Annotated in this window: 156 protein-coding genes and 4 tRNA genes (1 of these 160 cut by a window edge); 70 read left to right on the plus strand and 90 right to left on the minus strand. The window is 33.6% G+C overall.

The window, feature by feature from the left end; translation table 11 throughout:
* Positions 1-139, minus strand: partial view of a serine hydrolase domain-containing protein gene (locus E0H99_RS12970; protein WP_131996228.1) — the start only. The gene continues 938 nt to the left of window position 1, outside the view; the window shows 139 of its 1,077 coding nt (coding positions 1-139); it begins with the start codon at positions 137-139; its stop codon lies off the left edge, out of view.
* 224 nt (positions 140-363) lie between these two features.
* Between E0H99_RS12970 and E0H99_RS12975 the strand changes: the two genes are divergently transcribed.
* Positions 364-804, plus strand: coding sequence for a lipocalin family protein (locus E0H99_RS12975; RefSeq protein WP_131996230.1), 441 nt, complete (start codon positions 364-366; stop codon positions 802-804).
* Complete coding sequence (locus tag E0H99_RS12980) at positions 785-1,081, plus strand: DUF721 domain-containing protein (protein WP_099715934.1); 297 nt, start codon at positions 785-787, stop codon at positions 1,079-1,081. The genes E0H99_RS12975 and E0H99_RS12980 overlap by 20 nt, the downstream gene beginning before the upstream one ends.
* Positions 1,082-1,220: 139 nt before the next feature.
* On the opposite strand, the gene E0H99_RS12985 is transcribed toward E0H99_RS12980, so the two are convergent.
* From E0H99_RS12985 to E0H99_RS12995, 3 genes are all read right to left on the minus strand, one after another.
* Positions 1,221-1,640 carry a nucleoside-diphosphate kinase gene (locus E0H99_RS12985; protein WP_039109514.1) on the minus strand — a complete coding sequence of 140 codons (420 nt, stop codon included), beginning with the start codon at positions 1,638-1,640 and terminating at the stop codon, positions 1,221-1,223.
* An 89-nt stretch (positions 1,641-1,729) separates the two neighbouring features.
* Positions 1,730-3,319: a bacillithiol biosynthesis cysteine-adding enzyme BshC gene (bshC, locus tag E0H99_RS12990; RefSeq protein WP_131996233.1), complete on the minus strand. Its 1,590-nt coding sequence runs from the start codon at positions 3,317-3,319 to the stop codon at positions 1,730-1,732.
* 85 nt (positions 3,320-3,404) lie between these two features.
* Positions 3,405-6,773, minus strand: a complete 3,369-nt coding sequence (locus E0H99_RS12995) for a T9SS type B sorting domain-containing protein (protein WP_131996236.1) — start codon at positions 6,771-6,773, stop codon at positions 3,405-3,407.
* Between the two features lie 145 nt (positions 6,774-6,918).
* On the opposite strand from E0H99_RS12995, the gene E0H99_RS13000 reads away from it, so the two are divergent.
* The 4 genes from E0H99_RS13000 (at position 6,919) to E0H99_RS13015 (ending at position 13,003) form a co-directional block, all read left to right on the plus strand.
* On the plus strand, positions 6,919-9,117 hold the full coding sequence (locus E0H99_RS13000) for a B12-binding domain-containing radical SAM protein (protein ID WP_131996239.1): 2,199 nt from the start codon (positions 6,919-6,921) through the stop codon (positions 9,115-9,117).
* 99 nt (positions 9,118-9,216) lie between these two features.
* Complete coding sequence (locus E0H99_RS13005) at positions 9,217-9,702, plus strand: acetyl-CoA carboxylase biotin carboxyl carrier protein subunit (protein WP_131996242.1); 486 nt, start codon at positions 9,217-9,219, stop codon at positions 9,700-9,702.
* Between the two features lie 200 nt (positions 9,703-9,902).
* Positions 9,903-11,342: an acetyl-CoA carboxylase biotin carboxylase subunit gene (gene accC, locus E0H99_RS13010; protein WP_131996245.1), complete on the plus strand. Its 1,440-nt coding sequence runs from the start codon at positions 9,903-9,905 to the stop codon at positions 11,340-11,342.
* A 119-nt stretch (positions 11,343-11,461) separates the two neighbouring features.
* On the plus strand, positions 11,462-13,003 hold the full coding sequence (locus E0H99_RS13015) for an acyl-CoA carboxylase subunit beta (RefSeq protein WP_131996248.1): 1,542 nt from the start codon (positions 11,462-11,464) through the stop codon (positions 13,001-13,003).
* 63 nt (positions 13,004-13,066) lie between these two features.
* Here E0H99_RS13015 and E0H99_RS13020 read toward each other — a convergent pair whose 3' ends face one another.
* Positions 13,067-13,756 (minus strand): response regulator transcription factor, encoded by a 690-nt coding sequence (locus E0H99_RS13020; protein ID WP_131996251.1) that lies wholly within the window; start codon positions 13,754-13,756, stop codon positions 13,067-13,069.
* On the minus strand, positions 13,753-15,015 hold the full coding sequence (locus E0H99_RS13025; RefSeq protein WP_131996254.1) for a sensor histidine kinase: 1,263 nt from the start codon (positions 15,013-15,015) through the stop codon (positions 13,753-13,755). The genes E0H99_RS13020 and E0H99_RS13025 overlap by 4 nt, the downstream gene beginning before the upstream one ends.
* Before the next feature lie 265 nt (positions 15,016-15,280).
* Here E0H99_RS13025 and E0H99_RS13030 point away from each other — a divergent pair, with 265 nt between their 5' ends.
* The 4 genes from E0H99_RS13030 to E0H99_RS13045 all read left to right on the plus strand — a co-directional run bounded on the left by E0H99_RS13030 (position 15,281) and on the right by E0H99_RS13045 (position 20,754).
* Positions 15,281-15,688: a DUF1573 domain-containing protein gene (locus tag E0H99_RS13030; protein WP_131996257.1), complete on the plus strand. Its 408-nt coding sequence runs from the start codon at positions 15,281-15,283 to the stop codon at positions 15,686-15,688.
* Between the two features lie 158 nt (positions 15,689-15,846).
* Positions 15,847-16,803: an aldo/keto reductase gene (locus tag E0H99_RS13035; RefSeq protein ID WP_131996260.1), complete on the plus strand. Its 957-nt coding sequence runs from the start codon at positions 15,847-15,849 to the stop codon at positions 16,801-16,803.
* Positions 16,804-17,047: 244 nt separating this feature from the next.
* Positions 17,048-19,171 (plus strand): ATP-binding protein, encoded by a 2,124-nt coding sequence (locus E0H99_RS13040; protein WP_165930178.1) that lies wholly within the window; start codon positions 17,048-17,050, stop codon positions 19,169-19,171.
* 230 nt (positions 19,172-19,401) lie between these two features.
* Positions 19,402-20,754 (plus strand): NAD-dependent succinate-semialdehyde dehydrogenase, encoded by a 1,353-nt coding sequence (locus tag E0H99_RS13045; RefSeq protein WP_131996265.1) that lies wholly within the window; start codon positions 19,402-19,404, stop codon positions 20,752-20,754.
* 142 nt (positions 20,755-20,896) lie between these two features.
* Here E0H99_RS13045 and E0H99_RS13050 read toward each other — a convergent pair whose 3' ends face one another.
* On the minus strand, positions 20,897-21,376 hold the full coding sequence (locus E0H99_RS13050) for a hypothetical protein (protein WP_131996268.1): 480 nt from the start codon (positions 21,374-21,376) through the stop codon (positions 20,897-20,899).
* An 82-nt stretch (positions 21,377-21,458) separates the two neighbouring features.
* Positions 21,459-21,764 carry a hypothetical protein gene (locus E0H99_RS13055; protein ID WP_131996271.1) on the minus strand — a complete coding sequence of 102 codons (306 nt, stop codon included), beginning with the start codon at positions 21,762-21,764 and terminating at the stop codon, positions 21,459-21,461.
* A 622-nt stretch (positions 21,765-22,386) separates the two neighbouring features.
* Between E0H99_RS13055 and E0H99_RS13060 the strand changes: the two genes are divergently transcribed.
* Positions 22,387-23,436, plus strand: coding sequence for an outer membrane beta-barrel protein (locus E0H99_RS13060; RefSeq protein ID WP_131996274.1), 1,050 nt, complete (start codon positions 22,387-22,389; stop codon positions 23,434-23,436).
* A 172-nt stretch (positions 23,437-23,608) separates the two neighbouring features.
* On the opposite strand, the gene E0H99_RS13065 is transcribed toward E0H99_RS13060, so the two are convergent.
* The 5 genes from E0H99_RS13065 to E0H99_RS13085 all read right to left on the minus strand — a co-directional run bounded on the left by E0H99_RS13065 (position 23,609) and on the right by E0H99_RS13085 (position 29,211).
* Entirely contained in the window at positions 23,609-24,511 is a 903-nt protein-coding gene (locus E0H99_RS13065) for an N-acetylmuramoyl-L-alanine amidase (RefSeq protein ID WP_131996277.1), read from the minus strand.
* Positions 24,512-24,545: 34 nt separating this feature from the next.
* Positions 24,546-25,019, minus strand: coding sequence for a hypothetical protein (locus E0H99_RS13070; RefSeq protein WP_131996280.1), 474 nt, complete (start codon positions 25,017-25,019; stop codon positions 24,546-24,548).
* A gap of 38 nt (positions 25,020-25,057) precedes the next feature.
* A complete protein-coding gene (gene rimO, locus E0H99_RS13075; RefSeq protein WP_131996283.1) occupies positions 25,058-26,371 on the minus strand; it encodes a 30S ribosomal protein S12 methylthiotransferase RimO in 1,314 nt (437 codons plus the stop codon).
* Between the two features lie 205 nt (positions 26,372-26,576).
* Positions 26,577-28,157 (minus strand): OmpP1/FadL family transporter, encoded by a 1,581-nt coding sequence (locus E0H99_RS13080; protein WP_131996286.1) that lies wholly within the window; start codon positions 28,155-28,157, stop codon positions 26,577-26,579.
* Positions 28,158-28,212: 55 nt separating this feature from the next.
* Positions 28,213-29,211 (minus strand): hypothetical protein, encoded by a 999-nt coding sequence (locus E0H99_RS13085; protein ID WP_131996289.1) that lies wholly within the window; start codon positions 29,209-29,211, stop codon positions 28,213-28,215.
* 101 nt (positions 29,212-29,312) lie between these two features.
* Here E0H99_RS13085 and proS point away from each other — a divergent pair, with 101 nt between their 5' ends.
* The 5 genes from proS (at position 29,313) to rpsT (ending at position 31,457) form a co-directional block, all read left to right on the plus strand.
* A complete protein-coding gene (gene proS / locus E0H99_RS13090; RefSeq protein WP_131996292.1) occupies positions 29,313-30,791 on the plus strand; it encodes a proline--tRNA ligase in 1,479 nt (492 codons plus the stop codon).
* A gap of 78 nt (positions 30,792-30,869) precedes the next feature.
* Positions 30,870-30,941 (plus strand) — tRNA-Glu (locus tag E0H99_RS13095).
* Positions 30,942-30,988: 47 nt separating this feature from the next.
* Positions 30,989-31,060 (plus strand) — tRNA-Glu (locus tag E0H99_RS13100).
* Positions 31,061-31,101: 41 nt separating this feature from the next.
* Positions 31,102-31,173 (plus strand) — tRNA-Glu (locus E0H99_RS13105).
* A 32-nt stretch (positions 31,174-31,205) separates the two neighbouring features.
* Positions 31,206-31,457: a 30S ribosomal protein S20 gene (rpsT, locus tag E0H99_RS13110; protein WP_035673520.1), complete on the plus strand. Its 252-nt coding sequence runs from the start codon at positions 31,206-31,208 to the stop codon at positions 31,455-31,457.
* Between the two features lie 69 nt (positions 31,458-31,526).
* On the opposite strand, the gene E0H99_RS13115 is transcribed toward rpsT, so the two are convergent.
* Together E0H99_RS13115 and E0H99_RS13120 are read right to left on the minus strand one after the other, a co-directional pair.
* Positions 31,527-31,931, minus strand: coding sequence for a response regulator (locus E0H99_RS13115; RefSeq protein ID WP_131996295.1), 405 nt, complete (start codon positions 31,929-31,931; stop codon positions 31,527-31,529).
* A complete protein-coding gene (locus E0H99_RS13120) occupies positions 31,931-33,649 on the minus strand; it encodes a PAS domain-containing protein (RefSeq protein ID WP_131996298.1) in 1,719 nt (572 codons plus the stop codon). The genes E0H99_RS13115 and E0H99_RS13120 overlap by 1 nt, the downstream gene beginning before the upstream one ends.
* Positions 33,650-33,822: 173 nt before the next feature.
* Here E0H99_RS13120 and typA point away from each other — a divergent pair, with 173 nt between their 5' ends.
* A complete protein-coding gene (gene typA, locus E0H99_RS13125) occupies positions 33,823-35,619 on the plus strand; it encodes a translational GTPase TypA (RefSeq protein WP_131996301.1) in 1,797 nt (598 codons plus the stop codon).
* 335 nt (positions 35,620-35,954) lie between these two features.
* On the opposite strand, the gene E0H99_RS13130 is transcribed toward typA, so the two are convergent.
* From E0H99_RS13130 to E0H99_RS13155, 6 genes are all read right to left on the minus strand, one after another.
* Positions 35,955-40,295 carry a T9SS type B sorting domain-containing protein gene (locus E0H99_RS13130; protein ID WP_131996304.1) on the minus strand — a complete coding sequence of 1,447 codons (4,341 nt, stop codon included), beginning with the start codon at positions 40,293-40,295 and terminating at the stop codon, positions 35,955-35,957.
* Positions 40,296-40,319: 24 nt separating this feature from the next.
* Positions 40,320-42,647: a T9SS type B sorting domain-containing protein gene (locus tag E0H99_RS13135; protein ID WP_131996307.1), complete on the minus strand. Its 2,328-nt coding sequence runs from the start codon at positions 42,645-42,647 to the stop codon at positions 40,320-40,322.
* A gap of 14 nt (positions 42,648-42,661) precedes the next feature.
* Complete coding sequence (locus E0H99_RS13140; RefSeq protein ID WP_131996310.1) at positions 42,662-43,498, minus strand: ABC transporter permease; 837 nt, start codon at positions 43,496-43,498, stop codon at positions 42,662-42,664.
* 3 nt (positions 43,499-43,501) lie between these two features.
* The gene (locus E0H99_RS13145; RefSeq protein ID WP_131996313.1) at positions 43,502-44,413 is read right to left on the minus strand and encodes an ABC transporter ATP-binding protein; all 912 of its coding nucleotides are present in this window, start codon (positions 44,411-44,413) and stop codon (positions 43,502-43,504) included.
* Between the two features lie 65 nt (positions 44,414-44,478).
* Positions 44,479-44,880 (minus strand): response regulator, encoded by a 402-nt coding sequence (locus E0H99_RS13150; protein WP_131996316.1) that lies wholly within the window; start codon positions 44,878-44,880, stop codon positions 44,479-44,481.
* A complete protein-coding gene (locus E0H99_RS13155; protein WP_131996319.1) occupies positions 44,870-46,699 on the minus strand; it encodes a PAS domain-containing sensor histidine kinase in 1,830 nt (609 codons plus the stop codon). Before E0H99_RS13155 ends, E0H99_RS13150 begins: the two co-directional genes overlap by 11 nt.
* Positions 46,700-47,100: 401 nt before the next feature.
* Here E0H99_RS13155 and E0H99_RS13160 point away from each other — a divergent pair, with 401 nt between their 5' ends.
* Positions 47,101-48,168, plus strand: coding sequence for a hypothetical protein (locus E0H99_RS13160; protein WP_131996322.1), 1,068 nt, complete (start codon positions 47,101-47,103; stop codon positions 48,166-48,168).
* A gap of 36 nt (positions 48,169-48,204) precedes the next feature.
* Complete coding sequence (locus E0H99_RS13165) at positions 48,205-49,083, plus strand: hypothetical protein (protein WP_131996325.1); 879 nt, start codon at positions 48,205-48,207, stop codon at positions 49,081-49,083.
* On the opposite strand, the gene E0H99_RS13170 is transcribed toward E0H99_RS13165, so the two are convergent.
* Complete coding sequence (locus E0H99_RS13170) at positions 49,066-52,800, minus strand: metallophosphoesterase (RefSeq protein WP_131996328.1); 3,735 nt, start codon at positions 52,798-52,800, stop codon at positions 49,066-49,068. The two genes, E0H99_RS13165 and E0H99_RS13170, sit on opposite strands and share 18 nt — an antisense overlap.
* Before the next feature lie 25 nt (positions 52,801-52,825).
* On the opposite strand from E0H99_RS13170, the gene E0H99_RS13175 reads away from it, so the two are divergent.
* Positions 52,826-54,010, plus strand: a complete 1,185-nt coding sequence (locus E0H99_RS13175; protein WP_131996331.1) for a Pycsar system effector family protein — start codon at positions 52,826-52,828, stop codon at positions 54,008-54,010.
* Here E0H99_RS13175 and E0H99_RS13180 read toward each other — a convergent pair.
* From E0H99_RS13180 to E0H99_RS13240, 13 genes are all read right to left on the minus strand, one after another.
* Positions 54,007-56,376, minus strand: coding sequence for a GAF domain-containing protein (locus tag E0H99_RS13180; protein ID WP_131996334.1), 2,370 nt, complete (start codon positions 56,374-56,376; stop codon positions 54,007-54,009). The genes E0H99_RS13175 and E0H99_RS13180 overlap by 4 nt on opposite strands.
* 365 nt (positions 56,377-56,741) lie before the next feature.
* Positions 56,742-56,981: a hypothetical protein gene (locus E0H99_RS13185; RefSeq protein ID WP_131996337.1), complete on the minus strand. Its 240-nt coding sequence runs from the start codon at positions 56,979-56,981 to the stop codon at positions 56,742-56,744.
* Between the two features lie 214 nt (positions 56,982-57,195).
* A complete protein-coding gene (locus tag E0H99_RS13190; RefSeq protein WP_131996340.1) occupies positions 57,196-58,254 on the minus strand; it encodes a nucleoid-associated protein in 1,059 nt (352 codons plus the stop codon).
* Positions 58,255-58,343: 89 nt separating this feature from the next.
* Positions 58,344-58,883, minus strand: coding sequence for an IS1096 element passenger TnpR family protein (locus E0H99_RS13195; RefSeq protein ID WP_131996343.1), 540 nt, complete (start codon positions 58,881-58,883; stop codon positions 58,344-58,346).
* A gap of 203 nt (positions 58,884-59,086) precedes the next feature.
* Complete coding sequence (locus E0H99_RS13200; RefSeq protein WP_131996346.1) at positions 59,087-59,695, minus strand: HPP family protein; 609 nt, start codon at positions 59,693-59,695, stop codon at positions 59,087-59,089.
* 6 nt (positions 59,696-59,701) lie between these two features.
* Positions 59,702-60,982 (minus strand): chloride channel protein, encoded by a 1,281-nt coding sequence (locus E0H99_RS13205; RefSeq protein WP_131996349.1) that lies wholly within the window; start codon positions 60,980-60,982, stop codon positions 59,702-59,704.
* Between the two features lie 126 nt (positions 60,983-61,108).
* Complete coding sequence (locus tag E0H99_RS13210) at positions 61,109-61,498, minus strand: VOC family protein (RefSeq protein ID WP_131996352.1); 390 nt, start codon at positions 61,496-61,498, stop codon at positions 61,109-61,111.
* Between the two features lie 182 nt (positions 61,499-61,680).
* Positions 61,681-62,649, minus strand: a complete 969-nt coding sequence (locus tag E0H99_RS13215) for a lipid A deacylase LpxR family protein (RefSeq protein WP_131996355.1) — start codon at positions 62,647-62,649, stop codon at positions 61,681-61,683.
* Between the two features lie 78 nt (positions 62,650-62,727).
* Positions 62,728-62,988, minus strand: coding sequence for a hypothetical protein (locus tag E0H99_RS13220; protein ID WP_131996358.1), 261 nt, complete (start codon positions 62,986-62,988; stop codon positions 62,728-62,730).
* Between the two features lie 64 nt (positions 62,989-63,052).
* Positions 63,053-63,448, minus strand: a complete 396-nt coding sequence (locus E0H99_RS13225; RefSeq protein ID WP_131996361.1) for a hypothetical protein — start codon at positions 63,446-63,448, stop codon at positions 63,053-63,055.
* Positions 63,449-63,532: 84 nt separating this feature from the next.
* The gene (locus E0H99_RS13230; protein ID WP_131996364.1) at positions 63,533-64,090 is read right to left on the minus strand and encodes a sugar O-acetyltransferase; all 558 of its coding nucleotides are present in this window, start codon (positions 64,088-64,090) and stop codon (positions 63,533-63,535) included.
* Between the two features lie 9 nt (positions 64,091-64,099).
* Positions 64,100-64,450 carry an MmcQ/YjbR family DNA-binding protein gene (locus E0H99_RS13235; RefSeq protein WP_131996367.1) on the minus strand — a complete coding sequence of 117 codons (351 nt, stop codon included), beginning with the start codon at positions 64,448-64,450 and terminating at the stop codon, positions 64,100-64,102.
* A gap of 4 nt (positions 64,451-64,454) precedes the next feature.
* Positions 64,455-64,913 carry a YciI family protein gene (locus E0H99_RS13240; RefSeq protein WP_131996370.1) on the minus strand — a complete coding sequence of 153 codons (459 nt, stop codon included), beginning with the start codon at positions 64,911-64,913 and terminating at the stop codon, positions 64,455-64,457.
* Positions 64,914-65,092: 179 nt separating this feature from the next.
* On the opposite strand from E0H99_RS13240, the gene E0H99_RS13245 reads away from it, so the two are divergent.
* From E0H99_RS13245 to E0H99_RS13270, 6 genes are all read left to right on the plus strand, one after another.
* Positions 65,093-67,297 carry a TonB-dependent receptor domain-containing protein gene (locus E0H99_RS13245; protein WP_131996373.1) on the plus strand — a complete coding sequence of 735 codons (2,205 nt, stop codon included), beginning with the start codon at positions 65,093-65,095 and terminating at the stop codon, positions 67,295-67,297.
* A 221-nt stretch (positions 67,298-67,518) separates the two neighbouring features.
* Positions 67,519-68,139, plus strand: a complete 621-nt coding sequence (locus E0H99_RS13250; RefSeq protein ID WP_131996376.1) for a hypothetical protein — start codon at positions 67,519-67,521, stop codon at positions 68,137-68,139.
* Positions 68,140-68,213: 74 nt separating this feature from the next.
* The gene (locus tag E0H99_RS13255; RefSeq protein WP_131996665.1) at positions 68,214-69,569 is read left to right on the plus strand and encodes a histidine kinase; all 1,356 of its coding nucleotides are present in this window, start codon (positions 68,214-68,216) and stop codon (positions 69,567-69,569) included.
* A 45-nt stretch (positions 69,570-69,614) separates the two neighbouring features.
* Positions 69,615-69,920, plus strand: a complete 306-nt coding sequence (locus tag E0H99_RS13260) for a 2TM domain-containing protein (RefSeq protein WP_131996379.1) — start codon at positions 69,615-69,617, stop codon at positions 69,918-69,920.
* A 60-nt stretch (positions 69,921-69,980) separates the two neighbouring features.
* Positions 69,981-70,316 (plus strand): 2TM domain-containing protein, encoded by a 336-nt coding sequence (locus E0H99_RS13265; RefSeq protein ID WP_131996382.1) that lies wholly within the window; start codon positions 69,981-69,983, stop codon positions 70,314-70,316.
* A gap of 62 nt (positions 70,317-70,378) precedes the next feature.
* Positions 70,379-71,134: a LytR/AlgR family response regulator transcription factor gene (locus E0H99_RS13270; RefSeq protein WP_131996385.1), complete on the plus strand. Its 756-nt coding sequence runs from the start codon at positions 70,379-70,381 to the stop codon at positions 71,132-71,134.
* A gap of 106 nt (positions 71,135-71,240) precedes the next feature.
* Here the strand turns inward: E0H99_RS13270 and E0H99_RS13275 are convergent, their stop codons facing one another.
* The 5 genes from E0H99_RS13275 to E0H99_RS13295 all read right to left on the minus strand — a co-directional run bounded on the left by E0H99_RS13275 (position 71,241) and on the right by E0H99_RS13295 (position 75,620).
* Positions 71,241-71,423, minus strand: a complete 183-nt coding sequence (locus tag E0H99_RS13275; protein ID WP_131996388.1) for a CsbD family protein — start codon at positions 71,421-71,423, stop codon at positions 71,241-71,243.
* Positions 71,424-71,661: 238 nt separating this feature from the next.
* A complete protein-coding gene (locus E0H99_RS13280) occupies positions 71,662-72,435 on the minus strand; it encodes a CDP-alcohol phosphatidyltransferase family protein (protein ID WP_131996391.1) in 774 nt (257 codons plus the stop codon).
* A 58-nt stretch (positions 72,436-72,493) separates the two neighbouring features.
* Positions 72,494-73,516 (minus strand): COX15/CtaA family protein, encoded by a 1,023-nt coding sequence (locus E0H99_RS13285; protein WP_131996394.1) that lies wholly within the window; start codon positions 73,514-73,516, stop codon positions 72,494-72,496.
* Between the two features lie 50 nt (positions 73,517-73,566).
* Positions 73,567-75,000: a CCA tRNA nucleotidyltransferase gene (locus tag E0H99_RS13290; RefSeq protein ID WP_131996397.1), complete on the minus strand. Its 1,434-nt coding sequence runs from the start codon at positions 74,998-75,000 to the stop codon at positions 73,567-73,569.
* A 53-nt stretch (positions 75,001-75,053) separates the two neighbouring features.
* Complete coding sequence (locus E0H99_RS13295) at positions 75,054-75,620, minus strand: L-threonylcarbamoyladenylate synthase (protein ID WP_131996400.1); 567 nt, start codon at positions 75,618-75,620, stop codon at positions 75,054-75,056.
* A 189-nt stretch (positions 75,621-75,809) separates the two neighbouring features.
* On the opposite strand from E0H99_RS13295, the gene E0H99_RS13300 reads away from it, so the two are divergent.
* From E0H99_RS13300 to E0H99_RS13310, 3 genes are read left to right on the plus strand one after another with little or no spacing between them, the layout of a single operon-like run.
* Positions 75,810-76,610 (plus strand): glycosyltransferase family 2 protein, encoded by an 801-nt coding sequence (locus E0H99_RS13300; RefSeq protein ID WP_165930301.1) that lies wholly within the window; start codon positions 75,810-75,812, stop codon positions 76,608-76,610.
* Between the two features lie 45 nt (positions 76,611-76,655).
* Complete coding sequence (locus tag E0H99_RS13305; protein WP_131996406.1) at positions 76,656-77,438, plus strand: DUF5672 family protein; 783 nt, start codon at positions 76,656-76,658, stop codon at positions 77,436-77,438.
* Between the two features lie 27 nt (positions 77,439-77,465).
* Positions 77,466-78,233, plus strand: coding sequence for a lipopolysaccharide kinase InaA family protein (locus E0H99_RS13310; protein ID WP_131996409.1), 768 nt, complete (start codon positions 77,466-77,468; stop codon positions 78,231-78,233).
* On the opposite strand, the gene E0H99_RS13315 is transcribed toward E0H99_RS13310, so the two are convergent.
* From E0H99_RS13315 to E0H99_RS13325, 3 genes are read right to left on the minus strand one after another with little or no spacing between them, the layout of a single operon-like run.
* Entirely contained in the window at positions 78,230-79,021 is a 792-nt protein-coding gene (locus E0H99_RS13315; protein WP_131996412.1) for a glycosyltransferase family 2 protein, read from the minus strand. The two genes, E0H99_RS13310 and E0H99_RS13315, sit on opposite strands and share 4 nt — an antisense overlap.
* Positions 79,005-80,084 carry a glycosyltransferase family 9 protein gene (locus E0H99_RS13320; RefSeq protein WP_131996415.1) on the minus strand — a complete coding sequence of 360 codons (1,080 nt, stop codon included), beginning with the start codon at positions 80,082-80,084 and terminating at the stop codon, positions 79,005-79,007. The genes E0H99_RS13315 and E0H99_RS13320 overlap by 17 nt, the downstream gene beginning before the upstream one ends.
* A 60-nt stretch (positions 80,085-80,144) precedes the next feature.
* Positions 80,145-80,960, minus strand: coding sequence for a 2,3,4,5-tetrahydropyridine-2,6-dicarboxylate N-succinyltransferase (locus E0H99_RS13325; protein WP_131996418.1), 816 nt, complete (start codon positions 80,958-80,960; stop codon positions 80,145-80,147).
* A 145-nt stretch (positions 80,961-81,105) separates the two neighbouring features.
* On the opposite strand from E0H99_RS13325, the gene E0H99_RS13330 reads away from it, so the two are divergent.
* The 5 genes from E0H99_RS13330 to E0H99_RS13350 all read left to right on the plus strand — a co-directional run bounded on the left by E0H99_RS13330 (position 81,106) and on the right by E0H99_RS13350 (position 84,488).
* Positions 81,106-81,840 carry a class I SAM-dependent methyltransferase gene (locus tag E0H99_RS13330; RefSeq protein WP_131996421.1) on the plus strand — a complete coding sequence of 245 codons (735 nt, stop codon included), beginning with the start codon at positions 81,106-81,108 and terminating at the stop codon, positions 81,838-81,840.
* 109 nt (positions 81,841-81,949) lie between these two features.
* On the plus strand, positions 81,950-82,183 hold the full coding sequence (locus E0H99_RS13335; RefSeq protein WP_131996424.1) for a hypothetical protein: 234 nt from the start codon (positions 81,950-81,952) through the stop codon (positions 82,181-82,183).
* Positions 82,173-82,454 carry a type II toxin-antitoxin system RelE/ParE family toxin gene (locus E0H99_RS13340; protein ID WP_131996427.1) on the plus strand — a complete coding sequence of 94 codons (282 nt, stop codon included), beginning with the start codon at positions 82,173-82,175 and terminating at the stop codon, positions 82,452-82,454. The genes E0H99_RS13335 and E0H99_RS13340 overlap by 11 nt, the downstream gene beginning before the upstream one ends.
* On the plus strand, positions 82,455-82,871 hold the full coding sequence (ruvX, locus tag E0H99_RS13345) for a Holliday junction resolvase RuvX (RefSeq protein WP_131996430.1): 417 nt from the start codon (positions 82,455-82,457) through the stop codon (positions 82,869-82,871).
* Positions 82,872-82,991: 120 nt separating this feature from the next.
* A complete protein-coding gene (locus tag E0H99_RS13350; RefSeq protein ID WP_131996433.1) occupies positions 82,992-84,488 on the plus strand; it encodes a malate:quinone oxidoreductase in 1,497 nt (498 codons plus the stop codon).
* Between the two features lie 64 nt (positions 84,489-84,552).
* Here E0H99_RS13350 and E0H99_RS13355 read toward each other — a convergent pair whose 3' ends face one another.
* Positions 84,553-86,766, minus strand: coding sequence for an FUSC family protein (locus E0H99_RS13355; RefSeq protein ID WP_131996436.1), 2,214 nt, complete (start codon positions 86,764-86,766; stop codon positions 84,553-84,555).
* Positions 86,767-86,962: 196 nt separating this feature from the next.
* On the opposite strand from E0H99_RS13355, the gene def reads away from it, so the two are divergent.
* The 4 genes from def (at position 86,963) to E0H99_RS13375 (ending at position 90,543) form a co-directional block, all read left to right on the plus strand.
* Positions 86,963-87,550, plus strand: coding sequence for a peptide deformylase (gene def / locus E0H99_RS13360; RefSeq protein ID WP_131996439.1), 588 nt, complete (start codon positions 86,963-86,965; stop codon positions 87,548-87,550).
* 89 nt (positions 87,551-87,639) lie between these two features.
* Positions 87,640-88,119, plus strand: coding sequence for a DUF5606 domain-containing protein (locus E0H99_RS13365; RefSeq protein WP_131996442.1), 480 nt, complete (start codon positions 87,640-87,642; stop codon positions 88,117-88,119).
* An 81-nt stretch (positions 88,120-88,200) separates the two neighbouring features.
* Entirely contained in the window at positions 88,201-88,983 is a 783-nt protein-coding gene (mazG, locus tag E0H99_RS13370) for a nucleoside triphosphate pyrophosphohydrolase (RefSeq protein WP_131996445.1), read from the plus strand.
* A 111-nt stretch (positions 88,984-89,094) separates the two neighbouring features.
* Positions 89,095-90,543 carry an APC family permease gene (locus E0H99_RS13375; protein ID WP_131996448.1) on the plus strand — a complete coding sequence of 483 codons (1,449 nt, stop codon included), beginning with the start codon at positions 89,095-89,097 and terminating at the stop codon, positions 90,541-90,543.
* Between the two features lie 145 nt (positions 90,544-90,688).
* Here the strand turns inward: E0H99_RS13375 and E0H99_RS13380 are convergent, their stop codons facing one another.
* The 7 genes from E0H99_RS13380 to E0H99_RS13410 form a co-directional block, all read right to left on the minus strand.
* A complete protein-coding gene (locus tag E0H99_RS13380; protein ID WP_131996451.1) occupies positions 90,689-91,165 on the minus strand; it encodes a hypothetical protein in 477 nt (158 codons plus the stop codon).
* A gap of 102 nt (positions 91,166-91,267) precedes the next feature.
* Positions 91,268-91,615 carry a hypothetical protein gene (locus E0H99_RS13385; RefSeq protein ID WP_131996454.1) on the minus strand — a complete coding sequence of 116 codons (348 nt, stop codon included), beginning with the start codon at positions 91,613-91,615 and terminating at the stop codon, positions 91,268-91,270.
* A 144-nt stretch (positions 91,616-91,759) separates the two neighbouring features.
* Positions 91,760-93,784, minus strand: a complete 2,025-nt coding sequence (locus tag E0H99_RS13390) for a DUF349 domain-containing protein (protein ID WP_131996457.1) — start codon at positions 93,782-93,784, stop codon at positions 91,760-91,762.
* Positions 93,785-94,107: 323 nt separating this feature from the next.
* The gene (locus E0H99_RS13395) at positions 94,108-94,857 is read right to left on the minus strand and encodes a shikimate dehydrogenase family protein (protein WP_131996460.1); all 750 of its coding nucleotides are present in this window, start codon (positions 94,855-94,857) and stop codon (positions 94,108-94,110) included.
* Between the two features lie 2 nt (positions 94,858-94,859).
* Positions 94,860-96,254, minus strand: a complete 1,395-nt coding sequence (locus E0H99_RS13400; protein WP_131996463.1) for a tetratricopeptide repeat protein — start codon at positions 96,252-96,254, stop codon at positions 94,860-94,862.
* Between the two features lie 224 nt (positions 96,255-96,478).
* Entirely contained in the window at positions 96,479-97,666 is a 1,188-nt protein-coding gene (locus E0H99_RS13405) for an aspartate aminotransferase family protein (RefSeq protein ID WP_131996466.1), read from the minus strand.
* A gap of 72 nt (positions 97,667-97,738) precedes the next feature.
* Complete coding sequence (locus tag E0H99_RS13410) at positions 97,739-99,370, minus strand: OstA-like protein (protein ID WP_131996469.1); 1,632 nt, start codon at positions 99,368-99,370, stop codon at positions 97,739-97,741.
* A gap of 278 nt (positions 99,371-99,648) precedes the next feature.
* On the opposite strand from E0H99_RS13410, the gene E0H99_RS13415 reads away from it, so the two are divergent.
* Positions 99,649-101,514 carry an alpha-amylase family protein gene (locus tag E0H99_RS13415; protein WP_131996472.1) on the plus strand — a complete coding sequence of 622 codons (1,866 nt, stop codon included), beginning with the start codon at positions 99,649-99,651 and terminating at the stop codon, positions 101,512-101,514.
* 83 nt (positions 101,515-101,597) lie between these two features.
* Here the strand turns inward: E0H99_RS13415 and E0H99_RS13420 are convergent, their stop codons facing one another.
* The 7 genes from E0H99_RS13420 to rsfS form a co-directional block, all read right to left on the minus strand.
* Positions 101,598-102,371 (minus strand): superoxide dismutase, encoded by a 774-nt coding sequence (locus E0H99_RS13420; protein ID WP_131996475.1) that lies wholly within the window; start codon positions 102,369-102,371, stop codon positions 101,598-101,600.
* A 92-nt stretch (positions 102,372-102,463) separates the two neighbouring features.
* Positions 102,464-102,733, minus strand: a complete 270-nt coding sequence (locus E0H99_RS13425) for an acyl-CoA-binding protein (RefSeq protein ID WP_131996478.1) — start codon at positions 102,731-102,733, stop codon at positions 102,464-102,466.
* Positions 102,734-102,735: 2 nt separating this feature from the next.
* Positions 102,736-103,386 carry a phosphatidylserine decarboxylase family protein gene (locus tag E0H99_RS13430; RefSeq protein ID WP_131996481.1) on the minus strand — a complete coding sequence of 217 codons (651 nt, stop codon included), beginning with the start codon at positions 103,384-103,386 and terminating at the stop codon, positions 102,736-102,738.
* The gene (locus E0H99_RS13435; protein ID WP_131996484.1) at positions 103,376-104,266 is read right to left on the minus strand and encodes a phosphatidate cytidylyltransferase; all 891 of its coding nucleotides are present in this window, start codon (positions 104,264-104,266) and stop codon (positions 103,376-103,378) included. Before E0H99_RS13435 ends, E0H99_RS13430 begins: the two co-directional genes overlap by 11 nt.
* 1 nt (position 104,267) lies before the next feature.
* Entirely contained in the window at positions 104,268-104,870 is a 603-nt protein-coding gene (locus E0H99_RS13440) for an LUD domain-containing protein (RefSeq protein ID WP_131996487.1), read from the minus strand.
* 116 nt (positions 104,871-104,986) lie between these two features.
* The gene (gene ftsH, locus E0H99_RS13445) at positions 104,987-106,915 is read right to left on the minus strand and encodes an ATP-dependent zinc metalloprotease FtsH (protein ID WP_131996490.1); all 1,929 of its coding nucleotides are present in this window, start codon (positions 106,913-106,915) and stop codon (positions 104,987-104,989) included.
* A 19-nt stretch (positions 106,916-106,934) separates the two neighbouring features.
* Positions 106,935-107,306 (minus strand): ribosome silencing factor, encoded by a 372-nt coding sequence (gene rsfS, locus E0H99_RS13450; protein WP_039109645.1) that lies wholly within the window; start codon positions 107,304-107,306, stop codon positions 106,935-106,937.
* A 96-nt stretch (positions 107,307-107,402) separates the two neighbouring features.
* On the opposite strand from rsfS, the gene E0H99_RS13455 reads away from it, so the two are divergent.
* Positions 107,403-108,131, plus strand: coding sequence for a biotin--[acetyl-CoA-carboxylase] ligase (locus tag E0H99_RS13455; RefSeq protein WP_131996493.1), 729 nt, complete (start codon positions 107,403-107,405; stop codon positions 108,129-108,131).
* A gap of 939 nt (positions 108,132-109,070) precedes the next feature.
* Here E0H99_RS13455 and E0H99_RS13460 read toward each other — a convergent pair.
* Entirely contained in the window at positions 109,071-109,385 is a 315-nt protein-coding gene (locus tag E0H99_RS13460) for a hypothetical protein (RefSeq protein WP_131996496.1), read from the minus strand.
* A gap of 189 nt (positions 109,386-109,574) precedes the next feature.
* On the opposite strand from E0H99_RS13460, the gene E0H99_RS17260 reads away from it, so the two are divergent.
* On the plus strand, positions 109,575-109,718 hold the full coding sequence (locus E0H99_RS17260) for a hypothetical protein (protein WP_165930302.1): 144 nt from the start codon (positions 109,575-109,577) through the stop codon (positions 109,716-109,718).
* 994 nt (positions 109,719-110,712) lie between these two features.
* Here E0H99_RS17260 and E0H99_RS13465 read toward each other — a convergent pair.
* Together E0H99_RS13465 and E0H99_RS13470 are read right to left on the minus strand one after the other, a co-directional pair.
* Positions 110,713-111,495: a hypothetical protein gene (locus tag E0H99_RS13465; RefSeq protein ID WP_131996499.1), complete on the minus strand. Its 783-nt coding sequence runs from the start codon at positions 111,493-111,495 to the stop codon at positions 110,713-110,715.
* A gap of 198 nt (positions 111,496-111,693) precedes the next feature.
* Positions 111,694-112,260 (minus strand): hypothetical protein, encoded by a 567-nt coding sequence (locus E0H99_RS13470; protein ID WP_131996502.1) that lies wholly within the window; start codon positions 112,258-112,260, stop codon positions 111,694-111,696.
* A gap of 93 nt (positions 112,261-112,353) precedes the next feature.
* Between E0H99_RS13470 and E0H99_RS13475 the strand changes: the two genes are divergently transcribed.
* On the plus strand, positions 112,354-112,587 hold the full coding sequence (locus tag E0H99_RS13475) for a helix-turn-helix domain-containing protein (RefSeq protein ID WP_131996505.1): 234 nt from the start codon (positions 112,354-112,356) through the stop codon (positions 112,585-112,587).
* Between the two features lie 15 nt (positions 112,588-112,602).
* Here E0H99_RS13475 and E0H99_RS13480 read toward each other — a convergent pair whose 3' ends face one another.
* Positions 112,603-113,838 (minus strand): IS1595 family transposase, encoded by a 1,236-nt coding sequence (locus E0H99_RS13480; protein ID WP_240723484.1) that lies wholly within the window; start codon positions 113,836-113,838, stop codon positions 112,603-112,605.
* A 543-nt stretch (positions 113,839-114,381) separates the two neighbouring features.
* Between E0H99_RS13480 and E0H99_RS13485 the strand changes: the two genes are divergently transcribed.
* From E0H99_RS13485 to E0H99_RS13500, 4 genes are all read left to right on the plus strand, one after another.
* On the plus strand, positions 114,382-114,729 hold the full coding sequence (locus tag E0H99_RS13485; protein ID WP_131996508.1) for a hypothetical protein: 348 nt from the start codon (positions 114,382-114,384) through the stop codon (positions 114,727-114,729).
* A gap of 176 nt (positions 114,730-114,905) precedes the next feature.
* Positions 114,906-115,601 carry an ABC transporter permease subunit gene (locus E0H99_RS13490; protein WP_240723485.1) on the plus strand — a complete coding sequence of 232 codons (696 nt, stop codon included), beginning with the start codon at positions 114,906-114,908 and terminating at the stop codon, positions 115,599-115,601.
* Entirely contained in the window at positions 115,601-115,894 is a 294-nt protein-coding gene (locus E0H99_RS13495; protein ID WP_131996514.1) for a hypothetical protein, read from the plus strand. The genes E0H99_RS13490 and E0H99_RS13495 overlap by 1 nt, the downstream gene beginning before the upstream one ends.
* Before the next feature lie 9 nt (positions 115,895-115,903).
* Positions 115,904-116,275, plus strand: a complete 372-nt coding sequence (locus E0H99_RS13500) for a group III truncated hemoglobin (RefSeq protein ID WP_131996517.1) — start codon at positions 115,904-115,906, stop codon at positions 116,273-116,275.
* 75 nt (positions 116,276-116,350) lie between these two features.
* On the opposite strand, the gene E0H99_RS13505 is transcribed toward E0H99_RS13500, so the two are convergent.
* The 3 genes from E0H99_RS13505 to E0H99_RS13515 all read right to left on the minus strand — a co-directional run bounded on the left by E0H99_RS13505 (position 116,351) and on the right by E0H99_RS13515 (position 118,799).
* On the minus strand, positions 116,351-116,905 hold the full coding sequence (locus E0H99_RS13505) for a fasciclin domain-containing protein (RefSeq protein WP_131996520.1): 555 nt from the start codon (positions 116,903-116,905) through the stop codon (positions 116,351-116,353).
* 67 nt (positions 116,906-116,972) lie between these two features.
* Complete coding sequence (locus E0H99_RS13510) at positions 116,973-118,205, minus strand: hypothetical protein (protein ID WP_131996523.1); 1,233 nt, start codon at positions 118,203-118,205, stop codon at positions 116,973-116,975.
* Positions 118,206-118,799: a Crp/Fnr family transcriptional regulator gene (locus E0H99_RS13515; RefSeq protein WP_131996526.1), complete on the minus strand. Its 594-nt coding sequence runs from the start codon at positions 118,797-118,799 to the stop codon at positions 118,206-118,208. It abuts the gene before it with no gap.
* A 147-nt stretch (positions 118,800-118,946) separates the two neighbouring features.
* On the opposite strand from E0H99_RS13515, the gene E0H99_RS13520 reads away from it, so the two are divergent.
* The 3 genes from E0H99_RS13520 (at position 118,947) to E0H99_RS13530 (ending at position 122,363) form a co-directional block, all read left to right on the plus strand.
* Positions 118,947-119,321, plus strand: coding sequence for a hypothetical protein (locus E0H99_RS13520; protein WP_235832067.1), 375 nt, complete (start codon positions 118,947-118,949; stop codon positions 119,319-119,321).
* Between the two features lie 125 nt (positions 119,322-119,446).
* On the plus strand, positions 119,447-120,298 hold the full coding sequence (locus E0H99_RS13525; protein ID WP_131996529.1) for a hypothetical protein: 852 nt from the start codon (positions 119,447-119,449) through the stop codon (positions 120,296-120,298).
* Positions 120,299-120,365: 67 nt separating this feature from the next.
* Complete coding sequence (locus E0H99_RS13530; protein WP_131996532.1) at positions 120,366-122,363, plus strand: TonB-dependent receptor; 1,998 nt, start codon at positions 120,366-120,368, stop codon at positions 122,361-122,363.
* Here the strand turns inward: E0H99_RS13530 and nadB are convergent.
* The 4 genes from nadB to E0H99_RS13550 all read right to left on the minus strand — a co-directional run bounded on the left by nadB (position 122,352) and on the right by E0H99_RS13550 (position 127,600).
* A complete protein-coding gene (gene nadB, locus E0H99_RS13535) occupies positions 122,352-123,917 on the minus strand; it encodes an L-aspartate oxidase (protein ID WP_131996535.1) in 1,566 nt (521 codons plus the stop codon). The two genes, E0H99_RS13530 and nadB, sit on opposite strands and share 12 nt — an antisense overlap.
* A complete protein-coding gene (gene nadA, locus E0H99_RS13540) occupies positions 123,917-124,846 on the minus strand; it encodes a quinolinate synthase NadA (RefSeq protein WP_131996538.1) in 930 nt (309 codons plus the stop codon). Before nadA ends, nadB begins: the two co-directional genes overlap by 1 nt.
* A gap of 162 nt (positions 124,847-125,008) precedes the next feature.
* A complete protein-coding gene (locus E0H99_RS13545; RefSeq protein ID WP_131996541.1) occupies positions 125,009-126,817 on the minus strand; it encodes a hypothetical protein in 1,809 nt (602 codons plus the stop codon).
* 102 nt (positions 126,818-126,919) lie between these two features.
* Positions 126,920-127,600 (minus strand): Crp/Fnr family transcriptional regulator, encoded by a 681-nt coding sequence (locus E0H99_RS13550; RefSeq protein WP_131996544.1) that lies wholly within the window; start codon positions 127,598-127,600, stop codon positions 126,920-126,922.
* 113 nt (positions 127,601-127,713) lie between these two features.
* Here E0H99_RS13550 and E0H99_RS13555 point away from each other — a divergent pair, with 113 nt between their 5' ends.
* From E0H99_RS13555 to E0H99_RS13590, 8 genes are all read left to right on the plus strand, one after another.
* Positions 127,714-130,134 carry a heavy metal translocating P-type ATPase gene (locus tag E0H99_RS13555; RefSeq protein WP_131996547.1) on the plus strand — a complete coding sequence of 807 codons (2,421 nt, stop codon included), beginning with the start codon at positions 127,714-127,716 and terminating at the stop codon, positions 130,132-130,134.
* 81 nt (positions 130,135-130,215) lie between these two features.
* Positions 130,216-130,419 carry a cbb3-type cytochrome oxidase assembly protein CcoS gene (ccoS, locus tag E0H99_RS13560; RefSeq protein ID WP_131996550.1) on the plus strand — a complete coding sequence of 68 codons (204 nt, stop codon included), beginning with the start codon at positions 130,216-130,218 and terminating at the stop codon, positions 130,417-130,419.
* 28 nt (positions 130,420-130,447) lie between these two features.
* Positions 130,448-132,631: a cytochrome-c oxidase, cbb3-type subunit I gene (gene ccoN, locus E0H99_RS13565; protein ID WP_131996553.1), complete on the plus strand. Its 2,184-nt coding sequence runs from the start codon at positions 130,448-130,450 to the stop codon at positions 132,629-132,631.
* Between the two features lie 11 nt (positions 132,632-132,642).
* On the plus strand, positions 132,643-132,822 hold the full coding sequence (locus E0H99_RS13570) for a cbb3-type cytochrome c oxidase subunit 3 (protein ID WP_131996556.1): 180 nt from the start codon (positions 132,643-132,645) through the stop codon (positions 132,820-132,822).
* An 18-nt stretch (positions 132,823-132,840) separates the two neighbouring features.
* Positions 132,841-133,734 carry a cbb3-type cytochrome c oxidase N-terminal domain-containing protein gene (locus E0H99_RS13575; RefSeq protein ID WP_131996560.1) on the plus strand — a complete coding sequence of 298 codons (894 nt, stop codon included), beginning with the start codon at positions 132,841-132,843 and terminating at the stop codon, positions 133,732-133,734.
* Between the two features lie 83 nt (positions 133,735-133,817).
* Positions 133,818-135,254: a cytochrome c oxidase accessory protein CcoG gene (gene ccoG / locus E0H99_RS13580; protein WP_131996563.1), complete on the plus strand. Its 1,437-nt coding sequence runs from the start codon at positions 133,818-133,820 to the stop codon at positions 135,252-135,254.
* A gap of 40 nt (positions 135,255-135,294) precedes the next feature.
* Positions 135,295-135,744, plus strand: coding sequence for a FixH family protein (locus E0H99_RS13585; protein ID WP_131996566.1), 450 nt, complete (start codon positions 135,295-135,297; stop codon positions 135,742-135,744).
* A gap of 81 nt (positions 135,745-135,825) precedes the next feature.
* Positions 135,826-136,527 carry a sulfite exporter TauE/SafE family protein gene (locus E0H99_RS13590; protein WP_131996569.1) on the plus strand — a complete coding sequence of 234 codons (702 nt, stop codon included), beginning with the start codon at positions 135,826-135,828 and terminating at the stop codon, positions 136,525-136,527.
* Positions 136,528-136,771: 244 nt separating this feature from the next.
* On the opposite strand, the gene hemN is transcribed toward E0H99_RS13590, so the two are convergent.
* From hemN to ric, 8 genes are all read right to left on the minus strand, one after another.
* A complete protein-coding gene (gene hemN / locus E0H99_RS13595; RefSeq protein ID WP_131996572.1) occupies positions 136,772-138,136 on the minus strand; it encodes an oxygen-independent coproporphyrinogen III oxidase in 1,365 nt (454 codons plus the stop codon).
* Between the two features lie 285 nt (positions 138,137-138,421).
* Positions 138,422-138,856 (minus strand): RrF2 family transcriptional regulator, encoded by a 435-nt coding sequence (locus E0H99_RS13600; RefSeq protein ID WP_131996575.1) that lies wholly within the window; start codon positions 138,854-138,856, stop codon positions 138,422-138,424.
* Positions 138,857-138,933: 77 nt separating this feature from the next.
* Positions 138,934-139,398 (minus strand): hemerythrin domain-containing protein, encoded by a 465-nt coding sequence (locus tag E0H99_RS13605; protein ID WP_131996578.1) that lies wholly within the window; start codon positions 139,396-139,398, stop codon positions 138,934-138,936.
* Positions 139,399-139,409: 11 nt separating this feature from the next.
* Positions 139,410-139,859, minus strand: coding sequence for a CopD family protein (locus tag E0H99_RS13610; protein ID WP_131996581.1), 450 nt, complete (start codon positions 139,857-139,859; stop codon positions 139,410-139,412).
* 55 nt (positions 139,860-139,914) lie between these two features.
* On the minus strand, positions 139,915-140,604 hold the full coding sequence (locus E0H99_RS13615) for an anaerobic ribonucleoside-triphosphate reductase activating protein (protein WP_131996584.1): 690 nt from the start codon (positions 140,602-140,604) through the stop codon (positions 139,915-139,917).
* Positions 140,588-140,749: an anaerobic ribonucleoside-triphosphate reductase gene (gene nrdD / locus E0H99_RS13620; RefSeq protein WP_131996587.1), complete on the minus strand. Its 162-nt coding sequence runs from the start codon at positions 140,747-140,749 to the stop codon at positions 140,588-140,590. The genes E0H99_RS13615 and nrdD overlap by 17 nt, the downstream gene beginning before the upstream one ends.
* Positions 140,750-140,914: 165 nt before the next feature.
* The gene (locus tag E0H99_RS13625) at positions 140,915-143,020 is read right to left on the minus strand and encodes a ribonucleoside triphosphate reductase (protein ID WP_131996590.1); all 2,106 of its coding nucleotides are present in this window, start codon (positions 143,018-143,020) and stop codon (positions 140,915-140,917) included.
* 39 nt (positions 143,021-143,059) lie between these two features.
* The gene (gene ric, locus E0H99_RS13630) at positions 143,060-143,791 is read right to left on the minus strand and encodes an iron-sulfur cluster repair di-iron protein (protein ID WP_131996593.1); all 732 of its coding nucleotides are present in this window, start codon (positions 143,789-143,791) and stop codon (positions 143,060-143,062) included.
* A 307-nt stretch (positions 143,792-144,098) separates the two neighbouring features.
* Between ric and E0H99_RS13635 the strand changes: the two genes are divergently transcribed.
* From E0H99_RS13635 to E0H99_RS13695, 13 genes are all read left to right on the plus strand, one after another.
* Positions 144,099-144,533: a c-type cytochrome gene (locus E0H99_RS13635; RefSeq protein WP_131996596.1), complete on the plus strand. Its 435-nt coding sequence runs from the start codon at positions 144,099-144,101 to the stop codon at positions 144,531-144,533.
* Positions 144,534-144,544: 11 nt separating this feature from the next.
* Positions 144,545-145,966, plus strand: coding sequence for a cbb3-type cytochrome c oxidase subunit I (locus E0H99_RS13640; RefSeq protein ID WP_131996599.1), 1,422 nt, complete (start codon positions 144,545-144,547; stop codon positions 145,964-145,966).
* A gap of 107 nt (positions 145,967-146,073) precedes the next feature.
* On the plus strand, positions 146,074-146,853 hold the full coding sequence (locus tag E0H99_RS13645; RefSeq protein WP_131996602.1) for a CbbQ/NirQ/NorQ/GpvN family protein: 780 nt from the start codon (positions 146,074-146,076) through the stop codon (positions 146,851-146,853).
* A 126-nt stretch (positions 146,854-146,979) separates the two neighbouring features.
* On the plus strand, positions 146,980-148,755 hold the full coding sequence (locus E0H99_RS13650; RefSeq protein ID WP_131996605.1) for a nitric oxide reductase activation protein NorD: 1,776 nt from the start codon (positions 146,980-146,982) through the stop codon (positions 148,753-148,755).
* A gap of 7 nt (positions 148,756-148,762) precedes the next feature.
* Entirely contained in the window at positions 148,763-149,728 is a 966-nt protein-coding gene (locus tag E0H99_RS13655; protein ID WP_131996608.1) for a DUF438 domain-containing protein, read from the plus strand.
* Between the two features lie 23 nt (positions 149,729-149,751).
* Positions 149,752-150,333 carry a cytochrome c oxidase subunit 3 gene (locus tag E0H99_RS13660; protein WP_131996611.1) on the plus strand — a complete coding sequence of 194 codons (582 nt, stop codon included), beginning with the start codon at positions 149,752-149,754 and terminating at the stop codon, positions 150,331-150,333.
* Between the two features lie 3 nt (positions 150,334-150,336).
* Positions 150,337-150,573, plus strand: a complete 237-nt coding sequence (locus E0H99_RS13665) for a cytochrome C oxidase subunit IV family protein (RefSeq protein ID WP_131996614.1) — start codon at positions 150,337-150,339, stop codon at positions 150,571-150,573.
* 109 nt (positions 150,574-150,682) lie between these two features.
* Positions 150,683-152,173, plus strand: a complete 1,491-nt coding sequence (gene nirK / locus E0H99_RS13670; RefSeq protein ID WP_131996617.1) for a copper-containing nitrite reductase — start codon at positions 150,683-150,685, stop codon at positions 152,171-152,173.
* Positions 152,174-152,225: 52 nt separating this feature from the next.
* Positions 152,226-152,603: a c-type cytochrome gene (locus E0H99_RS13675; RefSeq protein ID WP_131915757.1), complete on the plus strand. Its 378-nt coding sequence runs from the start codon at positions 152,226-152,228 to the stop codon at positions 152,601-152,603.
* Positions 152,604-152,704: 101 nt separating this feature from the next.
* A complete protein-coding gene (locus tag E0H99_RS13680) occupies positions 152,705-153,403 on the plus strand; it encodes a formylglycine-generating enzyme family protein (protein ID WP_410503711.1) in 699 nt (232 codons plus the stop codon).
* Between the two features lie 18 nt (positions 153,404-153,421).
* Positions 153,422-154,102: an SCO family protein gene (locus E0H99_RS13685; RefSeq protein ID WP_240723486.1), complete on the plus strand. Its 681-nt coding sequence runs from the start codon at positions 153,422-153,424 to the stop codon at positions 154,100-154,102.
* Between the two features lie 2 nt (positions 154,103-154,104).
* Positions 154,105-155,367, plus strand: a complete 1,263-nt coding sequence (locus tag E0H99_RS13690) for an alginate export family protein (RefSeq protein ID WP_131996623.1) — start codon at positions 154,105-154,107, stop codon at positions 155,365-155,367.
* A 209-nt stretch (positions 155,368-155,576) separates the two neighbouring features.
* Positions 155,577-155,861 (plus strand): transposase, encoded by a 285-nt coding sequence (locus E0H99_RS13695; RefSeq protein ID WP_131996626.1) that lies wholly within the window; start codon positions 155,577-155,579, stop codon positions 155,859-155,861.
* Positions 155,862-156,121: 260 nt separating this feature from the next.
* Here the strand turns inward: E0H99_RS13695 and E0H99_RS13700 are convergent.
* The 13 genes from E0H99_RS13700 to E0H99_RS13760 form a co-directional block, all read right to left on the minus strand.
* Positions 156,122-156,209, minus strand: a tRNA-Ser gene (locus E0H99_RS13700).
* A 167-nt stretch (positions 156,210-156,376) separates the two neighbouring features.
* Positions 156,377-157,510, minus strand: a complete 1,134-nt coding sequence (gene ribB / locus E0H99_RS13705; protein ID WP_131996629.1) for a 3,4-dihydroxy-2-butanone-4-phosphate synthase — start codon at positions 157,508-157,510, stop codon at positions 156,377-156,379.
* Between the two features lie 8 nt (positions 157,511-157,518).
* The gene (locus tag E0H99_RS13710; RefSeq protein ID WP_131996632.1) at positions 157,519-158,952 is read right to left on the minus strand and encodes an LptF/LptG family permease; all 1,434 of its coding nucleotides are present in this window, start codon (positions 158,950-158,952) and stop codon (positions 157,519-157,521) included.
* An 8-nt stretch (positions 158,953-158,960) separates the two neighbouring features.
* The gene (locus tag E0H99_RS13715; RefSeq protein WP_131996635.1) at positions 158,961-159,650 is read right to left on the minus strand and encodes a LolA family protein; all 690 of its coding nucleotides are present in this window, start codon (positions 159,648-159,650) and stop codon (positions 158,961-158,963) included.
* 4 nt (positions 159,651-159,654) lie between these two features.
* Complete coding sequence (locus E0H99_RS13720; RefSeq protein WP_131996638.1) at positions 159,655-162,102, minus strand: DNA translocase FtsK; 2,448 nt, start codon at positions 162,100-162,102, stop codon at positions 159,655-159,657.
* A gap of 18 nt (positions 162,103-162,120) precedes the next feature.
* Positions 162,121-162,495, minus strand: a complete 375-nt coding sequence (locus tag E0H99_RS13725) for a diacylglycerol kinase family protein (protein ID WP_131996641.1) — start codon at positions 162,493-162,495, stop codon at positions 162,121-162,123.
* 9 nt (positions 162,496-162,504) lie between these two features.
* Positions 162,505-163,002, minus strand: coding sequence for a thiol peroxidase (gene tpx / locus E0H99_RS13730; RefSeq protein WP_131996644.1), 498 nt, complete (start codon positions 163,000-163,002; stop codon positions 162,505-162,507).
* A 187-nt stretch (positions 163,003-163,189) separates the two neighbouring features.
* Positions 163,190-163,447: a DUF6952 family protein gene (locus tag E0H99_RS13735; RefSeq protein ID WP_091172168.1), complete on the minus strand. Its 258-nt coding sequence runs from the start codon at positions 163,445-163,447 to the stop codon at positions 163,190-163,192.
* A gap of 132 nt (positions 163,448-163,579) precedes the next feature.
* Positions 163,580-163,888: a thioredoxin family protein gene (locus E0H99_RS13740; protein ID WP_091172170.1), complete on the minus strand. Its 309-nt coding sequence runs from the start codon at positions 163,886-163,888 to the stop codon at positions 163,580-163,582.
* Positions 163,889-164,009: 121 nt separating this feature from the next.
* Positions 164,010-164,648 carry a peroxiredoxin gene (locus tag E0H99_RS13745; RefSeq protein ID WP_131996647.1) on the minus strand — a complete coding sequence of 213 codons (639 nt, stop codon included), beginning with the start codon at positions 164,646-164,648 and terminating at the stop codon, positions 164,010-164,012.
* 141 nt (positions 164,649-164,789) lie between these two features.
* Positions 164,790-166,400: a glycoside hydrolase family 3 protein gene (locus E0H99_RS13750; protein ID WP_131996650.1), complete on the minus strand. Its 1,611-nt coding sequence runs from the start codon at positions 166,398-166,400 to the stop codon at positions 164,790-164,792.
* Between the two features lie 25 nt (positions 166,401-166,425).
* Entirely contained in the window at positions 166,426-167,748 is a 1,323-nt protein-coding gene (locus E0H99_RS13755; RefSeq protein ID WP_131996653.1) for an MFS transporter, read from the minus strand.
* 27 nt (positions 167,749-167,775) lie between these two features.
* Positions 167,776-169,308, minus strand: a complete 1,533-nt coding sequence (locus E0H99_RS13760; protein WP_131996656.1) for a glycoside hydrolase family 10 protein — start codon at positions 169,306-169,308, stop codon at positions 167,776-167,778.
* Between the last annotated feature and the right edge of the window lie 210 nt (positions 169,309-169,518).

Here is a 169,518-nt window from a genome sequence, read left to right on the forward strand (position 1 = left end):
TTGTTTCCCAAGTTGTACCGGTTAGAGGAGGGAAATAGAGTGTTTCTGCAGGTGTTGGAGTAGGAGTTGGTTCAACAGTATCGGAACTGCAGCTACTACAAAAGAATGCGATGATGAGACTGTAGATTATTTTTGACATCTTGCTACTGATTTATTTCTAATTCCTTTAAGACCAAAAATATAGAAAATAGTTTAATGTGTTTCTACTATTTTTGTTTTCTTTGAATTTAATAAGAGTAACTTTGTATTTAGAATAAACGGGATTTAACCCGAATACCCTAGCCCTGATGGAAGCGGCATCCCACGCTTTTTTTGCGTGGATATAGCGTACAGCAGGAAGCAGCTCCTAAAAATAATAATTATATGAAAAACACATTTAGCATTCTTTTTATAGCATTCCTTTTTGTGGGGTGTCACCATAAGATTAAGCCTGTAGATATTTCTAAAATAAACGGATATTGGGAAATTGAAAAAGTTGTTTTTGATGCTGGGAAAGACAAGGATTATGGCATGAATGAAAGTTATGATTTTTTTAAAATAGATGATAATAAAGGGTTTCGGAAGAAAGTGATGCCGCAATTGGACGGGACTTTTTTAGTGAATGATGTTTATGAAAACGTAACGGTGCGATTTGCCGATGACAAAGTATTTTTAGATTATTCGACGCCGTACATGAAATGGAGTGAGGAGTTAATTGCTCTGTCAGCGGAGGAATTAGTATTGCTGAATACAGAAAAAACGGAATATCATTACAAGAAAGCAACATCAATAAATTTACTGGGCGATGGCAAAACGACTAAATAATCAAAGTACGATAGGGGATGTTTTGAAACAAATTATCCAAGTGAATAAACTCCAACCCGGAATGGATCAAATTGACGTTAAAGACGCATGGAAAAATCTTATGGGAAATGGTGTGAATAATTACACTAAAAATGTGGTTTTGAAAGGAAGTACTTTGTATGTGGAATTGAGCTCTTCAGTATTGAGGGAGGAATTAAGCCACGGCAGATCAAAAATTGTGGCTATGATTAACGAGGAATTGAGACGTGATGTGGTGAAAGATGTTGTTTTGAGATAGTGATTTTAGATTATTGATTAATGATTTCAGATTTCAGATTTCTTTGTCATAAAAAATCCCGTTTCAATTTGAAACGGGATTTTTTTTATTTAAAGATTTCTAAACCTTAATTCAAAAATCGTTAATCTTCAATCATAAATTAAAATTGCTCTCTTCCAGCAAAATGGAAAGCACCTTCGATAGCTGCATTTTCATCGCTATCAGAACCGTGAACTGCATTTTCTCCGATAGAAGTTGCGTAAGCTTTACGGATAGTTCCTTCAGCAGCTTCAGCTGGGTTTGTAGCACCAATTAAAGTTCTGAAATCTTCAACAGCGTTATCTTTTTCTAAAATAGCGGCAACAATTGGTCCTCTTGACATGAATTCAACTAATTCACCGTAGAAAGGTCTTGCAGCGTGAACTTCATAAAAAGCTTGAGCATCAGCAACAGTTAATTGCGTTAATTTCAAAGAAACGATTTTGAAACCTGCAGTAGTAATCATTGCAAGTATGTTTCCGATGTGTCCGTTAGCAACAGCATCAGGCTTGATCATTGTAAATGTTCTATTTGTAGCCATTTTTTTTGTGTTTTTTAAATTTTGTGCAAAAATAGTATTTTTTTATTGATTATTTTTACAAATATGGCATTCAAATGACTGTAATCTGATTAAAGTAGAATAATGTCAAATTTTTTATCTAAAGGTTTCAGCTGATTTATTAATGTCGGAATCAGATTATCACCATTTTCCATATAAAATTCAGAAAAATTAGTTTGGCGTTCCTGTAAACTTTGGTTAGGAAACAGTTCGTTTTGTAGGTCTGCGATGCGATGTAAAATATCGCTTAATTTTCTTTTCTGTGCTTTGAGCAAACGTTTCTCCAGATTTTCTAATCCTTTGGTTTGTTTTGCTTCCTGCGCTTTTACGGCTCCAATGAAAGATTCATCTGTTTTATTTGCTACGTCATAAAGAATACTAAATTGTTTTTGCAATTGCTCTTTCAGATGTGTTAAATCGATTGGAAATTCAGATAATTTTTTGGTTTTAGTATTTATTAAATCCGTCTGTTTTGAAAATAAATCTGCCCAATTCAAGTCTAATTTGTCTGCTTTTTTAGCTTGCTTTTCAGTAGCTAATAGTACAGAGTTTCTAAGTAAAAGTATTGGAAAAGTTACTTTTACGGATTCAAAAAAGGATTTCAATTCTAACCAATAGGCAATTTCCCCACCTCCGCCTATGTAGCATAAATTAGGGAGAATCACTTCCTGATACAAAGGACGCATGATCACGTTTGGACTGAATTTTTCAGGATGATTCTCTAAAAGTGTTAGAATTTCATTTTCTGAAAACTCAATTTTGGTATGGTTTACTTTGTAGGTATTGTTTTCAAAGAGGATGCGTTCTCGTAAATCATCTTCGATGTAAAACAAATTGATTTCACGGGGATTCACTTGAACTGTATAGTCTTTTAATTTTTCAGCGGTTTCTAATACCAATTTATGGGATGACTGGTGTAATAATTCTTCTTTTACAAAAGGAATGAAGTTGTGTTTTAAATCTGCATTATCCGCATCCAAAATGACTAAACCATAAGCTCCAAAAAGCGCATTGGCCAAAAATCTCGTGGCATCGGCTAAATTATCGTGATTGAGATAGGAATCCTTAAACAGTTTTTTGAGCGTATTTGCATTGGTGCTGGAACCTAATTCCAGTGCGTATACTTCAAGGAAATCAGCTAAACCTTCAGTAGACAATCGACCAACAGGACCTGTACTTTCTTTGTTCCAACGAAACTTTTTGCCTTTAAAATTAAAATAATTGATTTCTTCAAAATCATGGTCTTCGGTCGCCATCCAATAAATGGGAACAAAATTATAAGCAGGATATTTCGCTTTTAATTCATGGGTTAAATTAATAGTGGAAATAATTTTGTACAAAAAATACAATGGTCCGCTGAATAAATTCAGTTGATGACCAGTGGTAACGGTAAATGTATTGGAATTGGCTAAAGCGGCAATATTTTGCTTTGTTAAAGCCGAAGTTTCAACCGTAGCGTATTGTTTTTGTAAAACAGAAACCAAAGAAGCTCTGGAAGTATCATTAAAATTAGCTTGCTTTTCTTGAATTTGTGCTTCAAAGTTTTCAAGATTTGGAAAACGATGGTATAAAGAGTGAAGAGGACTTTTTTCCTCTAAATAATCATTCATTAAAGTAGAAAAATATCCGGAATTATGATAGCTGATACAGTCGGTTGGCATGTTTTGAGTTTCTAAATTTGTCGCTAAAGTAAGAAAAAGTAAAGTTATGTTTTTTTGGTTTAAGATATGTTTAGGAAAATAATACTTATCGCTTTAAACTAAAATGTCCTTTGTATTCTTTTCCATCAGCTCTGGTCGCTACAAACCAATAATCATCTGGTGCAAGTTCGTGTTCATTCATAGTTCCGTTCCAAGCTCCATTTTGGATTAATTCTTTGATTAATTTTCCATAACGGTCAAATATTTTTACAGTCAAGTTGATTTCCAAGTCTGAAAATTTAATATTCCAAGTATCATTAAAACCATCACCATTTGGCGTAAAGTATTTTGGGTACATCAATAAAAAGACTTCATCTGTGGCTGTTCCACAACCATTTTTATCCCTGACATGTAGGGTATATTCACCACTATACAATGCCGAAAATTGATTGTTATCCTGAAAATGAATACCGTCAATTGAATATTCGAAATCACCTGCGCCGGATGCAAAAATGGTGATTATATTCTCCTTGTCAGTCCAGTCTTTCGTCTCTACAGAAGTAATAGTGGCAATATTTGATTTTCGTACTTCAAAATTCTTTATGCTCGAACAAGAAATGGTGCTGTAATTATTGGTAACTGTTACTGAAAAATTGCCGGGAGTAGATACCATTATCGAAGATGTCGTTGCACCGGTTGACCATAAATAGATATCAGAACCTGAACCGGCATCAATAGTAATGGTATTGTTTTCACAAATGGGTACTATGTCCTGAATTGAAATAATTGGTTTTGAGAGGAGAGTTAATTTCAATTCAACAATGGCATAACAAGGATTATTTGAATTGATGCGAACGTAGATTTTGTTGTCGCCTACGACTAAGTTGTAATTTGAAAAATTAGTGATTTGATTGGCTGCCAATTGATTTTCTGCACCTAAAATAGTTGAATAATAATAAAAGGTATATCCTGAAGTACTTGAAATTAGCTTCGAATTATAGTCTGATAAATTTACTTTTTCAGAACCGTCATTCAAATCATCACAAAATAATTCTGCATAATTATTTGCCGGTAAGGTGTTTATTAGTGAAACGGTAATGGCTAGTTTATTAGGGCTTTCGCAGCTGTTTTCTGTTTGCGAAGCATAATATGTTGCGCCATCTTGCAAAGGAGTTGAATTTGGCAAAAGCGTTCCCGAAGCATTATACCATTTTATTACAGTTCCCGAAACTACAATAGTATCTAAAGTTGGATTTTGACTGGAACAAAAAGTTTGACTTGCATTTCCTGTTGGAGCAGAAGTATTTTGGATATTTATTAGGACAGGAATTCTATCACTTTGGCAACCATTAATTGTCTGCGAGGCATAATAAGTTGTTCCGTTTTGTAATGAAGTTGTGTTTAACAAAAGAGTTCCATTTGTTAAAGCATCATACCATTTTATGTTTTGACCAGAAATTGCAATATCATTTAAAGTTACGTTTTGTTGGATGCAAAAATTTTGGGTGGAGGTTGTAGTTGGAGCTAAAGGTTTTGCAATAGTGTAAAGTTTTAAATTTGTCTCAACAAAACAGTAAGGGTTACCTTGAAAAGAACTTCTAATTATAATAGTCTCTTCATTTTTATTTGTATATGGGTTAGGTAATGGGCTAGGTAATGCATTTCCATTTGAATCAAAATATTCGACCACTAAATTAGATTGATTTCCAATTATCTCAGAATTTATATTTGAAGTGTCGAAAGAATTAGATATTCCAGATCCGGAAATACTTTCGCAAGCATAAATAGGATTTACAGAATTGATAGAAGGGGCATTGGTGATTGTGATGTCTTTTTCTAGAGTTTGCGAATCAGTGCCGCAGTTTACAATTACTTTGATATGATAAGTACCTGATGATGAAAACTGGTGTGTTGGATTATTAATTGTTGCACTATTTGATGATGAATTAGGGTCGTTAAAATCCCAAGTAATTGAATCAAATGTTCCGTTTACATTAAAGTTTGTGAGTGTATTAAAACAGGTGTTTTCAGCGATTATTTCACCAGTGGCAGTTGATGCATCAAGTTTATATTTATAAAACATAACATCGCTGGCATTGTTACCGCTATTATTATTGATAACAGAACCGTTGATAGTCAATGGTGAACTTTGAAAACTTGCGGTTAAATACAGGTCATTTCCATTAAATAAAATCGGGTTAGCAGCATCAGTAGACATGCCTTGCGAATAATAATTTGTTCCAGATGATTTTAGGATAAATTCAGATTCAAAGTTGTTTAAGTTTACTTTAAAAAGTACTAAATCCTCATTATTGTACACAGACGCACCACTAGTATAAGTTCTACTTTTGATGGTTGCATTAGGAAATGTCATTGTGCCGGTAAAACTGGAAAAAATATACAATTCATTTCCTTTTTCAGTTAAATAAGCTGTATTTCCGAAAGAGTTGCCATCCATTCCGGGAATGTCCAAACTAGATGAGTTGTTAATTTGTTTAATTCTTTCTAAGTTTCCTGTAGTAATATTGAATTCTGACAGAATACTTTGGGTTAAATAAAATCCCGTATTAGGATCTGTATAAATAGTTCCAAGTATATCTACTAGTTTGTAAAAAGCACCCCACAAATATAATTTGTCATTAGTAGGATTATAATATAAAAGAGTTGGTCTATAAAAAGATTCATTCTTAGTTTTATTGTTAGAAATTTCTTTACTCCAAACAACATTGAGATTGGTATCGATTTTATCAATGTCTGAATGAGTATAATTACTATTAGAACTTGAATATCTTGAGAAATATAAATCTCCATTTTTATCCATTTCCGAGCTAGTATAATCATCATTGCTGGTTCCAAATTTTTTAGCTTCTTTTAGATTTCCATTAAGATCAAATTTGGCAATGAATAATAATGGATGATACACATAATATCCAGTATAAACGGTATTTGTGAGTGTTATTTGATTGTTGATTGTTATTCCAGTATAAAATGTTCCAGTTATATAAATAATATCATTGTGGATATAGATATCTCTCATTCCGTAATCCGCACCATTACCTATTGATCGGTTCCAAACAAAATTTCCATTTTTATCAAATTTAAGTAGATTTAATCCAGGATACATAGGCAAACCGCTAAATAATTGCGGAAAAGGTCCTACAGCATTATGAGCATTATACCAAGTAAATAAAACATATATATTGTCTTGGCTGTCAATTACTAACTTGCTTATGTAGAGACTCCTTTCGTCAATTTCTTTTTTCCAAACCAAATTGCAATTAAAATCATATTTGTAGATAGACATCCAATCTCCAAAATTCCCTCCATTCTTTGCTAAGTATATACCATCGCTTGTTTTCTTTAAATCGGCAGTAGCATCACCATTCCAACCACCTAAGTTTTTGGCACAATCAAAACATTGACTTTGCATTGTAAATGAAAAAGTAAAAAATAAAAAAAGTAAAATTCGCTTCATAAGTAAGATTTATAGCAAGGTAAATGTAATTAAAGATCTACAAAATAAATCCAAAGATCAAACATTAAAAATAGAAATAGAACTTCAAAAATCTTTTACTGAAAAGATTATAAAATCCCTTATTTTTGCACCAAACTTATTTCTTTTGAAAACCAAATTATTCTTAATTACGCCTCCTTTTACCCAACTGAATACCCCGTATCCGGCAACTGCTTATATCAAAGGGTTTCTGAATACCAAAAACATTGAGTCTGTTCAGGCGGATTTGGGTATCGAAGTGATTTTGAAATTGTTCTCGAAAGAAGGACTTGAAAATTTGTTTAAAGTTTCAGGTTTAAAGATTAGCGTTGGAGAAATCTCAGACAACTCAAAACGTATTTACGCTTTACAAGATGAATATCTAAAAACGATCAATCCTGTTATTGCTTTCCTTCAAGGAAAAAATCCAACATTGGCGCTTCAAATTTGTCAGGAAGATTTCTTGCCGGAAGCGTCCCGTTTTGCGCAATTGGAAGAGCTCGATTGGGCTTTTGGAACCATGGGAACACAGGATAAAGCGAAACATTTAGCAACTTTATACCTTGAAGATATCTCTGATTTTATAGTCGAATGTGTCGATGATAATTTTGGTTTCAGCCGCTATGCAGAACGTTTAGGACGAAGTGCCAATTCTTTTGATGAGTTGTATGACGTCTTGCAACAGGAACCAACCCATATTGATAATTTACTTCTTTCAATTCTAAAAGAACGAATCGAAACTATTCAACCTACATTATTCTTGATTTCAGTTCCGTTTCCAGGGAATTTATATTCTGCTTTTCGTTCGGCACAATGGGTGAAAAACCATTATCCGCACATCAAGATTTCGATGGGTGGCGGTTTTCCGAATACCGAATTGCGTTCGCTTTCTGATGCCCGAGTTTTTGAGTTTTTCGATTTTATTACGTTGGATGATGGCGAAATGCCAATCGAAGAATTAATTTCCAATATTGAAAATCCAGATTACAATTCGTATAAAAGAACATTTCTGTTGGAAGACGGAATAGTAGTTTATAAAAATAATTCTCTAAAACACGATTACAAACAATCGCAAGTGGGAACACCTGATTACTCGGATTTGCTTTTGGATAAATACATTTCGGTTATCGAAATTGTGAATCCCATGCACCGCATGTGGAGCGACGGACGCTGGAATAAACTCACCATGGCGCACGGTTGCTATTGGGGGAAATGTACATTTTGCGATATTTCTTTGGATTATATCAAAATTTACGAACCCGTTGCTGCCAATTTATTGTGCGACCGAATGGAAGAGATGATTGCCCAAACAGGTGAAAATGGATTCCATTTTGTTGATGAAGCCGCACCACCGGCTCTAATGCGCGCTTTAGCACTCGAAATCCTTCGCAGGAAATTAGCGGTCACTTGGTGGACGAACATTCGATTCGAAAAAAGTTTTACCAGAGATTTATGTTTGTTGCTCAAAGCTTCCGGTTGTATCGCTGTTTCCGGCGGTCTTGAAGTGGCTTCGGATCGATTGTTGAAACTGATTGACAAAGGCGTAACGGTCGAACAAGTCGCCAAAGTCACCCGAAATTTCACCGAAGCAGGTGTCATGGTTCATGCCTATTTGATGTACGGTTATCCAACACAAACCATTCAGGAAACCGTAGACAGTCTGGAAATGGTGCGACAATTATTTGAAGTGGGCGTGTTACAATCCGGATTTTGGCATCAATTTGCCATGACCGCGCACAGTCCCGTGGGCTTGTATCCAGAGAAATTTGGTGTGGTCAAAGAAACCGAAATCATTGGAACTTTCGCAAATAACGATATTAATTATACCGATTCAACAGGAATCGATCATGATAAATTCAGTTTTGGACTCAAGAAATCCTTGTTCAATTTCATGCACGGAATCTGTTTTGATTATGAGTTGCAGGACTGGTTTGAGTTTAAAATTCCAAAGACTAAAATTTCACCTGATTTTATTTTGGATGCGTTGCACGAAGAAGAGGATTTCAATAGTAAACCCACAGCTAAAATTGTTTGGTTAGGCGGGAAACCATTTGTAGAACATTTTGCCAAATCTAAAAAAGGGAATTCTTGGGAAATGATGACGCTGACTTTTCATGATAAAAAAGAAAGTTTCAGCATTCAAACGAATAAAAATGAAGGGGAATGGCTGGTAGAAATACTGCAAAAGATCTCTGTTTCGAATGCTAAAATTTATACATTTCAAGAAATAAAAAAAGATTTTGAAATGAAATTGGAAGACTTTGAATTGTTTTGGTACTCAAAGCCTATTAAAACTCTCAGAGAGTTTGGGTTATTAGTCTTATAAGTTTTTCCACCTAACTATATCTATTTAGCATAAAACTTAATTTTTGGTTTACGAAAACGTTTTCTTTTACTTATTTTTACGATTCTAAAATAGAAACAAATGAGTATTGGTTATAAAGTTAATGTAAACGACACTTTTCATTTTGATTTGGAAAAGGAAAGTGTTTCACAACTGGATGCAGTGAGTGTGGAAACGAATAAATTCCATATTTTACACGAAAACACACCTTATCAAGCGGAAATCATCACTTCTGATTTTCTTCAAAAAAACTACACAGTCAAGGTAAACAACAACACGTATACTGTTGCCATTTCAAACCCTTTGGATATTTTGATTAAGGAAATGGGATTCGAAACGGGACTTACGAAACAAGTCAATTTTATCAAAGCACCTATGCCCGGATTGATTCTCGAAATCAGTGTAGTAGTAGGACAAACTGTAAAAGAGAACGACAACCTAATTATTTTGGGTGCTATGAAAATGGAAAACAGTTTTCTTTCCCCGCGAGATGGCGTTATCAAAGCCATATCGGTACTGATGGGAGATGCCGTAGATAAAGGACAGTTGTTAATTGAATTCGAATAATGTTATACCGGTAATTCGCTAATTAAAAAGTGAATTTATCTATAGATAATCATACCATTTATCAATTCAAAATAGTCCAACTTAAATGAACTTATATCCCTTATATGGTTTAAAAAATGTCTAAGTGGTTGGACTTATTTATACCCATAATTGGTATAGGAGAATGAAAATTAGTGAATCTGCGGTTTAAAAAATAAAAAATGAAAAAAATATTAGTTGCCAATAGAGGGGAAATCGCCATCAGGGTGATGAAAACCGCACAAAAAATGGGTATTAAAACTGTAGCAGTATATTCTACTGCCGACAGAAATGCACCGCACGTAAAATTTGCCGATGAAGCCGTTTGGATTGGAGAAGCACCTTCGAGTCAATCGTATTTGTTAGGAAGTAAAATTATAGAGGTTGCAAAATCTTTAAACGTAGATGCCATTCATCCAGGTTATGGATTTTTGAGTGAAAATGCTGATTTTGCTGAAGAAGCGGAGAAAAATAACATCATTTTTATTGGTCCAAAGTCGAAAGCGATAAAAATAATGGGGAGTAAACTGGCAGCCAAAGACGCCGTTAAGCAATACAATATTCCAATGGTTCCCGGTTTTGACCAAGCCATTACTGATGTCGAAAAAGCAAAAGTCGTTGCCAAGGAAATTGGTTTTCCAATTTTAATTAAAGCATCTGCCGGAGGTGGTGGAAAAGGAATGCGGGTGGTAGAAAGTGAAACTGATTTCGAATCCCAGATGGATCGTGCTATAAGTGAAGCAATTGCTGCGTTTGGAGACGGTTCGGTTTTTATTGAAAAATATGTGGGCTCGCCAAGACATATCGAAATTCAAATAATGGCAGATAGTCATGGTAATGTGTTGTATTTATTCGAAAGAGAATGCAGCATCCAGCGTCGTCATCAAAAAGTAATTGAAGAAGCGCCTTCTTCGGTTTTAACACCGGAATTGCGTAAAAAAATGGGTGAAGCGGCTGTTTTGGTAGCCAAATCCTGTGATTATTTAGGAGCTGGAACTGTCGAGTTTTTATTGGATGAGAACAATAATTTCTACTTTCTTGAAATGAATACCCGCTTGCAGGTGGAACATCCCGTTACGGAATGGATTACCGGAACCGACTTGGTGGAACTGCAAATCAGAGTCGCCAGGGGAGAAGCATTGGCAATCAAACAAGAAGATTTAAAAATAAAAGGACATGCGATGGAATTGCGTGTGTATGCCGAAGATCCGATGAACGATTTTCTGCCTAGCGTAGGTCATTTGGATGTGTATGAATTGCCTGTTGGTGAAGGAATTCGTGTGGATAACGGTTTTGAACAAGGGATGGATATTCCCATTTATTACGATCCTATGTTGGCCAAATTGATTACTTATGGAGAAACCCGTGAAGAAGCGATTCAATTGATGATTAATGCGATTGATAACTATCATGTGGAAGGCGTGCAGACGACGTTGCCTTTCGGGAAATTTGTTTTTGAGCATGAGGCATTTCGTTCCGGAAAATTCGATACGCATTTCGTAAAGAACTACTATAATGCTGATGTATTGAAAAGTCAAATGGCACAAGAAGCCGAAATCGCTGCTTTGGTGGCGTTGAAACAGTATTTTGAAGATCAAAAAATAGTACGCTTACTAAATTAAACTAATTGTTTTAAACCATTAAGAGGTTAAGGAAAATTAAATACTGCTTTTCTAAATGAAACTTAATTTCTTAATGGCTTTAAATAAAATTGGCGAATTGGCGGTTAAAAAAGAACAATATGAAAGACAAAATAAATACATTAAACGATAAAATTGCCGAAGCTCATTTGGGTGGCGGTAAAAATAGAATTGCAAAACAACATTCCAATAAAAAGCTAACGGCGAGAGAACGTGTCAATTATTTGATGGACGAAGGGTCTTTTGAAGAAATCGGGATGTTGGTGACGCACCGAACGTCTGATTTTGGAATGGAAAAAGAACTGTATTACGGAGATGGTGTCATTACGGGATATGGAACAATAAACGGACGACTGGTTTACATTTTTGCCCAAGATTTCACGGTTTTTGGTGGTTCGTTATCCGAAACGCATGCCGAGAAAATCTGTAAAATCATGGATATGGCAGTCAAAATGGGAGCGCCGATGATTGGACTGAATGATTCTGGAGGAGCGCGTATTCAGGAAGGCGTACGTTCTTTGGGCGGGTATGCCGATATTTTTTATAGAAACGTACAAGCTTCAGGAGTAATTCCACAGATATCTGCAATTATGGGTCCCTGCGCCGGTGGAGCCGTGTATTCTCCTGCGATGACTGATTTTACGATGATGGTTGAAGATACCAGTTATATGTTCGTAACAGGGCCGAATGTGGTAAAAACCGTAACCAATGAAACCGTAACTTCGGAGGAATTGGGTGGTGCGAGCACGCATTCGACCAAGTCAGGAGTGGCACATTGCACTTCGACCAATGATGTGGAATGTCTGGAAGATTTGAAACGCTTGTTGAGTTATTTGCCACAGAGCAATAAAGAAAAAGCACATAATTTGCCTTACGAACTGAATGATGAGGTGCGTACCAAATTAGCAACTATTATTCCGGATAATCCCAATAAACCGTACGACATGCATGAGGTGATTGGTGGTATTATTGATGAAGATTCGTTTTTTGAAATTCATAAAAATTATGCTGAAAATATTCTTGTGGGTTTTGCTCGATTGGGAGGAAAAAGCATTGGAATTATAGCAAACCAACCGATGATTTTAGCTGGTTGTCTTGATGTGAACAGTTCGAAAAAAGCAGCTCGATTTACCCGTTTTTGCGATTGTTTTAATATTCCTTTATTGGTTTTGGTGGATGTTCCGGGATTTTTGCCGGGAACCGATCAAGAGTGGAACGGGATTATTGTTCACGGTGCGAAATTGTTGTATGCCTTAAGCGAAGCAACCGTGCCAAGAGTGACCGTAATTACGCGTAAAGCCTATGGTGGTGCTTATGATGTAATGAACTCGAAACACATTGGTGCCGACATGAATTTTGCTTGGCCAACTGCCGAAATTGCCGTGATGGGAGCCAAAGGTGCGAGTGAAATTATCTTCAAGAAAGAAATTAACGAAGCCGAAGACCATGAAGCAAAACTTTTGGAAAAAGAAGCAGAATATGCCGATTTGTTTGCGAACCCATATACTGCAGCGCAACGTGGTTTTGTAGACGAGGTAATCTTACCGCAAGACACAAGGCGTAAATTGATAAAAGCCTTTAGTATGCTCGAAAATAAAGTGAGTGTTACTCCTAATAGAAAACACGGGAATATTCCTTTGTAATTGTTGGATAGAATTGAAGAAACCACCTGATAAAGGTGGTTTTTTTGCTTTATGTTTTCTGAATTATTTTTCTAATACGAACCGAAACCCAATCCCGTGTAAATTTTCTATTGCAATTCCTTTTTCGTTGGCAAGTATTTTGCGCAAGCGGGAAATAAAAACATCCAGACTGCGTCCCATAAAATAATCGTCGTCGCCCCAAAGTGAAGTAAGGATTTGTTCTCGTTTTAGAACTGCATTTTTATTGTCTAGAAATAATTTCAAGAGTTCGGATTCGCGTTGCGTGAGGGGTATTTTTTCGGACGTATTGAATAAAATAAAATTTTTGGTGTCGAATTGGTATTTACCGATTTCATAAATCAATTTCTCAGCAGTATTATTTTTATGGGAACGTTTCAGGAAAACCTCTATTTTTAGGATTAATTCTTCAATACTGAAAGGCTTTACGAGATAATCATCGGCGCCCAAACGGAGTCCTTTGATGCGGTCTTCCTTCAAGGTTTTTGCCGAAAGGAATATAATAGGAATATCAATATTGACCTTTCTAATTTCAGTGGCTAATTCGAATCCGTCCATTTTTGGCATCATAATATCCAGAATGCAAATATCAAAATTGCCTTTTTTGAAGGTTTCTAAACTCGTTTTTCCATTACAACAATGCGTCACTTCATAGTGGTTTTGCTCCAAATTATCTTTGGTCAGGAATGCTAATGTCGCATCGTCTTCGGCATAAAGAATTTTAGAAGTGCTCATTGTTTATTAGGAATTAAAATGGTTAGGGTAATGCCTTTTTCGAGATTATTGGTGGCGTTGATTTTCCACTGATGCAAATTGCAAATCTTTTTTACATAATACAAACCTAATCCAAACCCATTGACTTCATTGCTTTTCTCACTCGGAATTCGATAGAACTTGTCGAATATGAAAGAGAGGTTTTTGTTTGAAATTCCGATTCCATTATCAATAAATTCGAGTTTCAGCACTTGATTTTCTTTCGATAATCGGATAACAATTTCGGGTTTTGCATTGCAATATTTTGCGGCATTGTCAAGGAGATTGTAAACTAGATTATTGAAATGAAAGGAGTCTGCAATTATTGTGTAATCAGACGAATCCGATTTGATTGTTGTTGTAATTTCAGGATATTTTAATTTGATGTTTTCGATAGCATTTTCAATTATTGGAACTATCGCAATATTTTCTGTATTCAATTCTATAGGAGAATAATCGGATTTGGCGATTGTCAAAATTTGTTCTATGTGCTGGTTTAGTTTATTACTTTGATTGATAATAATTTCGGCATAGGTGTAAAGTTTTTTATCCTCTTTGATGGGTTTTTGCTGGATTAAATAATTGGAAGCAATCAAAATTGATGATAACGGCGTCTTGAATTCATGCGTCATATTATTAATGAAATCCCGTTGTAATTCGGAATATTTTTTTTGCTGTAAAAGCGTAAAAATAGAATAGACATAAATCAGTAAAATAAGAATTAACACCATCGAAAGTACAAACCAAAACCGCAGCGAACTAAACAAATAAGTGGTTTCATTGGGGAAACGAATGGCAAAATAATATACTAAATTTTTATGTTTTGGGAAATAGATAGATTGTTTTCCTTTTGATTTGTCCGATAAAGAAATATAGTTTCCATACACCATTTCATCGCTTTGACAATTGTACATGGCATATTCAAAATCTGTCGTGAGATTCATTTTTTTGAATTCGGATTTTAGATAAAACTCTAAAATTTCGGGTTCAAAATCATTATCAATATTCACTACATAATAATCATTTGATATTTTTTTTATGGGATTTTCTGTGGGCAAATCGTGGTTAGTACCATGATATAATTTTTTGGCAACCTCAAGTAAGGCGATATGTGTTTTTTGGCTGAACTTTTTTTCCTCAATAGTAAAAGCTTCTTTGGTCCAAAGGAGTTGTGCCACCAGAATACCAACGATGGCAATGATTCCAAGAATAATGATACTGTTGAGTTTGTTTAGTTTCATATGTAGAAATTCATTGTTTTTTTATCGGTCATATGTAATTCGCATATTTTAATGGGTATTTACGAATAATTTTCAGGTATGCTAATGTCAAGTAAAAAATGGGTTTAGAAAGTGTAATATTAATCAAAATTACTTTCAAATATAACCATTAACAAGTCGTTAACAAACATTTGAAACCGCTTAACAGGAAGTGAAAATTTTCTAATCTACTTTTGGTATGTTCAAATGAAGTAATCTATTATATAACCATTATAAAAATCAAATTATGAAAATCATCAAAATTTCAATGTTGGCATTAACTCTAGGATTAATGTCATTTTCTGCCATCGCCCCAGCAAATGCTTTGGTGTCAAAAGTTTCGTCTGTTGCTTCATCCATTTTATGGAAAAGTGAGAGTATAGATGTGGGTCAAATTCCTCAAAACACACCAAAAGCCATTAATTATGAATTTAAAAACACAGGAAAAACAACGGTAATAATCACTAACGTACAAGGGTCATGCGGTTGTACAGCAACCGATTATACCAAAACACCAATTCTTCCTGGGAAATCTGGAAAAGTTACTGCAACCTACAATGCGGCCAATAAAGGTGCATTTACAAAAACGGTTACAGTTACAACAAATGCCGAAGGAACGCCAAAAGTATTGACACTTAAAGGAATTGTTATTTAGGCTTTAAAGGTTGTTTAAAATGTTAAAAACTCGATTTGTCTTTGATAAATCGAGTTTATTTATGACTGAATCTGAGCTTGTTTCGACTACAATTTGATGTTTTTAAATCCATGATTTTTAAATAAAATGTTTATCTTTCCTTTTTTTAAATTTAAAAAATGAAATACAACAGATGTGGGAAAAGCGGTTTATTACTGCCACAAATATCTTTAGGATTATGGCATAACTTCGGTTCGGTGGATAATTTTGAAAATGGGGAGAACATTGTCAAAGCAGCTTTTGATAAAGGAATTACCCATTTTGATTTGGCTAATAATTATGGTCCGGTTCCGGGTTCGGCAGAGACTAATTTTGGTAAAATACTGAAAAATAATTTTCAGGGAAATCTGCGGGATCAAATTGTAATTACGACCAAAGCCGGTTACACCATGTGGAACGGTCCTTATGGCGACTGGGGTTCCCGAAAATATTTGTTGTCGAGTTTAGACCAGAGTTTGAAGCGCATGAATCTGGAATATGTAGATGTTTTTTATTCACATCGTTTTGATCCGGAAACGCCTTTGGAAGAGACTATGATGGCTTTGGACTATGCCGTGCGAAGCGGAAAAGCGTTATATGCAGGGATTTCCAACTACAATACAGAACAAACCAGAGAAGCTGCCGAAATCTTGAAACGATTGGGAACACCTTGCTTGATTCATCAAGTAAAATATTCTATGTTTGTTCGACAACCTGAGGCGGGATTACTAGATGTTCTCGAAGAAAAAGGAGTAGGCTGTATTGCTTTTTCACCTTTGGCACAAGGACTTTTAACGGATAAATACCTGAAAGGGATTCCTGAAAATTCAAGAGCTTCAAATCCAAACGGACATTTGCAATTAGAAGAAGTTTCTGAGGCAAAAGTTGAAAAGATTGTAGCGTTGAATGAAATAGCGAAAAGACGAAGCCAGTCTTTGGCTCAAATGGCATTGGTTTGGCTATTAAAAGACAACCGAATTACTTCGGTTTTGATTGGTGCCAGTTCCGTTGGTCAATTAAATAATAATATTGACAGTTTACAAAATCTGAATTTTTCCGCAGCTGAATTATTAGATATTGAGAAGATTTTGGGATAATTAAAAAAGTTTGATCAAAATGCGAAAAATAAAGATTTAGAAGAGTGAGGAATCAAGGTTTAATCACTTTTGCAAAAAGTATACCGTTGATAAATAAACCTTTATTAAAATGGACTCCGTTGGTTTAAATCGATGGAGTTTTTTTGTATAATAAAAAAGGTTAACTTGCGCTATAGAAAAAAAGTGATATATCTTACAAAAATGGAAGCTGTATTTTAGTTTTTTTTTAGATTCTATGTGTTCCATGAAGAGATTGATTAATTTAAATACGTATTCTAAACTACTGTTGTTGATAATTTCAACAAGTATTTTCTTTTTTCTAATTTACATCTCGCTTTACCTTTATACCGTTCAAGAAGAACGTCATTTTTACAAAACTACATACAATCAATACGATAAAGAAGTAAAGTCTTTGTTTAGACTCAATTCTAAAACGGCTACAGCTACTATTATTGATGTTACCTATTGGGATGAGTTGGTTAATTTTACAAAAACAAAAGATAAAAAGTGGTTTGATAAATATATTTTAAGTCAATTCGAATCGTATGAAGCTGATTACATTTGTATTTATGGTTTAGATCAAAAAATAATCAATAAAACAGCTTCTTCTAAGATTAAAAGTCTTGATTTTATTCCAAAAGAGATGATGTCAGCGCTTTATAAATCGAAACTTGAAAGATTTTATATAAAAATTCCAGAGGGTGTTGTCGAGGTTTTTGGGGCAACAATTCATCCTTCAAATGATCCTAAAAAGAATAAAACAAAGCCTTCCGGTTATTTTTTTATAGCAAGACTTTTAGACGAATCATTTTTTAATGCTTTAGGGAATATAAGCAGCTCGAAAGTTAATTTAGTTTCAAGTGATTATGCAATTGCAAATGAAGATGATTTTGTTATTGTAGGCATAGATTTAAAAGATTGGAAAAATGGAGCTGTAGCCAAATTACTTTTTAAAAGACCTTTCAATTTAAATTACACGAACACAAAAGAGATTCTTTTTATTGTTGTTCTAGTTTCCTTGATTAACATTTTTGTCTACGTTTATTACACGAAAAGATGGGTTTATAATCCATTAAAGTTAATCAAGAGTATTCTTGAAACGGGTAATATGAGTTCCATTAATAGTTTGAAAAGATCCCAAGGAGAGTTTGGATACATTGGAAACCTATTTGAAGAAAACAGCAATCAACGGAAACAATTAGAAATTTCCAAGCAAAAAGCGGAAGAAAGTGATACATTAAAATCTTCTTTTTTGGCTAATTTATCGCATGAAATCAGAACGCCTATGAATGCCATAATGGGATTCAGTGATTTACTTCATGATACAAATTTAGAGGAGAAGGAGAGATTAGAATATTTAAAAATCATAAAAAATAGTGGCGGTAATTTGGTTTCAATTATTGAAGACCTTATCGAAATGTCTAAGATTGATGCAAATCAAATTATGCCTAATTATAAAGGATTAGATATAGAAAAGTGTATTATAGAATTGTATGATTCCATCAAGGTTACGATTCCTAAAGACAAAGAAATTCAATTTTATATTCTTGAAAATCCGGAAAAACTTCAGGAAAATATTCTAACGGATGAAACGAAACTGAAACAGATTATAGTTAATTTGATTACTAATGCGTTAAAATTTACGGATAGAGGTTTTGTCGCTTTTGGATATTCAATAAACAAAGAAAAAGAAGTTTTAGAATTTAAGATTGAAGACTCTGGTATGGGAATCAGCGAAAATTATTTAAAAATGATTTTTGATAGATTTAGAAGAATTGAAGGCGATGGATCTAGCGAATTATCAGGATTAGGTCTGGGGTTGTCAATTACAAAAGCGTATGTTGAAATGTTAGGCGGAGAAATAAAGGTTAGTTCTACAATTGGATTGGGTTCCGTTTTTTCATTTACAATACCATTAAAATTAGATCAAACATTTAAAGCAATAAAACCCAAAAAAGTAAAATCTTTTTTCAGGAATTATGAGAATGAAATTATTTTAGTAGCAGAAGATGATACCATTAATTTCTTGTTGTTGAAAAAAATTATAGAATTAAAAAACCATACTGTTCTAAGAGCTAAAAACGGACAAGAAGCAATAGCTATTTGTACTGAAAACCCAAACATTAGTTTGGTATTCATGGATATAAAAATGCCTGTGTTAGATGGTTATCAAGCTTACGAAAAAATAAAAATAATAAGACCGGAACTTCCCGTTATTGCCCAAACAGCTTATTCCTCATTTGAAGAGAAAGAAAAAATGATGCAATTTGGTTTTATGGACTGTATTACAAAACCACTGGATAAGGAAAAAGTATTTGAAATGCTGGATACTGTTTTTAAGGAACTAAATAAAACTCAGGACGCTTAAGCTTGAAATACTACTTTTGATTGTCTTGTTTTTACTTATTTCTAAAATTTTTCAAAATTTTCAAAGACAGGTTTGTCTCATTCTTGCGGTTTTTTAAACTTTTCCTCCCGTTAATAGCTGTAATTTTACTAGATTTAAATTTTGGTCTGGACACATTGATATTAGAAATAATTTCAAATTGCGGATTAATTTTCTAAAACTTATATTTCAAGAATTTAAATAACAAACGCATGGTTTTTAAATCGATAAATCCGTTTTCGCAACTAATTATAGCTGAACATGAAGTATTGACAAATGTACAATTGAATCAAAAACTGCAATTGTCAGAGTGTGCATTCAAAAATTGGAAACAAACCACATTTGGGCAAAGAGCTGATCTGATAAAAAAGCTAGCCAATATTCTTAGAGTAAAGAAAGAGGAACTGGGTTTGTTGATAACCAATGAGATGGGTAAGGTGTTATCTGAAAGTATTTCTGAAGTGGAAAAATCAGCTGGAAACTGTGATTTCTATGCAGAGAATGCCGAGAGAATGCTGAAGGATGAACATTATGATACGCCTTTCAAAAGCATGTCTGTTTACGATCCGATGGGCGCTGTTTTTGCAATTATGCCTTGGAATTATCCTTTTTGGCAAGTATTGCGTTATGCCGCACCGGCAATTATGGCGGGCAATGTAACCCTTTTAAAACACGCTCCAAATGTTATTGGCTGTGCCAAAGCAATCGAGAATGCGTTTTTGGAAGCTGGTTTTCCTGAAGGCGTTTTTCAGCAAATTACGATTGATATTCCTCAAGTCGAAAGCGTAATAGTTTCGGATATTGTGCATGGAATTACTTTGACCGGAAGCGAAATGGCGGGTTCATCTGTAGCTGCATTGGCAGGAAAGCACATCAAAAAATCAGTGATGGAATTGGGTGGTTCAGATGCTTTTATAGTTTTGAATGACGCAAATCTTGAAAAAGCAGCAACGGTTGCAACACAATCCAGAATGTTAAATGCCGGTCAGGCTTGCATTTGTGCCAAACGATTTATTGTCACTGAGAAAGTAGCGGATGAATTTGCTGCGCTTTTTACCCAAAAAATAAAATCTTTGCAACAAGGGAATCCATTGCAGCAAGGAATTAATATGGGCCCTCTGGCTCGGTTAGATTTAGCCGAAAAATTAGCAAATCAGTTGAAAAAATCATTACAACAAGGTGCTAAATTAGTACTAGGAGGTGAGCGGGAAGATTGTAATTTCCAACCGACATTAATTGATTTTGTAGATTCAAATAATATTGCTTTTCAGGAAGAAACTTTTGGTCCATTGGCTACAATTATAAGGGCAAAAGATGAAAATGATGCTATAACTATTGCCAACAATCATAGATATGGATTGGCTGCTGCAATTTGGACTGAAGATCGCGAAAAAGCGTATAGACTGGCAAGGAGAATTGAAGCCGGGAATGTGTTTGTGAATTCATTAGTACGATCTGATTCCAGGGTTCCTTTTGGAGGAATAAAAAAATCAGGTTACGGAAGAGAATTAGGTGCAATAGGAATTAAAGAATTTATGAATATGAAATCATTGATTATTGAATAATAGTATTTAGTACGTATTATATTGAAAGAATCGAGAACTGGAATTGTATTTAAAACAAATCTGTTCTCGATTTTTTATTCAATCTATTCCTCAATTTATTTAAGTACCAAGTCATAAAATAGATTGTTTGATTTGCGCCTTATTAATAGGTATAGATAGCCGCTTTTAAATCTTTTGGTTTATTGGAAAGTATCACAATAAATGGAGATCCTTTAAGTGCGGCATTTTGTTTTAATCGTATTTCCCCGTTATCTGAAAACGATAAGGGAGATTCTCCTTTCGTCCCTCCGTAAAAACTAGTTATCATCCCAGATTCTTTCAATCCGATAGTTTGATGTTTTTTTAGCACGATAACTTTTTTATAATCGGATTTTCCATCGAGTTGAATTTTTTCAGATATGATTTTAGAATCATTTTTTGATTTTTCATTTAATTGTGCTACTGCATATTGACTGATTGTATTTTCTTCAGAGCTTTTGGGTAAAGTATAGTAAACTAAATTATTTTCTGTTTTAATAAAGTTTACTTCAATTGTTTCGCCATCATGTTTAATAATTTGATGTGTTTGCGCAATTAATGACGCTGTAAATAAAAGAGTGAACGCTGTAAATAAATTTTTCATGTGTTTGTATAATAGGATATGTATAAGAACCCATTTTTAATTTGGGACATATGTTTGTAGTTTTTTTGTAAAGAAATATGGATTAAACTATTTCTGGCGGAGGAGTCAGATTCTTTAAAACAAACTCTTTGACTACAAATAAATCGAAAGAATTAATTCTGTTTTTATTAAAAGAGTAGTATTCGAAACAATTGACACTTTCAATTGTATCTATAAAAAGTGTTTTTGATTTGCTTTCCAAATTATTTTCTTCAGAATTTTTTTCGGATTGCTCGTACAAATCATATTTATTTTCATTAGAAAACATTGAAAATTCGTCACTTATCCAAACAAAGGAAAAAGCGACAAATAATAGTAAAACGGAGATTTTAAGTGCTAAACGAAACATGCTCGAAATTTACTAAAAAAGGAATTTATATACCATTAAAATTTTCATAAAATAAGCATTAATGATAATGCGATTGGGTTTTTATAATTGTTAATATAGATGCTTTAATAGTTGGTGTAAATTGTGTTTCTAAAGATAAAAATATTGGATGTAGGTATCTTAGTTTAAAAAAAATAAATGCATCAGCAGTTTGTTTTAAAAATATATTATTTATTGTTTAGTGTATTTTTATAGGGGTTTGTTTTTATTTTTTGCGTAAATGTCTTTAAAAAAATGATTTTTAAATTTTATTTTTAAATTTTAAGTAAAATAATTAGGGGTATGTGTCTAAAAATTAATTATTGAATTTTTAAAATTGATGCTTTAAAATACGAAATGCTTATTATTTTTTGATGATTTTTCGGTATTGATAATTCTTCTGAAAACGAGATAGAAAAGTACTAAATAGTAATTCAAGTGAAATAAAAGTTAATAAATTCGCTTCAGAAACAAGAATATTTAACATTAAAAAAAGCCAATATAAAAGCTGTTTTCTTGATTATAAGTATTAGAATTTTTTAAAATGTATTAACTAAGATCAAAATAATTACCAAACTAGATTACTAATTAAAACCAATTAAAGATGAAAAAAAGCCTAGCTATTCTAGCATTAATGCTAACAACAAGTTTAACTTTCGCGCAAGACGCTCCAACGCCACCTTCAACTACTTTTGCAGGATCTGCTGATGCCTATTATAAATATGATTTTTCTGGTGTAGACAACAGTTTAACCAGTTTTACAAATTCTCACAATTCATTCGAATTAGGGATGGCCTCTATCGAAGCATCTCATAAAATGGGTAAAGCATCTGTTTTTGTTGATTTAGGGTTTGGAAACAGAGCGGCTCAATTTACTTATAATGATGCTGAATCAACTTTCATGATTAAACAATTGAATTTCACTTACGAGTTTTCGGATAAATTTAAAGTTACTGCGGGTAGTTTTGGAACTCATATTGGATATGAACTATTGGATGCGGTAGATAATAAAAATTACAGTATGTCTTACGCATTTACTTACGGTCCATTCTTTAATACTGGAGTAAAAGCACAATATACGTCAGGGAAATTCAGTTTCATGGCTGGAGTTTCAAATCCAACGGATTTCAAGACGACAATTGAAGCGGGTTCAAGCCAAAAAACTTTCATAGGTCAATTAGGATATGTTGGTGATACTGGAAGTGCGTATTTCAATGTTACTTCTGGAAGTAGTAATCCTGCATTTGATGAGAATAAAACACAATTTGATTTTGTAGGTTCGAAAAAAGTGAGTGATACATTCTCTTTAGGATTCAACGGTACTTATGCTATGACAAATAATGACGTTGATAGTTCATTGGATGGAGAATGGTTTGCTTTAGTAGGATATGCAAATTTAGCATTGAAAGAAACATTAAGTTTAGCGTACAGACTTGAGTACTTAGATGCTAAAGAGGCTACTGCTGGGCTTGGTTTACTTGCTGGAACTAGTGTTATAGGTAATACTTTATCACTAAATTATAAGGTAGGAAACTTGACTATTATTCCTGAATTTCGTGTTGATAAGGCTTCAGAAGATATCTTCACAAACAGTGATGCAGCTCCAAAAGGTTTAACAGCTTATGCGTTACTTGCAACAACTTATTCGTTCTAGAATTAAGATAATATTTTTTTTTTGCTGTCAAGATGCTTTCGAGTATTTTGGCAGCTTTTTTTGTTTAGATTTCTGAGGTGCTTCAAAAGGTAACTATAAGAAAAACTTGAAATAGAAAACGGTTCTTTGAGAGATTCAAAAAACCGTTTTTATTGTAGAATGTATAAACTACTTATTGTTTTTTATAAATAGAATAAATGGTATTTATTGTTTTTTCATCTAATAGGTCATTGACTTCTGTTTGAATATAATGTAGTTTAAAAGCGGTTATTGCGGCGGGTAGATTTTTAGTGTCATATCCTATAATTCGCAATCCTTGTTCTACATTAAAATCAGTTGGAGCAGTTTCTAAAAACTCATCAGACCAAATGCCAAAACCTTTCTCCGCTAATATTCTCCAGGGAAACAATTGGCTGGGGTCTTTTTTTCTGGTTGGTGCAATATCTGCGTGACCAATAATGTTTTGAACAGGAATATTGTAATCTTTTTTTAGTTTGGTTAAAAGCGCCAATAAACTATTGATTTGTAATTCAGAAAAAACTTCAGATCCATTGTTGTCCAATTCAATTCCTATTGATGTAGAATTAATATCGGTATTTTTCCCCCAAGTACCAAAGCCTGCATGCCAGGCTCTTAAGTAATCATTCAACATTTGGACTACTTTACCATCATCCGAAATTAGATAATGGGAACTCACTTGGGATTCAATTTTTGTGAACGTTTTTAGTGTTTGTTGTAATGAATCCTGTGCCGTATGATGAATGATAATAAAATTAGGCTTTCGTAAATTAAAATTAACGGTTCCTATCCATTCTGTATTAATACCGTTTTGCAAAGGCGTTGACCCCATTTTGAAAATAGTATCTTTATAGGTGTGCAGCTGTTTAGTGTATAATGTATCAATGTTTATTTCTACATGAGGAATAACGGGTAATGGCTGTGACTCTTTATTAGAAATGGTTTTTTTTAATGTTTTGAGCTTGTTGTCATAAATTTTTTCACTCTTTTTATAAGGATTTGTTGAGCAAGAAGCAGTGATAATGACTAAAATAAGGTAATAAAAAATTTTGTTCATGTAGGTTTATATTTAGCAACAGACAAAAAATCGATTAATTAGATTTTTTCTTAGATTTCGATTTTTTAGGATTTTTAGCTTCTTCATTTAGAACGATATATTTCTCCTTTTGGTCTTTGTTTAATAATTCCATGACTTTTCTATCAGTAGATTCTGAAAGAGCTTGAATGTTTTTTATTTTTTCATCTTGGCTAACTTCTGCTTTTATAAGCATGCCTTGTGTTCTTATACTTTCGTTAAAGATATTAGAGATTGCAATTACCTGAAGTTCATCAAGAATGAGTTCCGGTTTTAGTCGCTCCATTATTTTTCCAACCGTTACTTCAACGGGAATTTCTTTTGGTTTGTCCTGAGCTCTGGATTGATCCATTCCACTATTCATTCTACGATTACTTCCATATCCATTGCCGTAACCGTTTCCATATCCGCCATTACCGTATTGTGCAGAAATTATATTTGTAGATAATAATACAAATGCGATGATTAATAGTGATTGAAATGGTTTCATATTTAGTTTTAAAATGGATTAAAATCGTCTTAGAAAAATTATAATGGTTCTCCGTACAAATCAAATTCTGTTGCTTCAATAATTTTGATCATTACAAACTCGCCCGTTTTTACGTAATGTTTTGATGCGTCAATCAAGACTTCATTATCTACATCTGGACTGTCAAATTCAGTTCTTCCTACAAAATGCCCACCTTCTTTTCTGTCAATGATACATTTGAATGTTTGTCCCACTTTCTCTTGGTTTAAATCCCAAGAAATTTGCGACTGTAATTCCATAATTTCGTTTGCACGCTCTTGTTTTACGGTATCTGGAACATCATCTTCCAGTAAGTACGCATGTGTATTCTCTTCATGAGAATAAGCAAAACAACCCATTCTGTCAAACTTCATTTCTTGAACAAAATCTTTCAATATATTGAAATCCTCTTGCGTTTCTCCTGGATATCCTACAATCAAAGTCGTACGAATAGCCATTCCGGGAACTGCTTCACGGAAATCTTTCAATAATTTTGTTGTTTTTGCTTGAGTAGTTCCACGACGCATTGATTTCAAAATAGAATCTGAAATGTGTTGCAACGGAATATCAATATAATTGCAAATCTTAGGCTCACGCTTCATGATTTCCAGAACATCCATCGGGAAACCGGTAGGGAAGGCATAATGCAGACGAATCCATTCGATTCCTTCTACTTTTACTAAAGCTTCCAATAATTCGCCAAGAGCTCTTTTTTTGTAAAGATCTAAACCGTAATAAGTTAAATCCTGAGCGATCAAGATCAATTCTTTTACACCGTTTTTAGCTAATCCTTCCGATTCTTTAACTAGTTTTTCAATAGTTTGTGAAACATTTTTCCCTCGCATTAATGGAATTGCACAAAAGCTGCATGGTCTGTCGCATCCTTCAGAAATTTTTAAATAAGCATAATTTTTCGGGGTCGTAGTCAATCTTTCTCCTAATAATTCATGCTTATAATCAGCTCCTAAAGCTTTCAATAATTGTGGTAACTCTGTAGTTCCAAAAAACTGATCTACATTTGGTATCTCTTTTTCTAAATCAGGTCTGTAGCGTTCCGATAAACACCCTGTAACGAATACTTTATCGACCAATCCTCTTTCTTTCTTGTCAGCATATTCCAGAATCATATTTACTGATTCTGCTTTAGCATTATCAATAAATCCACAAGTATTTATTACAATAATATTTCCTTCTTCAGCTTCCGGAGCTTCGTGAGTAACGTCTTTTCCGCTTGCGCGAAGCTGTCCCATTAGCACTTCACTGTCATACACATTTTTCGAACACCCAAGAGTGATTACGTTGATTTTATTCTTTTTTAAAGACTTAGTTCTCATAACATTAGAATCCCGATAATTTGGGAATTTTGCAAAATTACAATTTTTATTTTTAGGACCATAAATCTTTGTGTTTTTTATAGAGCTATTCCTGCTGTACGTTGCAATCTCCCGAAAAAACGGGAGGATTTCCACTGCCATCAGGGCTAAAAAAAATCCGTTCCATGATAACGAAACGGATTTTAAATTTTATTTGTTGGATTGATTACAATTCAAATGATAATGTTACTGAAACATTGTTGTTTATGGCATCAATACTGGCACCATCTGTAAAGCCGTGATTAAAAAAACCTTGTTGTGAGTTTCTTTTGGCGTAAGAATACGCTAAATCTACTTTTGTAGAACCAAAACTGTATCCTAAACCTGCTGAATAACCGGTCAAATCACCTATAGTAACTCCGTTTTTATAAGGACTTTGTTCGTAACGATATCCTGCTCTTAAGCTCAAAGCCTCAATTTTATATTCAGCACCTATTCTTAGTTCGCCAGTAGTATCTAATGTTGAATTCATATCGCTATTTAGATCATTAAAATAAGGATCGTTTTCAGGTTTGAATTTAGTGTTGCTATAATCCTTAATTGCATAATCAACACTTAGCAAGCCAGATTTTCCAAAAATATAAGCGAAACTTCCAGTTAGTTTACTTGGAGTTTGTAGCTTATAAGGCTCGTAAATATTAACAATCTGAGGATTTACTACATCATTGGTGTCATCTTCATTAGTAGCGCTGCTTACTGCGACCAGACTTTGAGATAGTTCATCATTTAATTTATACCATGTAGATGATTCGTAAGCCAAACCTAAACGAATTTCATCAGAAACCTTTGCAATTGCTCCCAGTTGAAAGGAGAATCCAGTTCCGTAAGTGTATAAGTCATTTTCAAAACGTAAATTGGTTACAGTGTAATCAGCTGTTAATGGAGCGTTGTTCTCTTCGTAAAAAGTAGATGATTTGTGAAAGTCAGTGAAATGGGAGTTCAAATTCAGTCCAATGAATAATTTGTCTTTATATGATGTTGCGGCATTAAAAGATAATTTTCCGTTATATCCTGTACTGTAAACGGAATTTTCTTGGTAATAATTACCTCCTGCTGGAACATTCGAGGAATAAGGAGAATTATTATTGGTTTCATCATCGGGATCAATAATAAAGCCTTGGTAACCTAAAAATGCTTGTTGCGCTGCAAATCCATTTAAATTAGGGTATTGATTGTTTGGTAAATTACTTCCTAAAAATGAATATAAATCTGAAATGGATTCTCCAGGTTCCAGATTTACAAATTCTTGAGATACCGGAGCTCCATTATTGGAATTGTTAGCGTAACTTAAAAAATAATCACCTATAGAATTGTTCGGATTGGTTCCGGCAGAAAAAACTCCGTTATCAAAATTAGTTGTGTTTTCGTAATTAACACCCAGTGAAATCTTTTTCCAATTGCTATTTGAGTTTCTGTTGTTAAAAACAAAAACTGCACCCGCCTGATTCAAATCAAAGGAATTGTTTTTCTCGCTTGTTGTGTTGCCAAAGTAATTAGAGTTGTTTTTTGTATCAAAATTACTTAAGGTAAGAGCCATTTGGTTATTTGTAAATACTGCAGAACCCGCAGGATTTACATTTAGAGAGGATAAATCACCACCAAGAGCTCCAAAAGCACCACTCATTGCTCTAAAACGAGCTGTTCCGTTCAGGTTGTCCTGTGCATAACGCATAGCATCTGATATTTCTTGTGATTGAGCAATGCTTGCAGAGAAGCCTAAAGCTAATAAAAATATATATTTTTTCATTTTTAATTCGTAAAGTTTAATTTAATATTAAAATAGGAATGGATATAAATAATTATTATCCTCTGCCGCCTCTTCCGCCACCAGAAGATCTGCCACCGCCACCAGAATTTCCAGAATTATTTGATCCGGAACTATTTGAGCTAGGAGTATATGATCTGGAATTGTTGTCGTTTCTTGAACTTGGAGTATAAGATCTGTTGGGAGAGTTATTTTGGCTACGGGGACTATTCGTGTTGGACCTTCTGCTTGGGTTGTTATAAGAATTGTTTCGTGATTGTCCTTGATTTCTTGAAAATGTTGGACTTGTTCTATTGAATCCGTTTGTAGTACTTCTTCTGAGATTAGTATTGGTATTTCCTCTGTAATTTGAATTATTGGATCTTCCGCTAACGGTATTACTTTGATTTCGGGAGTAATTTGCTGAATTTCGACTGCTGTAATTTCGATTACTGTTTGCGTTGTTGGTGTAAGAAGAACCTCTTCTGCTTGCGTTATAGGAATAATTTCTATTATTATAGTAATTGGAATGTCCCCAGTTATTTCCATACCAGTTATTCCAACCCCAATTATTTCCATACCAGTTATTCCAGCCCCAATTATTACCGTACCAATTATTCCAGCCAAAACCAACGTTCATGCCCCAACCGTAACTGCCATTCCATCCCCAGTTATTTCCGTACCAGTTATTCATTCCCCATCCATTGTCGTAAACGTTTATACTTACAGTTTGAGGATTACTGCCCCATCCGGGATAGTTGGTATAGTCTTGTAGGCTATCGTTTCCTATGTTGTAATCATTGTAATTGTCTACATCTGTAAAAATTTCAACAGGCTGATTAGTGTTCTGTAAAGACCCAAAATAGTCTTTATATTGATTATTTGGAGCATTTTGCGTCTCTACTTCAACAGTTTTTCTTGGAGCGTTACCATATATTCCGTCAGAATCATAGTAAGAACTGTTTTGGTAGGAGCCACAAGATGTCAACAGGACGCTCAAAAATCCAACAATGTAATATATCGTCGGGTTTCGGAAGGAAAGAGTACTAGTTTTCATATATATGGAGTTTTTATTGTTGGACATTACAAAAATAGTTAGTTTTGCTGAACTATTTATTTAAAAAACATTAATGCAAAATTTGTGCCAAACTATTCAACATGAGTAAGAACTTAACTACAAGATCAGAAGATTATTCAAAATGGTATAACGAGTTGGTTGTTAAAGCCGATTTAGCCGAAAATTCAGGAGTTAGAGGTTGTATGGTTATCAAACCTTACGGATATGCGATATGGGAAAAAATGCAAGCTGAATTAGATCGAATGTTTAAAGAAACAGGACATCAAAACGCCTACTTTCCGTTATTTGTTCCAAAAAGTATGTTTGAGGCTGAAGAGAAAAATGCGGAAGGATTTGCAAAAGAATGTGCAATTGTAACTCACTATAGATTAAAAAATGATCCGGACAGGCCAGGGAAACTTATGGTTGATCCTAATGCAAAATTAGAGGAGGAATTGATCGTTCGTCCTACAAGTGAGGCTATTATTTGGTCTACTTATAAAGGATGGGTTCAGTCTTACAGAGATTTACCTTTGTTAATTAATCAATGGGCGAATGTGGTGCGTTGGGAAATGAGAACTAGATTGTTTTTGCGAACAGCAGAATTTTTATGGCAAGAAGGACATACTGCCCATGCGACAAAAGCGGAAGCTGTTGAAGAATCCGAAAAAATGATGAATGTATATGCTGACTTTGCCGAGAATTTCATGGCAATGCCAGTTATAAAAGGAATGAAAACCGAAACGGAGCGTTTTGCAGGAGCAGAAGAAACCTATTGTATCGAAGCTTTAATGCAAGATGGAAAAGCGTTACAAGCTGGGACTTCGCACTTTTTGGGTCAGAATTTTGCGAAAGCTTTTGACGTTAAATTTGCAAATGCCGAAGGGAAGCAAGAATATGTTTGGGGGACTTCTTGGGGTGTTTCGACTCGTTTGATGGGTGCATTAGTAATGACGCATTCAGATGATCAAGGATTGGTACTGCCTCCTAGTTTAGCTCCTATTCAGGTAGTGATTGTTCCTATTTACAAAACAGACGAGCAATTGGCAGCAATAACAGCTGAAGTAAATGTTTTGACAGCAGCTTTGCGAAAATTACAGATCTCCGTGAAATTTGATGACAGAACCACTCAGAAACCAGGTTTTAAATTTGCGGAATGGGAATTAAAAGGAGTACCTGTTAGAATTGCTGTAGGTCCAAAAGATTTAGAAAATGGAACTTTCGAGGTAGCAAGAAGAGATACATTGACTAAAGAAGTAGTTTCTAAAGATGGAATTACGACTTACATCAGCGATTTATTGGAACAAATTCAAAAAGAATTGTTCGAGAAAGCATTAAATTATAGAAATACACATATTACCGAAGTAAATAGCTTTGAAGAGTTTAAAGAGGTTTTAGACACTAAAGGAGGTTTTGTATCAGCACATTGGGATGGAACTGCAGCAACTGAAGAGAAGATTAAAGACTTAACTAAAGCGACTATCAGATGTATTCCTTTAGACAGGGTTTCAGCAGCGGGAAGCTGTGTTTTTACTGGTGAAAGCTCATTAGGGAGAGTGTTATTTGCGAAGGCATATTAAAAAAAAATAATTTTTTTTGCATGTACTATTGTACGTTTCAAAAATAGTTGTATTTTTGCATCCGCATTAGAGAAGCAGGGCCCGTTCGTCTATCGGTTAGGACGCATGGTTTTCATCCATGTAAGAGCGGTTCGATTCCGCTACGGGCTACTATTTTTATTGCATGTTAAAGTTTTCCTGAACTTAGAGGGAAGTATGGCCCGTTCGTCTATCGGTTAGGACGCATGGTTTTCATCCATGTAAGAGCGGTTCGATTCCGCTACGGGCTACAATTTCAATATTTTAGATTGATAAAAACTTAGGGGATAATGGTCCGTTCGTCTAGGGGTTAGGACGCCAAGATTTCGTCTTGGTAACAGGGGTTCGATTCCCTTACGGACTACAAAAATTAGTAAAAGATAAAAAAATAATAAAATGGCAAATCATAAATCAGCTTTAAAGAGAATTAGAAGTAACGAAAAGAGAAGAGTATTAAACAGATACCAACACAAAACTACTCGTAACGCTATCAAAGCCTTGAGAATAGCTACTGATAAAACAGATGCTACTTCTAAATTATCAAGCGTGATATCTATGATTGATAAATTAGCTAAGAAGAATATCATTCATGATAACAAAGCATCTAATTTAAAATCTAAATTAACGAAGCACGTTGCTAAATTGTAATTAACACAATTTATTAAGATATAAAAAAAGCTCTCATTTATGAGAGCTTTTTTTATATCTTATATTTTTTTATTCTATCTTGTTCTTTAAGTATTCAAGCATTGAATGGGTAATTGGTTTAGATAGGAAGTCAATTACCATTGGGTATTGTTTTGCTTTTTCTAAGTCTTCAGGGTCTATGGTTGAGGAAAGGACAACGACTTTTATAGTATTGAATTCTGAAAATTCCGGACTATTGAAATGATCCAAAAATTCCCATCCCCCCATTACGGGCATATTCAAATCTAAAAAAATTAATTGCGGCTGTTGGTTTGGTTTATTTTTGACATATCTGATAGTGTTGAAATAGCTGAGGGCTTCTTCGCCATTTTGAGCGGTTATTATTTCATTAGAAAACGATGATTTGATTATTACTTTTTTGCATAACATAAGTGTTATCGGGTCGTCATCAATGCATAAAATTTGATCTAGCATTATTGTTGTTTGTTTTTAAATGTTAATGTAAACGTAGTTCCTTTATTGACTTCGCTTTCAATTTCAATTGTTCCTCCCATTGTTTCAACTTGAGATTTTACTAAATAAAGGCCTAGTCCTTTGCTGTCAGGGTAATTGTGGAAACGCTGATAAAGTCCAAATACTTTATCTCTATTTCTTTCTAAATCGATACCTATTCCGTTATCTTTAAAAACTAATACAACGGTATCATCGATTTCATGAGTGGTAATGGTTATTTTGAGTTTTCTGTTTTCGGATTTGTATTTTATGGCATTTGTCAAAAGATTCAACAATATGCTTTCTATGTAAGCTTTATTGATGTTTAGAATAGAAACTTTTTCGAAATTGAGTTTTATGATTGGTTTGTATAATTCTATTTGAAAATTAAGTTGACTAAAAACATTTTCAAAGATTTCTTTTATTAAAACAGCTTCTTTCTGAATAGAAGGATTATCTTTTATGATAATAACTTTTACTAAATCATTGATAGTGTCATTTAATAAATGAGTAGATTTATTAAAGCCGTTTAAGATTTCTTTTAATTCTTGGTTTTCAATAGGAATGTCTTCCAATAAATTTAATAACCCAGTTAAGTTTGATAATGGAGCTCTAAGGTTATGAGAGGTTATATAAGAAAATTGCTTTAAGTCTTTATTATTTTGAGTTAATTCTCTAATAAGCTGCTCTTTTTCTTTTTCTTGATTTTTTTCATCGGTTATATCTCTTTGAATGGAAATCCAATGGGAGAGTTCATTGTCGGAATTATAAATTGGTATCATAGCGAAACGAACCCAATATTCTTCTTTATTTTTGGTTAGGCTGATTGTTTCTATAATACATTCCTCTTTGTTTTTTATAGAATTCAACAGTTTTTCAAGTTCGTTGATATCAGAATTTGGACTATTGAAAGGATTTGCAGATTTTCCTATTATATCATCAGATTCATATCCTGACATAATAGAAAAAGCGGGATTTACATAGATGATGTTGGGTATTTTTCCGTCAATTGAATCAGTTTCGGTGATTATGATAGAATCTTTGGATTGGGTAATTACAGTTTCCAGTAATTTAAGTCGTTGTTCTTCTTCTTTCTGTTTTGTAATATCTTGTATGGCTCCAATCATTCTAATGGCTTTCCCGTTTTCATCTTTCAGGAGAAATCCTCTGTCTAGAACATATTTGTAAGTGTCGTTTGCGCATTTAAAACGGTATTGATCTTGCCAGTTTTCGGTTTTTTGTTCTATAAAGGAGTATAGTTTAATAGACATTTTAATGCTGTCTTCGGGATGAATTTTATCAAACCACCATTTTGAACTATCTCCCACTTCATTGTCACTATAGCCAAAAACACTTTCAATTCCTTTGTTCCAAGAAAAGCTGTCTTCTTGTATTTTCCAATCCCAAATAGTATCGCTGGTCGCTTTAGCTACAATATCGTATTTTTCATTTGACTCCTTAATTTCGTCATTTGTGTTTTTAAGCTTTTCAAAAATGGCTATGTTCCGAGTGTCGTTTTTTGATAAAATAAGTTTAAAAATTATTCCAGTAAAAAATATAAATAAGATGTCTTTAGTGAAATTGTAAAATTGATTATTTGAATCAGAAATATATTCTTGTAATAATTTATGACTAACAATGGCTACAAACATTGAGATTAGAATGTAGATGATGATTACTTGATTGGTTTTGTTTTTCATTACTCAAATATAATTAATTATTGCGGAATTATTAAACAACATCCGTAACTTATTTTTGAGATTTTGTTAAAGACCTAGTTTTTGTGTCTAATGCGTTAAGAATATGTAAACTATTGCAGAAATATTTTTTATACCAAAAAAAAGTGTACCTTTGCACCCATTAAAAATCACAGATGGAATCTATTAGAAACATTGCAATTATTGCCCACGTCGATCACGGTAAAACAACTTTGGTTGATAAAATTATGTATCACTGTCAGTTATTTCGTGATAACGAAAACACAGGTGACTTAATCCTTGATAACAACGACTTAGAGCGTGAAAGAGGTATTACCATTACTTCAAAGAATGTTTCTGTAGTATACAAAGGAACAAAAATCAACATTATCGATACTCCTGGTCACGCCGATTTTGGTGGTGAAGTAGAGCGTGTATTGAATATGGCTGATGGAGTTTGTCTACTTGTAGATGCTTTTGAAGGACCAATGCCACAAACGCGTTTTGTATTGCAAAAAGCACTTGACCTTGGTTTAAAACCATGCGTTGTTATTAATAAAGTAGATAAAGAAAACTGTACTCCTGAAGAAGTTCACGAAAAAGTTTTCGATTTAATGTTCGAATTAGGAGCAGAAGAGTGGCAATTGGATTTTCCAACTGTTTACGGTTCGGCTAAAAATAACTGGATGTCTGACCATTGGGAAAACGTAACTGATAATGTTGAAGCATTGTTAGATATGGTTATTGAAAATGTACCACCTCCAAAAGTTTCTGAAGGAACGCCACAAATGTTAATTACTTCATTAGACTTCTCAGCTTTTACAGGTCGTATTGCTATTGGTCGTTTGGAAAGAGGTGTTTTGAATGAAGGTATGCCAATCTCATTAGTAAAAAGAGACGGTACTGTAATGAAATCTAGAATTAAAGAACTTCATACTTTTGAAGGTCTTGGTCGTAAAAAAGTACAACAAGTAATTGCTGGAGATATCTGTGCGATTATTGGAGTTGAAGGATTTGAAATTGGAGATACTATCGCTGATTTTGAAAACCCGGAAGCGTTGAAAACAATTGATATTGACGAACCTACTATGAGTATGTTGTTTACAATTAATGATTCTCCTTTCTTCGGAAAAGATGGTAAATTTGTAACTTCTCGTCATATTAGAGAACGTTTGACAAAAGAATTAGAGAAAAACTTAGCAATGAAATTGGGTGAAACTGATTCTGCTGATAAATTCATGGTTTTTGGTCGTGGAGTACTTCACTTATCTGTTCTTATTGAAACAATGAGAAGAGAAGGATATGAGTTGCAAATTGGTCAACCGCAGGTTATTATCAAAGAAATTGATGGTAAAAAATGTGAGCCTATTGAGGAATTGACAATCGACTTGCCAGAAACTCTTTCGGGAAGAGCGGTAGAGTTTGTTTCTTTCCGTAAAGGAGAAATGTTGAGTATGGAAACTAAAGGTGAGCGTATGATTATAAAATTTAATATTCCTTCACGTGGAATTATTGGATTGCGTAACCAATTGCTTACTGCTACTGCTGGTGAGGCCATTATGGCACATCGTTTTATAGGATATGAGCCTTACAAAGGTGAAATTTCTGGTCGTAACAAAGGTTCATTGATTTCTATGGAAAAAGGAAAAGCTATTCCTTATTCTATCGATAAATTGCAAGATCGTGGTAGATTCTTCGTTAATCCTAATGATGAAATTTACGAAGGTCAAGTAATTGGAGAAAACTCTCGTAGCGATGATATGTGTGTGAACGTGACTAAAGAGAAAAAACAATCTAACGTTCGTTCTTCTGGAAATGATGATAAAGCTAGAATTATTCCTCCAGTTATTTTCTCTCTTGAAGAAGCTTTAGAGTACATTCAAAAAGATGAGTATGTTGAAGTAACTCCAAAAAACATCCGTTTGAGAAAAATATATTTGACAGAAACAGATAGAAAAAGATTTAAATTCTAATTTTTATTTTTTTAAATATAAAAGCCATTCGTTAATTCGAATGGCTTTTTTTATGCTTTTTATTTTTTTCTTGAAAACAAATTTCTGTAAAAAATCATACCGTTTTAGCATGAAATTTACTGGATTAAGTTGTTGTGATTTCTCCTTCGAAATGAAACAAACATTATTTTTTATGACTGTCCGCTTTGCGGACTAACTTCATTTTTTTTGGCACAGATTTAAAAGGATTTCTCCAATAGATCTAATACATTTTTTTCATTAATATTTGAAAATCCTTTTAAATCTGTGGCAAAAATTATTGCTGGCATTAGTGTTCCATAGTCATATTATTTTTATTACCTCTTTAAGCTAAAATGTCCTTTAGCTTCCCTGCCGTCATCCAATTTTATGGTATACCAATAATCATCTCCAGATAAGGGTAGACCCAAAAATGTACCATCCCAGCCTTGACTGGATGCAACAATTTGTTTTAAAAGCTTACCGTAACGATCAAAAATATAGATGATTGAATTTTCATTGAAGTTTTTATTTACTCCTTTTACATTCCAATAGTCATTGTATCCGTCTCCATTTGGGGTGAAAAATTTTGGAACACCAATGACGGCTACGGTTTGGCTTACGGTTCCACAACCATTTTTATCATTAATGTATACTTCATGAATTCCGGCAGATACATTATCAAAGAAATTAGAATCCTGAAAAGGTCCAGAAGGAGCGTCCAAGCTATATTGATATTGTCCCTGTCCTGATACGTTTACCGTTACTGAATTTACATCCGATAAATCAATAATTGAAATAGTTCCTATTTCTGCTATATCAGAAGCGGTTACTTTTATAGTTCGGATTCTGCTACAACCGGCAAGAGAACTAACTTCTACTGTATAATCACCTTCTGTATTTACATCTAATGTTGGACCAGTTTCAGCTGTTAAAACAACATTGCCTTTTGTCCATACATACGTATAGTCGGTACTGGGAGTGCCATCTTGAATTCCAGCATCTAATTTCACAAAGAAAGTGGGGAGGTTAGAGCATACTAATTCATTTTCATCTAAATCATCATTTGTATCAATATTGGGTTTTGGATTTACTCTTAAAGTTACCCTTGGGCTCAAGCCATAACACGCATTATTAGATGTGCTTTCCACACGGACCCAAATTTTTTGTTCATTTGGATATCCATTATTTATATAATTTGATGTGTTTGTTATTTCATCATTTTCTGATAAAGCATCTGCTTCATTTTTATAAAATTTTATCGAATAAGAAGTACTCGATGGAGGAAGAATCGCTGAAATATCAGTGGCTACACTACTGAAATCAAAGGTTGCAATGCCATCAGTATCGTTATTAGCTGCTCCTAAGTCATCACAGGTTGAAAAAGTACGACTGAATGAAGCTGGAATTTGGGTAGTAGAAACCACTAAGGTAATTTGAACTACACTACTACATCCATTAGCATTTTTTACTCTTGCCCAAACCGGCATACCACCCGAATTAGTATTTGTAAATGCTAAAGGATTGGAAATTAATTTCCCAGCATCTGCTGTTTCAGCCCCCGATAGTGAAGTGTAATAGCTAAAAGTTTCAGATGTGGAATTTGACGATATCTCATTGTTTTTCACCGTTAAATTAAAATCTGAGAAACCATCCGTATCGTCATCACATTGAACAATAGTAGCAGTAGTTACCACAGGTAAACGATAAACAGTCAATGTTGTTTCAGAAGAAATCAAACCGCATGAATTTCCAATTTTATCCAGTTTCACTCTGTATTTATAACCATTCATTGCATTGGTCACTTTTATCAGTGTTAAGGTTTTTGTTGTGGCATCTTGATAAGTAGCATTGTTTAAAATTTTATTCCAAGTTATTCCGTCAGTAGACAATTGCCATTGATAGGTATTTCCTCCATTATCAAGGACTGTGATTGTTGCTTTTTCTAATTCACAGGTTGGCGCAACTTGAGGTTGGGCAGTTATTATTATTGGCGCAGCAATTATATAATTGTTATGTGGAGTTAAATAACCCAGATCACTCGTAACTTTTCCTTTAGCATTAACAGTAACGGGATTGTTTCCTAATATTCCATCATTGTTAGGATCATTAAAACCAGCTTCAGTGACATCAAAACAAATATCATTATCACTATCCAAATCACGGTAGTTTTTTATTCCATCAGCGTCTGTGTCAATTTCAGTTTCTACTGAATCTAGAATTCCGTCGTTATCGCTATCCAAATCCAGATAATCTAAAACGCCATCCATATCCGAATCAATCGGATTAACTCCTGTTCCAAAAGCAGTATCAAGTCCGTCATTATTAGTGTCAGAATTTAATAACGCAACGGAAGCATTGACTTGTGCTTCAATAGTATCGGGAATTCCATCATTGTCGCTATCTAAATCCAATTGGTCAGGAATGCCATCACCATCAGAATCTTTTGGAACACAAACTGCAAAAAACTTTAAAGTTGATTTATTTGGATTGTCATCAGATAAATTTTTATGGGTAAAAGTTATCGAGTTTGACAAATATGTCAAGAATTTAAAAGTCCCTGTACCTGTGGCTAAGGGTGTTGTACTGTTTAGCCTAAATCGAATTTCAAAAGAGGAATATTGTGTAACTCCACTTTCATAAATACCATCATAATTAGTATCAATAAGCAATTGATTCGTAGGATTGAGAACTGTTATTGTTTTGTTTATAGAAGAACTTATAACATATTCGGCATCGGCATTTAGTAAATCGGTAGCGTTTGCAGTAGTCACATATTCAATTCCTATACTCATTGGTTGGTTAAAAGTCATAGTATAGGTTGCCGAATTAGTTTTCCCGATAGGAATATCGGTAATAAAACTGCCGTCAGCATTTCCTATAAAAGGAGTTCCGCTTGCAGTTGCAACTGTAGTCACTGCTCCCGTAAAGGAATTAGAATAATTACCAATTGCTATAGTTCCTGCTGCGGTATTTGAAATGTTTATATTTTGGTTTCCATAGGATTCGGTACAATTGATAATTCCATCATTATCTAAGTCAATATCAACGTTGTTATTTGTTCCGTCATTATCTGAATCTAATGGGCAATCGCTGACCGGAATCTTGTCTGAGAAAACGTTACCGCCACATCCAGAAATACTTCCTTTTACTTGATAATAACCGGGTTGGGTAGGTGTGTATGAATTTGAGGTTTCTCCAGGAATAAGAATGTCATTTTGATACCACTGAAAAGTATCATAAGAGGATAAAGTGCTGATTTTTAGAACAACATTTGGTATACATGCCGAATTAGATACTGCAATTTTATCAGTTACAATTTCTGGTTTCGTATCAAAGCCGGAATAATAACCACCATAAGTTGCGGCGCCATTTGTCCCAAAGTAAGAAACATAAACTTGCCTCGTTGATTTTACAGCAATATTCCCCGTTTGATTAAAAACGGTGTATCTCACATAATCTGTGTTTCCTGTTACTGAAACAGGAGGGCTCGAGATAGGAATGTTGTTTATGGTTACAGTCGCACCAGTTTCAGTCACAATATTTAACCCACCATTATAGAATGTACTTCCTATCGATTCAATGGAAGGAATATTGTCAACAATGCTTGGCGTTGAACAATTTAGGGGTGGTACAAAAAATAAATTTTGATTAGCGGGTGAAGCGGATCCCCCAATGCTCTGATAAGCAGATACGTTTTCGGAGGCTGAAACATATAAATTGCTATTTATAAATTGGCTTCCATCAATAACGGTATATTCTCCTCTACTCAGACTGATAATTGGTACTGTAGAACCATTAACGAAAATTTTGGTATTATCTACATTTGCAATTAATAAAACCCGTTCTAATTCATCAGTTCCAAGACCTTTTACAAAGATATATTCCTTACCGGTTTTTTCTGTTGGAACAATTTGGTCAAAACCTACATCTCTTCCATTTGTATTAGTACTATTGCTTCCTCCAAAAGAACCCGAATTGACAACTACAGGTTTGTCTGATTCTACTAACGCACCAATCATTTTAGAGCTATTGGAAACAGTATTGTTATAATTTTCCAAAGCCAAAACATAACTTTCATTTTTACCTAAAATAACAGTTATAGGTCCAGCTACGATGGTTCCATTTGATAATACCGACCCTATTGGGATGTTTGAAATAGTAACTTTGGTATTGTTCTCTGTTGACAGGATCGAAGCAAAATTTAATACACTTTGATCATAAACCGGATTTAGCATTGCACCTAATCTGAATTCTCTTCCTAGGGCACTATTTCCTTTTGATACAAGTCCGCCCGCATGATTATATGAATTATTTTGAGAAGAAAATCCGGCATTAACCCTAACACTTACATAAATTAAATCGTCAGCTTCAACTATATATCCTTTGTTAATTACAATTCCAATACTAGTTTTTGGAGTGAACAACTGCGTATTTTGTCCTTGACCAATAGAATAAATATATGGAGTAGTATTCTTGACTACCCCAGTTATTATACTACCTCCGTTTGCTATAATTTTGAAATTAACATCGGTGGTGCTTGGTGTAGATATGTATAAATAATGGTCCCCTGCTAAATTTGTAACGCAAGTTAAAGGCGGAATATAGTGTGTTTTACTAAACTGGGAAAAACAACTTATGGAAAAAAGGGTAATGAGTAAGAGTAATGTTTTTTTCATTTGCTAAAAATAGCAAAATTTAGATTATCTTTTTAATGAAAAATGACCTTTTATTACTCTGCCGTTTTCTAAATTCAAATGAAACCAATAATCATCAGTGGGTAATGCGAATCCATTGAAAGTTCCATTCCACCCAATGTCTGAGGTAATTAATTGTTTTAAGAATTTTCCGTAACGGTCAAAAATATGTAAAGTTGATTGGGGTAAATTATCCAGATTTTTAATTTGCCAAATATCATTATAACCATCTCCGTTTGGAGTGAAATAACGAGGATAATCCAAAACATATACCACAAACGGAATTGATAAACCACAGCCGTTTTTATCTCTGGCATAAACTAAATATTCTCCGGGTGCAATTCTATCAAACATTGGATTATCCTGAAAAAAAGAGCCGTCAATAGAAAATTCATAATCCCCAATTCCAGTATGTTCAATTAAAACTGAATTTTCATTTCCGGAAAAATCATTTATTATTGCACCTGTAATCGTTGCTATTCCAGAGGCTGTAACATGATATTTTTTTGTTTTTTCGCATCCGTTTGCACTCGTAACTTTCACCCAATAATCACCAGAAGTACTAATCGAAATCGAATTTGAAATTGCTCCTGTACTCCATAAATAGCTGGAAAAACCAGTGTCAACGGTTAAATTAATTGAAGTACCATTACATAAAACAGCATTCTCTTCTTGAAAATTAGGTGGGTCAAAGTTGTTCACTACAAGTGTAATGGGAGTAATGGCATAACAGTCAGAACCATTTACGATTCGGGCATAAATAATTTGTTGGGTTGCAATGGTATTTTTAAAAATATTTGATAACTGATTTTGTTGGACTATGGCATCCGTTGGATTTAAATAATATTCTACGATTAAGCCAGCAGGTAAACCCGTTACTACTTGAGGTGTTACTTGTGTGTTTAAATCAAATTGGGCTAAACCATCATTTGTACCATCAGTATCGCAAGTTGAAATTGGGTTTTGAACTGCAATAGCGTTATTGGAAATAATCAATTTTACTTCGGCATAATTTACACAGTTAAATGAATTACTCACTCTTGAAAATACGGACTGATTTATGAATTTGTTGCTATACGTTGTAGGATTGGTAATTGGATTTGTTTTTGCTTGAGCATCAACCAACGTTTCATAATAAACAACCGCACTTAAATTACTCACATTGTTTTTTATAACCGCATCGACTTTGGTTAAGTTGAAAATGGATATTCCATCATTGTCGATGTCACATTGTGAAAGAGTAGTGTCATTCAAATCAATTTCTGGAGTATATTCGATTATTATTTCTTCAGTAGCGATACAACTGGGTGTCAATTGCACTTCGACTCTATAAATCCCTGGACCGGTTACAGAATAAGTAGAAGCGTTGTTCGTAAACTCTAGATTATTCTTAAACCATTTGTAAGTATAACCTAAACTCGCGGGTAGTTTTGTGTCAATATTAAAGCTTTCGCCAAAACAAATAGGGTTGTTTGTCGCTAATAATCGGTCTGATCCCAAATCAATTTTTGGTAAAAAACTGCCCGCTTCAATAAATACTGCGGAGTCATAATATTGGTTTCTCTGGTCAGCGATTACTAATTTTATATGGTATGTTCTTCCCGGTTGAACTTTTGTTTGAGCGGTTAAAACTTTAGTTTGCCCAGCATAATTAATTGGACTGGTAGCGGTGTTGAAGCCGCCAAAATAGAATTCGTTTTCCGGACCACAACTTTTTATGGGTTCGGTCGAATTTGGAATCGGATTAATTAAAGGGTGAATGCTTTTTGATGAAACGGGAGTAGAAGTACCAGGAAGCAATGCTAAATTAGTATAAGCAGTTGTATTTATTTCTTTGATTAAAAAGGCGAAACCATCAGAATAATTACAAGGAAAATCATCTTGGTATTCATTAGAAGCAAATATATAATCAAAACTTATGAAATCTGTCAGAGCTGTAAAATCGAATTCTAAAACCGTCGCGTTTATTGTATTTGTTATTCCTAATGCTTGTTCTAAATCAGTATCTCCCAGCCAAGAAGGATTTCCTCCTCCCAAGTTTCTTACAAATGGGCCTCTGGAATTTTGACTACTTCTCGTACTCAAAAGAACGCCTTGTGTAAAAGGGAAACTACTCCCTTGATTATTAAAATAGGCGTAACTGTTTTGACTGCCGGAAAATGAATCTCCTTTTGCGATGAAATTAGAAACATTGGCGCAAGAACTATTTACTAAAATATTTTCAACAAGTTGTTGCGCTGTATATGAGTCGTTTACTGAAATAGATTGAGCGGTTGCATCAAATATAACGCAACAAATAAAAATATAGAATAATATTATTTTCACACATTTCATCGTGTGTAAAGATACTACAAATCTCTATTTTTTAATAATCGATAGGAAAGGAAAATAAAAATTACAGTCCAAAATAATACGATAAGAATAGCCGATAGGTTGACACCATATTCTTTAATATTATTCAAACCAATTTGCGTTCCCAAGTTTTTTACCACTGATAATCTGGAAAAAGGTTCTACGATTAAATTCGACATGGATTGTAAAGGTAAAAATTGGGTAAAAGATGCTGCCGTAGTGCTATTCGGGAATACTTTAAAAGTTAAAACACCATTGATAACTCCTTCGATGATATTCCAAACTAAAAGAAATCCCAGTGCAAAAGCAGAACGCTTTACCAATATTCCTAAAAATAAACAGAAAGAGAAAAAACCGACCAGTTTGACGAAATAGGCTAAAAGATATTCTAAATCAGAGAAAACGATACTAAACTCAGTGTAGGAAGAATAGCTTAGTCCTAAAATGAGTGACATTATGAAAATAAAAATAGTTGATACCGTTGCAAATAAAACAACAGTCAGAAATTTAGACTGAATAAATTCCTTTTTACTCATTCCATCAATTAAATTTTGTTTTAGTGTTCCATAGCTGTATTCATTTGCCATCATGGAGACAATTACAATCGCTAAAAACAATTTTAATATGGCTGCGATATAGGTATTGAAATGCCATATAAAAGGGAAATTAAAAATTCCCATCTCTGCAAGATGAAATTTAAAAATGCCGAGATCAAATTTAATGGAGGCTATTAATGCTATAAAGGTTAGGAGAATAAAATAGGCCAATGTTAAAACACGGCTGGCTTTGTTTTTCCAAATTTTTTGTAATTCTATTGAGAGTAATCGTTTCATGATTTAGTTTTTGAAAGTTGGATTAGAATTGGTCAGTTCTAAAAATTGTTCCTCTAAGCTGTTTTTACGCTTTACCAAATGATTTAGTATAATGTTTTTTTCAAAAAGAAATCGATTCAATTCCTTAGCGTCTAAATCATTTTTTAAATAAACTAAAACTTTTCCATCCTCGTTTACAACATTTTTAAATGCTGGATGAGTTTTAACCGCTAGGATTAAATTTTCAGTATCATCAGCTTGTAATTCAAAAAAGCCTTCATTTGCTGACATACCATCCACTAAGCCAGTATATAAAATTTCTCCTTTCCTTAAAACCAAAACATGGGTACATACTTTTTCTACTTCGTCTAATAAATGCGAGGCGAGTAAAATGGTGGTTCCTTTTGACGCAATTTGTTTGATAATATCTCTAATTTGATGAATCCCTTGAGGATCTAAACCATTAGTAGGTTCATCAAGAATTAAAATTTCAGGATCATTCAATAGGGCCGAAGCTATCGCTAACCGCTGTTTCATTCCCAAAGAAAAAGTACTGAATTTACTGTTTTGTCGATCAACTAAACCTACCAATTCAAGTTTTTCATTGACTTTTGCATAGTTGATTCCTTTAATCTTACAAACCAGTTCTAAGTTTTCCTTAGCGGTCATATAAGGATAGAAATTGGGTCTTTCTATAATTGCACCTACTTTTTTTAGGGCTTCATGCGTTTCCATAGAACCACTAAACCAGCTGCATTCTCCAGAGGTTTTATTAACGACATTCAATACAATTCCTAAAGTTGTTGATTTTCCGCTCCCGTTGGGACCTAGAATTCCGTATACATTGCCTTTATGTATGTCGAAAGAAACGTTTTTCAAGGCTTGTAGTGAGCCATAACGTTTGTTGAGATTTTTGATAGAAAGTATAGTTTCCAATAGGTTCGTCTTTTTAATTTAATATAGGACGAACAAGATGGGATATTGTTACTGTTAAACTTGAATTAGTTGATTTTAGAAATGAGTTTGCATAGCGTATCTAATTTTTGAGCAGTAATTGGCTTCATTATATAATCTTTTATCACATCGTATTTTTTCGCCATTTCTATATCTGCAGGGTCGATTGAAGAGGTCATGATAAAAATTGAAATTTCTTTTTTTATGGGTAAATGAATAAATTCATCCAAGAACTGCCATCCATCCATTACGGGCATATTTAAATCAAGTAAAATGGCATCGGGTAGAATTTCACTATCGTTCCAATTTTCTTTTAATTTATCAATTGCGAATTGAGCATTGTTAAAAGATTCGATTTCTTCACAGAACTTGTTTTTAGAGATGAGAATACTCATCAATTTCACAGTTAATTTATCATCATCAATGATGTAGGTTAATTTATTTTTCATTCAAATAAATTTTAAAATTTGACCCAAGACGTTCTTCGCTTTCTACTTCAATTTTTCCATCCATGGCTTCGAGCTGGTTTTTGGTTATAAATAATCCAATTCCTTTTGCATCTTCGTTGCCGTGAAAGGTTTTATTCATTCCAAAAAGTTTATGCCCATTTTTTTTCAAATTAAGGCCTAAACCATTGTCTCTAAAGTTTATAACTGTGTAGTTATCTATGATTTCGTAACCAATATCTAAAGTGGCTTTCCGTTTTGGAGATTTATACTTAATGGCATTTGTGAATAAATTCAGCAAAATACTATCTAAGTAAGCCGGAATTGCATTAACAACCAGATCTTCTGGGATTGTATGTGTAATTGTTATTTGGCTGTCTTTAATGGCCAAACTCAAAGCCATTCTTGTTTTTTCGATTTCACTTTTTAACGGAATCTTAGTCTTTTCAATATTTGTTTTTTGCTGAATGGTTATAATTTCATTCAAATATTCGATTGTTTCTGACAGTTTCTCTGTTCCTTCTTTAAATAAATCAAAATAGGAAAGCTTTTCAGTAATATCATCTGTATTTTCAATCACATCCACTACCATTGATAAATTACTGGTGTGTGAGCGTATGTTATGAGAGACTATGTGAGTGAAATTGTACAGTTTATTGTTTTGACAACTGGTTACATCTAATAATTTTTGAAGTTCAAATTCTTTTTCGATTCTTTGAGTTACGTTTCTGCCGACACCAATAAAATTAATTAAATTGTTATTACTGTCAAAAACGGTAGTTATATTTAGTTCAAACCAATACTTCTCTTTGTTTTTATTATAATTTAGTATTGTAATTTTTATACTTTCTTTATTTTTAATTGCTTTTCTCATTAATGCTGTAGCACTTAAATCAGTTTCGGGGCCTTTGGATAAATAGCCAGGTTTTTGTCCTATTATGTTCTCCATATTTAAACCGGTAAGATCTAAATAGGCTTGATTTGCCCATACCGCTTCTCCTTTTTTATTTGCAATTACAATGGTGTCCGTAGTTTCGGAAGCTGCAAGAGATAATAAATTCAATTTAGCATCAACATTCTTCCTTTCACTTATATCTCTAATGAAACAAACCAAATACGTTATGTTATCGACCTGAAATTTTTTCCCGGAGGCCACTTCCACAGGAATGATTTTTCCGTCTTTTCTTTGAATATTAGTTTCGTTAATAATATAATCATCCTTAGCTAAGTGATTGACGAGAAAAGCCCCAACTTTTCGTCTGTATTTAACTGGAAATAAGTGAGAATTATGCCAACCAACCAATTCTGAGTTGTCATATCCGGTAAGTTCCGAAGATCTCGAATTGCAACTGGTTACAATTCCATTAGAGGAGTCAATGATAAAAATAGCGTCATTGGCACTAGTAAAAATGGAGGAAAATTTCTCTACGCTTAACTGCAATTCATTGATTAAATTCTGCTCTTTTGTGATGTCTTGAAATGTGCCCAATAAATTCATGGGTTTTCCGTCAATAACTTCTATCTGACATATACATTCGATATACTTGATGTTATTTTTAGCAGTAGTAATCTGAAATTTATCATCAAATGAAATCCCTTCGTAGGTTGCTCTTTCGATAAGGAATTTTATCCGATCTCTATTTTCGCCCTCTGTATAAAAATTAATACCATTTTCAATAACAGGTTCAAAATCTTCAGGAACTTCAAGAATAGATTTTGTGACAGCATCCCAATATACATGATCGGTTTGCAGGTTCAATTTCCAGATTCCAATTTTAGCTGACTGCGCAGCCTTGAAATAAAGTTCAAGCTTATCTGTCATTTGTAGGGTTTAAATATTTTAATCGTCTTGGGGACAACCAAATATAAAGTTTATATCTTGGCGTTAGTGTTTTTTAATATAAAAAAACTGATATTTATGATTTTATTCTTTTTGAATTATGCTTAATTCGCTTTTAATCAGTCGATTGTGTGTTTTTGTTTATTTTTATTTTAAGCTTAAAACCCGGTTTTTGTCTAATAATTAAATAGTTACGTTTTTTATCGAATTTTTATTCCTTTTTGGTTCTTATCGGATAAAAATAATTTTGACTTTGAATATAAAAATGGTAACCGGGATACTTTTATGCTTCTAATTATGCAGTACTTTGAAAACATATTTTTAAAAAGGAATAACCTTCAACGGCTTAATTTATTGTAATTTTGTATTAAATCCTTTTTCAAATGAGTAGTGAGCCAGTAATGCTTTTTAAAAAACCTTCGTATCCAATAAACAAATCACTGTTGGAGTACTTAGAACGTTTTGACCGTTTGTCAAAAGTTTCTATTTTTTACGATGATTTATTGCGCTTTTCAGGATCTGTGACCGTTTATGATAAAAATGATGAGGACACTTTATGGATTAGAGTGTATTATAATGAATTTGAAAGGCAAGAAATTGATTTGAATCTAAAAAAAATCTATTCGTTGTTGCATTCTGATGGTAATCTGGGAATTCTTAAATTTTTGAATGTGGATTCCATTGATTACTGCACTTTTGGAAACTCGAAACCTTTTCGAATAAAAGTCAGAAACATACTGAATGATAATTACACTCATTTTTATATCAAGAAAGCAGATGCTTCCCGTATTTACGGACTAGAATTGGAACATATTTTATCTCCGGATAAAATAAATTTTTTAGTGTATAATGACACTTTAATAGAGGAACACATCATGGGGATTCCTGGCGATATTTTTATAAAAACACTTTTGACAGATTGTACTGAAACTGAAAAATCACAAATTGCAAAAGAGTTTGTGAAATTCAACGAGCGTTGCATGATACGATTATTGGGCGATATGCGTTCCTATAATTATGTGATTGTTCCTACACATGATTTTGACCATGTTGTTTATAAAATACGCGCTATTGACTTTGACCAACAATGTTATGAAGGAAATTTTAAAGTCTATAGACCTCAATTTTTCAAAGAAAATTATCCAATGGTAAAATTGGTTAAAGACAAACTTCAAAACAGTTCAATCGAGCAATACAAAGATGAGGAAAGAGCGGTTCTTGCCAAAAGAATCCATTCTGCCGAAAATCGTATTAAAAGATTATTGCAAATTATGGGGGATGATGTTATCGCTCCAGAGGAACATTTGAAGCAATTGCAATTAGAATTATATCGTTACACAAATGATTTGAATTTTAAAAAAGCAAAATCTATGGGGAATATCATGAGTGCTGCTTTTGAATTCATTACGAGAAACTTTAAGAATACAAATTTATTTAAAACGGGATTTTAATCTTTTTATAAATTTATAGTTTACATTAATTCAACTATGAGAAACTACATTTTCATCTTATCTGCTTTTACTTTTCTTTCTTGTCAACCAGATTCGGGTACTTTAACAACGGTTTATTCGTTGCCTAAAAAGCTAAAAGAAGTTTCAGGAATTACCTATTCATCTAAAAGCAATTTGCTTTGGACACTGGAAGACAGCGGTAATGCGAATGAAATTTATGGACTGAATTTTGAAAATGGCAAAATTGAAAAAACAATAACCATCGAAAATACGGAGAATGTCGATTGGGAAGATATCACAAAAGACAAAGATGGGAATCTATATATTGGTGATTTCGGAAACAATGATAATGAAAGAAAGGATTTAAGGATTTATAAAATCGATAAAAAATCCTTAGCAGCTGAAAGTGTAATTCCAGCGTATGAAATTTCATTTGCGTATCCGGAACAAAAAGATTTCCCTCCCAAAAAAACAAAAATGTTCTATGATGTCGAAGGTTTTTTTGAGTTTAAAAATAATTTCTATCTCTTCACTAAAAACCGAAGTAAAGGTTTTGACGGGACCGCTTTTTTATACAAAATTCCAAATACGGCAGGTTTTCATCAAGCGGTTTTAATGGGAGAATTTAAAACTTGTGACAATTACAATCATTGCGCAATTACAAGCGCTGCCATAAGCCCTGATGAGTCCAAAGTTGCTGTTTTAACCCATGATAAGATATTTTTATTCGAAAGTTTCGGAGGTGATAATTTTCTGAATGGAATAAAAACTACCCTCGAACTAAACAATTTTTCCCAAAAAGAAGCCGCTTCTTTTATTGATAATGACAGAATTTTTATAGCTGATGAAAAAGTCAAAAGTGTAGGAGGAAATGTTTATGATGTAAGTGTCAAAAAACTAAAATCCAAATCCTAAACCAAAAGCAATTCGGGCTTCTTCATCGGTAGTTTTAAAATAGGTGATTCTGGCCGTAACTACATTCAAACCGTTCAGCCATAATCCGCCACCAAAAGATTGATGCCATTTATCTGAATTCTCGTCTTTTTGCCAAACTCTTCCATAATCAAAACCACCTAAAATACCGTAGGTCATAGGCAAGACACTTCTTCTGATTTTTCCTAAATTCCAACGTATATCACTACTTTGATAGAAGGATTGATTGCCTAAAAAGCGCTCGTTTCTAAAGCCTCTTAAGTCATAATCACCACCCAAAGTTGCTCCTTGATAAAATTCGAAATTGTTATTCAATAATACTTTTGCTTTCAAAATAGTTGCTAAAACTATTTTGCCATTTGCATCAATTTTATGGTTAAAATTAATTTTGCTTTCTAATGAAGGAAAATTTCTTTTGGCGTCGTTCAAATTCATTTTCCAATTCCCAGCGATAGAAAAACCCATCCCCATGGAAGGAAAAGATGGAATATCATAATTTTCAAAACTATATTTAAGTGTTGCTCCCGCAAATTGCTGACTGTCAAAAACGCCAGGATTTACGATTCCGGGAATATTTATAAATCGATTATTGGTTTCTTCCACACTGATTTGCTCAAATGAAGTTTGGAAATGTAGTGTGCTTCCATATTTCCCCACTTTTTTGATGGATGGTAAAACTTTCAACATTCGGATGCGCACGCGATTGTAATCCATTCCGAAAGTTTCGTCATTATTTGCAGTTTCATTTCCGGCACCAAAATAATTAATTGTAAAATTCGGACTCGTGAATTGGCTTTCTAAATCTAAATCCCATTTGACAATTGACTTCGGGAAATGCGCATTGTAAACCAATTCATATCCATCTGTGGCAAAAAAGTAATTTGCTTTCAAAATGTGTTTTTGCGTATATGGATTTTGATTGAATTTATTGATGGTATAGTTTGTAATAAAACCTATTTTGACACCATCATCAGGATTAAAACCAATATTTGGTAATCCTGAAAAAACATTGTATTTCGGTTTTTCATAATCATAATGACTGACCTCATAGTCATCGGACAAAATAACTCTGGTTTTTGAATCTAAAACGTAGGTGTTACTTTTTGATTTAAAATCATGAATTTTTACCTTTTTTCCGTTTTCTACAGTATACGAATCTTCGTTTTGTCCTCCAATTAATCGAATGTTTATGTCTGATTTTGAGTTTCCTTTTACTTCAAAAATATCATCTTCATCCAATCCGTAAATCCAGATATTTTTTGTTTTTCCGGCAACAAAATCTTTTGTGTACAACAATTCATCGCCTTCGTTTTTGGAACGGTATACTTCGATCCCAATATTATTTTTTGTTGTCTGGTGGATTATAAATTTGTCCTTTTTATCGGTACCAACAATCAGAACTGTTTTTTGTAACACATTATAATAGTCAGAAGCATAGCGTTGCAATTGTGTTTTTCGTACTTTTAATTTGCGCTTTATAGCTTCTATAGTTTTATCCTGAACTTCTTTTGGCAGATTATCAAAGGCGCTGTCTATTGCACTATCCGAAAGGTTTTCCTGAATGTATTTGGCTTGTTGTAACCAATCGTTTTCATTGGCAGTTTTTAGAAAAGCAAGATCCAAAGGATAAGGTTCGCGATTCAGCCATTTTACATTTTTAATTTTCTCATTAAAGGTTTGCATGTGACGCAATGCAGGCATATTCATCAAAAGAGAAAGGAATGTTCCATCATATTTTGTAAATGCTTGGTCACGATCTCTTGGAATCGGTTTGTAAATTATCTTTTTGCCTACTTTATATTCTCCCCAACGCCATTGATCTTGATGTCTGTCCCAATCGCCAATGAGCATGTCAAATAAGCGTGCTTTGATGTATTCACTTTCATCAATATTATACTTTTCATCTTTGTGAAGATTCTTAAATAAATCTTCCGTACTGATTATCGCGCTAGGACTCCCAAAGCTTTTTACGTCAATTTGGCTGTCAGTAGGCCGTTCTTCCACCATATACAATTCACCCCCAAAATTTACATTATAATCTTTTAGAGCTTTATGTTTAGGGATATAGTACAATACAGGATTTGTATGTGAAACCCCAATTTTTTCGGCCAAATTTCCAATAGCAAAAGGAGTATAAGGATGTGAAGTGGTATAGAAATCAAATAAAAAATTCTCTGCATACGTATCTTCAAATTCGTTTTCGATAAATTGGTCTTTAAAAGCCACAGCTTGCAGAAAACGAGAAGCGCTTTTTTTCAAGGCGCGCATTACATATTCTTTTCCGTTTTTGTCAACAATTTGCAATGATTTGGACTGATGTCCACCACCGGCACGTTTCGGTTTTAAACCTCCAAAAAGAGTGTCAATCGTAGTGGTTTTTACTTCTATCGGCAAGCTGTAATACTTTCGATAATGGTTCCCGAAAAGGAATTTATAAAACCTGTTTTTATCCGTTTGTTTTTCTGAATAGATAGTTGCAGTGGTAGTTTTTGCAAATGAAGTTGAAAAATTCTTAGTGCTGAAATCGTCTTTTTTAGCTACTATAAATTGTTCAAAAATCAGTTTTTCTTTGTTGTTTTCCTTCCCGTAAAAAGAAACTTTTGCGGCTCCATTTTCATAAACAGATAATCTTGCATACCCATTTCCACCATAAGAAAAATCATTGGGGTTAACGGCTTTTGCAGCCTCTGATTTTGATCCGGCTCCACTTACAATTTGCTTGATGTTATCTTTTTCAATGTATTGTAAATTATGGTCATGGCCCGAAACTACTATGACATTATTCTGACTCTGCAATAGTGTTTTTATGCGTTTAATAAAATGAGTGTAGTGTTTATTTTGAATGTCTTGCGGGCTTATTCCAGATGTTTTTCGGATGAGGTTGATAACAGAACCTATGACAGGAAGTGGAATCTTTTGTTCTAATGGGAATAGTTGTTTTTCCAATGAAAATTGACCGCCGTGTGTTCCATTGCTCATTAACGGATGATGAAGCGCCAAAATTATTGTTTTCTCCTGATTTTTATTCAGAATATCTTCTAGCTCATAAAAAAAAGCGTCTCTTGATTTTATCGTGCAATCATCGTTTATGGTTGGACTTTTATCCCAATCTTCCAGAAACCATTGGCTGTCTATAGTAATCAGTGTTAGATTTTTATTGATTTCTAAATCATCAATCCCACAGCTTTTTCTGGGTAAGAATGATTTTTTATCATTTAAATATTCCGTTACAAACTTTGCTTGGCGTACTAAACCTTTTATTCCACTGTACCAATCATGATTTCCAGGAATAAAAATGGTTTTGCCTTTGAAGTTTTTAGATAGCTTTAGTTGATTTGTCAGCTTATTTTCGGCAATAATTCGCTCATTTGGATGGTCAGTATTAGGGAGTCCCTTTGGATAAATATTATCGCCAAGAAATAAAAGAGTCGTATTGTTGTTTGCTTTTATTAATCGATCTTCCAGTAAACCAATTGTTTGTTGCGCTTTTTCTTCATTGGCGTTTCCGGCATCGCCAATTAAATAAAAAGTATGTGCAATTTTTGAGCTGTCTGTTTCGTTTTGTACTACTGGATTTTTGATTTCTTTACCAAATTGGGCGTGATGTGTTGCACATGATTGAAAAATCAAGGCTGAAACAAATAACATAAAAGTCACTTTCTTCGAGGTAATAAAACAATTATCCGAAAACAATTTCATAATTTAGTAGTATAAAAATTTATTTATGACTCTTATCGATCAAGCCCAAGATTTTGTTTTTAATTTACTCAAAGATAAACTTTCTGTTTTATATACCTATCATAATTTTAATCATACACTTGGCGTAGTTGATGCAGTTAATACACTGTCCGACAGTGAAAATTTGAATCCTACTGACAAAGAAATGCTAGTAATCGCAGCTTGGTTTCACGATACCGGATATATAAACGGTTGTGCAAACCACGAAGATTTAAGTAGTGTTATTGCAGCCGATTTTTTAAAAGAAAAAGGAAAATCGGATGATTATATAAAGAAAGTTACTGGCTTAATCAAAGCAACTATGAAGGATAGTGTACCTCAAACCCTTTTAGAAAAAATAATAAAAGACGCCGATTATTACCATCTTTTTAGCGAAGATTATGCTTTGGCTTGTGAATTTTTGAGAACAGAATGGGAAAACACAGAACAGAAATTATTTACGGATAAAGATTGGGCGATAGAAAACAAGGATTTTTTAGTAAATAAGCATCATTTTTATACGGATTATGCTTTAAAAAATTGGCAGCCCTCAAAGGAAAAAAATATTAACAAAGTACAGAAAAAAATTAAAAAAATTGAAGTAGAAGCGAAAGAAAAGCTAGAAAAAGAAATCAAAAAAAGAGAGAAAGAAGAAAAACCAGAACGGGGTATAGATACTTTGTTTAGGGTAACATTAAATAATCACACGCGTTTGAGTGGCATTGCCGACAGTAAAGCCAATATTTTACTTTCTGTAAATGCGATTATTATTTCGATTGCACTATCTACGATTATTCCAAAATTAGACAGTCCAAAAAATGCTCATTTGGTTATTCCTGTTTTTGTCATGTTAATTTCTAGTGTAATTACCATCATTTTTGCTATACTTTCTACACGTCCAAAAGTGACTAAGGGGGTTTTTACGAAACAAGACATTGAAGATAAAAAAGTGAACCTGCTTTTCTTTGGAAACTTTTATAAAATGCCTTTGGAGGATTATGAATGGGCTATGAATGAGATGATGAAAGACAGAGAATATCTGTATAATTCGATGATTAAAGATTTATATTTTCTGGGATTGGTCCTGGAAAAAAAATACAGACTGTTGCGAATTGCCTATAATCTTTTTATGATAGGAATAGTTCTGTCGGTTATTGCTTTTGTAATTGCTTTCAAAATGGTTGGTGTTTAGTTTAATTCGTCCAATAAATCCTGATAAGAATACTTTTTAGTCATTGCTCTATTCTCGGCATTAACCACTTTTACTCTTATGGCTCTTAGCCCGGAAACACCTTGTAATTCTTCCACCTCGAATTGTTCGATGTTTGGTTCGAGAATATTTTTGAATTGCAGGAATTTGATGTATTTCAAATATTCGGTTTCTTCCTGATTATGTGAATATACGATGGTGATTTTTTCTTTTTCGGTAATACGGTCTTTAGTCCCTTTGATGTTGGCTTTATCGATTCGTTTTTTCACCACTTCATATCTCGCATTGTATGTTCCATCAACATCAAAACGCTTTTCATCCATTCTAAATCGGATAGAAATAGGGGGACTAAACACCAAAATTAGAGAAGTGACATCTAATTTATAGGGCAAAGAAGACTTTAATTGATGATGTTCTAACTCCATTTCACACAAGGTTTGCAATTGCCACAATCGTAAATTATTAAGATACATCATGTCAAATGTTAGATTTGGAGCAATGGAAGCACCAATGTACAAGTTATGTTCTACCCCGTCAGTTTTAAACCGTTCGTAATAATGCGGAAAAATATTTTGTGCTTCCGTTTGTTTTTTATCAATAATTCCAGCCAGTTTTTTATTGACAATAGACATTGCATTATCGAATTTCTTTCTGGATTGATAAAACAATCCCGTTTTTTCATCTAGTTTTTCAAAATAGTTTTCAACTAAAATTTGGCACTCATTGTCCATTTTGGAATTTTTTAAAATGGGATGAATTTCAGTTTCAATATAACGTTGAATCTGTTGTTCGGTATCCGCTTTCAGGGGAGAATCCAATTCTTTGAAAAACGATTGTAATTCAAATTTTCGCTGTTCCAACAATACAAGATTGGTATTGGATTTTAGATTTTCAAAAATTTGCAAGAGTGTTTTCAGTTGATTCTTTAGATCTGCTTTTACGGTCTCGTTTCTATGCTCGGAAGAGCCTTTAATGTCAATCTGACCATATAAAGGATATACCTCTTTGAAAACAATTTCTTTAAAAATATAACCTTTACTTTGATTACTGGTTAGGAAATATTTTTGGGCTTCTTTTCTGAATTTCCAATACACGCTAGGATGAATCGTAGTATATTCTCTTTGAATAATGGCTTCTATTTGGTGTTGCATATCATTGTTATAACGTTCCAATGTATCCACCAAATAAGGCAAAATTAAGTCCAGATTGTTTGCATTGATGCTGTTAAGCTCTCTTGGCTTTGCCGAAACTAATTCTATAATACCCAAAAGTTTATCATTTTTTATTACCGGAGCAAGAATACAGCTTTGAATATTCTGTTTTAACAAATGCTCTCCCAGTTTTTCATTTCCTGATGTTAGAGCTAATTTTTCAACATTTGAAATTATAAAAGGTTTATTTTGCTCTAAAATGTTTTTTAAAGAGCAACCAAAAAGGGCGTTTTTACAATCGACTTCTTCGATATCGTGAAGAATAAAACTGCCTATTTTTTTTTCATCATAAATTGGCCTTGTAAATTTTTCATCTTCTTCATTATAAATGATGAAACCGACTTGTAAATCGGATACCTTAAAAATGGAACGAAAAATAGTTTCAAAATTCAGGGTGTTATCGATTTGTTCCGTTTCTGATTTTAGAAGATTACTTTTTAAGTTTGAAATGGCACTTTCAATGGAAGCATCAAATAGAGATACGATACCAAAGCCTTTTAAAATCCAACTTTCCGATGGGAATTTTTCTTTCCACAAATCGATATTATCATAATTATCCATCAATAAATCGATATCCTCTGGAGTTAATGTCATCGCTTTATCAGTAGGGATAATTTCCATAAAATCGGCATTATATAGAATTCTATAATGCTTCATAATGCCATTTGCATCTGGAATATCATAAAATAAAGGTCTGTTGAAATCAAAATGTTGATTATAAAATGTGTTCAGAATCAAAATGCAATTCATGATGTAGAATTGGTGTTCATCAAAATCCCGGATTGTCATGTCAAATGTTGTCCCGGCATTATGAAGTGTTTTTTTGAATCTTTCGGTATAATTAAAAGTAAAATTCTGGAAAGGAATCGTTACTGCTTTAATTTCATTATTAGTTAAGGCAGTAGGAAATAGGTCGGCTAATAGGTATTTGATTACCGTTTCATTTTCATGAATTAAATTTAAATCTTCAATTCCTGTTCTAAATTCAGGAAAAGGTTCTATTTGTTTTAATAATGCTTTGGCGTAATTGGAGCGATAATCCACATTGGTGACAGCAATTTCTTCGAGAGCTTTAATAAGCTTATGGAATGAAATCAAGGTTTTGAATGGGCTGTCTTTAAAAAAATTACGAGTCATCCTTTTTTGTTTTACGGAAAAACAAATTTACAAATAATTCGAAACCAAAAGTCTACAAATTGTCTTTTAGTTTCATCTTTAAGAAGCTCTTATTTGCAAGTATTTTTAAGAGAGTTTCTTTTAAATCAAGTTATGATTTGCTGATAAAGGTAATATTGGAGTTCAAGAGACTTTTTTTTAATTTATTTTTTTGTCTCAATAACATTATTGATTGGATTAATATAAGGATTAGCATCTTTTCAAGGGTTTTATAGTGTTAGTGATAAACTGAATTTAAATTTTATAAAGGCATGCTTTCTTCAAGAATAAAAAGAGAATAAGTTGTTGTTTTAGAATCGAATTAACTGTAATAAATAAGAGATTTTTCATATAGAATGAATTCTTTTATTATAGAAACCAATCAGTGTTTCATTTATTTCTTTTAGCTCTGGGGTAAGAAATGTTTTTCTGCCTTTTTCATCGTTAGTTAATTCGAGTTGACAAACAGTGCATTTAAATTCTTTGAAATGATTTGTGACATTTCGGGTTGTTATTATTTTATGGCCAAATAGTGAACACAGGATTCTTTTATTTATAAATTTTTCTTTGATTTCGGTTGTGTTCATATATTTGGTTATTTAGATTTGGGGGACTAAACTTAATTAATAACCGTTTAAATATCAAATAAAATCGATTAAATACATTTTTAATTAAATAAAACAATAAAATTCTTATAAAATTAATAAAATTTTTTTATATCCTCATGGAAGAAGGTGTGAAAAGGGCATAAAAAATCCCCAACTACTTAAGTAATTGAGGATTGAATATTTAGAAGTGTAACTAGCTTTTCTCTTCTTTGTTGAAATAAACTAAGTAGTAATACATTTGTTTTTCTTCGTCCCAACCTTTTTCTACAAATTTTTCGGCACTTTCAGGATTGATGAAATCCATTTTAATTTGAATGTGTGTATCTAAATTGATTACGTTTTTGATTGATTTTCTCGCATCAGAAACCGCAGCATTAGCAATAGGGAAGGAGGTTACATCTTCAATACTGTATTTTTCTCCTTTATCAATTTTATAGTTCTTGAATTCCGGAATTAAGTCTGGATTATCTAGTACTTCATTCAAGAAATTTGTTTCCTCGAACTGATCGTTTTTTGCAAAATAGTTCACAGAACGGTTCATGAACATCACTTCTTCTTTCTTATCTTCAGCAGGGAAGACAACATCTTTGGCGAAGTTCTGACAGAATTTTAAATACTTTTTAGTGATGAAGTTTTCATCTTCAAAAGCATCAACAGATAAGAAATGTTCTAACCAATATCTGGCATCATAGCGGTTGCTATCTACTGTAAGGATTTTGTATCCTTCTTCTTTTTTATAATTAAAGATCAAACAGCCTTTGTCTAATTTATTTAGACTTACACCTTGTTGTAAAATCATTTCTAAGTGCGTTTCTTTTTCTTCAAATTGCAAAAAGTCAGCCTGAATCTCACTTTTGAAAATTCCTATGGCATCCACGACATTATTATCAATACTTACGTTTGTTAAATATGTAACGTATACTTCTCCATTTTTGATGTGAGGATGATTAGACTGTTCAAATAAGTGTTTTGTTATTTTTTTAGAAACCTCATGAATAGTACTAGGGTTTTCAAAAATCTCTGTCGCGTATTTGAACATATCATTGTAATCCAAATCAATTTCATGTGCAAACTGAAAATAGTTTTCTTCTTTTTCTCTAAATGGTTTAAAGAAAAATTCTTTCATCAAAGGCACAATTTCATCATTCAGATTGAAAGGTTGCTCCGATAAAAAAATGGCTTCGTTTCTACTTTTATTACCAACTCTGTGAATTGATAAGTTTTCGATGTGTGTATTATATAAGTTGATCATCTTTTTTATTTTTTTAGATAAAAGAACCAAGATGAAAGACAGCAAAAAGGTCTTTTATCTTGGCTCTTGATTCTTAATTGTATAATGCTTTAATTCCAGTTCTCCTCAAATCCAAAGTCTTCAAAACTATCGTCTCCTTCAAACATATCCAGATCATCTTCGTCTAACCCGTCTTCAAATTCATCATTGTAGTTATCTGCATTATCTGATTCAAAGTTTTTTTCCATTGCTTCATCCGGCATTTCTCCATGAGAAAAAATAGTTTCCGGATATAAATTACCAAGAACTTGATCTTCTACAGCAGCCAGTTCTACAAGGAAAGTCCACATATTGATGAAATCATAAACATAGAGGATTTTAGTATTTCCCTTATCTAAAATATCTGACAATTGGTAATCGCTCATGATTTTTTGCTCACCTGGAACATCACCGGTATCAAAAAGTGAGATTTCATCTTCCTGATTCCAAGTTTCATCGCAAGTATAAAATGAAGCCACTTCCATTCCGTCAAATCCAAAGGAATTAAAAATAGCATTGTGCAAATCTTCTAAAGTATCGTCTTCAAGTATTGCAATGTCTCTAAAAACATCTTCTTCCGCGTCTAGAATCACTCTAAATTTATAAACCATAATCTTTGTTTTTATTGAAAGCTCAAAGGTAAAATTTAATTTTTAGATTTAGATTTCAGATTTTCGATTTGTTGATAAGATTTTTGTGTATGCATTCATTTAAGAATGATAGTAATTGAAAGTTCACCCAAGTCAGGATGTTAAGTGAAAACGCTATTCGCAAATGAGAATTTTTATTCGAAGGATTCCATTTTCATTGTTTTTTACTCGTCTGATTTGCTTTTAAACATAGTAGCGACTCTTTTTCTAAATTGATGGTATTTTTTATGATTTGGATATATCCTGCTGTGAGCCATGTTGTTAAAAATTAAAGCAACGACAAGCAAAATAAGTACACCGCTCAAAACAGGAGAAAGTACATACCAATAGCCCAAATTTTTAATTTTTTCAGAACCAGCTATTGCAATCAAAGCGGTCGCTCCGCCTGGAGGGTGTAATGTTTTAGTCATTTGCATCAAAACAATAGATGAAGAAACAGCTAGCGGAGCGGTTAACCAAAGTATATCCGGAACGAATTTATATACCGTAACACCAATAATTGCAGAAATTAAGTGACCTCCAATAAGATTTCTAGGTTGTGCCAATGGACTTTGAATTACGCCATAGACCAAGACACTTGATGCACCGAATGAACCAATTAAATAAACCACATCTGAATCTGGTAACGTTTGAGATTGTAAGTAGGCAATTATGCCAATACCAATGAATGAACCCAAAAAAGCCCAGAAATGTTCTTTAAAATCAATTAAAGTTTCTTTATACAGAATGTATTTAGTTTTACGATAATTTCTTTTTATTTTTTGAACAGGCATAAGCAGTTATTTTATTAAACTTGGCGAATAGGAGTAAACAGTGAATGGATAAATCGCTTTTGCCGTATATTTTGAAACCAAGCAAACCACTAGAATTGGAAGAAGCAATGTATAATCATTGGTTAAACCACAAACTAAGAATATAGCGGTAAAAGGCGCATGAATACTGGCACTCAAAACGGCGGCCATTCCTATTATCATGAAGTTTATTGGAATTACATTTGCATTGAAATATCTGTTCAAAACTAAAGCTAAGAGTAATCCTAAAAAAGCGCCGATAAAAAGGCTTGGTGCAAAAACACCACCATCTCCACCAGAAGCAAGAGTAGCCGAAGCAACAATGGGTTTCAAAAGTAAAATTCCAATAAAGGTTAGTACTAACGAAAGTGAAAGTACCATTTCATTTGGATTAATAAAAATAGTTTTGATGGCATGATATCCTTCGCCATAAAGTTGTGGGAAAACAAAAAGAGAAATACTTAAAATCACAGATCCGAAGATAATTTTGAAATAAGGTACTTTTATTTTCGAAAATTGTTCTTTAAAAAACAAAACACAACGGGTTAAATAAACGGAATGTATTCCTGCTATAATTCCTAAAAGTATAAAGTAGGGTATAGCTCTTAAATGCCAAGTCGTAATGTTTACTGCAAACAAAGGTTTTTCATCCAATAAATAAATGAGTCCAAAAGCGATCGAAACGGCTATAAGGTTTGTTAGTACAAACGCCCGAGTTACTTTTTTTGAGATTACTTCGAGTGAAAATAAAATTCCGGCAATTGGACTGCTGAATAATGCGGTAATTCCAGCGGCAACTCCTGCACAGATTAATTCTGTTTTGTATTGTCTGAATACATTTTGTTTTCTTTGCGCAACAGAACCAATAGCTGCCGAAGCGACAACTGTCGAAACTTCTATTCCGGTAGAACCACCAAAGACTACAGTCAATAAGCCGTTAATGAAATGAGAAGAAATCTTATAACTGGGTAAGTTTTTTGAATTGGAATTGGTACTTTCAAAGATTTCTTTTATACCTTTGTTTTCCTTCTTTTTAAATACATATTCCCGAAGAAAAAAAATAATTGACAATCCAAAAACTGGAAAAACAACATAGAATATTGGATTTACAATCGTTTGGTGAAAAAAGATTTCTTCATAATATTCCGTAGCATTTTTTAAAATGACACCTAAAAAAGCAGAAAGAAAACCAATTAGAATGGATACAATAACTAGTTTCTGAAGTTTAATGAAGCGATAATTTTTTTTGATTTGCGTGGTATTGTTCATTTGAAAATTAATTGTCTGAATATTACAAATTTAGAGAAACAAAATCAGAATAGATTGAAATATAGATTGGAATGTTTTCTTTTATGATTTTGGTAATATTTTTACTTTTTTACAAATAGAAATGTTTTATTTTTCATAAAATTCTATCGGTAATCCGTCTGGATCAGCAATAAAGAAGAAGCTTTTTTGCGTAAATTCATCAACACGAATTTCCTCTGAAATGATATTTTTATTGACCAAAAAATCTCGCGTTTTTTGAATATCGTCAACTTCAAAAGCTAAATGACGTAATCCTAGCGCTTCTGGTTTTGAAGGGCGTTGTGGAGGATTTGGAAATGAAAAAAGCTCAACGATATAATTTCCGTTTAAAGCTAAATCGAGTTTATACGATTGTCTTTCCTCACGGTAAATTTCTTGAAAAATTGTTAGCCCTAAAATTGAGGTATAGAAAGTTTTTGATTTTTGATAATCAGAACAAATAATGGCAATGTGGTGGATTTTGTTTATTGAAAGCATATTATTTTAAAAAAAATTGAATTCATTTTTATCTTCAACATTTTGCTAAAGATGTTCTGAAAATATCGTCTTCGGTAGCGTAGATTATTCTGAATTTGTAAACTATAATTTTTATTTATTATAAATCAAAGGTAAAATTTATATTCAGTTTTTAGGTTTTCGATTATTGGATTTTGAAAAAGTTATAGTTTGTGCCCTATTCTAATTCCGCCCCATTTGTGAGGATCGCCTGTTTTGAATTCCCTCGAAAGTTCAGAGCGGGAATATTCGAGATAAAGTGCTTTGTATTGTATGATAATCCCATAATTAGTTTGAAAAGTAAATCTATCGATATCGCTATTAGCAATAACATAAGGACTTTTTCGATTAAAAAGCCCACCTTGTAAACTCGTATCATATCCAATAATAGAAACTAAGCCTTGTAAATAGCCATAAATCTGGAAGTCATTTTTGTTTTTTACGGAAGTAAAAGGAGAATTAATTTTTCCTAAAGTAGTTGTTAACCCTCCAGATATATTTGTGTTCACAGTTCCCAATCGAAGTTTTGCGTTAGAATTTAGCGCCAATAAATTGTGGAACTTATATAATTGTTTTTCATGAGCAATTTCATAATTTAACAATATATCATTTTTGATTTGATATTGCCAACCATGTGGGATTTCATCATGAATCCATTCGTGAAATTTAGTTTGCATTTCCTTGCCTAAAGCGCCGGGGCCAATAATTCCAATGCTTAATGCAGAAGAAAGTTTGGTTTTATGAATAGTATCTGTCGAAATTAAAAATGATTTTAGCATTATCGCCGCGGAAAAAGGCCTATCCCCGTAAAGGATTTTATCTGACTTGAGGCTTGTTGGTGCAAAGCCCATAAGTTCTATTGATAATCCATATTTTTGTTCGCTGTTTTTTAATTTTTTAAATAAGTTGTTTATCGGATTCTTTATCAGTTTTGGGCTTGCAAGTTCAAAATTACCATCTTGCGTGTAGTAATGATCGGTTGCGGTGAAATAGTCGTTGTCATAATGAAAACGAAAATAATTATTGCTTTTTAAATCTCTAAAAGCTGCAGTATTGTCAATTCTTTGGGAAAATGATAATAGAGGCAAAAGCAACAAACAGACAGTATAATATTTTTCTAATAAATTTTTCATACTCACATATAAAAAAATAATTCTCCGATTTTTATAATTTTTAATCCAGTTTGCAAATAATCAAATTAAAAAGATAAATTATTTCAGGTAAGTCATTTCAGGAAGATTTGCAGTGGCATCTTGAATCAAAGCATCAGAATGAAGTTTATGGATCAAAGCTTTGGTTTCATCAATATCATTTATTCGGAAAAGAAACAGTACTTCGTTTTTATCATCGGCATTTTGCCAAAGATGCTCCAGAAACATATTGTTTTCGGCATGAAAGGCTTTGTCTTTTTCTAAAATTTCCCTGATGATTGTAATGGGAACATTCTTAAGTTTTGCTAATAAATGTGGCATTGTTTTTTGAATTGATAAGGTGTAAAATGAACAAAGCCTAATCAATCGATTAGGCTTTAGTTTTTTATTTTTTTGCGTCGGAACAAAGTCCTACAATCTCATGGAAAGTGTCGTGTAAGTCAGTAATTGATTTCAAAATTGCGGCATCAGATCCATTTGAAGTGACTAATTTATGTAGCGCTTTGCTTTTTAACTGTAATCGTTCTGCCGATGCTAATATTGCATTTGTTTTAAATTCGGCGGGAATTTCAGACTTTAATAGCATTGCTGCTTTGTTCATCATTTCTTCTGAACGCGTTTTTATTGGTGCAAAATTTCCTTCTTCAGCCGGATGAAATGTTTGCGACATTACTTCGTGAAATTCTTTTATGGCTGGCCATTTATCAAAAGTGGATTGTGCCGAAACGGAGTTTGTAACAACAATTAGTGCCAAGACTAGTAATGCTTTAAGATGTTTCATAATTATTTTATTTGTGTTTAAAGGTTCTAACAAAGATAGGAAATTTTAGTTTTGAGGAGTTTATAATTCGGGTTAGGATATTCATTAAACATTCAATTTCCGAATCACTTTTGCCGGATTTCCTACCGCCAAAGAATTGTCGGGAATATCTTTTGTAACTACTGAGCCTGCACCAATTACACAGCCATTTCCTATGGTAATACCAGGGCAAATAACAGAGTTTCCGCCAATCCAGCAGTCATCACCGATGGTTATTGGAAGTGCATTTTCCAGCGTTTTTCTTAGCTCAGCATCCAGCGGATGTGTGGCGGTGTACAATTGAACGCCTGGTGCAAAAAAGACATTAGAGCCAATAGTTACTTTGGCACAGTCCAAAACAACGCAGTTTACATTAAAATAAACATTTTCACCACAATTGATATTGTATCCGTAATCGCAAAAAAATGGAGGTTCAATATAAAGATTAGCACCTGCATTAGGGATTAATTCTTTTAATATTTCTCGCGCTTTCTTGGTTACTCGGTATTCTGTAACATTTAATCGGTGGAGCAAATTTTTAGATTTTCGTCTGTCTTTTACTAAAACAGGATCGCCTGCCAAATAATATTCTCCCGCAATCATTTTTTCTTTTTCAGTTATCATACTTTTTTTTTAGGTAAAACCAAGTTGCTTTTTTATTTTGGCAGAAAGTTTGTTTCTGACTAAAGAATAGGATTTTTCAATGTAAAATTGCCATTCTTTTTCTGTTAGTTGGTTAAGGTCGTTGGCCATAACCCATTTGTAACGCGCAGTGTATGGCGCTGGTTTAAAACCTTCTCGACTGCTTATTTCTTCAAACTCTTCATCTAAAACTTTAAATGCCGCTGAAGTTGGGGATTGGTTCAGTCCAATAACAAAAAATATTTTTTCTCCAATACAAAAACACAAGTCGTCCTTCCATTTAATGTTTTCTGTTACCGCTTCATTTGATTTACAAATAACCTGTAATTCTTCAATGTTCATAAAATTAGATTTTAGTTTTGGCGATTTTATCATGAATTTTCAGTGTTTCCTGCAGTGCCGCACTTCCGTACCAAAGCGTCAGTTCCGCTTCCAGAAGTTTCGATTGTACAGCAGGATCTGTCGCCACAAATGTTTTAGCTTCTTCGATACTAGTGGCATTAAAAATATAAATACCTCTATAATTTCTTTCGTTTTTCATAAAAGGACCGGCAACAACCAGTTTCCCTTCTAGCGCTAATCGATTAATATTAGCCATGTGTCCTTCAAATAATTTTTGTTTTTCCTCCTTTGTAGCAGTTGTATTGCTTCCTGTTTTTAATAAACAAAAAACATATTGCTTCATTCCGTAATCATCCGCTTTTAGGGATTTGGCTAGTTTTTCATCAAATATAGATTCGGTTTCCTGAGAAAATAACGCAGTGCTAAAAGAGAACAGTAAAAGTAAAAAGAGTGATTTTTTCATTTTTTCAGAATTTGATTGCAAACAAATTTAAGGTTTTCATTATAAAATAAAAAATGCGTGATTTCAAATTCTGAATTTATTTACTAAAACAACTCATCCTGTAATTTCAACAGTTCAGTAATAACTTTTTCCAGTTTTGATTTTTGCAATAGATATTTGCTGTATCAAAATCAAATATCATGAAACCAACAATCATTCAACAACCAAACCATTCGAACAGAACCCTTAAATCGATTTTTACTCTTGCCATTTTATTATTCTCTGTAACTCTATTTTCCCAAGTTACTATTTCAGGGAAAGTGGTTGATGAAAAAGGAAAACCAGTTTCGGGAGCCAATATTTTTATCGAAGGGACTTATGATGGTGCTTCGAGTAACGAAACGGGTAGTTTTAGTTTTACAACTACAACAATCGGGAATCAAACTTTGGTTGTGAGTTTCCTGATTTTTGAAACTTCAAAAACAGTAATTGATGTCGCTAATTTCCAAAATAGAACCATCAAATTACGAGAAAGTGTTACTTCGCTTGATGCAGTTGTGATTACCGCAGGAACATTAGAAGCGGGCGATAAAGCAAGAGTTTCGGTTTTGAAACCGTTAGACATCGTAACTACAGCGGGTTCAGCGGGAAATATTATTGCAGCTTTGCAGACGTTGCCAGGAACACAAACGGTAGGCGAGGACGGGCGATTGTTTGTTCGTGGTGGCGAGGCCAATGAAACACAAACTTTTGTTGATGGGATTCGGGTGGCGCAACCCTATGGCGCAACCACGAATAATTTGCCTACACGAGGCAGGTTTTCCCCTTTTTTATTTAGTGGAATATCATTTTCTACAGGCGGTTATTCAGCGGAATACGGAGAGGCATTATCCAGTGTTTTGCTATTGAATACACAAGATGAACCAGACCAAAATAAAACCGAAATCGCTTTGATGACCGTAGGTTTAGGACTTGGAAACACCCAAAAATGGAAAAAAAGTTCTTTGAGCGTAAATGCGAATTACATCAATTTAGCGCCGTATCAAGCGGTTATTCCCCAAAATGTAGATTGGAACAGTCCTTTTCAATCTTTGTCAGGAGAAACGGTGTATCGCTATAATTTTAACAACGGAATTTTGAAAGTATACGCTGCTTTTGACAGCTCTAAATTTGATATTAATCAAGAAAACATCAATTCGCCGGAGAAAATCAGAGTCGATTTAAACAATAATAATTTCTATTTGAATTCGTCTTACAAAGGCGTTTTTGGGAATAACTGGCAAATTACTTCTGGGTTGAGTTATGGCTACAGCAACAACAAAATAAATTTGGATTCAGATAAAGTGGCTAATGATGAAAATGCGGCTCATTTGAAATTAAAATTAAAAAAAAGCTTTTCTGACCGATTGAAACTATCTTTTGGAGCCGATTATTTTGTTACTCAATTCAATGAAGATTTTAAGGAGAATTCGGGATCTGTTTTTACCAATGGATATGATGCTAACATTGCAGCTATTTATACTGAAGCTGATATTTTCTTCTCTAAAAAATGGGCGGCAAAAATAGGAGTAAGGGCTTCAAATAACGATTTGTTGAACGAAACTGCTATTTCACCCCGAGTTTCATTTGCGTATAAAATGGCTAAAAACAGTCAGTTTTCATTTGCTTATGGCGATTTTACCCAAACTCCAAATGCGGAATATATCAAATATTCCAAAAATCATCAGTTTGAAAGCGAAAAAGCTTCTCATTATATTTTGAATTTTCAATACAATAAAAACGGGAAAACATTTCGTGCAGAAACCTATTTTAAAGACTACAGTAATTTAGTGAAATTCGACACAGGAATGGCAACGTTTAATTCGGTTTATGATAATACCGGTTCCGGTTATGCAAAAGGTTTGGATTTGTTTTGGAGAGACGGAAAATCAATCAAAAACTTAGAATACTGGGTTTCCTATTCTTACATCGACACCGAAAGAGATTATAAAAATTTCAGTTCTCAAGTCACGCCTAGCTTTGTTGCGGATCACAGTTTGTCAATCGTTACTAAATACTGGATAAACGACTGGAAATCACAAATAGGGTTTACTAATTCATACAGTTCGGGACGACCATACAACAACCCAAACGAAGCGGAATTCATGAATGGAAAAACAAAAGCGTACAACAGCTTGAGTTTCAACTGGGCGTATTTATTGTCGCAGCAAAAGATTTTATATTTCTCGGTTTCTAATGTTTTAGGTTCTCAGAATGTTTTTGGATATGAATATGCCAATAATCCGGATAATGCGGGGTTTTACAACAGAAAAGAAATTGTTCCTACAGCAGATCGTTTTTTCTTTGTAGGGTTCTTTTGGACAATAAGCAACGATAAAAAAGACAATCAGTTGAAGAATCTTTGAAAAGAGTCATAATGTCAAAGGTCAAAGTCCTTGTAAACGAAAACTCTTTCAACTTTATGACTTTCGGCTTTACGACTTTCAACTAAATCACAATTCATCCATCAAATTCTACAGTTCAGTATCTATAAATTTTAAATCAATAAAAACCGAGATACTTTTGAAGTATAAATTATATAACGTTTCAATCATCAAAATAAATAACCATTTAAAAACAAGAAATCATGACAAAAATTATGACCACAATCGCATTATTTGTATGTAGTTTATTATCGGCTCAAGGGCAATTCGAACAAGGAATGGGAAAAGCATTCCAACTTTGGGGCGAAGGAAAAAATACCGAAGCTTCTGATTTATTCGAAAGAATTGCCGGTGCTGAAAAAACAAGTTGGTTGCCTAATTATTACGTTGCATTAGTAAATACTACAACTGCTTTTAGAACAAAAGACAAGGAGCAAATGAATTTGTTGCTTACAAAAGCTCAGAATTCTTTGGATACAGAAATGGGAAAAAATCCCAATAATGCCGAATTATTAGTTATGCAGGCTATGATTCACACTGCTTGGATTGCTTTTGACCCAATGACAAACGGACAAAAATTATCCGGAACTGTTATGGAATTGTACGGAAAAGCACAGGCAATTGCTCCGGAAAACCCAAGAGTTGTTTTTGGTAAAGCAGAGTTTGAAATTGGTGGAGCTAAATTTTGGGGAACTGATACTAAACCAATGTGTGTGCAAATTGAAAAAGCTATTGGACTTTTTGCTACTTTTAAACCTGAAACTCCTTTCTCCCCAAAATGGGGTTTAGAAAGAGCAACAGCAGCATTGAAAAACTGTAAATAAGTCTGTTGATTGTTTCTAATTATTCGTTTTTAAGAAATAAAACAGAGAATTGTAACTATTGAAAAAAGAGAATGATGTATATAAAACCACATTTGCTTAAAGCGTTGTTTATTGGGGTTGTGATTTTTTTAGTGTCCTTTCTAATTGAATTCATTACATTTGGAAATGAGGCTATTAGTCCTAAGTTATATATGTATTTTTTATACTGTATGCTTTATAGCGTTACATTATACCTTGTTAATGCAGCGTTGTTTATGTTTTTGGACAAAATATTTAAAGACAATATGTATTCTACAAAACGGATAATTATTGGGTTTGTCAGCTCTTTCTTTATTTCCTTATTTGTGATTTTTTTGCTTCGTATCTTTTTGAAAGTTATCCTGGAAAAAAAATCAATGACAGATTTTTTAGCAAATGAGACTCCTTCAAATTATATTGAATCTTCAATTATTGCTTTTATCGTATTGTTAGGAGTTCATGCTTTACATTTTTACAAAGCTTACAATGAAAATAAAGTCAAAGAACAAAAAATCATTGCAGGAACCGCTTCGGCAAAGTTTGAAAGTTTAAAAAATCAAATAGATCCTCATTTTCTTTTTAATAGTTTGAATGTGTTAAGTTCTTTGATTGAAGAAAATCCAGATAATGCGCAACGGTTTACTATTTCATTATCAAAGATTTATCGTTATGTTTTGGAACAAAAAGACAAAGAATTGGTTTCTGTTGAGGAAGAATTGGCTTTCGCTAAAACCTATATGAATTTACTTAAAATGCGTTTTGAAAACAGTTTGTTTTATGAATTACCAACCCAAGATGATTGGATTGCTTCATCCCTCGCAATGACAGAAGCCAAAGTTGTGCCGCTTTCTTTACAGCTTTTGCTCGAAAATACGGTAAAACATAATGTGGTTAGTGAACAAAGACCATTGCACATCAGGATTTTTGTTGAGGGCGATTATCTGGCTGTTCAAAACGATTATCAAAAGAAAGAAGTGTTGCAGGATCGTCAAGGTGTTGGTTTGCAAAATATCGTCAACAGGTATGGAATTATAACTGACAGAAAAGTCTTGATTATTCAAAACGAGAAAACATTTACGGTAAAAATACCTCTTTTGACGAAACAAATTACAGTTATGGAAACAATTACAAATTACAATGAAAATACGGCTTATTTTAGAGCTAAAAAACGAGTGGAAGAGCTCAAAGGATTTTATGGAAACTTGATTTCTTACTGTTGTGTAATTCCAATTTTAATATATATAAACCTAACTTTTTCTCCAAAATTTCAATGGTTTTGGTTTTCTGCAGCCGGATGGGGATTTGGAGTGACGATGCATGCTTTCAAGGTTTTTGGGTACAGTTCCAATTGGGAAGAAAGAAAGATTCAGGAAATTTTGCGAAAAGAAGAGCAGAAACAAACTTGGAAATAATATTCGGAGAAACTTTAAGGGTTGAATAAATTTAAATAAAAAATCATGGAAAATAAATATCAAAACGAAGAGCGTTATTTTAAAGCAAAAAAACAAGTAGAGGAAATTAAAGGTTTCTATGGGAACTTGGCGGCATATATTGTGATCAATATTTTTTTTCTGATTCTAAATTTAAAAACTTCTCCAGAACATTTGTGGTTTTTTTGGCCGATGTTGGGGTGGGGAATTGGAGTGATTTTTCACGGAATGAAAGTTTTTAATTATATGCCATTTTTCAATAAAGATTGGGAAGAAAGAAAAATTAAGGAATTCATGGATAAAGAAAATGGACAAAAAAAATCTTGGGAATAGTTTTATTTTAAAATAAGAATGAACATGTTTTTTGAATGAATACTTTTAAATAGTAACAAAATGGAAAGAAACTATAAATCAGAACTTGAGGGAATGGAACCCGAAGATAAATATGCTTCCGCCAAAAGGAAAGTGAAACGATTAAAGGGGTTTTACACGCATTTAATTGTTTATGTAGCGATAAATATAGTGATTGTGTTTATTAATATTAGAGATTTAGATGCAGGAGAAAGCTATTTTAAAATAGAAAATTTCTTCACCGCATTCTTTTGGGGAATTGGATTATTGGCGCATGCACTTTCTACATTTATGCCCAATTGGATTTTTGGAAAAAACTGGGAAGATAAAAAGATCAAGGAATTTATGGAAAAGGAGAAAAGCGAGAAATGGGAGTGAAAAGGAGTATTCAGCAGCAGTTTTCAGTTAAACAAATAACCAAATAAACGATTCAACATTTAATGACAACAATAATAATCGAAGACGAAAAACCCGCAGCACGATTGCTCCAACGAAAACTGGAAAAAATAAATATTGAAGTGGGAGTGTTATTGCATTCTGTAGAAGAAGCCATTGATTGGTTTTCTAATAATAAACATCCGGAATTGATTTTTCTGGACATCCAATTATCGGATGGATTGTCGTTTGAAATATTCGAAAAAGTTGAAATTAAGAGTGCCATAATTTTCACAACTGCGTATGATGAATATGCTTTACGAGCTTTCAAATTGAACAGCATCGATTATCTTTTGAAACCCATAGATGAGGATGATTTAGAAATTGCCGTAGCTAAATTTAAAGCGCGTTTGCCAAAACAAGAAACCTTACAATTAGATTTCGAGCAGATTAAAAAAATGCTCTCTAATCCGTTTGAGAAGAATCATAAAAAACGTTTTACGGTAAAAATAGGGCAACACTTAAAAGTGATTTCTATCGATGAAATTGAGTGTTTTTTTAGTGAAAATAAAGGAACGTATCTTCATACTTTTGACAACAGAAATTATTTAATTGAAACGACCTTAGAACTTTTGGAACAGGAATTAGACCCGGCAGCTTTTTATCGTGTAAGTCGAAAATTCATAGTTCCCCTTAAAGCGATTAAAGAAATTATAGTCTATAGTAACTCCCGATTAAAGGTCATTCTGCCTTCTTATGCAGCAGATGAGGTGATAGTAAGCAGGGAAAAAGTTTCTGATTTTAAGAATTGGATTGGGTAGTTTTGGCTATAAAAAAACTGTTTCAAATGTATGTTCAAAGAATCCTAAGAAAGAAAAATTTTGAATCTTACAATTGAAACAGTTCAAGTAAGTTTAGGTTTAAGAATTAATCAAATAATGATTTAATTTCTTTTTCTGTCTTGCCTAATTTTTGTTGTAATTTACCCCACATTTCGTCTTCTTTACCTTCATCGTATAGTAAATCATCATCCGTTAAATCAGCAAATTTTTGTTTAAGTTTTCCTTTAAACTCATTCCAGTTTCCTTCAATCTCTTTTGAATTCGGCATAATATCTAAGTTTTAAATTACTATTTGTTCTTTACAAATTTGGTAATTTTAAACTGTAAAATTGTTATACAATTCTGTAAAATCATTATATAATTCTAGTGAATTATACAATTTTATTTTATCATGCGTTACTGAATAGGAATGATATTTATGTTGAATTAAGGCTAAAGGTATTGGTTTTTAAAAATCTGACAATATGATGTTTATGTTGTTGGTATAGATTTTAATTATGACGATTTTAAACCTTAAAAAATACTTTCCGAATACCAATTATGACAAAAATAAATACTGTGTAAATTATAAAAAATGGAATGATATATTCTGTTAAATTCATTGGTAACATTACGGCAATAATCAACAATTGAAATCCCAATCCATAGATAGAAAGTACCGTCATAAACCAGTTTGGAAACGTTTTTACCTTGTATGCCTCTTTATCGAGAGTGTGGATTATTTTATCAAAAGTACCGTAGACAATGGTATAAATTCGGAATAAAATATCAACTGATTTTTGGGTTTCTCCGGGTAAAGCTTTAGGAGATTTGTATTCGAAAATTTTACTGGTTGTATCTCCGCCTACTGATTTATTTCTTAAAATAACATAGTAATAATTGTATAAAGTTCCCTGTAATTGAATGCAAAAAAAGGCAATTAAAGTTAGCCAAAATGATGTTTTCGAAACATAACAAATGGTCATTAAAAACAAAAAATTTAAGATAATATCAAACACGCTGTCTAAGTACCTTCCGGTATAGGAAGGCGTATTTTTTAACCTCGCCAGTTCTCCATCGGCTGCATCAATAATTGATTTTAGAATGATGAAAAAACTGGCTAAAAAGTAATGTCTTTGGGAAATACAGTAAATAGCAATCAAGCCTGAAACGCCAAAAAGTAAGGTGACGTGAATAGGTGTGAATCGAGTATTTTTTAATTTATTGGCGAGAAATTTCCCAAAAGGTCTTCCATAATCTGATAAATCTATAAATTTATCTTGAGCTGCAAGTTTAGACATTTAAGTTTATAAACAAAGAAATGCGACAATATAGTCAGGTGTAATAGTTGTTATACTTTTATTTAGATAATCGATGTAATGTGAATGTCATTGCCGTCAGTAAAAAGAAAGCCATTATTTGATGTAATAATCCCAACCAAAGTGGAACACTGTAAAGCAAAGTAAAGACACCCAATGTGAATTGCAAAAATACGATTAATACCAAGATATTGATTCCTTTTTTCTGTAACGAGGAAAGAGTATGTTTTTTACTTGTGAAATAAAGAGCAAGAATTAATCCTACTACAACATATGCCATGGTTCTGTGTACAAACTGAACACCGCTTTTTCCTTCGATAAGATTCAAAAACAAGGTACTTTTTTCTATAAAAACACTATCATGAATCAATTGCCCGTCACTCATTAAAGGCCAGTGATTGTGAATTAAACCTGCATTTAAACCCGCAACAAACCCTCCATATATAATTTGTAACAACAAAAACACTAATGCAATGCGTGCTAGTTTTCGCAATGGAATTATGACAGTTGCTTTGTTTGGATAGATTAAGTCCAAAGCTACCCAAAGTGTGTAAGCAAATGTGATGAAAGCAAATGTAAGGTGTAATGCCAATCTAAAATGACTTACATCCGGATTGTCGATTAATCCGCTACGTACCATAAACCAGCCCAAGAATCCTTGAAAACCGCCCATGAATAGCAAAATAATACATTTTTTGATGGTCTCAGTAGAAAGACGTTTCTTGAACAAGAAATAGACAAATGGAACAAAAAACACTAAGCCAATTATTCTTCCTATGAAACGGTGAAACCATTCCCAAAAATAGATGAATTTATAATCACTAAGTGTGAAATCATTGTGGATGTTTATTTTTTGGTATTCCGGAAATTTTTTATATTCTTCAAAAGCCTGTGACCATTTTTCTTCGGTTAAAGGCGGAAAAGTATCCGTTACTAAATGCCAGTCGGTCATTGATAAACCAGAATTGGTCAACCGGGTAATTCCTCCCACGACAACCATCATAAATAACAATAAGCAACCGGATAACAACCAAATGATAACGTAATTATTCTCTTTTTTCATTGTTTGAAATTAATTTTCGTAAAGATATTTAAATGAAACTAAATGTTAATTCAACAAGCATTAATCTTTAATCCGATTTTTGCTGCTCTTTTTAGCATAAATTGATAGGCTGCCTCATATTCATTTGGAATTTCTCCTTCCAAAATCGCTTCTTTTATAGCTTCCTTCAACATTCCAATTTCTTTGGATGGCTTTAAATTGAATTTTTCCATAATTTCCTCACCAGATATTGGGGGTTGAAAATTACGTACCTGATCGCGCTCTTCGACTTCCACAATTTTCTTGCGAACAATTATAAAATTATTGTGGTATTTTTTGAACTTATTCGGGTTTTTAGTAGTGATATCTGCTTCACACAACGTCATTAGATTCTCTACATCTTCACCTGCGTCAAAAACCAAACGACGCACCGCTGAATCGGTAACCGTATCTTGTGATAAAACAATGGGACGCGAACTCATCATGACCATTTTTTGTACAAATTTCATTTTATGATTCAACGGCATGTGTAAGCGTTCGAATATTTTCTTCGCCATTTTTCCACCAAGAAATTCATGTCCATGAAAGGTCCAGCCTTGTTTTTTATTAAAGCGTTTCGTTGGTGCTTTTCCAATATCGTGCAATAATGCTGACCAACGTAACCAAACATCATCAGTGTGTGGGCAAATATTGTCAACAACTTCTAAAGTGTGATAAAAATTGTTTTTATGCGTGTGACCTTCTATTTCTTCTACTTGATTCAAAGCGGTTAATTCCGGAAGAATAATATCTAAAAGACCAGTTTTGAACAATAACAAAAATCCTATGGAAGGTTTATCTGTCGAAAGTATTTTATTCAATTCATCAACAATACGTTCTCCAGAAATAATTTTAATTCGTTCGGCATTTTTTGCAATGGATTTAAACGAATTATCTTCGATTTCAAATCCCAATTGATTCGCAAAACGGATTCCCCTTAACATACGCAACGGATCATCAGAAAAAGTAATGTCTGGATCCAGAGGTGTTCTAATTATTTTGTTTTTTAAATCTTCCAATCCGTTGAAAGGGTCTGAAAGTTCTCCAAAATTAGTAGCGTTTAAGGATAAAGCCAACGCATTTATGGTGAAATCACGACGATTTTGATCATCTTCAAGCGTTCCGTTCTCTACAACAGGATTGCGACTTTCAAAATGATAGGATTCCTTTCTAGCGCCTACAAACTCAATTTCAGTGTCTTCAAAACGCAACATTGCAGTTCCGTAGGTTTTGAAAACTTGAACTTTTGGTTTCTTTGGAAGTAATTGGGAAACTTTTAAAGCTAATTCGATTCCGCTGCCAACAGCAACAATATCAATATCTTTTTTAAAGTCTCTATTCAAAAGTAAATCTCTCACGAATCCACCAATAACGTAACTTTCGATGTTAAGTTCCTGAGAAGCTTGAGAAATGACTTGAAAAATTGTATTATTTAAGGCTGTTTTGTATGAAGTTTTAATGCTCATTTTAAAAATGTTTAAAGTCTAAAGTCCAAAGTTGTTAAACTGAAAACTGAATACTATTTCCGAATCACTTTCACCTGAGAATCATTCGTTAATTTTATTATTGTTGACGGTTTTCCGCCAATTTTTTCACGGTGCAAATTTACAACATAGTCTACACCTTTTATAATTTCCGGACTAATATCTTTGAAAGCAATAGGAGTAGGTTGGCCTGAGATATTTGCTGATGTCGAAACCAATGGTTTTTTCATCTTTTCCATTAATTTAAAGCAAAAAGGTTCTTTCACAATGCGGATTCCCAATGAGTTATCGGAAGAGATTATATTTGGTGCCACATTTCTGGGTTTGTCCAATATCAAAGTGGTTGGATTTTCGGATAAATCAATGATTTGCCAGGCTACTTCAGGAATGTCTTTGAAAACATTGTACATCATTTTTTCGCCATTCATCAAAACAATCATGCTTTGGGTTTCGGCTCTTTGTTTGAGTTTGTATATTTTGGCGACAGCCTCAGCATTTGTGGCATCACAACCAATTCCCCAGACGGTGTCAGTAGGATATAGGATGATTCCGCCATTTTTTATGACTTCGTAAGCATTGTGGATTTCATCACTTGTGTTCATGTGTAGTTTGTATAGATAGATTCTGCTGCAAAAATAATCTTTCTTATTGGTATAAATCTTAAATTTATTTCAGAATTGTAGCACTTTTAATTAATTATAAGATTATTTTTGCTTGCCTATCAACATTCCAAACATGGAATTTGTATAATATTGATTGGTTTTTGAATATTAATTCATCCTTTTTTTTAAATGATTCTAACAGTTTTAAAATATTTACGTATTCGAATTTGTTTTTATTTCTACAAATTATCTGGTATAGATCATAAGACTTTGACGCTAACAAAGTCTAAGGAAATTCCAATCATTATTACAAGCTTTAATCAACTGGAGTATTTAAAAAAGCTAATCAATTTTTTATTGGCAAGAGGTTTTTCAAACCTTGTTATTATTGACAATAATTCTACCTACGAACCATTATTGCGTTATTTTGATGAAATCAAAAATAAAGCAACCATTCACCGGCTAAAAAAGAATTATGGGCATTTAGTTTTTTGGAAAAGATACGATCTGTTCGTAAAATACGGTAACGGATATTATGTTGTTACGGATCCTGACATTGTTCCTTTAGCCGATTGTCCGGAGGATTTTTTGATTAAATTCCAATCTGTTTTATTAGAAAATAAAAAACGAATGAAAGTAGGTTTCGGATTGAAAATAGATGACATTCCCTTGAGTAACCCTAATAGAGAAAAAGTGATTAGCTGGGAAGCTAAGTTTTGGAAAAAAAAGATCTCCGAAGGAGTTTATGATGCCGATATTGATACTACTTTTGCTTTGTACAAACCTTTCTACCACAGAAAAAACAAGAAATTTAAAACGGCCTTGCGCACAGATTATCCATACGTAGCTTTGCATGGCGGTTGGTATATAGACATGAATAATCTTTCTGAAGAGCAACTTTTTTATTTTAAAACGGCTAATGATTCCAGCTCTTGGAAGATAGATGAAACAGGAAAAATTGCCAATGCTGATTACGAAAAAAAGTATTAAGTGTACTATCAGTTTTATATTTTTGATTTAAATTAATACAATAAAATGAAAAATTCAGTAAAAGTTGTCATCCCTATATATAAATCTTTTTTTGGAGAACTTGAAGAGAAATCCTTCTTGCAATGTGTTAAAGTCCTTAAAAATTATGAAATTGTTTTGGTTCAACCTGAAGATCTAGACAATTCTTACATTACCGAAAAATTTGATAAAATTGTTGTTGAAAGTTTTCCAAAACGCTATTTTGAAAATATTGAGGGATATAATGAATTGCTATTGTCAACCACATTTTATGAACGTTTTTTGGATTCAGAGTATATATTAATTTATCAATTAGATGCTTTTGTTTTTAAAGATGAGCTGGAAGAATGGTGTCAAAAAGGATATGATTATATAGGGGCTCCATGGATTGCTACTCTGGAAAATACTATTTGGTTGAAGTATTTTAATAAATTAGCAAGAAAGTTCAGATCTAAAAAGAAAAACAATCGTGAACAAATTTTTTTTAAAGTTGGAAATGGCGGTTTTTCATTGCGTAGAACAGCATCGCATTATGCAATTGCGAAACAGAATGAGCCGTTTATTTTTGAGTTTTTGAATGCGGAGGTAAAAGAAATTCATGCTATAGAGGATGTTTTTTGGTCTTTAAAAGCATCTGAATTTGATGAAAATTTTAAAATTCCGGATTATAAAGAAGCCTTACATTTTGCAATAGATCGAAAACCTAAAATTGCTTTTGAATTAATTAATAACCAACTTCCATTCGGATGCCATGGCATTAATAAACCTAAAGTTATTGATTTTTGGAAACCGATTTTGAACAAATACTAAGCACTAATTTTCTTATAGTAAAATGAAATGATCGAAAAATATAAATTTTCTAAAACCTTAAATAATTCAAAAGAAGTTCATTCCTTAATGAGGGAATTTAACTCTAAAGGAACTCTTTTTGGTGACGGCAAAAGAAATAAAATAAAACTTTTTGAATTAGAAGGGAAAACGATCAACATCAAATCCTTCAAAATTCCTAATTTAATTAATAAAGTGGCTTATAAATATTTTAGAAAGTCAAAAGCGAGACGTTCTTTTGAATATGCCAGCGCTTTACTAGAAAAAGGAATAGGGACGCCACAGCCCATTGCTTTTCTTGAAAATTATAATTGGCTTGGATTAACGGATAGTTATTATGCGAGTGAGCATCTGGAAACCGAGTTGACTTTCAGAGAATTAGTGGAAATTCCTAGTTATCCGGATCATGATGCTATTTTAAGACAGTTCACTAAATTTTCTTTCGATTTACATGAAAAAGGAATTGAATTTTTAGACCACTCCCCCGGAAATACGTTAATAAAAAAAGTTTCTGAGAATCAGTACCAATTCTTCTTAGTAGATTTAAACAGAATGAATTTTCATAAGGCTATGGATTTTAATCAGCGAATGGAAAACTTAAGCAGGCTTACGCCAAAAAAGGAAATGATTGCCATAATGAGTGATGAATACGCAAAATATTACACTGAATCAAGCAATGTGATTTTTGATAAAATGTGGGAATCTACGAATCAATTTCAAGAAAAATTTGCAAAAAAGCAAAGATTGAAAAAGAAATTGAAATTTTGGAAATCTTAATGTTTAGATTTCATTTTTTTTAATTCTTTAAAGCGTACATAAACGCTAAATGCATTCAAATAACATATTATAATCCCTTTTTTACCATCTAGAACACCCAATCGAATTGTATATTGATAAATAAATTTAAATAGGGGACGAATATAGAAATGGAATAAGTTTGGGTTTGTTCCTTTAAGATATTCTTCTTTTGCTTTTAAATTTCCGTAAAGAACCATTTTTTGTTTATAACTGGAATAATCGCTGTAAGAATAGTGAATTAGTTTGTTTTTAAATTTACCAATTGTCCCAGTTACTATTAATTTTTCATGTACTGTTTTATGTAAAGCATAATGTACTTTTTCTTTTTGAAATAATCTGAAAATCTTATCTGTTTGCCAACCGCTAAACCGTAGTTTTTTGTTTTCGAACATGAAAGTCCTATAAAAATAATAAGCAGAATGACTTTCTTTTTTCTGAATAGTTTCTATAATTTCTGCCTTCAGTTCCAGTGTAAGTCTTTCATCGGCATCAAGAAAAAGAATCCAAGGATTTGTGGCCAGGTTTGTTGCATAATTTCGTTGCGTAGCATAGTTTTCGAAAGGATGTTGGATAATTTTTACGTTTTTATAGGACGAGGCTATTTTTATTGTTTGATCTGTACTAAAAGAATCAATAACCAAAATTTCATCTGCAAAATCTATATTTTCCAGAACAGACGCCATGTTACTTTCCTCATTGTAGGTAATGATTAATGCAGTTAGGGGCAATTTATTTAGTTGTGTTGATTCGCTATTTTGTTTTGCCATTTGAAAGATTTCGTTTTAAGAAAGAATCAACTTTATCTTTAAATAAACTCGGATCAAATTCCTGATATAGCGTAAGCGCCTCTTTTTTGAGTTCTTTCTCCGTTTTTGATATGAATAATTCAGGTTTGAAGTCATTCAAGTGGATTGATTCGTTTTGAATTCCATCTTCAAAAGTTGCCCAAATTTTCTTTTCTATCCAAGGCGAGAAAATAATAAAAGAAGGTTTTTTCAGTGCTTTGGCCATGTTTATTGCTCCACCGTCATTTCCAACAATCAAATCGCATTGATTCATAATGGCGATAAATGATCTCAAATCGCCGCCTAATAAATCAAAATAAATTTTTGCTTGTGTTGAAGATTTACAAGCGTCAAAAACAGTTTTTGCATCATTGATTTGCTTTGGAAAATAATTAAAAAGAATATTTACATCTTTATTTTCGGCTATTGTATCAATAACTTTTGCCATATATTCCAGTGGATATGTTTTGAGTTTTTCACTTCCCAAAAGGCTAATCATTACTGTTTTTCTATCTTTTTTTAATTGGTGTTTTTCAAAAAGTGCAATAGCTTTTTGATTTTCTTCATTGGTCACAAATAATTTTGGTAACGGATCAATTGGGATTGATATTTTTAAAGGATCTAATAATGACAGTCGCCTTTCTATAGCTAAACCAAAATTAGTTTTTGGAGCAGCCTGATAAGGGATGTTATCGGTATATAAAAATTTTCGTCCTTTCTTCTCATAAGATATTTTCTTTTTGGCACCACTTAAAAAAACAATAAGCCAGCTTTCCAGCTTGGAATAAGCGTCTATGAGAATGTCATATTTAGCATTTCGGATTTGAAGTGCTAAATTCAAGAATTCTTTTTTGCTTTTGCGGTGTTTTTCCTCAAATAATATAATGTTGTCAATATTAGGATTGCCTTCTAAAACAGGAGTTGTTGATGCATACACCAAATAATCAATTTGAGCTTCAGGATAGGCAGTGCGAAGATTATTGCATATAATGCTGCTTGCCAAAACATCACCAATCATTTTTTGTTGTATTACTAGTATCTTCATAATATAAAAAACCTCCCGTTTAAGGGAGGAATATACAATAATTTTTTATTTTAAGAGGGATTAAACCGCTACGTCATATTCGCGTAAAGCATTGTTCAATGATGTTTTCAAATCTGTTGAAGGCTTGCGTGTTCCAATGATTAAAGCGCAAGGTACTTGAAAATCTCCTGCTGGAAACGTTTTAGTATAACTTCCCGGAATTACCACGGAACGGGCAGGAACATAACCTTTCATTTCGATAGGAGTTTCACCGGTTACATCAATGATTTTTGTAGATGCAGTCAAACAAACATTGGCACCAAGAACTGCTTCTTTCCCAACATGAACACCTTCAACAACAATACAACGAGAACCAATAAAAGCGCCATCTTCAATGATAACTGGAGCAGCTTGCAAAGGTTCCAGAACACCACCGATACCAACACCACCGCTCAAGTGTACGTTTTTACCAATTTGAGCACAACTTCCTACGGTTGCCCAAGTGTCTACCATCGTTCCTTCGTCAACATAAGCACCAATGTTTACATAACTTGGCATTAAAATGACACCGCTTGAAATATAAGCACCGTAACGTGCTACTGCGTTAGGAACGACACGAATTCCTTTTTCGGCGAAGTCTTTTTTTAGCAGCATTTTATCGTGATATTCAAAAATACCAGAATGTAATGTTTCCATTTTTTGAATAGGGAAATACATCACAACCGCTTTCTTTACCCATTCGTTTACCTGCCATCCGTCACCAACTGGCTCGGCAACACGTAATTTTCCGGTATCTAGTAATTCGATAACTTCTCTGATAGCATCAGTTGTTGTCTTTTCTTGTAACAAAGCACGATTTTCCCAAGCTTGTTCTATAATTGTTTGTAATGGATTCATTTTAGTTAGATTTTTGACAAAGATATGTTTTTTAACTAAAATCAGAAACGCAAATTGATTTGAAAATGTTACAGATTTAACTTGCAGCGTATTTAATGTTTTTCAAATGTTGTAAATTTGAAGAATAAATGAAAATCATCTGTACATGAAAGATAATTTCTCCAAACAAGCTGCTCAGTATTCTAAATTCCGACCACAATATCCAGATGAAATGATTGATTATTTGGTTTCATTTGTCAAAAATAAGGGAGTTGCGCTAGATATTGCAACCGGAAATGGGCAAGTGGCACACAAGCTTTCGCAAGTTTTCGAAACGGTTTATGGAATTGATATTAGCCAGAACCAACTTGACAATGCCATTCCAAAAGAGAATATAATTTATAAAGTAGCGGCTGCAGAAAACACCTTTTTCAAGAATCAAGAGTTTGATTTAATTACGGTTGCCCAAGCAGTACATTGGTTTGATTTTGATTTGTTTTATAAAGAAATCTACAGAATTTTAAAACCGGAAGGAATCTTTGCGATATTAGGATATGGATTGTTTTCCACAAATTCGGATTCAGATAAAATACTACGAAATTTTTATCACAATATAATTGGGCTGTATTGGGATGCGGAGCGAAAGTATCTGGATGAAAATTACAAAACGATTCCATTTCCATTTAATGAAATTGTTACGTATCCTTTCGAAAATAAGCTAACATGGACTTTTGAAGAGCTCATAGGATATTTGGAAACATGGTCAGCGACACAACATTATATTTCGAAAAACGATAGTAATCCGTTAGATCTGATTCGTGATGATTTAAAAATTTCTTGGAAAAAAAGCGATAAGAAAGTGACTTTTCCGTTGTTGCTAAGAATTGGAAAATTAAAATAGTTATGTTGTCAACAAATATATTTTTAGGAGTGTGAATTGCTAAATTAAAAAGAATGTACTTTTTTTGGACTCTAAAATTTTGTATATTTGTGTAATCAATACAATTAACATGGAAACAATTAGATTAGAATTTCAACCAAAAATAAAAGCCAAAATTTTGGAGTTATTGAGTTCGTTTTCATCAGATGAATTGAAAATAGTTCAGGAAGATACTGATTTCGATGAAAATAAGAGAAAATTGGATATTGCTTTGGCTAAGATTAAAAATGGAACTGCAAAATTTTATACTTTTGAAGAGGTAGATGCAATACTTGAAGAAACAATTTCTAAGTATGAGAATTAAGTTTCAGGATGAATTTTTGTTTGAATTAAATAGTCAGGTTTATTATATTTCGAAAGATAAGCCAGTCGCAGCTAGAAAGTTTAAAAATGATTTATTACGAAATATTCAAAAAGATTTAAAACAACCTTTTCTTTTCAAGAAATCTAGATATTATAACGACGAAAATATAAGAGATTATGTTTTCAAAGGTTATACTGCTGTTTATTATATTGATATGGTGGAAAACTCCGTTTCTGTCTTCGGTTTTATTAAACACAAAAACTCCTTATAAATGCCAAGAATTCTCTCCATAGATTACGGACAAAAACGTACCGGAATAGCCGTTACTGATGAAATGCAAATCATAGCTTCGGGATTGACAACCATTCCATCGGCAACTGCAATTGCTTTTTTGAAGGACTATTTTTCCAAAGAGAAAGTTGAAGCTGTTCTTATAGGAGAACCTAAACAAATGAATGGAGAGCCCTCAGAAAGCGCTTCTGTCATTAAAGGTTTTGTAACGCATTTCACCAATCATTTTCCGGATATGAAAGTAATTAGGGTTGATGAACGGTTTACTTCAAAAATGGCTTTTCAAACGATGATTGACAGCGGTCTTAGCAAAAAAAAGCGTCAAAATAAAGCTTTGATTGATGAAATTTCGGCAACGATAATGCTTCAGGATTATTTAACTCGAAAGATGTTTTAAAAATCCAGTTGCAAAGCCACTCAAATGGCTAAAATAGATTTGTAATTCCTTACTTTTTAACAATTATTTGTTACATTTTTTCTGCATATATAAAGTATCTTTGCACTTTAAAATTTTGTTATGCCCGATACAACCGTTCGTTCGCAAAGTGAAGTAGTTCTTATAGGAGCTGGAATAATGAGCGCCACCCTTGGCTTAATCCTAAAAGAGTTACAACCCGATATAAAAATTGAAATTTACGAAAGATTAGATATGGCTGCTGCCGAAAGTTCTGATGCATGGAATAATGCTGGAACTGGACATTCTGCTTTTTGTGAGCTTAATTATACTCCAGAAAGTGAAGATGGAAGCATCAACCCAAAAAAAGCAATCAGTATTGCGGAATCTTTCGAGGTTTCTAGACAGTTTTGGGCCTATTTAGTACAACAAAATAAAGTTTCATCACCTGAAAATTTTATTAAAAGTATCCCTCACATGAGTTTTGTTTGGGGAGAAAAAAATGTGGAATACCTTAAAACAAGATTTGAGGCTTTGAATTCGAATCCTCTTTTTAAGCAAATGGTTTTCAGTACTGATTTTGCAAAATTAAAAGAATGGATGCCTCTTGTTATGGAAGGCAGAAACGAATCTGTGAAAGTAGCAGCAACTTCAATGGCTATTGGTACCGATGTGAATTTTGGAGAATTAACCAGAAGCATTTTTAGTTATTTAACTAAATTAGATGGAGTTACGATGTATTTCAATCACGAAGTCCAAAAAATGAGACAACGTGAAGATAAATCTTGGAGAATAAAAGTTACTGATTTGGCTACAGGCCAAAAAAGGAAAACATATACTAAATTTGTTTTTATTGGTGCTGGTGGTGGTTCCTTGCCGCTACTAGAAAAAGCAAACGTTCCCGAAGGGAAAGGCTATGGCGGTTTCCCTGTAAGCGGGCAATGGCTTAAATGCACCAATCCTGAAGTGATTGCAAAACATCAGGCAAAAGTATATGGAAAAGCGAGTGTGGGTGCACCACCAATGTCAGTTCCACATATTGACTCCCGAATGATAAATGGAGAAAGGCAACTGCTTTTTGGACCTTTTGCGGGTTTTTCTACTCGATTTTTAAAAAATGGCTCGTATTCTGATTTGCCATTATCTATAAAACCAGATAATATCATTCCTATGATTGCTGCCGGTATTAAAAATATTCCCCTTACAAAATATTTGATTGAGCAAGTGCGTCAGTCTCCTAAAGACAGAATTAATGCGTTGAGAGAATATGTTCCTGGTGCAAGATCCAAAGATTGGAAATTAGAACGTGCAGGACAACGCGTACAAGTGATAAAAAAAGATGAAAAAGAAGGCGGAATACTAGAGTTTGGTACTGAAGTAATCACAACTGCTGATGGATCTTTAGCTGTTTTGCTTGGTGCTTCTCCTGGTGCTTCAACCGCAGTTTCTATTATGGTAGATTTAATAGGAAGATGTTTTAAAGATGAAATTGAAACTCCGGAATGGCAGGAAAAATTAAAAGTGATGATTCCTTCTTATGGTCAGACTTTGAATGATAATCCGGCTTTATTGGATCAAATCAGGAAAGATACTGCCTCTGTTTTAAAACTGAATAATTAGAAAAGTTAGAAATAAAATAAAAAGCGCTGGATTTAGATATTTTCTAATTCCAGCGCTTTTTTCTTTAAGACTCCATTAATTCTTTTGTAGTTTTTAAAATATTTTCAGAGAGATTAGTCAGCCAGATTAATTGCTCTATAACCAATTGCGCTTCTTGCATTTTCAATTGAAAGGCCTCTTCATCAATAGGAATTCCTTCTTTTAATTCTTTGGCTCGAATATTTTTTAATTCCGTAAATCGCATAGCCAAATCTTCTTTTGGTAGATTTTCTTTTAGATATAAATCATTTTCTTTCAAAAGTGCAATCGCATTATCCAGGTTTCTAATGACAGTATCGACTACAACATTAAACGCTTCAGAAGCAGACGTAGTTTTGTGCGATTGGATGTACGTTCCTAATGAAGCTGATGACGATAGCAATGAATGATTAAGTACCGCTAATTTATATACTTGTGGTAATTGCTTTTGTTTCGATTTTGGTTCTTGGACCATTCTTTGGAAAGAAGCCATTAAATTACCTATTTCGATAAAAGCATTTTTTCGGGCTAACCGATACGAAGTAGAAATAGTCCCTTTTTTATTATAAAAAACGGAAATTTCTTTTAAGTAATTTTGATTTGCAACAATTGATTTTTCTATGTGTGAAGGAATATTTAAAAACTCCCAGGAAGGCCATAAAAAATGATTGGCAAGGAAAGCCAAAGTGCAACCTACAATGGTGTCAAGTATTCTATATTGAACTACATCGCCAATATTAGGAGTTAATATCCCGTAAATAAAAACAACATACATAGTTACAAATGTGGCGCTGACTTTATAATTTATTTGGGTAAATGAAAATCCTAAAAGCATGCTTAAAATAGAAAGTATACTGATTGTGATGTTGTCATGTACTAATGAAAGAATCCCAAAAGCGATTAATCCTCCTATAATAGTACCAAAAATTCGATGAAAAGAACGCTGTTTCGTCAAACCATATCCAGGTCGCATAATAACTATAATAGTCAACAAAATCCAATAGACATTGTGAAAAGGCAGTATGTTTCCGATGATAAAACCAATCAACAATGTTATGGTTAATCGTAGCGAATGTCTGAAAATTGTGGAAGAGAAACTGAAATTTTCAATCAAAGTGCTCAAAGGATAATATTGAGGCGTCAGGAATTTTTCTAAGTCTTTGTCCTTTTCTTTAAAATCTTGTGAATTGAAGGCTAATGTAAAAGCGCGCTCTACAATTTTTATTTTCTCCACTTGTTTTTCAGCATACTGGAGCATGGTGGTTAGCATAAAAACACCTTCGGAAGCGTGAATTTTTCCTAAATCATTTTCATAATCGGTAATGGCAAGTTGTAAAGCATTTAAATCACCTCGTAGAGTATGTTTAGAAATATATTTAGTTCGGTTTTGTACGCTTTTGGACAATTTTTTTAAACTTGCGGCAAGATTGTATGCTAATTTTTGATACGTCAACAAAACCTTTGGATGGTCGTCAAATTTTTGATGCAATTTATCATGGTCGAATGAAGTAGCTAATGCAAGCTCCAGAATTTCCATCAATGAAATAAAAACGATTAACATTTTTCGGTTTTGATTGGAAGATCCAGAAGTTGTATGACTGCTAATCAATACTTCTCTTATGTTTTGACGAATGGTGTTCAGTTCTACCTGAAGGTGTAATTGTTTTTCAATAATTGCTTTTTTATCAGCATTAATCGTCCATAAATCACCTCGTAGTTTTAAATATTTAGCCGTAAGTTTAATACATTCTGCAATTTGTAATTCGACATAGCGATGAGGTCTTATATAGTGAAAAACAAGGGAAATCATTAGGTAAAATAACCCTCCGGATAATATTAAAAGAGAATGTTGAAGCATTGCCCAACCGGTATTGATACTTGCAAATGCTAATGAAATAGAAATCAGCGCAGAGAAAGAGACCATTGTTGCTCGTTGTCCATAGACAGAAATCATCGCCATCAGAAAAATTAATACCGCCAAAAAAGGATAGAAAATAATAGAATAGGGATAGACAATATTCACTAACAAATTAACACCTGCAACAAGTAAAGCCGTTACCAGAATACCGTTTATTTTATGTTTTAGATTACTTGGAATATCGCTTGGATAGGTAAAAAAAGCACCTAAAGCTATAGTAAAACCTATTTCGAATTTGCCTAAAAAAGAAAGCACTACAACTGGAATAACTGCTGCGACTGTTACTTTTAATGCATTGGTGAAATAAGTACTGTCGGTAAATTTTCGGATTTTGTAAATCATACAATTGGATTACAAGCAAAGGTAAGAATTGAGTGACTCATTCAAAGAATAATTTGCCTTGTTTTTGTCTAAATGGTAAAAAAACACTAATTATCAATACAGGATTATTCATTGTCTATTTTTTTACTATTTTTGCAGACTGAATTAAAGGGAAACTTATTCCGATTTATAGTAGATAATACTTAATATAACAATAATGATTTTACCAATTATAGGATACGGTGATCCAGTTTTAAGAAAAGTAGGCGAGGTTCTTTCACCAGAGCAACCTAATTTGAAAGAAACGATTGCTAACATGTACGAAACGATGTATAATGCCTATGGTGTTGGACTTGCCGCACCTCAAGTAGGATTGGCACTTCGTTTATTCGTAATCGATACAACTCCTTTTAGCGATGATGAAGAATTAGAAGACGCTGAACAAAAAGAATTAAAAGGATTCAAAAGAACTTTTATCAATGCAAAAATGATAAAAGAAGAAGGAGAAGAGTGGAGTTTTAATGAAGGTTGCTTGAGTATTCCGGATGTTAGAGAAGATGTATATCGAAATCCAACTATAACAATTGAATATTGCGAAGAGGATTTTGTGATGAAAACCGAAGTTTTCGACGGATTGATTGCCAGAGTAATCCAACATGAATACGATCATATAGAAGGAATTTTATTCACGGATAAAATTTCGTCATTAAAAAAACGATTAATTCAAAAGAAACTAAAAAACATTTTGGAAGGAAAAACATTCCAAGAGTATCGAATGAAATTTTTTGGTAAAAAAGGAAGATAGAACAGTCTTCACAGCTTTATCTTGGTATGATTTTTGGTTCTAAATAAAAAAATAAATAAGTCAAATTCTTAATAATAATTACACAAAACATGAATTTAGAAAAAATATTAGCCATTTCTGGGAAACCAGGTTTATATGTATTAAGAGTGCAAACACGTACTGGGTTTGTTGCAGAATCATTATTAGACGGAAAAAAAATCACAGTAAACTTAAAAAGCAATGTGAGTTTATTGTCGGAAATTTCAATTTATACTTATGAAGGCGAAAAACCATTAGCTGAAATCATGCAAAAAATTGCTGATAAAGAAAACAAAGGTCCAGCAATTTCACATAAAGAAGACAATGCTACATTGACGGCTTATTTCAAAGAAGTTTTGCCTGATTATGATGAAGAAAGAGTGTATCCTTCTGATATCAAAAAAGTTTTAAACTGGTATAATATGCTACAGGCAAAAGGGTTAGTTACTGATGAGGCTCCGGCTACTGAAGAAGTTGCTGCTGTTATTGAAGAAACTCCTGCAGCCGAAGTTAAAGCTCCTGCAAAAAAAGCAAAAGCTAAAAAAGAGTAATTCTACTTTAAAATAATATTTAATCCTGTTCAGCTATTTTTCTGGACAGGATTTTTTTATTTTTACCAAAAACCATTTCTAATGAATTCAAGACAACACCAACTGCAAGCTTTCGAAAGATTATTAGACGTTATGGATGATTTGCGAGAAAAATGTCCTTGGGACAAAAAGCAAACCATGCAAACGTTGCGTCATCTTACCATTGAAGAAACCTACGAATTAGGCGATGCTATTTTAGACAACGATTTAAATGAAGTCAAAAAAGAATTAGGGGATTTGTTATTGCATATTGTTTTCTATGCCAAAATAGGAAGCGAGACGAACGATTTTGATATGGCTGACGTCTGTAATGAAATTTGTGAAAAGTTAATTCATCGTCATCCGCATATTTATAGCGATGTGGTGGTAAAAGACGAGGAAGAAGTAAAACAAAACTGGGAAAAACTGAAACTGAAAGAAGGTAAAAAGTCTGTTCTGGAAGGCGTTCCAAAAAGTTTACCCGCATTAGTAAAAGCAAGCCGAATTCAGGATAAAGTAAAAGGAGTGGGATTTGATTGGGAAGAGTCGCATCAGGTTTGGGATAAAGTTCAAGAAGAATTGGAAGAATTACAAGTTGAGGTTGAAGCAGGTGATCAGGATAAAATCGAAGCCGAATTTGGCGATGTTTTATTTTCGATGATCAATTATGCCCGATTTCTGAATGTAAATCCCGAAGATGCTTTGGAACGCACCAATAAAAAATTCATTAAACGCTTTCAATATTTGGAAAGTAAAGCTGGAGAGTTAGGAAAACCCTTAATGGATATGACTTTATCCGAAATGGATGTTTTTTGGGAAGAAGCGAAGCGTCTTCCTAACAAATAGGAATTGGAAATCTATTATTTCCAAATAACCCAATTTTGGGAAGAAGCGAAAAAACTATAGTGTTAAGTGTTCAGTTTTTCAATGTTTAGTATTAAATAATTAAAATATCCAATGTCAGAAAATAAAACCGAGTTAAAACGTTCTTTAGGATTAATTGACGCCACGAGTTTAGTTGCCGGTTCCATGATAGGATCCGGAATTTTCATTGTTACTTCAGCCATGGCCAGGGATATTGGATCTGCTGCTTGGTTATTGGTAATTTGGTTGGTAACGGGATTAATCACGGTTGCTGCTGCATTGAGTTATGGTGAATTAGCAGGGATGATGCCCAATGCGGGAGGACAATTCGTTTATATACAACGCGCGTACGGAAGATTAGTTTCTTTCCTGTATGGTTGGACCGTTTTTACAGTAATCCAAACAGGAGTTATTGCTGCGATTGCAGTTACTTTTGCTAATTATGCCGCTATCTTTTTCCCTGTTCTGGATTATACACTTTTTACAGTTGGTACTGGATTTGTTTTTTCGTACCAAAAAGTTTTGGCTATTTTTAGTATAATACTGCTCACGTACATTAATACTAAAGGGGTTGAAAGCGGAAAAACTGTTCAGCTGATCTTTACTTCGGCTAAATTAATTGCGCTTTTTGCATTGATTGTTTTAGGATTGTATGTTGGTTTACAAACGGATGTTTTGTCCAATAATTTCGAAAATATGTGGGAAGCCAGTAAAACGGTTGTTAATCCTGACGGAACAATTACAGTTACAAAGTTAGCTGGAATGGCTATTTTGGGCGCTGCAGGAGCAACAATAATTAACTCGTTGTTTTCAAGTGATGCCTGGAATAATGTCACTTTTATTGCAGGAGAAATTAAAGAACCGAAAAAGAATATTCCACGAAGTTTGTTTCTCGGAACCTTAATTGTTACCGTTATTTATGTTTTAGCGAATGTTGCTTATTTGGCTTTGTTGCCAATGCAGGGAACTCCAAACGCCGCCAATATTGCTGGTAACGGAATCATGTTTGCCAGTAATGATAGAGTAGGAGCGGCCGCTGCAAGTATGATTATGGGAAATGTAAGTGTTTTTGTTATGGCTGGCCTAATCATGGTTTCCACTTTTGGTTGCAATAGCGGTTTGATTCTTTCCGGAGGAAGATTGTTTTTTGCAATGGCAAAAGATGGATTGTTTTTTAAACAAGCTACTGAACTCAATAAAAACCAGGTTCCGGCCAAAGCGTTATGGGTACAATGTATTTGGGCTTGTGTACTTTGTATTTCGGGAAAATTCGGGGATTTATTGACCTATGCTACTTTTGCGTCATTGTTGTTTTATATATTGACGATTTTGGGCGTTTTTATCCTTAGAAAAAAAGAGCCAAATGCAGATAGGCCTTATAAAGCGGTTGGCTATCCAATTGTACCGGCACTTTATATTATTGTAACAGTGGCAATATGCCTCACTTTACTGATTTATGATACGTTCAATACAGGATTGGGATTGGGTATTGTTGCGTTGGGAATTCCAGTGTATTATTTTGTTATGAATAAGAAAGAATAATGTAAATCCTGATGAATTACTTTCTATAAATTATTTTTTTGACGCTAATCAAAAGTAAAGCAACTGCATTAATAATTTCATGTTGAAAAAACTTTCACAAAAAAAAGAGGCTTTCGAAAGCCTCTTTACGGAACATACCAGTTAGTTAAATTGTGATGCAATCCTGAATCATTCTTGCCCATTTTTTGGCTAGTTGATGGTCTTCATACAAACAAACTTGATTAATTTGATCATTTTCAATTTTGTAAAATGAAATCAATTCAACTTTCTTACCTTCTTTGTGTTGAAATTCAAATTCAATTTTTAGAATGGTATCACTATTATTCTCTGTTGTTGGAACCAGTTTGCAAGATTGAATCGTATTTAAGTCTACAAAAGAAACAACTTCTTCCGTTGCATTAAAATCTATCAAAAGAAATCCTTTGTTTTTTTCGTCTAATGCCAAGACTTTTTTATTTTGTGTTTCGGTTAATTCAAAATTAAAGCGATTGTTTTGGTTGAACTTGGTTTTTATGGCTTTGATTTTTGTTTTGTTAATCGAATTTGATCGAATCACATAGAAAAGAGGTATTCCCATTAATGCGGTCATTATAATTCCAATTATAGTTACGGATGTATCCATTTTTTTTATTTTTTAGTTATTTGTAAAGCATGATAAGTTGAACTGAAAACCAAAAGGAATCAATTCAAAAAGGAAGATAAGTTACGGAATCAGTGCTTCAAATCACCAAAAAAAATGGAAAGGAAAGAGTAGGAGCGAAACCATCTCACAACGATTGATGTCTTGTTTCGCGAAACGAATAAAGAATGTAGAAAGTTTAAAATCAGGAATTACGATCAGAAAATTCTCTAGATATTTAGCAATCGTATAATCTGGAGTTTTATGATAGGAAGTAAATGTGTTACTTACCTGCGGTTGTAAGAAATCTGAAGAATGAATGCTGTCAACAGAAACCGAAGAGCTGGATTTTTCTAATTGAATGGTATGAATGGAATTTTCATTTGCACTAAAAGCAAATAAAAACGCTATTAAAAGCCCAATAAAAACAACTGTTTTTCGAAACAAATTCATTTTGCAAATTTAAAATTTGTCGCTCGGATTATATAATTTTTTCTAATAAATGAAAGTTAAAGTTTAGGTTCAGATAGGTTTTCTCCATAAAAAAACCTCGAACTATTTAAGATCGAGGTTCTGTTTTTTAACTTGGACTGAAATTTACTGTTGGTTTAAATTTCTCAATTGTTTTAATTTTTCTTTCCAAACATCAAGGCTTTCTTTGTGGATAGCGATATTTTTACGTACTTCTAACACAATAGAATTTTCTTTTTTTGCATTTCTGGTATTGGTAAAGAATTGAATGTTGTTTTCCAATTGGAAAATTTCATTTTGAACTTCATCAATTTTACGCATTAAGAAAATCTTTTCGTTATCCAGCTTTCGAGTATCATTGCTTTCAGACAGATGATCCATTCTATTAGCGAAACGCATCATATCAGTATCTTTTTTGCTCAAACTCAATTTTTCAAAAAGTGCATCTAAGATTTTATTAAATTTTCCTTCAATATGTCTTCTTGGGAAAGGTACTTTTCCAAAGTTTTTCCAAGTTTCGATATGCAATTTGATAGCATCCAAATCTGTTTTGTGGTCCCCGGTCAATTGAAATTCTCTCAACGTTTCCAAGTAGGATTTTTTATTATCAAATGCCTCTACTTCTTCGCCGTTTTCCTCATTCTTTTGCTCTTTTAACTTGTCAAAATAATGATTACAGGCATCTTTAAACTCTTTCCAGATTTTATCCGAATATTTTCTTGGCACATGCCCTATCTGTTTCCACTCATCTTGAATTTGTTTCATGATAGGTGTGGTAACAGCAAAATCAAGGCTTTCTTGTAACTCTTTGGCTTTGGCAACAAGAGCTGTTTTCTTGCTTAAATTGTCGTTTTGATCTTTTTTAATGTCTTTGTAAAATGAATTTTTGAAAGAATTAAAATTTCTGACAGCAGTTTTAAAACTAGCCCAAGTTTCCTCATTCACATCCGATGGAACTTTTCCGGCAGAGAAGAAAGCGGTACGCAACGCTTCTACTTTTTCTATTTGAGCAAGCCATTGTGTATGAGCATTTACTTTTTCAGTAGCTAAAACTTCAATTTTGGCAATGATTTCTTTTTTCTTTTCTAAATTCTCAAGTTCCGTTCCTTTTTGATTCTCGAACAAAACTTCACGTTTATCATGCATTTGTTTGGTCAAATCGCTAAACTTGTTCCAAATCGCATCACGATGTTCTCTGGAAACAGGCCCAATGTCTTCTTTCCAAATCCTGTGTAAATCCTGTAGTTCTCTGAACGCTTTGTTAATATCAGCTTCCTTCACCAATTCTTCAACACGCGCTACAATTTTTTGTTTTTGCTCTAAATTATGTTTAAAATCTAAATCTCTGGCTTCTCGGTCTAAATGCAGATAATCATAGAAATTTTCCACATGAAAATGGAAATTGTTCCAAACGTGGTTGTATTTATCTTTTGGAATTGGTCCGGCAGTTTTCCATCGTTCTCTTAAATCATTAAAATGTTTTAAAGTGTCTTTGATGTTTTCCTGTGGGTTAATCAACTCTTTCAATTCCTCAACAATAGCCAAACGGTTTTCTAAATTCGTTTTTAGATTCGTTTGTAAACTCTTGAAATGGGTATTTTTAGTATCTCTAAAAAGAGAATAATATTTATCAAAATTTGTTTTTAGTGGAGAATGATATTGAAAATCTTCGTTAGGGTCTTGATTTTCTGCTAGAAACTCCTCTTTTTTCTCATCAATAAGGTGGTTGTATTTAGCCAAAAATGCTTTTTTGATTTCTTCAATATGCTCCTTAAATGACATTGCTTTTTCATTGGAAACTAAACTTTTCAGTTCGTCTACCAGTGCTTCAAGTGATAAGGTATCATAATCCTGCATTGGAATTTCATGACGTTCCTTCAACGTTTCATCCTCACTTTCGGCAGCATTTGTTTCGGTAATAGCATCTAGTACAGTCTGGTTTTCAGTCTCTGTAATAGGTTCAACACCTAATAATTCTTCACCATTGAGAGTCGCTGCATTGTCTTCCGCAGGAATAGTTGTAACGCTGTCACTAGTTTCCGCTACAGTTTCCGTTTCCAAAACTTCTGGTTCTAATGGCGCAGATTCAACAGAATTGTGGTCTAAATTTCCATCTGCCTCTAGCAGGTTATCATTCTTTTCTTCTAACATTTTTTCAATGTGTAAGGTTCCTATTTTTTTTAACGAACACGAAAGATAGTAAAGGAGCATGAAATTTCAAAATAAATCCTTTATTTATAGTCGTTTTAGGTTAGGAAATAGTTTTTTTTGTAGCAATTTCCTGCTGTTCGCTGTATCTTTTTTGTCTCTGAAAAACGAGACAAAAAAGGATGCCGCTACCATCAGGGCTAGAGTTTTGAGGTTTCAAGTGTGATTTTTTTTTCGAGTTTGTTTTCTTTCAAACAAAAAACCGCTCGAAAAGAGTGTTTTTTTACGTACTCAAATACGTGTAAGAAGTAAACGCTGTATTTAGATTATTTATTCCAAATCTTCCAAGCTTTTTCCGCTTGAAAAATGAGCATATCCAAACCGTTTTTGATTTGTGCTCCTTGTTGTTTGGCTTTTTTAAGGAATTGCGTTTCGGCGGGATTGTAAATCAAGTCAAACGCAATGTGCTTCTCCGTAAAAAACTCATACGGAAGTAACGGAAATGCCTCCACATTAGGACTTGTTCCTACGGGAGTCGAGTTAATTATGATTTGGTAATTATCGAATGTAGTTGCGTTGATTCGGTTATAGTCGATTGCATTTTCTTTGGCTTCTCTGGAAACAAAAGTGTACGGAATATCCAGTTCGTCCAATGCATACGCCACTCCTTTAGAAGCGCCGCCTGTGCCTAAAATCAGGGCTTTTTTATGGTGCGGTTGCAATAACGGTTCTAGTGATTTTTTAAAACCATAATAATCCGTATTATAGCCTTTCAACTTTCCTTTTTTGGTGATTTTTATGGTATTTACAGCGCCAATTAATTCCGCTTTTTTAGATAATTTATCCAAAAACGGAATTACTGTTTCCTTATACGGAATGGTAACATTCATTCCTTTTAAATCCGAAGTGTTTTTAATTACCTCTGGAAAGGCAGTTATCTCGGGAATATCAAAATTTTCATAGGTACAACCTGCAAAATTTTCGCTATTAAATTTATCGGTAAAATATCCTTTAGAAAAAGAATAATTAATGTTACGTCCTAATAATCCAAAGCGTTTTCTAACTATGTCAACCATTATTATTTTTTATGTTTTGCAATATAATTCTGTACCATTTTTTTTGCCCAAACTACCGGGAATAAATCTTCTAAAAGGATATAATTGTCAAAATTCAATCGTAAGGCATTGCTCAAATGGAATTTTGCTTTTGTATTATCCGTTAGCATAAAATACAATCCTGCCAAACGGTATTCGATTTCATTCTCTTCCGGGAAATACTCAGAAGCTTGTAATAACGTTTGAATAGCACTTTCGAATTCCCCTAAAAACTGAAGAATATCTACCCAGAATAACCAAGTGTCTAATCCGTAATCACCAAATTCTACTGCTTTTCTGTATCCAAATTCAGCTTCTTCAAAGAAGTTCATTTGTTTATTAATAGTCGCAAAGCGTTTCCAATACAAACGATTTTGGTTGTCAATAGCTAATGCTTTGTTGACATAAAATAACGCTTTTTGGTAATTTTTTTGACGTACGTAAAAGTCAGTGATGGCAATCCAGCCTTTATCTAAAAGTGGATCTTCATGCACGGTTTGATTGAAATATTTTAATGCTAAAGCTTTGTTTCCTAATCTTTCATAGCATTTCCCCATTCGGAGTAAAGCATACGAAGTCGCATCATCTAATTCAATGGTTCTGCTGTAGCTTTCTATAGCTTCATCGTATTTTTTTAATCGTTCGTACGCTTTTGCTTTTTCCATGAAAGCACCAAGGAATTCATCATCGATTAAAGTGGCATAATCAAAGGCGCGAATCGCATTTTCATATTCTTTAACGCCATAATGCAAACGCCCCAGTTGATGCCAGGCGATTTCACTGTATGGGTTTTTGTCAATGTATTTGTTTAAATAGGTAATAGCTTCTTGGTTTTGATCTAAAAATTCAAAACAATACACTACGTTATACAATGCTGATTGGTCTTCCAGATCTTCCTCTAAACACTTGATAAAGCTTTCTTTTGCCATTTCAAGATTGTCCATAAAAAGATATTCCATGCCTATCAAATTATAGACATCGGCATAATCATCAGTGTATTTTAAAGCTATTCTTAGTAATTCAACTGCCTTTTCGTGTTGGTCTCTTTTGGAGCAGATATTGGCTTTTTGAATGTAAATTTCTTCATTGGTTGGTTCAATGGCGTACAACTCATTCAATAGCTTTTCAGCCAATTCGAGTTTGTCATCATAGACTAACATTTCCACTTGAACTAATTTTAGTCCGGTAGATTTTGGATGTTGTTCCAATGCCAGTTTCAGTGCTTTTTTTGCCAAAGCGGCCTTACCCATATCGAGATAATGAAGAATAATTTCTTCAAATTCTTCGGAGTCAAAAAAGAGTACTTTGTTGGTTTTCAACATGGACTCAAATTTAGACAGGGATAAGTTATAGTCTTCTTCTTCGTTGCTTAATTGCATACTGTGTGTTTTTAATTTGGCCTAAATAAATTTAGGTAATCGTGCTTATAATGTGAGGGAAAGTTAGAATTGTTGTGAACAATTTAATTAACAAAAAAAGCTTTGGTTTAATACTGAAGCCATAGCCCTGATAAGAGTGGAAATCCTTTTATTTTTTTCTTTAAAAAAGTAAAAGATTATAACGGATAGCAGGAAATAGCTCCCAATTGCTATATTTTTAACTATTAATTCTTGTTCAAAATTTCATCCATTACTTCAAGTATGATGCCGCAACCTTCTCGTATTTCTTCTTCAGAAATGGTAAGAGGAGGTGTTATCCTAATGGCGCATCCTTCAAATAATAACCAGAATAAAATGAGTCCTTTGTCTTGACATTTGAGAATCACTTCGTTTGTTATATCGGCACTTTTGGTCATTGCAGCCAGCATCAATCCTTTTCCTCTAATATCTACTATCAAAGGATGTACCAAAAGTGATCTGAATAGCTTTTCTTTCTGCATCACTTCGGCCATGAGATTGGTCTCAGTAATTTCCTGCAAAGTCGCCAAGCAGGCTGACGCAATGACAGGGTGACCTCCGAAAGTCGTGATATGACCCAGTTTTGGATCATGGCTCAACAAATCCATCATAGCAGACGAAGCTGTAAAAGCGCCTACAGGCATGCCGCCGCCCATTCCTTTTCCCATAACTACAATATCAGGAACGACATCGTAATTTTGGAAACCGAAAAGTTTTCCTGTTCTCCCGAAGCCTGGTTGAATTTCGTCGAGAATCATCATCGCGCCCACTTCAGTGCAGCGTTGGCGCACTTTTTTAAGAAAATCATTGTGTGGCTGAATAAATCCGGCGCCACCTTGAATGGTTTCCAGAATAATTCCTGCGGTTTTGGTGGTGATTTTTTGTAAATCATCTTCGTTGTTGAAGGTGATAAAATCAACATCAGGAATCAACGGCCGAAAGATTTGCTTGCGTTCTTCAAATCCCATGACGCTCATAGAACCCATGGTATTGCCATGGTACGCGTTATGACACGAAATTAGTTGGCTTCTTCCTGTGGTTCTTCTGGCGAGTTTTAAGGCGCCTTCAATGGCTTCTGTTCCTGAATTGACCAAATAGGTTTTATCTAAAGGTACGGGCAGGAGCGAGGCCAGTAATTTGCAGTACTGAACCGCCGGACTTTGGGAATATTCGCCATAAACCATGACGTGAGAATATTTATCTAATTGATCTTTGATGGCTTGATTGACTCTTGGGTGTTGGTGTCCCAATGTACAAGCGGAAACTCCAGCCACAAAATCCAAATATTTCTTAGAATTGGTATCGTAAATATAAGAACCTACAGCGTGAGAAACTTCCATACCCAATGGATACGGTGAGGTTTGCGCTTGGTATTTTAAGAAATCGGAATTCACGGTTATTTGTTTAATCGTTTATTTGTTAATTTGAGAGAATTGTGACTGGACACTGCAACTGATTACTGAACACTATTTTTTCCCTTTCTTCTTATCGTAATTCAGCGTTTCTTTTCTAATTTTCATAGGTACATCTTCTTTAGTTTCAGCTGATTTGGTTGCTTTAGCTATTTTATCGTTATCTTCATTTTCCTCAGGAGGAAAAATATCGTCCTTGGATTTTATTCGTTCATCACCACGCCAGACTAATCCTCGTAGTTTTCGGGCATTTTCTGGCAAGTCTTTTTCAGGGTAAATATCGCCATCCACTTGCTGAAAAAAGGTGATGGTTTCGATCTCATTTTTTTCTAAAATAAGATTGATTTTACTGCTCACATTCTTATTGATACCAATAAGTTCTTGGGCTTCGTTTCGCATGTAATAGATGACTTCGGCATTTTTTACAATATCGACATCATGTAGTTTTCCTTCCTCAAATTTACCATATAGATTTTGTCCCTTGACTTGATTGTAGCCGGTTCCTATTGTGTCTTTGGAGACTATGAACGTATTATTGAGGACTTTTAATGAATCTAGTTTTTGGGTGTTGTTGTCGCCTATAAGATGCATTACATCGCCTGTGATTTGGTTTTCTGCGTTCCATAGTATCGGATTACCAATCATTTTCGTCAAAGCAGTTTTGGAACTCGAATGAATCGAATCACATTTTCCGCTCATATCAGTTTTGAAAAATCGGACATTATTGAACGCTCGTATGATTCTGTTTCCTTCTTTTCCGGTAACCATTAATTTTTTTCCGTGTATGTAAACCGAGTCATTTTCGACAAAATTCACCGCAACGGCTCTTTTAGTCACATACATAGAATCCAGTTTTTTATACACTTCGGCATAATGTCCTTTTACGATTCCGCGATTGATGGAATCCGTTATTTTTACATTTCGTGTTGCCGATGCAAATTCCCTATTTCGGTCATAATACAAACTATCGCCTTTAATCACCCGATCATCGTATCTGATATAAGATTTATTCAGGAAATGTGCCAGATTTTTTTTGGTATCATAAAACCCTTTTTCGGTATAAATATAATTGGCTTTACTGGTAATTGTTGAAGGTCCAAAAAGATAGGAATGCCCGGAATTACTGAAATAATCCAAATGATTTGATTTTATCACATACGTTGGATTTGTGATGGTAACCGCAGTCAGGAATTGGAATTTCTTTTGTTTCACATAATATCTTCCTGAATTGCTTTTTAATGTGTTGTCTTTATTGGTAATTGTCCCCGGCGTATCGTAAAATACTTCCTGTGTGTTTCGATCAAAATTAATAATATCTGTTACCAAAGTCGCATCTGGGGAACTCATCACGGCATCTCCGGAAGCAAGTGCTTTTTTTACATTTCCATTGTATTCCGCGTATTTACTGTTCAAAAATAAAGTATCGCCTTGCACCATTTGTACATTTCCAAAAGCCTTGATATAGTTTTCTTTTTTAAAATAATAGGCTTTATTACAGGTCATTACCACGCCATCATGATTAATACGTACGTTTCCCGTAAGCAAAGCAGCATCTGGAGCTTCGATTTGATTGACATCAAAAAAATCGGAATGTTCTACAATAATTTTTTTTGGTGCTTGCGCCAAAACTAAATTAGTAACAAGCAGTATCAAACAATAACGAAGGAAAAATAACGATTTCTTCAATGGATTTAATTTTTGTCAAATTTAGGAAAAAGGAAACAATCCTAATCCATATTAGGATATATTTATAATTAGCCAAAAGGTGTCCAAAAAAACAGCAGATATAATTTTAAAGTTATCAACAAATAATAGAACTCCTTCGTTGTAGTGTCTGTTTTTAAAAGCAGAATTATTTAATTCCAAACGATATAGACTTCTTTTATTTAAAAAATATTAAATTTAAAAATTGATACTCATTTTGATATAAAAAGGATTGAAATCAGCATAAATAATTTTATACGATGAAAAAAATAAATATTGTTGCAGGGATAAGCATGGTGCTTTTAGTAACAGCTTGTAAAACGAAAGAGTTTAAAATGAATGTAGAACAGAAAGAGTCAGTCTCAAATAAAAAAGAAGTGGTGTATCAGGTTTTTACCCGATTATTCGGAAATAAAAATACCACTAATAAACCTTGGGGAACAATTGAAGAAAATGGAGTAGGGAAGTTCAACGATTTTACGGATATCGCATTACAGGAAATAAAGGATTTGGGAGTTACTTATATTTGGTACACCGGAGTTCCACATCATGCTTTGATACGCGATTATTCGGCTATTGGGATTTCAAATGATGACCCGGAAGTGGTAAAAGGACGGGCAGGTTCTCCGTATGCCGTGAAAGATTATTACAATGTAAATCCAGATTTAGCTGTAAATCCAGCGAATCGTTTGCAGGAATTTGAAGCTTTAATTGCGCGAACACACAAAGCGGGATTAAAGGTTATAATCGATATTGTTCCCAATCATATTGCCCGTAAATATGAAGGAAAGAATAATCCGGTAGGTGTTAGAGATTTTGGAGTTGATGATGACACAACTGTTGAATACAAAAGAGACAATAATTTCTATTATATTCCAAATACGCATTTTGAAGTACCTAATACGGATAAGCCATTAAATGGAGAAAAAAATCCGTTAATAGATGGTGAATTTGAAGAAAATCCAGCAAAATGGACCGGTAATGGTTCTCGTATGGCAAAACCAGATCGTAATGATTGGTATGAAACCATCAAAGTAAATTACGGTATTCGTCCGGATGGCTCCAAAGATTTTCCAGAACTTCCTGCTGGTTTTGACACCAAATCCTATCAAGAACATTATGCTTTTTGGAAAGGAAAAGACGTTCCGGATTCTTGGAATAAATTTAAAGACATTGCTTTGTATTGGACGGCTAAAGGAGTTGACGGTTTTAGATTTGATATGGCCGAAATGGTGCCGTATGAATTTTGGAGCTATATGAATTCAGCAATTAAAACAAAAAATCCGAATGCTTTTTTATTAGCCGAAGTCTATAATCCTAAAGAATATAGAAATTACATTCATTTGGGTAAAATGGATTATTTGTATGATAAAGTAGAAACCTATGATAAATTAAAAGATATTATTCAGGGAAAATCATTGCCTGATGGATTATCAGACATACAAAACGGAATGGCAGATATTGAACATCACATGCTACATTTTCTGGATAATCATGATGAACAACGTTTGGCAAGTCCGGAATTTGCGGGAACGCCAGAAAAAGGAAAGCCTCTGATGGTAGTTTCTACTACAGTAAGCACTTCGCCTACGATGGTTTATTTTGGTCAAGAAGTAGGAGAGGCAGGGAATGAAAATGCAGGATTTGGAACCCATTCCAGAACGTCAATCTTCGATTATATTGGAGTTCCTAATCATCAACGCTGGATGAACGGAGGGAAATTTGATGGGGGGCAATTAACTAAAGATGAAAATGAGTTGCGTGATTTTTACAAAAGAGTATTGAATTTCTCATTGAATAGTTCGGGGCTAATGGGGAAATATCAAGAAATTCAAACGATAAATCGTCAAACAACTCAAGGGTACGATTCTGGAATTTATGCATTCACGCGTTGGTCAGATACTCAAAAACTAATAATTGTCACTAATTTTTCTTGGCTTACCAGCAGTAATTTCGAATTAAAAATTCCTTCTGATATCATTCAAAAATGGAATTTGAAAGATGGGAATTATACAGTAACGGATCAATTATACAAGAAAAGTTCGGTTCAATTGAAGGTATTGAAAGGTGAAGGTAAAGCACAAATTACAATCGCTCCATCAGAATCGTTTATTTATCAATTGTAAATAGAGTTTTTGTAATAACAAAACGGTAAAAAAAAATGCTGATATAAATTTATATCAGCATTTTTTATAATTAAAAGGTAAAGCTATTTTACTAAAACAGCTTCGTAATTTTCTTCTACTTTTTTCCAGTTGATTACATTGAAAAATGCGTCGATATAATTTTTTCTTCGGTATTGGTAATCCAGATAATAAGCATGTTCCCATACATCTAAAGCTAATATTGGTGTTCCGGGAATAAGTGCATTTCGCATCAAAGGATTATCCTGATTTGAAGTGCTGGTTACCTGAAGTTTTCCAGTTCTGTCAACCACAAGCCATGCCCAACCGGAACCAAATTGTTTTGTAGCTTCCTCTTTGAATAAAGTAGTAAAGTTTTCAAATGAGCCAAAATCTTTGGTAATTCCTTCAGCTAAAGCATTTGTTGGTTCGCCTCCTGCTTTTGGAGCCATACATTTCCAATATAAAGAATGATTATAAAATCCACCAGCATTGTTACGAAGAGCAGCATCGTTAGGGTCTAATTTTGACAATACTTCTTCGATTGTCAAATTCTCTAAAGGCGTTCCTAATACAGCTTTATTCAAATTGTTAGTATAGGTAAGATAATGCTTAGAATAATGCATTTCTAAAGTAGTAGCAGATATATTTGGAGCCAACGCATTATAAGCGTAAGGTAATTTTTCTAGCTGAAAAGAACCTTCTTCTGCTTTTACATCATCGGGAGATCCCATGACGGCAACAGTTTGTTCAGTTGTAGGTAAAGGGACTTCGACAACCTCAGTTAATTTCTTATTATTGCAAGAAAGTAAAGTTATAAACAAAAATAAAACAGAAATTAAAAGATTCAGATTTTTCATATGAAGATAATATTTGTTTTTTAGCGGAATATGGTATCGCCATTCTTTATTCCTGTTTGTGATTTGGAATCATGGCGATCTCATAATTTGTATTATTTTTTGATCAGTAAATGAATCATTTCTATGTATTCTTCTTTGGCTTGTTCTGGAGTAAGATGGCTAATTTGCATCCAGGCATTGGTTTTAAAAGCATCTCTCAAATGGTATGAAGAAGTTTGTTTTAAATCTAAAGTTCCAAAAGTAGCTTGTTTATAGAAAGCATAAAGACGCAATTGTACATCTTGAGGTAAAGATGCCTGTGTCATTTCAGAGGCTATTTCTACCGCTTCTAAAAACTGAGTATCTAAATCTTTTTTAATCATGCTTATTTTGTAGCAATAATAGTTTTTCCTCCGATTGCTTTTTGATTCAATACAACATTTACTTGTGTTCCCAATGGTAAAAAGATATCTACTCTTGAACCAAATTTTATAAAACCGGCATCCGTTCCTTGAACTACCTGCATTCCCTGTTCGGCATAATTTACAATTCTTTTTGCCAATGCACCTGCAATTTGACGGTATAAAATTTCACCAAAGGTTTTATTTTCAACCACTATGGTTGTTCTTTCGTTTTCTTCGCTCGCTTTTGGATGCCAAGCCACCAAGAATTTACCCGGGTGGTATTTGCTGAATTTTACCAATCCACTAATTGGATAACGAGTGACATGCACATTTATTGGCGACATAAATATAGAAATCTGCAAACGTTTGTCTTTAAAATACTCTCCTTCGTAAACCTCTTCGATGACAACCACTTTTCCATCTACAGGAGCAATGATGTGATTTTCGTTTAGAATAACGGTGCGTTTTGGATTTCTGAAAAATTGCAAAATGATTATCAAAAACAACAAAGTTGCTAATTGGATAGTCATTTTAATCCAGCTCGTGTCAATAAAATTGTCTGTCAATAAAAGGACAACAGCCGTGAAAATTGTAGCTAATAAAATAGATTGGGTTCCTTCTTTATGAAACATAGTTTAAAATTTGGTAAAATAAAAATATAATTGGTGCTACAAATATAACACTATCTAATCGATCTAGTATACCCCCATGGCCAGGCATTATGTTTCCGCTGTCTTTTACGCCTGCAATACGCTTGAATTTAGATTCGATTAAGTCTCCGATAGTACCAGCTATTCCAACAATAACAGCAATAGAAGTCCAAATCAGAATGGATCTGTCGCTAAATTCAGGATTGGCTTTTATGTAGTATTTTGATATTAAATAACCCGCCAAAACTGCAAAAATGATTCCGCCTATGAACCCTTCAATTGTTTTTTTAGGGGATATTTTTTCAAATAATTTGGTTCGCCCCATAGATTTACCTACAATGTAAGCAAAAGTATCATTGGTCCAGATCAAGATAAATAATCCAATTATAATTTTTGGATTATAATCACTTATTCCGAATGAAATTTTTGTGATAAATACAAATGGGAGTATAATATATCCTAATAAATAGAGGTATTTTGATGAAGTACTTATTTTTTGAATGTTATCATAAAATAAAAAAAGGATACACTTTATGGATACGACTAATGCTATAACCAATAAAACGACATCTAATTTTTGAATATTTACTGCTATTTCTAAATCAGTATTGAATATTTGATTGATAGTATCTGTGGTAATTTGATTGTAATGGCTTACCAAAGTTACTATCGAGTATAAGGCTGTTCCAAAAAGAATTGGAAATACTTTATGTATTTGGATTAAATTGCAAAATTCATAAACTGTAATAATAAGAAAGATGCCAAAAAGAATAAAAAAGCTTTCAGTGGAATATAAAATAGAAGCGAGTAGTAATATAATATAAATAGCTCCTGATATAGCCCGTTTTAGAGTTTCATTCATATTAAAGATCTTCTAAAAGCAATAAATATAGATTTTTTGCTGAACTTCCGTATTGTGTAAAATCTTCTTCTTTAGCTTTCTCGAAATATTTGATTGTAGTAATGTTGGTAGGATAATCTCTTTCGTATTTCTTTTTTATCGCGCTAAGTCCATCGCTTTTTGCAGCAAGTATTTGGCTTGTATTCGCTATAATGATAATATTGGTAGGTAACTCGTTAGGTTTGTTTTGTTTAATTTGTTTTGACGAGAAAAGGATAGAACCTTCATCAGCAATTAAATTTTCACAACTCGCAATAAGAAACTTAGGGTTTACAGGCTTGTCGTAGGTAAGTTTATTATCATCAAGCATTCCAAAAAGGTTTGGTTCATAACATAAAACTTCGCTTTCAAACCAATCATTTTCTTCCAATATATTTTCAAATTGTTCTTTTACTTCTTCCGAATTTTCGCAATACAAAAATTTACCACCATTTTTTTTAAAATTGTAGATGAATTTTTCATCTATAGAGGTTGCATTATCAGTATGGGATTTACTAAATTCACTTTCTTGATCTTCCTCAGAAGCCGGATTGCTTGAACCAAAAATTTTTCTAAAAAGACTCATATTTTTGTAAAATACTATAATTTGTTATTTGAAAACGTCCAAAGATAAAAAAATCTTAATTCAAAAGTAGTTTTTGAATTAAGATTTTAAAAATAATTAAATAATTTATGTGTTTTCTAAGATACGACCTCCTCAAGATTTTTATCAAATGTTCTTTTTCCAAAAATAGCTTCTAAATCATCTTTAAAAATGACTTCTTTCTCGATTAAGATATTTGCCAGTTGATTCAGTTTGTCTTTATTTTCTTCTAATATTTGAATCGCTCTTTGGTATTGACTTTCAATTAGTAATGAGATTTCTTCGTCAATAATTCTAGCCGTTTCTTCTGAATATGGTTTAGAAAAATTGTATTCACTTTGTCCAGTTGAATCGTAATAGGTTACGTTTCCAATTTTTTCATTCAAACCATAAACAGTTACCATAGCGCGGGCTTGTTTGGTCACTTTTTCTAAGTCGCTTAATGCACCAGTCGAAATTCTGTCGAAAGTTACTTTTTCAGCAGCTCTTCCACCCATTGTAGCACACATTTCGTCCAGCATTTGATCCGGGCGAACAATTAAACGTTCTTCTGGCAAATACCAAGCGGCGCCTAAACTTTGTCCTCTAGGAACAATGGTTACTTTAATTAATGGAGCTGCATGTTCCAGCATCCAACTTACAGTTGCGTGTCCTGCTTCATGAATAGCAATCGCTTTCTTTTCATCAGGAGTTACAATTTTATTTTTCTTTTCAAGACCACCTACAATTCTGTCAACAGCATCAAGGAAATCTTGTTTGTCAACCGCAGTTTTGTTATTTCTAGCGGCAATCAAAGCAGCTTCATTACACACATTTGCAATATCAGCACCAGAAAAACCTGGAGTTTGTTTGGCTAAAAAGTCAGTATCCAATCCTTCTACTTTTTTTAAAGGCGCTAAATGTACTTTGAAAATTTCAGCACGTTCACGAATGTCTGGTAAGTCTACAAATATTTGTCGGTCAAAACGACCTGCACGCATTAATGCTTTGTCCAATACATCAGCTCTGTTTGTCGCAGCCAAAACAATTACATTAGAATTAGTACCAAAACCGTCCATTTCTGTCAATAATTGGTTTAATGTATTCTCACGTTCGTCATTTCCACCGGACATATTGCTTTTTCCTCTAGCTCTACCTACTGCGTCAATTTCGTCAATAAATATAATGGCTGGAGATTTTTCTTTGGCTTGTTTGAATAAATCACGCACACGTGATGCACCCACACCTACAAACATTTCAACAAAATCAGAACCGGATAAAGAGAAGAATGGTACTTGCGCTTCACCAGCTACAGCTTTTGCCAATAAGGTTTTTCCAGTTCCCGGAGGTCCAACCAGTAAAGCTCCTTTTGGTATTTTTCCACCCAGATTAGTGTATTTTTCAGGATTTTTCAGGAATTCAACAATTTCTTGTATCTCTTCTTTTGCCCCTTCTAAACCGGCTACATCTTTAAAAGTAGTTTTGATATCTGTTTTTTCGTCAAAAAGTTTGGCTTTAGATTTTCCAATATTAAAAATCTGTCCGCCACCGCCGCCAGCGCCACCACCGGACATTTTTCTCATGATAAATATCCAAACAGCAATGATAATAATGATTGGCAATAAACTGATTAAAATATCCGACCAATTATTTTTTGGTAAGAAATTAAAATCTTTCAATTTGCCTTCAGCAACTGCCTTTTCCAGTTTGTTTTGGAAAATCTGGTCGTTACCAATATCAAAAGTATAATGAGGCCCTTTGTTGGGTCTGTCAAAAACGTCTTTAGAAACTTTTTTGTGTGCTGCAACTTTCAATGCTGTTGCATTTAGAAAAACTTCAGCTTCTGTTTTATTGTAAACTATAACTTTTTCGATCTGGCCTTTTTCTAAATAATCGTTAAATTTAGAAGAAGTTAATTGACCAGGCTCGTTTAAACTAGAACCGCCAGTTATAAAACTTATAAACAAGAAAATTAATAATATTGCAGTATAAATTAACCAAGGGCTTATTTTAAACTTATTCGAATTTGGATTATTATCTTTAGCCATTACTAGGAGTTATGTTTCTTTAGTATTTGTTTTCAATGGTAGTTATTTTTGCATCGCCCCATAAACTTTCGATGTTGTAGTATTCACGGATGTGTTTTTGAAATACATGAACCACAATATTTACATAATCCATTAGTACCCATTCGGCATTATCGGTTCCTTCAACATGCCAAGGCTTGTCTTTTAATTCTTTAGAAACTGTTTTTTGAATGGAGTTGACTATAGCGTTAACTTGTGTATTTGAGTTACCATTGCAGATGATGAAATAGTCGCATACCGCGGTATCTATTTCTCTTAAATCAAGAATATCAATATCATTTCCTTTTACCTCTTCTATCCCCTTAATGATGTTCGCCAATAGAACGTCATTATTTATAGTCTTTTTCGCCATGAATTATTTTTATATATAAGTTTGTAAAGTTACCATTTTTTGTGATTATTTTTGAACCTTAACATAATATTAAATTCTGTTTCACAAAAAACGTATATGAAACTAATCAAACTCGATGCCATAGATTCTACAAACGAATTCCTTAAAGGGTTATCGAATAAACAAGAGCTCGAAAACTTTACTGTTGTAACTGCTGAGAACCAAACAGAGGGGAAAGGCCAAATGGGGGCATTTTGGGCCTCTGAGACGAGTAAAAACTTAATAATGAGTCTTTTGGTCAAGGATTTTTTGGTGGATATTTGTCAGATTTTCAATCTGAATATTGCAGTTTCACTTGCTGTAATTGAAGTTTTAGAATCATTTAGGATTCCTGACCTTAGCATAAAATGGCCTAACGACATAATGTCATACAACAAAAAAATAGGTGGCATTTTGATCGAAAACAGCATCAAAAGTGACGGAACTATTGTTTCTATTGTCGGTTTAGGACTAAATGTGAATCAAACCAATTTTGAAAATTTACCAAAAGCCTCTTCTTTAGCGGTTATTTGTGAGGCGAAATTTGATAAAGACGAACTGCTTTTTTCCATTTGTGATGCAATCGAAGAAAATGTGAAGTTGTGCAAACACAATTCTGCCGTTTTATGGCCTGATTATACCAATAAACTATTTAAAAAAGGGATTCCAATGCCGTTTTCAAGCCCAAACCATCAGAATTTCATGGGGATTATTCAAGGGGTTTCTGCTGTTGGGAAACTTGAAATTCTTCTGGAAGATGACAGCACTGCTGAATTTGATATTAAAGAAATTCAAATGTTGTATTAACTGCTAATTGTTACACTTTTGTAGGAATGTCCAATGTTGGATAAACGGGGAATTCAAATACACAAGAGAGGATTGATTTAATCAAAACTTATATAGAATGGTTTGGGAAGGAAAATATAGATTGTCTCTTGGCTGATAGGGAGTTTGTCGGGAATAAAAAGTAGTGGTTTTAATATAGAAGATGCCCATGTTGCCGATTTAGAAAGATTAGAAAAATTATTTTCTCTGACAATGATTGTTTTTGTATGGTGTTATAAAATTGGTGACTATTTGGATGAAAATATCCAAAAAATAGTAATAAAAAAACATTGCAGAAGAGCAGTGAGTATGTTAAAATATGGATTAGATTACTTGTCAAATTTTTTTTTAACAGGATTTAAGTCTCTAGAAAATAATCTATTTTGCTTTTTGTCATGTACTTAAATAAATGGGACACGTTTTATTTTGATTCTGCTGATTTATTTGCTTGGTTTGGATGATTAGGTATATTTGGAAATAATCATTCTAATTTACCACTTGCAACCAAAGCAGGAATAATATTGTTTTTTAGGTATTTAGGAGCTTTGCCACCAAGCAAAAAACGCTGTGAAACATAAGTTTTACAGCGTTTTAGCTTTTTTAGTATTTTTACTGGCGGAGAAAGAGGCTCTGATGCCTTTATAATAATCCCAGTAAATAAGGGGTATTCGATATACTATTTAAGAGCAGGGTCACCGATAGGGTCACTAGACTTTCAAAGTCTTTTTTTAACTATGTAAATGTAAAGAATAAGTATTTAATTCAATAACTATCGATGCAGAAATTAACAGCCGAGTGTTTATGTAGTTTTTAAATTTCGAGGTACAAATAGGGTACTCAACTGGACAAAATAAAACAAATTATGCAATAAAAATAGATAATGATATACTCAGTATACCACGAAGTTTTTAGTTAAAATCATTAGTTTCTTAACAAGAATTCAAATTTTCTTTTTAAGTCTTCTTGAGGGATAGATTCCATGTATTTCACAAAATCATTTATTTCAAACAATGATGTTTTTGTTTGAATCAATTCACTCGCAAAACTAATCTCAATTTGCTTATCGACATACTCGACATCAATTAAAAACATTGCAGCTTCAAAACCTATGTGATATATTACACGATATAGCTTTTCTGAATTAGTAAGTGTTTTTATTACAAATAACCCTTTCTTTGAATATCCGTTAATATGATTATCAACAGCATTTTTAAGATGATTGTATATAGTACTCATGAATTTCCTTTTAAAATAAGGAATAAATGTACCTAAAAATTTGAAGAAATATAGTTTTACTTTAAGCATATCATATCTTTTTGATATAATAATATAACAACATCTATAATACTATTTTTGAATCTCTTCCAGTATAACCGTGATATTTGTTTAATTATATATAAACTATAATCTTTAAACAAATATACCATGAAAACTCTTTCAAAACACATTCAAGAAAGTTTTAACGAAAGCAAAGAAGAGCAACAAACAGTTGTAGAAAATCTAAATGACAATCAAGAAGAAGTTGTTAATGAAGACACGTCTGCTGAAAAAGAAGAACAGTCTGAATAAGGTTGTTTAGATAGTAATAGAGACTGTTTAGTATTTACTTATTGTTACATAATTTTGATGAACTATTATAGAACTATTAGAGAACTATTAGAGAACTATTAGAGAACTATTGAGCGTTTTAACAGTAAAAAAGACATATAATTCATCCAAATTTGGACAAATAATGTGTGTTTTTAGCGATGTAGCCGCTATAATTGTGTTAATTAATTGTGTATTTGGTCGATTAAATAAGTGCAATGTATTGAATTACAATTGATTAACATTATTTATAATTATTCTAAATTATGCTTGAACCCTGATGCCTATTGTGTCACACCTTATTATTATTTATTTTTGTACGCATGCAGATGTCATATTTTATGACATAAACAAGTTAGCTGTAATTGATTAAAACAAAAAAGCCCTACCCGATTAAGTAGAACTTTTTGATATTCAATAACAGCATCTTTGAAAAGACCCGTAAACCCATTTGTAAAACAAATTAATAACTTTTAGATTTTTACTAAAAATCTAAAGCATCCTTTTTGTTTATAATATTTTATTCCGTTAACCGTTTTGGTTTTGGAAAAAACATATTTATAACCTATTGGAGCATCACTATATCTCATATTGAGGTATTTATAGTTATACATTGGAGTGATAAGTTGACGCTTATCAAACTTACATAGTCTTATTTCAAAGAACATTTAACATTCAGACTTTTACTAATCGCTGTAAAAACTGATTCCAGAGCATCAAAGGCTAGTGTTTCTCTACATCTATAGCCTTTTTTCCTATTTCTAGAAAAATCATTAATTAACACAAAAGTAATAGAAGTTAATACTGTAGCCAAATATTTTAATGCATTTAATAAGAGTATTTTATAACGATTTGGTTATGAGTATTTTAATTTTTTAACATTACTAATATTTTTAATAGAGGTATAGTACAAACACAAAAGAAGCCGTATCAAATTTGATACGGCTTCTTTTGTGTTAATATTTAGTTAAATTTTTTACATCCCTAAAACACCTTTTGATGCTCCTAAATTATCTGAAAAAATTTCATCAATTTTTGATAGATTATTCAAAGGCATAAATGAATAATCACCTGCATATTTTTCAGCAAGTTTAACCATTTGATTATTAATTTTTTGAGCCTGTGCTGTTGCAGCTTTCCAAGCATTTATATTTGCTGTTGACATTTTATTTCTTTGAATTCTATACAATCTAATATATTTATCCAATGTTTTAGAATGAGGAATCGTTTGCTTAGTTAGAGCATCTAATTTCATTTGATGATTATCTAATGTTGTAATATATGATGGATTCTTTTTAAGTTCGTTATAAGTCCAATTATTTAGCTTGATTTCACAGGCTTTGGATTTGATATAAAAGTTTTCATCATATGAATCGTTTGGATTTTTGTATTCCTTGTAACCTAACTTGTTTACAATTTTTACAATTTCTTGTGTTTTACTAAATATATTAATCTTTACCATATCCTGTTCCTCTAAGACATATAGTGTACCTGTAATATCATTTTTCCATCCGTAAAAAGTCTTATCTGACGACAAATCGAAATAATACTTATTAGACTTGTCTACTAGCTCATTAACGACATAATCGTAACTAGTAGCAGTTCTAGTAGCATATCGATAGTCTATCAATGTTGTTGAATATGTCCCTATTGCTGTTGCTGCATCTACAACTGTATTAGCAAGAATCAACATTGGACGTTTAGTAGATGCTATAGTATCACGCTGTACTACCCATAATCTCAGATTATTATCTTTCATGTACTGATATGTTTTTTCTGAGATTGATAATGTTTTTCTGTCTTGACTGAATGTCTTTGTAGTAAATAACAATGAACAAATACAAATAATAATGAAAGTTGAGTTCGTATAAAACTTTTGATAATATTTTTCCATAGTGTGATAATGAATTAGGGTTTGCAAAAATGTTTTGATTATGATGCAGATTATTGTTTTACATTACTTAATTAATTCTAGTTTATAGCATATAAATAAAACAATTCCTAAAATTGCCATTCCAGCATATTTATAATATTTTTGAAATAGTTTTTTGTTGTTTAAACGTTTTATTTCTTTTTCGAAATACTCTGATTCAAAAGTTGAACCTAAAGAATCCAATTTAATTTTGCATTGATTTAGCTTATTTAAGCAAGCATCTGAAAAACTATTTAGATGTATATCGTCTTCTTTATCTGACCAACCAATACTTTTTATTTCGGTGATTAAATAATTTCCAAAATCAAATATTTCATCTTTATCATTCGAAAATGTTTTAGTCAGAATAAATTCTTTTTTCTCGTTTAAAGACCCTTTTTGTTGAATTTCATTTCTTTTAGTTTCAATTTCTAATTTTTTAAACTCTGTCTTAATTAAATCTTGTGAACCTTGCTTGTCAATTTTTGCATTTTCTCGGGCAATAATAACTTTATGAGGAGTTGCCCATTTGTCGCCAAATATCTTGTTACTTACATATTTGCCAGTATTTTTACCAATTTCTCTTTTGAACCAATTTGTACCTATTCCCATATTATTTTAGTTGATAAATTTTTAAATGTTGCCATATATGGCATTACAAGAAGCTAATATAAACAATTCCTTGGCTTGTCAAATATGTCAAGTATGGAAAAGTCAGATTTATTGGAATTATTGGGAAAAAGAATTAAAAAACTGCGAATAGAAAGAGGAATGTCACAAGTGGATTTAGTAGCAAGAATGCAAGGAAATATTGATACAACAAATATTTCAAGAATTGAATCTGGTAGAACGAATCCAACAATTTATAGTCTTTATAGATTAAGTGAAGCATTAGAAATTACAATGAGTGAATTAGTAAAATTTGATGTTAAAGAATAAAATTGCTTTGTATACCTAAGCAATCAATTCCTTATAACTTAATCTCTCATCAGAATTAATCAATGTAAGATTGAATTGTTCACCTGTACTTAAAGTACGGATATTGTAACGATAAGCAAACTCATCGCAGTAACGATGTAAATGTTTATCGCTTGTATAATGATAAATTCCTATGATTCCTCTTTTTAAAAGACTCCAAAAACCTTCGATTCCATTTGTATGAAATGATCCATTTTTGAAAACTCCTAAATTATGTTTGATAATCTTATGACTATACTCATATTCTAATCCACGATATCCAGCCCATCCATCACTTACGATTATAGAGCCTTGTTTGACTTTTGATCTGATTATGGTCTTTAAAGTCTTTCCTCTAGTATTTTTGACTACTTGAGTATAAACCAATCCATTATTCAACATTCCAAATACAGGAGTTTTGCTCTTAAGACTTCGACCTTGAGTGTTATCAATCTTTTTCCCTTTGCTACGATTTTTATTTTTCCCACCAACATAAGTTTCATCAACTTGGGTAATACCATCAAATTCAAAATCTACTCTGTTATGGATTGAATTACGAAGTCTACTTAACATGAACCAAGCAGTCTTTTGTGTTACTCCAATTGTTCTTTTCAATTGATGACTACTAACACCCTTCTTATCAGTAGTAAATAAATGAACAGCCATAAACCACTTTTGTAAAGAGATTGTAGATTTTTCAAAAATCGTTCCGACTGTTACACTAAAAGGCAATCTACAATCTTTGCATTTGTATCGACCTTTGTCTTCTCCTCTTGTCTTAATTCGATAATGATTTTCACGTTGACTTCCGCAATGTGGACATATTGGTTCTCCGTTCCAACGTAGTTGTTCTAAATGTTCACGACATGCTTTTTCTGAGTTTAACGTACCCATCATATCAAATACTGATTTAAAGACTTGTGCAGTATTAAGTTCAATATCAGGATGTTTTGCCATCTTTGTTTTATTAAAATTAATACTTTTTGGTGTAACTGGTAATGTTTTTCTTACTTTATTTTTACAAGTTGTTAACAGTTTTATCGGGTCTGGAAATCTAACAAATTTAGGTTGAGGAGGTTCTATGTCACACTGAATAAGGAGCGTTTTTAGAATGTCGTCTACAGTTTCATTAAATTCATTCGGCTCATATTCAGGAGTTACTTGCTCGTAGTCAAATTGCGAGAAATTGTATGCATCATAGCAGGAAGTAAAGTCGTATTTAATAGAAGTCATAATTTTTTGAGTTAGAATTATGACGAATACAACAATGTTTAAAAATAAAATGAATCTGATTTGAAAAGTTCGACCTATAACGTTGTTAATCAATGATATTGTTTAATTAATACATAGTTTATAAAAGAAGAAATCCGTCTGGCTGGACGGATTTCTTTCAGTACTTACTTAACCAAATAAATTAGGAGTGCCAATAAATTGATAATATTAAGAATGCGTCGAACATGCTTTTTACTCAATTTGAAGTTGACTTTTAATTTAAGTTCGAAAAATGGTTTGGCTGATTTTGTGCCCATGATAAAAATGTTTTATGGTTAAGCACTATATATCATGGGACACATTTTCTAACTTATTTACGTTTACAATTTTTTTAATATGTGTGACATATTGAAAAACAAAAAATCAGGCCTCTGTGAAGGCCTGATTTTCCTAGTAAAATAAATTTGTTAATTTTTTGTATTACAATCTGATGATTTTTATTTGCATCTCTATTTCATATGGATTTTCAATATATTTGTTAATCATTGAAAAATTGATATAATAATGAAACAAGAAAATGACTATTTAGATGACAATGTACCTGAGCATCTTAAAGAAATAATGCAAACGAGTGGAATCGATCGAGAGATTCTTGAAGTTAGAAATTTAAATGCAGTAACTGAACTATGTGTTAAGACGACAAAAAATCTCAAATTCCAAAATTTAACAAATCTGTTGTATGCTGTAGCAGGTTCACTAATAACATTTGCAATAACGACATATTATTCAAAGTCTGATGACTTGAATATCACAAATGAACAATTTAAACAGTATAAAGACAGTATTAGAATAGATATTAATAAATTGCATAGTAAACTTGATACGCTAGTAACTCGTTCAAATTCGAAGTAACTATCAGAAAGCATTAATAGTTATGATGTTTTTAAAAAGTATTAACGATGCAAAAAGGTAATCTACTGGAAAATCCACCTATATAAGTGGATTTAAATTTGGTATACTGTGTATATCATTATCTTATATTTTTAGACATTTTAAAAAACAAAATTGTACTGGCTTATACTATCATTTTGGCCATACTTTCCTGGAGTTCCTTTGGGCTAGAAGACAATTCTGCCAAAGGATTGCTTACCATTTTGAATATAATTTTATTTACCGTTCCATTAGTTTCCATACTTTTTGCGACAATCTATTTATACAATAGTTCCGAGTTTATAGAGCTTTTGTTGAGCCAGCCAATCAAACGAAAAAAGATATGGTTGAGTTTGTTTCTTGGATTGTCTTTGTCAATGGTTTTGGCATTTTTTATAGGTGCCGGAATACCGCTATTGGTTTATGCGCCTGATACCGTTGGGATAATGATGCTGATTGTAGGATGTTTGATTTCATTGGTTTTTGTGGCTTTGGCCTTCTTGAGTTCTATTCTTACAAGAGATAAATCAAAAGGAATTGGAATTGCCATAATGAGCTGGTTGTATTTTGCTTTGCTTTTTGATGGAATTGTATTGTTTTTATTGTTCCAATTTTCGGATTATCCCATAGAAAAAGCAATGGTTGCCGTTACGGCGTTAAGTCCAATTGATTTAGCCCGAATTCAAATTCTATTGCAGCTAGACGCATCAGCGATGATGGGATATACAGGAGCTATTTTCAAGGATTTTTTCGGTACTTCATTGGGATTGTTAATTTCATTTCTGCTATTGTGTTTATGGTTAGTTGTCCCGTTTTTCATTTCACTAATAAAATTTAAAAACAAAGATTTATAATGTTTAAAGAAATTTTCCAGAAGTTAGAAAATGCAGTAAATCCGGTAGCACAAGTAGTACAGAATACCTCTTGCTGTAAAGTGATGGTTATCGCTTTCAAAAAAGGGATGATACTCAAAGAGCATAAGACTGATGTTTCCGCCAAATTATTGGTGGTAAAAGGAAGCGTGATCTATAAAGAGCAAAGTCAACAAGAAGAACTCTTTTTATACGATGAAAAAAATATTCCGGTAGCAGTTCTTCATTCAGTTGAAGCCATCGAAGACAGTTTGTGTTTATTGTTTAAAGGATAAAATCTCCAAATGAAAACAGATATAAAGAACAGAGCCGACATTGAGAAACTAATAAATGCCTTTTATGATAGAATAAAAACAGATTCCAAAATTGGTTATTTTTTTAATGATGTAGCCAAAGTAAATTGGGAAAAACATTTGCCTAAAATGTATGATTTCTGGGAAAATATTATATTTTCTACAGGTGATTTTATCGGAAATCCTATGGCTAAACACAAGGAATTACATCAAAAAAGTACAATGACCGAAGCTCATTTTCAGAATTGGAATGCCTTGTTTAATGAAACGGTTGATGAATTATTTATCGGAGAAAAAGCAGAAGAAATTAAACAAAGAGCGGCGAATATTGCAATGGCCATGATGTATAAAACATTAGGTTAAAAAAGAGCTCACACAAAAAAAAAGCGCAAACTAAATTAGTTTACGCTTTTTCAATTTAGTAATACGAATTAATAATTATTTTGGAAGTATTACATCATTTATTACATGAATAATCCCATTTGATGTTGGGATTGTAACGACAATTTCGGAGCCATTCACAAAGACTTTGTCCCCTTTTTTAGTGATTTTTATTTTACCGCCATTCACTTGTTCAAACACTTGGCCATCCTGCATGTATTCTGTTTTTAAGGCGCCAACATAAGTATGGTATTCTAGTATGTTTTTCAAATCATCTTTTTTCTCTGGTTTTAACAATCCTTCAACTGTACCAGCCGGGAGTTTGTCAAAGGCAGCATTTGTTGGTGCAAAAACGGTAAATGGACCTGCATTGCTTAAAACATCGACTAATCCGGCTGCTTTTACTGCCATTACAAGAGTAGTGTGATCTTTGCTTCCGGAAGCAGTTTGAACGATGTTTGGACTCGACGATTCGTCTTTTACTGCAGATTGTCCAACACTTTCGGTTGAAGTGTTTTCTGTAGTTTTTTCAGAGGGAGCTTCGCTATTTTGTTTACAGCTAAAAGCGGCAAAGAAACTAACGACTAATAATAATTGGACAGATTTTTTCATAATTAAGATTACTTAGGTTTTGTTTGGCAAAGTACTTAATTACTGGTTTTTTATTGTATGAGTGCAATCATAAAGGAGGATTATTTTTAACTTTTTTTATGGAAAAATAAGCTGTAAACCCTATTCCGAAAAGCAAAATTATTGCTACAGCAAAAAGAAGTTCATTTACATAAGGTATAATAGTGTAACTAAACGATGCAACTCCTTGAACGGCTAATACAATTTCATTTAATAAAACTCCAAAAGTAAACAGGAGCAATCCAATTTTTATTCTTTTGTTAATAAAAATTAAATGACTAGCATAGATGTAGAAAAGTAAAAACAGGGTGATTACTGCCAGTAAAACCAGGTGAAGATAAGCAATTACAATTGGCCGAAAGCCGAAAGCCAAATCGCTCAAGACAGGAATGGTTGATCCCAATTGAAGTACTAATTTGATACTTAAAGCAAGACATACAAATAATAAAATGTAACGCAATAATAGCGAGAAGTTTTTCAAAAATTCTTTTCTGGATTGTATTAAAATGAAAAGAAATTTAAACCAAGTAAAAACCTGAACTATTGCCGCAATTACAGTAATTACATAAAGCCAGACGGGTAAATCCAGCCACAACGTCGATAAAAAATAAGCAGGAATACAGGAAAGTGCAAACAGTTTGAATGCCGTTTCATAAAAGGAATTCTCGGTCTTTTTTAGGTTTAAAAATCCAAAAAGCAACCCCATACAGGCAAAGAAAAACCAGCCGTTGTATTGAAAATGAAGAAAATAATAGATAGAAGACAAATAGTAATCTTGAACAATGTTCTTACTCGCCATCATATAAGCCAAGTAAAATGTGCCGAATGAGGAGATAATATTGAATACAATAGCCGCTTTAAACCAGTTTATGGATAATAAATCGCGATCAATTTTTCTTAAATCTTTAATGTAATAATAGCCAAAAATATAAGAAATTATAATTGAAGCTGTAGAGGCTGTTATAGAAAAAAGCCCGTAGCCTTCAATAATAAAAGAGATTAGCATTACATATGAAATAATCAAGTTGGCAATAATTATTTTCCGGTATTTGTTTACTTGAAAATCAGCTGTTTTGTTTTGAAGATAATAGACCATTAAAGTCATCAGAGTATGGCTTATCCAACCAGAAAAAGCAAAATGCGAATGGGAATGTTGAAGATGTTTTTGGTCTAAATAAGGAAATTCAAAACCAATTTTATAGCGCATCAAAACACCAAGTGTGGCAACAATACATAGATTCAACAAAGATAGTTTCAGCCAAAAATTCACATTTAATTTCATTTAATAATATATTTTATGATTGACGATTTCTAGTTTCTCACAAGTATTCATCTTGCATAAAACACGAATGACTGTTTCTACTCTCAAACCTGTAAAATTTGCGATTTCCTGGCGCGTGTAAGGAATTAATACTTTTTCGTTACAGCATTCCGATTTTTTCTTGTGGGTATTTAAAAAAGCCGCAATTCTAAACTCGGGTTTTTGATTTATAATCTCTTTTGAAGAGTTTGATTTAGAATGAATTTTGTTGGCCAGTAAAATCATAAAAGATTTTTGAATGGACGGATATTCGTCAAGAATTTTTAAGAATTTGTCCTTAGATAACTTTATAATAGTACTGTCCAGGATGGCAATCGCTTTTGATGGATAGGGCTGGTCAATAAACAATGGTGGTTCTCCAAAACTCTCTCCTATACAAAAAAGACCTTGCGTAAACTCTTTCCCTTCGTCATTAGAATTAAACATTCTCACACTTCCGTCAATAACTTGGTAATAAAAATGCGCCACTTCATCTTCATCAAAAATGACTTCATTTTTTTTGTATTTTTTGGCTACAGCGCCCCAAGTGAAAAGTAAATCTAAATCGATCTGCATAAAAAATAACTGATTTTGAATTAGTACCGTTTTTTGCGAACGACATGCCAAATACAAATAATTAAATACAAAGTAATTACTATAAAGATGATGAAAATATGATATAAGTCATATAAACTCTGGTAGATGTGGTTCTATCTTTGCTTTGTGAAAAAAGCAATACTCATAATAGCGTTACTCATACTTCTAAAACCAATATTTCCGGTTATAGAATATGCTGTTAGATATGATTATATTTCAAAAGAACTTTGCGTTAATAAAGACAAACCAAAATTGCAATGCAACGGAAAATGTCATTTAATGAAAGAACTGACAAAAACTTCCGAAAACGACAGCCCAATTTCTTCCAATAAGAAAATGGCCTCGCAAGAAGTTGAAGTTTTATTTTTTCAAGAAATTAATTCGTTTAAAGTTTTGCCTGCTTATTTTCAGAATACTAAAAAAGCAAATAGCAACTATTCTAATTTATATTCTCACAGGATTAGTTGCTCTGTTTTTCATCCACCCACAGTTATTTCTTAAATTTTTACATGAAAGTGTGCGTTTTCATTTGATTTTTTCAAATGGAGGAGACCTTATGGTTTCAAATGTTTGAAAGATAAAATCTTCTCAAGCAGATTCCCTATAAACTTTAATAAAAACACAAAATGAAATTTCCATTAAAAAATACAATAGCTGTAATAGCTATGGCTTTAGCTTTTTCTTCCTGTTCAAATGATGAAAATCCAACAATTGTAACAAATGAATTAGAAGGATTAAATAAAATACAAGAAATCACAAATGATACCCACATTGTAGAACTTTATTCTCCTACAGGAACTTTGCAGCAGGGACATAACGCAATTTCTTTGAGAATCAAAAACAAAACAACTAACGAGTACGAAAAAAATGTGGCAATCGCATGGGCGCCATTAATGCAAATGACAACAATGTCGCATGCTTGCCCGTTTTCGGCAGTTACAAAAACTACAGGAAAAGAAACTTTACGCAATGGCTATATTGTTTTTCAAATGGCCGAAAACACCATGGAACATTGGACTCTAACCATAAATTATACTATTAATGGTGCTGCATATACCGCAAATAACCAAATTAGTGTTCCAGCTTCTACCAAAAAGAGAGTGACTACTTTTACAGGAACGGATGGGACAAAATATCTTTTGGCATTAATTGAACCAACAAATCCAAAAGTAGCTACAAACGAGATGACTGTTGGTGTTTTTAAAATGCAATCTATGATGGTGTTCTCGGTTGTGGATGATTTTAAAGTTAAAATTGACCCGAGAATGCCGAGCATGGGAAATCATGGGTCTCCTAATAATGTTGATTTAGCACAGTCTGTTTCCGATAAATTGTACCATGGGAAATTATCGTTAACCATGACCGGTTATTGGAAAATTAACTTACAGCTTTTGAATACCGCTAACGAAGTTTTAAAAGGCGAAGCAATTACAGACGCAGTTCCTACAAGCAGTATTTACTTTGAAGTAGAATTCTAGAAATATTTATTTTCTTAAATCGAAAAGGTCAAGAATTTATTTGTGGCCTTTTTTAAACTATTTCATTATGAAAAAGACAGTATTTCTTTTATTGTTACAATTTATTGGCGCAATCTCACTTTCTGCCCAAGAACAATCTAAAGACACCATTGTTCCTAAAATCCTAAACGAAGTTATTGTAATTGGTAAAAAAGCGCAATTGTATCAAAAACAACCTAAACCATTAGCCACTATTGACGAATATTTGCAACAGTCCAGTAAAGTCGAAATTATTAAAAGAGGCGGTTATGCTTGGGAGCCAATCATTAATAGTATGGCAACCGAAAGAACATTAATAACCATAGACGGAATGCGCATTTTTGGCGCTTGTACCGATAAAATGGATCCCATAACTTCCTATGTTGAAATTTCTAATTTATCGGAAGCAACCATAAAATCCGGGCAACAAGGTGGTTGTCATGGAGCAACGATTGGCGGTGCTATTGATTTAAAAAGAAACCGAAGCAAATTTACTGATTTAGGCTGGGAAGCTGCTGTAAATACCGGTTTTGAAACCAATAGCAAACAGAAAATCATTGGAACTGCGATTAATTACGTCGATAGTTTGTTTTATGTGAATACCGACTTTATGTATCGGGATGCCGAGAATTATACTTCTGGAAACAATCAGGAAGTTTTGTTTTCACAATTCAAAAAATTTAATGTTTCGACAACTTCTGGTTTTCTATTCAATAAAAATAAACTTATAGAAGCATCGCTGATCTATGATAAAGCAACCGATGTTGGTTATCCGGCACTTCCAATGGATGTTTCTTTGGCGGAAGCCTTAATAACTTCCTTGAAATTTGAGTATGCTCCAAGATTGTCGAAAATAAAAAATTGGGAAACCAAAATATATTACAATACCGTTACGCATAGAATGGATGACACAAAACGACCTTTGGTTCCCATTCACATGGATATGCCCGGTTGGAGTGATACTTATGGATTTTATTCGAAAGTAAAAGGGACTTTTAAAAACCATAATTTTATGGCGGATTTGAATTCTTTTTATAATCGTTCCATTGCCGAAATGACCATGTATCCGAGCAATCCAAACGAAAATGTGATGTTTATGTTTACTTGGCCAGATGTGAGGACTTGGTATGGAGGATTGTTTTTAGAAGACAATGTAGTTTTGAATCCGTATTCTAATTTGAAATTTTCTGCAAGCCTGGCAAATCATTTGAATAAAGTTGCCAATCAGTTGGGTTTAGAAAGTTTACAGATTTTCTATCCCAATATAAAAGATAGCAAAAACCGAATTTTAAAAAGTATTTCATCGAATTATTTTCACAACAAAAATGGTTTTGAGTATGGTTTCGGTTTAGCGTATGGGGAGCGGGCATCTTCGGTTTCAGAAGGATACGGGTTTTATTTGTTTAATAGTTTTGACCGATATGATTATATTGGAAATCCGGAATTAAAAAACGAAAAATCAGTTGAAGGAAACGTTTCTTTGGGATATGCGAAAAAAAAAATGAGCGCTAAAATAACGTCTTCTTATTTCCATATTTCCGATTTTATTGTCGGAAAACCAGACCCAACTTTTATTCCAATGACTATTGGCGCCAGCGGTGTAAAAATGTATACGGCGCTGGAGTATGCCACAGTTTTCAACGCAGATTTGAATATTGAATACCAAATTACTGACAATTTGAAAGGGAAGGGCCAGTTAGTTTACAATTACGGAAAGGACTTTGAAAAGAGAAATTTGCCATTTATAAGTCCGTTGCGATATTCAGCGTCATTAAATTACAAAGTGAATAAATTTTCCACCGAAATTATGGTTCAGGGCAATGCTACGCAAACCCAGTTCAGCCCTTTTTATGGCGAAGACAGGACGCCAGATTATGCGATTTTAAACCTTGCTTCGAGTTATTCGTTTACTATTGAAAAAAGTAAATGGAATATTAGAGCGGGTATTGAAAATATTCTGGACACTTATTATTCCTCTTTTTCAGATTGGAATAATATTTCCAGAAAAGGAAGAAATTTCTTTTTGAATATTAATTTAGGGTATTAATCGTTTAATTTTTTTTCTATAATTATAACTGGGTGCAAACTTCAGAAAACCACCGCAATTTTGGTCCCTTTCGATAGATTGTTGCACGATTAAATTTCCAATAGTAATCATATTACACAATTCGTACAACTGAGTACTGATTTGGTTGTTTTTATTTATGGTTTCCAATTTGTCTTGCCATTGCATCAATTGTTCTTTTGCTTTACGCAAATCAACATCAAAACGCACAATTCCGGCATTTTGGCGCATTAAAAATTGCAATTCGGTTTTGATCTTAGTAATGTAATCTGGATTTATTTTAGGTTTTGGTTCTAATTCCCAATCAGAAATTGAACTGATAAAAAGGATGTTTTCGAAAGGAGTTTCTGCTAAATAGTTATAAATTTTGTCTGAATAGACCAAAGCTTCCAGCAAGGAGTTGGACGCTAGTCGATTGGCGCCATGCAGGCCTGTACGGGAACATTCGCCACAAGCAAATAGATTTTCTATGGATGTTTTTCCATTTTTATCAACTACAATTCCGCCACAGAGATAATGTTGTGCGGGAACCACGGGAATCCAATCTTTTGTAATGTCTATTCCAGTCTTTTTGCAGTGCTCGTAAATCATCGGAAAATGTTTTATAAACGGCTCTAAATCTAAGTGAGTGCAATCTAAATAGACGCAATCATTCCCCGTTTTTTTAAGCTCCAAATCGATACTTTGGGAAACGATATCCCGGGAAGCCAATTCGGCTCTGTCATCATAATCAAGCATAAACCGATTGCCTTTTTTGGTGCGTAAATACGCTCCAAAACCGCGTACTGCCTCCGAAATTAAAAACTTCGATCCAATAGAAATATCATATAACGCGGTAGGATGAAATTGAATGAATTCCATGTCTTTAATGTTGGCATTCGCTCGAAAAGCCATCGCAATTCCATCGCCTGTCGCAATTATTGGATTGGTGGTGTGTCCGTAAAGATGTCCAATTCCTCCAGTGGCAAGCAACGTAAAATCAGATTGGAATGAGATAATTTCATTCGTTTTTTGATTTAAAACAAAGGCTCCCAGACACTGATTATTTTCTGTAATCAGATCCAATGCAAAATGATGGTCTAAAACGGTAATGTTTTCTTTTTGATGTACTTGGTCTAAAATTGCACGTTCAATTTCATGGCCAGTTTGGTCTTTATGGTGTACAACCCTGTTCTGGGAATGTCCGCCTTCTTTGCCCAAATCAAAATTTCCTTTGGCAGTTTTGTCAAATTCAGCGCCCCATGCTATAAGTTCTTTCAATCGTTTTGGGCCTTCGGTAATGACCATTTCAACGACTTGAACATCACACAAACCATCGCCGCAGATTAGGGTGTCTTCTATGTGTTTTTGATACGAATCCTCTGTTTCATCTGTAACAATGGCAATTCCGCCTTGAGCATATTTAGTGTTCGATTCATCCGCATTTGACTTGGTTACAATAGTCACTTTTTTGTCGGGAAAACGATCTGCGATTTTTATGGCAAAAGTCAATCCGGCAACTCCTGAACCGATGATTAAGTAATTTGTAGTAATCATTATTTAGATAATTCTAGCATTCGTTCAATAGGAAGCAGTGCTTTTTCTCTAATGTATTGCGGAACAATAATTTCGGGGGTTTCATTAAGCAAACAGTCATATACTTTTTGTAAGGTATTCATTTTCATATAGCCACATTCACTGCAAGCACAGGTGTTATCTTCTTGTGATGGCGCCGGAATCAGTGTTTTATTTGGAACTTCCTGTTGCATTTTGTGAAGGATTCCCGCTTCGGTAGCAACAATAAATTTGTTGTTTGGGTTTGTTTTCACGTAATCAATCATTCCGGCTGTCGAACCAATGTAACTAGCGGTTTCCAGAATATGTGTTTCAGATTCGGGATGCGCAATGATTTTAGCATCGGGATGTAGTTTATGTACTTCTATTAATTTATCCAGCGAAAAAGCTTCATGCACGACACAGGAGCCGTCCCAGAGTAACATATCACGACCTGTTTTATTGATGATATATTTTCCTAAATTCTTATCGGGAGCAAAAATAATTGGCCTGCCTTTTGGCACCGATTCTACGATTTTTACCGCATTAGATGACGTACAAACAATATCGCTTAATGCTTTAATCTCGGCAGAACAATTTACGTAGGTAATGACAATATGATCGGGATGCTGGTCAATAAATTTCTGAAATAAATCAGGAGGACAGGATTCTGCCAGAGAGCAACCTGCTTTTAAATCGGGCAGAATCACTTTTTTGGTTGGGTTTAAAATTTTTGCGGTTTCAGCCATAAAATGTACACCGGCAAAAAGAATAATATCCGCGTCTGCTTTCATGGCTTCTATCGACAATCCCAAACTATCTCCCACATAATCTGCTACATCCTGAATAGCTGCTTCCTGATAATAATGAGCTAAAATAACTGCATTTTTTTCTTTTTTCAATTTCAGTATTCGTTCTTTAAGGTTTTTCATTTTTTCATTTTTAAGAAAACATCATTTATCATGTATTCTCCTGAACAGTGGAATTAATAAGCCATGTTTCAAAACCAAATGCAATTTTTTTAAAACCGAATTGTTTGAAATTAGGGTTCCTGAATTGTAAATGGTTTAAAAAAGATAACCTCGTTTAAAAGACTAATTCTTTACAGGAATTGGAATCGCATTTAACATATTGCTATGAAATTCCAGTTGACTTTGAATTTCATTTTTTGTTTGTTCAAAAAAGTCATTTTCCGATAATAATTTTTTATAATATTCTATTCCGGCTATTAAATTCTCTTTAAATGTGTGTAGTTTTTTTAATTGCGCAACAGAAATTTCGGACGAGGCAGTTGCTATTTGTTCTTTGAAATAAGCCACATACATCTGTAATTCTTTTATGAATACATTTGGACGAGCTGTATTTATTATGGAAATATTTCCATAGATATGTTTTACCATATCCGATAAAGACACTACTCGATCAAAATAAGCCAAATTAGGTCCGGGACAAACAATCACGCCTTGTACTTCTCCTTTTAGTTGTATGTTATTTTCTATCAAAGAAGCATTGGCCAAACCGACACAGAGACACGCTTTTTCGGTAATTTTTCCCTTTGCATTATTAAAATCAGCTTCGGAGATACTATCTTTTTGTTGGTTTAATTCGTCTAACTTAATATCTTGATATTTTTTAGATGCCATACACATTCCTTTATTGGAATATTCTTTGTTTAAAGCTAAAAACTTTTTAGGACAAGAGCTTCCAGCTTTATTCTTATTAATACGTTGTTGTTTCAATATTTCGTTTGTTGTTCCCTTTACGGTATTAAAAGGGACGCCCAAAGGGGAAATGTGACTCGTGTAAAAATCATCTTCTTTAGCATTTGCCAATAATTTTCGGGTAGCATCATCTACTGATGTAGCCTCTGGAACCAATAAAAAAGGAGAACCCCAGCCCACGGAGTCAACCTGATAATGGTTTAATAAAAATTCATGTTCTTCGGCAGTTCCAACGCCGCCTTGCACGGTGATTTTTAAATTCAATGGAGTATTGGGAACATGCATTCCTTTTTGCTCTAACGCTTTCACCATCAAAGTGTGTGCTGCTTGAATTAGTTCGTCTTTCTTTTGTTTGAATTCCTCCATGATTGGCCCCAACAAAAGCCCATCTGTTGCAAAAGCGTGGCCTCCACAATTCAAACCGGATTCAATTCGATATTCAGAAACCCAAAGTCCTTTTTTTGCAAAGAAATTGCCTTGAATCATTGCCGAACGATAATCGCTAACTTTTAATATGATTTTCTTTTTTAAGGTATTGGAAGCATCTGGAAAAAAAGCGTCAAATTTTTCAAAATAACTATACAATCTTGGATTCATCCCCGCCGAAAGCACTACCGATGAAGTTAGTGTACTGTTAGCAAAACCACGTAAAGAGGCATGGGCATCGTTGAACTCTATTGGTAATTGTTCATTTTTATTAAAATTGTCTTTATCGATTTTAGTCATGATATTTACATCAATTTCACCAGGGTAAAGATTTTCTTCGATGAAATTGATAACATTGTCTTTAAGGGCATACCCATTGTCCAATAAATCTTGTAATTTTTGCTTAATTTCCGATTTGTTAGGTAACATCGCAATATACTCTTCTAAAGCGGTTTTGCTTTCGCACAATTCCGTTTTGAAATTTTTGAATTTTTCTTTTACGATTTTATCTACCAGATTCAAATAAGATGTTACACGTTTTGCACGGTAATCATGTATTTTTTGTGTTATTTCTTGGTATGGGAGGTTAAATTGTTTGCTGTAAAAAGCATTCATCTTTTCAATTAGCTCATCATCAATAATTGAAATTACGGAAGAAATCCCATACTTTGCCACTCTAATCGGGCTGTCTATCGTATAGGATAGACCCATTACAGGAATATGGAAAGTGTGTTGTGATTTTTGTACTGTTGTCATGTTATTAAATATAATTATTTTAACAAATGACAAAATTATGTAATGCGGTTATTTCAAAAAATGATATTTATCATGCTTTTATGAAGCGTGTTTCTCAAAAGCTTAGACCGTCATTTTTTTTAATTGGCTGATATCCTTTAAAATAATTTTTTTTCCTGACAATTCTATTAGACCTAATTTCTTGAATTCAGATAACAAACGAATGCAACTTTCGGTGGCTGTGCCAATCATGCTTGCCAACTCGTCTCTTGAAAGTTGGACTTTTAAACTATTATCTTCATTTTTCCCAAAAGTATCCTGCAAATAAAGTAGAGTAACTGCGAGCCTGTCTTTTACATTTTTTTGGGCAAGATTAACCATCAGATCATCGGCCTCTTTTAGATCTCCGCAAATTGTTTTCATCACATTCATCGAAAACTGATTGTTCTTGTCGAAGAAACTCATCACTTCACTTTTTGGAATAAAACAAACCTCCATATCTTCTAGTGCAACGGCACTCAAATTCACGGGTTCATCACTAATCATGGAGCGTTGTCCTAATAATTCACCTTTTGTAACTAGTTTTACAATATGATCTTTACCGTTTGGACTCAATTTGGTTAGTTTGCATACACCATCTTTTATGCAAAAAATTCCATTTACATTTTCACCTTCTTCGAAAATGACTTCTCCTTTTTTTATGGTGCGGGATGTTTTACATTCAGCAAGATGTACTAATTCATTTTTAGTAAGTGCTTTCAATGAGCTGAATTCTCTAACAATACATTGTTCACATTTACTCATAATAGAAAAGGGGATTTAATAACCCAACAAATTTAGACTTTTATATGACAAATGTCATATTTTTAACTTATTCTATTCACAACCTTTGTCTAAGGTAAAATGAGCAAAGATTTATGGACAGACAAAACTGTTTCCATTGTGGTTTAGATATTATAAAAGCGAAAGAAATTATTTTTGATAAAAAAGAATTTTGTTGCAATGGTTGTAAGACCGTTTACGAAATTTTTAGCCTGAATGATATGACTTGTTATTATGATTTTGAAAAATCCCCTGGAGCAACCCCCCAAGACAGTAATGGTAAATATGATTTTTTAGACAATGAAAGTATCGTTTCAAAACTTTTGGAATTCCAAGAGAGTTCAACCGCTATTATTTCACTTAATATTCCACATATTCATTGCAGCTCGTGTATTTGGATTCTGGAAAATTTACAACGTCTTCAAAAAGGAATAAGTATTTCTCAGGTTAATTTTCCCGAAAAGAAAGTTCGAATCACTTATAATCCAGAAGCGGTTTCAATAAAAACGATTGTGCTCTTATTGTGTTCTATTGGTTATGAGCCCTATATCAGCCTGGAAAATTATGAAACAGGCAAGAGCCATATAGACCGAAGTTTGACTTATAAACTAGGTGTTGCCTTCTTTTGTTTTGGAAATATCATGTTACTTTCTTTTCCCGAATATTTTGAAGTTAAGGAATATTGGTTAGACCAATATCGTGGTTTTTTCAGATGGCTGATTTTTGCGCTTTCCCTACCCAGTTTTCTGTATTCGGCAAGCGGGTATTACGTTTCGGCCTATAAAAGCATCAGATCTAAAATGCTTAATATCGATATTCCTATTGCTTTGGGAATTATTGTGATGTTTGTTCGGAGTACGTTTGATATCGTGATGGATTACGGACCCGGTTTTTTCGACAGCTTGACAGGATTGGTCTTCTTTATGCTTTTAGGTAAAATGTTCCAAATCAAAACCTATAGTTTTTTGAGTTTTGAAAGAGATTTCAAATCGTATTTCCCTATAGCAATTACTAAAATCAATACCGATGCTTCCGAAGAAAGTGTGCCAGTTTATGATATTCAAAAAGGCGACAGACTACTCATCAGGAATCAGGAACTCATTCCAGTAGATGGTATTTTAATTTCAGAAAAAGCAGAGATTGATTATAGTTTTGTTACCGGAGAAGCCATTCCGATTACCAAACAATCCGGTGATAAAGTATTTGCAGGAGGAAAACAAATGGGCAAAGTAATCGAAATGGAAGTGTTGCATTCCGTTTCACAAAGTTATTTGACACAATTATGGAGTAATGATGTTTTCCAGAAAAAAGTGGAACAAAAGCATAAAACGATAACAGATAACATCAGCCGTTATTTTACTCCAATCCTTTTATTAATAGCTTTTTCAGGATTTGGATATTGGATTTTTATTGATGCCAATATTGCTTTCAATGTTTTTACAGCAGTGCTGATTGTTGCCTGCCCCTGTGCCTTGGCATTGACGGCACCATTCACTTTTGGGAATGTACTGCGGATTTTAGGTAAACAGAAATTTTATCTCAAAAATGCATTGGTTATAGAGCAATTAGCAAAAGTGGATACTCTAGTTTTTGACAAAACGGGAACCATTACAACCAACAAAAAATCGAATATTTCCTATGAAGGAAATGTGCTTTCAGATGAGAATTTGTTGCTGATAAAAAAGGTACTTCGGACTTCCAATCATCCATTAAGCAGAATGCTATATGATTATTTGCCTGTTTCAATCTTGCAAAACAAATCGGAAAAGGAAACTCCAAAGTTAAAAGTTGATGCTTTTGAAGAAATTACAGGAAAAGGAATTCAAGCTCAAATTTTTAACCAAAAAATTCAAATTGGTTCCGCTGCTTTTGTCGAAAAAATAGACGATAATAGTATTCAGCAAACTTCAGTTCACATTCGAATTAATGCTGTTTATTACGGAAAATTTATTTTTAATAATCAATATAGAGAAGGCTTAGAGGTACTTTTTAAAAGATTAAGCAGTAAATATCAAATCAAAGTTTTGTCTGGTGATAATGAAGGGGAACGTTTTACTCTTGAAAAACTTTTGCCTAAAGGAACGGAACTGATTTTCAATCAAAAACCAGAACAAAAATTAGAATTTATCAAGAATTTACAACAACAAGGTAACAATGTGATGATGGTGGGAGATGGGTTGAACGATGCGGGAGCCTTGGCACAAAGTAATGTTGGAATTTCAATTTCAGAAAACGTGAATGTTTTTTCACCGGCTTGTGATGCGATTTTGGATGCCAACGAGTTTCAAAAATTAGATTATTTTTTAAAACTGTCCAAGAAGTCCATTAGTACTATTAAAATGAGTTTTACATTATCCTTATTGTATAATGTAGTAGGGTTATCATTTGCGATTACGGGGAATCTATTGCCACTAGTCGCAGCCATTATAATGCCTTTGAGTACCATTACCATCGTAAGTTTTGTTAGTGTGATGAGCAGCTATTATGCACGCACTCTAATCCCAAAAGGAAAATAACGAATTAACTTATCGAAGTATGACAAATGTCATATTTTACTAAAGAACGTCAAAGTAACTTTGTTAACACAAATTTAAGGTATGAGTGTCATCTATTTATTAATCTCCATCAGTATTCTGGTTGCAATCGTTTTTTTTATAGCTTTTATAAGAGCTGTTAAAAAAGGTCAATATGACGACGATTATACACCATCGGTGCGAATGCTTTTTGACGATGAGTTAATTCAGTCAAAAATTGAAAAACCTAAAGAGGAAAGTTCAGCAATTTTAAACCTTAAATCTTAGACTTTTAAATAAAAAACAAATTTTAATTATGGAAATGCAGCAGTTTTATTATGACAACAAAATTGTAAAGAAATTCATTTATGCGACCATTGTTTTTGGGGTAGTAGGAATGTTAGTCGGGCTTACATTGGCCTTTATGTTTCTTTTTCCCAATTTAACCGATGGAATTTCGTGGTTGAGTTTTGGTAGGTTGAGACCTTTACATACCAATGCAGTTGTTTTTGCTTTTATAGGAAATGCCATGTTTGCCGGTATTTATTACTCTTTGCAAAGATTGTTAAAAGCCAGAATGTACAATGATTTTTTAAGCAATCTGAATTTTTGGGGTTGGCAGTTAATTATTGTTGCTGCTGTTATTTCATTGCCAATGGGCTACACTTCTTCTAAAGAATATGCTGAATTAGAATGGCCAATAGATATTGCATTAACGTTAATTTGGGTCGTTTTTGGTATCAATATGATTGGAACCATGATAAAAAGACGAGAACGTCATTTATATGTAGCGATTTGGTTTTACTTGGCAACTTTTATTACCGTTGCAGTTTTACATATTTTTAATAGTTTAGCCTTGCCGGTTTCACTAATGAAAAGCTATTCTGTTTATGCAGGAGTTCAGGATGCTTTAGTACAATGGTGGTATGGTCATAATGCCGTTGCTTTTTTCTTAACGACTCCCTTTTTAGGATTAATGTATTATTTTGTTCCCAAAGCGGCGAATCGTCCGGTCTATTCATACCGCTTGTCGATTATCCATTTTTGGTCTTTAATTTTCTTGTATATCTGGGCAGGGCCACACCATTTATTATATTCTGCATTGCCAAATTGGGCTCAGAATTTAGGAGTTGCTTTCTCTATAATGTTGTTAGCGCCTTCTTGGGGAGGTATGATAAACGGACTTTTAACGCTGCGTGGTGCTTGGGATAAAGTAAGAGTGGACCCCGTTTTAAAATTCTTTGTTGTAGCCATGACAGGTTATGGTATGGCTACTTTTGAAGGGCCAATGTTATCACTTAAAAATATAAATGCTATTGCGCATTATACCGATTGGATCGTTGCTCACGTGCACGTAGGGGCACTAGCCTGGAATGGTTTTCTAGCTTTCGGGATGATTTATTGGTTGATACCAAGAATGACTAAAAGTACCTTATACTCTATTAAATTGGCTAATTTCCATTTCTGGATTGGAACGTTAGGGATTATACTTTATACGGTACCCATGTATCTTGCAGGTTTCTTACAGGCTTCAATGTGGAAACAATTTAACCCAGATGGAACTTTGACCTATGGTAATTTCCTTGAAACCGTAACTCAAATCATGCCTATGTATTGGATGAGAGCTATAGGAGGAACAATGTACCTAATAGGAATGCTTGTTTTGGTTTATAATATCATTCAAACAGTACGAAAAGGGAATACTATCGAAGACGAATTAGCTCAAGCACCTGCCTTACAAGTAATCAGTACAGGAAGAATAAAAGGAGAAAAATTCCATCCTTGGTTAGAAAGAAAGCCGATTCAAATGGCAATTTTAGCAACAATAGCCATATTAATTGGTGGTATTATTCAAATTGTACCCACTATTATGGTAAAATCTAATATCCCTACAATAGCCAGTGTAAAACCCTATTCACCCCTGGAACTCGAAGGACGTGATTTATATATTCGCGAAGGTTGTGTAGGTTGTCACTCGCAATCGGTTCGTCCTTTTCGAAGTGAAGTAGAACGGTATGGACCACAAGCCAAAGCAGGTGAGTTTGTATACGATCATCCATTCCTTTGGGGTTCTAAACGTACCGGCCCCGATTTGTTACGAGTAGGAGGAAAATACAATGACAACTGGCATTTTAATCACATGTGGAATCCACAGAGTACTTCTACAGGCTCTATTATGCCCGGTTATAAATGGTTATTTGATAATGAAGCTTTGGATATTTCTTCATTACAGAAGAAAATGGAAGTCATGGCTACTCTTGGAGTGCCTTATAGCGAGGCCCAAATTGCAAAGGGAGCTAAAGACTTAAGAGCACAGGCGATTCAAATTGAAGAAAGCTTGAAAAATGACCCGGATTTTGTGTCGAGTTACAATGAAAGCAAAAAGAAAGCTGAAGCCAAAGGAGAAAAATTTGTACCGATGAATGAAAGAGAAATAGTTGCTTTGATTGCCTATATTCAAAGATTAGGGACTGATATAAAAGTAAAAGAGAATAAGTAAAACTAATAATTATGTTCGAACAAGTTAAACACAATTTAGAGACCATTGCAGGGATTGCCATTTTTCCAATCATTTCCTTGCTCATTTTCTTCACCTTTTTTGTAGGACTTGGAGTTTGGGTCTTTTCTTATAAAAAAGATACAATCCAGGAAATGAGTCAAATTCCTTTGGATGATAATTGTATAGTATAATTTTTTAAAAATTAGAAAATGAAAAAATCAATCCCAGTATACGTTAGAGTTCCTCTTATTTTCTTTGCTGTATTCGGCGCAATGGAATATTTTATTGACTCTGGAGATCGACCGGCTTTTATAAAATTCCCAATGGTTTCGCTCTTTTTATTTGTCTTTCTATTTCTTTTGATAGCTATAGAAATTACAATGAATGCTATTGATAATGTGACTTATCAATTGTTGAGTGAGGAAGAGAAGCTTAAACAAGAAACCACCAGTTCGCTTAGTTGGAAAGAACAACAATGGTACAAAAACCTTAGGAGTAAGTTGACCAATGCTGATTCAGACGGTGACGAAGGGCAATTATTGTTAGACCATGATTATGACGGTATCAAGGAATTAGATAATAATTTACCGCCTTGGTGGGTATATTTGTTTTATGCTTGCGTAGTTTTTGCAGTCGTTTATATGGTTCGTTACGAAGTATTAGGAGCCGATAATCAAGAAATGGAACTCAAAAATGAAATCGCTCAAGCTAAGATTGAAGTTGCCGAGTATATGAAAACGGCTCCGGATCTAATGGATGAAAAAACGGTAACCTTATTAGCGGAGCCTACTGATTTGGCCGTGGGAAAAGAAGTTTTCACCACAAACTGTGCTGCCTGCCACAGAGCAGATGGTGGAGGACAAATTGGCCCCAACCTAACCGATAAAGAATGGGTTTTGGGTGGAGGAATTAAAAACTTGTTTCACACTATAAATAACGGGGGGCGTGATGGAAAAGGAATGATAGCCTGGAAAGGAACGCTAAAACCAAAAGAAATTCAAAAAGTGGCGAGTTATATACTATCGCTGCAAGGAACCAATCCTGCAGACGCAAAAGTAGCCGAGGGAGAAGTTTGGATAGATGAAACCAATTCTGGAAAATAAAAAACTAGATACCACTAAACGATGTCAAAGTTAGCAACCGAGACATCGTTTTTTTTAGATTAAAATTGTAAAAGAGCAAAAAAATGGCAAAGATACCAAACGAAGCTTTTAGTCCCGATAGCTCCTATCGTGATACCATTGGGACAATTGATGAGGAAGGAAATAGAAAGTATATTTATCCCAAAAAGCCATCGGGTAAATTTTATGACTACAGAAAATGGGTGAGTTATTTTCTATTAATCATTCTGATAGTCAATCCATTTATCAAAATCAATGGCAATCAATTTATGATGTTCAACATAATAGAACGTCGTTTTAATATATTTAGTTTCCCTTTTTGGCCCCAAGATTTTTATCTTTTTGTACTATTTATGGTCATTGGGGTGGTTTTTGTCATTCTTTTTACGGTCATTTTTGGTCGTATTTTTTGCGGATGGGTTTGTCCACAAACTATTTTTATGGAAATGGTCTTTCGAAGAATTGAGTATTGGATTGAAGGAGATCGTGGTGCTCAAATTCGCCTAGAAAAACAAGAATGGAATGCCGAAAAAATCAGAAAAAAAACGGCTAAATGGGCTATTTTTCTATTAATTTCCTTTCTAATTGCCAATGTTTTCTTAGCTTATATTATCGGAAGTGATGATTTGTTCCGAATGATCAAAGATGGGCCAAGAAATCATGCGAGTACTTTAATTTCGTTATTCATTTTTACAGCGGTTTTTTACTTTATTTTTAGTTGGTTTAGAGAACAAGTTTGCATAATCGCCTGCCCCTACGGAAGATTGCAAGGCGTATTATTAGATAAAAAATCTATAAATGTAGCTTACGATTTTGTTCGTGGGGAGAAAGAAGTTGGAAGAGCTAAATTTAATAAACAAGAAGATAGAGCAGCCGCCGGAAAAGGAGATTGTATCGACTGCAAGCAATGTGTAAACGTTTGCCCAACGGGAATAGACATTCGCAACGGAGTACAGCTGGAATGCATTAATTGTACCGCTTGTATTGACGAATGCGATACCATAATGGAGGGTGTAGGATTGCCAAAAGGACTTATTCGTTACGCTTCTGAAGATGAAATTGAGAAAAAAATCAAGTTCAAGTTCACGGCAAGAATGAAAGGGTACTCAGCGGTATTAATTATTTTAACAGGGATTCTAATAGGGTTATTGTTTTTGCGTAACGATGTAGAAGCAAGTATTTTGAGATTACCCGGGCAACTGTTTCAGCACAAAGGGGATAACATCAGTAATATTTATACTTTTAAAATCATCAATAAAACGAACAACAATTTTAATGATATTCATTTCAAATTAGTTGGTATTAAAGGAACTTTAAAAGTTGTAGGAAAACAAGATTTCAAAGTACCTCAACTAGGGATGAATGGAGGAACTTTGTTTATAGAAATTAATAAGAATTTATTGGAAAGCGATAAAACAAAATTAATAATTGATGTGTATAACGGAAATGAAAAAATAGAAACCGGTACGACGAGTTTTTTGAGTCCGAGAAGTTTTGATTAATACGTTAAGTTTCAGGATTAAAATATTTAAATAAAACAGTATGAAAATTAATTGGGGTACCGGAATTGTTATTGCTTTTGGCTTGTTTATAACGTTTATTTTATATTTTGTTATCAAAGTACAATCAGATTCAAAATATGACAATGAGTTGGTTGTGGAAGAATATTACAAACATGATGTTCATTTTCAAGAGGAAATGGAGAGAACTCAAAACGCATACGATTTGGGTGAAAAACCAGTGATAACATCTACTTCAGAAGGAGTTACAATTGTATTTCCTGATATATTTGACCCAAATAATATTAAAGGAAAAGTGTCCCTTTATAGACCGTCTAACAAAAAATTAGATTTCGAAATTCCGATTTCGCTGTCTAATGCTACTTTGCTCATACCTAAAAAAAGTTTGCTAGGCGGTCATTGGGACATTAATATGGAATGGCAATATGAGGGAAAGTCCTATCTGACCAAAGAAAAAATTTATATTAATTAGGGGGAAATCATGAGTTAAATGTTATGAGTTTGATATAGCACATAACAAGATAGGCCATAACCCCAATAATCCATACCTAAAATGCTTTACACAGCTTTTATTTTCGGTTTGATCAGTAGTTTTCACTGTATTGGTATGTGTGGTCCCATTGCTATGATGTTACCCGTGGATAGAAATAATTCCACAAAAAAAGTCTTTCAAATTTGCACCTATCATTTAGGAAGATTGACCGCTTATGCCACTATTGGCTTTGTTTTTGGCTTGCTTGGGAAAGGTTTTTTTATGGCTGGAATTCAACAGAAATTGTCTCTGTTTATTGGTATTGCAATGATAGTGATCGTCTTGGTTCCCGAAAAAGTTTTTGCCCAACACAATTTCTCGAAACCCATTTTCAAATTGATTTCTAAAATAAAAACAGCTTTAGGAAGCGAGTTTAAAAACAAGAGTTACAAATCGATATTTACAATTGGGTTGCTCAACGGATTTTTACCTTGCGGAATGGTTTATGTAGCTTTGTTCGGTGCAATAGCGATGCAAAGTGCAAGTTTTGGAATTTTATACATGATCTTATTCGGGTTAGGAACAGTTCCCATGATGACTAGCGTCGTTTATATTAATTCTTTTTTGACTGCTCCCATTCGAAATAAAATCCAGAAGGTGATTCCTTATGTGGCTGTTGTCATCGGAATATTGTTTGTTTTAAGGGGGTTAGGATTAGGGATTCCATATGTTTCCCCATCAAATATGAGTTTGTTTGTACAAGAACAACCGACTTGCCATTAATTCTTGAATTAGATTTTTTAGGGAAAGGAATTAAAAAGAAAAGCATGACGAAATAGTAGGACAAACGCTTTACAAATACGCTTTAAAAGCGCAGACACAAATTCCACTAATTTACACAAATTAATCTGTGTAAATTAGTGGAATTTGTATTAATAAAAGTCAACTTAATCTTTTTTGATGTGTAAATTAAGTTTAAATTGTTTGCCTGGTTCTTAAAGGCTTGCTATTCAGTTTTTATTGTATGCTAAATCGTCATTGAAAACAATTCCGTTTCCGGTGCTTTTCTTTTTAAACGCAAGTCAAATGCCATACAGATGTTGCGAACGTAAGGTTTTCCTGCTTCGGTAACATGAAGACTGTCTTTTGAAATGGCAAGAAATCCATCTTTCTCCATTTCTTTCAGTTGAAGTAAAATTTCGGGTATTTCTTCTAAATAATTGGACTCATCACTCCAAGATGTTTCAAATTGACACATTAAATTTAGAATGTGTTTTCTAATGATAAGGTCTTCACAGGTCAATGCATGGCCTCTGAAAATGGGTAATTCGTCTTTCGCAATCAATTCGTAATAGTCTTCCAGTTTTTTTACATTTTGAGAAAAACTATACCAACTGTCACTGATGGACGAAACCCCTAATCCAATCATCAATTGTGTTTTTGAGGAACTGTATCCCATGAAATTTCGGTGTAATTTCCCGTTTTCGTAGGCCTCGTACAAGCTATCATTTTTTAATGCAAAATGATCCATTCCAATTTCATGGTAACCATTTTTATGCAATAATTTTTTTCCTATTTCATACAAGATTCGTTTCTTTTCATCTTTCGGAATGTCATCATCCTTAAAACCACGTTGTCCATTACCCTTTATCCACGGCACATGCGCATAGCTATAAAATGCCAATCGATCTGGTTGTAATGATTTTGTTTTTTCAATAGTATCTACTACATCTTTAATTTCCTGAAAAGGTAATCCAAAAATAATATCATGTCCAATGGAAGTATAACCAATTTCCCTTGCCCAAAAAGTAACTTTTGCCACATTATGAAAAGGCTGTTCCCTATGAATAGCTTTTTGCACTTTTTCAGAATAATCCTGAACGCCAAAACTCACTCTTCTAAAGCCTAAATCATATAATTTTTGTAAATGCTGATAAGATGTATTGTTAGGGTGCCCTTCAAAACTAAATTCATAATTTTTAGCTTTAATGGCATTTGAAAAAATACCGTTTATTAAATCTTCTAGATTTTCAGTAGAAAAAAAGGTCGGAGTACCACCACCCAAATGAATTTCTTTTATGATAGGTTTTTCGTCAAGAATTTGGCAATACAAAGCCCATTCTTTTAAAACTGCCTCAATATAGGGGCTTTCTACACTGTGATTTTTAGTAATACGCTTATTGCAACCACAAAATGTACATAAGCTTTCGCAAAAAGGTAAATGAATGTAAAGGCTAATTCCTTCCGAAGTATTACTTTCTTTAAATGATTTCCTTAATGTACGTGCCCAAATTTCATACGAAAAATTAGTTTCATCCCAGTAAGGAACCGTTGGATAGCTCGTATATCTAGGACCCGGGACATTGTATTTTTGAATTAAGGAATTCTTCATGGTAAAGACATTTATCGTTAATCAAAAGTACTATTAGTCCAAAACATTTAAAATGATAATTATCATATTAGAATGTATTCATAAAAAAAAGACTGTCTTTTGGGACAGCATCTTTCAGTGTATAATTACTAGTTAAAAGAAATACAATCTTCAATAATTTGTACCCATTTTCGATATAATTATCAGACAATTACGCCTCAACTTGTATATATGTGCCATTCCATCAAAATGATGGTTTACACCATCATAGGCTTTTGTTTTATGTAGATATAAGATTACTTTTGATTAATACCTCAAAAAAGTATCTCCTGATTTTATTCCCATTGCTAATTCTTCCAGATTGGTGTTTTCGAGCATGAATGCCAATTCATTTCTGATGGCCTTAAATTTTTCGTGAACTGGACAAGGATGATCTTCAGAACAGTAACTTAATCCCAGACCGCAACCGGTAAAAACGCGATCTCCATCTAATGCCGTTACAATTTGGGATAGTTTTATTTGGCTCATGGTTTCTTTTGGGATTTCAAATCCGCCACCAACACCTTTAATAGAATGGATAATATTATTCTTGGATAGTATTTGTAAAATTTTGGCCGTAAAAGCCTCGGGAGAATCTATCTTTTTGGCAATATCTCTAAGCCCAACCCTATTATTTTGATAGGATTCTGATGCTATAAAAATGGTGGCTCGGATTCCGTATTCACAGGTTTTAGAAAACATAGTTGTTTTTTTACAAATTTATAGAAATAAGTGCTATTCCTTTTGAATATTTTTTATTCTTTGGGTTGACCGTTTTTTTATTTCCAAAAAAGATCATCGTTCTTCTCTGTAAAAGATTCGTCGGTATGAATTTCTTTAATTTTAGCCAATTGGTTTTCGGTGGCTATTTTTTGAATCTCAACAAATAAAATGCGTTCCTCAAAACGAGTGTGTGCTTCTAATTCTTCTTCAATGAGTCCTAAAGCTTTTTCTACATCGGTAGTTTGCTTGAATAAGCGTTTCAAACGACGATGTTCCGTCAACGCTCGTTTTATGAGTTCATTTTCTGTTCCTAAAATGGGAAATACGTGTTTTTCTTCCAATTCGAAATGGGGTTTTAAATGCGTTTTAAAAAACCAGTCCGAATATTTTTTGATGCGATCGGGTTCAATTTGCTTCGAAAAACCAGTTCGTATTTTCCAACACAATTGCAAACCATGATGATGATCGTGGCTTAAAGGTTGCAATTCCGGAGCTCTTTTTAATGGTTTATTTGAAATCATAATATATAAATTTAAAACCCGCCAAAACGAATGAAAGAACCAAAAATGAGCATCAATACACCAATTATCGTAACGGATAGTATATGAAACGCCATTTCAGGCAACTTGTCTGGATTATTTTTAAGTTTGGGAATTATTCTAAACTGTGCGCTCAAGGCAAAAAGTACGGTTAACAAAAGTAAAAGTAATTTTGTGGAAACCACTTTCTCGAAAGGAGTGGTAAACTGGAACCAATATTCGATGCTAACGCCATATTTATAAGCCATTAAAATACCCGTAATGACCAGTAAAACCAAAGCCGTCATTCCTACGGGTTCATACTTCTTTTCGTAATTTAAAATGATGCTTGGGTCTTTTTCTTTAAGGGCTTGAGGCAAATGACCAAAGATTAACAACAAATGCCCGCCTACCCAAACTGTGGCACTTAAAAGATGGATAATTAGCAAAAAATGATGGTTCATGTAAAATTTTATTTGTTTTTAAAGATACGCTTTTGTCAGCAACTCAACTTTAGAATCAACCTCTATAATGTACTTTAATACGTGCGGTAGAAAGGTTCTCTCTTTCCAGTTCCTTAACAGAATAGCCCAATTTTTCTAATGTAGTGGCTCCATTCACAAAATGCTGGATGTAATAATTTCCCTGATAGTTTTGCTGCTCTAAATACTGTATCATGGTTTGCATGTGATTCGTATCAATCAAATCCGAATGTACTGTGGTGCGAACTTCAAACGGGAGCCCACTTTCTACTAATAAACGCAACGACTTTTCAAAAGGCAGAAAAAGATTGGACTGCGTTATCTTTTCAAAATGAACGGGCATGGCTTTAAAATCCAGCGCCACATAATCGATCAATTGATTTTTAAGTAATTGTTGCAAAACCTCAGGTCGTGAACCATTGGTGTCAATTTTTACCAAAAAGCCCATTTTTTTGACTTCAGTTATGAGTTGAATACAGTTTTTATGCAACAGGCATTCGCCTCCGCTAAAAACTACCGCATCCAACAAATTTTTTCTGGAATGAAGAAAAGTAAGCGCTTTTTCGAATGAAATAGTTCCTTTCCCCATTACAATTTCAGGATTGTAACAATACAAACAACGCATATTACAGCCTGCAAACCAAAGAATGCAAGCCGATTTATGCGCATAATCTAATAAAGTAAAAGGCGTTATGCTGTAAATGGGAGTACTAACATTTTCCTTCATGGAAATGGGTTCGCTGTTTGTGTTCTCCTTTTTTTCCAATATTGAAACTTTCTACAGGCCTGTGATACCCCATTACTCTTGTGTACACTAAACATTTGGTTCTCAAATGTTGGTTTTGTTCTAAAATCGGGTTTTTTGTTTTCATGTTTTTAAAAGGTTTAAAGTTTAAAGTTTTGACGTCACTAATTTTTCTATAAAGCCTAAATTTTAATATTGATTTTTTTTTGAACCATTAAGAAAATTAAGGGTTGTTTGACTTAATGAAACTTAATATTTTAAGGGTGTTTTTTTAGAGGCTTAAGGTTTCAGGTTAATTGCTCAACTTTAAACTTTTTTCTTCAATTAAAGCATCATCGCATTTTGGGCAATATTCGTGTTCACCATTCAAATAACCATGAACGGGACACACACTAAACACTGGCGTAACGGTAATGTAAGGCAACTTGAAATTGGATATTACTTTCTTTACAAACTGTTTGCAGGCTTCCGGAGAACTGATTTTTTCACTCATATACAAATGTAAAACCGTTCCGCCGGTATATTTGCATTGCAATTCGTCTTGTAAAAACAATGCTTCAAAGGGATCTTCGGTATGATCCACCGGAATCTGGGAACTGTTGGTGTAATAAATATTGTCGCCCTGTCCGGCTTGTAAAATGTTCGGGAAACGTTTTTTGTCTTCCTTGGCAAAACGATAGGTGGTACCTTCGGCCGGTGTGGCTTCCAGATTGTATAAATTTCCTGTTTCCTCTTGGAATTCTTTCATTCGATTCCGAATATGTTCCAAGATTTCTGATGCAAATTCGATTCCTGATGATGAAGTTATCGAGTCTTTATTTCCGGTAAAATTCGCAATCATTTCGTTCATTCCGTTTACACCAATGGTCGAAAAGTGATTTCTGAAATGTTGGAGATACCGTTTAGTGTACGGATACAAACCTCGGTCGTACATTTCCTGGATAAACACTCTTTTTTTCTCTAAAGTAACTTTAGAAATATACAATAATCGATCTAATTGTCTGAATAATTCCACTTTATTTCCTTTGAATAAATAACCCAAACGCGCCATATTAATGGTTACTACGCCAATGCTTCCTGTCATTTCTGCACTTCCAAAAAGTCCGTTTCCACGTTTTAACAGTTCTCTTAAATCGAGTTGCAAACGACAACACATACTGCGAACGGCATTGGGTTTATACGCGTTTTCGTTTTCTGTTTTATTGCCATTTTCATCCAAAACATATTGGCTTCCTATAAAATTCTGGAAATATGAAGAGCCTATTTTAGCTGTATTTTCAAAAAGCAAATCGGTGTTTTCTCCATCCCAATCAAATTCTTCGGTAATGTTTACTGTCGGAATAGGGAAGGTGAACGGCTGTCCGTTGGCATCGCCTTCGGTCATTATGGTGTAATATGCTTTGTTGATGAGGTTCATTTCCTTTTGAAAATGCTCGTAACGCAATTCGGTTACTTTTGTAACGCCTCTTTCCCGGGCTCGCAATAAGAGATCATAATCAAAATTATTTTCGAAAAAATGATAGTCATTTTTCGTCGGAATTTGGGTTTTCAAATCATCGGGAACAACCCAGTCCAAAGTGATATTCGTGAAAGGCGATTGTCCCCAACGCGCAGGAACATTCAAATTGTAAACGAAACTGCGAACTGCTTTCAAGACATCCTCAAAAGACAAATCATCTTTGAAAACATAGGGAGCCAAATAGGTGTCAAACGAACTGAAGGCTTGCGCTCCGGCCCATTCGCTTTGCAAAATCCCAAGAAAATTCGCCATTTGTCCCAAAGCTTCCCTAAAATGCGAAGGCGCTTTGCTTTCTACGCGTCCGCGAACGCCATTAAAACCATCGTTGAGCAACACCCGCAGACTCCAGCCGGCGCAATATCCGGTCAAACAATCTAAATCATGAATGTGGATGTCGCCATTGCGATGCGCGTAGCCTTCTTCTTTTGTATATACTTTATCGAGCCAATAATTAGCAATAATTTTTCCGGCAACATTGTTGACCAATCCCGCATTAGAGTAGGAGGTATTGGCATTGGCATTGATGCGCCAATCTGTTTGTTCGATGTATTCTTCGATAGTTTGTGTGCTGTCAACATAAGTGGTGTCTTCGTTTAAACCATTCACATGTTCACGTTGCAATTTGCGTGTATGCCTGAATAATATAAAGGAACGCATGACTTCGAAATACTGTTTCTCGAAAAGGTTTTTCTCGATTAAATCCTGAATTTCCTCAACGGCCCAGGTTTCTTTGGATTGTAAATCCTGTATAGTTTTTTCGAAAATAATTTCATCAAATCCTATGGAAACACTCTGAAAGCTTTTTTCAATCGCATCCTTTATTTTAAAACTTTCAAAAGGTTTGTATTCTCCGTTTCTTTTGATGACATATTTTTCCATAGCATTTGGTGATTTGTGTTTTGTATTTTGCGATTAATTTTACTCTTGGTCTGAAAATGTTTTTTCTAAAAGCATGGCGCTTGGAAACAAAATATTGTTTTCCAAATGAATGTGTTTGTGTAAATCCTGCTCAAAATCAGCTAACATAGCATAAGTCACACGGAACGTACTACAACCATCGGCCGGCGGTGTGTAATTATTGGTTAGCGATGCTATTTTAACAAAACGGTCTCCTTCGGCTTCATGTTCCTCCATCATCATGGCTATCGGATTTTTTACGGTTCCAAATTGTGGTTTCGCAATTTGTTCTTCTGTAAGCGCTGCTTTTACCATTTTTTTTATAAAAGGAAACAGAATCAGTTCTTCTTTTTTCATGTGTTGTGCTAATTCGCCTGCACAGCCAATAAACAGTTCATTGATTTCGAATAATTCAGAATGATTTGCTCCATGAACTTTACATAATTTGTCTAAAAATGGAAGCAAAATTTGCGTTTTTTCTTCCACATAACGGTGATGCGTTTTCTCAATATAATCTGCCAATAGGTCCAAAGGCCAAATTTTGAAATCTATGGTACTGTCATTTTTGGTTGCCAAAACAGTGTTTAACTGGTCCATTAATTGATCCGTATCAACATTCTTTTTTTTACAAGCTTCCTCGATTGTTCGATTGCCTTTGCAGCAAAAATCGATTCCGTATTTTGAAAATATTGCCGCGGTTCTAAAATCTTTTGCAACGTATTCTCCGATTGTTATTTTCTCTAAAGTTTCCATAAGATCTGTTTTCGATTAAAATTTATTTATGCAAAAATAACCATTATTTTTAATAAAAGATAAATTTATCTGAATTTAAATTTTTAAATTTATTTTATTTTTAATTCATTAGTTTTCAAATAGATGTGTTTTTTATAAGTCTTTTTTAATGGATTATAATTTTACAATTTAAATAAAAATCTAAAGATGATTTTTATCATGTTTTAGCTTTTTTTAAAGCCATTAATTTGCAATAAACAAATAAAAGACATTTCTATCCTTTATTTGAATTGAAGTAAATTTATTAACTAACAAAAAACAGATACTTATGCTTTCAAAATCACAGGCAAGAGCATTTTTTTTAGGAGGAACATTGGTCACCTTTTTAATCTTTATAGGATTGACTATTTATTCGTTCATGCCAAGGAATGATCAAACAAACTACAGTAAGATTACTAAAGAGGTAGTGAGGGGAAAAGAAATTTGGGAGACCAACAACTGTATGGGCTGTCATACCATTATGGGCGAAGGAGGGTATTATGCTCCCGAGTTAACAAAAGTGGTAGATCGTCGCGGCGAAGGATACATCAAAGCGGTTTTGATGTCGCCAATTCCATGGGCACCAAATGGGCGAAAAATGGTTGCTTATCATATGAATGAAACGGATGCAAACGCTATGGTCGCTTATTTAAAATGGATTGGAAAATTAGATTTAAATGGTTTCGACCGAATCGTTTCCCCTTTAGCTAAAGAAAATAATTAAAATTTTTAAAAATGAAATATAAATCACAGAAAGTAGCCTACTGGTTTTTTGCATTGTGCATGCTTTTGTTCTCGCTGCAAATTATCTATGGCTTTATCATGGGCTTTGACCGAATAGGAATTCAAGGGTTACACGAGATTATTCCTTTTAACGTGGCACGAGCGGTGCATACCAATTTGTTAGTGGTATGGTTGTTAACCGGTTTTATGGGTGCGGCGTATTACATTATTCCCGAAGAAGCGCAACGCGAATTGATAAGCGTAAAATGGGCTTATGTACAACTCATATCACTAGCCATTGTTGGTGTTGTTACCATAATTGGCTTTCACTTCAACCATTGGGAAGGAAGAAAATTTTTAGAAATTCCTAGAGAATTAGACTATTTAGTAGTTGTAAATGTGCTGTTGTTCTTATTCATAATTTTGGGTACGCTTTTCAAAGGAAAACGTCAAACTACAACAGCGCTAGTGCTCTCCATGGGTTTGTTATTCGCAGCCCTGCTTTATATACCCGGAATGATTTGGTTTGATAGCCAGGTAATGGACTCCTTTTTCCGTTGGTGGGTTGTTCACTTGTGGGTTGAAGGTGTTTGGGAATTAATTATGGGAGGTATCCTTTCGTTCTTATTGATTAAGTTAACTGGAGTTGACAGAGAAGTTATCGAGAAATGGCTTTACGTAATTGTTGGGCTTACCTTTCTTTCCGGAGTTCTGGGAACTGGGCACCACTATTACTACATAGGCGTAAATAAAATTTGGTTAATCGTTGGTGGTATTTTCTCTGCATTAGAACCTTTGGCTTTCTTAGCGATGGCATTATTTGCTGTAAATATGTATAGAAAAGGGGAAAAAAGTCATCCCAACAAAATTGCTTTATTCTGGACTATTGGTTCGGCTATCGTTTCTTTTGTAGGTGCGGGATTACTTGGTTTTGCTCATACATTGCCACAAACAAACCTTTATACACATGGAACTTTGGTAACAGCGATGCACGCTCATTATGCGTTCTGGGGTGCTTATGCGATGATTGTATTAGCGATGATTAGTTATGCTTTGCCCAATTTAACGGGACGTAAACGCTATCAAAGCGCACAGGGTATGATGGCTTTTTGGTTATCCAATATTGGAATCCTGGGGATGACAGTAGCCTTTGGTGTTGCCGGAGTTGCTCAAGTATATATGGAGCGAAAAATGAAAATGGATTTCATGGTTGTTCAAAGCGAAATCAGCATCCATTTTGTAGTGCTTCTTATTTGTGCCACCATGTTTACCACAGGAATAGGTTTATTTATTTTTGATTTTATCAAATACGGCAGACCTACAGACGAAGCTTTAGAAGGAACGCATGACGAAACTCTTTCTTTTCCTGAAATAAAAAAAGGGATTAATCATGCCTCCAAGAAAAAAAACGCATTTTCGGAAAAAATAAAATAGAGCTCTTTAAAAATTTATTATAGCCAACGAAACTCATTACTATTGGAAACAGAACTTGTCATTGCCTGTAAACATTAGAATGGGTTTCGTTTTTTTAAAATATAATTATGACACTAAATATCCCATATTATCACGCGGTAGGCAAAGAAAAAGAGGTCTTTGAACACGCCTATAAAAACAAAATTCCTTTCCTGTTGAAAGGACCAACCGGAACAGGAAAATCCCGTTTTGTAGAATATATGGCGCATCAATTGGATAAAAAAATCATCACAATTAGCTGTCACGAAGAAACGTCTTCAACGGATTTAATTGGACGATTTATCATCAAAGGTGCCGAAACGGTTTGGCTGGATGGTCCATTAACCACTGCCGTAAAAGAAGGAGCGATTATTTATTTGGATGAAATTGCCGAAGCGCGGCCGGATGTTATTATAGCCATTCACTCCCTGACGGATCACAGAAGGGAATTATTCATAGACAAATTAGGCGAAACCGTAAAAGCGCATGACGATTTTATGTTGGTGGCCTCTTTTAATCCTGGTTATCAAAGAGGTTTTAAAGAACTAAAACCATCGACTCGTCAGCGATTTATTGCCGTTTCTTTTGAATATCCGGAAACGAAAATTGAAACTGAAATTTTGGTAAAAGAAACGAATGTTGATCATGATGTAGCCAAGAAACTGGTAGCCATTGGAAACAAAATCAGAAACTTAACTGAATTGGGGTTGACAGAAACCGTTTCGACACGACTTTTAGTGGATGCCGCCAAAATTATTCATTCTGGTCTTCCAAAACGATTGTCAGTTCATGTGGCTATTGTAGAACCGTTAACCGATGATTTACAAACGGTGGAAGCATTGAAGGATTTGTGTGATTTGATGATATAGAAAAGAGTGGGCAGTGGTCATTGCGAGTAACGAAGCAATCACACTCGCATAGATCACTATTTTATATACTGGATTATCTGGATGAGATTGCTTCGTTCCGCGCAACGACAAAAAACAAAAAAAAAGATGGGTTTCGAAATAGATGAATACATATATGGAAAGTTTGTCAGACATTTTAAAAAGTCTAAAAAAATTGATATTGAAATTCTTAACAGAACGATATATTTAAATGATATAAAACCGCGATTGACTATTTTAGCTCGTGCTTTGACGGGGAAACCAATCGAAATTTTCCCTGCCGAAAGAGAAGGAGGATATAAAAACAATAATTTTTTTCTCCCCATTTCTTTTTCCAAATTGCCTACGAAAAAAGACAATCTTACTTTTTATCTTTTTAGGATTTTGTATCTGAGCATTCAGCAGCGGTTGAATTTGAATTGGACTTTGCAAGAAAAAGACCAGCCTTTAGCACTTTCACAACAAAAAGCATTGGAAACATCAGAAACTGTTCTAACAATTTTGTTTGAAGAATTTTCTATCGATAAAAAGTTTCATACCGAAACAAGACAGCATTTCATTCAAAAAGAGAACGGGAAAAATGCTCCTGATTTTTCTTGGCTGTATGGTAAATGGATGCAAAATGAAATAGAAAAAAACAGTAACACCATTCTCGAAAATTTCTCTGATAAAACCCAAAAAGGAAATAAGAATCAAGCTTTAACGACTTTAAAATCAAAAGCGGTAGAAGAAGTGATTACTGTTGAGGTTGATAAAAAGCAACAAGAAGATTATGTCTTGCTCCATAATTTTGAAAAAGTGGAAACGGCCGAAGAATTCAATGGAACTTGGCGCGATTTTGATGGTTCAGACGAATTAGAAGAGCATCAGGAAGCATTGGAAGAGTTGAACATGAAGTACACGGTTCGGGTAGATGATACGGCACATTCCGTTTATCAATCTGATTTTATTGAGAATACTTCCATTTCCGAAAGTGCCGAAATTGATGCCAAAGGATTCCATCTTACGTATAACGAATGGGATTTTAGCAAGCGTATTTACAAAGAGAATTTCTGTAAAGTATATCCGAAATCACAGCAAAAAACAGACAGCAATTATTACAAAAAGACTATTGCAAAAAACGCTTCGACTTTATTAGGCTTACGCAAAATGCTGACCAATGTCAATAACAGAATGCAACTGCAAAAACGCCAGACACAAGGTGACGAATTTGATATCGATGCTATTACCGATTTGTATATTGATGTGCATTCCAAACGGACGCCTTCGGAAAATATATACATTTCAAATCGGAAAAAAGAGAAGGATTTATCTATTTTAATCCTCTTGGATATTAGTCTTTCCAGTGATGGTTATGCCGCAGGAAATCGTGTGATTGATGTGGAGAAAGAGGTTTCCATTCTTTTTGGAGAAATCTTAAACGAGTTCAACATCGATTTTTCCATTGATAGTTTTTACTCCAAAACCCGCAATTTCTCGACCTATTTAACGGTAAAGGATTTTGATGAAAACTGGAACGTGGCGAAACATAAAATTGGAGCTATAGAGCCTAATGGATATACCCGAATTGGTGCTGCTTTACGACATGCTGGCGCACGACTCGATAATAGAAACACCAAAAATAAATGGGTAATCCTGATTTCTGACGGAAAACCCAACGATTATGATAAATACGAAGGAAAGTACGGCATCAATGATGTGAAACAAGCGCTTCGGGAACTCAATAACAGGAATATTAATTCCTATGCTTTGGCTATTGAAGCTCAGGCAAAATATTATCTGCCGCAAATGTTCGGGCAAAATCACTATCAAATTTTAACTACACCAGTCGAATTATTACAATCCTTGGTGCAATTGTACGAAAAAATTAAACATCAAAAATAAATATATAATGAACGATATTTCAAATACCACAACACTTCCCGAAGGACATCCGGTTCAGGTTTACTTTCAGGAAAACGACATTATTCATGCACTTTTAGAGGAACTCTCCGCTGCAAATCCTGCGGATGATTTACAGAAATACACCAATATTTTCAATCAGCTTCATACCATCGAGAAACGATTTGCCCGAAAAGAAAATCAGCTTTTTCCATTTCTTGAAAAAAAAGGCTGGGTTGGTCCTTCACAAGGCATGTGGTCTTTTCATGATAATTTAAGGGAGCAATTCCGTTTAATTCAGTACTATCTTAAAATGAATAATCCGGAAAGAATCAATAGCAACACTCTTTTTCTGGTCAATGGAATTTACAGATTGATGCAGATGGAAGAAACGGTTTTGTTTCCAAATGCTTTGGACCTCCTTACCGAAGCCGACTGGATTGAAATGCGCAAGGGCGAAGAAGAAATAGGTTGGATGCTGCCAGAAGCTCCTGCTCCTTATCCAAAACAAGAATACATTCACCCAAGTGAAGATTTTACCAAAAGAGAAATGTCTTTTTCACTCGAAAATACGTCTCATTATGACGAAGGATATATGACGGTCGAGCAGGTAAATTTACTTTTTAAAACCATGCCGTTAGATCTTACTTATGTCGATGAAAATGACAAGGTGATTTTCTATAATCGGGGAGAAGAACGTGTTTTTCCCAGAAGTGCCGGGATTATTGGTCGTGAAGTCAAGTTTTGCCATCCGCCAAAAAGTGTAGGGACAGTGCTTAAAATCTTGGATGAATTTAGGAAAGGAACTCAAAATGAATCTTCATTTTGGATTAATTACAAAGAACGTCTGATTTACATTCGCTATTTCGCGGTAAGGGATGCTGATAAGAACTACAAAGGCGTCATTGAAATGTCTCAGGATATTACAGACATCAAGAAAATTGAAGGCGAGAAACGATTATTGGACTGGGAGTAGTTTTATCTTAAAAACATACAAAAATGAACACACTTAAAATTAATTATAAAAGCATCTATTATCCGCCGGGGGGAATTCTGATGTGGATTATTATATTTCTGGAGCTTATTACTTTCGGAATGGCGCTTGTGGTATTTGTTTATTACGGAAAAGAGCAGCCTGAATTGTTTCATCAGTCACGGTTGCAACTCAATAGTACATTTGGCGCTATAAATACTATTTTTCTGTTGACTAGTGGTTTTTTTATGGCCAATGCTGTCTTGGAGTTTAAAAACAATAACCGTTTAAAGTCGTCTTTGTATTTTAAATTGACCATGCTTGGCGGAACATTATTTTTAATATTAAAAGGAGTTGAATACTATCATAAAATGGAATCGGGTATCACTCCGGAAACCAATGTTTTTTTTACTTTTTATTGGTTGTTAACCGCTTTTCATCTTATTCATGTAATCATGGGTTTGGTGATTTTAATCTGGACCAACTATGGAATGATGAAAAAAAAATCAGATACAGGTATTGACGACGTTGAAGCCTGCGCTGCTTTCTGGCACATATGTGATTTGATTTGGTTGTTGCTATTTCCTATTCTGTACTTAATTTTTTAGAAAATGAAAAAAACACTTTTTATTACGTATGGTTTATTGATTGTATTGACGGCTTCAACCGCTTTGATTTCAAATACAATGTCTGTTTCTCGTATTTTAATTATTCTAATTATGGGATTATCTGTACTGAAATTTCTCTTGGTTTCTTTTGAATTCATGGAACTTAAAAAGGCAAATGCTTTTTGGAAAGTGAGTTTGATTTCGGTTTTAGGGTTGATTGTTTTAGGATTAGTTTTGTAAAAAAAGGCTCTTAAATAAAAGTTAACAACATGACAAATATCATAATAAAGGATGTTTTTGTCTTTTATATTTACACTATAAATTACGATGAATTTAACAATCTATAATTATGAAATGTACATTTAAATTTAACAGAAAAAACAAGGTAACTGCTATTGCTTTTTTTGTAGCCCTTGGTCTGTTTTCTTGTTCCAAAAATGAAGAAAAAGACGCAAAATATTATGAGAACATTAAGGTGGAAGGTCAAAAAACGGCTGAACTGACTGCGCCACCTTTTGTACCTAAACCAGTAGGTGATCGTGCGGCCACAAAATTGGTTGTGAACATGGAGATTAAAGAACAAGAGGGCGAAATGGTAGATGGTGTTAAATATACTTATTGGACCTTCGGAGGATCAGTTCCTGGAAGTTTTATAAGAACTCGTGTAGGTGATGAGGTAGAATTTCATTTGAAAAATCACCCCGATAATAAAATGCCGCACAATATAGATTTACATGCGGTAACTGGACCAGGCGGAGGAGCAACCTCTTCATTAGTGGCGCCGGGACATGAAAAAGTATTCAATTTTAAAACGTTGAATCCTGGCTTGTATGTGTACCATTGTGCCACAGCTCCTGTTGGGATGCACATTGCAAACGGTATGTATGGTTTGATATTAGTGGAACCTGAAGGTGGTTTGCCTCCAGTTGACAAAGAATACTACATTATGCAAGGCGATTTTTATACCAAAGGAAATTATGGAGAACAAGGATCTCAACCATTTGATATGAATAAAGCGACTAAAGAGCAACCGGATTATGTAGTGTTTAATGGAAAAGTAGGGGCGTTAACAGGAGATAAAGCATTAACAGCCAAAAAAGGGGAAACAGTACGTATTTATATGGGGAATGGTGGACCAAACTTAGTCTCTTCTTTCCACGCAATTGGTGAAATATTCGATAAAGTTCATATTGAAGGTGGCGATATGATTAACAAAAATGTCCAAACAACTTTGATACCAGCCGGTGGCGCAGCAATAGTTGAATTTAAAGTGGATGTTCCCGGTACGTATATTTTAGTAGATCACTCCATTTTTAGAGCTTTCAACAAAGGGGCATTAGGAATGTTAAAAGTAGAAGGGAATGATAATAAGATAGTCTATTCTGGAACAACACAAGAAGGGATTTATTTGCCGGAAGGAGGTACCATACAAAATATGCCTAAAGTGAAAGGTACTACTCAAAGCATTGCGGCGAAAACTGTAGCTGAACACGTTAAAGCAGGGAAAGAACTGTACGGAAGAACCTGTCTAGCCTGTCACCAATCTGAAGGGCAGGGAATTCCCAACGCATTCCCTCCATTAGCCAAGTCAGATTTCTTAAACGCTAATTCTGGCAGAGCAATAAATGCTGTTTTGCACGGATTGAGCGGAGAAGTTACTGTAAATGGTAAAAAATTCAATAACGTCATGACCAGTCAAAATTTGACCGACGATGAAGTAGCCAGTGTATTGACTTATGTGTATGACAGTTGGGGAAATAATAAAACGGTTGTAACGCCGGCAATGGTTAAAACATTGAGAGGAAAAGTAGCTCCAAAAGCAAAAGATATTCATGAATAAAAACAGGATTGAATCCAAATCTAAATAAGTATTTAACAATAATTATAATAATATGAAAAAGTATATTTTATGCATCGGAATGATGGGATTGGCTTTACAGGGATACAGTCAAAGCGCTGATAAAGGAAAAGGAATTTATGCGAAAACGTGTATCGCTTGTCACCAAGCTGCCGGGCAAGGAATTCCGGGTGCTTTCCCTCCTTTAGCCAAATCTGATTACTTAAATAAAGATGTGAATCGCGCTGTAAAAGGTGTCGTAAAAGGGTTAACTGGACCAATTACTGTAAATGGTAAAAAATTCAGTGGTGCCATGCCTGCACAAGCATTAAGCGATCAACAAATAGCAGATGCAATGACCTATGTTTACGCCAGTTGGGGAAATAACAAAACTACGGTTACACCAGCAATGGTAAAAGCCCAAAGAAAATAATTCGTACAGCTTAAAAGAAATTAGCCATGTTAAATATGAAAAAATTTTTGCCAATATTTTTGTTTCTTATTACAGCATCGCTATGGTCTCAAGTTGTTAAAATGGCTTCTATTGAAGGGGGGACTTTTGTCCCCCTTTATGGGGCTACAAGTAAAAAACCAGTACAAGTTGAAGCTTTTAGTCTTGATATTTATCCGGTAACCAATACCCAATTTTTGAAATTTTTGAAGAAATATCCAGAAAACAGTCGCTCAAGAATGAAAGGTATTTTTGCCGATAAAAGTTATTTATCGCAATGGGAAAGTGATTTTAATTATGGCTCTGCCAATTTAAGTTCTGCTCCGGTAACGAATGTTTCTTGGTTTACAGCCAAAAAATATTGTGAGTGCCAAGGAAAACGATTACCCACCATGGATGAATGGGAATATGTTGCCATGGCCGATGAGAAACGAATTGACGCACGTACTAAAGAAAGCTTTAATAATTATATTTTGTCTTGGTATGAAAAACCAAAAACCTATGCGAATCCGGTAGGTCACACCTTCAAAAATTATTGGGGTATTTATGATATGCATGGATTAGTTTGGGAATGGACAGCCGATTTCAATAGTGTTTTTCTTTCCGGGGAATCCAGAAAAGACAAGGATACGGACCGGAATCTATTTTGCGGAAGCGGTTCTGTAAATGCAACAGATTTAATGAACTATGCCGCTTTTATGCGTTATGCTTTCCGAGGAAGTCTTAAGGCACGATTTACTACTAAAAACCTCGGTTTTCGATGTGCGAAAGATAAAAAGTAGCGCTCAAAATCAACTCAAATGACAACAGAAATGAAATCAAATAGTCACAATCCCAGCTTATCTAAACAGACGAATCTTCTAAAAATAAAAGCTAAGAAAAACAGTTGTAAAACGCTTTTTTTAGGATTAGTTTTAATTCTTTTATCACTTCAGTCCTGTGTTAATAAATCAAAAGCGGAGACAATAGACAAACCTATTTCGGATTTATCCATTTACAATCTTCCGTCAAAATGGACCAATGAAGAAGGTGAAAATATCGAAATGAAAGATTTGAAGGGGAAAGTGCTGGTTATGGTTATGATTTACACTTCTTGTAAATCTGCTTGTCCAAGATTAGTGGCTGACATGCGAAATATCGAACAAAGATTGCCGAACAACATAAAGGATAATGTGAATTTTGTTTTAGTGAGTATCGATCCTACTGTAGATACGCCCAAACGGTTGAAAGCATTTGCCATTGAGAACAAAATGGACGGCGCACAATGGGTTTTTTTACGCTCATCAGAAGAGAATACAAGAGAATTTGCAGCAGTTTTAGCAGTAAACTATAAAAAAATAGCGCCTTTGGAATTCTCCCATTCCAATATCATAAGTGTATTTAATGATGATGGGGAATTAGCCTATCAACAAGAGGGTTTAGGTGTCAATTCAGACCAAACCATTCAGAAGATTACAGAGGAAGCTCAAAAAATAAATTAAACATGAAATTACTTAAAATAATTGGTTTGTCATTTTTAGGAATGGTAAGCATGGAGACTTATGCCCAAGAGTTGGGTGCCAATCTGCAACTCAGACCGCGTTATGAATACCGAAACGGTTTCAAAAACCTTATGCCAAATGGGGAAAAGGCAACTTCATTTGTATCGCAACGTTCCCGATTAAATTTTAATTACAAACAAGAAAAATTAAAAGCCAAATTAACTTTTCAGAACATTCGCACTTGGGGTGATGTGGCAACAACAACACAAGTTGATAAAAACGGAATTGCTTTATTTGAAGCTTGGGCACAATATGATTTTGATGCCAAATGGAGTGCGCGCTTAGGTCGCCAAGTGATTTCGTATGACAATCAGCGTATTTTTGGTGAAATCGACTGGGCACAACAAGGACAAAGCCATGATGCGGCAGTGATTACGTTTCATCAGAAGAATCATCAACTGGATTTAGGATTGGTATTGAATGCTGATAAAGAAAATTTATTAGAGCCTAAAACCGCCTACACGACTAACTACAAATCCTTGCAATATGCATGGTATCACACTCAATTTAGTAAACTGAACATGAGTTTGTTGTTTTTAAATACCGGTTATGAGTTTGAAAAAGCCATTGGTAATTTAGAAGTAGATTACAAACAAACTTTTGGAACGTATCTTACATTTAAAGATAAAAAATGGGATACAAATCTAGGTTTGTACGGACAAACTGGAAAAAGCAATGACAAAAGTGTGAGTGCTTGGTATGCTGGTGCAAATCTGGGATATGCCTTAACAAATGCATTTAAAGCTACTTTTGGATATGAATATCTTTCGGGTAAAAATCAAGATGATAGCAGTTCTGACATAAAATCGTTTAATCCTATTTTTGGAACCAACCACGGATTTAATGGCTATATGGATTATTTCTACGTAGGTAACCACCTGAATAGTGTTGGATTGCAGGATGTTTATTTAAAATTAAATTATACCCAAAACAAATGGCAATTTAATTTGATACCACACGTATTCTCAGCCCCAAATGCAGTTTTAGACGCCACTAATAAAAAAATGGATAGCTATTTAGGAACAGAAATGGATTTTACTGCCGGTTATGCCTTTCAAAAAGACATTGTTGCTTCAGCTGGTTATTCCCAAATGTTTGGTTCTGGAACTTTAGAAAGATTAAAAAATGGTATTGATGCCGCCAATACCAACAATTGGGTTTGGGTAATGGTTACTTTTAGCCCCAAAATATTTACTTTAAAATAGATTTTACTTAGATTAACTAGTTCAAATAAAGTTTCATTTAAGTATTTGTAAACGAGTTAGTTGAATATTTTTCATTAGTTTCAAACGGAATGTGAAAGGGGACAAAGTGTATTTTCGTTTTGATCATACACAATTTACTCTCTACGGTCAAATGGATGTGCTAACTTAGCGTGGAGTTCCAGTTAAGAGCAAAACCTTAACTTTAGACCATGAAAGAAAATCGTAAAACTTACGACCGCATTTTCAAAGAGGAAGCAGTCCAATTAAGTTATGAAAGAGACAATATCCCACAACTGGCAAAAGAACTTGGAGTATCATCTGCATTGCTATATAAATGGCGACAAGATTATCAAGAATTTGGAACAGGAAGTTTTCCTGGAAAAAGCAATTTAAAATTAAGCCCTGAACAAGAAAAAATTCATGAACTCGAAAAAAAATTAAAAGAAGCAGAATTAGAACGTGATATCTTAAAAAAAGAAGGCACTCCGCTTTGAACTATAAAACTATTGAAGAATTTAATAAATTAACTAATTACAAAAATGTAGCTTAACTTTTTCTCTACTTTTTGTTTGCATATCCAGGTTGTTTGAAATTTTTAAGTTGATTTAGCGAGACCCTGATTTTAGGAATATAGTAGGGTCTCGATTTTATCTCGTTAAGATTGAGATTAGATGAATAATTTGAATATGCAGTAAAAGCAAAAACCCCGTAAATCGTAAGATTTACGGGGTTTTGATACCATTTGTTTTTCTACTGGCGGAGAAAGAGGGATTCGAACCCCCGGACCTGTTACAGTCAACAGTTTTCAAGACTGCCGCATTCGACCGCTCTGCCATTTCTCCAGTATGTCGCTTTCATTATCTGATTGCGAGTGCAAATATAAGAACCTTTTTTGGTTATGCAAATCTATTTTTAGAAAAAAATCATCTATTTTTTAGGCTAATTTTTAAAGGTTTCATTTTCTTTACTTTAGATGATACTTATTTTTATAAAATAGTAATGAATGGGTTTAATACTTTACATATTCGGTTATTTCTAACCCATATCCAATCATCCCTACACGTTTTGTTCCCTCAGTATTGGATACTAATCTAATTTTTGAGATGTCAATATCATGTAATATTTGCGCTCCAATCCCAAAATCTTTACTGTCAATGATGATTTTTGGTGCTTTCATCACTCCTTCACTTTGTAATAATTTGAGTTCAGCTATACGACTCAATAAGTTTACGGATTGCATATCCTGATTGATGAAAATAACAGCACCTTTTCCTTCTTCATTAATAACTCGGAACATGTCATCCAGTTGTTGATCTGCGTTATTGGTCAACGTGCCTAATAAATCATTGTTGACCTGTGATGAATTGATTCTGGTTAAAATTGATTCCCCCAAATTCCACGTTCCTTTAGTCAGAGCAATATGTATTTGTTTATTGGTCGTTTGTTGATACGCTCGTAGTCTAAAAGTACCAAAACGGGTCTCAATATCAAAATCTTCTTTTTTAACAATCAAACTATCGTGTTGCATTCTATAGGCCACTAAAGCTTCAATGGAAACTAATTTCAAATTGAATTTTTTTGCCACTTTGACTAATTGCGGTAAACGAGCCATTGAACCATCTTCGTTCATGATTTCTACAATCACACCTGCTGATTTAAATCCAGCTAATCTCGCAAAATCTATAGCAGCTTCTGTATGCCCTGTTCTTCTCAATACGCCACCTTGTTTTGCAATAAGAGGGAATATATGTCCTGGACGGGCTAAATCATGTGGTTTAGTTTTAGAATCAACCAACGATAAAATAGTTTTTGCTCTGTCTGCGGCTGAGATTCCTGTAGTTACTCCATTGCCTCTTAAATCTACCGAAACGGTAAAAGCGGTTTCCATTGGATCGGTATTGTTACTTACCATTACATGCAATCCTAGTTCTTTACATCGACTTTCTGTCAGTGGAGCACAAATCAATCCTCTACCGTGTGTAGCCATGAAATTAATCATTTCAGGGGTTACTTTCTCGGCAGCAGCCAAAAAATCTCCTTCATTTTCACGATCCTCATCGTCAACAACAATGATTATTTTCCCTTGGCGAATATCTTCTATCGCTTCTTCAATTGTGTTGAGTTGTATGTTATTTGTAACCATTTGTGTTGTTAATTTTGTGATGGTAATATTTTTTTAATTACTTTTTGGAATGGAGCTAAAATAACATCCATATTTATTAATCCTATGTCGTTTGTGGCTCTGTACGTTAATAGAATTGCTAATGGAGTCAGGATAAAAGAGGATAACCAAGCTCCCATAAAAGGAGTCATTCCGTTTTCCTGTGCAATTCTTTTTCCAAAAGTATTTATAAAGTGAAATGTTATAAAGATTAAAATAGCAAAAACAATTGGAAGGCCCAAACCGCCTTTTCTGATAATTGCTCCCAATGGTGCTCCAATGAAAAACATTAGAAAACAAGCAAATACAATTACAAATTTATCGTAAAATGCCAATAAATGTTTATTGATATTCTTTTGTTTATTGTCTAATTCGGTTTTAGTAGTATCGATGGAGTAGGTGGTACTGGTAAGATTACTAACTGCTATTTTTAAAATATCCGATTTTTGTTCTACAGTATATAATGACAAAATATCTTTAGGAAGAGGTTTTCTTTTTGTTGCTTTCTCCAGTTTTTTATTTAAAGGAATGCCAACTCTCATATTGCTGTTTTCAGAAAATGAAATAATGTCATTTTTCATGTTCTTTTTTAATGAATCCAAAGTGTAATTTAACTCATTAACGGTTAGCATTGTGTTCGTATTAGCAACACTTTCATCGGTAACATCGGTCTTATTTAATTCAGATAAATCGATATTAATGATGTGTTTTTTAAAGGAACTTTTAGCAAAAGGCATTTTACTGCGATCTTCATATTTTTTTGGAACAATATCCTCGTAGTAATAGCCATCGTTTAGAACTAATTGTAAAATACTGGATTGTTCACTGCTGATTAACTCACCGTCTTTTGCTTTAATTACCGTTTTACTTCCGTCACCAATGTTCGATTTTTTATGAATTGTCACACCGGTAAGAATATTACCTTGTTCACCGGATTTTTTATTCACCTTAATGTTGTAAAACCCCACATCGTTAAACTGACCTTCGGCTATTGCCAATGCCGGTTTTACCTGTGCAATGTTTTTTCTGAAATTGATGAATTTGTATTCGGCATACGGGATTACATTATTCGAAAAGAAAAAGGCAACAATACTTAATAAAACGATGAATACAGTCAAACTTCTCATTGCTCTTTGCAACGAAATCCCGGAAGATTTCATAGCTGCAAATTCATAATTTTCAGCCAAGTTACCAAAGGTCATTATGGAGGCCAATAGTATAGAAAGAGGCAATACCAATGGAACTATTCTTGGCATAGAAAATGCCAGGAATTTAATAATCATTAGTAAGTCTAAGTCTTTACCGGCCAATTCAGATATGAATAACCAGACTGTTTGAAGTATAAAAATAAAAAATAGGATTACAAATACCGTAGTAAATGTAGTCAAGAATGTTTTTAATAAGTATTTGTCAAGAATTTTCACCTAATAGATTAATCTAATTTGTTGATGTAGTAATTTGGATATTTACTTTCCGCAAATGTAAATTGATTTTTTGACAAAGGTTGGTTGGTTTTGAAAGAATTAACCGTTAAAGTAGTTTTTGTACCTTTTTTACCTATTTCGATTAAGTTATAGATGTGTTTTGTTTGGATATCAATTCCCAGTAATACTTCTTTTCTTTGATCTTTTGAACTGGTGGGAACCAATTTTATATACTGAATTTTTCGACCTTTTACGTTTTGTAAAATATCCATATTGTATTTATAACCCGTATTGAAAAAAGTTAGCATTTTTGAAGGTGTAATGGCATTATCGTCTTTCTCGTTGACTTTAGAAATAGTAATTTCCTCATCTTCCGGAACAATAGTGTATGTTTTTTTACCATCAAAAATTTTAGTTACTCCCATGAAATTCAAAACATATTGATTTCCTTTCATGGTTACATTGCCTTTACTGTCTTGATTGATGTTTTCTTTAGCATTAGTCAAAGAATACTTGAAATCGATTATGATTGTATTATAGCTTTGAACTTTAGCGGTAACTTGATCTAAAAGTTCTTTTGCTTTTTTGTCTTGTGCGTGTATTGAGAAACTAAAAAATAATAATGCTGCAATTAAAAGAAATTTTTTCCCCATAGTTTCGGTATTGTTTTTTTTAGATTCTTGAATTTTTGATTTCATGGTATTAATTGTTTTGTTCATTGTTGAAAAATTGATCAAGAGAACTCATATCCAGAATGTTTACACTGCGTGCTTTACTTCCTTCAAACGGGCCTACAATTCCTGCAGCTTCAAGTTGATCAATCAATCGACCTGCTCTGTTGTAGCCTAATTTTAGTTTTCTTTGTAACAATGAAGCCGAACCTTGTTGTGCATTTACAATGATTTCGGCGGCTTCTCTAAACAAAGTATCTCTATCGGAGATATCCATATCAAGATTAATGCCACTTTCCTCCCCAATAAATTCAGGAAGTAAATAAGCCGTTGCATACGCTTTTTGAGAACCTATAAAATCAGTAATTTTCTCCACTTCGGGAGTATCTATAAAGGCACATTGTACCCGTACCACATCATTTCCGTTTGTATAAAGCATATCACCACGTCCTATTAATTGATCCGCACCCTGAGTATCCAGAATAGTTCTTGAATCAATTTTTGAGGTAACTCTAAAAGCTATTCTCGCAGGGAAATTGGCTTTTATCAAACCTGTAATTACATTCACGGATGGTCTTTGAGTGGCTATAATTAAGTGAATTCCAATGGCTCGCGCCAGTTGGGCTAAACGGGCTATAGGAACTTCAACTTCTTTTCCAGCGGTCATAATCAAATCGGCAAACTCATCAACAACAAGAACAATATAAGGTAAAAATCGGTGTCCGTTTTCTGGATTCAATTTTCGAGCCTTAAATTTATCGTTGTATTCTTTTATATTTCGAACCATCGCATCTTTTAATAAAGAATAACGGTTGTCCATTTCCACACAAAGGGAATTTAACGTATTGACCACTTTAGCATTATCCGTAATAATAGCGTCATCCATATCTGGAAGCTTGGCTAAATAATGTCTTTCAATTTTATTGAACAGTGTAAGCTCTACTTTTTTAGGATCGACCAATACAAACTTAACTTCGGCTGGATGTTTTTTGTACAAAAGAGAAGTCAGAACGGCATTCAATCCAACAGACTTTCCTTGTCCGGTAGCACCCGCCATCAATAAGTGAGGCATTTTGGCTAAATCAACCACAAAAGTTTCATTAGAAATTGTTTTTCCAAGAGCGATTGGTAATTCCATTTCGGCTTCCTGAAATTTGGCTGAGCCAATAACACTTTTCATAGAAACCATCGTTGGATTCTTATTAGGAACCTCGATTCCGATCGTCCCTTTTCCAGGAATAGGGGCAATGATACGAATTCCTAATGCCGAAAGTGACAATGCGATATCGTCTTCTAAACTTTTGATTTTTGAAATACGAATTCCCGCTTCCGGTACAATTTCATATAAAGTAACCGATGGTCCAACGGTAGCTTTTATTTGTGCAATTTCAATTTTATAATTGCGAAGCGTATCTACAATTCTGTTTTTATTCTCTTCTAATTCTTCCTGATTGATGGTAATTCCTCCAGTCGAATATTCTTTTAATAAATCAATCGTAGGGAATTTATAATTGGATAAATCCAAAGTTGGGTCAAATAATCCAAAATCAGCGACCAATCGAGACGCTAAATTTTCTTCAATAATATCTTCTTCCGGAGCTGTTTCTATTACAAAAGAATCGTCAGCATTCGAAATAACTTCGGGAGTTGCAACAGGTGTAACTTCCATGGCAAGCGGTTTTACAACCGGATTTCTATTGATATCAGATGAATTACTTATGGTTGGTTTCAACGCTTCTTTGTTAATTTCAAATTGTGAACCATTCGTTTTTAAATGAATATCATCTAGATTTTCCTCAACAACGGCAAATTCTTCCAGATTATAACCACTTGTTCCATTATTTAGCGGATTGGTGATTGTAACCGCTTTCATTTCTTTTTTGGTAGTATCAAAAAAGGACTGAATACTTTCCGGCGAAAGTTTGATTTTGAAAATTATATAGATGATAAGTCCGAATAACAAAATCAATAATGTTCCTGTTTTTCCAATGTAATCCTGCAGGAATAAATTCAATTCATATCCAATAGTTCCTCCTAATTCTGGGGCTGAAGTGGCAAAAAATCCAAACAAAACGGATAAGATAATAATCACGAATAAATCCCAAAACCAAATGCTTTTTAGTTTTACTAAAGAAATACCAAGAATCATGTATATTCCGGTTAGGAAAAATAAACGCACGAATATAAATGCAGCAATTCCAAAACCTTTATAAACCAGTAAATCAGCTAAAAATGCGCCAAATTTCCCCAACCAATTCTGAACTATTTCAGCCCTGTCAGTTAATTCTCTAACAGCGCTTTGATCTTGTTGTCCGTAAATAAAAAAGGAAATAAACGCAAATAATAAGGCTATTGAAAACAATACCAAAACAGATCCAAAAACAATTTTGTGTTGTTTGGTGATTTTTAATGGATTATTCTCCTCAGCTCTAGCGCCGTTTTTTTTATCTAAAGGTGCTGTTTTTTTTATTTTTGCCATTCTTGATTATACTATTATCTAAAGTAATATTGGGATATATATGATTAAACCGATTGCTATTGCTGTTAAAGCAGCAAAAAATACTGCTCCTGCAGCAATATCTTTGATGAATCCAATTCTTTCATGATAATTAGGATGAATAAAATCAGCTATTTTTTCAATTGCTGTATTTAAACCTTCGACACTCATGATTAAACCAATGGCTAAAGTTTGAAAAAGCCATTCGGTTTTAGAAATGCCAAAATAAAACCCGGCAATAGTCATCATTATTCCTATCGAAAATTGTACTATAATGCTGTGTTCTGTTGTAATTAACTTTACGGCACCCTTAAATGCATAAGTGACGCTTTTTAATCTTCCGGTAAAAAAAGTATTATCTTTTTGAAATTCCATTCGAGGCTGTTAAAGTACTGCTAATGCAGCTTCGTAGTTTGGTTCATCTACAATTTCACCTACTTGCTCCGTATGAGTAATTGTTCCGTTTTCATCAACAACAATAATAACTCTTGAATGTAATCCAGCCAAAGGTCCGTCAGTAATTTCTAATCCATTTGTTTTACCAAAACTTCCTTCTGAGAAATCAGATAAATTAACTACATTTTCAAGCCCTTCTGCACCACAAAAACGTTTTTGAGCAAATGGTAAATCTCTTGAAATACATAAAACAGTAGTGTTCTCTAAAGTACTGGCATTTTCGTTAAATTTTCGAACTGACGTTGCACAAGTTCCTGTGTCAATACTTGGAAAAATATTCAACACTAATTTTTTCCCAGCAAAGTCGCTTAATGTAGCAATGGAAAGATCGCTTTTAACTAATTTAAAATCAGCGATTTTTGCACCTATTTTTGGTAATTCCCCTGAAGTGTTTATTGGATTTCCTCCTAATGTTATTGAAGCCATAGTGTATGTTTTTTAATGAGGTTCAAAAGTATGAAAATTATTTAAGAATTTGTCCTCAAATGTCGCGATAAGTTTACCATTTTGGCTTAAATTATCAACCATAAGATTCCAAAGTGTTTTTGGTTTATTGAATAAAAAACGCACCCGTTGCGGAGTGCGTTTTAGAAATATTGAATTAAAAATCTTTTTATTTATCGATAGAACCCAAAACACGTTTCATGAAAGTGTTTAAAGCTTCTTTTTTATCGGTTCCGGTTTTTACCAGCTTATTAACTTCTAAAGCTCCGTACATATTAGAAATTAATTCCCCAATAACATCTAATTCTTCATCTTTCAAGGATGAAATTTCAGTCATTGCTTCCAGAACTTCGATTGTCTCTATGATGTAATCTTCATCATTTTCTTCTATAAACTGCGTTAAATGCTTAATTACGGGTAATTTCATATTTAGACTTCTTAGATTTTTAGATATTTTAGATTTTTAGACTTCTTAAATTTTTTAAAATTTTAGATAAAGAGATTCGAGGAATCTATCAAACTAAGAAGTCTAAAAATCTAAGCTAGTCTAGTGATCTAATTAAACTATTTCGTTTACTAATTCAATCAGCACTTCTTGTTTATTGGTTTGTGTTTCGTTTACCAGTTTGCCATTTACAAAAGTGGCAAAAGTTGGCAAATTACTCACATTAGCTAATTTTCTTGATTCAGGAAAATTTTCAGCATCAACAAGAGCAAAGGTGATTGTTTCGTTTTCTGAAGCTAATTTTTTGAATTTTGGCTTCATAATCCGGCAATTTCCGCACCATGATGCCGAAAATTGAACGACTACTTTTTCGTCTTTTGCAATTAAATCCTGTAACGTATCTTCGGTTAATTCGATTAACATATTTTTATTTTTTAAAGGTACAAAATGGTAAAGGTTTAAAGTTTTAGAGTTTTGGAAAGTCAAAAAGCAAAGCAGCAAAATAACTTTGCTACTTTGTACGTTTCAACTTCTGTAACTTTATTTAGTTTAAACTCAAGTATTCTGCAGTACTTTTTCTATCAGCGCTCATTGCTTCTTTTCCAGCTTCCCAGTTGGCTGGACAAACTTCACCTTTTTCTTGAATGTGCGTGTAAGCATCAACCATACGTAAATATTCATTTACATTACGACCTAATGGCATATCGTTTACACTTTCGTGGAAAATTTTTCCAGTTTCATCGATAAGGTACGTAGCTCTATAAGTAACATTTGAACCTTCAATAATGATAGAATCTGTTTCTTCACTATAACCAGTTTCTTCAATATCAAGGATTCCTAAAATGTTAGATAAGTTTCTGTTAGTATCAGCAAGAATTGGATACGTAACTCCTTCGATTCCACCATTATTTTTTGGAGTATTTAACCATGCAAAATGCACTTCATTTGTATCACAAGAAGCACCTATAACAATTGTATTTCTTTTTCCGAATTCTGGTAGAGCTGCTTGAAAAGCATGTAATTCAGTTGGGCAAACGAATGTGAAATCTTTAGGGTACCAAAACAAAAGTACTTTTTTGTTGTTTTTTGTTGCTTCTTCGAAAATATTGATTTTTAAATTATCACCCATTTCAGAAATAGCGTCTACTGCAATACTTGGAAATTTTTTACCTACTAATGACATTTTATTTACTTTTTTAGTTATTTTTTGATAGTGCAAAAGTAGTCTATACAATAGCTCAATTAAAATAGTATTTGATTATAAATATTTATTTATAAATAGAAAATTGCTATGATGTAGTTTTTTAAAGATTTAAGTTATTAATTACAAGAAGTTAACCTCCACGGGTAGAGTTCCTTTGCATTTTGAGTTTTCTAAAAGTTGCTCAGCAGCGGTTTCTTGAAATTCTGTAAAATCTTGATACATTTCTACAATTCCTAAAGCATGTTCCAGATGTGGGATAACTTGTAGGGCATACGGATTCCCAAAAACATACAACACACATTTTTTGGTCGTAAATAAGGTACCTAAAAATTGAAGTACGGATTCTTCAATATCAAAATTATTTAAAGGTTTTGCCTTTGGAACAAATAAAGAAATGACTAAAGTGTCAAATTTATTCAGTTTTTTTTCTAATTCACTTAGAACGGAATCACCTCCAGTTTCATAACTAAATTCAGGGGAAGGCAAAGCAGCAGATAGATTTTTGAAAAATACATTATCGGTACTTTTATAGATGCTGATTTTAGCAAGATCTTCTCTGTTTTTAGCATCAAAAACGGTTACGGTATTGTGATTGTCTTTTATTTTTGTAATGCAGTTTTGAGCAATTTTTAGATTTAATTTCGAAGTAGTTTCAAAATCAAAGTCATTCCCTAAAAGGTTTGGCAACCTTAGTTTTCCATCCACAATTCCTGCTTTTTCTTTACATTTCCAGATGCGTTGAAAACTGGCTTCAATCCGTTTGGATGTTGCTTTTTTTAAGATTTCCTGGATTCCGTCGGGAACATTTTCGGCAAAGCATAAAACATCATTTCCGGCATTGAAAGCTTCCCATTCCAGTTGTCCTTTTTTATCATATAATTTAGAAACGCTGTGCATATTCAACGCATCCGAAATCACTAAACCATCATATCCCAATTGCTTTCGCAAAAGAGTTTCGATAACCGATTTTGATAATGTCGCCGAAGTATCTTTTCCTTCATTTAAAGCGGGAACGGCTAAATGACCAATCATAATCGAATCGACATTATTCTCGATTCCTTTTATAAAAGGAACTAATTCATGGGCTAATAATTCTTCCAGGGTTTCTTCTAAAACGGGTAATCCTAAGTGCGAATCGATATTGGTATTTCCGTGTCCGGGAAAATGTTTGAGGCAGCCTAAAATACCGACATCATTCATTCCTCTGAGATATTCAAGAGCAAAATCAGCTACTTTTTCTTTGTTTTGACCAAAAGAACGATACCCAATTACAGGATTATTCGGGTTGTTATTGACGTCTGCCAACGGCGCTAAATTATAATGAATTCCAACGGATTTTAAGTCTAAACCTATTTGCTTCCCAACTTCGTAAACCAAATGTTTTTCACTATTCGGTAAAGCGCCAAGGGTAATCGCATACGGATATTGAGGTGTTTTTTCGACGCGCATGGCTAATCCCCATTCGGCATCAATACTCATTAATAAAGGAGTCGTAGCACAGTTTTGATACCTGACGATGAGTTCTTTTAGACGTTTAAAACTATCATCATTCAGGACTATTTTTTTCTTGGTTTCATAATTGGTTGCGGCACTGGCTCGACTATGAAAAAAGGTCAATCCGCCTATATTGTACTCTTTAATTAATCGTTCGGTTGCCTGAATGTTTTCTTCGGTATCATTGATGAAAACTGCAGGAAAGAAAAATTGTCCTATTTTTTGTTCTAATGTCATTTTGAAACAACTTTAAATGGTAAAATTAGATATCTGATTTCTTTCCGAAATCGGCAGGAAAAATCAAAAATCGTGATAAAATTAATCCTGGTATGGTTGCCAAAAACACCCAAATGAAGAAATTTCCATACCCCAGATATTCCTGAATATAACCGCTCAACATTCCCGGAATCATCATACCTAAAGCCATAAATCCGGTTGCAATGGAGTAGTGGGACGTTTTTGATTCTCCATCGGCCACATAAATCAAATACATCATGAAAGCCGCAAAACCAAATCCGTAACCAAATTGCTCAATAATTACTACTGAAGTTATATAAGGATTTAAAACATAATCAAAAGTATAATGGAACATTTCTACATGTAAATTGAAAGCAGAAACAGGGTGAAAATTTGCCAATAAAACAAATCCAATGATAGGTAAATGCATTATTAAAATCATAGGTAGCATCCACTTTCCTAATCCATCTCTAGAAATCACGATACCGCCCAAAACACCACCAATAACAAGTGCGCTTACTCCAAATGTTCCGTAAATAACTCCAACATCCTGTGTGGTTAAACCCATTCCGCCAGCTGATATCGGATCTATTAAAAAAGGCGTAAGCATTTTTAATAATTGGGATTCACCTAATCTGAATAATAGAATGAAAGCCAAAATCAAACCAATTTGTTTCTTTTGAAAAAAAGTAGCGAAAACGGCTCCGAAACTTTTACTTGGTACCGAATCCGTTTTTGTTTCTACGATTTTTGTTTCAATTTTTGGAGTTGAAAAATAATTGTAAATGGTAATTACAGCCATAATAAACCCGACAACAACCATCGTGTACGACCATGCTTTTTGTTTATCGCCATATTCGTGTTCCAGATAGCCGGCAATAACCACGATTAATCCGTTTCCGGTAAGCATGGAAAGTCTATAAAAAGTACTTCGAATTCCAAGGAAAAAGGATTGTTGCTCTTTCTCTAAAGCTAACATATAGAATCCATCACTGGCCACATCATTAGATGCCGAAGCAAATGCAGCAACCCAAAAAACGGCTAAACTGATAACGAAAAAATTACTCAAAGGAATCGTTAAACCCACAATCAAAAAAGCAACAGAAATTAGCAATTGCATGCTTAAAAACCACTTTCTCTTAGTGGAATAGAGATCAATAAACGGACTCCACAACGGTTTAATTACCCATGGTAAATACAGTAAGCTGGTATAAATTCCAATATCTTCGTTGTTGATTCCGAGATTTTTATACATAATTACCGATACCGAAATTATGATGGCATACGGTAAGCCGGAAGCAAAGTTTAAAACTGGAATCCAATACCAAGGTCTATTGTCTATTTTCATTTTTAGCGTATTATATTCGATTAAATTTTATAGCGTAAAGTTCACTAAGGTTGCTTCACTTTCATTACCATAAAAATCAATGAATGTAATGGCGCAGGTTGTATTTTTGTCTAATTTATAAGTTGGTATAACAACTTCAACAGTATCAATATTATCTTTAAATGCTATTTTATCAATAATTTGGCTTGGATCGTTGACATCAATTTTTGAATTAAATTTAGCTCCATAAACCATAACGTAACGCACTTTACTATACAAAGGATAGGTGACATTAAATCTTGATGAAATAGGATCTATCAAAATGTTATTTGCTGAGGGTACAATAGCCATTTTTTTTACGGAACTGGGTACTACAGTAGGAAGTGCCGGATATTTGTATTGGTTTTCTGTTAGTAATTTAGTCACACTTTGATTTTTGTTCAAAAATGATTTGGCACTAAAAAAAGCATTTCCCTGAATGTTTTTGTAGGATCTTGTAATGTCTATTTGATTCGGGATTTCATTTGGATTATTCCATCTTTTATCAGAGTCGGTGTTGATTTTATAAGTTCCGTTTCCAATGTAGATTGCGGTATTAGTTGAATTTTCAGACCACCAACGCAATAATTTAGAATAGGAAGCTTTAGGATGATCCATGCTCCAGTACAATTGCGGAACAAGGTAATCAATCCATTTGTTTTCCATCCAAGCCAATGGATCAGCGAATAAATCATCGTAATTAGTTTGTCCCGCTTCTGTTTCTGAACCTTTTGGATCCACTGATTTATTTCTCCAAACTCCAAACGGGCTGATACCAAATTGTACCCACGGTTTTATATTTTTAATCGAAACCGAGACATCTTTTACAAAAGTATTTACATTCGAACGTCTCCAATCCTCTAAACTCATTCCGTTTCCATATTTTTTAAAAGAATCAGTATCGTTAAATACTTCTCCTTTTATTCTGTACGGATAAAAATAGTCATCAAAATGAATGGCATCAATGTCATAATTTTGGACAACTTCTTCGACAACGGTCAATAAATGTTTTTGAACTTCGGGTAATGCCGGATTGTAATAATATTTTCCACCATATTTGATCATCCATTCCGGATACTTAAAATAGTCATGTTCCGGACTTAAAAGCGAGGTATTGTAATCCATTGTAGCACGATATGGATTTAACCAGGCATGAAATTCAAACCCACGGGCATGCGTCTCAGCGATCATCCATGCTAATGTGTCAAAATAAGGTTTTGGAGCCTGTCCTTCTTTTCCAGTCAAGAAACGGGACCAAGGCGCTAATTTTGTTGGATAAAAAGCATCACCAACGCTTCTAATTTGAACAATTACTGCATTATAATTTAGTTTTTTATACGCATCTAAAATCTCAATATAATCTGCTTTTTGTTTGGCAACATTATCGGTACTGGTTTTTGGCCAGTCAATGTTTACCACGGTAGCTATCCAAACGGCTCTAAATTCATTTTTTGGATTTGTGGCCATGATTTGCGCTTTTACATTCGAAAACGAAAGTAAAAGAAACATAATAAGAAATCCTATATACTTGTAATTCTTCATTATTGTTGTGTTTATAAAGTATTCAAAAATAGTTTTTTTAGAGAAATTTACCAGTTAAAATCCTGATAAAATTTGACTTATTTCATTAGTGCAATTTCTTTGCCAATTTTTTCTAAATCCGTTTGAATGCACTTTCTGACAAATAATAAAAGGATTTTAAATATTTTAAATTTTTCTTATTTGATTTTTCAACTTATAATAGGGTATATA

Origin of the sequence: Flavobacterium sp. GT3P67, from assembly GCF_004349155.1 — a bacterium.
Lineage (GTDB): Bacteria > Bacteroidota > Bacteroidia > Flavobacteriales > Flavobacteriaceae > Flavobacterium > Flavobacterium ranwuense.

Bases quoted from the DNA above. Each gene is read 5' to 3' on its own strand.
- E0H99_RS13720 (WP_131996638.1), bottom strand. From the start codon at position 162,102: ATGGCAAAAATAAAAAAAACAGCACCTTTAGATAAAAAAAACGGCGCT.
- E0H99_RS13170 (WP_131996328.1), bottom strand. From the start codon at position 52,800: ATGAAATTGTTTTCGGATAATTGTTTTATTACCTCGAAGAAAGTGACT.
- E0H99_RS13130 (WP_131996304.1), bottom strand. From the start codon at position 40,295: ATGAAAAAAACATTACTCTTACTCATTACCCTTTTTTCCATAAGTTGT.
- E0H99_RS13675 (WP_131915757.1), top strand. From the start codon at position 152,226: ATGAAAAAGTATATTTTATGCATCGGAATGATGGGATTGGCTTTACAG.
- E0H99_RS13760 (WP_131996656.1), bottom strand. From the start codon at position 169,308: ATGAAGAATTACAAGTATATAGGATTTCTTATTATGTTTCTTTTACTT.
- E0H99_RS13740 (WP_091172170.1), bottom strand. From the start codon at position 163,888: ATGTTAATCGAATTAACCGAAGATACGTTACAGGATTTAATTGCAAAA.
- hemN (WP_131996572.1), bottom strand. From the start codon at position 138,136: ATGAAGAATTCCTTAATTCAAAAATACAATGTCCCGGGTCCTAGATAT.
- E0H99_RS13625 (WP_131996590.1), bottom strand. From the start codon at position 143,020: ATGGAAAAATATGTCATCAAAAGAAACGGAGAATACAAACCTTTTGAA.
- bshC (WP_131996233.1), bottom strand. From the start codon at position 3,319: ATGCCAACCGACTGTATCAGCTATCATAATTCCGGATATTTTTCTACT.
- E0H99_RS13385 (WP_131996454.1), bottom strand. From the start codon at position 91,615: ATGAATTTGTTTCGAAAAACAGTTGTTTTTATTGGGCTTTTAATAGCG.
- E0H99_RS13160 (WP_131996322.1), top strand. From the start codon at position 47,101: ATGAGTAGTGAGCCAGTAATGCTTTTTAAAAAACCTTCGTATCCAATA.
- E0H99_RS13330 (WP_131996421.1), top strand. From the start codon at position 81,106: ATGAAAGATAATTTCTCCAAACAAGCTGCTCAGTATTCTAAATTCCGA.
- E0H99_RS13570 (WP_131996556.1), top strand. From the start codon at position 132,643: ATGTTCGAACAAGTTAAACACAATTTAGAGACCATTGCAGGGATTGCC.
- E0H99_RS13525 (WP_131996529.1), top strand. From the start codon at position 119,447: ATGAAATTTCCATTAAAAAATACAATAGCTGTAATAGCTATGGCTTTA.
- E0H99_RS13495 (WP_131996514.1), top strand. From the start codon at position 115,601: ATGTTTAAAGAAATTTTCCAGAAGTTAGAAAATGCAGTAAATCCGGTA.
- E0H99_RS13660 (WP_131996611.1), top strand. From the start codon at position 149,752: ATGAACACACTTAAAATTAATTATAAAAGCATCTATTATCCGCCGGGG.
- typA (WP_131996301.1), top strand. From the start codon at position 33,823: ATGGAATCTATTAGAAACATTGCAATTATTGCCCACGTCGATCACGGT.
- E0H99_RS13040 (WP_165930178.1), top strand. From the start codon at position 17,048: ATGAAGAGATTGATTAATTTAAATACGTATTCTAAACTACTGTTGTTG.
- E0H99_RS13750 (WP_131996650.1), bottom strand. From the start codon at position 166,400: ATGACATTAGAACAAAAAATAGGACAATTTTTCTTTCCTGCAGTTTTC.
- ribB (WP_131996629.1), bottom strand. From the start codon at position 157,510: ATGGTTACAAATAACATACAACTCAACACAATTGAAGAAGCGATAGAA.
- E0H99_RS13655 (WP_131996608.1), top strand. From the start codon at position 148,763: ATGAACGATATTTCAAATACCACAACACTTCCCGAAGGACATCCGGTT.
- E0H99_RS13195 (WP_131996343.1), bottom strand. From the start codon at position 58,883: ATGGTTTATAAATTTAGAGTGATTCTAGACGCGGAAGAAGATGTTTTT.
- E0H99_RS13665 (WP_131996614.1), top strand. From the start codon at position 150,337: ATGAAAAAAACACTTTTTATTACGTATGGTTTATTGATTGTATTGACG.
- rpsT (WP_035673520.1), top strand. From the start codon at position 31,206: ATGGCAAATCATAAATCAGCTTTAAAGAGAATTAGAAGTAACGAAAAG.
- E0H99_RS13500 (WP_131996517.1), top strand. From the start codon at position 115,904: ATGAAAACAGATATAAAGAACAGAGCCGACATTGAGAAACTAATAAAT.
- E0H99_RS13390 (WP_131996457.1), bottom strand. From the start codon at position 93,784: ATGTTAGAAGAAAAGAATGATAACCTGCTAGAGGCAGATGGAAATTTA.
- E0H99_RS13265 (WP_131996382.1), top strand. From the start codon at position 69,981: ATGGAAAGAAACTATAAATCAGAACTTGAGGGAATGGAACCCGAAGAT.
- E0H99_RS13515 (WP_131996526.1), bottom strand. From the start codon at position 118,799: ATGCAGATCGATTTAGATTTACTTTTCACTTGGGGCGCTGTAGCCAAA.
- E0H99_RS13350 (WP_131996433.1), top strand. From the start codon at position 82,992: ATGCCCGATACAACCGTTCGTTCGCAAAGTGAAGTAGTTCTTATAGGA.
- E0H99_RS13135 (WP_131996307.1), bottom strand. From the start codon at position 42,647: ATGAAATGTGTGAAAATAATATTATTCTATATTTTTATTTGTTGCGTT.
- E0H99_RS13150 (WP_131996316.1), bottom strand. From the start codon at position 44,880: ATGAAAAATAAATTAACCTACATCATTGATGATGATAAATTAACTGTG.
- E0H99_RS13200 (WP_131996346.1), bottom strand. From the start codon at position 59,695: ATGCCTGTTCAAAAAATAAAAAGAAATTATCGTAAAACTAAATACATT.
- E0H99_RS13310 (WP_131996409.1), top strand. From the start codon at position 77,466: ATGATCGAAAAATATAAATTTTCTAAAACCTTAAATAATTCAAAAGAA.
- E0H99_RS13725 (WP_131996641.1), bottom strand. From the start codon at position 162,495: ATGGAATTTCAAAAAGATAATACTTTTTTTACCGGAAGATTAAAAAGC.
- E0H99_RS13190 (WP_131996340.1), bottom strand. From the start codon at position 58,254: ATGATCAACTTATATAATACACACATCGAAAACTTATCAATTCACAGA.
- E0H99_RS13530 (WP_131996532.1), top strand. From the start codon at position 120,366: ATGAAAAAGACAGTATTTCTTTTATTGTTACAATTTATTGGCGCAATC.
- E0H99_RS12975 (WP_131996230.1), top strand. From the start codon at position 364: ATGAAAAACACATTTAGCATTCTTTTTATAGCATTCCTTTTTGTGGGG.
- E0H99_RS13175 (WP_131996331.1), top strand. From the start codon at position 52,826: ATGACTCTTATCGATCAAGCCCAAGATTTTGTTTTTAATTTACTCAAA.
- E0H99_RS13510 (WP_131996523.1), bottom strand. From the start codon at position 118,205: ATGAAATTAAATGTGAATTTTTGGCTGAAACTATCTTTGTTGAATCTA.
- E0H99_RS12980 (WP_099715934.1), top strand. From the start codon at position 785: ATGGCAAAACGACTAAATAATCAAAGTACGATAGGGGATGTTTTGAAA.
- E0H99_RS13065 (WP_131996277.1), bottom strand. From the start codon at position 24,511: ATGAACAAAATTTTTTATTACCTTATTTTAGTCATTATCACTGCTTCT.
- ccoS (WP_131996550.1), top strand. From the start codon at position 130,216: ATGAGTGTCATCTATTTATTAATCTCCATCAGTATTCTGGTTGCAATC.
- E0H99_RS13165 (WP_131996325.1), top strand. From the start codon at position 48,205: ATGAGAAACTACATTTTCATCTTATCTGCTTTTACTTTTCTTTCTTGT.
- ccoG (WP_131996563.1), top strand. From the start codon at position 133,818: ATGGCAAAGATACCAAACGAAGCTTTTAGTCCCGATAGCTCCTATCGT.
- E0H99_RS13400 (WP_131996463.1), bottom strand. From the start codon at position 96,254: ATGCAATTAAGCAACGAAGAAGAAGACTATAACTTATCCCTGTCTAAA.
- E0H99_RS13290 (WP_131996397.1), bottom strand. From the start codon at position 75,000: ATGAGCATTAAAACTTCATACAAAACAGCCTTAAATAATACAATTTTT.
- E0H99_RS13690 (WP_131996623.1), top strand. From the start codon at position 154,105: ATGAAATTACTTAAAATAATTGGTTTGTCATTTTTAGGAATGGTAAGC.
- E0H99_RS13745 (WP_131996647.1), bottom strand. From the start codon at position 164,648: ATGTCATTAGTAGGTAAAAAATTTCCAAGTATTGCAGTAGACGCTATT.
- E0H99_RS13245 (WP_131996373.1), top strand. From the start codon at position 65,093: ATGAAACCAACAATCATTCAACAACCAAACCATTCGAACAGAACCCTT.
- E0H99_RS13455 (WP_131996493.1), top strand. From the start codon at position 107,403: ATGAAACTAATCAAACTCGATGCCATAGATTCTACAAACGAATTCCTT.
- E0H99_RS13340 (WP_131996427.1), top strand. From the start codon at position 82,173: ATGAGAATTAAGTTTCAGGATGAATTTTTGTTTGAATTAAATAGTCAG.
- E0H99_RS13395 (WP_131996460.1), bottom strand. From the start codon at position 94,857: ATGGTTGACATAGTTAGAAAACGCTTTGGATTATTAGGACGTAACATT.
- E0H99_RS13440 (WP_131996487.1), bottom strand. From the start codon at position 104,870: ATGAGTCTTTTTAGAAAAATTTTTGGTTCAAGCAATCCGGCTTCTGAG.
- rimO (WP_131996283.1), bottom strand. From the start codon at position 26,371: ATGAGAACTAAGTCTTTAAAAAAGAATAAAATCAACGTAATCACTCTT.
- E0H99_RS13600 (WP_131996575.1), bottom strand. From the start codon at position 138,856: ATGTTTTCTAAAACCTGTGAATACGGAATCCGAGCCACCATTTTTATA.
- E0H99_RS13575 (WP_131996560.1), top strand. From the start codon at position 132,841: ATGAAAAAATCAATCCCAGTATACGTTAGAGTTCCTCTTATTTTCTTT.
- nrdD (WP_131996587.1), bottom strand. From the start codon at position 140,749: ATGAAAACAAAAAACCCGATTTTAGAACAAAACCAACATTTGAGAACC.
- E0H99_RS13685 (WP_240723486.1), top strand. From the start codon at position 153,422: ATGACAACAGAAATGAAATCAAATAGTCACAATCCCAGCTTATCTAAA.
- E0H99_RS13605 (WP_131996578.1), bottom strand. From the start codon at position 139,398: ATGATTTCAAATAAACCATTAAAAAGAGCTCCGGAATTGCAACCTTTA.
- E0H99_RS13030 (WP_131996257.1), top strand. From the start codon at position 15,281: ATGAAAATCATCAAAATTTCAATGTTGGCATTAACTCTAGGATTAATG.
- E0H99_RS13280 (WP_131996391.1), bottom strand. From the start codon at position 72,435: ATGTCTAAACTTGCAGCTCAAGATAAATTTATAGATTTATCAGATTAT.
- E0H99_RS13305 (WP_131996406.1), top strand. From the start codon at position 76,656: ATGAAAAATTCAGTAAAAGTTGTCATCCCTATATATAAATCTTTTTTT.
- nadA (WP_131996538.1), bottom strand. From the start codon at position 124,846: ATGAAAAACCTTAAAGAACGAATACTGAAATTGAAAAAAGAAAAAAAT.
- E0H99_RS13225 (WP_131996361.1), bottom strand. From the start codon at position 63,448: ATGAAACATCTTAAAGCATTACTAGTCTTGGCACTAATTGTTGTTACA.
- E0H99_RS13335 (WP_131996424.1), top strand. From the start codon at position 81,950: ATGGAAACAATTAGATTAGAATTTCAACCAAAAATAAAAGCCAAAATT.
- E0H99_RS12995 (WP_131996236.1), bottom strand. From the start codon at position 6,773: ATGAAGCGAATTTTACTTTTTTTATTTTTTACTTTTTCATTTACAATG.
- E0H99_RS13285 (WP_131996394.1), bottom strand. From the start codon at position 73,516: ATGAAAAAAGAGAATAATTACGTTATCATTTGGTTGTTATCCGGTTGC.
- E0H99_RS13365 (WP_131996442.1), top strand. From the start codon at position 87,640: ATGAATTTAGAAAAAATATTAGCCATTTCTGGGAAACCAGGTTTATAT.
- E0H99_RS13425 (WP_131996478.1), bottom strand. From the start codon at position 102,733: ATGATTAAAAAAGATTTAGATACTCAGTTTTTAGAAGCGGTAGAAATA.
- E0H99_RS13550 (WP_131996544.1), bottom strand. From the start codon at position 127,600: ATGAGTAAATGTGAACAATGTATTGTTAGAGAATTCAGCTCATTGAAA.
- E0H99_RS13435 (WP_131996484.1), bottom strand. From the start codon at position 104,266: ATGAATGAAACTCTAAAACGGGCTATATCAGGAGCTATTTATATTATA.
- E0H99_RS17260 (WP_165930302.1), top strand. From the start codon at position 109,575: ATGAAAACTCTTTCAAAACACATTCAAGAAAGTTTTAACGAAAGCAAA.
- E0H99_RS13680 (WP_410503711.1), top strand. From the start codon at position 152,705: ATGGCTTCTATTGAAGGGGGGACTTTTGTCCCCCTTTATGGGGCTACA.
- ccoN (WP_131996553.1), top strand. From the start codon at position 130,448: ATGGAAATGCAGCAGTTTTATTATGACAACAAAATTGTAAAGAAATTC.
- mazG (WP_131996445.1), top strand. From the start codon at position 88,201: ATGAATTCAAGACAACACCAACTGCAAGCTTTCGAAAGATTATTAGAC.
- E0H99_RS13755 (WP_131996653.1), bottom strand. From the start codon at position 167,748: ATGAAAATAGACAATAGACCTTGGTATTGGATTCCAGTTTTAAACTTT.
- E0H99_RS13295 (WP_131996400.1), bottom strand. From the start codon at position 75,620: ATGAACACAAGTGATGAAATCCACAATGCTTACGAAGTCATAAAAAAT.
- tpx (WP_131996644.1), bottom strand. From the start codon at position 163,002: ATGGCTTCAATAACATTAGGAGGAAATCCAATAAACACTTCAGGGGAA.
- E0H99_RS13015 (WP_131996248.1), top strand. From the start codon at position 11,462: ATGAAAGACAAAATAAATACATTAAACGATAAAATTGCCGAAGCTCAT.
- E0H99_RS13485 (WP_131996508.1), top strand. From the start codon at position 114,382: ATGAAACAAGAAAATGACTATTTAGATGACAATGTACCTGAGCATCTT.
- E0H99_RS13475 (WP_131996505.1), top strand. From the start codon at position 112,354: ATGGAAAAGTCAGATTTATTGGAATTATTGGGAAAAAGAATTAAAAAA.
- E0H99_RS13430 (WP_131996481.1), bottom strand. From the start codon at position 103,386: ATGTTTCATAAAGAAGGAACCCAATCTATTTTATTAGCTACAATTTTC.
- E0H99_RS13215 (WP_131996355.1), bottom strand. From the start codon at position 62,649: ATGAAAAATTTATTAGAAAAATATTATACTGTCTGTTTGTTGCTTTTG.
- E0H99_RS13005 (WP_131996242.1), top strand. From the start codon at position 9,217: ATGAGTATTGGTTATAAAGTTAATGTAAACGACACTTTTCATTTTGAT.
- ruvX (WP_131996430.1), top strand. From the start codon at position 82,455: ATGCCAAGAATTCTCTCCATAGATTACGGACAAAAACGTACCGGAATA.
- E0H99_RS13545 (WP_131996541.1), bottom strand. From the start codon at position 126,817: ATGACAACAGTACAAAAATCACAACACACTTTCCATATTCCTGTAATG.
- E0H99_RS13315 (WP_131996412.1), bottom strand. From the start codon at position 79,021: ATGGCAAAACAAAATAGCGAATCAACACAACTAAATAAATTGCCCCTA.
- E0H99_RS13210 (WP_131996352.1), bottom strand. From the start codon at position 61,498: ATGCTTTCAATAAACAAAATCCACCACATTGCCATTATTTGTTCTGAT.
- E0H99_RS13235 (WP_131996367.1), bottom strand. From the start codon at position 64,450: ATGAACATTGAAGAATTACAGGTTATTTGTAAATCAAATGAAGCGGTA.
- E0H99_RS13025 (WP_131996254.1), bottom strand. From the start codon at position 15,015: ATGAAACTAAACAAACTCAACAGTATCATTATTCTTGGAATCATTGCC.
- E0H99_RS13355 (WP_131996436.1), bottom strand. From the start codon at position 86,766: ATGATTTACAAAATCCGAAAATTTACCGACAGTACTTATTTCACCAAT.
- nirK (WP_131996617.1), top strand. From the start codon at position 150,683: ATGAAATGTACATTTAAATTTAACAGAAAAAACAAGGTAACTGCTATT.
- E0H99_RS13205 (WP_131996349.1), bottom strand. From the start codon at position 60,982: ATGAACAATACCACGCAAATCAAAAAAAATTATCGCTTCATTAAACTT.
- E0H99_RS13255 (WP_131996665.1), top strand. From the start codon at position 68,214: ATGTATATAAAACCACATTTGCTTAAAGCGTTGTTTATTGGGGTTGTG.
- E0H99_RS13610 (WP_131996581.1), bottom strand. From the start codon at position 139,859: ATGAACCATCATTTTTTGCTAATTATCCATCTTTTAAGTGCCACAGTT.
- E0H99_RS12985 (WP_039109514.1), bottom strand. From the start codon at position 1,640: ATGGCTACAAATAGAACATTTACAATGATCAAGCCTGATGCTGTTGCT.
- E0H99_RS13615 (WP_131996584.1), bottom strand. From the start codon at position 140,604: ATGAAGGAAAATGTTAGTACTCCCATTTACAGCATAACGCCTTTTACT.
- rsfS (WP_039109645.1), bottom strand. From the start codon at position 107,306: ATGGCGAAAAAGACTATAAATAATGACGTTCTATTGGCGAACATCATT.
- E0H99_RS13220 (WP_131996358.1), bottom strand. From the start codon at position 62,988: ATGCCACATTTATTAGCAAAACTTAAGAATGTTCCCATTACAATCATC.
- E0H99_RS13635 (WP_131996596.1), top strand. From the start codon at position 144,099: ATGCTTTCAAAATCACAGGCAAGAGCATTTTTTTTAGGAGGAACATTG.
- nadB (WP_131996535.1), bottom strand. From the start codon at position 123,917: ATGATTACTACAAATTACTTAATCATCGGTTCAGGAGTTGCCGGATTG.
- E0H99_RS13180 (WP_131996334.1), bottom strand. From the start codon at position 56,376: ATGACTCGTAATTTTTTTAAAGACAGCCCATTCAAAACCTTGATTTCA.
- E0H99_RS13035 (WP_131996260.1), top strand. From the start codon at position 15,847: ATGAAATACAACAGATGTGGGAAAAGCGGTTTATTACTGCCACAAATA.
- E0H99_RS13465 (WP_131996499.1), bottom strand. From the start codon at position 111,495: ATGAAAGATAATAATCTGAGATTATGGGTAGTACAGCGTGATACTATA.
- E0H99_RS13645 (WP_131996602.1), top strand. From the start codon at position 146,074: ATGACACTAAATATCCCATATTATCACGCGGTAGGCAAAGAAAAAGAG.
- E0H99_RS13070 (WP_131996280.1), bottom strand. From the start codon at position 25,019: ATGAAACCATTTCAATCACTATTAATCATCGCATTTGTATTATTATCT.
- def (WP_131996439.1), top strand. From the start codon at position 86,963: ATGATTTTACCAATTATAGGATACGGTGATCCAGTTTTAAGAAAAGTA.
- ftsH (WP_131996490.1), bottom strand. From the start codon at position 106,915: ATGGCTAAAGATAATAATCCAAATTCGAATAAGTTTAAAATAAGCCCT.
- E0H99_RS13155 (WP_131996319.1), bottom strand. From the start codon at position 46,699: ATGACAGATAAGCTTGAACTTTATTTCAAGGCTGCGCAGTCAGCTAAA.
- ric (WP_131996593.1), bottom strand. From the start codon at position 143,791: ATGGAAACTTTAGAGAAAATAACAATCGGAGAATACGTTGCAAAAGAT.
- accC (WP_131996245.1), top strand. From the start codon at position 9,903: ATGAAAAAAATATTAGTTGCCAATAGAGGGGAAATCGCCATCAGGGTG.
- E0H99_RS13380 (WP_131996451.1), bottom strand. From the start codon at position 91,165: ATGGATACATCCGTAACTATAATTGGAATTATAATGACCGCATTAATG.
- E0H99_RS13270 (WP_131996385.1), top strand. From the start codon at position 70,379: ATGACAACAATAATAATCGAAGACGAAAAACCCGCAGCACGATTGCTC.
- E0H99_RS13320 (WP_131996415.1), bottom strand. From the start codon at position 80,084: ATGAAGATACTAGTAATACAACAAAAAATGATTGGTGATGTTTTGGCA.
- E0H99_RS13115 (WP_131996295.1), bottom strand. From the start codon at position 31,931: ATGCTAGATCAAATTTTATGCATTGATGACGACCCGATAACACTTATG.
- E0H99_RS13460 (WP_131996496.1), bottom strand. From the start codon at position 109,385: ATGAGTACTATATACAATCATCTTAAAAATGCTGTTGATAATCATATT.
- E0H99_RS13260 (WP_131996379.1), top strand. From the start codon at position 69,615: ATGGAAAATAAATATCAAAACGAAGAGCGTTATTTTAAAGCAAAAAAA.
- E0H99_RS13555 (WP_131996547.1), top strand. From the start codon at position 127,714: ATGGACAGACAAAACTGTTTCCATTGTGGTTTAGATATTATAAAAGCG.
- E0H99_RS13240 (WP_131996370.1), bottom strand. From the start codon at position 64,913: ATGAAAAAATCACTCTTTTTACTTTTACTGTTCTCTTTTAGCACTGCG.
- E0H99_RS13695 (WP_131996626.1), top strand. From the start codon at position 155,577: ATGAAAGAAAATCGTAAAACTTACGACCGCATTTTCAAAGAGGAAGCA.
- E0H99_RS13250 (WP_131996376.1), top strand. From the start codon at position 67,519: ATGACAAAAATTATGACCACAATCGCATTATTTGTATGTAGTTTATTA.
- E0H99_RS13735 (WP_091172168.1), bottom strand. From the start codon at position 163,447: ATGAAATTACCCGTAATTAAGCATTTAACGCAGTTTATAGAAGAAAAT.
- proS (WP_131996292.1), top strand. From the start codon at position 29,313: ATGAGTAAGAACTTAACTACAAGATCAGAAGATTATTCAAAATGGTAT.
- E0H99_RS13055 (WP_131996271.1), bottom strand. From the start codon at position 21,764: ATGTTTCGTTTAGCACTTAAAATCTCCGTTTTACTATTATTTGTCGCT.
- E0H99_RS13650 (WP_131996605.1), top strand. From the start codon at position 146,980: ATGGGTTTCGAAATAGATGAATACATATATGGAAAGTTTGTCAGACAT.
- E0H99_RS13640 (WP_131996599.1), top strand. From the start codon at position 144,545: ATGAAATATAAATCACAGAAAGTAGCCTACTGGTTTTTTGCATTGTGC.
- E0H99_RS13325 (WP_131996418.1), bottom strand. From the start codon at position 80,960: ATGAATCCATTACAAACAATTATAGAACAAGCTTGGGAAAATCGTGCT.
- E0H99_RS13715 (WP_131996635.1), bottom strand. From the start codon at position 159,650: ATGAAATCAAAAATTCAAGAATCTAAAAAAAACAATACCGAAACTATG.
- E0H99_RS13470 (WP_131996502.1), bottom strand. From the start codon at position 112,260: ATGGGAATAGGTACAAATTGGTTCAAAAGAGAAATTGGTAAAAATACT.
- E0H99_RS13585 (WP_131996566.1), top strand. From the start codon at position 135,295: ATGAAAATTAATTGGGGTACCGGAATTGTTATTGCTTTTGGCTTGTTT.
- E0H99_RS13120 (WP_131996298.1), bottom strand. From the start codon at position 33,649: ATGAAAAACAAAACCAATCAAGTAATCATCATCTACATTCTAATCTCA.
- E0H99_RS13020 (WP_131996251.1), bottom strand. From the start codon at position 13,756: ATGAGCACTTCTAAAATTCTTTATGCCGAAGACGATGCGACATTAGCA.
- E0H99_RS13590 (WP_131996569.1), top strand. From the start codon at position 135,826: ATGCTTTACACAGCTTTTATTTTCGGTTTGATCAGTAGTTTTCACTGT.
- E0H99_RS13080 (WP_131996286.1), bottom strand. From the start codon at position 28,157: ATGAAAAAATATATATTTTTATTAGCTTTAGGCTTCTCTGCAAGCATT.
- E0H99_RS13480 (WP_240723484.1), bottom strand. From the start codon at position 113,838: ATGACTTCTATTAAATACGACTTTACTTCCTGCTATGATGCATACAAT.
- E0H99_RS13420 (WP_131996475.1), bottom strand. From the start codon at position 102,371: ATGAAAAATCTGAATCTTTTAATTTCTGTTTTATTTTTGTTTATAACT.
- E0H99_RS13415 (WP_131996472.1), top strand. From the start codon at position 99,649: ATGAAAAAAATAAATATTGTTGCAGGGATAAGCATGGTGCTTTTAGTA.
- E0H99_RS13085 (WP_131996289.1), bottom strand. From the start codon at position 29,211: ATGAAAACTAGTACTCTTTCCTTCCGAAACCCGACGATATATTACATT.
- E0H99_RS13505 (WP_131996520.1), bottom strand. From the start codon at position 116,905: ATGAAAAAATCTGTCCAATTATTATTAGTCGTTAGTTTCTTTGCCGCT.
- E0H99_RS13275 (WP_131996388.1), bottom strand. From the start codon at position 71,423: ATGCCGAATTCAAAAGAGATTGAAGGAAACTGGAATGAGTTTAAAGGA.
- E0H99_RS13230 (WP_131996364.1), bottom strand. From the start codon at position 64,090: ATGATAACTGAAAAAGAAAAAATGATTGCGGGAGAATATTATTTGGCA.
- E0H99_RS13375 (WP_131996448.1), top strand. From the start codon at position 89,095: ATGTCAGAAAATAAAACCGAGTTAAAACGTTCTTTAGGATTAATTGAC.
- E0H99_RS13300 (WP_165930301.1), top strand. From the start codon at position 75,810: ATGATTCTAACAGTTTTAAAATATTTACGTATTCGAATTTGTTTTTAT.
- E0H99_RS13050 (WP_131996268.1), bottom strand. From the start codon at position 21,376: ATGAAAAATTTATTTACAGCGTTCACTCTTTTATTTACAGCGTCATTA.
- E0H99_RS13060 (WP_131996274.1), top strand. From the start codon at position 22,387: ATGAAAAAAAGCCTAGCTATTCTAGCATTAATGCTAACAACAAGTTTA.
- E0H99_RS13045 (WP_131996265.1), top strand. From the start codon at position 19,402: ATGGTTTTTAAATCGATAAATCCGTTTTCGCAACTAATTATAGCTGAA.
- E0H99_RS13140 (WP_131996310.1), bottom strand. From the start codon at position 43,498: ATGAAACGATTACTCTCAATAGAATTACAAAAAATTTGGAAAAACAAA.
- E0H99_RS13185 (WP_131996337.1), bottom strand. From the start codon at position 56,981: ATGAACACAACCGAAATCAAAGAAAAATTTATAAATAAAAGAATCCTG.